We start from the raw sequence: 228,379 nt of genomic DNA, 5'->3' as shown, positions 1-228,379 counted from the left end.
CGGAATATCCGGCGTCAGCGCCAGTAATCCTTCGAGGATCACCGTATGCGCGGCGATATCCGCCGCCGTGACCGGAGAATCGTCCTGCTTGCTGGTAATCTCCATCGGTTTGATTCCATCGTAGACCTGCATAATGGCATCGCCCGCAGTCCGTGCAAGCTGGCATACATGTTCTAACATTCTCCACCTCGTTTCTGTCGTGGTGTTAACTCGTTGTTTTACTTATACCCGATCGCCAAAGGATCCGCCAACTGTGATAGCGTCTGCGGTTTTAAACGCTATATTCATGTCATGATTCACAGTTCTGTAAGCAAGAAGATTTATATACATTTTCTTTTGTGGCTTAGATCTTAAAAGGATGCCCCTGATGATTAAGTTTAGTGCAACGTTTCTGGCCACGCTGATTGCAGCCAGCGTCAATGCCGCGACCGTCGATCTGCGCATAATGGAAACCACTGATTTACATAGCAATATGATGGATTTCGATTATTACAAAGATACGCCGACTGAAAAATTTGGCCTGGTTCGTACGGCAAGCCTGATCAACGCAGCACGTGGTGAAGTCAAAAACAGCGTGCTGGTTGATAACGGTGATCTGATTCAGGGCAGCCCGCTCGGGGATTATATGGCGGCCAAGGGGCTGAAAGCGGGCGAAACGCATCCGGTATATAAGGCACTGAATACGCTGGATTACGCAGTGGGTAACCTTGGCAACCATGAATTTAACTACGGTCTTGAGTATCTGCACAACGCGCTAGCCGGGGCGAAGTTCCCTTACGTTAACGCCAATATCATCGACGTTAAGACCAAAAAGCCGCTGTTTAATCCTTATCTGATCAAAGAGACTGAGGTTGTCGATCAGGAAGGAAACACGCAGACGCTGAAAATTGGCTATATCGGTTTTGTGCCGCCGCAGATCATGACCTGGGATAAAGCCAACCTCAGCGGCAAAGTGACGGTGAATGACATTACGGAAACCGCACGTAAATACGTGCCGGAAATGCGAGCCAAAGGTGCCGATGTCGTGGTGGTGGTTGCTCACTCCGGGCTTTCTGCCGACCCATACCAGGCGATGGCGGAAAACTCCGTTTACTATCTCAGTGAAGTTCCGGGCGTGGATGCCATTATGTTTGGTCACGCTCACGCCGTTTTCCCGGGGAAAGACTTTGCCAACATCAAAGGCGCAGATATCACAACAGGTACGCTCAATGGCGTTCCTGCGGTGATGCCGGGCATGTGGGGCGATCACCTGGGCGTAGTAGATTTAGTGCTGAATAACGACAGCGGTAAATGGCAGGTTACGCAGGGGAAAGCGCAGGCGCGCCCGATTTATGACGCCGCGGCCAAAAAATCACTGGCTGGCGAAGACCAAAAAATTGTTGAGATCCTAAAAGCCGATCACGATGCCACGCGTGAGTTTGTCAGCAAGCCAATCGGTAAATCTGCCGACAACATGTACAGCTATCTGGCGCTGGTTCAGGACGACCCGACCGTGCAGGTGGTGAATAATGCGCAGAAAGCCTATGTGGAACATTTTATCCAGGGCGATCCGGACCTGGCAAAACTACCGGTACTTTCCGCCGCTGCGCCGTTTAAAGTCGGTGGACGCAAGAACGATCCGGCCAGCTTTGTCGAAGTCGAAAAAGGTCAGCTTACCTTCCGTAACGCCGCTGATTTGTATCTCTATCCCAATACCCTGGTCGTGGTGAAAGCCAGCGGTAAAGAGGTGAAAGAGTGGCTGGAATGTTCCGCCGGGCAGTTTAATCAGATTGATATCCACAGCAGCAAACCACAGTCGTTAATTAACTGGGATGGCTTCCGTACCTATAACTTCGACGTGATTGACGGCGTGAATTATCAGATTGATGTTTCACAACCCGCTCGCTATGACGGTGAATGCCAGACGATTAACCCGCAAGCGGAGCGTATTAAAAATCTGACCTTTAACGGCAAACCGATCGATCCGAACGCAACCTTCCTCGTCGCGACCAACAACTACCGCGCCTACGGCGGTAAGTTTGCCGGGACCGGCGACAGCCACATCGCGTTTGCATCACCAGATGAAAACCGCTCGGTGCTGGCAGCATGGATAGGTTCCCAGACAAAGAGCGCAGGCGAAATTCATCCGGCGGCAGATAACAACTGGCGTTTGGCGCCGATTCACAGCGAGACACAACTGGATATTCGCTTTGAAACATCACCGTCTGATAAAGCCGCTGCGTTTATCAAAGAGAAAGGCCAGTATCCACTGAAGAAAGTCGCTACCGATGACATCGGCTTCGCCATTTATCAGTTGGATTTGAGTAAGTAAGACCACGCCGGGTGGCGCTGCGCCATCCGGCAAGCCCGACCAGGTCGTTTACGCTGATGCCGGGACGTCTTCGTTCTTAACGGTATGATTTGCCAAAACCTGCGGCAAATTCACCTCTATCCAGTCCGCCAGCGCTGCGACTTTTTCGCTCACCTGCTCACCCAACGGTGTCAGGCTATACTCCACATGCGGCGGTACCACTGGATATGACACCCGATTGATAAACCCGTCCTGTTCTAACGCCTGCAGGGATTGCGCCAGCATTTTTTCACTGACGCCGCCCATCTTACGGCGCAAATCGCTGAAACGGTGCGTACCGTCGCGCAGCGCCACCAGAATCAATACACCCCAGCGGCTGGTGACGTGTTTTAACACCTCGCGGGAGGGACACTGCTCGGCAAACAAGTTGCCATCACGTAATTGCTGGGAGAGCGTCAAAGCTGTCATTTTCATACTAACCTTTTTGTACGTACTTACTAAAAGTAAGTTTAGGTGTTAATGTGATTAAACACAAGACCAATACCAAAGGAGTTATCCTATGATCGCGATTACTGGTGCCACTGGCCAACTGGGCCAACACGTTATTGAAACGCTACTGAAAACCGTTCCTGCCAGCCAGATTGTGGCTATTGTGCGTAATCCTGCTAAAGCGACGGCGCTTACCCAGCAGGGCATTACCGTTCGGCAGGCGGATTACAGCGATGAAGCTGCCTTTACCACAGCCTTACAGGGGATAGACAAGTTACTGCTAATCTCCTCCAGCGAAGTGGGACAACGTGCCCCGCAGCATCGCAACGTGATTAACGCGGCGAAAGCGGCCCACGTGAAATTTATCGCCTACACCAGCCTGCTGCACGCCGATCGCTCCCCGCTGGGGCTGGCTGATGAGCATGTCGCAACCGAGAAGATGCTGGCTGAATCCGGTATCGCGTACGCGCTGCTGCGTAACGGTTGGTACACCGAAAACTATCTCGCCAGCGCACCAGCCGCGCTGGAACACGGCGTGTTTATTGGGGCGGCGGGAGAAGGCAAAATCGCCTCGGCGACCCGTGCCGACTATGCCGCTGCCGCTGCGCGCGTCATCAGTGAAGACGGTCATGCCGGTAAAATCTATGAACTGGCGGGCGACGCAGGCTGGACCCTGAGCCAGCTGGCGGCCGAACTGGCAAAACAGAGCGGTAAAAAAGTGGTGTATCAAAACCTGAGCGAAGCTGATTTTGCCGCCGCGCTGAAAAGTGTAGGTCTACCTGCCGGACTGGCGGACATGCTGGCTGACTCAGACGTTGGTGCCTCTAAAGGTGGCCTCTTCGACGACAGCCATACGCTGAGCAAACTGATTGGTCGCCCAACCACGTCGCTGGCAGACAGCGTCAAAGGCATCGTGTAAGTGTTAAAAATTAGTTAATTGTGGTGGCATCCCCGCGCATCCTCTCTGATAATGACATGATGATGCGTGGGGAGAGAAGACGTGCAAGGTGTACCTGAGCAGTTTATTGATGAGAAAGACAGCGCCCGCTTTCGCCATCTGGCACAGGTGCCGGGCGTTGAGCTGTATCATGCGCACATCTCGCGTTACGCCTTTGAACCCCACACCCATGAAGCATTTGGTATTGGCGCGATAGAAGCCGGAGCCGAACGTTTTCGCTATCGCGGCACGCAGTACGTGGCCCCCGCCCATTCCGTCGTCACCATGAATCCCGATGAGCTACATACCGGCGAAGCGGAAACCGCCGACGGCTGGCGCTATCGGATGATCTATCTTGAGCCCGATCTTCTGGAAGAAGTCACCGGGATCCGCCACTGGTGGTTTCATGACGTAACGCGTCACGATCCGCTACGCTCGCGCCAGATCTGCTCGCTGATCCATGGCCTGTGGAACACTGAGGATCCGCTGGCGCAAAAAGGGCTATTACTCGATCTGATCGACACGTTCCAGCCGCTGGCCCGCCATGCGCCGGTATTACCGGAGGGATCGCATCGCTTTGAGCGGGTACGCGAGTATTTGCACGATAATTATATGCACCCGGTAACGCTCGACGAACTGGCGCGGGTTGCAGCGCTGAGCCCCTGGCATTTTCAGCGCCAGTTTAAATCTCATTTCCACGTCACGCCGCACCAGATGCTGATGGCTATCCGCCTGTGGCGAGCCAAAGGTTTTCTCACTCACGGAATGCCCGCCGCGGAGGTCGCTGCCGCAACCGGCCTCACCGACCAGTCGCATCTCACCCGCGCGTTTACCCATCGCTACGGTATTACGCCGGTACGTTATCAAAAACAAGTCGTCCGGCGTTGAACAGCAATCTCATACAATACGGCTGCATTTTTCCTGCCTACACTCGACTTATTGTTAAGCGATGTGGATGTCAAAAATGATTAGCGGCGTGTTGTATGCCCTGCTGGCTGGGCTGATGTGGGGATTAATTTTTGTTGGGCCGCTGATCGTACCGGAATATCCGGCGGTATTGCAGTCGATGGGGCGCTATCTGGCGCTGGGGCTAATAGCGTTGCCGATTGCCTGGCTGGGGCGTGTGCGCTTGCGTCAGTTGACGCGCAAAGACTGGGTCACTGCGCTGGCGCTAACGATGATGGGTAATCTGATTTATTACGTTTGCCTGGCAAGCGCCATCCAGCGCACTGGCGCGCCGGTTTCAACGATGATTATTGGTACATTGCCGGTTGTGATCCCGGTCTTCGCTAACCTGCTCTACAGCCAGCGCGACGGCAAATTATCATGGTGGCGTCTGTCGCCTGCGCTGGTGCTGATTGGTATCGGTCTGCTGTGCGTGAATATCTCGGAGCTGAATCAAGGCTTACCCGACTTTAGCGGCTGGCGTTATGGTTCTGGAATCGCGCTGGCGCTGATCTCGGTAGTGTGTTGGGCGTGGTATGCGCTGCGTAATGCCCGCTGGCTGCGCGAGAATCCAGATAAGCACCCGATGATGTGGGCGACGGCCCAGGCACTGGTAACGTTGCCTGTTTCTCTGCTCGGTTATATTGCAGCCTGCCTGTGGCTGAACGGGCAAACGCCGGACTTTGCCCTGCCCTTCGGCCCACGTCCGGGCGTGTTTATCGGCCTGATGATAGCGATTGCGGTATTGTGTTCGTGGGTTGGCGCACTGTGCTGGAACGTCGCCAGCCAAAAATTGCCGACGGTGATCCTCGGCCCGCTGATTGTCTTCGAAACGCTGGCTGGCCTGGTGTACACCTTTATCCTGCGCCAGGAATTCCCGCCGCTGCTGACGGTAAGCGGCATTGCGCTGCTGATTGTTGGGGTGGTGATAGCCGTCAGAGCCAAACCACAGAAACCAAGCGTCGTCGTGGTTCCACAATCATAATGGCCCGGACGGCGCTGCGCTAATCCGACCTACAAGATATTATTTTGTAGGCCGGAGTAGACGTTAAACTTTAAACACCGCTACGGTCTGATTCAGTCGTGCTGCCTGCTCTTCGAGCGCAGCGGCGGCGGAAGCGGACTCCTCCACCAGCGAGGCGTTTTGCTGCGTCACGCGATCCATCTCGGCAACCGCCTGACCTACCTGATCGATACCCCGGCTCTGTTCATCAGAGGCCGAGGCTATCTCGCCCATGATGTCGGTCACACGGGTCACGGCGCTCACAATTTCCGCCATCGTTTCACCCGCTTCATGCACCAGCGCCGTACCGGCATTTACCCGATTCCCCGAGTCATCAATCAGCGCCTTAATCTCTTTCGCCGCCTGAGCGCTACGCTGTGCCAGTGTACGGACCTCGCCAGCGACCACGGCAAACCCGCGCCCCTGCTCGCCCGCACGCGCCGCTTCTACTGCCGCGTTCAGCGCCAGAATATTGGTCTGGAAGGCAATGCCGTCGATAACATTGGTAATTTGTGCGATTTTGCTGGAACTGGTAGCGATTTCATCCATCGTACGCACCACGCCATCAACCACGGTTCCGCCTTTCTGCGCCGTCTGTGAGGCATTTTTTGCCAGACTGGTCGCCTGACGCGCGTTATCCGCGTTCTGTTTCACGGTAGCGGTGAGTTGTTCCATGCTGGCAGCAGTCTCTTCCAGAGAGGCGGCCTGCTGCTCGGTACGTGAAGAGAGATCGTTACTGCCGGCGGCAATTTCACCTGCGCCGGTATAGATGGTGTCAGCCCCGTCACGCACCACGCTGACTGTGTTCGCCAGCGCCTGCTGCATGTCGCGAACGTTGACTGCCAGCAGCGCCATCTCATTGCTGCCATCGGCGTTGATGCTGTGCGTCAAATCACCCGCAGCAATGTGGCGAATATGCCCCATCACTTCGTGGAGAGGCTTGAGCAGCACTCGCTGCATCGCCAGCCAGCTGGCGATAATCACGGTGACGACAATCAGCATCACGGCGGACAGCAGCCAGATTATCTTCTGGTAATCACTCTCATTGTCCTGCACCCCGGCAGTGGCCAGCGCCGTTTGCGCGCTACGCCATTCCCGATAAACTTCCTGCATGGCCGTTTGCTTTTGCTCGGCATTCTGCTTGAACATCTCTTCCAGCTTACCTTCAGCCAACAGCGCGTTCATTTTAGCCAGCGTCGCAGAATAGATGCCGTACTGCTCTTCCAGTCGATCGGCCAGATGTTCATCAAGCCCCGGCGTTTCCGGCAGGGCGTAGTATTTATCGTAATGCTCTTTCGATTCGGCCAACAGGCGATTTGCCGTGTTCACCAGTTCCTTCAACTGACCGCCGTTAATCTCGCTGGCCATCGTGCCCTGTAAACGCAACATGCCCCGGTTGAGCGTGACGCGAGCCTGGTTCAGGCTAATCCACGCATCGGTAAACTCGGCCACGTTCTGGCTGGAAAGCTGAGAGACGTTAAAGTTTTGCTTATCGTTATTGAGCGCGCCAATAAAGACGCCCGCGGAGATGAGCTGCATCGCGCCAAGGGCGAGTAACACGGTGATAAGTAGGGTTATCACTTTGATTCGTTTAAACATCTGTAGCCTTTTATTATGCAGGTATTGTCTGAGGTCTAACTATCGGCAGCGGCGTGCGCTTATTTAATCCTGACGCGCGGCTTTTTTCGCCGCCCCTCTCCTTTCTAATAAGATTCAGCACCTTAACGAAACAAGAAATTTTCGTGACATTCCTCACAAAAAAACCCACCACGAAAGCAATACCGTTCAGTTAACGCCTCTGTATCAGAAATCATCAGCCTGTATTGGCGGAGGTGATGAACATGCTATCTCAGAGAAAGGGTTCCGTTCACCTCATGTTCATTGTTTCTCTGAAACACGATTCCTGTGAACGTGTTAAGGGTACTATCGCCGTACCCTTAACAATCCCGCCGGGAGCCTGGGTTGCAAGGGAGGCGGCGGTGAGCCTCCTTTGCACGTTCACGGGTATCTGAGCTTCAGAAAAGTGATACCACTGAGGTGAACGGAACTCTGAGCCAAAATCACATGTTCTCCATAATGCTTAACTGAACGGCATTGCACCCCGAAAGGGTTATATCTTTCGCCATAAGTTGCATTTAAAATACATCTTATATTATTGAGAATGAGGTAACGGCAATGTCTTATCGCGATCAATCTTTAGGTGAACTGGCGCTCTCTATTCCTCGCGCTTCGGCCCTGTTTCGTAAATACGATATGGATTACTGCTGCGGCGGTAAGCAAACGCTGGCACGCGCTGCTGCGCGTAAAGAGCTGGATTTAGACGTTATTGAGGCACAGCTCGCGCAGTTGGCTGAACAGCCGCTGGAGAAAGACTGGCGTACCGTGGCACTGGCTGAAATCATCGATCATATCATCGTGCGTTATCACGACAGACACCGCGAACAGCTGCCGGAACTGATTCTGCAGGCCACGAAAGTTGAACGCGTTCACGCCGATAAACCGAACGTACCACGCGGTCTGGCGAAAAACCTGACCATGCTGCATGAAGAGCTGTCCAGCCATATGATGAAAGAAGAGCAGATCCTGTTCCCGATGATCAAACAGGGCATGGGTAGCCAGGCGATGGGACCAATCAGCGTGATGGAAAGCGAACATGACGATGCCGGTGAACTGGTCGAAGTGATCAAACACATCACCCATAACGTGACGCCGCCGCCAGAAGCCTGCACCACCTGGAAAGCCATGTATAACGGCATTAACGAGATGATCGACGACTTGATGGAACACATCAGTCTGGAAAATAATGTGTTGTTCCCGCGAGCTCTCGCCGGGGAGTAAAGATATCGCCGGATAGCGCTAACGCGTATCCGGCCTACGGAATTAAGGCCCGGTAAGCATCGCGCTACCGGGCACTAAAATTAACGCATACCTGCCATACGTTTCTTACCGATAAACAACCAACCCAGACCCAGCGCGATGAACCACAGCGGCGTCACGATCAGCGCCTGGCGGGTATCATCTTCCAGCGTCAGCAGTACCAGTACGAAGACGAAGAACGCCATACATACCCAGCACATCAGCTTGCCTAGCGGCATCTTGTAGATTGATTTTTCATGCAGGTGCGGACGCTGCTTGCGGTACACCAGGTACGAGCAAAGAATGATGGTCCAGACGAACATGAACAGAATCGCCGACACGGTAGTGATCATGGTGAACGCGCCAATCACGCTCGGGTTCACGTAAAGCATCACCACGCCGCCCAGCAGACAGATACAGGAGAAGGTTAAACCTTTCGCCGGAACTGCGCGTTTAGACAGTTTGGCAAACGCTTTAGGCGCTACGCCTTCCTGTGCCAGGCCGAACAGCATACGGCTGGTAGAGAACACGCCACTGTTTGCGGAAGAAGCAGCTGAAGTCAGCACCACAAAGTTGATCAGGCTCGCCGCGGCAGGCAGACCGACCAGCACAAACAGTTCAACGAATGGGCTCTTGGTTGGCACTACCGAGCTCCACGGTGTTACGGACATAATCACGATCAGCGCAAAAACGTAGAACATGATGATACGGATCGGAATCGAGTTAATGGCGCGCGGCAGAGATTTCTCTGGGTCCTTGGTTTCTGCAGCGGTCGTTCCCACCAGCTCAATACCCACAAACGCGAACACGGCTATCTGGAAGCCAGCAAAGAAGCCGCTCAGACCTTTCGGGAACCAGCCACCGTCATTCCACAGATGCGTGAACGATGCCTGAACGCCGGTTGGCGACTGGAAGTGCGTCAGCACCATCACCAGACCAACGACAATCAGGCCGATGATGGCGACGATTTTGATCATCGCAAACCAGAACTCCATCTCACCGAACATTTTTACAGTGGCAAGGTTGAGGCTCAGCAGCAGCACGATCACCGCCAGCGAGGCGACCCAGTCTGAAAGTTCGGGGAACCAGAATTGCGCATACGCAGTAATGGCGACAACGTCTGCCATCCCGGTAACAACCCAGCAGAACCAGTAAGTCCAGCCGGTAAAATACCCGGCCCATGGCCCGAGCAGATCAGAGGCGAAATCACTAAAAGATTTGTACTCCAGATTCGAGAGCAGCAATTCACCCATTGCACGCATCACGAAAAACAGCATAAAACCGATGATCATATACACAAAGATGATCGACGGTCCGGCGAGGCTGATGGTTTTACCAGAGCCCATAAACAGGCCGGTACCAATAGCACCACCAATAGCAATAAGTTGAATATGACGGTTTGTGAGATTGCGCCGTAGCGACTGTTCAGACGAAGCCTCTTCAGCGGCGTCGACTTTTACCTGATCTACCATGTTTTTTCTTCCTGTACCTGTCTGTGTTGTTCAGGCTCTACGGCCTTTAGTGTGTCTATGATACGACGTTCCTGATTATCAGGACTCATCGATATTAGGTAAGAATTGGCGGGATGAATACTAAGATTTAGATATAATGTTAATTTAATGTTTAAAGTGAGTGTCATATCACTCTGATAGCGCGAATCAGCTCACAAAAATACACGCTAACGAGGCATTTGCAAAATAAAATATCGACAACCACGTAACTATAGCTTTTCACGCTATTTTTTGTTCCCCCCGGCCTCGGAGGGAACAGAAGTCACTGCTTACAGGATCTCAAGCAGCTCAACGTCGAACACCAGCGTGCTGAACGGAGGAATGGACGCACCAGCGCCACGCTCGCCGTAAGCCAGTTCCTGAGGAATAGTCAGTTCCCATTTGGAACCTACCGGCATCAGGGTCAGCGCTTCAATCCAGCCAGGGATCACGCCGTTAACCGGGAATTCAGCCGGTTCGCCGCGTGCGACAGAGCTGTCAAACACGGTACCGTCGATCAGTTTACCGGTGTAGTGCACGCGAACGCGGTCAGTACGCGCTGGAATAGCACCTTCCCCCTGAGTCAGAACACGGAACTGCAAACCGGATTCAGTGCTGTTCACACCGTCTTTCTCACGGTTTTCTTCCAGATATTTGACGCCATCAGCCGCCATAGCCTGGAAACGCTCGCGACGTACTGCATCAGCGCGTTCGTGGATTTCACGCAGTGCGCGATGCACAACATCAACCGGCACTGCCGGGTGCTTACCTTCCAGCGCGTCAGCGATACCCGCTACCAGCGCTTCAGGCAACAGTCCTTCCAGTCCGGATTCACTCAGCTGTTGTCCTACCTGCAAACCAATGCCGTAGCTTGCTTGCGCTTCGATAGTGTCAAAAGTCGGGTTAGCCATCATATTTCCTTTCATCGGATGTAAAGTAGCGGGCAGCATATCAGCCATGCCGCATCCGGTAAAACTTTGTCTCGGGAACAGATGACAAATCGCGAGGAAACATAAACAATAGGAATACCCCGCGTTGACGTCACGAAAGCGGGTAATATGACGAACATCATAGCATTAGCCATCTATACTCTATGATCGAGGAACGAGACGCGGAGCAGGAGGAAAGCCATGCCCGGGCGCTTTGAATTAAAACCAACCCTGGCGAAAATCTGGCATGCACCGGACAATTTTCGCATTATGGATCCGCTACCGCCTATGCACCGACGCGGCATTATAATTGCTGCTATCGTGCTGGTGATAGGCTTCCTGCTGCCCTCCAGTGACACCAGCGATGCCCCTGTGGTTACGCGTACTGCCCAGCTGAATTTACAGTCACAGTCGCAGCCGCCGACCGAAGCTCAACTGCAGGCACAGTTGGTCGCCCCGCAAAACGATCCGGGCCAGGTCGCTCCGCTTGCCCCAGAGCCAATCCAGGAAGGAGAACCAGACGCGCAGCCGCAGGCTCAGCAATCTCAGCCGCAGACGCAACCTTTCCAACAGGATAGTGGAATTGAGCAGCAGTGGCGCTCCTATCGCGTAGACTCGGGCAAAACGCTGGCGCAGGTATTCCGTGACCATAACCTCCCGCCAACCGATGTATACGCAATGGCGCAGGTTGAAGGTGCCGGAAAACCGCTGAGCAACCTGAAAGACGGCCAGATGGTACAAATCAGGCAGAATGCCAACGGCGTGGTAACGGGATTAACCATTGATACCGGTAATGGACAGCAGGTACTGTTTACTCGACAACCTAACGGCAGTTTTATTCGCGCCCGTTAACCGGCACACCTGTAGACCTGATAAACACAGCGCATCAGACATCAAGGTGAAGCGTCAGCGCTTCACCTTGTTCACCCACCAGATCCCGGAACAGACCAGCACCAGCGCCAGCGCATATTTCCATTCGAGAATGTTTTCGCCGAGGAATATCGCCGACAGAACCGCCCCCGAAACCGGGATCAGGAAGTTAAACGGCGCAATCATCCCCACGCGGTTATGCTTGAGCAGAATACTCCATAACGCAAAAGCGACCGAAGAGAGTAACGTCAGGTAGCCCAGAATCGCCACTGAAGACGCGCCGTGTACGGTCAGCGTGCCACCAAAAGCGTAGCCGCCGATAACCAGCGCCAGACCGCCGACACCCAACTGATATCCTGTCATTACCGTCGGGTCTACCGTCTGAGAAATGCGTTTACCGTATAACGTGGCGGCAGAAAGAATAAAGGCCGCCATCACCACTGAACCGTCCCCTAACAGGCTGAAGCTAAAATCCAGTCCGCTGCTAAAGTTCACCACCATTACGCCGGTAAAACCCAGGATACAGCCCAGCACTTTGTTGTAGCTCAGCTTGTCGTTCTGATAGATAAAATGGGCCAGCAGCACGCTGAAGAAGGTGCCGGTCGCGTTCATGATCGACCCTTTCACCCCCGTCGTGAACGCCAGGCCAATATAGAAGAAGATGTATTGCAGCGAGGTTTGCGTCAGTCCCAACAGCGTGAGCTGACCGTACTGACGCGGGCTTAACCGGCCAATCGGTTTACGCTGCGCCACCGCCAGCAATAGCAGCAATAATCCAGCAAACAGGAAGCGATAGCCGGCAAAGACAATTTTTGAAGGAATGTCATCCGTGGCAATCTGGAAGATCTCATATCCGCTTTTGATCGCCGGATAGGCGCTCCCCCACAGCAGACAGCAGAACGCTGCGCTCAGGTAGACAACATTTTTACGCGCAAACAGAGGTTGGTGCGTTGGTTCCATTCCATCACCATTTTAAAATAATGTTTTATTTTTATGATTATCCCGAAAAGGATAAAGAATAGCCAGAGCGAAAAGCGGAGGGAACAGAAAAGCAAAACGCCGACACAAGGCCGGCGCTTTTACGCGGTAATCAGAATAAAAACTTATTCTGCAACTACGTTTACAGTCAGCTTAGCAAACACTTCGCTGTGAACCTGGAAGCTCACTTCGTGCTCACCAGTGGTACGCAGAACGCCGTTCGGCAGACGAACTTCGCTCTTAGCTACTTCAACGCCAGCTGCAGTTACAGCGTCAGCGATGTCGCGAGTACCGATGGAACCGAACAGTTTACCTTCGTCGCCAGCTTTAGACGCGATGGTTACGGTTTCCAGTGCGTTGATTTTCTCAGCACGAGCTTCAGCAGCGGACAGAACGTCAGCCAGTTTAGCTTCCAGCTCAGCGCGACGCGCTTCGAAAAATTCAACGTTTTTCTTGGTAGCAGGAACAGCTTTACCCTGTGGTACCAGGAAGTTACGAGCATAGCCCGCTTTAACGTTAACCTGATCACCCAGGCTACCCAGGTTTGCTACTTTATCAAGCAGAATAACTTGCATTACCTTATCCTCTCAAAGTCGTATTAATGGACCGTGACCGATTACTGATGACGATCAGTGTACGGCAGCAGGGACAGGTAGCGAGCGCGTTTGATAGCGCGAGCCAGCTGACGCTGGTATTTTGCACGGGTACCGGTGATACGGCTTGGGACAATCTTACCGCTTTCGGTGATGTAGTTTTTCAGCGTAGCGATATCTTTATAGTCGATCTCTTGAACGCCTTCCGCGGTGAAACGGCAGAACTTGCGACGACGGAAATAACGTGCCATATGGCTAGTCTCCAGAATCTATCAATTCAATCTGCTCGGCATGCAGAACCATTTTGCTCAGGCCGTTCTTTGCCTTGTGGCAAGAGATGAACCCCTGAACGGTCACTGCGCTACCGACCGTTATACTGTGAGTAATGGCCTGGTTTTCGTGTCCGCTAATAATAACGGGCATTTGGCACCACGCCTGCCGGTGAAACCCGGCTTCCTCCTGCACAGAACGATGCTCAAGCACGAACTGGCAATGAGGAATTCCTGATGGACTGACCTTTCGAAGGGGAGCCCTGCACACGGTGCCGGACAACGCCAGACGGTTGGTCATCAGAAATTACTCTTCAGAATCCCCAGCTTCAGCATCATCTGCGGTTTCGTTAGCGAAATCATCGCGACGTTCACGACGCTCGTCTTTCGCTTTAACCATCGGAGATGCTTCGGTAACAGCGTGTTTAGTACGCATAACCATGCTGCGGATAACGGCATCGTTGAAGCGGAAGGTAGTTTCCAGCTCATCGATCACTTCCTGCGGCGCTTCAACGTTCAGCAGAACGTAGTGAGCTTTGTGCAGTTTGTTGATCGGGTAAGCCAGCTGACGGCGGCCCCAGTCTTCCAGACGGTGGATCGTGCCTTCTGCACCAGTGATGGCAGCAGTGTAGCGTTCGATCATACCCGGAACCTGTTCGCTCTGGTCAGGATGGACCATAAAAACGATTTCGTAATGACGCATCGAATTGCTCCTTACGGATTATTCAGCCTCCTGTCTGGGTCAGCCGAGGCCCGGGGAGGCAAGGAACGTGTTAAAGGTCGGCTGAAAAATTGACGCGTCATAATACTGGCGCCTGCCACTAAACTCAAGGTAATTGTACGATTATTTATCATGTCGCCATTAATACATATCCAGCAGCATTTTGACGCTGATGCAAATGGAGACAATGACAATCATGGGTCGGATAACTTTCTTGCCGCGCGTTAGTACGACCGTCGCGCCAAGACGTGCGCCGAGGGACTGCCCGGCAAACATCACCAGCCCCAGTGACCAGATCATTTTACCGCCAAAAATGAAGAACAATATCGAGGCGATGTTGGACGCCAGGTTAATAAAATTCGAGTGAATTTGCGCCTTATCGATGCTGTATCCCCACAGCAGGATATAGCTGAGGGTATAAAAGGAGCCAGCCCCGGCACCGAGAAAGCCGTCATAAAAGCCAATGCATCCCCCGCCGATCAACGAGAAGAGAAACAGGGGTACCTGCTGCTTTCTTTTCGGTTCGCTGAGATTTGGCGCCAAAATAAAGTAGATAGCGACCGCGATAATCAGGATCGGGAGCAGTTTCTTCAGCAGCTCCGGTTCAATGAACTGGATAAGCGTCGTTCCCATCGCAGAACCGATAAAGGCAGATAAAAACACATACTTGTGCTCCTGCACGTTGATATGCCCCCGGCGTAAAAAATAAATCCCGGAGGTCAGCGAGCTGCCCAGCGCCTGAATTTTATTGGTTGCCAGCGCATTCGCCGGGGGTAAACCAGAAATTAACAGTGCGCCAATCGAGAGAAAACCACCGCCGCCCGACACCACGTTAATAAAGCCTGCCACCAGCGCGACCATAAACATAATCACAAAGTAGCTGAAATCCATGAATGAAGTATCCATAAGTTTTTGCCTTATTATCATAAAGTTATATTAATTATCCGGCTCACTATAAACGGCGTACTCACCCGATTAAATTGACTATTTGGTAAGTGCTTATGCGCGAAAGACAGGTATTTTTCACCGCGCGGTACACACCAGCGGCCTGTTAATAAAAGAAAAGATGGTCATGCGGTAATTTTTTGAACAACTGCATCAGAAATGGTCGCTATCGACTGCGCCGGTAACGGTTAAAATTACATCAGAAGCTAATCACTCACAGGAGAGAGGCAACCAGAGACCGCAGTCGAGGAGGTACATATGCGAGCCCGTGTTTTGACCCTTCTGGCTATGCTTTTGCTTAGTGCAAATGCAACGGCAGCCATCAAAATTGACAATCATCAGGCCAGGAATATGGATGATGTGCAGAGCTTAGGCGTCATTTACATAAATCATAACTTCGCCACTGAAAGTGAAGCCACTCAGGCCCTGAATGAAGAGACCGATGCGCAAGGCGCAACCTACTACCACGTGATCCTCACCAGGGAACCCGGTAGTAACGGAAATATGCACGCCAGTGCAGATATTTACCGCTAGCACCAGAAATAACCAACGAGAACATTGCCGCAGTTTAATTTGCCCCCTTCACAGGGGGCTTTTTTTGCAACAAAGTCCCACAGCCAGATCAATAACATCCCCTGAATGATTGGGCTCCAGGACTTAGTCGTTACTTCTGTCCGTAATAGGCGTTTGGACCGTGCTTACGCATGAAATGCTTATTCATCAGATAACCGTCGATGGGGCTAAGAGCCGGATTAATACCACGCGCAATCCATGCCATTTTTGCCACTTCCTCCATCACCACGGCGTTATGTACCGCATCGTGAGCATCCTTGCCCCAGGCAAACGGGCCATGCTGGTACACCACTACGCCAGGCGTATGCAAAGGTTCCACCTCCCCCAGCGTTTCGACAATCACCTTACCGGTATTTAGCTCATACTCGCCCTGAACTTCAGCTTCAGTTAACGCCCTGGTGCAGGGAATATCGCCAAAGAAGTAATCCGCATGCGTCGTGCCGAACGAGGGAATTGCCAGACCCGCCTGCGCCCATGCCGTCGCGTGCGTTGAGTGGGTGTGCACCACGCCGCCGAGAGAAGAATAGCGGCGATACAGCTCCAGATGGGTGGCGGTATCAGAAGAAGGACGATAGCGCCCTTCCACTACGTTGCCGGCCAGATCCACAACCACCATGTCATCTACCTGCATCGTTTGGTAGTCGACGCCGCTAGGCTTAATCACCACCAGACCGCGCTCGCGGTCAATGGCGCTGACGTTCCCCCAGGTGAACGTCACCAGCCCGTAGCGCGGCAAATCCATATTGGCCTCAAAAACCTGCTGTTTAAGTTTTTGCATTACACCGCCTCCACCAGACCTGCGCTGGCCATTCGCGCCTTCACCCAGTCGCGCGCCTTCGCGACTTCACGTGCCGGGTCGTCCGACGTTTCACTCCACATCTCAATCAGGTATGGTCCGCAGTACCCACTCTGTTTGAGCGTCGCAAAACAACGTTCGAACTCAACAACCCCTTCACCAAACGGCACATTTTTGAATACACCAGGTTTGGTATCCTTCACGTGTACGGCAACGATATGACCCATCCCAGCCTGCAGCTCCATCTGCACGTCGTTATCCCACGCCGACAAATTGCCAATATCGGGATACAACTGGAACCACGGATTGTTGAGATAGTGGGCATAACCCAGTGCCTTGCTGATCGAGTTCATCAGCGGATAATCCATGATTTCCATCGCCAGCGTCACCTGCGCGCGGCTCGCCATCTCCACGCTCTCTTTCAGCCCATCGCGAAACCGACGACGCGTTTCGTTATTGGCCTGCTGGTAATAGACGTCGTAACCCGCCAGTTGAATAACGCGAATACCGATATCCTGCGCAAACTGAATGGCTTTGCGCATGATCTCCAGCCCCTGTTCGCGCACCGCATCATCTTCACTGCCAAGCGGGAAACGACGATGAGCGCTCAGGCACATGGACGGTACGCGTATCCCTGTCTCGGCGATAGCGGCCACCAGCGCCAGTCGCTGCTCGCGGCACCAGTCAAGACGCGCCAGGCGATCGTCGGTTTCATCAACCGATATTTCGACAAAATCAAAGCCCAGTTCCTTCGCCAGCTGCAAGCGTTCCAGCCAGCACTCCCCGCCGGGGAGCGCTTTTTCATAGATACCGAGCGGGACCTGTTTCGACAGCATAATCGCTCCTTATCCCCACAGTTGGGCGATGGAACGTTTGAACTGACGCGCAGCGTCTACCGGAGAGGCGGCATCGCGAATGCTGCGTCCGGCAATAAAAACGTGGATAGGGATCCCCTGGAACAGCGGCAGATCCTCCAGCGCCAGGCCGCCGGTGACGGTGACCTTAAAGCCCATATCAGAAAGGCGTTTGATGGCGCTGATATCTGCCTCTCCCCACGCCACACCCGCCGCCTGCGCGTCACGGCTGCGGTGATATACCACTTGCCCAATGCCCGCGTCACGCCACTCCTGCGCCTGCTCCCAGGTCCAGTAACCAGTCAGTTCAATCTGCACGTCGCCGTTAAATTCTTTCGCCACCTCCAGCGCCCCCCTGGTGGTGTTGATATCCGCGCAGCAGATGACGGTAACCCAGTCAGCATTGGCTTCGAAACACATGCGCGAGAGGATTTTACCCGCGTCGGCGATTTTGGCATCCGCCAGCACAATTTTATGCGGATAAAGCGCCTTCAGATCGCGTACGGCGCGCACCCCCTCTGCCACGCAAAGAATCGTGCCCACCTCAATGATATCGACCTCTTCGGCAATCAGACGCGTCGTTTCATAGGCGGAAGACATTGATTGGTTATCCAGCGCAACCTGCAACATAGGTAATGACATTTTGGTATCCTTTTAAACAGCCGCCGCAGTGGCGTTATCAATTAAATCCAGCACTTCCTGCGCGGTACGGCAGGCACGTAAACGGTCGAAATTGGCTTCGTCGTCAAAAAGATTCACGATCTGCATGATGCCGACTTCCTGATGTGTGTTGGCGTCTACTGCCGCCATGGTGATCAGGATGTCGACCGGGTCGTTATCTTCGTGGTTAAACACCAGTGGTGTTTTCAGCGTCACCAGCGCAAAACCGGTTTTCTTGACCCCCTCCTCCGGACGGCCGTGCGGCATCGCCAGGCCGGGCGCAATCACGAAATACGGGCCGAACTGTTCGACTCCGTCGAGGATGGCCTGGTAGTAGCGTGGTTCAACCACATCAGCCTTAACCAGCAGATCCACGCTCAGCTTTACCGCTTCCTGCCAGGAGCTGGCCTCGGCCTGTAAAAGGATGGCGTTATTGTCTGCCAGCGAATCACGTAATTTCATAGGCCGCCTCCTTACTTCACGTCCTGAGGGAAATGCGCGTTGATCACTTCCAGCAGTTTTGGTCCAAAATCGGCGGGAGACAGCATGTTGCGTACGCCAACAACATATTTATTGCCTGATACGGTAATCTCACCGGCGATATGGGTAGAAGCGATGATGATATCCGCGCCGCTCAGTTCACTTTTGTATTCGCCTACTGCGCAACTGTTTACCGTATGGTCAATATTTGACTGGGTTAAAAACTGATCCACCTTCATCTTCATGATCATGGAACTCCCCTGCCCATTGCCACATACAGCCAAAATACGTACGGTCATAATCGGAACTCCTTATTAAGCAGAGTGTTCTGCCAGTTGTTTTTCTGCGTCTTCCTCAGCGCGCAAGGTGCGTCCTGCGAAAAACATATAAGCCAGTGCAATCAGAATAATGACGGCCATAAACACGATGCCGATGGAGGCAAAGCCCTGCATCATCGGCGGCGCCAGAATTGACCAGTCCGCCATGCCCATCCAGGCGCTCATCCCGGTGAGCTTCACCGCCCAGACGCAGCCGAAGATTTCGATCATCCCCATCACCAGGCAAATCTTGAGCGCCGCGCGCCAGCCGCCAAAGTGGTTAGCAAACACGCCGATAGTCGCGTTCGAGAAGAACATCGGAATAAAGCCAGGGATAATCAGAATAGAAGAGCCGCAACCCACCAGGATGCCCACCGCAATCAGTTGGCCGATGGTGCCCCACATAAAGCCCCAGACCACCGCGTTGGGCGCAAAGCTATAAATCGCCGCGCAGTCGATAGCCAGCACTGCACCCGGGATCAGACGTTGAGAGATACCGTTGAACGCTTCTGAAAGCTCAGCAACGAACATACGTACGCCCTGAGTGATGATGAAAATAGCGACGGCAAACGAAAAACCGGTCTGCAGGATATAGACCGTCCAGTGGGTTTTACCCGCCATCGCCTGAACCACATCAATACCGAAAGAGAGCAGGATCGCGCCGAAGAAGAGGGTCATAACAATCGCGGTAGAAACGATGTTGTCATGGAAGATATTCAGCCAGCCCGGCAGCTTCAGATCTTCAACACTCTCCTCTTTCTTACCCAGATAAGGCGCGACTTTGTAGGCAATCCATGAAGCGAACTGCTGCTGGTGACCGATGGAAAAACCGCAGCCGTCGGTCACTTCCTGCGTCGGCTTGTACATCATATTGGAAGTAATGCCCCAGTAGAGGGACACCAGCACAGCGGTGCAGATGATGGTGGTCCACATCGGGTAACCGAAGATGAAGAGAGAGACGGCAATCAAGCCCGCCTGCTGGAACATAATGTGGCCGGTCAGCATGATGGTGCGAATGCCGGTAATACGCCGTAGCAGTACGTAACAAATATTCAGCGCCAGCGCCAACAGCACAGCATAACCCACCCAACTATAGGCATCGCCCATACGTTCGATGGTTGCCATCATGGAGGCATAGGTATCGGAAATCGCACCATTGATACCGTAAACTTCGGACATCTTCGCCACCACCGGTTTAAACGTGCTGGTCAGAATGCCCGATCCCGCTTGCAGCAACATAAAACCGATAATCGTTTTGATCGTGCCTTTGATAATAACGCTGACGCTTTTACGCAGCAGGATGTAACCAAGACAGGTCACAATACCCAACAGCAAGGGCGCGTTGGTCATAACCTGATTAAAAAAGACGGTAAAGATGTTGTAGAGGATCTCCATAACGATCTCCAGTAGACGAAGTTGCTGAACATTCATTACAGATGCCCAGGATGTTGTGCCCTCACTCTAGTTTTCAAAAGTAATCACAACAAGATTGAATTTGATTAAATGTGATGCAGTACGCAAATAATTCACACACTTGTGGATTGGCTTTACTTCTAATTCATCATTTCCAAAATAAACTCTATTAAAACAATAAAATACAAAACAAACACTCAAGTAAACCATCCTGTCACGCTGTGATTTTCTCACATTTCCCCGCTGAACACCAAAAATCAACGCATTGCCTTCTTGAAAAAATGATGCCAATATCAATCAAAACAAATCATAAATTGACTTAATCTGAATAAATATGAAGGTAAATGCGATGAGTAAAGTAAAAAGCATCACGCGTGAATCATGGATCCTGAGCACATTCCCGGAGTGGGGAAGTTGGCTGAATGAAGAGATCGAACAGGAGCAGGTCGCCCCGGGCACATTCGCTATGTGGTGGCTTGGCTGTACCGGCATCTGGCTGAAGTCGGAAGGCGGGACGAACATCTGCGTCGATTTCTGGTGCGGAACGGGTAAACAGAGTCACGGCAACCCGCTAATGAAAACTGGCCACCAGATGCAGCGCATGGCTGGGGTGAAGAAACTGCAGCCAAACCTGCGCACCACGCCGTTTGTTCTTGATCCGTTTGCAATTCGACAGATCGATGCGGTGCTGGCGACACACGATCATAACGATCACATCGACGTGAATGTCGCGGCCGCCGTCATGCAAAACTGCGCCGATGACGTGCCATTTATCGGGCCGCAAACCTGTGTGGATCTGTGGATCGGTTGGGGTGTGCCAAAAGAGCGCTGCATCGTGGTAAAACCAGGCGATGTGGTGAAAGTGAAAGATATTGAAATTCATGCGCTTGACGCGTTTGATCGTACGGCATTAATCACGCTACCTGCCGATCAAAAAGCGGCAGGTGTGCTGCCGGATGGTATGGATGCACGTGCGGTAAACTACCTGTTCAAAACACCGGGCGGAACGCTGTACCACAGCGGAGACTCGCACTACTCTAACTACTACGCAAAGCATGGCAACGAGCACCAGATCGATGTTGCGCTCGGCTCCTACGGTGAGAATCCGCGCGGGATTACGGACAAAATGACCAGCTCCGACATGCTGCGCATGGCGGAAGCGTTGAATACGAAAGTGGTGATCCCTTTCCATCATGACATCTGGTCAAACTTCCAGGCCGACCCTCAGGAGATCCGCGTACTGTGGGAGATGAAAAAAGATCGACTGAAGTATGGCTTTAAGCCGTTTATCTGGCAGGTGGGCGGTAAGTTCACCTGGCCGCTGGACAAAGACAACTTTGAATATCACTATCCGCGCGGCTTTGATGACTGCTTCACGATTGAACCGGATCTGCCGTTTAAATCCTTCTTGTGACCCTAAAAATGCCGGGCTATTCCGGCATTTTTTCCCATTTACTTTAGTATTTCCAGGCTATTTCAAATATCATCTTTTCAAATCAATTTGTATCGGAATAGCTCATGACTGAAGCACAAAGACATCAAATATTGCTGGATATGCTGGCGCAGTTGGGCTTTGTTACCGTTGAGAACGTGATTGAGCGTCTGGGGATTTCACCAGCCACAGCACGCCGGGACATCAATAAACTCGACGAAAGCGGCAAACTCAAGAAAGTCCGCAATGGCGCAGAAGCCATCACCCAGCAACGTCCGCGCTGGACACCTATGAATCTGCATCAGGCGCAGAACCACGATGAAAAAGTTCGCATTGCCAAGGCCGCATCCCAGCTTGTAAATGCGGGTGAAAGCGTGGTGATCAACTGCGGATCAACCGCCTTCCTGCTTGGTCGTGAAATGTGCGGCAAGCCGGTGCAGATCATCACCAATTATCTGCCGCTGGCGAACTATCTGATCGACCAGGAGCATGACAGCGTGATCATCATGGGAGGGCAATACAACAAAAGCCAGTCCATCACGCTTAGTCCGCAAGGCAGCGAAAATAGCCTGTATGCCGGACACTGGATGTTTACCAGCGGTAAAGGGTTGACCGCGGACGGACTGTATAAAACCGATATGCTAACCGCGATGGCTGAGCAGAAGATGCTTAACGTAGTGGGTAAACTGGTGGTGCTGGTCGATAGCAGTAAGGTCGGTGAACGCGCGGGGATGCTGTTCAGTCGCGCCGATCAAATCGATATGCTGATTACCGGCAAAAACGCTAACCCTGAGATTCTGCAACAACTTGAAGCTCAGGGCGTAAGCATCGTGCGCGTTTAAAGGTGCTGGCGAAAAAACGTTACTGTCGCTGCCAGCGCCTCTGGCGTGATGCGGTGGCGTACGCCCGCTTCCCACAGGCAGGTTAAATTGTTATCCAGCCCTGCCTGAATCAGCGCCTGCTGTAAGCGGAAGGTTTCAACCGCGGGCACCACATCGTCCTCCTGTCCATGCCACAACAGCAACGGTCGGTCGGCCAGGCGTTGTAGTTGATGCGTAACGTCCCATTCGGCGAGCGGTGCGATAACGGCATCGAACTCCGCCTGCTGCTCTGGCGTCTGGACCCGTAAAGGGGGAAAAAGCGTCTGTGCAAGACGGGTAAAATAGCCCGAACCCATCAGGCTGGCTACACATTTAACCTCGGGATGGCGGGCCATAATGCCCAACGCCGTCATGCCTCCCATCGACGCCCCCGCAACAGCAAGTCTTTCATCTGATAGCCAATTTTCCGCCACCAGCGCCGCACGTAACGTCGTAAACTCCTGCATGTTTTGCTGCAATATATGCCAGAAGCGAAACATTCGCTCCTGAGCATCACCGTTGAAGCGGGCACCATGGTCGGGCGCATCTGGCATGACAACCCGGAATCCGGCCTGAGCCAGAGCAACGGCAAAATAGCTATAGACCAGGCTTGAAGATGTAAACCCGTGATAGAAAATAATGCAAGGGAGTGAACACTCGCGTTTGCCAGCCGGAACGGCGTGCAAGACAGGGATACCAGCCAACTGTCGTGTTTCAATTTCGATCATTTGTCGCCTCTTTTTTTCTGGTATGCCATGCAGCAATACTTAACGCAAGCGAATGTGTTCGGCAATGATTCATAATGTTGAGAACTGGGTTACGCTTTCGCAACATTTTCATTCGAAAATCGCGTGAGAGATAACACTTCGGGAACATTCCCCTAAAGGGAAATTGATAAGGCACTACACTATGGCTATCAGGAAACGAGATAGAGTTATGCGTCGGTTTGCCTCTTTATTGCTGGTGATGCTTTTAAGCGCCTGTAGCGTGCTACAGGGAACGCCCCAACCCGCACCGCCCGTTGCCGACCACCCGCAGGAGATCCGCCGTGACCAGAGTAATGGGTTACAGCGAATAGGAACGGTCAGCGCACTGGTAAGAGGCTCTCCGGATGATGCGCTGGCAGAGATCCGTGACAAAGCCGTCGCGGCAAAAGCTGATTACTACGTGGTTTTATTAGTGGATGAAACCATCGTGACAGGCCAATGGTATTCACAGGCTATTTTGTATCGTAAATAACATTGGGTTGGAATTTAGTCAGCTTTACATTGCTTTGCGCCGCTATGCGTTTACCTGTGCACAATAAACCAACAGCAGGAAGCTTGAGGTTTATGATCGCGATGGAATGCCCTGCCGTGTGTAGGGGTACGAATAATGGAGCTGACGATGAAACAATCACTTGCCTTATCCTCACTGCTGCTTTCTGCCGGACTGGTAGGTACTACGGCGCAGTCTGCCGAGTTCGCCAGTGCTGACTGCGTTACAGGCCTGAACGAAATTGGCCTGATATCTGTCAGTAACATTGCAGGGAATCCGCAGGATGTAGAACGAGTAATCGCGTTAAAAGCGGATGAACAGGGTGCCTCATGGTATCGGATCATTCAGATGTACGAAGACCAGCAGCCCGACAACTGGCGCGTACAGGCCATTCTCTATGCTTAACAGATTGCCGGATGGCGTAAACTTATCCGGCCTACATTGAATGTAGGCATGATAAGGCGCGCCAGCGTCGCCATCAGGCATATTATTACCGTAATCCCCCCGTTGCCCGCAGGAGCAAGTCGTTCAGCACCTGCTCGGACAATCGTAGTCCACCACGCGTATCGATCATCATTTGACACCAGGCCTGCGCCACTGGCGGAGAGGCATAGCGCAACATCTGCGCCCCGCAACCGAGCAGGAAAAGCTGCTGTGTAATCTCCCGTCCCAACTCCTCGCTGGGTTTACGTAAACGCTGCTGTAGTTGACGTACCCTTCGATCGTAATGTCGGTCTTGCCCTTTTACCTCAGCAAAGGCTTCGCTGAGCATATCGTATATGCCGGGTTGTTTTGTCAGCACCCGCAATACATCGAGGCACATAATGTTGCCAGAGCCCTCCCAGATACTGTTTACCGGCATCTCACGATACAGGCGCGGCAATTCACTCTCCTCGCAGTAGCCAATCCCGCCGAGCACTTCCATCGCCTCTGCAACAAACGGCATACCGGCCTTGCAAACAGAGAATTTCGCTGCTGGTGTGAACAACCTGGCCCACAGAGATTCTTGGGCATCAGCGCGACGGTCCCAGGCCCGCGCCAGTCGGAACAGTAACGCCGTCTGACCTTCCAGTTGGAGCGCCATCCGACCTAATACCTGGCGCATCATCGGTTGTTCAATCAATGGTTTGCCAAAAACCTGTCGCTGGTGCGCATGGTAAATCGCGACAGAAAAAGCACGTCGCATCATGCCATGACTGCCGAGCGCACAGTCAAAACGCGTCATCCCACCCATTTTCAGGATATGACGTATACCTTCCCCTTCTTCACCCAATAGCCAGCCAATCGCATCGTGGAATTCAACCTCGCAGCTGGCGTTGGAGCGATTGCCTAACTTATCTTTCAGCCGCTCCAGACGGATAGCATTACGCTGCCCGTCGGGTAAAAATCGCGGTACTAAAAAGCAGGATAAGCCTCCCTTTGCCTGGGCCAGTACCAAATGGGCATCGCTTTGCGGCACGGAGAAAAACCACTTATGTCCCACCAGCCGATACGAGCCGTCTGTAAGACGTTCTGCCTGAGTGGTATTGCTCAGCACATCTGACCCCCCCTGCTTCTCGGTCATTCCCATGCCGATCAATAACCCACGCTTTTGCCCTCCGGGCAGTAAATGCGAGTCATAACGGTCGCTTAGCAGCGGCGTAAACCAGTCGTGAAAGGGGGCAGGTAACATCTGAAGTAACAACGGCGTGGCGGCAAAAGTCATGGTAACCGGACACAACGTGCCCGCTTCCACCTGCGCATGCAGCATGAAACGGGCCGCCCGGGCAACAAATGTTCCCTGCCTCGCGTCTTCTTCCCAGGCCAGATTATGTACGCGATTGGCGCACAATCCCTGCATCAGTAAATGCCAGGCAGGATGAAAACGCACATCATCCAGCCGCTGACCCTGCGAGTCGTAGCGCAACAACTCGGGTGGAAAAGCATTGGCCAGACGGCCAAGCTCGAGCGACTCGGCAGTCCCTAGCTGCTGACCAATACTGGCGAGAAGATCGCTGTCCCAGCCAGCGCCTTCACGGATAACCGCTTCACACAGCGCGCCATCGGACAGATATAAGTTGCTGTTATTGAGCGGTACAGGTTGGTTAAAAACGGTATGCGTTTGCCAGTGCATTGTGTCTCCCTCCGTCAATGGCCGTCACCTTAAGTATGGTCAGGCAGAAGGCAGCACGCATGGGACAACGGTCACAAAAAAGCCATCCCGAAGGATGGCTTGAGAGAAGATAGAAATGAGGGAGATAGTTTAGCCGCGCTGGCGTACAGCCTCAAACAGGCAGATGCCCGTCGCAACTGAAACGTTCAGCGACGAAACGCTCCCAGCCATCGGGATGCTGATCAGTTCGTCACAGTGTTCGCGGGTCAAACGACGCATACCTTCACCCTCTGCGCCCATCACCAGCGCCAGACGTCCGGTCATTTTGCTCTGGTAGAGAGTATGGTCAGCTTCACCTGCGGTTCCGACGATCCAGATATTCTCTTCCTGCAGCATACGCATAGTGCGCGCCAGGTTGGTCACACGGATCAGCGGTACGCTTTCTGCCGCGCCGCAAGCCACTTTTTTCGCCGTTGCATTCAACTGCGCAGAACGATCCTTCGGTACGATAACAGCATGGACGCCAGCAGCATCGGCGCTACGCAGGCATGCCCCCAGGTTATGCGGATCGGTAACACCATCGAGGATCAAAAAGAACGGCTGATCGAGCGTAGCAATCAGATCCGGCAGATCGTTTTCCTGATACTGACGACCCGGCTTCACGCGAGCAATAATTCCCTGATGTACCGCACCCTCGCTTTTCTCATCCAGGAACTGGCGGTTAGCCAGCTGAATGACAACACCCTGTGCTTCCAGTGCGTGGATCAGCGGCAGCAGGCGTTTATCTTCACGACCTTTGAGAATAAAGACGTCCTGGAAGCGCTCAGGCGCACGTTCCAGCAGAGCCTGCACCGCATGGATGCCGTAAATCATTTCACTCATGAATGTACTCGTTAATAGTTTATGCGTAACGCGGGCAACGCGAGGTTGCCCGACTTACTGTTTATGGCTGTTATTGCGCGACTTTCTTTTTCGTCGCGCGTTTAGCTTTGGTGGCGGCAGCGATTTTAAGCGTTTTTGCCGATGGCTTTTTCGCTTTTTTATCGCCTTTCTTCTCAGCCGTTTTTTTATCCGCCTGAGGTTTGGCTCTGCCTTTCTTCTCGCCGCGGAAAGCGCTATCCGGCTCGAAATTTACTTTTTTGCCCATCTGACGACGCTTACCGGTATTTTTACCCGCATCGCCTTTTTTCGCTTTTTCACGCGCGGTTTTACCTTCATTGCGCGGTGCACGTTCGCTGGAGATCAAACTGAAGTCGATTTTACGCTCGTCCATGTTGACCGCTTCCACGCGAACTTCCACGCGATCGCCCAGGCGATACATTTGACCGCTGGATTCCCCCGTCAGACGCTGCCCAACCTGGTCAAAACGATAGTAGTCGTTATCCAGGGAGGAGACATGCACCAGACCGTCGATAAACAGCTCATCAAGACGGACGAAGAAACCAAACCCGGTAACGCTGGCGATCACGCCTTTGAAGACATTACCTACCTGATCCAGCATAAAGTCGCACTTCAGCCAGTCAGAGACGTCGCGCGTAGCTTCGTCAGCACGGCGCTCGGCCATCGAACAGTGTTGACCCAGCTGCAGCATCTCTTCCATCGAATAATGGTAGCCACCCGTTTCCGTGGTGTTGCCTTTATGGCCCTGCTCCTGCGCCAGCAGATACTTAATCGCCCGGTGCAAGGAGAGATCCGGGTAACGACGGATCGGCGAGGTGAAGTGTGCATAAGATTGCAACGCAAGGCCAAAGTGACCGCGGTTTTCCGGATCGTAAATCGCCTGCTTCATTGAACGCAGCAGCATAGTTTGCAGCATTTCTGCGTCAGGACGGTCAGCAATCGACTCCAGCAGTTCAGCGTAATCACGCGGCTCGGGTTTATTACCGCCGGGCAGCTCCAGCCCCAGCTCTGCCAACACCGAACGGAACGAATTAATCGCTTCGGTCGTCGGCTTATCGTGAATGCGGAACAGTGCCGGCTCTTTGGCTTTCTCAACGAATCGCGCCGCTGAGATGTTCGCCATGATCATGCACTCTTCAATCAGTTTGTGCGCGTCATTACGCTGCGTCTGCTCAATACGCTCAATACGGCGTTCAGCATTGAAGATAAACTTCGCTTCTTCACTTTCAAACGAGATACCGCCACGCTCTTCACGCGCTTTATCCAGCACTTTGTAGAGGTTATGCAGCTCTTCGATGTGTTTAACCAACGGCGCGTACTGCTCACGCAGTTCCTGATCGCCCTGCAGCATGTGCCAGACCTTGGTGTAGGTCAGACGCGCATGGGAGCTCATAACCGCTTCGTAGAATTTAAAGCCTGTTAAGCGGCCTTTCGACGAAATGGTCATTTCACAGACCATACACAGCCTGTCCACCTGCGGGTTGAGCGAACACAATCCGTTAGACAGCACTTCCGGTAGCATCGGAACAACCTGCGATGGGAAGTAGACGGATGTGCCACGGCTGCGCGCTTCCTGGTCCAGCGGAGTCGGGGGGCGAACGTAATAGCTTACGTCAGCAATCGCCACCCATAAACGCCAGCCGCCGCCGCGCTTCTTCTCGCAGTAAACCGCATCATCGAAGTCACGCGCATCTTCGCCATCGATAGTGACCAGCGGCAGGGAGCGCAGATCGACACGTCCGGCTTTCGCTTCTTCCGGCACTTCTTCTTTCAGTCCGGCGACCTGTTTTTCGACCGCCTGAGGCCAGATATACGGGATTTCATGAGTACGCAGCGCCATATCAACGGCCATGCTGGTTCCCATGTTGTCGCCCAGGACTTCAACAATTTTACCCACCGCTTTAGTGCGACGTGTCGGACGCTGGGTCAGCTCAACCACGACCACAAAGCCCATACGAGCACCCATCACCTCTTCCGGCGGGATCAGGATATCAAAGCTCAGGCGGCTGTCGTCAGGGACGACAAACCCAACGCCAGCGTCGGTGAAGTAGCGACCGACAATCTGGCTGGTTTTCGGTACCAGTACGCGCACAATACGCGCTTCGCGACGACCTTTACGGTCCGCTCCCAGCGGCTGTGCCAACACTTGATCGCCATGAATGCAGGTTTTCATCTGCTCGCTGGACAGGTACAGGTCATCTTTGCGGCCTTCAACGCGCAGAAAGCCGTAGCCATCACGGTGGCCAATAACGGTACCTTTCAGCAGGTCAAGACGCTCCGGCAGCGCATAGCACTGACGACGAGTGAAGACCAGTTGCCCGTCACGCTCCATGGCGCGCAGGCGGCGACGCAACGCTTCTTGCTGCTCTTCACCTTCAATGTTGAGTTCAGCGGCCAGCTCATCGCGGTTGGCCGGTTTTTCACGTTTAGTTAAATGTTCGAGGATAAATTCCCGGCTCGGGATAGGATTCGCGTATTTTTCTGCTTCGCGTTCCTGGAAAGGATCTTGTGACATCGAGGTTCCTCCATTGTCAGCTCTGATGAAGATTTTCGTCACTCCACCAGCAATAATTTATAAAGCGGTTGATTCTCTTCAACCAAATCAGCAAGTGTGTAGTTGTCCAGTTCCGTGAGAAAACTTTGCACTGCCTTAGAAAGCGCCTGTTTAAGTCGACAGGCTGGGGTAATGTGGCAAAACTCGCTGCTACAATTGACCAACGATAGTGGTTCCAGCTCGCGAACCACATCACCAATACCAATATCCTTAGCTGGTTTACCCAGGCGGATACCGCCATTTTTTCCTCGAATAGCAGTAACGAAGCCCGCACGGCTAAGTTGATTGATTATTTTGACCATATGATTACGGGACACGCCGTAGACTTCTGTCACCTCAGAAATACTGGTCATACGTCCTTCGGGAAGTGACGCCATGTAGATTAGCGCACGTAATCCGTAATCGGTGAAACTTGTTAACTGCACATCAACCTCAGGAAAAGGGATAAAACGGATAAACCTGGTGGTATTAATTACATTGATGATAAACCAGCCACCAGCCAGGTCGCTAATTTATTTCAGTTCAGGAAGGAAAAAAGCGAGGAACTTACGTGATTTTAAGCCGGATTATGATGCAAAGCGCCTCATCCGGCCTAAGATAGTGCAAGCGCAGCGCCATTCGACGCCACGCTATAACCAGAATTATGCGTCGAACGGGTCGCGCAGGATCATGGTTTCAGTACGGTCTGGGCCAGTTGAGATAATATCAATCGGCACACCGGTCAGTTCTTCAATACGTTTGATGTAGTTCAGTGCTGCCTGCGGCAGACCGCTACGTTCCTTCACCCCGAAGGTGGATTCAGACCAGCCCGGCATGGTTTCGTAGATCGGCTCGATACCTTTCCAGTCGTCTGCAGCCAGCGGGGTAGTCGTTACTTCACGGCCATCCGGCATACGATAAGCGACACAAATTTTCACCTCTTTCAAACCGTCCAGTACGTCCAGTTTGGTCAGGCAGAAGCCAGACAGGGAGTTAATCTGTACTGCACGGCGTACCGCAACGGAGTCCAGCCAACCGGTGCGACGACGACGACCGGTGGTCGCGCCATACTCGTTACCTTGTTTGCACAGGAACTCGCCAACGTCATCAAACAGCTCGGTCGGGAACGGACCCGCGCCTACACGTGTTGAGTAAGCTTTGATAATACCCAGGACGTAATCCACATAACGTGGACCCAGGCCGGAGCCGGTAGCCACGCCACCTGCGGTGGTGTTGGAAGACGTTACGTACGGATAGGTACCGTGGTCGATATCCAGCAGGGTACCCTGTGCGCCTTCGAACATGACGAAATCGCCACGCTTACGCGCCTGGTCCAGCAGATCGGAAACATCAACAACCATAGAGGTCAGGATGTCGGCAATCGCCATCACATCATCCAGCACTTTCTGGTAGTCAACTGCTTCAACTTTATAGAAATTCACCAGCTGGAAGTTGTGATATTCCATCACTTCTTTCAGTTTTTCAGCGAAGGTTGCTTTATCAAACAGATCGCCAACGCGCAGACCGCGACGAGCTACTTTGTCTTCATAAGCCGGACCGATGCCACGACCGGTAGTACCGATCGCTTTCTCGCCACGCGCTTTCTCACGAGCATTATCCAACGCAACGTGATAATCAAGGATCAGCGGACAAGCTTCAGACAACAGCAGGCGCTCGCGAACCGGGATGCCACGATCTTCCAGTCCTTTCATTTCTTTCATCAGCGCGGACGGAGACAGTACAACACCGTTACCGATGATGCTGATGACATTCTCGCGAAGAATACCTGATGGAATAAGATGGAGGACGGTTTTTTCACCGTTGATTACGAGAGTATGGCCTGCGTTGTGACCACCCTGGTAGCGCACAACATATTTAGCCCGTTCAGTCAGAAGATCGACGATCTTCCCTTTACCTTCGTCACCCCATTGGGTGCCCAGTACGACGACGTTGTTACCCATTTTTCAAAATCACCGTTTGCTTAAAAATGGATTCTACCACCGCTTTTTCAGATATACAGCACTTTTTGCATGCGAAAATCCGCAAAATAGGCTACTTATTGATCAGCCAATCGTTTTCCTCAACATGTAGTAGACCACAACGCCCGCAACCACAAGACCTCCACCAAAACGACGCAAAGTATTTTCGGGAAGTTGCGCCATTGCGGAAATCATTTTCTTCCACGCGCGGGGATAAAGCATAGGGCCCAGGCCTTCCAGCACCAAAACCAGCGCGAGCGCCAGCAAAATTGTTGAATTCATCCATCGTCCTTTTATAAAAAGAAAACCACCGCATCCCTGGGGATGCCGGTGGTTTTGCTGGTTTAAAACCGCTGGAACTTTATTAGCGTGTCGTAGTGCTCGGTGTCTTCATGTAGCGGAAGAAATCGCTGTCCGGGCTCATGACCATCACGTCCTGGTTGCCTTCGAAGCTCTTCTCGTAAGCACGCAGGCTACGGATGAAGGCGTAGAAGTCAGGATCCTGGCTGAACGCATCGGCAAACAGTTTAGCGGCTTCTGCATCGCCTTCACCGCGCATGATGCGGCCTTGACGCTCAGATTCTGCCAGCGTTTTAGTCACTTCATAATCCGCCGTGGCACGCAGTTTTTCCGCTTCTTCCTGACCTTGAGAACGATGGCGACGCGCTACCGCTTCACGCTCAGCGCGCATACGGTTGTAGATAGCCTCAGACACTTCAGCAGGCAGGTTGATTTGCTTGATACGCACGTCAACCACTTCGATGCCCAATGCCGCCATACTGTTCGGGTTGATGACCGGTACTTTACCGTTTGTTTCAGCCTGAACACGCTCAGCCGCTTCGGCAATCGCGCTATCTGCCGCCGGAGTCGCGACTTCATCTTCCGTGCCAGCAGAACCGGAGTTCAGCGCATCACGAACTTCCAGCGTCAGACGACCGCGGGAATCGGTAACGATGTCTTTCACGTCCAGACGACCAATTTCAGAACGCAGACGGTCAGAGAACTTACGTTTCAGCAGGACTTCCGCCTGAGAAACATCGCCACCGCCCGTTGCCAGGTAGTAACGGCTAAAGTCACTGATGCGCCACTTAATGTAGGAGTCAACGATCAGGTCTTTCTTTTCTTTGGTAACAAAGCGATCGGCCTGGTTGTCCATGGTCTGAATACGCGCATCCAGCATCTTCACAGATTCAATAAACGGAATCTTGAAGTGCAGGCCTGGTGCAACAACCAGCGGCTTGTTTTCATCGTCACGCAGAACTTTACCAAAGCGCAGAGTAATCCCGCGCTCGCCTTCTTTGACCACAAAGACAGACATGAACAGAACTACCAGAACGATGATGATAATCGCAATAACTGACTTACGCATCGTTATTCCCCCTGACGCTGGTAGTCGTTACGCTGCGCGTTCGCGCGGCGTTGGTCCATAATATCGCCCTGACTGGTGGACGAGGTATTGCTTGCTCCAGTGCCGGACGTCGTTGCTGGCGGCAGACGCAGCAGGTTTGAACTGCTGTCACTCTTTGCTGCTGGCGCACTACCGCCTTTCAGCATTTGATCCAGCGGCAGAACCATCAGATTGCTGCCCTTATCGTTAACCAGGACTTTGCGGGTATTGCTCAGCACTTTTTCCATGGTTTCGATATACAGACGCTCGCGAGTAATTTGCGGTGCGGCTTTATATTCCGGCAGAATTTTTGCGAAACGAGCCACTTCACCCTGTGCTTCCAGGATGGTTCGCGTTTTGTAAGCACGCGCTTCTTCCAGAATACGCTGCGCCTGACCGTTAGCACGTGGCTGAACTTCGTTGGTGTACGCTTCTGCTTCACGGATGTACTGCTGCTCGTTTTCACGTGCTGCAATGGCATCGTCAAACGCGGCTTTTACTTCTTCCGGCGGACGTGCTGCCTGGAAGTTGACGTCCAGCAGGGTGATACCCATGTTGTACGGACGGATCGTTTCTTCCAGCTCACGCTGGGTATCGCTACGAATAACGGTACGCCCTTCGGTCAGGATACGGTCCATGGTGTATTTACCGATAACCCCACGCAGGGCGCTGTCGGTTGCCTGACGCAGACTGTCATCCGCGCTGGTTACGCTAAACAGGTAACGCTGCGGATCGGTCACGCGGTACTGCACGTTCATTTCAACGCGTACGACGTTTTCGTCAGAGGTCAGCATCACGCCGGATGCGGCAAGTTCACGCACGGCTTCCACGTTGACCGGAGTCACTTCGTCGACAAAGGTCGGTTTCCAGTTCAGACCCGGTTCAACCAAATGGCTGAATTTACCGAAGCGTGTCACCACGCCGCGTTCCGCTTCTTTAATGGTGTAGAAACCGCTGGCCGCCCAGATAATGACGATAGCTGCCGCTGCGATAGTAAAGACTCGACCACCCAATTGCGGACGAGGGCCTTGCGATGAGCTACCGCCGCCAGAACCAGCACCTTTACCGCCACCCAGACCACCGAGCTTTTTACTCAGTTTGCGGAAGATATCATCCAGATCGGGAGGTCCCTGATCGCGACCACCTTTGTTTCCATTTCCCTCAGGGTTGCCGCCAGGTTTGCTGCTTCCCCACGGGTCGCGGTCTTGTCCGTTATTACCGGGCTGATTCCACGCCATTTTTGTGCTCCATATTTGTTATGCGATGCTATACCTGCGTATTTTGCGCTGCCGATGCGTTGGCTACGCCCTTTAATCTCAGTCACATAGTTGACTATGCTCCTGAAGATTTCAGGACTTGCCACCTTCATGCTGCACAAAACCCACAAGGTATAGAGGCGAAAAAATCTTCAGGCCATATCCGTCAGGTCAGACAATATAGTCTTCCAGTGCCGGTTCTTGTTTACAGAGGCGACGCCAGTCTACGATCGGCATACGAACCTGCAGACCCACGCTGCCGTCCTCCTCCATCCACTCTCTTTCTATTGCCTGAAGTTGGTAAAACCGGCTTCTCAGACGCCCTTCCTGCGGCGGCAAACGCAACGTGTGCTGCGCCACCTCACCGGAAAGTCGCTCAGTCAAAGCCTGAAAAAGCTGTGGTATACCTATTCCCGTTTGCGCTGAAACCCAAACGCGAATGGGTTTATTCTCTTCATCTCTGTCGATACGTGGTTCAAAATCATCCAGCATATCGATTTTATTCATCACCAGCAGAGTCGGGATCTCATGCGCATCGATCTCTTCGAGCACCGTGTCGACGGCCTCGATGTTTTCCTGCACACGAAAATCTGCAGCATCAATAACATGCAGCAGCAATGTCGCCTGACGCGTTTCCTGCAGGGTAGCTTTAAACGCCGCCACCAGGTCGTGCGGCAAATGACGGATAAACCCTACGGTATCCGCCAGCACGGTTTCACCGACATCCGCTACGTCTATACGGCGCAGCGTTGGGTCCAAGGTCGCAAACAGCTGATCCGCTGCGTAAACCCGGGCTTCGGTGATCTGGTTGAACAGGGTGGATTTTCCGGCGTTGGTATACCCCACCAGTGATACGGTTGGGACATCCGCTTTCTTGCGCGACTGTCGCCCCTGCTCACGTTGCTTTTCAACTTTTTCCAGGCGCGACTGTATTTGCAAAATGCGATTACGCAGCAAACGACGGTCGGTTTCGAGCTGGGTTTCACCCGGACCGCGCAAACCAATCCCGCCCTTTTGCCTTTCAAGGTGGGTCCAGCCACGGACCAGACGAGTAGCCATATGGCGCAACTGCGCCAGCTCAACCTGCAACTTACCCTCATGGGTGCGCGCACGCTGGGCAAAAATATCTAAAATAAGACCTGTCCTGTCGATAACAAGACACTGGCACAACTGTTCCAGGTTACGTTCCTGGGCGGGGCTTAGAGCATGATCAAAAATCACCACCGCAGCGCCAGTCGCTTTTACGGCTTCCGCAATTTCGATTGCCTTACCTTCACCAACAAAATACTTCGGGTGCGGTGCTTTACGGCTCCCGGTAATCACCTGCATTGCTTCGACACCGGCGGAAGAAACCAGAGATTCAAACTCCTGGAGGTCTTCCATATCTTTGTCTTGCGAAAAATAGATGTGTACCAGTACCGCCTGCTCACCGGCATCATAACGGTCAAACAAGCGTCAACCCCTTAATATATATCAACGGGGAACGCAGGATCGCTGGCTCCCCGTGTGTAAAACAGCTAACAACCTTATTCGGTTTCTTCGCTGTCCTGTTGCGCAGATGAACCTTGCGCGTTGCTACCGTGATGGTAGTTGCTGCCAGTGCCGCCGGTGGCATTATTGCTGTGATGAGAAACCGGGCGAGACGGGACAACAGTAGAAATCGCGTGCTTATAAACCATCTGGCTGACCGTGTTTTTCAACAGGATCACGAACTGATCAAAAGACTCGATTTGACCTTGCAGCTTAATACCATTCACCAAATAAATAGAAACTGGAACACGTTCCCGACGCAGTGCGTTCAGGAACGGATCTTGTAAAGATTGCCCCTTAGCCATTCTCTCTTTTCCTTATATGCTTATTTGTACTTTGAACCTTTCGATTCTGAAAAATTGCGCACGATACGTTTCAATTGTACACATTCAGTTCGCGATAGCACCAACAACCTGTAATACTTCGTTTCGCGCCTGGTCAGGCTTTTCACTGTCAAGCCAGTGCACCCCTTCCCAACCACGCAACCAGGTTACCTGTCGCTTCGCCAACTGCCTCGTGGCGCAAACACCTCTATAAACCATTTCATCGTATGAAATTTCACCTTCAATGTATGACCACATCTGGCGATACCCTACACAACGAATGGAAGGCAAATCCGTATGCAAATCTCCACGGGCAAATAGCGCCCGGACTTCTGCTTCAAAACCTGAAGCCAACATCTGATGAAAACGCTGCTCAATTCGCTGATGGAGCAGTTCACGGCTCGCCGGGGCGATAGCAAACTGATGCACCTGATACGGCAAAGCATCTCCTGACGTTTGCGTCAGCTCCGTTAAAGTTTTACCCGAAATGAAAAAAACTTCCAGTGCCCGGGAAAGTCTTTGCGGATCATTTGGATGAATACGCGCCGCAGCCACCGGATCTATTTCCTGAAGCTGTCGGTGTAACGCGTCCCACCCATGCTCTGCCGCCTGCTGCTCAATTCTGGCCCTGACTTCCGGATCTGCCGACGGTAACGGCGACAGCCCTTCAAGCAAGGCTTTGAAATATAACATTGTGCCGCCCACCAGCAGCGGAATACGCCCCGCGGCGGTGATATCGGCCATCTCGGCTAACGCATCGCGGCGAAAATCCGCAGCAGAGTACGCCTGGGACGGATCGCGAATATCCAGCAACCGGTGCGGCGCGGCCTGTAATTCATCTGCATCAGGCTTGGCTGTACCGATATCCATCCCCTTGTAAATAAGGGCGGAATCAACGCTTATCAACTCTACAGGCAAAACTTTACGCAATTCAATTGCCAGTGCCGTTTTACCGGAGGCCGTCGGCCCCATCAAAAAAATCGCCTTTGGCAGGCTCGCCTTACGGGTATCACTCATGTTTCAGGGCATTCATTACCGAATGTAAATCAACAGGTTGTAACAAACCACCCGGCGGCGCCTTCACGAGTTGTGGGCAAAGCCGCTCAACATCCGCTAACAGCGTAATCGCCTGAGCCATGCTCCACTGCGGATGCTCGCTAATCAGATTACGTGCAATCCACTGTGCAATATTGCCCGGTTCGAATTCGGACTGCTGTGCCAGGTAGCCTATCAGTTCAGGAATCAAGATTTGTAAATTTTGTTGGCGTAAGGGTAAAGGCACCGCCCGGATGGTCACATGCTGCGCATCCAGTTGAAATTCAATACCCAACTCAGCCAGTTGGCTCTGCCCTTTTTGCAGCGCCGCTTTTTCATCAGCGGTCACTTTTAGACGTAAAGGGATCAGTAACGGCTGAGCGCATACGACGCCCTGGTCCGGCGTTAACTGCGCCTGACGTAGCCAACGTTCCGCCACCGGCAATGCCAGCAACCGAATATGACCATCGCATTCGAGTAATGCGCAGTCCGTACCGACAATGGTTAGTACCCGCCCAAAGCCCTGACTGTTGCCGGTCAGAGGTGCTGATGGCGTTTCAGAAACCGGCGTTTTACGCGGCGGAACCGGCGTCTGTAGCAGTTGCTGATAAATCTCACCCTGCTGCTTTTGATATCCAGGTTGGGCATGAGGCCAGCTGGCCCCCGTCTGACGGCCACCACTACTGCCAGCGCCAGCAGATGCTGAGTAACGCGGCGTCGCAGGTTCACGCGCCGGGGCCGGTTCGGCAAAATGGTTACGCCCGGCCGCGACGCGGTTTTCCGGGATGTGCCTTGGGGCGGGCTCGTCGTCATCAGCCAACGGCAGCGGCGTTTCAAGCTGCTGTTGCAGGACGCTCAACACGCCCTGGTAAATAAAATCATGCACCAGGCGGGACTGATGAAAACGGACCTCATGTTTGGCGGGATGTACGTTAACATCCACCTGATGCGGGTCGATTTCCAGATACAACACAAAAGCGGGCTGCTGATCGGCTCCCAGCTTATCTTCACAGGCCTGACGAATAGCATGGTTGATCAACCGATCTCGCATCATCCGGCCATTCACATAGCAGTACTGGATTTCCGCCAGCGCCGCCGTCGTGTGGTTAGGATCGGCCACCCAGCCGCGCAGCGTTAAATCGCCATGCTGCCATTCAATCGCCAGCGCATGTTCCAGAAACGGCGTGCCGCAAATCGCGCCCAGTCGGCGCTCTTGCTGCCCATCCGCAGCCACTGCCCGGTACTGGCGCACCACTTTGCCGTTGTGCGACAAATTAATCGTCACATCAAAACGTGCCAGCGCAATACGGCGGATTATTTCGTCGATATGATTAAATTCCGTTTTCTCGGTGCGCATAAACTTGCGCCGCGCCGGGGTGTTGTAGAACAGATCTAACACCTCCAGCGTGGTTCCCACCGGATGCGCAGCGGGTTTAACCGTCACATCCATGTCGCGCCCTTCGGCATAGGCTTGCCAGGCTTCAGGTTGTTCTTGCGTACGCGACGTCAGGGTTAAACGAGAAACGGAGCTGATACTGGCCAGCGCTTCGCCGCGAAACCCGAGGCTCACGATGGCTTCGAGATCGTCAAGCGAGGAAATTTTACTGGTGGCATGACGCGCCAGCGCCAGCGCCAGCTCGTCTTTTTTAATCCCGCAGCCGTTGTCACGAATACGGATAAGCTTCGCGCCGCCGCGCTCAACATCAATATCAATGCGCGTCGCACCAGCATCAATACTGTTTTCCACCAGCTCCTTCACCACTGACGCAGGCCGTTCTACCACCTCGCCTGCGGCAATCTGGTTCGCCAGCTGTGGCGGTAGAACCTGAATCGGCATGGCTAATCCTTAATTTGTTAACGTGTTGCCAGGCGATACCGCACTCGCGGTTTGCGCCGGTGTGCCTTGAGGCCCGGTTTGCATCGGGTGCGCCTGGAAATAGTTACGCAATCCTTTGTAAATTGCCTCGGCCAGCTGCTGCTGGTAGTCATCACTCGCCAACAGACGCTCTTCGCTGTTGTTACTGATAAAGCCGGTTTCAACCAGCACTGACGGGATATCAGGCGAACGTAATACCCCAAGGCTGGCGTGTTCCGGACGACGCTTATGCATCGAGCCAATACGTTCTAACTGGCCGATCATGCTGGTCGCTACATCATACCCAACGCGTTGCGAATGACCGAACTGCAGATCCAACACGGCCTGGCTGAGATAAGGATCGGACTGGCTGTTTGCCAGCACATCGCCCGCCCCACCCAACAGTTCCGATTGCTTTTCGTGCTGTTCCAGCCAGCCGGCCATTTCACTGTTTGCCCGACGGTTTGACAGTACCCAGACGGAAGCACCAGTGGCATCCCGGTTTGGTGCGGCATCTGCATGAATAGAGACCAGGAAGTTGGCGTTTTGTTTACGCGCAACGTCTGAACGCCCCATCACCGAGATAAAGTAATCGCCATCACGGGTGAGTACGCCTTTAAACATCGGGTCATCATTGAGCAAACTGCGCAGTTTGCGCGCCACGGCAATCGTGACGTTTTTCTCACGTGTGCCACCGGGACCAATAGCGCCAGGATCCTGCCCGCCGTGTCCGGCATCAATGGCGATAACTACTTTTTCGCCGTTACTGGTACTGGCGCGCGCCGCAGGTCGTGTGGAGGTATTACTGTTGGTTACCATCGTGGTGCGATCGTTTTCCGCTTTAAACGGATTACGCGCAGGCTCGGCAGGGCGCGGGGCGATAACCGGCGCTTCAACACGCTTCGCAACCACTGGAGGTGGTGGAGGCGGCGGTGGCGCATCAGCTTTGATGGTAAACACGACGGTATAATTGCCGCCGTTCTGGCGTTTTACGGCTTCGGCTTTGCCGTTCTCGGTTAAATCCACCACCAGGCGCAGAGACTGCGCATCTTTTGGCGTGCCGGAACGGATAGATTTCACCAGATTATTGCCGCTAAACAGCAGCGGTAACCCCTGAATCACACCGGTTTGTTTAATATCCAACGCGACGGTTCGTTTCCCGTCCTGCGAAACTGCGTATTCAGGATCGCCAATAAAGCTCAGCGTAATCCGCGCTTGCTGATCGCCATTGGACACCTGAAGATCGGAGAGGCTGGCGGCCCCTGCCTGCGCGCACAGCAGGACCAGTGTTGCCATCAGCCAGTTTCTGATGCGATAAATCATCCCGCCACCCTTAAGGTTAATCGGCTAAACGCGCCAGCAATAAATCACCCGATGAGGAGACTGCGCTTATGCGCGCCTCTCGACCTTGCGCCTGATATTCAATGTGTATTTCGACGTCCGGGTCTGGCAGTACACCTTTACCTTGTTGCGGCCATTCCACCAGACAGATGGCGTCATTGGCAAAATAATCGCGGATCCCCATAAATTCCAGCTCCTCTGGGTCCGCAAGTCGGTACAGATCGAAGTGATATACCATCAAATTATCGAGCGAATAGGGTTCAACCAGCGTATAGGTGGGGCTTTTTACATTTCCTTTGTGACCTAACGCCTGCAGGAATCCCCGGCTGAAAGTGGTTTTACCCGCCCCCAGGTCGCCGTACAAATAAATTACCGTCGCGCCATCACAGGCTTTGGCTACCCGCAGTCCCAGGTCTAAAGTCGCCTGCTCATCAGGTAGTGGAATTACTCGATTCATCATGATAAACGTCAATCACATCAGGGTTAACAATACGCTGTAGCGTGGTAAAGAGATCTGTCGCCAGCATGCCGCGCGTACCATAACGCGCCGCCAGCACATCCGCCGCCGCACCGTGCGCGACACATCCCGCACATGCCGCATCATACGGGGTTAGCTTCTGTCCGAGCAATGCGCCAATAATACCGGAAAGCACATCACCCATTCCGCCGCTGGCCATTCCAGCATTGCCGGTATCAATAATACCCAATTCGGCCTGTTCGGCAGCAACAACCGTACCCGCGCCTTTCAGCACGACGACGCCTCCGTACCGTTTTACCAGACGTTGTGCACAAAGTAATCGATCGTCTTCAATTTCTGCAATGGAACAGCCCAGAAGTCGCGCGGCTTCACCAGGATGCGGCGTGATCACGCGATTGTGACGTTTATCGGGGTTGATTGCCAGCAGGTTCAACGCATCCGCATCCCAGAGCATCGGTTTGCGAAAATTCACTACCTTCTGCAGCGCTTTTTTACCCCATTCCTGCTGACCAAGCCCTGGTCCTATTACCACAACATCCGCCCACGCCAGGCTCTCCTCCAGAGTCTGCGGCGTCAGCGCATCGACCATCAGTTCCGGTCTGGCAGTCAGAATAGGCGCAATATTTTCACTACGGGTCAGCACTTTAACCAGCCCGGCTCCTGCACGCAGCGCCGCTTCACCGGCCATGCGTATTGCGCCAGCCGTGCCGTGGTCACCACCGATGATCACCAGCCGACCGTGGGAGCCTTTGTGCGAGGTGGGTCGACGCGGCGTTAACCAGTGTACAAGCTGTTGAGCATCAAACCGTTGCAGCGGCGCGTTCTGCCCCGCCAGCCAGTCGTCCAGACCGAGTGCGTTAACATGCAGGCGTCCGGTGACATCGCGCGCTTTACCGGTTAGCAGACCAGGCTTCAACGCAATAAAGGTCACGGTGTGCGCCGCATTGATAACCGCGCCCGGCGCCGCGCCCGTCTGCGCCAGCAGGCCGGATGGAATGTCTATCGCCACGACAGGGGCAGGATGGTGATTGGCACGTTCGATCAATGCCGAGAGAGGCTCATGCGGCGCGTGTTTTAAGCCCGTGCCTGACAGCGCATCAATAATGACGTCCACGCGATCTGGCCAATTGATATCCGCAGCATGAATGACGCCACCGGCGTTAAGCCAGGCGTCGCGCGCCTGCTGTGCTTCCTCGGGGAGCGCTTTATCACTCTCCTGCGCCAGCAACGTAATATCAAGCCCCTGAGCTTTGGCAAGCCTTGCCACCACGTAACCATCACCACCGTTGTTGCCATGACCACATAGCACCAGCCAGTGCTGAGTGTTTGGATATGTCTCGCGGGTGACCTGAAACGCCGCCTCTCCCGCCCGTTGCATCAGCTCGTACAACGTCAGTCCTAAACTGTCTGCCGCCTCTCGCTCCATCCGCCTGATGTCATCGGCGTGCCAAATGGAGTGTGGTATACTTGCGGGGTTTTTCTTCATTGTATGGTCCGTCATGTCAGAGCCCCTCGATCTCAATCAGTTAGCGCAAAATATTAAGCAGTGGGGGCTGGAGCTTGGCTTTCAGCAGGTCGGTATTGCCGATACCGACCTCAGCGAAGCGGAGCCCAAACTGCAGGCCTGGCTGGATAAACACTATCACGGCGAGATGGACTGGATGGCCCGTCACGGCATGATGCGCGCCCGACCTCACGAATTATTATCCGGTACGCTACGTGTCATCAGCGTACGTATGAACTATCTTCCTGCCAATGCGGCCTTTGCCAGCACGTTGAAAAACCCCTCTCTGGGTTACGTCAGCCGTTACGCGCTTGGGCGTGACTACCATAAACTGCTGCGTAACCGCTTAAAAAAGCTGGGAGAGAGGATTCAACAGCACTGCGTTTCGCTGAATTTTAGACCTTTTGTCGATTCTGCGCCCATTCTTGAGCGTCCATTAGCGGAAAAAGCCGGGCTTGGCTGGACAGGTAAGCACTCACTTATCCTCAATCGCGAAGCTGGTTCATTTTTCTTCCTCGGGGAATTACTGATCGATTTGCCCCTGCCGGTCGACAACCCAGTAGAAGAAGGATGCGGGAAATGCGTCGCCTGTATGACCATCTGTCCCACCGGGGCCATCGTTGAACCCTACACGGTAGATGCGCGCCGCTGTATCTCTTATCTCACTATCGAACTGGAAGGCGCGATCCCGGAAGAATTTCGTCCCCTGTTGGGGAATCGAATTTACGGCTGCGATGATTGCCAGCTCATTTGCCCGTGGAACCGATACTCGCAGTTGACGACAGAGGATGACTTCAACCCACGCAAACAACTTCATGCTCCAGAGTTAATAGAGCTGTTTAGCTGGAGCGAAGCGTGGTTTTTAAAAGTCACGGAGGGGTCTGCTATTCGTCGTATTGGTCACCTGCGCTGGCTGCGAAATATCGCTGTTGCGCTGGGTAATGCCCCATGGGATGAAGCCGTTATTCACGCGCTGGAAAGTCGCAGAGGTGAGCACCCACTTCTCGACGAACACATAGAGTGGGCGGTTGCTCAGCAAATCGAGAAGCGAAATGCCTGCGCAGTTGAAGTGCAGTTACCGAAGAAACAACGTTTGGTCAGGGTCATTGAAAAGGGTCTGCCGCGTGACGCTTAAGTCATCCACAGCTTGTGTATAAAAATAAAAACACATTGATATTCAAGAGGGAAAAAATCGTCAAGTGATCGCATTAACAATTTGAAATGATAATTAATTCAATATTTTCAAAGAGTTAAAATGATACTATTCACCCGACTAAGTTTTTTGCATTCCAGGAATAATACCCGAACCTGTGGATAAGTCTGTTTACAAGAGTATGTCAATGACGAAACAAAACGTCCCCAACGTATTTATTCGCTGTGGATATTTTTATTGGGGTAAGAATTTGGAGCGGGAAACGAGACTCGAACTCGCGACCCCGACCTTGGCAAGGTCGTGCTCTACCAACTGAGCTATTCCCGCTTGGGTGTGTCTGTGCTTTGTAGACATAAGCACTTTCAAATTTTGGAGCGGGAAACGAGACTCGAACTCGCGACCCCGACCTTGGCAAGGTCGTGCTCTACCAACTGAGCTATTCCCGCTTAATCTTCGTCTTTCGAACCACTACTGCGTTGGCTGCCTTCATTCGCCTAAGTTACTTACTTTAGTAAGCTCCTAAGGACTCATTCAGTTGCCGCCTTGTCGCAATTCGAAATTCTGCGATTGGTGGTCTGTGCTTTACAAGCACTTTCAAATTTTGGAGCGGGAAACGAGACTCGAACTCGCGACCCCGACCTTGGCAAGGTCGTGCTCTACCAACTGAGCTATTCCCGCAAATTTGTACTGCTTTTGCTGCTGCCGTAACGTGTAATTCTCTGTCGTTACGGGAGGCGCATTATACGAGAAATCCGTTTAGCTGCAACCCCCCTAAAAGCGATTTTTTCGTTTTTCTGTTTAAGTGCTGAATTTATCGGCAAGTCGTCTAATTTAGCGACAATCCAGCCTCAGTGCAAGCGCACAGGAACGATATTCGTAGGCCGGGTAAGCCACAGCGCCGCCCGGCAATCCACAAAATCAAAGCTTAATAAAATGTTCGCGATAGTAAGCAAGCTCAGCAACAGATTCACGAATATCGTCCATCGCCTGATGCGTTCCCTGCTTGGTGAAGCCAGCAAGAATTTCCGGCTTCCAACGACGCGCCAGCTCTTTCAACGTACTGACGTCAAGATAGCGATAATGGAAATACGCCTCCAGCTCCGGCATGTATTTAAACAGGAAACGACGATCCTGACCGATGCTATTGCCGCAGATAGGTGATTTCCCTTCTGGAACCCACTCTTTCAAAAAAGCCAGCGTAGCCAGTTCAGCTTCACGATCCCCCATGGTGCTCGCCTTCACGCGATCCACTAGCCCACTACCGGTATGCGTACGTACGTTCCAGTCATCCATTAATGCCAGCTGTTCGTCGGACTGGTGCACCGCAATTGTCGGTCCTTCAGCCAGAATATTCAGGTTGGCATCCGTCACCAGCGTGGCTATCTCAATTATGCGATCGCGCTCGGGATCCAGACCTGTCATCTCCAGATCGATCCAAATCAGGTTGTTTTCATTGGCACTCATGCTATTTTCCACCCTTCAGCGTCACATTCAGTGTGACTATATTCATCTAAAATTGCGTGTATCATAAATGTTTTGCCCATTATGGGCGACCAGGAGTCAGTCCGATTGAGTAAGAATAAACTCTCCAAAGGCCAACAGCGCCGTGTGAACGCCAATCACCAGCGTCGTCTGAAAACGTCCACGGAGAAGCCAGACTACGACGACAACCTGTTTGGCGAAACCGCTGAAGGCATCGTTATCAGCCGTTTTGGCATGCATGCCGACGTGGAATCTGCTGACGGTGAGATTCACCGCTGCAACATCCGCCGTACAATTCGCTCGCTGGTGACCGGCGATCGCGTTGTCTGGCGCCCGGGAAAAGCAGCAGCAGAAGGCGTGAATGTCAAAGGCATCGTTGAAGCGGTACACGAGCGTACCTCGGTACTGACACGTCCCGACTTTTACGACGGGGTGAAACCCATTGCCGCCAACATCAACCAGATCGTTATTGTCTCAGCCATCTTACCCGAGCTGTCACTCAATATTATCGACCGGTATCTGGTAGCCTGTGAAACGCTACACGTTGAACCGATTATCGTATTGAATAAGATCGATCTGCTGGATGACGAAGGCATGGCCTTTGTTAACGAACAGATGGATATTTATCGCCACATTGGCTATCGCGTGTTGATGGTATCAAGCCGCACTAAAGACGGCCTGAAACCGCTTGAAGAAGCATTAACCGATCGCATCAGCATTTTTGCCGGTCAGTCGGGCGTTGGTAAATCTAGCCTGCTCAATAATCTTCTCGGCCTGCAGGAAGAGATCCTGACCAACGATGTCTCCGACAACTCCGGCCTTGGACAGCACACCACCACTGCCTCTCGCCTGTATCATTTCCCGCACGGTGGCGACGTTATCGACTCCCCTGGCGTACGTGAGTTCGGGTTGTGGCATCTGGAGCCGGAACAAATCACACATGGTTTTGTCGAATTCCATGACTACCTGGGCCACTGCAAATACCGCGACTGCAAGCATGATACCGATCCAGGCTGCGCTATCCGTGAGGCCGTAGAAAAAGGGGCAATAGCTGAAACTCGGTTTGAAAATTATCACCGCATCCTGGAAAGCATGGCGCAGGTAAAAACACGTAAAAACTTTTCTGATACAGACAACTGACAACTAAGCTAAGCATCGCTAGAATCGTCCCCCTTTTTTCAGGATCCGGCCCGTATGCCGGATCGGGAACAAATTATGGCCTGGAGGCTACCTTGTTAAACTCATTTAAGCTTTCGCTACAATACATTCTGCCGAAACTATGGCTCACTCGCCTGGCGGGTTGGGGTGCGAGCAAACGAGCGGGATGGCTGACTAAACTGGTTATCGATCTGTTCGTTAAATATTACAAAGTCGATATGAAAGAGGCGCAAAAGCCGGACACCGCCAGCTATCGCACCTTTAACGACTTCTTTGTTCGCCCACTGCGCGACGACGTTCGCCCGATTAACACCGATCCAAACGTACTGGTCATGCCTGCTGACGGCGTGATTAACCAGTTAGGAAGCATCGAAGAAGACAAACTGCTGCAGGCCAAAGGGCACAGCTATACCCTTGAAGCACTGCTGGCCGGCAACTACCAGATGGCGGACAAATTCCGCAACGGTACGTTTGTGACCACTTACTTATCTCCACGCGATTACCACCGTGTACATATGCCGTGTAACGGTATCCTGCGTGAAATGATGTACGTGCCAGGCGATCTCTTCTCTGTAAATATCCTGACTGCGCAAAACGTTCCAAACCTGTTTGCACGCAACGAACGCGTAATCTGTCTGTTTGATACCGAATTTGGCCCGATGGTGCAGATTCTGGTCGGCGCGACCATCGTTGGCAGTATTGAAACCGCATGGGCTGGCACCATTACCCCACCGCGTGAAGGCGTCATCAAACGCTGGACCTGGCCGGAAGGCGAAAGCGAAGGGTCGGTGGCGCTGCTGAAAGGTCAGGAAATGGGCCGCTTTAAGCTCGGTTCCACCGTTATCAACCTGTTCGCGCCTGGCAAAGTTAACCTGGTTGAGCAGTTGCATGACCTTTCAGTGACCAAAATCGGCCAGCCAATGGCCATCTCGACCGAGACATTCGTGACGCCAGAGGCAGAACCTGCCCCGCTTGCGAAAGAAGAGATCGAAGCAGAACACGACGCCAGCCCGCTGGTTGACGACAAAAAAGACGAAAGTTAAACATAGGAATCGCTGCTGTGCGCCTGATTATCACTTTTCTGATGGCCTGGTGCCTCAGCCTGGGGGCGTACGCTGCGACGGCCCCCGATGCCAAACAACTCACCCAGGAACTGGAGCAGGCAAAAGCGGCGAAACCTGCTCAGCCAGAAACCGTCGAGGCGCTCCAGTCCGCGCTGAATTCCCTCGAGGAGCGTAAAGGTTCTCTCGAGCGTGCCCAGCAATATCAGCAGGTTATTGATAACTTCCCCAAGCTGTCCGCAACATTACGCGCGCAGCTTAGCAACCTGCGCGACGAACCGCGCAATGTGCCAACCGGACTCACCACCGATGCGTTAAACCAGGAGATCCTCCAGGTCAGCAGCCAACTGTTGGAAAAGAGTCGTCAGGCCCAGCAGGAGCAGGATCGCGCCCGGGAAATCGCCGACTCGTTAAGCCAGCTTCCTCAACAGCAAACCGATGCCCGCCGCCAGCTAAATGAGCTTGAGCGACGTATTGGTACCGCCAACTCTAATCCCGCGCAGAATCAGGCGATGCAGGCTGAATCCGCCAAACTCAAAGCCCTGGTCGATGAACTGGAGCTGGCGCAGCTTTCCGCTAATAACCGCCAGGAGCTGGCGCGTATGCGCTCAGAGCTGGCGGAAAAACAGAGCCAGCAGCTCGATACTTACCTGCAGGCTTTGCGCAACCAGCTCAACAGTCAACGTCAGCGTGAGGCAGAGCGAGCGCTGGAAAGCACCGAACTGTTGGCGGAAAACAGCGCGGGACTGCCGGAAGGTATTGTCGACCAGTTCAAGGTTAACCGCGAACTGTCTCAGGCATTAAACCAGCAGGCGCAACGTATGGACCTGGTAGCCTCGCAACAGCGTCAAGCCGCCAGCCAAACGCTGCAGGTGCGCCAGGCATTGAATACGCTGCGAGAGCAGTCTCAGTGGCTTGGGGTCTCAAATATGCTGGGAGAAGCGCTGCGCGCGCAGGTATCCCGTTTACCGGAAATGCCCAAGCCTCAGCAGTTGGATACCGAAATGGCGCAGCTTCGCGTGCACCGTATGCGCTATGAGGATCTCCTCAACAAACAGCCGCAGTTGCGTCAGATTCATCAGGCCGATGGACAACCGCTGACCGCTGAACAGAGCAGCATTCTCAACGCCCAGTTACGCACCCAACGTGAGCTGCTGAACTCTTTGTTACAGGGTGGCGATACGCTGATCCTTGAGCTGACCAAGCTCAAAGTCTCTAATAGCCAACTGGAAGATGCGCTAAAAGAGGTCAACGAAGCAACGCACCGTTATCTGTTCTGGACGTCGGACGTTAGCCCCATCTCCCTCTCCTGGCCTGTCGACATCGTCCAGGATCTGCGGCGTCTGATCTCATTAGATACGTTTAATCAGTTGGGCAAAGCCAGCATCATGATGCTGACCAGCAAAGAAACGCTGCTGCCGCTTTTCGCGGCATTGGTGCTGGTTGGCTTTAGCCTCTCTTCGCGCAAACACTTCACCCGTTTTCTGGAGCGTTCATCTGCCCGGGTCGGGAAAGTCACCCAGGACCACTTCTGGCTGACGATACGCACGGTGTTCTGGTCGATACTCGTCGCTTCTCCGTTGCCGGTGCTGTGGGCAACGCTCGGTTACGGATTGCAGGAAGCCTGGCCTTATCCATTGGCTGTCGCTATCGGGGATGGCGTTACCGCCACGGTGCCCATGCTGTGGGCAGTAATGATTTGCGCCACCTTTGCGCGCCCCAACGGTCTGTTCATTGCCCACTTTGGCTGGCCGCGTAACCGCGTCGCGAAAGCCATGCACTATTACCTGATGAGTATCGGGCTGATTGTGCCGCTGATCATGGCGGTGATTATGTTTGATAATCTCAATGACCGGGAATTCTCCGCCTCACTGGGGCGTCTGTGCTTTATTCTGATTTGCGGTGCGCTGGCGGTCGTGACCCTGAGCCTGAAACGCGCCGGAATACCGCTGTACCTCGATAAAGAAGGCAACAGCGATAACATGGTCAACAGCATGCTGTGGAATATGCTGATGGGCGCACCGCTGATTGCCATTCTCGCTGCGGCAGTGGGCTATCTCGCCACGTCGCAAGCTTTATTGGCGCGTCTGGAAACGTCCGTAGCTATCTGGTTCTTGTTACTGGTGGTGTATCACGTTATCCGCCGCTGGATGCTGATCCAGCGCCGCCGGCTGGCGTTTGACCGCGCCAAGCATCGACGTGCCGAAATGCTGGCGCAGCGCGCACGGGGTGAAGAAGAACCAGCGCATTCCACCAGCCTTGAAGGCACGATTGATGTTGATGAAAGCGAAGTGGATCTGGATGCTATCAGCGCGCAATCACTGCGCCTGGTGCGCTCTATCCTGATGCTTATCGCCCTGCTCTCGGTCATTGTGCTGTGGTCAGAAATTCATTCCGCTTTCGGCTTCCTGGAAAATATCTCGTTGTGGGATGTCACCTCCACGGTGCAGGGTGTGGAAAGTTTAGAGCCGATAACGCTGGGTGCAGTGCTTATCGCAATCCTGGTGTTTATCATCACTACCCAATTAGTGCGCAACCTGCCCGCGCTGCTGGAGTTGGCGCTGCTGCAACATCTCGATTTAACCCCCGGCACCGGTTACGCCATCACCACCATCACCAAGTACCTGCTGATGCTGATTGGCGGTCTGGTGGGCTTCTCAATGATCGGTATTGAGTGGTCCAAACTGCAATGGCTGGTAGCGGCTCTCGGTGTCGGTCTGGGCTTTGGTTTGCAGGAGATCTTCGCCAACTTTATTTCCGGCCTGATTATCCTCTTTGAAAAACCAATCCGCATTGGCGACACAGTGACGATTCGCGATCTTACCGGTAGCGTGACGAAAATTAATACCCGCGCCACGACCATCAGCGACTGGGACCGCAAAGAGATCATCGTGCCCAACAAAGCCTTTATCACCGAGCAGTTTATCAACTGGTCGTTATCGGATTCGGTCACCCGTGTGGTATTAACCATCCCGGCACCGTCGGAGGCTAACAGCGAGGAGGTTACGCAGATCCTCCTTACTGCCGCACAACGCTGCTCGCTGGTTATCGATAACCCGGCGCCAGAAGTCTTCCTGGTTGACCTGCAGCAAGGGATTCAAATCTTCGAACTGCGTATTTATGCCGCTGAGATGGGGCATCGTATGCCGCTGCGCCACGAAATCCACCAGCTGATTCTGGCTGGCTTCCGTGAGCACGGTATCGATATGCCGTTCCCACCGTTCCAGATGCGTCTGGAGAGCCTCGGCGGTAAGCAAACGGGAAGAACCTTAAGTTCTGCGGGCAGAAGCAGTCGCCCGGCGGGGAGTTTGTAAACAAAAATGATGCCGGATGGCAGCTTCGCCGAATCCGGCCTACGAAGAATCATTTTTGTAGGCCGGATTCAGCAGGAAGTTTACTCCACCGCCCACTCAGGCTCGTTGGCCGTGCGGCGGCTGTAGTTCTGATAAATCGCCATTGCCAACAGCGAGAAGAAGATCGGGCCTCCGGTCATCCACAATGCGCTGTTCCAGTCCCCTGCTTCAATCACCGGCTGGATGATGGTGAACACATTGGCAAACGTCACCACCAGCACAACCACCGATGTGGCCAGTAACGTCGCCGCTCGGGTTTTAAAGACAACAAACGGTCTTTCCAGGCCCGTACGGGCTTTAAAGAACGGAAACGCCAGCGCGAGGAACAGATACGGCAGCGTCATCGAGACGTTCGCCATCAGCGTCAGTTTGTTATAGAACGCTGAAGCCGTATCGCCGCCAAACGAAACCAGCAGGATAAACAGGCTCACCAGCAGGCACTGCAACCACATTGCCGTCGTCGGCATCCCCACGGCATTCAGTTTGGTCATCGGCGCTGGCCACAGCGCCTTCGGCGTTCCCTGAATAATCGCTTTCAGTGGCGAATAGCTGAGCGTGAAAAAAGCGCCGGTATAAGCGAGAAACATAGAAAGCCCGGTGATACGCGCGAACCACACCCCCGTCGTCATCGCGGTTTCAGGAGAAAGATGCAGCGCGTTACCTAACGTCATCCCGAGGCTTTTCATTAGGATATACGTTATATTGCCGAGGTTGACCGAGCTATTGCTTAATACTTGCTGCCAGTTGGTGCTAACGCCCCATAAAAATATGGCCAGTGAATAACCGACAGAAATGACAATCGCGGCAAAGACAATGCCTTTCGCAAAGTTCTTTTCTGGCTTCTCTGTTTTATCAACTAATCCACCCACGGCTTCTATTCCGCCGTATGCAAAAATGGCAAACACAACAAATGACAACATGGCCAGACCGGACTGATATCCCGGATTAGGTGAGGAGATGAAATTAATATCCTGCGCAAAGTGACCACCAGTTAATAACAAAATAGCGACACTCACTAACAACAGAACTAAATTAAGACACATTACGGCAATTCCGCCTACAGCCGTAATACGAGCAATCTTATTAATACCTCGGGAGGCCACGCAGGTTACCAGAATCATCCAACCGACGGCGAGCAACCCGACGACCTGCGTAGGCTCAAGCCCCGCAAAACGCCAGTGCTGCGTCATGTCCGCGCCAAATAAGAAGGTTGAAAAAGGTACCCAGACTTTCGCTGCGGTGCTTACCATCCATATCACATAGGAAGAAAACCACATAAACGTGCCGATAAACGCATAGCGTGGCCCAACGCTATTATTCATCCACGAATAGATTCCGCCCTCTTCTTTCCGATAGGCAGCCCCCATTTCCGCCATCATTAAAGCAAATGGGATAAAGAATAATAATGCAGAAAATATATACCACGGAATCGCGCTATACCCCATTAAATAGAATGCGGAGGGGCTATTCGCAAAACCGAAAACAGACGTAAATATCATGAGGATGAGACCTATTAGGCTCATCTTTTTTATTGTTTGGGTCATTAAACCATCCCTTACTCTGGCAAGCGTTTAACAAACGCCACTCACCGGTTGGCACTGCCCTCTTTTCAGAGTTCAGCGATAGAAAAATCAACACAGAATTGATACCTGAACGATATCAAATATCCAGGAGTAAATTGTGGCTATTAGAGGGTAAATGAAAAAATATGCTACAAAGTGGCTATTTCACCGCCACTTTGCATTGAAGGAGAGTACGTTACGCGCGATCGACGGTAAATGCGATAACCTCGGCCAGGCTCTCTGCGCCCAATGCCAGCATCACAAGACGGTCAACGCCCAGCGCCACGCCAGAGCAATCCGGCATACCCACTTTTAACGCTTCAAGCAGGTTGGTGTCGATAGGCTGCTGCGGCAAGCCACGCGCGGCACGTTTGCGGTTATCCTGTTCAAACCGCTGCTGCTGTTCGCGCGCGTCGGTCAATTCATGGAAACCATTCGCCAGCTCAATACCTTTGTAGTAAACCTCGAAACGTTCAGCCACGCGGTGATCTTCGGTACTGATTTGCGCCAGTGATGCCTGGCTGGCCGGGAAATGATACACAAACGTCGGTTTGTCTTTGCCAATATGCGGCTCAACGCCCATCGTAAACAGCAACTGCAGTAAGGTGTCCCGGTCTTCTTCGGTATCGGCGATATTACTGAGATCCAATTTCGCCGCCACTTCCCGCAGTTGGGTTTTATCAGCAGACAGCGGGTCTATCTCCAGATGGCGCTGGAAGGCTTGCTGGTAAGAGAGACTTTCCGCAGGTGAGCAGTCCAGCACCTGCTGGAGCAAATCATCCACCTCATTCATCAGGCGATACATATCGTAGTGCGGACGATACCACTCGAGCATAGTGAATTCAGGGTTATGATGACGCCCCATCTCTTCATTACGGAAGCTGCGGCACAGTTGATACACCGGGCCGCATCCTGCCACCAGCAGGCGCTTCATATGGTATTCCGGGCTGGTCATTAAATAGAGATTCATTCCCTGGGAGTGTCCAGGGCCGACGAAACGCGTTTCGAACGGGAACAGATGGATGTCCGTTACCGTTGCCTGACTCATACAAGGGGTCTCAACCTCAAGCACGCCACGATCGGCAAAAAAGCGGCGAATCTCCGCTATAATTGCTGCACGTTTTAACAGATTGGGGATGGACGCGCTCGGCTGCCAGGTTGCCGTTTCGCTCATGGTTGTTTCTCCGATTTAAGACAAGGGCACGAAGTCTACTCGTATCGCGTTAACGAGACAAATTTCGCGCGCCAATAATCCACACTGGCAATTGGATAAAAAAAGCGACATGGGGTGGTTTAGTAATTAAATTAATCAAATTCAATGATAATTCCCCCCTTTGACACGCTAAAAAAATCGAACACGTCAAATTTCCCGCACATCCCTGAGACTATACTATTGTACCTATAAAGGAGCAGTGGAAACGCGTTCATAACCTGTTTGAAGCCGATGAAGCATCTGATTTCAGGCAGGAATGAAATAACAACAATCTGGAGGAATGTCGTGCAAACCTTTCAAGCCGATCTTGCCATTATAGGCGCCGGTGGCGCGGGATTACGTGCTGCAATTGCTGCCGCACAAGCAAATCCCAACGCTAAAATCGCACTGATCTCAAAAGTGTACCCAATGCGCAGCCATACCGTTGCTGCCGAAGGCGGCTCTGCTGCTGTCGCGCAGGATCATGACAGCTTTGACTACCATTTTCACGATACGGTAGCAGGCGGAGACTGGCTGTGTGAGCAGGATGTCGTGGATTACTTTGTCCACCACTGCCCAACTGAAATGACGCAACTGGAACAATGGGGCTGCCCATGGAGCCGCCGTGAAGACGGTAGCGTCAACGTACGTCGCTTCGGCGGTATGAAAATCGAGCGTACCTGGTTTGCCGCGGATAAAACCGGCTTCCACATGTTGCATACGCTGTTCCAAACATCTTTGCAGTTCCCGCAGATTCAGCGCTTTGACGAACACTTCGTTCTGGATATCCTGGTTGATGATGGCCATGCTCGCGGCCTGGTTGCCATGAACATGATGGAAGGCACGCTGATGCAGATCCGTGCTAATGCTGTTGTGATGGCAACGGGCGGCGCAGGTCGTGTTTACCGTTACAACACCAACGGCGGCATCGTAACTGGCGACGGTATGGGCATGGCGCTGAGCCATGGCGTTCCGCTGCGTGATATGGAATTCGTTCAGTATCACCCGACGGGTCTGCCAGGCTCTGGTATCCTGATGACCGAAGGCTGCCGTGGTGAAGGCGGTATCCTGGTCAACAAAAACGGCTACCGTTATCTGCAAGACTACGGCATGGGTCCGGAAACCCCGCTGGGCGAACCGAAAAACAAATACATGGAACTCGGTCCGCGCGACAAAGTTTCTCAGGCTTTCTGGCACGAATGGCGTAAAGGTAACACCATTTCCACCCCGCGTGGCGATGTGGTTCACCTCGACCTGCGTCACCTCGGCGAGAAAAAACTGCTCGAACGTTTACCGTTCATCTGCGAACTGGCGAAAGCCTACGTGGGTGTCGATCCGGTTAAAGAGCCGATCCCGGTACGTCCTACCGCGCACTACACCATGGGCGGTATCGAAACCGATCAGCACTGTGAAACCCGCATTAAAGGTCTGTTCGCTGTGGGCGAATGTTCCTCTGTTGGTCTGCATGGCGCTAACCGTCTGGGTTCTAACTCCCTGGCGGAACTCGTGGTCTTCGGTCGTATGGCCGGTGAACAGGCTGCAGAACGTGCTGCAACGGCTGGCGCTGCAAACAGTGCCGCGCTCGATGCGCAGGTTGCTGGCGTTGAAAAACGTCTGAAAGATCTGGTTAACCAGGAAGGTAACGAAAACTGGTCTAAGATCCGTGACGAAATGGGCCTGTCCATGGAAGAAGGTTGCGGTATCTACCGTACACCGGAACTCATGCAGAAAACCGTTGATAAACTGGCGGAGCTGCAGGAACGCTTCAAGCGCGTCCGTATCACTGATACCTCCAGCGTCTTCAACACCGACCTGCTGTACACCATCGAACTGGGTCACGGTCTGAACGTTGCTGAATGTATGGCGCACTCTGCTCTGGCGCGTAAAGAATCCCGCGGCGCGCATCAGCGTCTGGATGAAGGCTGCACCGAGCGTGACGATGTGAACTTCCTCAAACACACCCTCGCCTTCCGCGATGCTGACGGCACGACTCGCCTGGAATACAGCGACGTGAAAATCACCACTCTGCCACCGGCTAAACGTGTTTACGGTGGCGAAGCGGAAGCAGCCGATAAGAAGGAGAAGGCGAATGGCTGAGATGAAAAACCTGAAAGTTGAGGTGGTGCGCTATAACCCGGAAACCGATACCGCGCCGCACAGTGCTTTCTACGAAGTTCCTTATGATGAAACCACGTCACTGCTGGATGCGTTGGGCTACATCAAGGATAACCTGGCACCGGACCTGAGCTACCGCTGGTCCTGCCGTATGGCGATCTGCGGCTCCTGCGGCATGATGGTCAACAATGTACCTAAACTGGCGTGCAAAACCTTCCTGCGTGATTACACCAACGGCATGAAGGTTGAAGCGCTGGGCAACTTCCCGATTGAGCGCGATCTGGTCGTCGACATGACGCACTTTATCGAAAGCCTGGAAGCGATCAAACCGTACATCATCGGTAACCCGCGCACACCGGATCAGGGTCCAAACACCCAGACTCCGGCGCAGATGGCGAAGTATCATCAGTTCTCCGGTTGCATCAACTGTGGTCTGTGCTACGCCGCGTGCCCGCAGTTCGGCCTGAACCCAGAGTTCATTGGACCGGCTGCGATTACGCTGGCGCATCGTTACAACGAAGATAGCCGCGACCACGGTAAGAAGGAGCGTATGGCTCAGTTGAACAGCCCGAACGGCGTCTGGTCCTGTACTTTTGTGGGCTACTGCTCCGAAGTCTGCCCGAAACACGTCGATCCGGCTGCGGCCATTCAGCAGGGTAAAGTTGAAAGTTCAAAAGACTTTCTTATCGCTACCCTGAAACCACGCTAAGGAGTGCACGATGACGACTAAACGCAAACCCTATGTGCGACCAATGACGTCCACCTGGTGGAAAAAGCTGCCATTTTATCGTTTTTACATGCTGCGCGAAGGCACGGCGGTTCCGGCAGTCTGGTTCAGCATTGAACTGATTATCGGCCTGTTTGCACTCAAGCATGGTGCAGAGTCCTGGATGGGCTTTGTCGCCTTTTTGCAAAACCCGGTGGTGGTGATCCTGAATATTATCGCCCTGGCAGCAGCGCTGCTGCATACCAAAACCTGGTTTGAGCTGGCGCCAAAAGCTGCCAACATCATCGTAAAAGACGAAAAAATGGGGCCAGAGCCGATCATCAAAGGTCTCTGGGCAGTTACTGTGGTTGCGACAGTAGTAATACTGTTTGTTGCCCTGTTCTGGTAAGGAGTCCGGAATGATTAATCCAAATCCAAAACGCTCTGACGAACCCGTATTCTGGGGCCTGTTTGGTGCAGGCGGTATGTGGAGCGCAATCATTGCGCCGGTGATGATCCTGCTGGTCGGCATTATGCTGCCGCTGGGCTTTGTTCCTGATGCTTTCAGCTATGAACGCGTACTGGCATTCGCTCAGAGCTTCATCGGACGTGCGTTTCTGTTCCTGATGATCGTTCTGCCGCTGTGGTGTGGTTTACACCGTATGCACCACGCGATGCATGACCTGAAAATCCACGTGCCTGCGGGCAAATGGGTATTCTACGGACTGGCAGCTATCCTGACCGTTGTAACGGCTATTGGGATCCTGACCATCTAATCGCATGCGTTAATTATCAGGCCCGCCAATGGCGGGCCTTTTTATTAGTGCAGCATCCCGGTCAACCAGCGGGAAAACTCACGCATCGCGGGCGTCTCCGGACGAGATTGTAAACGCGTTATCCAGTAACTCCCCAGATCAATCTGCGTTAGAAAAGGCTGCACGATACGTTCACTACTGAGCAAATGCGTGAACATTCTTACCGGTGCAATTGCCACACCAATCCCCGCCTGCGCGGCTTCCAGCATTGAGACGGACGAGTCAAACACCACCACGTTGTGCGTCGGTGACGGAGGCGCTTCTCCGGCGGCCTGCATCCAAAGCGTCCATTCATCACGCCGATACGATCGTAATAACGGAAATTTCAGGATGTCCACAGGTGCTTTAATCTGCGAGGCCAATGTCGGTGAACACAGCGGAGACATCAGCGCGCTACACAAATATTGCGCATCGGTATCGTGCCAGGCTCCTCCTCCGTAGCGAATAGTATAATCCAGCCCTTCGGCGGCGGGATCCACACGGTTATTGTGGGTGGAGATATGCAAATCAATATGCGGACAGTGGCGCTTAAAGTCGCTCAACAGAGGGAAAAGACAGCCGACCGCAAAGGTCCCCACCACGCCAATTTTTAGTTTTTCCTGAGTCTGTTTAGTGGCAAAACGATCCAGCATCCCCGCCATACGATCGAAAGAGTCATTAAGTACAGGTAACAGACTTTCCCCTTCAGTCGTCAACATTAACCCTCGAGAACCACGCACAAAAAGCTGACAATTCAGCTGTTGCTCCAGCGCTTTCACATGTTGGCTTATTGCAGAATGCGTCACGTTGAGCTCAATTGCAGCGCGGGTAAAGCTGAGATGTCTGGCCGCTGCTTCAAAAGCCCGCAGCGAGTTAAGAGGGATATAGCTACGCGTCATTATCTGGCCTGTTAGAAAAACTTATATCTGCTGCTAAATTTAACCGTTTGTCAACACGGTGCAAATCAAACACACTGATTACGTCTGACGGGCCCGGACACCCTTTCGCTTTTAATTACGGAACTGATTTCATGATGAAAAAATCGATATGCTGCGCGCTGCTGCTGACAGCTTCTTTCTCCACGTTTGCCGCCGCAAAAACAGAACAACAAATTGCCGATATCGTTAACCGCACCATCACACCGCTGATGCAGGAGCAGGCAATTCCGGGCATGGCCGTTGCGATTATCTATCAGGGGAAACCTTATTACTTTACCTGGGGTAAAGCCGATATCGCCAATAACCGTCCAGTCACTCAACAAACGCTGTTTGAACTCGGTTCGGTCAGTAAAACGTTCAACGGCGTGCTGGGCGGCGATGCTATCGCCCGCGGCGAAATTAAGCTCAGCGATCCGGTCACGCATTACTGGCCTGAACTGACTGGTAAGCAGTGGCAGGGTATCAGCCTGCTGCACTTAGCCACCTACACGGCAGGCGGCCTGCCGCTTCAGGTTCCGGACGACGTTACGGATAAAGCCGCGTTACTACGCTTTTATCAAAACTGGCAGCCGCAATGGGCCCCAGGCGCTAAACGTCTTTATGCTAACTCCAGCATTGGTCTGTTTGGTGCCCTGGCGGTCAAACCCTCAGGCATGAGCTACGAAGAGGCGATGACCAAACGCGTCCTGCGCCCCTTAAAACTGGCGCATACCTGGATTACGGTTCCGCAGAGCGAACAAAAAGATTATGCCTGGGGTTATCGCGAAGGAAAGCCAGTGCATGTATCCCCTGGCCAACTTGATGCCGAAGCCTACGGGGTGAAATCGAGCGTTATCGATATGACCCGTTGGGTTCAGGCCAACATGGACGCCAGCCAGGTTCAGGAGAAAACGCTCCAGCAGGGCATCGAGCTTGCGCAGTCACGTTACTGGCGTATTGGCGATATGTACCAGGGCCTGGGTTGGGAGATGCTGAACTGGCCGGTGAAAGCCGACTCGATAATTAGCGGTAGCGACAGCAAAGTGGCACTGGCAGCGCTTCCTGCCGTTGAGGTAAACCCGCCCGCGCCTGCCGTGAAAGCCTCATGGGTGCATAAAACGGGCTCCACTGGCGGATTCGGCAGCTACGTTGCTTTCGTTCCAGAAAAAAACCTTGGCATCGTGATGCTGGCAAACAAGAGCTACCCAAACCCTGTTCGCGTCGAGGCCGCCTGGCGCATTCTTGAAAAACTGCAGTAACGGACAAGGAGGCCCTGGATATTGGGCTTCCTTTCTTTCTCTTTTTTTCCTGCTGTCATCTACACTTAACAAAAATCCAGCAAGGAAAATCCCATGCGCATTCTGCCCGTCGTTGCTGCAGTTACGGCTGCATTTCTGGTTGTCGCTTGCAGCACCCCAACACCCCCGAAAGGTGTTACCGTAGTAAATAACTTTGATGCCACACGCTATCTGGGCACCTGGTATGAAATTGCGCGTTTCGACCATCGATTCGAACGCGGACTGGAAAAAGTGACTGCTACCTACAGCCTGCGCGACGACGGCGGTATCAATGTTATTAACAAGGGCTATAACCCGGACAGAGGAATGTGGCAGAAAACGGAGGGGAAAGCCTACTTCACTGGCGACCCAAACCGCGCTGCGCTCAAGGTCTCGTTTTTTGGCCCCTTCTATGGCGGGTATAACGTGATTGCCCTCGACAGGGAATATCGCCACGCGCTGGTTTGCGGGCCGGATCGCGACTACCTGTGGATCCTTTCACGGACCCCTACTATTTCAGATGAAATGAAACAGCAAATGCTGGCCATCGCGACCCGGGAAGGGTTTGAGGTGAATAAGCTGATTTGGGTAAAACAGCCTGGCGCTTAGTGGGTGCTCAGCTTGAGGCCAATAATACCGGCCACAATCAGCCCGAGGCTCAGTAACCGCGCCGGGCTGGCAGATTCACCCAGCAGCAGAATCCCTGTAATGGCCGCCCCGACTGCGCCGATACCGGTCCATACAGCATAGGCGGTTCCTACAGGCAACGTACGCATTGCCCAGGAGAGCATGGCGATACTGACGATCATTGCCACAATAGTGATAATGCTTGGCGTCAAACGCGTAAAACCGTGGGTATATTTCAGGCCAATCGCCCAGACAACTTCGAGCAGACCTGCAATTAATAATACGATCCAGGACATATCAGGCTCCAGAACAATGGGGCCGTCCCCGGTGAAAGAAGCGTTTGCAGGTCGTCCTGCAAAGCTGATGTGTGAAATGGCATTTTTGCCCGAGAGAAAATGAATTTCAACCTTTTTATTCGCTGCCCGCTAAAAGCAAGAATTAAGCATAATTAGCGGCGTAGTTCCCGCATTTGGCACTCATCGGAGTTCTCTATGATGAAGGGCTTTCTGAATCCGGAAAGTCGATTGCCTCTCTTCTGAATGCGAAAAGGTTATGCTTAAAATTTTAGTGATTGACCGGTGCCACTTTACCCGCACAGGGATTGAGGCCTTGCTTAATCATTCTGGCAGGTTCAGCTCCTCATTTCTTGTGTCAGGGATCAATAATCTCCTGTTAGCAAAAGAGCATATTTTGCAGTGGAAGCCGCATCTGGTGATCGCGGATTTATACAGTTTTATTAGCGAGACGCATACCAGTCCGCCAATTAAACCCTTTTTCATGAGCTGCGGCGTCATCCCGCTGATTTTACTGCAATCAGTTGAAAGACAGCACGCCTCAATTGCTTCCTCTCAATCCGTCGCCTATTCGGTCTTAACCAAGCACACCACGCTGAACGCGCTCTCACACACGATTCAGGAGGCGCTACAGCTTCGCCCCACATTAGAAATAGCCGAAAACGCGACTCCGCTGCTTACGCCGCAGGAGGAGAAAGTATTGTCGATGTGGATGGATGGTGTGAGTAACAATGCGATAGCCGCCGCACTCAGCATTCATGGCAAGACGGTCTACACCTATAAACGGAATATCCGCATGAAACTGCACATGGGGAACCGCTTCTCGCCGTTTCTCTCACTCCCCGGGAAGGGGAATTAACGGTACGACGTGACGTCGTACCGTTCATGATTATTGTTGAGCTTTTGTCGCTGCACCAGAGATTGCGCTACCGCCCTCAGAGATATCCTGCCCAACACCTTTCGTGGTATTGCACGCAGTCAACACTGAAGAAAGAACCAACACAGAAAAGATCGCAGCAATTGTCTTTTTAACCATAACGTCTTCCTTTTCTAGCCAATATTGTTTGTGTATAGCTCATTAATAATAGACAAGATCCGGAAGTGTGATGGATAAACAACCGTTTTTAAGACTATGAGAGAGTGTTAGCTGGCGGCGTGAGAGATTGAATTGCCAAGATGTTTGATGTCTTCACCGAAGCCGCGCGCGGTATTACAACCCGCCAGGAGAGTGCTGGTGAAAAGGATGAGCATTACAAGACTGAGAAGACGTTTCATCATTCCTGCCCTGGAAAAAGTATGGCGCAGCAACCTGCGCCATAAGATCAAATAGATATCTTATTTTACGCGAGAAACGTATTCGCCGGAGCGAGTATCCACTTTGATCACTTCACCGATCTGTACGAACAGCGGAACTTTAACGACTGCGCCAGTAGACAGAGTAGCCGGTTTGCCGCCAGTACCAGCGGTATCGCCTTTCAGACCTGGGTCAGTTTCAACGACTTCCAGCTCAACGAAGTTTGGCGGAGTCACGGAGATCGGCTGACCGTTCCACAGGGTCACGATGCATTCAGCCTGGTCCAGCAGCCATTTAGCGTTATCGCCTACCGCTTTCTCGTCTGCAGCCAGCTGTTCGAAAGTGGTGTTATTCATAAAGTGCCAGAACTCACCGTCGCTATACAGGAAGGTCAGGTTCATGTCGGCTACGTCTGCGCCTTCAGCGGAGTCGGTAGACTTGAAGGTTTTCTCTACGCGAGTACCGGTCAGCAGGCGACGCAGCTTAACGCGCGCAAATGCCTGGCCTTTACCTGGTTTAACGAATTCGCTGGCTTCAACCGCATAAGGTTCGCCGTCCAACATGATTTTAAGACCAGCACGAAAATCGTTGCTATAGTACGTTGCCATAAGGCCCTCTGAAAATTGTTAACTGGTAGCTAAGCCACAAAATGGCGCATATTGTAACCCTAAATACCCCATCCAGAGAAGATTGGTTATCGCAACTTGCCGATGTTGTGACCGATCCTGATGAACTTCTGCATCTTTTGAATATAGACGCAGATGAAAAACTGTTGGCCGGACGCGACGCGAGACGACTTTTCGCCCTGCGCGTACCGCGCGCCTTTATTGCTCGTATGGAAAAAGGTAATCCGGACGATCCGCTTTTGCGTCAGGTACTTACTTCCCAGGAAGAGTTTGTTGCTGCACCTGGCTACTCGACCGATCCGCTGGAAGAACAGCACAGCGTGGTCCCCGGTTTGCTGCATAAATATCGCAATCGGGCACTATTGTTGGTTAAAGGCGGTTGCGCGGTAAATTGTCGCTATTGCTTCCGCCGACACTTCCCGTATGCCGAAAACCAGGGCAATAAGCGCAACTGGCAGGTCGCCCTGGACTACTTTAGCGCGCATCCTGAGCTGGATGAGATTATCTTCTCCGGTGGTGATCCGCTAATGGCCAAGGACCATGAACTGGACTGGTTACTCACACAACTGGAAGCCATCCCGCACATTAAGCGTCTGCGTATTCACAGCCGTTTGCCGATTGTGATCCCCGCGCGCATTACTGAAGGACTGGCCCAGCGCTTTGCGCGCTCCTCCCTGCAGGTTCTGCTGGTCAACCACATTAACCACGCCAATGAGGTCGATGAGGCGTTTCACCAGGCGATGGTCCGACTGCGTACCGCTGGCGTCACGCTACTCAACCAAAGCGTTTTGCTGCGTGGCGTGAACGATAACGCACAAACGCTGGCGAACCTGAGCAACGCCCTGTTTGATGCGGGGGTGATGCCCTATTACCTGCACGTACTGGACAAAGTGCAAGGTGCCGCCCACTTTATGGTTAGCGACGATGAGGCACGTCACATTATGCGTGAACTGCTGACGTTGGTTTCCGGCTATATGGTCCCCAAACTGGCGCGTGAAATTGGCGGTGAGCCAAGTAAAACGCCATTGGATCTGCAACTACGCCAACAATAACCATTATTGAGTGTCCGATTCCGGACACTCACCACGATTACTTATTATTTAAATCCTCACAAGTGGAGCCACGCTTTTAATCTGTGCTATTTTAATTAGCGCTATAAAATCATCAATTCATAATTTGTATCATTAGAACCAAATTCATAATATTAATAAATATATGGTTAGGGAGAACCTTTTATGGTTATAAGTATTAAGGGCATTAATACCGGTGTTATTCGTCAAAATAATGAATTTATTGCTTTAGCATTAAAGATAAAAGAACCAAGGAATAAAACGTCGTTATTTTTTCTTTCTCCGCTTGGGCTAAGAGATCTGCTGATCGCCCTGGAAAGCAGGCTATCCGCCAAACATCAGCTTAGCGAAGACGAGCATGCGCAATATGAGAAGGAATGCGATAAAATCAGCAAAAAGATGCACGAAAATATTCCTTTGATTCAGGAAGATGAGCTAAAAAATGCCGACATTAATCGTCGCATAAATTCGCTGATGTTAGTGGATGACAAAGGCGAAAACTTAACATTTTCTCTGACACTGCATGATGGACAAACGTGTGAATTACTGGTTAATGAACTACAGATTCGGGTGCTGGTCCATGCTGTTATTCATGCAATAAATAATGCTGGCATGCGGGAATTAGCGCTACGAATTACATCGCTGCTGGATTTCCTGCCGCTGTACGATGTTGATTGCCAAGAAAACGACAATCTGGAATACGACTCTTATACGCACCCCGAATGGAAACAAAGCCTGTTTCATCATTATCTGGCGATTATTTACCGCTATACAGATGATCAAGGAAAAGCCCAGTTCTGTGGTTCGGTAGTAAAAACTCGCGCCCCTTCCGGCAGCAAAGAGGCCGAAGCCATTACTCGCCGTCTTCTCGATTTCAGCCCACGGCTGAAAAAGCTTGCTGGTGTACCGTGCCAGGTGTTTGTCAGAACGTTGACGGGTGATAAGGCGCAAAAGCTCAATCAGGATCAGTGCCTGCGCGCGCTGCATCATTTACGCGCTCAGTCTGTTCATAACGCTCAAAATGCCTGATGTTTCTGCGCTTATCAGGCCGACGAATTTGTATCGTAGGCCTGATAAGACGTTGTAGCGTCGCCATCAGGCATCAACAGCATTTATCAATTTGGGCACTTATAAACCTGCCCAGTCATTTCACTGGCAGTAGGAACAAAGCTGGACAGCATTCCCTGTGATGGGCTGCTGACGCCATAAATCACGTTACCACCCATTGCCGCAGCCTGGTTACGCAGATCGTTTGCTGCGCCACGCATAGAGCCACCCTCTTCGCCGTGCTGGCCAGAAAGCCAGTTGCTTTGCGTACCGGTTGCAGTGCCAATCAGTTGACACTCTGCGCCAGGCTTCTCTTCGACGAAGCGTACGCTTTGCCCGGCTGAACTCAGTTCGTTGCTGGAGCTACAACCCGCCATCAGTAGCGCGGCACCAACGATCCCTGCTAAATATTTCACGTGCATGTCATTCCCCATAATCAATGAGCTGGACGTTATGTCCGTAGCTGAATCATATACTAAAAAGATGACCAAAAGAAAAACCCCCGGACATTTCTGCCCGAGGGTTTCTCATTTTTCGCGAGATACGTATTTAATCAAATAATTCAAGTTGCAGGCAGGCGGCAGGTTCTGAATCCCCCAGTGCTTACATGAGTAAGTGACTGGGGTAAACGAACGCAGCCAATGAACCTGCGGCTTGAAGTATGAAGATTAAATTACATCATGCCGCCCATTCCACCCATGCCGCCCATACCACCAGCAGCACCTAAGTCAGGCGCATCGCCTTTCGGCAGGTCAGTAACCATGCACTCGGTGGTGATCATCAGACCCGCAACAGAAGCCGCGTACTGCAGAGCTGAACGCGTTACTTTGGTTGGATCCAGGATACCCATGTCGATCATGTTACCGTATTCTTCAGTTGCAGCGTTGTAACCGTAGTTACCGTCACCCGCTTTCACGGTGTTAGCCACTACAGACGGCTCTTCGCCGCAGTTCAGTACGATTTGACGCAGCGGAGATTCCATTGCGCGCAGCGCAACTTTGATACCTACGTTCTGGTCTTCGTTCTGACCTTTCAGACCGGCAATCTTAGACGCTACGCGAATCAGCGCAACACCACCACCAGCAACCACGCCTTCTTCTACCGCAGCACGAGTCGCGTGCAGGGCATCTTCAACGCGGGCTTTCTTCTCTTTCATTTCAACTTCAGTCGCAGCACCAACTTTGATAACCGCAACGCCGCCTGCCAGTTTCGCTACGCGCTCCTGCAATTTTTCACGGTCGTAGTCAGAAGTTGCTTCTTCGATCTGCTGACGAATCTGAGTCACGCGACCCTGGATTGCAGCTTCGTCACCCACGCCATCAATGATGGTGGTGGTGTCTTTGTTGATAACGACGCGTTTCGCCTGACCCAGATCTTCCAGAGTTGCTTTTTCCAGCTCCATACCGATCTCTTCAGAGATAACGGTACCACCGGTCAGGGTAGCGATATCCTGCAGCATCGCTTTACGACGGTCGCCGAAGCCAGGCGCTTTAACCGCCGCGACTTTCACGATACCGCGCATGGTGTTAACAACCAGAGTTGCCAGCGCTTCGCCTTCAACATCTTCAGCGATGATCAGCAGTGGTTTACCGGCTTTTGCTACTGCTTCCAGCACCGGCAGCATTTCGCGGATGTTGGAGATTTTCTTGTCAGCCAGCAGGATGAACGGGCTTTCCAGTTCTACTGCGCCAGTTTCCGGCTTGTTGATGAAGTAAGGAGACAGGTAACCACGGTCGAACTGCATACCTTCAACCACGTCCAGTTCGTCCTGCAGACCGGTACCGTCTTCAACGGTGATCACGCCTTCTTTACCAACTTTGTCCATCGCTTCAGCGATCAGTTTACCTACGGTTTCGTCGGAGTTAGCGGAGATAGTACCAACCTGAGCAATAGCTTTAGAGTCAGAGCACGGTACGGACAGTGCTTTCAGTTCTTCAACGGCAGCAGCGACAGCTTTGTCGATACCACGTTTCAGATCCATCGGGTTCATGCCCGCAGCAACGGCTTTCAGACCTTCAGTGATGATGGACTGCGCCAGTACGGTTGCGGTGGTGGTACCGTCGCCTGCAGCGTCGTTCGCTTTAGAGGCAACTTCTTTCACCATCTGCGCCCCCATGTTTTCGAACTTGTCTTCCAGTTCGATTTCACGGGCTACGGAAACACCATCTTTAGTGATGGTCGGTGCACCGAAAGATTTATCCAGAACTACGTTACGGCCTTTTGGACCGAGGGTAACTTTCACTGCATCTGCCAGTACGTTTACGCCGCGCAGCATTTTCACACGAGCGTCGTTACCGAATTTTACGTCTTTAGCTGCCATTTTCTCTTTCCCTTAAATTCGTATGTTCAGTGTCGTTCGCGGATTAGGCTTCAACAATTGCCAGGATGTCACTTTCAGACATGATCAACACTTCTTCATTGTCGATCTTCTCAGATTTAACACCGTAGCCATCGTTGAAAATAACGATATCGCCGACTTTAACGTCCAGCGGCTGTACGGTACCGTTGTCCAGGATGCGGCCCTTACCGACAGCGATGATTTCGCCACGAGTTGATTTACCTGCTGCAGAACCGGTCAGTACGATGCCGCCAGCAGATTTAGATTCAACTTCTTTACGTTTGACGATCACACGATCATGTAACGGACGAATACTCATTGATAGCTCTCCTTTGAGAAAGTCTTTATCAGTTATGGGTGACGCCGGCCCGTGAACGGTTTCCCGGCTAGTGACCAGAGAAATGGGGATGGGGCTTTGTACCTTCAAGGGGGCAAGCGAAAAAAAATTTATATCAGCAGAAAATTCCGTCAAAACGCCGACGCGCATCACATTTTATAACGATTTCAGTCACGTCGTCATAAGCAAATACGATTGTGATACCATCAAAAATCTGCGCTGTAGCCCGGTCAATGGGCATAACCGGATAACAACTTATGAGCGGACTGAAACAAGAGCTGGGACTGGCTCAGGGCATTGGCCTGTTGTCGACATCATTGCTAGGTACAGGCGTTTTCGCCGTCCCTGCGCTAGCCGCGCTGGTGGCTGGCAACAACAGCCTGTGGGCCTGGCCGGTGCTGATTGTTTTAGTCTTTCCCGTGGCGATTGTCTTTGCCGTACTGGGTCGTCATTTTCCCAGCGCGGGTGGCGTGGCGCATTTTGTTGGTATGGCCTTTGGCTCACGCCTGGAGCGCGTCACCGGATGGCTATTTTTGTCGGTGATTCCCGTCGGCTTGCCTGCGGCATTACATATTGCCGCCGGATTTGGTCAAGCGATGTTTGGCTGGCATGACGAACAGCTTCTGTTGGCAGAGCTCGGTACGCTGGCATTGGTTTGGTATATCGGCTCCCACGGTGCCAGCTCTAGCGCTAATCTGCAAACGGTCATTGCCGGATTGATTGTTGCCCTCATTGTCGCCATCTGGTGGGCGGGCGATGTGAAACCTGGCGAAATCCCCTTCCCTGCGATAACCGAGATTGAGCTCCCCGGACTGTTCGCCGCGCTGTCGGTGATGTTCTGGTGTTTTGTTGGCCTTGAAGCGTTTGCCCATCTGGCATCTGAATTCAAAAACCCGGAGCGGGATTTCCCGCGCGCGCTGATGATCGGCCTGCTGCTTGCGGGCTCTGTTTATTGGGCATGCACCGTCGTCGTGCTTCATTTTGGCGCCTACGGTGAGCAAATGGCGGCGGCGGCCTCACTGCCAGAGATCGTCGTGCAGTTATTTGGCGTACAGGCACTGTGGGTCGCCTGCATCATTGGTTATCTGGCCTGTTTTGCCAGTCTCAACATTTATATTCAAAGCTTCGCCCGGCTGGTCTGGTCGCAAGCGCAATATAAGCCGGAAAGTCATCTGGCGCGTCTGTCACCCCGTCACCTTCCGCGCAATGCGCTAAACGCCGTATTGGGCTGCTGCGTGATCAGTACGTTGTGCATCTATATGCTGAAAATCAATCTCGATGCGTTAATCATCTATGCTAACGGCATCTTTATTATGATTTATTTGCTGTGCATGCTGGCGGGATGTCGATTACTGAAAGGGCATTATCGCATGCTGGCGGTCATTGGCGGTCTACTGTGTCTGCTGCTGTTGGCAATGGTTGGCTGGAAGAGCCTGTATGCGCTGATTATGCTGGCAGGGCTGTGGCTGTTTTTACCCCGCAGGCCGGATAAGGCGACGTTGACGCCGTCATCCGGCAGATAAGCATTTTGCCGGATGGTGCTCACGCTTATCCGGCCCGCATACTGATGCTTAATCCCGAGGATCGTCTTTATGATCAATACGGTTGCGATCGTCGTCTTTGCGCTGAAATTCGCCATCAAAGGTCTCACCGCCACCGGTTCCGGCGCTAAAACCACCGCCCGGCATACGCGAAAAACGCAAATGCGGCAGCAGTTTCATCGTCAGATGTTTTTGCACCGGGGGTAATAAAAGAAGAAGACCGAGGAAATCGGTGAAAAAACCGGGCAGTACCAACAGCAGACCAGCAATGATCAGCGACACGCTCTTGATCATTTCTGCAGCCGGACTTTCACCAGCTGCCATTTTTTGTTGCATCAGTAAAAAGTTTTTAAATCCCTGGTTACGAACCAGAGACATACCGATAACCGACGTAAAAATAACCAAAATCAGCGTCATCAGGACACCCAGGACATGGGCAACCTGAATAAAAATAGATATCTCTATGTAAACATAGAGAAAAATGGCAAGTAATGGTATCCAGCGCAAAGGGTTCTCCTGTCAATAACAGTCGTTTTTTTCAACGCCTGCCCGATGAATTATGTGACTCGCATCAATTAGATGTTGAGGTGGTTAGCAAAATTTCAAGACGCTTGTACACTTATTTTTAGTATTAATCCTAAAGGGGTGATCCATTTCACAGAATAATAAATAAGGGGTAAATTCCACGCTTTAAGTGATCCAGATTACGGTAGAAATCCTGAACCAGCATATGATCTCGAGTATCAGACCGATGCAGGGGATAATCGTCGGTCGAGAAACAATCGAAATCACATATATCCTGTGTGTTTAGTCAAATCATTGGCAGCTTGAAAAAGAAGGTTCACATGTTAAACAACATTCGTATCGAAGAAGACTTGTTGGGTACCAGGGAAGTTCCAGCGGACGCCTACTACGGTGTTCACACTCTGAGAGCGATTGAAAACTTCTACATTAGCAACAACAAAATCAGCGACATTCCTGAATTTGTTCGCGGTATGGTAATGGTTAAAAAGGCAGCGGCAATGGCCAACAAAGAGCTGCAAACCATTCCCAAGAGTGTGGCAAATGCCATCATCGCGGCGTGTGATGAAGTCCTGAATAACGGAAAATGCATGGATCAATTCCCGGTAGATGTTTACCAGGGTGGTGCGGGTACCTCCGTCAACATGAACACCAACGAAGTGCTGGCCAATATCGGTCTGGAACTGATGGGTCACCAGAAAGGTGAATATCAGTACCTGAACCCGAACGACCACGTTAACAAATGTCAGTCTACCAACGACGCTTACCCAACTGGCTTCCGTATCGCGGTATACGCATCCATCATCAAACTGATCGATGCCCTGAACCAGCTGCGTGAAGGCTTCGAACAAAAAGCTGTTGAATTCCAGGACATCCTGAAAATGGGCCGTACCCAGCTGCAGGATGCTGTACCGATGACCCTCGGTCAGGAATTCCATGCTTTCAGCGTACTGTTGAAAGAAGAAGTGAAAAACATTAGTCGTACCGCTGAGCTGCTGCTGGAAGTTAACCTCGGTGCAACTGCAATCGGTACGGGTCTGAACACGCCGAAAGAATACTCCCCGCTGGCAGTACAGAAACTGGCTGAAGTCACTGGCTTCGCCTGTGTTCCGGCAGAAGACCTGATTGAAGCAACTTCTGACTGCGGCGCATACGTTATGGTTCACGGCGCACTGAAACGTCTGGCTGTTAAGATGTCCAAAATCTGTAACGACCTGCGTTTGCTCTCCTCTGGCCCACGCGCTGGTCTGAACGAGATCAACCTGCCGGAACTGCAGGCTGGTTCTTCTATCATGCCAGCAAAAGTGAACCCAGTTGTTCCAGAAGTCGTAAACCAGGTTTGCTTTAAAGTCATCGGTAACGACATCACCGTTACTATGGCATCTGAAGCTGGTCAGCTGCAGCTGAACGTAATGGAGCCGGTCATTGGCCAGGCAATGTTTGAATCCATTCACATTCTGAGCAATGCTTGCTACAACCTGCTGGAAAAATGCGTTAGTGGTATCACTGCTAACAAAGAAGTCTGTGAAGCGTTTGTATTCAACTCCATCGGCATCGTTACTTACCTCAACCCGTTCATCGGTCACCACAACGGCGACATCGTCGGTAAAATTTGTGCCGAAACCGGTAAGAGCGTACGTGAAGTTGTCCTGGAACGCGGTCTGTTGACCGAGTCTGAACTGGACGATATCTTCTCTGCACAGAACCTGATGCACCCTGCTTATAAAGCAAAACGTTATACTGATGAAAGCGAACAGTAATCGTGTAGGGTAGTACCGGAGAAGGCACGTCATGATGACGTGCCTTTTTTCTTACTCGAAGTTACTTAAAAACAACAATTTAATATCAACTTGTTAAACAACAAGGAAGGCTAATATGATAGTTTTAGAACTTATCATCGTTTTGCTGGCAATCTTTTTAGGTGCCAGACTTGGGGGTATCGGTATTGGATTTGCAGGTGGGCTGGGTGTTCTGGTTCTTGCCGCTATTGGCGTAAAACCGGGTAATATTCCGTTCGATGTTATTTCCATTATCATGGCGGTTATCGCTGCCATCTCTGCCATGCAGATTGCCGGTGGTCTGGACTATCTGGTTCATCAAACTGAAAAACTGCTGCGTAAAAACCCGAAATACATCACGATCCTTGCACCAATCGTGACCTATTTCCTGACTATCTTTGCCGGTACCGGTAACATCTCTCTGGCAACTCTGCCGGTTATCGCTGAAGTCGCGAAGGAACAAGGTATCAAACCTTGCCGTCCGCTCTCTACCGCAGTGGTTTCTGCACAGATTGCGATTACGGCGTCGCCAATCTCCGCAGCCGTGGTTTACATGTCTTCCGTAATGGAAGGTCATGGCATCAGCTACATTCACCTGCTGTCCGTGGTCATTCCGTCCACTCTGCTGGCCGTTCTGGTGATGTCCTTCCTGGTAACGATGCTGTTCAACTCCAAACTGTCTGACGACCCGATTTATCGTAAGCGTCTGGAAGAAGGTTTGGTTGAACTGCGTGGTGAAAGACAAGTTGAAATCAAAGCTGGCGCGAAAACCTCCGTTTGGTTGTTCCTGCTGGGCGTGATTTGCGTAGTTGTATACGCCATCATCAACAGCCCAAGCCTCGGCCTGGTTGCTAAACCGCTGATGAACACCACCAACGCAATCCTGATCATCATGCTGAGCGTCGCGACGCTGACTACGATCGTCTGCCGCGTTGAAACTGACTCCATCCTGAACTCCAGCACCTTTAAAGCGGGTATGAGCGCCTGTATTTGTATCCTGGGTGTTGCATGGCTGGGTGATACCTTCGTATCTCACAACATTGACTGGATCAAAGATACTGCAGGTAGCGTAATTCAGGGTCATCCGTGGTTGCTGGCTGTCATCTTCTTCTTTGCTTCTGCGCTGCTGTACTCTCAGGCTGCAACTGCTAAAGCACTGATGCCGATGGCTCTGGCTCTGAACGTTTCCCCACTGACTGCTGTTGCGTCTTTCGCCGCTGTTTCTGGCCTGTTCATTCTGCCAACCTACCCAACGCTGGTTGCGGCGGTGCAGATGGATGACACCGGTACAACCCGCATCGGTAAATTCGTCTTTAACCATCCGTTCTTCATCCCGGGTACTCTGGGCGTGCTTTTGGCTGTCTGCTTCGGCTTCTTGCTGGGCAGCTTCATGCTGTAAAACTTTACTGCAGGGTGCCTTCGCGCCCTGCAGTTCCTCCTCCTCATCATCCCGCTTTAACTAACATCCTTCCCTCGTCCGTTGTATAGTGACCACTCTTTAGCTGGTTACTCTGTTCTTTCGAGGTGTTTATGCTTGATGTAAAGAGTCAGGATATTTCCATCCCCGATACCGTTGTGGTGCTCTGTACCGCCCCGGATGAAGCAACCGCCCAGGATCTGGCCGCCAAAGTACTGGCGGAAAAACTGGCTGCCTGCGTGACGCTGCTGCCTGGCGCGACCTCCCTCTATTATTGGGAAGGTAAGCTGGAGCAGGAATATGAAGTCCAGATGATTTTAAAAACCACCGTCACACACCAGCAAGCCCTTCTCGATTGCCTGAAGTCACATCATCCATACCAAACGCCTGAACTTCTGGTTTTACCCGTCACTCACGGAGACTTTGATTACCGCTCATGGCTCAACGCATCCTTACGCTGATCCTGCTGCTGTGCAGCACATCTACCTTTGCCGGATTATTTGACGCGCCTGGCCGCTCGCAGTTTGTTCCTGCCGATCGGGCGTTTGTTTTTGATTTTCAGCAAAACCAACACGATCTGAACCTCTCATGGCAGGTTAAAGATGGCTACTATCTGTATCGCAAACAGATAAGCATTACGCCATCTCAGGCCGATATCGCCGAGGTAAAACTACCGCCAGGCGTCTGGCATGAAGATGAGTTTTATGGCAAAAGTGAGATTTACCGTAAACAATTGACTATCCCGGTCACGGTCAATCAGGCTAAATCTGGCGCAACATTAACGGTCACATACCAGGGCTGTGCCGACGCCGGTTTTTGCTATCCGCCTGAAACTAAAACGGTGCCATTAAGTGAAGTGTCTGCCGATACCAGGGCGACACCTGCGCCAGTGCCTGCCACCGATACTTTGCAAGAGAGACCACAACCCGCAACCCAGCTTCCCTTCTCTGCGCTGTGGGCATTGCTAATCGGAATTGGCATCGCGTTTACACCTTGCGTATTGCCGATGTATCCGCTGATTTCCGGTATCGTGCTGGGCGGCAAACAACGCTTATCAACCGGACGCGCGCTGCTGCTGACGTTTATCTACGTCCAGGGAATGGCGCTCACTTATACCGCGCTGGGTCTGGTTGTTGCGGCCGCCGGATTGCAGTTCCAGGCTGCGCTACAGCATCCTTACGTCCTGATTGGCCTTGCCGTGGTCTTTACGCTGCTGGCCCTTTCGATGTTTGGCTTGTTCACGCTGCAGCTCCCTTCATCGCTGCAAACACGCCTTACATTGATGAGTAACCGTCAACAAGGCGGTTCCCCCGGTAGCGTCTTTGCGATGGGGGCGATTGCCGGCCTCATCTGTTCTCCTTGTACAACAGCCCCGCTAAGCGCGATTTTGCTGTATATCGCTCAGAGCGGGAACATGTGGCTGGGAGGCGGCACGCTGTATCTGTACGCGCTGGGGATGGGATTACCTCTGATGCTAATTACCGTATTCGGTAATCGTCTGTTACCTAAAAGCGGCCCATGGATGGAACATGTCAAAACCGCTTTTGGCTTTGTCATTCTGGCGCTCCCCGTCTTCTTACTCGAACGCATCATTGGCGACGACTGGGGCGTTCGCCTGTGGTCGCTGTTGGGCGTCGCATTCTTTAGCTGGGCATTTATCACCAGCCTCCAGGCAAAGCACGCCTGGATGCGCATCGTGCAAATTATCCTGTTAGCTGCAGCGCTGGTAAGCGTACGGCCATTGCAGGACTGGGCGTTCGGCGTGCCGCAAGCTCAAACCCAGACACACCTTAACTTCACGCCTGTGGCTTCGGTAGATGCGCTAAATCAGGCGCTGGCACAAGCTAAAGGCAAGCCCGTGATGTTGGATCTGTATGCTGACTGGTGCGTGGCCTGTAAGGAGTTTGAGAAGTATACGTTTAGCAATCAGCAGGTTCAGCAAGCGCTAGGCGACACGGTGCTTTTGCAGGCGGATGTGACTGCAAATAATGCCCAGGATGTCGCTCTGCTGAAACATCTACAAGTTTTAGGTTTGCCGACTATTTTGTTCTTTGACGCCGAGGGGAAAGAGCATCCGGAGGCTCGGGTAACCGGCTTTATGGATGCCGCGACCTTCAGCGCACATTTGCGCGATCGCCAACCGTGAGCGACACTTGCAACAAGAAATACGGAGGAGCATACCGTGCAACGTGAAGATGTCCTGGGAGAAGCCCTGAAATTACTTGAGGTTCAAGGGATAGCCAATACCACACTGGAAATGGTGGCCGATCGTATCGATTATCCTCTTGATGAACTACAACGCTTTTGGCCCGACAAAGAGGCCATTCTGTACGATGCGTTACGTTACCTCAGCCAGCGGGTGGATATCTGGCGGCGTCAACTTTTGCTGGATGACACCCTGAGCGCTGAACAGAAATTACTGGCACGCTACACCGCGCTGTCCGAATGCGTGAGCAATAATCGCTATCCAGGCTGCCTGTTTATCGCCGCCTGTACGTTTTACCCCGATCCCGGGCATCCGATCCATCAGTTAGCCGATCAGCAAAAAAAGGCGGCACATGACTTCACCCATGAGCTGCTGACGACGCTGGAAGTTGACGACCCAGCAATGGTCGCCAAACAGATGGAACTGGTGCTGGAGGGCTGTCTGAGCCGCATGCTGGTGAATCGTAGCCATGCTGATGTCGAAACGGCACACCGTCTGGCTGAAGATATCCTGCGCTTTGCTCAGTGCCGTATGGGCGGTGCGCTGACTTAATTCGGATTTCGTAACTTTTGTGAACCGCATATAATTTCGGCAATACCGACATATTAAAAGGAATTATATGCGTCTCGCGCACTGCATTCTCCTCGCAGGTTTTATCTCTGCCCCCCTGTATGCCAATCCATTAAACGGTTTTTCGTTTGCACATAAAGACTGGGAAGTTGCGTGTGATAATACGGGTACCTGTCGGGCAGCAGGTTATAGTGACCATGCAGTAAGCGTACTGCTCACACGTGCGGCTGGCCCCGACACCAGCGTGTATGTCGAGGTTGCTTTTGCACAGCGTACGGCGAATCAACCCTCCCTGAAAGACGCCACGCTTTTTATTGATGGTCAAAAGCAAGGCGCGCTAACGTTTTCCGCAGAGGGATATTTTAAACTCAACTACCAACAGCGAAAGGTGTTTCTGGACGCCTTACGTCAGGACAATACCATTGAGTTTGCAGCAGATGGCGAACGATTACTGCTTTCTAATGCAGGTTCGAGCGCTGTGTTGCTGAAAATGGATGAATTCCAGAAACGCATCAATACCCAAAGCGCTGTGCTGCATCCAGGAGATAAAACCAGTAATGATGTGCTTAACGCTGAGCCTGCCCCACTTATCATCACCCAATCCGTCCTCCGCACGCCGGACGTGGAACCATTAACGACCGCGCAGCGACAAAAAATAGAACCCCAAATTAGGGTCACTCCCGAGATGAATTGCCGCGAACTGGAAGAGGGTCAGGAACGCATTTATTACCGCATTCCGGTGGATAAACAACATGTACTCATTCAAACCGAATGCTTTGATAGCTCACGTACCATCCTCTGGCTAACCAATACTGAACTAACTACTTCGCCTAAACTAATCACGAGTGATGCCAGTGAATATGAGAACGGTGAGATAGCCCGTTTCAGCGATCCCATTCAGCTCTGGGTCTGGGAGGGTAACAACTTCACCTTGCGCGACGAATACCGCAGCGGCGGACAAGGAAACCTTTCTGTTGGCGGTGTCTGGACGCTCCCTACGTTCGTTAGCATCGTACGTTCTCAGTCTGATGTAGACACGGATAACACGGCCCTAAAAACGCTACGTAGCGCCGTAGAGAGCATGCAAAAAAGCGATCCGGGCTTAGAACTGAGCAAAATCGCCAGTCAGTTTCCATTAATCGGTCAAATCACTGATTTCAGGATCTCTTACGCTGAAGACTCAACAGAACCAACCGCGAAACCCTCCCCTGAGATTAGCGATGATGAGTGGCAGGCATTTTCCCGCACAACGTTTAGTGTCGATTCGGAAAATGGAGGCGTGAACTTTACGCTCATTGATCTGGATGACGACGGTAAACGCGATCTCATCATCAACAGCTACGTTGGTGGCACAGGATTATTCAGCTACACCGGCGTACTCAAACGCGGTGATAATGCCTTCGTCGTCGTTAATGGCAAACAGGATGACGATAACTTTGGCGTACCCGGGGCGCTATTTTCGGAGAATGGGCGCGGCGCCAACCAGTGGAGCCAATGGGTGCGCATCAACGGTAAGGTTTACGCTCTCTGGTACAACGGCTTATATAATGAAGAGAAGCTTTATCTGTTGCGTCCATTTAGCCCAGACGAGAAGGCTCCCGTCGTTGCCGTCCACTATCGCTATGAATACGATATGAATTCAATCGAACCACGGGAAGAAGGACAACCCCTACTCCCGAAATTGAATACCAAAGACAAAACAAAGCTCATTACCGAACTGAACAAAATGCAAAGCATTCTTTTACAAAACCAACAGGCAAGCGACGGCGTTTCCCCTATCTGCCCAATCCCTGCCGGTACGTTGCAGGAAGACGCGGACAATTACAGTTCAGGGATTGCAGGGAACTATACGTCTGAACCTGTCGCAGCCATTCCTGTCTGGGTAAATGGGGAGTGCCTTATCGGTTCTGTCGAGAGTTATTTTGGTAGAGGAGAGTTCATCACTCTCGTTTCGCCAAAAGATCAGGATATTGTCGGAGAGTATTCAGTTACCGGCACACGCCATGTAACATCCATTAAAAGTGAATGGGTTCCCCGCGAAGGCGATAACGGTGGGCTGTAATTTTGAGCAAAACCCTCGAGAAAACAGCGAAATCGCTGCATAGTTAAGCAACCGACAGAAAAAGCGAGAAATTTGGTTGACGGGGTGTCCGGATTACGGTTTAATGCGCCCCGTTGCCCGGATAGCTCAGTCGGTAGAGCAGGGGATTGAAAATCCCCGTGTCCTTGGTTCGATTCCGAGTCCGGGCACCACTATTCATAAGGCCTCGCTGAAAAGCGAGGCTTTTTCCTTTTCTGGCTACGGTAGATTTCTGGTCGTTACGGCACGTTAATTGTTTGCTGGATTTCTCGCCATTTTCGCAGATGTTCGTTACTTTTAGACACCTCAACACCCTCTGATGTGTCTCTTCCTTACCCCACTGCTACGGTCTTTCTACGGTCCTCTACGGTTCCTTTCTCTAAGATTATTCATAATGAAGCAGAGAATACTGGGAAATGGGGGATTTCATAATTTACCTTATTTAACAACAAATTACCTGACCCTGCCCCCGGGGGAAGACCGGGGAGACTCCTCTTCAGGCAAGGGGGAAAAACTCAGCGTCATCAACCCCCCTTGTCAGTCGGGTGTTTCCACCATTTACTCCACCTGTAATATTCCTATTTCCCCTTACGATTCTTCGCATCAGCAAAATTCCCCGCTTTCCACGTCATAGTATGATGATTTACCAGTAGAACTGGTAATTGAGTTATGGAGTGACCCCGGGCCCATAGACAAATCTGCCCTATAGAGGTGTAGCAGGAGGGAAAGGGGGGACGGGCTAAACCGCCAGAAAGGTAAAAATAAGGTGCCGCTGGAGCTGCAGCTTTGGTCTGGGGTATGGGACCCCATTAGCAAGTTATCACTTTTATAAAAAATGAAATATATATTGAACGTGGGCCGGGTAATTGAATTATAGCGTAATGCCGGGTGCGAAATTCTTTACGTTATGCTTACATTTTATGACTAAACTTGCAGATACAGAAAGTTAGTTTATATGGCAACCATTACCAGAGAGAGGATTTCCGGATAAATAGAATATAAAATACGACTTGTTTAGCATTCGTTTAGAAATGAAAAGCTTGTATTTTTATGAAATATGATCCAGAAATCTCGCGTTACGAAAAAGAGTGCCACTAAGCGAGATAATATATCGCATAAAATAATAAACATTGTATTTTCTCGTTGATTTAACATATATAGACAAAAATAGTGATTTGTAATTTTCCGTTCTTATAATGGTGGTACAGAAAGACGAAGGACATTTCATATGGTTACTGTAGATGACTGCAACGATAGCGACCTTAATTTAGACAACAAAAATGTGTATCTCAAAGGTGAAATGATCGCTTTACGGGCGAAGGAAAAATGTCTTCTGGAGATTCTTTTAAATACATCTCCGGCCTGTATCTCACGCCAGAAAATTGCAGAGGAAGTATGGAATGGGCGATTTGTAAGTGATTTTACAATAAATCAAACGATCAACTCGCTACGTAGGAAAATTAAGGACAATGATAGGCAATTGATAAAGACGAAGCCTCGGGAAGGTTATGTTATTGATAAGGATATTGCAGCTCTGTTTACGTTCGATAGCGACATCGGTCCCACGTGTAAACCTGAGGATTTAGCATCCAGCGAAGCTAATGCGTTGATCGTCATTACCGACCACTCTGTAAAGCATGAAATGTTAAATAATCATAAAAAAAGTATCAGGGCGCGTAAAAAGCTATCATTAAGGGTCATTGTATTGATGTCACTGTTGTTGGCCTGCAGTATGGCGGGAGTCGGTGTTGGTGTCATAAGGGAATATTCGAAAGATGAAATTAATCAGTTTTATCTTGATGGTGTGAAATTCACTTTTCATAAAGAACGCATAGATTATCAGTTGAACAAAAGGAATGTGAATTGTCATTTAGTCAGAAGGACGCTTGATGATGGCGAAATTGTCGATACCAATACAACGCTCTGCAATACATCGCTTTAAATACTTGATACTACTTGCTGCACTGATCTTTTTTGCTGTTGGCCTTGCCTGGTTTGACGGTAAACGTGAGCAGAGCATTTTTACATCAAGCTACCATGGAATATTGCGGTCAAATGAAAACAATTATGTTGTCAAAGTGAATGTAACCTTTGATATCGACGATAAAATGACTTTTATAAAGGTTACCAGAGATAAAAGCAAACTGGCTGTATCTGAAAATACGTATCGTGCGGAAAGCTATGTTGAATTCAAAACATTATCATTGCAAAAACAGTCTTTTACAAAAGCCACTATCTCAGGAAGAGCTCAGACGACGAGCGGAATGAAAAAATTTGAAGAGACACGTTTTATCCCGGTAGCCATGCATCAGAGTCGGGGGCAGTTTGTACTCATCATGAACAATGAAGATATCTTTCCGATTGAAGCTATAAACGAACAGATAAATGATAAACTGGTCTTTATACTTAAAAGAGATCGCTAGTGATTTTATTTATAGAATAAGGTATTTTATTTATATATTTTTTTTTGATATGACAAAGGAAGTTCAGCGTCTTACTATGCCGTAATCAAGTTAACGCTTGGTGTAAACAAATAACATATTCTTGCTTGTGTCTACTTGATCCTTGAAATAGACCGACTGAATGTTCTAAGTAACCCATTGTTCATAATTGGAATTGACGATGTTAAACAACATGATTATTAAAGCATACACTGCCGCTCACATTCATATGGCACATAAAGTAAATCACCTAGTCGGTGAGAAGGGAATTACTGCGATTGAATATGCCATTATTGGTGTGGCAATGGCTTCTGGTCTGTTCTACATCTTTGATGAGGGTGGATTCCTCGCCTCCTTGGAAGCCGCATGGAAAACAATGTCTACGAAAATCACAGGTGCGGGCAACATTCTGAATAAGTAATTACGCGGTCATAATGAATAACACTGACCAAATTACAGGTCAGTGTTATATGGCCATGTTATATTCTTCATTTGCAGGTTTGATAATTACGTGATCTATGAAATTCTTCTTAAGTTGTATATCGGTATAAAGCTTGTAGCATTGCCACAGACCGTTAACCATTTCTCCCGTGATGCAGGTGTTACTGCGATTGAATATGCCATTATTGGTGTGGCGATGTCAGCAGGATTATATTTCATTTTTTCCCGGGAGGGTGGGGATTTCTTGATCGCCCTTGTATACGCATGGAAAATTATGGAAGTCAAAATAACATATGCTGAAACTATCTTGACAAGAGGAACTTAAAGAATTTTGTTATTATTGTTGGCACTTGAGATACCGCAGAAGGAAATCTAAAGGTTTATATCTATTTAAAATTAACTTTATTTGCCAAAGGCAGCAAATCATCTTGTCCAAGATACAGATGTAGCAGCGACTGAATACGCTATTATTGGCGTAGCGACGTCTGCATGAGAGTATTATATCTTTGACGTTCATGGAGGCTCTAATGAAAATTTCTATTATATGGGTAGATTGTATGATGCGTGTACGAAAATGGTATTAGTGATGGGTATAATGGGTGATTACCTCCCGTCATAGGTACTGAACAAGTATGATTCTTTATATTCTGATTGTTTTAACATCCATATATATTATGTGGATGGATATTCGATACCGGCGCATCCCCAACAAAGCCCTGGTTGTACTGCTTTTCATTGGATTTGCTTACTTACTTGGTTTAGATGAAAGCAATTGCTATGTTAGAGGGGGATATATTATCCCAGCGATCACGTTGTCTTGCGGCATTGCATTATCATATAAAAATATTATCGGGATGGGAGATGTAAAGTTTCTTTTTCTGACCTTGTTATTATGTCCTGAGCAATGGCACATAGCTATTCTCTATGTGGTGATTTTTATTGGTGGATGCTGGTCCCTGCTGTGGCATTTTGTCTTGTGCAAAATACCGCCATTGGGAAAAGTTGATATGATTAAAAAAGGTATTCCTTACGGTATACCTATAGCATTAGCTTTATGCACGTTTACTTTTATCGGTTGAATGAAAGGCGAATTATATGCGCTATAGATATATAGCAATTCTGGCTATTGTCGTGATGTTGGTTGGCGTAATGGGTATTTATAAAAAAGGGGCTGATGATAAGCAACCCATCATTGACGAACGCATCGAAAGCGTATATTTCGTGGCGCAGAAAGATATGCAAAGAGGTGAAATTCCTGAAGGTGACTTTTATACCCGAAAAACGATTAAATTTAACCCTGGGCAACGTCCTGATGAACTGGCAGAAGCGCTGGATGAAAAAAAGATGGATGTTTTGCTTAGCGAAGGTGCAATTGCCGAAACTGAAATCAGTGCAGGGCAGGTTTTGACTCTGGAAAATCTTAAGAATTTGCCAGAAAAAATAGATTCTGAACTTATTGCCTTTCCATTATCGGTAAGTGCTGAAAGTATTCTAAATCCCAAAGTAGCTGACTACGGTTTTGTAGACCTTTATTTGATCTCTAACGATAACAAGATCTATCGTGAAGATTTCTACCAGAAGAGAGGTGGCTCAACAGGTAAAGATTACAAAGATACGCGCGTGAAGAAGTTTGCCAGTAATGTCTGGATTGTTAAAAATGCCAAAGACCGGGCTGGGAAAGAAAAAAAATCTAGTCTGCTGGATATTTCTAAGGGTGATACTATTGATAGAAGTTCCAGTAAATTAGATAAAAGCGGCAATGCGCCCGATACCAGAATTGTTTATGCCTATTTTAACAAGGATGACATTGATAGCGTTATTCAGGCCCAGGTTCTGGGGATGTTCTTTGTTTCACCTGTGACAGTGACCATGCTTAACAAGCCGTTAGCAAGTATCAGCGTCGACTCAAGAGAAATAACCGCTGCGGATATTGTTTCTGGTGCGCCACTGGCAGAGAAGAAAATTAAAGTCATCGAGATTCGAGGAGCAAAAAGTTCAAATGGACGTAATTAATAAAACTCTTGGCGGTTTACTGTTGCTCATGTTCAGTCATGCATGCCTTGCACTTGATATTGATGTTAATAAAACGAAAGAGTACAGAGTTGATTTCGACATTGATACAGTTGTTATTGGTTCTCCCGATGTTGCAGATTTCAGAGTGGTGGATGAACATAACATTTATATTTTTGGCAAAACCAGCGGCCAGACCAATATTATTATCAATGGTAAACAAGGGGAAGCGCGTACGCTTCCGATTTCCGTAAATGATTTTCGTGGTCAGGCTACCGTCATCAATACTTTGCTAGCCAATGAAGGTTTCAAAGAAGTTAAAGCTATCGACATGGGAAATTCTTTAACCATCAGCGGCACCGTCAGCACCAGTGAAGATATTGATTATATAAAAGATCTCGTCCAGGAATACTTTAGTGAGGAGCAAATAAAGTACTCACTGTTCACGCAGAAGAATCAACAGATTAAAATACGTGTTACCGTCGCCGAAGTGTCTAAAGAGGTTACCGAGACGCTGGGAATTGATTGGGGCCAGGGGGCTGTCTCCAGTAACGGAAGCGATTTAACCATCAGTGGTGGGCTTTACAGTTCCATGGTAAAAGGAATGAGTTTCAACTCATTAGGCATTGCAATCAATGCACTTGCAAAAAATAATCTTGCCAATGTTCTCACCACACCCAGTCTGACCGTGACGAATGGCAAGACGGCAAGCTTTCATGGCGGCGGCCAGATTCCTATATTTCAACGTAGTGAAAATGGCTCAACGGTTGAATGGAAAGACTATGGTGTTAAACTTAATTTTGCCCCGGTGATAAATACAGACGCATCTATCAGCATGGATGTAACCGTTGAGTCATCACAAATTGGTGGCTATTACAAATATGAAAACACAGAGTTGCCGACCATTAATACCCGAAATGTCGCGACCTCGGTGCGCATGCGCGATGGGGAAAGCTTTGTTCTTGGTGGATTAATTGATAATAACCAAGCTCAATATGTCAACAAGGTGCCTGGCCTGAGTGATATTCCCATGTTTGGTGCATTATTTAAATCTATAGGTTTTAACAGTGGTAGAAGTGAATTGGTGATTTTTGCGACGGTAGAATATATCAAGCCTACCGAAAAAAATACTATTAGTCTCCCACTTGCCAGTTTTTCCAGTCCATGGGAAACTTTTTTCAATATCAATAAAGTGACCCATAAGTCCACGATGGAATTGTTGAAAGAGGCCGATTATGTCATTGAGTAAAAGATTAATAATTGTGCTTGTTAGCCTGGCTGTCAGCGCATGTAGCGTGCCTGATAACTGGTTAAATACCGTGGATGATAATGTTATCATTATCAAGATTACTACCCAACCAGATGCATATACATTTTTAAAACTAGAGCAAATAATTCTTGAGAACGCCGCCAATGGGTTTGTTAATGCGACGGTTTTCAGTAAAAATGAAAATATAAATGCGGCACATGCAATAGCTGTTAACCTTGTAAACACTTATGCTATTAAATCTGAAGTGGTGGTTAGCGATGCAATCCATGATATACAACTACAGCTTAACAAGTACAATCCAAAAGCCTGCTATGTTAATCAGTTGGATGATTTTAACTGGTATAAAAGTAGCACTCGTGAAATACGTGAATACAATCAATCTGAAATTTGTGCTACCAGCATTAACGATCGGCAATTGAGGATTTAGCATGAATTTTGATAAGTTTAAAAAACGTTTTTCTCCAGCTAAAAAGAAAGATTTAGTTATTTATTTTAGTTCCACTAACAAACAAACATCCGAACTAGAAGAAGCGCTTCGTGTCTATGGCATTGGACTGGAATACCATACTGCCACACCAAAGGATACGATCACGATCATTGAAGACTGGGTGTCAACGTCAAGCCGTCTGTGGTTTATTGTAGATGGTACGTCGTACTCCAGCAGCGATATAGAAGAGTTTGCCATGATTCTTCGCGGGCGCTATCCGGCGGTACTGCTTGGTGATAATAATTCCCTAGATGCATCGTGGAACGCAGAAGAACAAGGTTATGCCGCATACTTTATTAATAATGTTGATTTACCCAGACTAACTAAAACCATTCTTAAAGGATTTGGCTATGTCCGGTCGCGAACCTCGATGACGATTGCGATCTGCAATACAACCCCAGATATTAATTTGAGTTATTACGCCTTCAGAGACTTAAAAAAGAATAAAACGCTTAAATCTTACTCAACATTGTTTATTAACTGTGATCTGGCTAATATTTATTATGATGCCGATCTGGGCGTACGCGCGAATAAGCAAGCGCTACAACATATAACCCGGGATGGTGAAGAATTAGATTCGCTGTCATCCCGTAAGCTTATTAATGCATTTGATGAGCATTTTGACTACATTTCATTCAATTTATTAATGGATGACATATCTATGAGTGATTCAGATGCGCTGGTTAAAGGCATTGATAACTTTATTGATTCTGTCTCAGATATCTACGGGTTTATTTTTATCAATGTACCCTATTATCTAATGACATCCTCAGCAGGAATGAATTTACTGGATAATAGTGATATACGAGTGTTGCTCACCAATGGTCAAATAGAGTCCATTTACAATCTAAACTTTTTACGTAACAAAATATCTTTTAAGCAAGAAAGCAATGGTAAAGGTAAAGACAAATTGTTCTGCTTACGGCAACCTTTGCACCATGCCGGGTTGCGTATAACCGATAATGATATTCATTCCAAACTTGGGGTTAAGGTTGACTTCTCTACCACCATGTTAAGAGAGGAATCTTTTTTAAGTCGATTCAAAAAAGATAACACCATAAATATCATTGACTTTATTTTCAGGTAAGTTATGCAAATCAAAGAATATGAGAAAGTACGCAGCCTTTTGGTGGAGCGACTAAAAATAGATGGAAATAATGTTGTTGATATTGTTGAAACACTGGATTCAATTGAGACTCAACTGATTTCAATTCTCGATAGTGAAAATATCATTATCACCAGACGCAATATAGATAAGCTGGTAAAAAGTTACTATGATGATATATTTGGCCTTGGCCCATTGCAGGAGTTGTTAAATGACACCTCGGTAAATGATATTATGGTAAACGGGACATCTTCACTTTATATTGAAAGAGCGGGGAAGTTGATTCGGCTGGAATCTATCTTTAAAAACAACGATCAGATAATGCGCGTTGCACAAAGAATCGTGGCAGCGATAGGCAGACGAGTGGATGAAAGTTCACCGATGGTGGATGCACGCTTACAAGATGGTAGCCGCGTAAATATTATTGTTCCGCCGATAGCTCTGGATGGCTGTACTATCTCAATCCGTAAGTTTAAAGAAGATAAGCTGGGTCTGATGGAACTGATAAATTTTTCTTCCATGACCCCGGAGATGGCGCATTATCTGAGTCTGATGGTGCGCGTTAAAGCGAATATTATTATCTCTGGCGGCACAGGCTCGGGTAAAACGACGTTGTTAAATGCACTCTCCAATGAAATTAACGATGGCGACAGGGTAGTGACAATAGAAGATGCGGCGGAATTACAGATCCAAAAGGCGCATGTTGTCAGACTGGAATCCCGCCCGAAAGGTGTTGACGGTGAGGGCAATATCAGCATACGTGACTTGGTGATTAACTCACTCCGTATGCGCCCGGACCGCATTATTATTGGTGAGTGCCGTGGTGAAGAAGCCTTTGAAATGTTGCAGGCAATGAATACCGGGCACGATGGGTCATTCTCAACCATTCACGCCAATACGCCAAAGGATGCGTTGGTTCGTCTGGAAAGTATGCTGTCGATGGCCAATCCCAATATTCCTACCAGAACATTAAAAGGACAGATCTCTCAGGCTGTAGACATTATTGTACAATGTGCTCGTTTGTCGAACGGTGAACGTAAGGTTACCTGTATCAGCGAGATCGGTGGTATTGAAGGGGATGTGATACAAAGCCAGGATGTTTTCGTCCTTAACAGCGTTAAAAAAAATGATGGTACACAGGTGTATCAGCAACAACGTAATTTTTCGCATTCTCTTCTGGATCGTAAAGTCGCATTTTATGGTTTGCAGCAGGAGTTGAAGGAAATTATCAATGACTAGCTTTTTTGCTTTCATATTTTTTTGTCTCCTGCCTGGCTGGGTTATTTTTAAACGAGTTAAGACTCAATATCTCAACCGCAAGCTTGCTGCGATCATGGGCGATGATTTTATAGAAAGCAAGGCGAAAACAGTGTCTAAAAAGACATTGGGGTCGTATTTTAGTGGCAGTTCGTCACCGGATTTTATTCTTATTTATGGCATTAAGAATGTTGTCACGGCATCTATTCTGACGTTCGGCTACGTATGTTTTGTGGGGTTTTGTTGCATAACGTTTAAGACTTCGCCTTTGACGTATGCGCTGTCTGTTGGGACGACGTTTGCCATTGCAGTTTATGTCGTACGTAAAAAATACCAGAAAGCATTCAGTGACTACTTTGAAGTTCATTTTCCGTATGCGCTGCGATTGATTAGCCGTAACCTCGCCGTGGGCCAAACGCTTTATGCTTCCGTCGATTCAGTTTCGATTAACCTGGCTGGCATTATGCAGAGAGAGTTTAAGCGAATTTCATTGCAGCTAAAAAGCGGAGTCAGTTTCGAAGAAATACTGGATAAGGGCGAAGAAATCTATCCTTACAAGGGATACTATGTTTTTAGCTCTTACCTGAAAATTTCTGTGCAGAAAGGCAGCAGTTTAAAGGATACATTGATGGCTCTGGCGGATGACTTAATTGCCGCACAGATAATCAAAAAGAAGACCAGAGCGCTGACTTCTGAATCGCGTGGGGCTGCTTTTATTCTAGCAACCTTGCCTGCGATAATGCTCGGTGTGATGTATTCTTTTGCACATGCGAATTTTATTTATTTGTTTAATGAACTTTATGGGCGCTATGTTCTGATTTATGTGGTCATTAGCGTTTCGCTAGGTTTTGTAATTATATCGCGGATGATTCAAAAGGTTGAACTGTGATCCAGATAGTTTCCATTATCCTTTTTGCTTTTGGTGTTGTTGTATTCTTCTTTGTTATAAGAAAACAAAAAAAAGAAGAGGAATATTACGATAGATTTTATTTTATCGTTTCTAAACATAATACCATCACAGAGTATTTAAGTTTTTCTAACAGAGCGAAGTATATATTTAACCACCTGAAAGAAAAGATATATAAATTTAACGAAAAGTATCTGAGCCAGACTCAGTTTCATGAGTTGGTAAGGAATGCTGGCTACTATAACCATGAGCAAAGCACCCTGTTCTATCTTGGTGTATTTGCTGCATATTTGGTCTTGCTGGCAATGTTGGTGGTTAAGGCAACGTTTGGTGATATACCTTTCTATGCGTTTCCGGTGTGGAGTACGATTTTTTATATTGGTTTAAAGATACATCTTGAGCGTAAACATAAAAAACAACTTCTGAAGTTCAGAACAAACTTTGTCTATTTTCTTGATCTCATGTCAACCTGCATCAAAACCGGGATGACGTTAACCTCTTCGGTAGATGCTATATCACCCTTGCTTCATCGCTTTTCTCCGTTACTGGGACAAAGTATATCTAACTTTGGTAATACCATAAAATATGCTTCACTGAATGAGGCCTGCGATCGTCTTTACCTAGAAGTTCCCCTTTCTGAAGTTCAGGAGTTTAATTCTACGGTGAAGAACTCGGCGCAGTTTGGGGCGGGCATGCACAGCAGTCTGCAAAACCTTGCGCAAGAGATACGGCAGTTTCATTTTATTGAAACGGAAGAAAAAATTGGTGCAGTGAATGCAAAGATGGGTATTCCATTAATTTTGTTTATCATGTTTCCTATTATTGTGGAAATTATTTTACCTGGCCTATTACGCTCCATGCAAAATCTCTCGTTGGATATGATTTCATGAAAAAGTTTCTTGTTTTATTTGTTCTACTGGCCTGTTCTTGCTCGCAGGTTAATAGTTCCAAGGATACCAGACTAACTGCCGCGCTAGCGGTAGAAGTCGGTGCGCTTGAAAAGGCCCTGGAACTTACTCGGGTGGAGGCTCAAAATAATATTTATGATGTTGATGTTCGCTTCCGCCTTGCTGATATCTATCATCAGCTTAATCGTTACGACATGGAAAATAGCGAGCTGACCGCGCTGAGCAAAATGGTTGATGCCAGTAGCCGACATTATTCCCGTCTGAAAATTGCGCTATTGCGGAACAATTTGTTACGTAATGAGCTGGATAGCGCAATTGAACATTATGAAGATCTCAATCAGTCGAGTTCGGTTCTGGCCGATGAAGATAAAGGGAAAGGTATGATGTATGTAGCCATCGCCTATTGTAAAAAAAATGCTTTTAATACCTGCATAGCACTTCTGGAGAAGGCAAAGCAATTTTTGCCTGGCAATGACGCCCTCGCGCAGAATATCAATCTGGCAAAGTGGATGAAGAAGACTAAAGCCGGTAATGCGACGCCAGTCGCAGATGTTTTTTATCAGGCCTATCAGGAGCAAGATAGTGAACAAATTTTCTCAAATCTGATCCTTAGTCTCGTCAGCGAAGGTAGCACTGGACGGGCTTATGATCTACTTTTAACCCGTTATTCTATCGACGACGCCAATATTATTATGAAAGAACTTAAATCCAGTAAAATATAAAATATGACCCAGCTTTTAAACGATTTCGAATCTGAGTCAGGAGTTGCATCAATAGAAACCTCTATGGTTTTTTTGATTATCTTTATGTTTATCATGTTTACCTATGAGATATTGAAATTTCAAAATGATATGGCAATGATCGCCTTGAATGAATCCCTGGCCACCGAAAGAAGCGATCTTGCCTTGCTTAAGAGTGAACCAGACAAGTTATCTTTTGATTTTGACGAGCAGATAAAATCTCTGGGAACAGGAAACTATTTTAATTCATTGAAATATAAGCCATCTGCCGTCGAGTGTTATAGTGATATTTCAAAAACAACGGCCGAAAAATGTAGTGAAAAAAGTAAAATAATCAAATTTAGTTATGAGGTCAAACGCTTGGCATCCAGTGATGAAATATGCGAGTTATTTGGCCTTCCTGTTGTTCTGATAAGAGAGACTATCGCTGTTAATGACTACTATAGGTGAACGACTTAACTGTGAAAAAGGCAGTGTCGCAGTTGAGGCCGCCTTTGTATTTTTGTTTTTTTCCGGACTTTTTATTTACGCTCTGCAGCAAACTTACGTGATGGTATTAAGTTATAGTGCTGAAAAAACTTCGGCCCAGGTCGCCAGTCTGGTTGCGCAGCGATCCACATTATTTAGTAATAAAAATTTGCAGGCAAAAGATATTGAGCTTTTAAGGCATCATATTCAGGCTCTTGGGGAATCGTCGAAAGAGTTTTTCGATCTTTATATCGAAGAGGTTGCCTATCAGACAGATGCCTATCAGGTAATCCATATTCCTTCAAAGGACGGGACACAATGTTCTTTGAAAAAAAAGCTATCGGCTTATAGCTTCAATGTTCAAACTTCTTTTGCCAAAAATAACGGAATGTATAGAGTTACCGTCTGCCGTAAAATAAGTAATATGTTTTATTCTGATGGTGATCTCGTTATTGGCAGCAGTTCGGTGATGCCTGGACATCATCATTGATAGAGAATCATAAATGAAATTACAAACGCATTTTTTCTCTGAAAAGGGAAGCTTAATGCCGCTATGGGCTATTGGTGGCATGATGGTGATGATCTCAATATTCTGGGTAGAAAACACTTCATTTTCTATCCTGGATAAACTAAGAAATATCCATATTACCAGCGCTGTCGCTCGGACTTCCCTGATCGATCATGGTCGTTCGCAGACAGCGCTTAATGAGATTGTCAGCGCATCGGGTACAAGCCCCTTTAAGTATACGCAGAAGTTCAAGTATGCTTCCGTAGAGGATATGGAGGAGTTGAAAGATAATGATCGGCTGCAGGAAATTATTTCAGCAAGAACAAACACTTCGCAAACCACCACTGTCCCCTTTGAAACATTGAATGATTCGCTGCACTTAAGCAAACATCTCAATATCACTTCTCTGGATAATACGGTTAAGGTCCTTCATCCTTTAAATATACATCTGGCCGTTGAAAGTACTCCTGAAAATAAACCGAATATGAGCCGCGTTAGTCAGCCCCTTTATAATGCCATAAAACGGTTAACGGGTGATGCTGCGGATACCAGGGTCAATATTATTCCCTATTCTTATCGCGTCAATAATGCCGGTAGATGTTATACGGGAATTAACCGTGGTGACGACTTTAGTTTTGTCTGGTGGGAGAACGCTTTTAGGGAGGAAGATCTTCTGACATCCTATAAGTCGCAACTTACCTCTGCAAAAAATAACTTTTCCAGTACCAATAGTTCTATCGTTACTCTGGACAGAAAGTTAGCCGATCTTAAGAAAGAACAGGCTAAGTATAAACCGGGCACCGAAGAGTATGCTGAGTTGCAAAAGCAAATTGATTCAGTTAATAACCAGTTGACTTCGCTTACCAATAGCCTGCCGCAGCTTGAGGCTAGCATTGATAATGCTCAGGAAAAGGTAGATAAACAAACCAAGGTTGTTGAAGACCTCCAGGCAAGTGAAAACTATATAAAATTCCTGCCGTTGGCGCAGCACTATGCAAAGCGCTACCAGAATTATCGCTATTTCGAAGATTACACAGATGAGGTAGCAAATCAGGGTGATTTTTCCATGCCCGAAGAGAACTATTCTCAGTCTGCGTCGAAAATCACGTTATCGCCAACGGTTCACTATGCACTTTCTGTCTCCAGAAATAATTATTTTGGCGACACGAATACCTGCCCATCGACTGTGGTTAGCAGCAATATGTCCTCACCGGAAAGCGTTAAATCCGCGCTTAACTCAATAGACTATTCCGGGAAAGATCTGTTGGCGCTGGAAGGGTTGCTTTGGGCCGGAAGAAGTTTTTTTTCGGGGAGTTCAAGCCTTACCCGCAATGTGGTGATTATGTTTATCTCAGGGAAAGATGATTCCATCGATCCAGAAACCTTAGCTGGCGTTCAGGAAGCTTGTACAACCATTAAGAATACCTTCTCTTCAGGAAAGGTAAGTAAACTCGTGGTGGTGGCACCGGATGCGGATGCTGCTGATAACTATGTGGCTTTGCAATGCGCCACGAGCTGGAATAACGATACCGGCTTTATTTTTCTTGATAATTATGTCGATGATTTCGACAAAGAAATCGAAACGCGTTTTATACATTATTTTTCCCAGGAGTCGACGACCCGTAATGTCAATGGTTAAATATTATTTCATCTGCTTCTCGTTTATATCGGGTATATCCTTTGCAAAGCCGATGGAGGGAATGACGACTTTTAACTGTGAAAACCGCAGTGTGACTCATTCCAACTCTCTAATAAAAAACAAAAAAAATGACGCCTTGAATTATGATGGTACAACGCGCACCGTCATTTCCCAGGAGGCTATTGCGCGAGCGAAGAAAACACGTTTGTTTTTGGATCATCTTGATAAACTCTGTTCGCCCCGTCTTGCGGGCGAGCAAAGTAACTATATGGAAATCCTTCAAAACCAGCTGAAAGTGAGTCCGCAGCTGATTGGCAGCGTGTACTTTTCTCCTGCTAGCGCGCATGCGAATCGAAACCGGCAAGACCTCAGCAATATACGTAATGCCATTGCGCAATATTCGGCTGAGGATTATATACTGTTGATTGTCGGTAGTACGGATGCTACAGGGGAAGATTCTTTTAATGACTGGCTGTCTTTAAGGCGAGCACAGTACCTTGCTCATCAAGTAGTGGCAAAGAATTTTGATACCTTTCTTATTCCCTTGGGCAAAAAGGGAGCAACCGATGAGCGTCTAGAGAGCAATCCACGCTTCAGACGTGCTGACCTTTATTTGCTGAAAAAAGGTATTTAACTTCATACTTAATGCAAGTATCGTCTGACAAAACTGTAGTGGTCAAGTAGTATTGGCCACGGTTTACAGTAAAAATGGTATCTGTTCTCTGATTCTTCTGGGGGCAGCCCATCACTATAATGGTGAGGTCGGAATCGCCAGGAATCAGATCAGATATTGCTGGGGATGTAATTACTTTGCTTGCTCTGGATGAGGTTCTTTCATCTAATTCAACATAGATGTCAGACCTACGAAGCTACACTGTAATAAGCCATCCATGCTCAATGGTAGATATCTGGTAGCTCCGAAACGCCTCATTTGAACCTCATTTAAGGCTTGTAGCGCCCAACTGAAACATTTTACTTAAGGTAAACCAGTAAAGGGCTGTCAGTTCTACTAGATCGTTTGGTATTTTTTTAAGGGATTGAAAATCCCCGTGTCCTTGGTTCGATTCCGAGTCCGGCACCACTATTCTAAAGAACCCGCCCTAGAGGCGGGTTTTTGCTTTTATAGTTTCTGATACTTTCCAACCGATCATCTCTCAATATCTTTACTGCTCTACCCCTCACAAAATCCATACGTAAGATTAGTCGTGCCTTTTAACAAGCTGACATCTGGCTTCTATAAGAAGATGGGGTTTAACGTGACGGGACGTACAGAAGTGGACGATCTCGAGCGACAGTACCTGTTACTCAACCCCGTGCACGGATAGCAGGCAATGTGCTGCCGGGAGAGCCTGGTGTGCTGCGCTTCTCAGGCCAACACACCGGTTACAACAGTATGGGCTGGATAAAACGGTACGCTGCATCGGCAGTCTTCATTCCCTGCAGACGCAAAAAAGCCCATCCGGCAGGATGGGCTTCTTCACTTGTTTGATGCCTGGCAGTTCCCTACTCTCGCATGGGGAGACCCCACACTACCATCGGCGCTACGGCGTTTCACTTCTGAGTTCGGCATGGGGTCAGGTGGGACCACCGCGCTACAGCCGCCAGGCAAATTCTGTCTATCAACACACTTTTCGCATGTCGATGTAATCTGTAATCAAGCTGAATTTCGATGTCTCATCCGCCAAAACATCTTCGGCGTTGTAAGGTTAAGCCTCACGGTTCATTAGTATCGGTTAGCTCAACGTATCGCTACGCTTACACACCCGACCTATCAACGTCGTCGTCTTCAACGTTCCTTCAGGACCCTTAAAGGGTCAGGGAGAACTCATCTCGGGGCAAGTTTCGTGCTTAGATGCTTTCAGCACTTATCTCTTCCGCATTTAGCTACCGGGCAATGCCATTGGCATGACAACCCGAACACCAGTGATGCGTCCACTCCGGTCCTCTCGTACTAGGAGCAGCCCCCCTCAATTCTCCAGCGCCCACGGCAGATAGGGACCGAACTGTCTCACGACGTTCTAAACCCAGCTCGCGTACCACTTTAAATGGCGAACAGCCATACCCTTGGGACCTACTTCAGCCCCAGGATGTGATGAGCCGACATCGAGGTGCCAAACACCGCCGTCGATATGAACTCTTGGGCGGTATCAGCCTGTTATCCCCGGAGTACCTTTTATCCGTTGAGCGATGGCCCTTCCATTCAGAACCACCGGATCACTAAGACCTGCTTTCGCACCTGCTCGAGCCGTCACTCTCGCAGTCAAGCTAGCTTATGCCTTTGCACTAACCTCCTGATGTCCGACCAGGATTAGCTAACCTTCGTGCTCCTCCGTTACTCTTTAGGAGGAGACCGCCCCAGTCAAACTACCCACCAGACACTGTCCGCAACCCGGATCACGGGTCTACGTTAGAACACCAGCCATTAAAGGGTGGTATTTCAAGGTTGGCTCCATGCAGACTGGCGTCCACACTTCAAAGCCTCCCACCTATCCTACACATCAAGGACCAGTGTTCAGTGTCAAGCTATAGTAAAGGTTCACGGGGTCTTTCCGTCTTGCCGCGGGTACACTGCATCTTCACAGCGAGTTCAATTTCACTGAGTCTCGGGTGGAGACAGCCTGGCCATCATTACGCCATTCGTGCAGGTCGGAACTTACCCGACAAGGAATTTCGCTACCTTAGGACCGTTATAGTTACGGCCGCCGTTTACCGGGGCTTCGATCAAGAGCTTCTCCTTACGGATAACCCCATCAATTAACCTTCCGGCACCGGGCAGGCGTCACACCGTATACGTCCACTTTCGTGTTTGCACAGTGCTGTGTTTTTAATAAACAGTTGCAGCCAGCTGGTATCTTCGACTGATTTCAGCTCCATGAGTAAATCACTTCACCTACATATCAGCGTGCCTTCTCCCGAAGTTACGGCACCATTTTGCCTAGTTCCTTCACCCGAGTTCTCTCAAGCGCCTTGGTATTCTCTACCTGACCACCTGTGTCGGTTTGGGGTACGATTTCGTGTTACCTGATGCTTAGAGGCTTTTCCTGGAAGCAGGGCATTTGTTACTTCAGCACCGTAGTGCCTCGTCATCACACCTCAGCGTTAACAAGACTCCGGATTTACCTGGAATCTCCGCCTACATGCTTAAACCGGGACAACCGTCGCCCGGCTAACATAGCCTTCTCCGTCCCCCCCTCGCAGTAACACCAAGTACAGGAATATTAACCTGTTTCCCATCGACTACGCCTTTCGGCCTCGCCTTAGGGGTCGACTCACCCTGCCCCGATTAACGTTGGACAGGAACCCTTGGTCTTCCGGCGTGCGGGTTTTTCACCCGCATTATCGTTACTTATGTCAGCATTCGCACTTCTGATACCTCCAGCATGCCTCACAGCACACCTTCAACGGCTTACAGAACGCTCCCCTACCCAACAACACATAGTGTCGCTGCCGCAGCTTCGGTGCATGGTTTAGCCCCGTTACATCTTCCGCGCAGGCCGACTCGACCAGTGAGCTATTACGCTTTCTTTAAATGATGGCTGCTTCTAAGCCAACATCCTGGCTGTCTGTGCCTTCCCACATCGTTTCCCACTTAACCATGACTTTGGGACCTTAGCTGGCGGTCTGGGTTGTTTCCCTCTTCACGACGGACGTTAGCACCCGCCGTGTGTCTCCCGTGATAACATTCTTCGGTATTCGCAGTTTGCATCGGGTTGGTAAGTCGGGATGACCCCCTAGCCGAAACAGTGCTCTACCCCCGAAGATGAGTTCACGAGGCGCTACCTAAATAGCTTTCGGGGAGAACCAGCTATCTCCCGGTTTGATTGGCCTTTCACCCCCAGCCACAAGTCATCCGCTAATTTTTCAACATTAGTCGGTTCGGTCCTCCAGTTAGTGTTACCCAACCTTCAACCTGCCCATGGCTAGATCACCGGGTTTCGGGTCTATACCCTGCAACTTAACGCCCAGTTAAGACTCGGTTTCCCTTCGGCTCCCCTATTCGGTTAACCTTGCTACAGAATATAAGTCGCTGACCCATTATACAAAAGGTACGCAGTCACCCCATAAAGAGGCTCCCACTGCTTGTACGTACACGGTTTCAGGTTCTTTTTCACTCCCCTCGCCGGGGTTCTTTTCGCCTTTCCCTCACGGTACTGGTTCACTATCGGTCAGTCAGGAGTATTTAGCCTTGGAGGATGGTCCCCCCATATTCAGACAGGATACCACGTGTCCCGCCCTACTCTTCGAGTTCACAACACATGCACTTTTGTGTACGGGACTATCACCCTGTACCGTCGGACTTTCCAGACCGTTCCACTACCACACATGCTGATTCAGACTCTGGGCTGCTCCCCGTTCGCTCGCCGCTACTGGGGGAATCTCGGTTGATTTCTTTTCCTCGGGGTACTTAGATGTTTCAGTTCCCCCGGTTCGCTTCATTACGCTATGTATTCACGTAATGATAGTGTGACGAATCACACTGGGTTTCCCCATTCGGAAATCGCCGGTTATAACGGTTCATATCACCTTACCGACGCTTATCGCAGATTAGCACGTCCTTCATCGCCTCTGACTGCCAGGGCATCCACCGTGTACGCTTAGTCGCTTAACCTCACAACCCGAAGATGTTTCGTAAAACACTTCAGTGTTGCGAAAATTTGAGAGACTCGGACACACCGCTTTTCATTTCTTGTTTACGGAGAAATGAAACAGTGTGTCGTTTCAATTTTCAGCTTGATCCAGATTTTTAAAGAGCAAAACTTCGCAGTGAACCTTTTCAGGTACACTCTGAAGTTTTCTTGTTTTTTTGCAGTAAAGGATGGTGGAGCTATGCGGGATCGAACCGCAGACCTCCTGCGTGCAAAGCAGGCGCTCTCCCAGCTGAGCTATAGCCCCATCGTAGTTAAATCTCGTTTAACCTTAATTTCTGTTGAGGCAAGGCGTGGTGACGCGAAGCATACTGAAGTATGTGAACGTCACCGCAACGCAGCATCAGCAGAAATTTGGTAGGCCTGAGTGGACTTGAACCACCGACCTCACCCTTATCAGGGGTGCGCTCTAACCACCTGAGCTACAAGCCTGCAGAGATTTTCTTACTGCTAATTTTCATCAGACAATCTGTGTGAGCACTACAAAGAACGTTTCTTTAAGGTAAGGAGGTGATCCAACCGCAGGTTCCCCTACGGTTACCTTGTTACGACTTCACCCCAGTCATGAATCACAAAGTGGTAAGCGCCCTCCCGAAGGTTAAGCTACCTACTTCTTTTGCAACCCACTCCCATGGTGTGACGGGCGGTGTGTACAAGGCCCGGGAACGTATTCACCGTGGCATTCTGATCCACGATTACTAGCGATTCCGACTTCATGGAGTCGAGTTGCAGACTCCAATCCGGACTACGACATACTTTATGAGGTCCGCTTGCTCTCGCGAGGTCGCTTCTCTTTGTATATGCCATTGTAGCACGTGTGTAGCCCTACTCGTAAGGGCCATGATGACTTGACGTCATCCCCACCTTCCTCCAGTTTATCACTGGCAGTCTCCTTTGAGTTCCCGGCCGAACCGCTGGCAACAAAGGATAAGGGTTGCGCTCGTTGCGGGACTTAACCCAACATTTCACAACACGAGCTGACGACAGCCATGCAGCACCTGTCTCAGAGTTCCCGAAGGCACCAAAGCATCTCTGCTAAGTTCTCTGGATGTCAAGAGTAGGTAAGGTTCTTCGCGTTGCATCGAATTAAACCACATGCTCCACCGCTTGTGCGGGCCCCCGTCAATTCATTTGAGTTTTAACCTTGCGGCCGTACTCCCCAGGCGGTCGACTTAACGCGTTAGCTCCGGAAGCCACGCCTCAAGGGCACAACCTCCAAGTCGACATCGTTTACGGCGTGGACTACCAGGGTATCTAATCCTGTTTGCTCCCCACGCTTTCGCACCTGAGCGTCAGTCTTTGTCCAGGGGGCCGCCTTCGCCACCGGTATTCCTCCAGATCTCTACGCATTTCACCGCTACACCTGGAATTCTACCCCCCTCTACAAGACTCTAGCCTGCCAGTTTCGGATGCAGTTCCCAGGTTGAGCCCGGGGATTTCACATCCGACTTGACAGACCGCCTGCGTGCGCTTTACGCCCAGTAATTCCGATTAACGCTTGCACCCTCCGTATTACCGCGGCTGCTGGCACGGAGTTAGCCGGTGCTTCTTCTGCGAGTAACGTCAATTGCTGCGGTTATTAACCACAACACCTTCCTCCTCGCTGAAAGTACTTTACAACCCGAAGGCCTTCTTCATACACGCGGCATGGCTGCATCAGGCTTGCGCCCATTGTGCAATATTCCCCACTGCTGCCTCCCGTAGGAGTCTGGACCGTGTCTCAGTTCCAGTGTGGCTGGTCATCCTCTCAGACCAGCTAGGGATCGTCGCCTAGGTGAGCCGTTACCCCACCTACTAGCTAATCCCATCTGGGCACATCCGATGGCAAGAGGCCCGAAGGTCCCCCTCTTTGGTCTTGCGACGTTATGCGGTATTAGCTACCGTTTCCAGTAGTTATCCCCCTCCATCGGGCAGTTTCCCAGACATTACTCACCCGTCCGCCACTCGTCACCCAAGGAGCAAGCTCCTCTGTGCTACCGTTCGACTTGCATGTGTTAGGCCTGCCGCCAGCGTTCAATCTGAGCCATGATCAAACTCTTCAATTTAAGTTTGATGCTCGTGAATTAAACTTCGTAATGAATTACGTGTTCACTCAGAGACTTGGTATTCATTTTTCGTCTTGCGACGTTAAGAATCCGTATCTTCGAGTGCCCACACAGATTGTCTGATAAATTGTTAAAGAGCAGTTGCGACGCGCTTTAGCGCTCTGTCGCGAGGTGGCGTATATTACGCTTTCCTCTTTCAGAGTCAACCCTCATTTTCAGGTTTTTCTCTTCAACCGAACCGGCTGTTTGCGTGAAGTGATTCACATCCGCCGTGTCGATGGAGGCGCATTATAGGGATCCCATTTTTTAGCACAAGTATTTTTTGGATCTTTTTTGCTGAGTGCTTGTTTTTCACCCCTTTCGCTATATTCCTGCACAATTTGGCTGATTTTTGATAGCTAAATCACTTGCACAGTCTCGATAATCCAACCAAAGTCTTCATTACTGCTCTATTTTTGTTGAGGTAAACATGTCTGATGTATTACGTCCTTATAAGGATCTTTTCCCACAGATCGGAAAACGCGTGATGATCGACACCAGTAGCGTCGTCATTGGTGATACTCGTTTGGCTGATGACGTCGGGATTTGGCCGTTGGTTGCGATTCGTGGCGACGTCAACTATGTACAAATCGGCGCCCGTACAAACATTCAGGACGGCAGCGTTCTCCATGTCACACATAAATCCACATCTAATCCGCAAGGTAATCCATTGATCGTGGGTGAGGATGTGACGGTCGGTCATAAAGTCATGCTACACGGCTGCATCGTTGGCAACCGCGTATTGGTCGGTATGGGATCAATTTTATTGGACGGCGTAGTGGTAGAAGACGACGTTATGATTGGGGCAGGAAGCCTGGTGCCGCAAAACAAACGCCTGGAGAGTGGATATCTGTACCTGGGTAGCCCGGTTAAACAGATCCGGCCATTAAGTGACGAAGAGAAAGCAGGCTTAAAATACTCTGCTAACAACTACGTTAAATGGAAAGATGAGTATTTAAATCAGAGTAACCAAACCCAACCCTGAGAGTCTTCCTGCTGGTCCTGGATCAATGCTTCGGCCTCTTCTTCCAGGTCCCAGCGATGCTGTTGAAAGATTTCCAGCCATTGTTCAGGCGTGCAGCCGCCAAAGCGGGACGCCAACGTCTCCCCTGATATAGCGCATGTTAACTGCATACCATGGACCAACGCAGGGAAAACAACGGCGCTAATATCCGTCAGCCATTCTTCTCGATCGGGAAACTGGATCGCCTGATTCATGCCGACATTTCCTGTTGCATGCTTTTGATGACGGGCTCAATCTGTGGCAATACACCATGCCAGAGTAAAACGGCGTGCGCTGCTTGTCCCACCAGCATCCCCAGACCATCGGCATACTGTTTCGCCCCATGTTCAGCACACCAGGAAAGGAACGGTGTATTCCCTTGCTGATAAAACATGTCATAGCAATAGACAGAGGAGTGAATAAGCGATGTCGGAATGGCTGGTACCTCACCGCTAATTCCGCTAGATGTCGCATTAATAATTAAATCAAAACTGTAATTATCAAGCTCGTCCATTCCCACCGCCTGCACGCTGCCGGTATGGGAGAAGATTTGTGCCAGTTCTTCTGCGCGCGAAGCAGTACGGTTAACGATGGTTACCGCACAATCCAGAGAAAGAAGAGGTAATAAAACCCCCCGGGATGCGCCACCGGCACCAATCAACAGAACTCGCGATCCGGGGCGAATGAAAGATAAACGTTCAAGATCGCTTAATAAGCCGATACCATCCGTGTTATCTCCCTGTAAACGCCCATCCTCAAGTCGTTTAAGAGTATTGACCGCTCCAGCAAGCGATGCCCGCTCCGTTAATTCATCGGCACGCGCAAACGCCTCTTCCTTAAAAGGCACAGTGACATTTGCCCCCTTCCCGCCTTCAGCAAAAAAGGCATTCAGCGTATTCACAAAATCATTGATAGGTGCCAGTACACGTCCATAGGAATGATCAATTTTCAACTGCTCTGCAAATTGCTGATGAATAAAGGGCGATTTACTGTGCGCTATCGGATTACCAAAAACAGCATAGGCTTCTTTCATATTACCCCTGTCGAAACTGTTCACCGGTCAGAGCATCACGGATCTCCGAAGGATTCAAACGCCCTCCGGTCTCCCCTTCAACTACGGGAAAGTCTGTACCAAACTGCGCGCGGACTTCCTCTACCGTTCTGCAAGGCGGTAAGCCACTCAAATTAGCACTGGTGGAGACTAACGGTTTGCCATAAGCTTGGCACAATGCAACCACCAGCGGATGATCGGTGACTCGCACGGCCAGCGAGTCAAAACGACCGGTCAACCAACGAGGCGTAGTCGCAGGCGCAGGGAAAACGAAGGTGACAGGACCAGGCCAGCGGGCGAACACAGCCTCACGTTGAGCATCAGTAAGGCTGCTATCGTCAATATAGGGCTTAAGCTGGTCAAAATTAGCCGCAATCAAAATTAAGCCTTTATCGACTGGGCGTTGTTTTAGCTCCAACAGACGGGTAACAGCCGTTTCGCTGTCGGGATCGCAGCCGACACCAAATACAGCTTCTGTTGGATAGGCGATGACTTTTTCTTGTTTCAGAACCGCTATCGCAGCAGCAATAGGGCCTGTGGGCAGGTTATTATTCACTTTTTTATTCCGCCGAGAACGGCTTTCCACATTGTTTACTGGCACAGAAATGCTTCACACCCTGCGCGGTTTTCTTTTCGATGAGTAGCGGATAATGGCACTCAGGACACTCTCCGGCTAACGGTTTGAAGTTAATGACAAACTGGCACTCCGGATAGCGATCGCAGGAGTAAAACGTTTTGCCATAACGGGAACGCCGCTGGACCAGGTGGCCAGTCTGGCATTGAGGACAGACTATTGCTGTTTCATCTGGCTTGTCGATAAGTTCGGTGTGTTCACACGTTGGATAATCGCTGCATCCAATAAACATCCCGAATCTTCCCTGTCTCAGCACCAGCTCGGCGCCACATGCAGGACAAAGCTTACCCTCCAGAACTTTGACAATATGTCCGTCCGCGGAAGATTTCAACGGACGGATGTAATCGCATTCTGGATAGTGTGAACAACCGAGAAACGGACCGTGTTTCCCGGAACGAATAACCAGTTCAGCCCCGCATTGTGGGCAGGGCTCGTTTTTACGCACCGTAAACAGTGCTGATTTAGCCATAACAACTCATACTGAATGAAGATTGATTAATGCAGCATACCTTCATTCACTTCAAAGAGTAATTCTTCCATTTGCTGATAGGCATTTTCACAACCTGGAATATTGAAAAGCACCATCAGGATCACCCACTTCAGGTCTTCCAGATCGAACTCTGCCGTATCCAGCGCGAGTACGCGCTCAATGACCATTTCTCGTGTTTCGAGGTTTAGCACCTGAATCTGTTCCAGGAATAGCAGGAACCCTCTACAGCTTGCATCCAGTCGATCGCACTCTTCTGCGGTATAAATACGTATAGAAAGAGGATCGGATGCCAGTTGCATAGGTTCGGCAAGACCATCCTGATAATCAGCAAGCTTTTCCAGCCAAAGTAACGCGTTGTAGATGTCTTCACGATCAAAACCAGCGTCGGTAAGATCCCGTTCCAGTTTGTCCTGATCCACACGCAGCTCAGCTTCGTTATGGATATATGTCTCAAACAAATACATTAGTACGTCGAACATGGCATGCCCTCCTCAATCGGACATAGCCGCCGGGTACAGCTGCGATCCATCCTGCTAACTCCAGTTCGAGCAGTTGAGCCACTACCTCTGGCACAGGTTGGCCGGCACGTTCAGCGACGACGTCAACAGGTGTTACCTCATCTCCTACGTTAGCCAGGAGCTCCGGAAATGGCAATGCCACCTCTTCGTGATCTGGCGAATAAATTGATTTTTCAGGTTCATCTGGCAACCATTGCAACCCATATTGCAAATTTTCCAGAATTTCTTCTGGAGCCGTCACAAGCGTGGCTCCCTGCTGAATAAGCCAATGTGGACCTTCACTTCCCGGACTCCCAATCGGTCCAGGCAACGCAAAAACCTCCCGCCCTTGTTCCAGTGCACAACGCGCAGTGACCAGTGACCCGCTACGCTGAGCAGCTTCTACAACCAGAACTCCTTTACTTAGACCACTAATAATGCGATTTCGTCGGGGAAAATTGCGCGGCAAAGGAAGCGTATCTAATGGGAACTCAGACACCAGTGCGCCTCCAGCCTCAATCAGTCGTTTAGCCAGACTGACATGCTGTCGTGGATGAATGGTCTCAAGCCCATTTCCCAGCACCGCAATACTCGTGCCTTCTCGGTTTATCGCAGCATTGTGCGCCACACCATCAATCCCCCGGGCCAGGCCGCTGGTGATCGTCACGCCGCATGCTGCAAGCTTTTCACAAAACAGCCGCCCCCAGCGTTCGCCATACCAGGAGTGCTGTCGGCTACCGACGACGGCAACCTGAAACGAGCTAAGGCATATGGGATTTCCTGCCACAAAAAGCACCCCAGGATAATCCTCAATTGCACGGAGCTGTGCCGGATAATGCTCGCTGTCGGCAACCACAAAATGGTGATTGGGCTGTTCAAGCCAGCGCAGCGTTTTTTCCAGCGTCTGATCTGGAAAGGTTAAAAAGCGCCGAGCCTGGCGGGGGGAGAGCCCAGCATGATGAAGTACCACGTTGTTAATACATGGCTGAGTATTGAGCCAGTGGGCAACGCGCACCATCTCATCACCATACAGTTCATTCACTTGTGCTAAACGTAGCCAAATTTCGATTTTGGTCATCCCTGTTCCCCTGCCACAAGCAGTCCTGACAATCTTTGCGATTGGTCACTGATGCTGTCAATCAGAGGGGGTTTTGTCTAGAATAGAGGTAATAATCTTTTCAACTCCTGAACACAACTCTGGATAACTATGTCAGTTTTGCAAGTGTTACATATTCCGGACGAGCGCCTTCGCAAAGTCGCAAAACCGGTCGAAGAAGTGAATGCAGAAATTCAGCGTATCGTTGATGATATGTTCGAGACGATGTACGCCGAAGAAGGTATCGGTCTGGCAGCAACTCAGGTCGATATTCATCAGCGCATCATTGTTATTGATGTCTCTGAAAATCGCGACGAGCAGTTGGTACTCATTAACCCAGAGCTGCTGGAAAAAGACGGCGAAACAGGTATTGAAGAAGGCTGCCTGTCTATCCCCGAACAGCGTGCGTTAGTACCGCGCGCAGAGAAAGTAAAAATTCGTGCGCTCGATCGCAACGGCAAATCTTTTGAACTGGAAGCCGATGGCCTGCTGGCTATCTGCATTCAACATGAAATGGATCACCTGGTCGGTAAACTGTTTATCGATTATCTGTCTCCGTTGAAGCAACAACGCATTCGTCAGAAAGTTGAAAAACTCGACCGCCTGAACGCCCGAGCTTAAGGACAAGAATCAACGTGTCAGACTCACTACGTATTATTTTTGCGGGTACACCTGACTTTGCAGCGCGTCATCTCGACGCGCTGTTGTCTTCTGGACATAACGTCGTTGGCGTGTTTACCCAACCGGACCGCCCGGCGGGACGCGGTAAAAAGCTGATGCCCAGCCCGGTAAAAGTGCTGGCGGAAGAAAAAGGGATACCGGTTTTCCAACCCGTCTCTCTTCGTCCTCAGGAAAACCAGCAGCTGGTTGCTGATTTACGCGCAGACGTGATGGTAGTGGTAGCATATGGCCTGATACTGCCAAAAGCCGTACTGGAAATGCCGCGTCTGGGTTGTATCAACGTTCACGGTTCCCTGCTTCCACGCTGGCGTGGCGCAGCCCCAATCCAGCGCTCACTGTGGGCAGGCGACGCCGAAACTGGTGTGACCATCATGCAGATGGATGTTGGCCTCGACACCGGTGATATGCTGCTTAAGCTGTCCTGCCCGATAACTGCAGAAGATACCAGCGGTTCGTTATACGATAAGCTGGCAGATTTAGGACCTCAGGGGCTGATTGAAACGCTAAAACAGCTGGCGACTGGCACCATAAAACCCGTTGTACAAGATGAATCACTGGTTACGCATGCAGAAAAACTCAGCAAAGAAGAGGCCCGTATCGACTGGTCGCTTTCAGCCGCTCAGTTGGAACGCTGCATCCGCGCCTTTAACCCGTGGCCAATGAGTTGGCTTGAAATCGACGGCCAGCCAGTGAAAGTCTGGCAAGCTACGGTTATTACAGCGAACACACAGGCCGCACCAGGCACTATTCTTGAGGCGACAAAACAGGGTATCCAGGTCGCAACGGGCGACGGCATCCTGAATCTCGTCTCTTTGCAACCTGCCGGTAAAAAAGCCATGAGCGCGCAGGATCTGCTTAATTCGCGCCGGGAATGGTTTGTACCCGGTAACCGTCTGGTATGACGGTTCATCTCTTTAAGCCCGGTATCTCCGGGCATTTTTATTTTTGCGCTTATGAAAAAACATCTTAATTTACGCAGTATGGCGGCCCAGGCCGTCGAACAGGTTGTCGAAAAGGGACAATCATTAAGCAACGTGCTGCCCGCCATGCAGCAAAAAGTTGCCGATAAAGACAAAGCACTGTTGCAGGAGCTTTGCTTCGGCGTGTTGCGTACACTCTCCCAACTGGAGTGGATGATCCAGCAGTTGATGGAACGTCCAATGACGGGCAAACAGCGCACTGTTCACTATCTGATCATGGTGGGCTTCTACCAACTGCTGCATACTCGTATTCCACCGCATGCTGCTTTGGCAGAGACCGTAGAAGGTGCAGTCGTTATTAAGCGTCCGCAGCTTAAAGGGCTGATCAACGGCGTGCTGCGCCAGTTTCAGCGCCGTCAAGAAGAGCTACTGGCTGAATTCTCTCAAAGCGATTTACGTTTCTTACACCCCTCCTGGCTGGTGAAACGTATTAAGACCGCTTATCCGCAGCAGTGGGAAGCCATTCTTGAAGCCAATAACCAGCGACCGCCGATGTGGTTACGTGTCAATCGTAACCATCATACGCGCGATGCCTGGCTGGACCTGCTGACCGAAGCGGGATTAACCGGTTTCCCGCATCCAGATTACCCGGATGCAGTGCGTCTGGAAACGCCAGCTCCTGTGCACGCCCTCCCTGGTTTTGATGAAGGCTGGGTAACCGTCCAGGATGCTTCCGCTCAAGGATGCATAAACTATCTGTTGCCGGAGGACGGTGAACAGATCCTCGACCTATGCTGTGCGCCGGGGGGCAAAACCACTCACATTCTGGAAGTTGCTCCGCACGCTAACGTAATGGCTGTCGATGTTGATGAAAAACGCTTATCGCGCGTTTTCGACAATCTAAAACGTCTGGGTATGAAGGCAATCGTAAAACAGGGTGATGGCCGCTATCCACAGCAGTGGTGCGGTGAACAACAGTTTGACCGTATTTTGCTGGACGCTCCGTGTTCTGCCACCGGAGTGATCCGTCGCCATCCGGATATCAAATGGCTGCGTCGCGACCGGGATATTGCTGAACTTGCCCAGTTGCAGGCTGAAATCCTGAATGCAACCTGGCCACATCTTAAACCTGGCGGCACGCTGGTTTATGCAACCTGCTCTATCCTGCCAGAAGAAAACCAACAGCAAATTGCCGCCTTCCTTGCGCGTACGCCAGATGCTGTATTAAGCGTCACTGGTACGCCGGAAAAACCTGGACGTCAGAATTTACCGAGTGCGGAAGATGGTGATGGCTTCTTTTACGCTAAGCTAATCAAAAAGTGATGAGATAACGGGTCGCGACTGATGAAAATTATCATTCTGGGCGCAGGGCAAGTTGGCGGTACGCTGGCTGAAAACCTGGTCGGAGAGAACAACGATATCACGGTAGTCGATACCAATGGTGAGCGCCTGCGTAGCCTGCAGGACAAGTTTGATCTCCGTGTCGTGCAAGGGCATGGTTCGCATCCCCGCGTTCTACGTGAAGCTGGTGCTGACGATGCCGATATGCTGGTTGCCGTAACCAGCTCAGATGAAACAAATATGGTTGCCTGCCAGGTAGCTTATTCACTGTTTAACACGCCTAATCGTATCGCTCGTATTCGTTCACCGGATTACGTTCGTGATGCGGACAAGCTATTTCAATCTGATGCGGTGCCTATCGATCACCTGATTGCGCCTGAGCAACTGGTTATCGATAGCATTTATCGCCTGATTGAATATCCGGGCGCATTGCAGGTAGTGAATTTTGCCGAAGGAAAAGTCAGCCTGGCCGTGGTGAAAGCCTATTACGGTGGGCCGCTGATTGGTAATGCGCTGTCGACAATGCGTGAGCATATGCCGCACATCGATACCCGCGTTGCGGCGATTTTCCGTCATGACCGACCGATCCGTCCGCAAGGTTCTACCATTGTTGAAGCGGGCGATGAAGTTTTCTTCATCGCGGCCTCGCAGCATATTCGCGCCGTAATGAGCGAATTACAGCGTCTGGAAAAGCCTTACAAACGCATTATGTTAGTGGGCGGTGGTAATATTGGCGCCGGGCTGGCACGGCGACTAGAAAAAGATTACAGCGTCAAACTGATTGAACGTAATCAACAGCGCGCATCCGAGCTTGCAGAGAAACTGCAAAATACGATCGTCTTTTTTGGTGATGCCTCGGATCAAGAGCTGCTGGCGGAAGAACATATCGATCAGGTTGATCTGTTCATTGCGGTAACCAACGATGATGAAGCGAATATCATGTCGGCGATGCTTGCCAAACGGATGGGCGCCAAGAAAGTGATGGTGTTGATCCAACGCAGAGCATACGTCGATCTGGTGCAAGGCAGCGTGATCGATATTGCGATTTCACCGCAGCAGGCAACCATCTCTGCGCTGCTCAGTCATGTGCGTAAAGCGGATATTGTTGGTGTATCTTCACTGCGCCGTGGCGTCGCGGAAGCCATTGAAGCCGTTGCACACGGTGATGAAACGACGTCACGGGTTGTGGGTCGCTCAATTGATGAAATTAAACTTCCACCAGGAACCATTATTGGCGCCGTTGTGCGTGGTAACGATGTGATGATTGCCAATGATAACCTGCGTATTGAACAGGGCGATCACGTAATTATGTTCCTGACAGATAAAAAGTTTATTACCGACGTCGAGCGACTATTCCAGCCAAGTCCGTTCTTCCTGTAATAATTTGGGCGCTGAAACTGCGCCTAAATTATTTCCCTTTATTTTTCATGGTTTAATAAATTTCTATTTAGGTAATACATAAATGGAAATTGCCTAAACATTTGTTAAACTTATAAACGTCAGCTGCATAGGGAGAATAAGATGAGCATTATTAAAGAATTTCGCGAATTCGCGATGCGCGGGAATGTTGTCGATTTGGCAGTGGGTGTCATTATTGGTGCGGCATTTGGGAAGATTGTTTCATCACTGGTTGCCGATATCATCATGCCGCCGCTGGGGTTGTTAATTGGTGGAATTGATTTTAAACAGTTTGCTTTAACACTACGTGATGCACAGGGAGATATCCCTGCAGTCGTTATGCATTACGGTGTATTTATTCAGAATATCTTTGATTTCGTTATTGTTGCGTTTGCTATCTTTATGGCAATCAAGCTGATCAACAAACTGAACCGTAAAAAAGCGGAAGAGCCAGCAGCACCGCCGGCGCCATCGAAAGAAGAAGTATTGCTGAGTGAAATTCGTGACCTGCTGAAAGAACAGAATAACCGCTCTTAAGCACTCACTGAAACAAGAAGGCCAGTGGTAAAAAAGTGAATGACTTTCTTGCCACTGGCCTCCCAGTTACCCCGATTACCATGTTTACCTTTACGTAGATAACTTCCTTTCCCTTTCTTATTTTTCTCAACGCGCTGCCTGAACAGTGGGTCATGTAGAAGCGCCTCAATGGCGTTATCTTTTATCTGCCCTTTAGTGTGCTGATAACGACTCATAATACCTCCGGTTGTCGTAATTTACGCCGCGAGTGTAGACCTGACCGTTCAATAAATCAACAGCCTGATGGTGATCCACTGGCGCCTTGCTCAAGTGCTTCAAGGATAGAGCAGTACACGCTGCTGTGTGCCTTGCCACAACACGCGTCATTCAATCGCTGCAGCGACCGTTGCATCGCCTGAAGCTCAGCTATTCTCGCTTCCACTTCCTGCAATCTTTCCTGGACGATCCCTTTTGATTCCTGGCAGGTATGGTGTTCGGGATCGATGCGGATCGAAAGCAGTTCGCGGATCGATTCCAGAGTGAAACCAAGCTGACGGGCATAGCGAATAAACTTTAGACGCTGAAGATCGCTTTCCGTATAGAGACGAAACCCGCCTTCTGTACGTATTTCATGTTCCATCATCTGCTGCTTTTCATAGTAGCGGATAGTATCAGGCGTCACGTCAGCCAGTTTCGCTAATTCACCAATACGGTACATGTTATCTCCGCTATTCGTCGTTGATCTTCTGTAGCAGCTTATCTGCGTATTCACCGTGTAAAAACTCGGTGCTGAGTCCAGCCTGCCGAAGTTTCAGTTCCAGTAGTGACAGTCTTCGACTCACTTCCTGATAATGGGGATCATCTTTGCGGATCCCTGCAAGCATTTCAAGCAGTTGTATTGCCTCTCTGCGCTGCTCAAGCTCAGGAGGAAGACATCCCGCATTTTTTAATAAACGGAATCCGGCTCGAAGCTCAGGCGGAATGTGGGAATCATCGTCAAGAACCAACGGTTCTCCTGTACCAGGCAAACCATCAAACTCACCTTTAGACTGTGCATCAATAATATGGCGCTCTGCCCACTGGTCCAGTAACCACATACAACACTCCAGTGATGAACAAAAAGAGTACAGATATTGTAGGTAAGTGGGGATATGACGGATATAAAAAAACCCGCCGAGGCGGGTTTTTTTACGTTACTACAGATTACTCTGCAGCAGCTTCTGTTTTCTCTGAACGATCAACCAGCTCGATGTATGCCATCGGCGCGTTGTCGCCTGCACGGAAGCCACACTTCAGAATGCGAGTGTAACCACCGGCGCGGCTCGCGAAACGCGGGCCCAGTTCGTTAAACAGTTTTGCCACGATCTCGTTATCACGAGTACGGGCGAATGCCAGACGACGATTAGCTACGCTATCAGTCTTGGCAAGAGTAATCAGCGGCTCAACTACGCGACGCAGCTCTTTCGCTTTCGGCAGAGTCGTCTTGATGATTTCATGACGAACCAGTGAACCTGCCATATTGCGGAACATAGCCTGGCGATGGCTGCTGTTGCGGTTCAGTTGACGACCACTCTTACGATGGCGCATGACCTTATCCTTCTCAGTAAAACCTTAACCTGTGATCCGGTTACTCGTCAGCGATGCTTGCCGGTGGCCAGTTTTCCAGGCGCATGCCCAGAGACAGTCCACGGGAAGCCAGCACGTCTTTAATCTCAGTAAGAGATTTTTTACCAAGGTTAGGCGTCTTAAGAAGCTCAACCTCAGTACGCTGTACCAGATCACCGATATAGTGGATAGCTTCTGCTTTGAGGCAGTTAGCAGAGCGGACAGTCAATTCCAGATCGTCAACAGGGCGCAGCAGGATCGGATCGAATTCTGGTTTCTCTTCTTTAACTTCCGGCTGACGTACATCACGTAAGTCAACGAAAGCTTCAAGTTGTTCAGCCAGAATGGTTGCCGCACGACGAATCGCCTCTTCAGGATCGATTGTGCCGTTGGTTTCCATTTCGATGACCAGCTTGTCCAGGTCGGTACGCTGTTCTACACGCGCTGCTTCAACATTGTAGGCAATACGCTCTACAGGGCTGTAGCATGCGTCGACCAGCAGACGGCCGATTGGGCGCTCATCTTCTTCCGAATGAATTCGGGTAGAAGCCGGCACATAACCACGACCGCGCTGAACTTTGATACGCATGCTAATAGATGCATTCTCATCGGTCAGGTGGCAGATCACGTGCTGTGGCTTGACGATTTCGACATCACCATCATGGGTAATGTCGGCTGCAGTCACAGGGCCAATGCCAGATTTATTCAAGGTAAGAATAACGTCATCTTTACCCTGAACTCTCACCGCCAGCCCTTTCAGGTTGAGCAGGATTTCCAGGATATCTTCCTGAACGCCTTCTTTGGTGCTGTACTCATGTAGTACACCATCAATCTCAACCTCGGTCACCGCGCAACCCGGCATCGATGAGAGCAGAATACGGCGCAGTGCGTTACCCAAAGTATGGCCAAAGCCACGCTCTAAAGGCTCAAGGGTCACCTTGGCGTGCGTCGAACTCACTTGCTCGATATCTACCAGGCGCGGTTTTAGAAACTCTGTCACAGAACCCTGCATTGTGTCCTCTCTTTGGTACTAAGCTTTACTTGGAGTAAAGCTCGACGATCAGGTGTTCGTTAATGTCCGCAGACAGATCAGAACGCTCCGGCTTACGCTTGAACGTACCTTCCATCTTGCCAGCATCAACTTCCAGCCAGGTTGGCTTTTCACGCTGCTCAGCCAGCTCCAGAGCGGCTTTCACGCGAGACTGCTTCTTCGCTTTCTCACGAATGCTAACAACGTCATTCGGACTAACCTGATAAGAAGCGATGTTAACAACACGACCGTTTACCATAATTGCTTTATGGCTGACCAGCTGACGTGCTTCTGCACGAGTGGCACCGAAGCCCATACGGTATACAACGTTGTCCAGACGACCTTCCAGCAGACCCAACAGGTTTTCACCGGTGTTGCCTTTCAGACGTGCTGCTTCTTTGTAGTAGTTACGGAACTGACGCTCCAGCACACCGTAGATACGGCGAACTTTTTGCTTTTCACGCAACTGCACACCATAGTCAGACAGACGCGGTTTACGCGCACCGTGCTGGCCAGGAGCTTGTTCAATTTTACACTTGGTATCGATCGCGCGAACGCCAGACTTAAGGAATAAGTCAGTGCCCTCACGACGGCTCAGCTTGAGCTTAGGACCCAAATATCTTGCCATTTTCTTTCTCCAACAATCCTAGAAACGACAGCGTTATACGCGACGTTTTTTCGGCGGACGACAACCGTTATGAGGGATCGGAGTCACATCAGTAATATTAGTGATGCGGAAACCAGCGGCGTTCAGAGCACGAACAGTAGATTCGCGACCTGGACCCGGTCCTTTGACCATAACTTCCAGATTCTTGATACCGTATTCTTTTACGGCTTCAGCGCAACGCTCTGCTGCAACCTGAGCTGCAAACGGAGTGGATTTGCGAGAACCACGGAAACCGGAACCACCGGCTGTTGCCCAACCCAGTGCGTTACCCTGACGATCAGTAATGGTAACGATGGTGTTGTTAAAAGAAGCATGGATATGAGCCACGCCGTCAGAGACTTGTTTTCTTACACGTTTACGTGCACGAATTGGTGCCTTTGCCATTATTCAATCACCCCGATTATTTCTTGATCGGTTTGCGCGGACCCTTACGGGTACGTGCGTTGGTCTTGGTACGCTGACCGCGAACCGGGAGACCACGACGATGACGCAAACCGCGATAGCAACCAAGGTCCATAAGGCGCTTGATGCTCATGCTAACTTCACGGCGCAGATCACCTTCAACGACAAATTTGGCAACTTCGTCACGCAGCGTGTCGATTTGTTCTTCAGACAGCTCACTGATCTTAACATCTTCAGCGATACCCGCGGCAGCCAGAATGGCTTTAGAACGGGTCTTGCCGACGCCGTAGATCGAAGTTAATGCGATCACAGCATGTTTCTGATCAGGAATGTTAATGCCTGCTATACGGGCCACTATGCACTCCTACTATTTAATATGTACGCACCATGCTGAAAAGCCCGTTTTCAGGATACTCAAATGGAAACGCACAGACATACAAAAGATTGGCTGGCTAATCTAGCCAGCTCAACCCAACTTTGCAAGAAAAATATGCGAATAAATCAGCCTTGGCGCTGTTTATGCTTCGGCTCGGCACTGCAAATCACACGGATGACACCATCACGCTTAACGATTTTGCAGTTACGGCATAATTTCTTGACGGAAGCACGAACTTTCATTTTTACTCTCCGTAACTTCTCGGGCGACTGTTAACGGCCGTAGCCTTTCAGATTCGCCTTCTTCAATGCAGACTCGTACTGACTTGACATCATCAGAGTTTGCACTTGAGCCATAAAGTCCATAATCACGACAACAACGATAAGCAGTGAGGTCCCACCGAAGTAGAACGGTACTTTCATTGCATCACGCATGAACTCCGGGATCAGGCAGATAAAGGTAATGTAGAGCGCACCAACCAGAGTCAGGCGGGTCATTACTTTATCGATATACTTCGCCGTTTGCTCTCCCGGACGAATTCCTGGTACAAATGCACCGGACTTCTTCAGGTTATCTGCTGTTTCACGCGGGTTGAAAACCAACGCCGTGTAGAAGAAACAGAAGAATATGATTGCAGACGCATAGAGTAACACATAAAGCGGTTGCCCAGGCTGCAAATACAGCGAAATTGTTGTCAGCCAGTTCCAACCAGTCCCGCCCCCGAACCATGACGCGATGGTCGCTGGGAACAGAATAATACTGGAAGCGAAGATTGCCGGGATTACCCCCGCCATATTCACTTTCAGCGGTAAATGTGTGCTCTGTGCAGCATAGACACGACGACCTTGCTGACGTTTCGCGTAGTTTACCACAATGCGGCGTTGACCACGCTCAACAAATACAACAAAGAACGTCACTGCAAATACTAATACTGCAACCAACAGCAACACGAGGAAGTGCAGGTCGCCTTGACGCGCTTGCTCGATAGTATGGGCAATGGCTGGCGGGAGTCCCGCGACAATACCGGCGAAGATAATGATTGAGATACCGTTGCCGATACCACGTTCAGTAATCTGTTCGCCCAACCACATCAGGAACATCGTCCCTGTAACCAGACTTACAACAGCGGTGAAATAGAATGCAAAGCCTGGATTCATTACCAGGCCCTGCATACCAGGCATATTCGGCAGACCGGTAGCAATACCGATCGACTGGAATATTGCCAGCACCAGAGTACCGTAGCGGGTGTACTGGCTGATCTTACGACGACCAGACTCCCCTTCTTTCTTAATTTCTGCCAGCGTTGGATGAACCACCGTCAGCAGCTGGATAATAATCGACGCCGAAATATACGGCATGATCCCCAGAGCAAAGATAGAAGCACGGCTGAGGGCACCACCAGAGAACATGTTAAACATTTCAATGATGGTGCCTCGCTGTTGCTCAAGCAGTTTGGCAAGTACAGCGGCATCAATACCAGGGATCGGAATGAAAGAGCCAATACGGAACACAATCAGCGCGCCGATTACAAACAGCAGTCTGCGTTTCAGCTCGCCTAAGCCACCTTTGGCACTTTGAAAATCTAATCCCGGTTGTTTAGCCATCTGCTACTTATTCCTCGATTTTACCGCCAGCAGCTTCGATAGCAGCACGAGCGCCTTTAGTAACACGCAGGCCACGAACAGTTACCGGAGTAGTGACTTCACCAGCCAGAATCACTTTCGCGAACTCGATCTGGATACCGATAATGTTAGCTGCTTTCAGCGTGTTCAGGTCTACAACACCGCCTTCAACTTTAGCCAGGTCAGACAGACGAACTTCGGCTGTAATCGCTGCTTTACGTGAAGTGAAGCCGAATTTCGGCAGACGACGGTACAGAGGCATCTGACCACCCTCGAAACCGCGACGTACGCCACCGCCAGAACGAGACTTCTGACCTTTGTGACCACGACCACCGGTTTTACCGAGGCCAGAACCGATACCACGACCCAGGCGGCGAGCCGCTTTTTTAGAGCCTTCGGCCGGAGACAGAGTATTTAAACGCATCTCTTACTCCTCAACTTTAACCATGAAGGAAACCGCGTTGACCATACCACGAACAGCAGGAGTATCCTCGCGCTCTACGGTGTGACCAATACGACGCAGACCCAGGCCAAGCAGCGTTGCCTTATGTTTCGGCAGACGACCGATTGCACTGCGGGTTTGAGTAATTTTAATAGTCTTTGCCATGGTTTATTTCCCCAGAATTTCTTCAACGGATTTACCACGCTTGGCAGCGACCATTTCCGGAGATTTCATATTTTCCAGGCCATCGATAGTTGCACGAACCACGTTAATCGGGTTAGTAGAACCATACGCTTTAGCCAGAACGTTACGAACTCCAGCGACTTCCAGAACGGCGCGCATTGCACCACCGGCGATGATACCGGTACCTTCGGAAGCCGGCTGCATGAATACACGAGAACCCGTGTGAGTACCCTTAACCGGGTGCTGCAGGGTGCCGTGGTTCAGCGCGACGTTAATCATATTGCGACGGGCTTTTTCCATCGCTTTCTGGATCGCTGCTGGAACTTCACGCGCTTTACCGTAACCAAAACCAACGCGACCGTTACCATCACCAACTACAGTCAGAGCTGTGAAGGAGAAAATACGACCACCTTTAACGGTTTTAGATACGCGGTTAACCGCGATCAGCTTTTCCTGCAGTTCGCCAGCTTGTTTTTCGATGTGAGCCATCTTACACCTCTACCTTAGAACTGAAGGCCAGCTTCACGGGCAGCATCTGCCAGTGCCTGGACACGACCATGATATTGGAACCCGGAACGGTCAAAAGAAACATCTTTGATGCCTTTTTCCAGAGCGCGTTCAGCAACAGCTTTACCTACAGCTGCAGCAGCGTCTTTGTTACCGGTGTACTTCAATTGTTCAGCGATAGCTTTTTCTACAGTAGAAGCAGCTACCAGAACTTCAGAACCGTTCGGTGCAATTACCTGTGCGTAAATATGACGCGGGGTACGATGTACCACCAGGCGAGTTGCGCCCAGCTCCTGGAGCTTGCGGCGTGCGCGGGTCGCACGACGGATACGAGCAGATTTCTTATCCATAGTGTTACCTTACTTCTTCTTAGCCTCTTTGGTACGCACGACTTCGTCGGCGTAACGAACACCCTTGCCTTTATAAGGCTCAGGACGACGGTAGGCGCGCAGATCTGCTGCAACCTGACCGATCAGCTGTTTATCAGCGCCTTTCAGCACGATTTCAGTCTGAGACGGACATTCTGCAGTAATACCCGCAGGCAGCTGATGGTCAACAGGGTGAGAGAAACCTAAAGCCAGGTTTACTACATTCCCTTTAACCGCTGCACGATAACCTACACCAACCAGCTGTAGCTTCTTAGTGAAGCCTTCGGTAACACCGACAACCATTGCATTCAGCAGGGCACGCGCGGTACCAGCCTGAGCCCATCCATCTGCGTAACCATCACGCGGACCGAAGGTCAGTGCATTATCTGCATGATTTACTGCAACAGCATCGTTGAGAGTACGAGTCAGCTCGCCGTTTTTACCTTTGATCGTAATAACCTGACCGTTGATTTTTACGTCAACGCCGGCAGGAATAACGACCGGTGCTTTAGCAACACGAGACATTTTTTCCTCCGATTAGGCTACGTAGCAGATAATTTCGCCACCAAGACCAGCCTGGCGCGCTGCACGATCAGTCATAACACCTTTAGAGGTAGAAACAACTGCGATACCCATGCCAGCCATAACTTTCGGCAGCTCGTCTTTACGCTTATAAATGCGCAGACCTGGGCGACTGACACGCTGAATGCTTTCTACAACAGCTTTACCCTGGAAATACTTAAGAGTAAGTTCCAGTTCCGGCTTGGTGTCGCCTTCAACTTTAAAATCTTCAATAAAACCTTCTTCCTTCAGCACGTTGGCAATTGCCACTTTCAGCTTGGAGGAAGGCATGGTGACCGCAGCTTTATTCGCGGCCTGACCGTTACGGATACGGGTCAGCATATCCGCGATCGGATCTTGCATGCTCATCTGTCTTTACTCCCGTGATTCAATTGGTAATTACCAGCTAGCCTTTTTCAAGCCTGGTACTTCACCGCGCATAGCGGCTTCACGCAGTTTGATACGGCTCAACCCGAACTTGCCCACATAGCCATGCGGACGACCTGTTTGACGGCAGCGGTTACGCTGACGGGACGGGCTGGAATCACGCGGCAGAGACTGCAGCTTGAGAACTGCGTTCCAACGATCTTCGTCGGTCGCGTTCACATCAGAGATAATAGCTTTCAGTTCAGCGCGTTTTGCGAAGTACTTATCAGCTAAAGCTACGCGCTTTATTTCGCGTGCTTTCATTGATTGCTTAGCCATTCAGTAACCCTACCTTACTTGCGGAACGGGAAGTCAAAGGCAGCCAGCAGAGCACGGCCTTCTTCATCAGATTTCGCAGTAGTGGTAATGGTAATATCCAAACCACGCACGCGGTCGACTTTATCGTAGTCGATTTCTGGGAAGATGATCTGCTCACGGACACCCATGCTGTAGTTACCACGACCGTCGAAAGACTTAGCGGACAAGCCACGGAAGTCACGGATACGTGGAACAGCAATAGTGATCAGGCGCTCAAAGAACTCCCACATGCGTTCGCCACGCAGAGTTACTTTACAGCCGATCGGATAGCCCTGACGGATTTTGAAGCCTGCAACTGATTTGCGTGCTTTGGTGATCAGCGGTTTTTGACCGGAGATTGCTGTCAGGTCAGCTGCTGCGTTATCCAGCAGTTTCTTGTCAGCGATCGCTTCACCAACACCCATGTTCAGGGTGATCTTCTCGACCCGAGGGACTTGCATGACAGAATTGTAGTTAAACTCAGTCATGAGTTTAGCGACTACTTCGTCTTTGTAGTAATCATGCAGTTTCGCCATCGTACTACTCCAAATTACTTGATAGTTTCGCTGTTAGATTTAAAGAAACGGACTTTTTTGCCGTCTTCGAATCTAAAGCCTACACGGTCAGCCTTGCCGGTTGCCGCGTTGAAGATAGCAAGGTTAGAGATCTGAATAGCTGCTTCTTTCTCTACAATGCCGCCTGGTTGGTTCAGGGCCGGAACCGGCTTCTGATGTTTCTTAACCAGGTTGATACCTTCAACAATGACCTTGCCGGAAGACAGGACATTCTTAACTTTACCGCGTTTACCTTTATCTTTACCGGTTAACACGATAACTTCGTCATCACGACGGATCTTCGCTGCCATGATTCGCTCCTTAGAGTACTTCTGGTGCCAGAGAGATAATTTTCATGAACTTCTCGTTACGAAGTTCACGAGTTACCGGCCCAAAAATACGCGTACCGATAGGTTGCTCGCTGTTATTGTTTAAAATAACGCATGCATTACCATCGAAGCGAATGACAGAACCGTCCGGGCGACGAACACCCTTCTTGGTGCGCACCACTACCGCCTTCAGCACATCACCTTTTTTGACCTTACCACGCGGAATTGCTTCCTTGATGGTGATCTTGATGATATCGCCGACGCCTGCGTAGCGACGGTGCGAGCCACCCAGAACCTTGATACACATTACGCGACGTGCACCGGAGTTGTCGGCGACGTTCAGCATAGTCTGTTCTTGGATCATTTTAGTGCTCCGCTAATGTCAACTACTACTGAGACCCGAAAATCAGGTCGTTAAAAAAGCCCCATATCGGGGGCGCGGCATTATAACACCGCTTCAACGATATGGGTAGAAAAAATAAACGGCTCATCGCTGAGCCGTTTATTCGTTGAGAATGCCTACTGTATTACAGAACGGCTTTCTCTACAACGCGAACCAGCGTCCAAGACTTGGTCTTGGACAGCGGACGGCATTCGCGGATTTCAACCACGTCACCAGTACCGCATTCGTTGTTCTCGTCATGTACGTGCAGTTTGGTCGTACGCTTAATGAATTTACCGTAGATCGGGTGTTTCACAAAACGTTCGATAGCAACAACGATGGATTTCTCCATTTTATCGCTAACAACGCGACCTTGCAGAGTACGGATTTTATCGGTCATTACGCACCCGCCTTCTCAGTCAGTAAAGTCTTAACGCGTGCGACATCACGACGCACTTGCTTCAACAGGTGAGACTGTTGCAGCTGGCCACTTGCAGCCTGCATACGCAGGTTGAACTGCTCACGCAGCAGATTCAGCAGCTCGGTGTTCAGCTCTTCAACACTCTTCTCACGCAGCTCTTTTGCTTTCATTACATCACCGTCTTAGTTACAAAGGTGGTTTTAATCGGCAGTTTCGCTGCTGCCAGCTTGAATGCTTCACGGGCCAGCTCTTCCGGTACGCCGTCCATTTCATACAGGACTTTACCCGGCTGAATCAAGGCAACCCAATACTCCACGTTACCTTTACCTTTACCCATACGCACTGCCAGCGGCTTTTCAGTGATCGGTTTGTCCGGGAATACACGGATCCAGATCTTACCTTGACGCTTAACTGCACGGGTCATAGCACGACGTGCTGCTTCGATCTGACGGGCAGTCAGACGACCACGGCCAACAGCTTTCAGACCGAAGCTGCCGAAGCTAACATCCGTACCCTGCGCCAGACCGCGGTTACGGCCTTTGTGCATTTTACGGAATTTTGTACGCTTTGGTTGTAACATCAGCGACGCTCCTTATTTACGGCCTTTACGCTGCTGCTTTTTAGGTTGCGCAGCCGGTTTTTCCGGTTGTTCAACAGCAGCCATACCACCCAGGATCTCGCCTTTGAAGATCCACACTTTAACGCCGATTACACCGTAAGTGGTGTGCGCTTCAGAGGTGTTGTAGTCGATGTCAGCACGCAGAGTGTGCAGAGGTACGCGACCTTCGCGGTACCATTCGGTACGTGCGATTTCCGCGCCGCCCAGACGGCCGCTAACTTCAACTTTAATACCTTTAGCGCCCAGACGCATTGCGTTCTGTACAGCACGCTTCATAGCACGACGGAACATAACACGACGTTCCAGCTGAGAAGTGATGCTGTCAGCAACCAATTTTGCATCCAGTTCAGGCTTACGCACTTCGGCGATATTGATCTGAGCAGGAACGCCAGCAATATCCGCTACGACTTTGCGCAGTTTTTCTACGTCTTCACCTTTCTTACCGATAACGATACCCGGGCGAGCGGTGTGAATGGTCACACGGATGCTCTTAGCCGGACGCTCGATAACGATACGAGATACAGACGCTTTAGCCAGTTCCTTAGTCAGGTACTGACGTACTTTAAAATCGCTGTCCAGGTTGTCAGCGAATTCTTTGGTGTTCGCAAACCAGGTTGAGTTCCATGGTTTTACAATACCCAGGCGAATACCATTAGGATGTACTTTCTGACCCATTGCTAGTCTCCAGAGTCTCAGCGATCGGACACAACCACAGTAATGTGGCTGGTGCGCTTCAGGATGCGATCTGCACGACCTTTTGCACGCGGCATAATGCGCTTCATGCTCGGGCCTTCGTCTACGAAAATTTTCGTAACTTTCAGATCGTCAATGTCAGCGCCATCGTTGTGTTCAGCGTTAGCAATGGCAGATTCCAGGACTTTCTTGACCAGTACAGCCGCTTTCTTATTGGTGTAGGTCAGAATATCCAGAGCCTGCGACACTTTCTTACCGCGAATCAGGTCTGCAACAAGGCGAACCTTCTGAGCAGAAGAACGAGCATGGCGATGTTGAGCTAAAGTTTCCATCTCTTCCTCCTACCTTATTTCTTCTTCGCTTTTTTATCAGCAGCATGGCCGCGATAAGTACGAGTCGGTGCGAATTCACCCAGTTTGTGACCGACCATTTCGTCGGAAACAAATACCGGAACGTGCTGACGACCATTATGGACAGCGATGGTCAAACCGATCATGTTAGGAAAGATCGTTGAACGACGGGACCAAGTGCGCAGGGGCTTCTTGTCTCCGCTTTCCACCGCTTTCTCTACCTTCTTCAGCAAGTGCAGGTCAATAAAAGGACCTTTCTTGAGAGAACGTGGCATGGCTTATCCTCTAAAATTATTTGCTACGGCGACGTACGATGAATTTATCAGTACGCTTGTTGCTGCGGGTCTTCTTACCTTTGGTCTGAACGCCCCACGGAGTTACCGGGTGCTTACCAAAGTTACGACCTTCACCACCACCATGTGGGTGGTCGACTGGGTTCATCGCAGTACCGCGAACGGTAGGACGAACACCACGCCAGCGTGCAGCACCTGCTTTACCCAGAACGCGCAGCATATGCTCAGCATTGCCAACTTCGCCCAGAGTTGCACGGCAGTCTGCTTCGACTTTACGCATTTCACCAGAACGCAGACGCAGGGTGACATAAGCACCATCACGAGCAACGATCTGAACGTAAGTACCAGCGGAACGTGCCAGCTGACCGCCTTTACCTGGTTTCATTTCTACGTTATGAACGGTAGAACCAACCGGGATATTGCGCATCGGCAGGGTGTTACCTGCTTTGATTGCAGCATCAACGCCAGATTGAACCTGGTCGCCAGCTTTCAGGCCTTTAGGGGCCAGGATGTAACGGCGTTCACCGTCTTTGTACAGAACCAGCGCGATGTTCGCGGAGCGGTTCGGATCGTACTCAAGACGTTCAACAACTGCCGGGATACCGTCTTTGTTGCGTTTGAAGTCAACAATACGATAAGCCTGCTTGTGACCACCACCGATGTGACGAGTGGTGATGCGGCCATTGTTGTTACGACCACCGGATTTGCTGTTTTTTTCAACCAGCGGAGCAAAAGGTTTGCCCTTGTGCAGCTCTGGGTTGACCACTTTAACAACGTGGCGACGACCCGGAGATGTCGGTTTACATTTAACAACTGCCATTGTATTACTCCTCCGACTTACTCAGCGCCGCCGACGAAGTCCAGATTCTGGCCTTCCTTCAGGGTGACGTAAGCTTTTTTCCAGTCGCTACGACGACCGATACGCTGTCCGTGACGTTTAACTTTCCCTTTAACTACCAGGGTGTTAACGACTTCGACTTCGACTTCAAACAGTTTCTGCACAGCAGCTTTGATTTCTGCTTTGGTCGCGTCTTTAGCAACTTTGAGAACGATGGTGTTAGTTTTTTCCATCGCAGTAGACGCTTTTTCAGAAACGTGCGGTGCGCGCAGCACTTTCAGCAGACGTTCTTCACGAATCATGCCAGCATCTCCTCAACTTGCTTAACAGCATCAGCAGTCATTACGACTTTGTCGAAGGCGATCAGGCTAACCGGGTCGATACCAGTTGCATCGCGTACGTCAACCTTGTGCAGGTTGCGCGCAGCCAGGAACAGGTTTTCGTCCAGCTCACCGGTGATGATCAGCACATCTTCCAGAGCCATGTCTTTCAGTTTCTGTGCCAGCAGCTTAGTTTTAGGCGCTTCTACAGAGAATGATTCGACAACGATCAGACGATCCTGACGTACCAGTTCGGACAGAATGCTTTTCAGCGCGCCGCGGTACATCTTTTTGTTAACTTTTTGACTGTGGTCCTGTGGACGAGCAGCGAAGGTCACGCCACCTGAACGCCAGATCGGGCTCTTGATAGAACCTGAACGCGCACGGCCGGTACCTTTCTGGCGCCACGGCTTTTTGCCTGAACCAGTTACTTCAGCACGAGTCTTCTGAGCACGAGTACCCTGACGAGCACCAGCTGCATAAGCAACAACAACCTGGTGAACCAGCGCTTCGTTGAAATCACGACCGAAGGTAGTTTCGGAAACAGTCAGCGCGCTCTGCGCGTCTTTCAATACTAATTCCATTGCTATCCCCTTACGCCTTCACAGCTGGTTTAACGATCAGGTCGCAACCGGTCGCACCCGGAACACCACCTTTAACCAGCAGCAGGTTGCGCTCAGCGTCAACACGTACTACGTCCAGGCTCTGAACGGTTACACGTTCGTTGCCCAGCTGACCTGCCATTTTCTTGCCTTTGAACACTTTGCCCGGAGTCTGGTTCTGACCGATAGAACCCGGAACGCGGTGGGACAAGGAGTTACCGTGAGTAGCGTCCTGGGTACGGAAGTTCCAGCGCTTAACGGTACCAGCGAAACCTTTACCTTTAGAGGTACCGGTTACGTCAACTTTTTTAACGTCAGCAAACAGTTCAACGCTAATGTTCTGACCAACGGTGTATTCTTCACCATCTGCCAGGCGGAACTCCCACAGGCCGCGGCCAGCTTCTACGCCAGCTTTAGCAAAGTGGCCAGCTTCCGGCTTAGTTACGCGGTTAGCTTTTTTAGCACCGGTGGTAACCTGAACAGCGCGATAGCCATCGTTAGCCAGATCTTTAACCTGAGTAACGCGGTTTGCTTCAACTTCGATAACGGTTACTGGGATAGATACGCCATCTTCAGTGAAGATGCGGGTCATACCCACTTTTTTACCGACTAAACCAATCATTGTATCAACCTCTCAATCGCTCGATGACCTGATTAACCCAGGCTGATCTGCACGTCTACACCGGCAGCCAGGTCCAGACGCATCAGAGCATCAACGGTTTTTTCAGTTGGCTCAACGATGTCAACCAGACGCTTGTGAGTACGGATCTCGTACTGATCACGCGCGTCTTTGTTGACGTGCGGGGAAATCAGAACGGTGAAACGCTCTTTGCGGGTCGGCAGCGGGATCGGACCACGAACCTGCGCACCAGTGCGCTTGGCAGTCTCGACGATTTCCGCGGTTGATTGATCGATCAGACGATGATCAAACGCTTTCAAACGGATACGGATTCTTTGGTTCTGCATGAGACCAGAGCTCCAATTATTTTATAGACGAAATAGTTACTCCTCAAACCCATTACGATTGATGGGAGAGTGTAACCGTTCTTACGTAGCCCCCTGATTGGGAGCGTTGTTGACGGTAAACCGCCACAGTTCATATCGAACTACCCGTCAGATTTGACAGGCTGGCGTATTATACGTATAGCCAGTACGGATGCAAGTGATTATGGCTATTTGCCATCGATTTCTCTCAGCGCTTGTTGCACACGTGAGCGCAATACTTCGCCATCCGGCGCTTCCTGCCCGGATGCTTCATCATAGGGTATCTCTTCCAACATACTGTCACCCTCTTCGTTTTGGGTGGGTAAATCGATGCGTATCGGCAGAGGTTTCCGCTTAAAAATGTAATGCACATCCGAGAGTCGATACGCCTGAGAATCGGGCACTCCCTGCGTGGCGGTTGTCGGATGGCGCACCAGCCAGACATAATGTCCGTAGTAGCCGCACATTAGCATCAGGCTGACCCACAACAGCCAGCAACAGGAACGCAGCGCCTGCCGCCAGCGGCAACTCGACACTGTTTTCGCATCAATGGGTTGATAGATGTGCATCATCACACACGCTCCTTAGATGACACATGTGTGAGCACAGGTGCCGCCTCATTGATTAATACCGGCGCGTCTCCAAGACTCTGACGTAGCCTTATCAGCGTCTCTTTTCCCGGCTTACCATCCACAGGCAAATTCTCCCGCTGCTGGAATGCTTTGACCTTTTCGATTAACCATGGCGTCCATGAGCCTGATTTATCGCCGGGAACACCCAGCGCGCGGCGCGGCATCGTATCAAACCAGATGATGGTTTCCGCCGGACTCTTTTCACCGATCTGCATTTTCCTGTCAGGCGTTAAATTGAGCATCAGGGTATAATTTCCCTGCCAGTGCTTCGCCAGCCACTCCTGACTGATGATCCAGGTTTTATTATCAATGATAAGATCCAGCTCGTTTCCTGATACACGCATCACAACACCGTAGACCGGTTGTTTATCGATATTCAAATGCGCGATCCACGGCAACCCGCGCCTGATGAGGTTATCTAAACGTTCCTTGCCGCTTTCGCACACCAACTCAGCGCGATCAGCCTGGTCACACCATGCCTCGTCATGCGCTGTGTCGAATCCCCAGACGCTGAATAATTGCTGCATGGCGTCGCGTAATCCTCCCCGTGCATCGCTAATATCCGGCAGGTTTTCCTTTTTTTGCGTCATCGCCACCGTTAACCCGGCGGGCACAGGAAGTTGAAGGGGAAAAACATCGACCGCCAGCCAGCCGAACGTCAAAGCCAGCGCAGCGTAAAGTCCGGGCAATATTCCCTTGCGCAATACGCAAGAGCGTAGAGTAAATGTTTCCAGCAACAATTTTTCCTGTTGAGCGGTTAACACATCCGCTTGCCTGTCCGTTGCCATTTTTCTCGCCGCCCGGGCGATGCGCCTCAGCAACGCCAGGTTTCCCTGCACTGCCCGAACCGCTTTGCGCACAAATTCATGACGCATCCGCACAGGCTCGCCATCCGCCTCACACAGTTGCTGTTGATGCATAAAATCAAGATATTCATCGTCCGTCGGCGCAGCGATGATCGCCGATAACGTAACACGCCGTTTAAGTCGTCGGTTACGCCTGATCGCTTCGCCCCCCACCAGTAGCAAGCTGGCGCCAGCGGCAAATGAAGCCGCCAGATGACGGAAATTATCGACAAATGCCGGAAGATGTCTGGCGAGTGCGTCAGCATTATCAATGACAATTATTATTGGTTGCGCTGCCAAACTAAGGGCTGGCATCAGCGTTGACCAGAAACGGCTAATTCTCACATCTCGCCAGTCTGGCTGGAGTTTTCCGTGCGTACACGCCGTGTGTGTCAATTGACAGAAACCAGAGAAACCGGTGGCGGTAAACACCACTACCCTGCCGGGAAAATTCTTACCTAACTGATAAATAAGCGTCGATTTACCACACCCCGGTTTGCCGCATAATACGCCCACATCGCCAGCGCCCAGCTCATGAATAAAGATATTCTTGATAAGGGTATGTTGCGAAAAAGAGTAAATTGCATACGGTAATTCGCGTTCAGTCATCGATAAGTTCCAGTAATTGATGCGGGCATTTAACTCATTATATGTCAGGTAAATATTATCAATTTTTTATATTTGAATTAAACGACATGTTCCGACGATTAAATTGAAAACCTGAAAGTAAGCCTATATCATGCTTCTCCCGAAAAGAACAGGCATGCTATTAACAATGGATGTTATCGCAAAGCAATTTACCTTTATATTTAAGAGAAAGCGTAACGATGTGCTGTACTGCGTTATGTTTTTTGTCGGTGCCATTGTTATTATTCATTCGTTATATGCCTATAGATTATTTATTGATTCTACCAATACGAAAAACAAAACCAGTCACTCAATAACGTCCGTTGCCCTCAGGCTGCCAATGAATTTACCGAAAAACAGTAGGGAAAATGCGACTGATAATAAAGAAGATGTTTCAATTAAAAATTCGATGCTCAATCTCCAGCTAAATGGCATTATTGCGAGCACGCTAAAAACACGTTCACAGGCTATTATCACCATTAATGAGAAAGCAAAATTTTACAGTACCGGAGATAAGCTTGACGATCTCCCTGACGTAAAAATTACGGATATTGATAATAATAGCGTGACGATTGATAACAATGGCTCCCGGCAACGCATCGCTTTTATTGATGAGCCTGATATATCCTCCAGGGCACCGGCACCATCGCTGCCACATGACAGCGCGCCACATTCCCTCAGCGACATCATTATTACCAACTTTATCTATCAGCAGGAAGCGCTACAGGGCGTCAGATTAAACGCCCGTGGTCCGGTTGAACGTTTTATAGCAACCGGACTCAGGCCTGGCGATATTGCGATCAAAATGAACAACCATCCGCTAACTCAGGAAGCGTCAGCAAAAGCGGCACTACAGGAATTTGTAACCTTAAACTCTGCCCAGTTCACCGTAATACGAAACGGTCAGGAAGCGCTGGTGAATGTATCCGTTACTGAGAATGATTAACCTTAAGGACGACAAAATTGCGCAAAGGAATTAAAAAAACGGCTGCATGGATATTGGCGCTACAGTTTTGCGCCTTTCCATTTCAAACCATGTCAGCGCAATATTCGGCAAACTTCCAGGATGCGGATCTCCGGGAGTTTATTACCTCGGTCAGTAAGCAAATGGGCAAAACCATTCTGATCGATCCGTCCGTCCAGGGAAAAATCTCCGTTCGCAGCTTTGACAGTTTCAACGAGGAGGAATACTACCAGTTTTTTCTCAGCGTTCTCGATATCTACGGCTACTCGGTTATCACCCTGGATAACGGCCTGCTGAAGGTTGTTCGCTCCGCAACGCTTAAGACCGCGCCCGGGAAAGTATTGGCACAGTCGCAACCAGCGGTCGGCGATGAATTTATCACCCGCGTCGTGGCGCTGAAAAATGTCCCGGTACGCGATCTGGCTCCGCTATTACGCCAGATGATGGACAGCGGCGGCATCGGCAACGTCGTACACTATGATCCTTCTAATGCGCTGTTGATCACCGGCAAAGCCAATATAGTCAATCGCATCCTTGAGGTTGTGAAACGGGTCGATGTTATTGGTACTCAGGAACGTGAGCTTATCAAACTGCGCTACGCCTCGGCAGTTGATTTATCTGATGTAATTAACAGCCTGATTCGCGAAGAGTCAAAGGAAAACCCAACGCAGATCCTGCTGCCTAAAATTGTCGCCGACAAGCGCACCAACGCCCTTCTTATCAGCGGGCCGGACAATGTGCGCCAGCGGATGAAATCTTTAATCGCTAAACTGGATATCGAACAGACCACGCAGGGCAATACTCGCGTGTTCTATTTGAAATACGCCAAAGCCACTAAAATCGTTGAAGTGCTGACCGGCGTGTCAACCAAACTGACGGAAGACAAGCAGTCGTCTTCGCAGAGCGTGGCTACCCCTTCCCGGGATGTCTCGATTAACGCCGATGAACAAACCAACTCGGTGGTCATTACCGCCGACCAGAGCACCATGCAGGAGCTGGAAAAAGTCATCGCTCGTCTGGATATTCGCCGCGCACAGGTACTGGTTGAAGCCATCATTGTGGAAGTCCTGGATGGCAACGGCCTGAATCTTGGCGTGCAATGGGCCAACAGCAACGTCGGCGGTCAGCAGTTTACCAAAACGGGGCTGCCGATTTTCGACGCCTCAAGAGGCGCGCGCCAGTTTGATAAAAATGGTTCGATGACCAGCGACAACCCTATCGCCAGCGCGTTAAGCAGTTTTAACGGCCTGGCGACGGGCTTCTTTGAGGGGGACTGGAGCGTCCTGCTCACCGCGATCTCCTCCGACAACAAAAACGATATCCTCGCCACCCCCAGCATTGTGACGCTGGATAACAAAGAAGCATCGTTTAATGTCGGCCAGGATGTGCCGGTGCTTTCCGGCTCGCAAACGACCTCCGGCGACAACGTCTTTAATACGGTCGAACGTAAAACCGTCGGCACCAAACTGAAGGTCACACCGCAAATCAATGAAGGCGACGCGGTGCTGATGGAGATCGAGCAGGAAGTGTCGAGCGTCGACACCGCTTCCGGTAACGCCAGCGATCTCGGCCCAACGTTCAACACCCGCACTATCCAGAATGCCGTGCTGGTCAAAAGCGGCGAAACCGTGGTGCTGGGTGGCCTGCTGGATGATTCAAGCAAAGAGCAGGTTTCCAAAGTACCGCTGCTGGGCGATATTCCTGTTCTCGGACAGCTATTCCGCTACACCTCAACGGAAAATGCGAAGCGCAATTTGATGGTCTTTATCAGGCCGACCATTATCCGCGACGACGAGGTTTATCGTTCGCTCTCAAAGGATAAGTACACCCGATTTCGTGAGTTACAGCAGCAGCGTATTGATAAGCAATCCAGTGGATTGCTTGGCGTGAAGGATGAAGAACGCCCGATGCTTAAAGAGCTGAATTTCGATGTGCCGACCGACGCGCCCAACGGCCAGCCATCGCGCAATCCCTTCCGGGAATGATCCAACATGACTGACTTATGGACACGCATTCCGCCACCGCATACTCTGCCGCTTAATTACGCGCTGGGGCAAAAATTTGGTATCGCGGTCGCGGCGGATGAATTGTTCTACCGCACCGACACGCCGCTGGAAAACGTACTGGAGGCCAGCGTTGCCTGCCAGCGCTTCAGCCGCCTGACGCCAGCGCAATTTGACGACCACCTGGATCAACTTTTCCAGCACGGCGCCGGAGAGTCCCGGCAGATTGCCCAGGATATCGATCAGGAGATCGACCTGACGGCGCTGAGCGAGGAGTTACCCGACAATGCCGATCTGCTCAGTGATGAAAACGACGCACCGGTTATCCGCCTGATCAACGCGGTTCTTCATGAAGCCGTGAGGGAAGGCGCGTCGGATGTGCATATCGAAACCTTCGAAAAATCGCTGGTGGTGCGTTTTCGTATCGATGGTGTCCTCAAGCCAGTCCTTCAGCCCGCTAAAAAACTGGCGCCGCTGCTGATTTCGCGTATCAAAGTCATGGCGCGGCTGGATATTGCCGAAAAACGACTGCCGCAGGATGGGCGTATTTCCCTGCGCCTCGGACGCAAAAATATTGATGTCCGCGTTTCGACGTTGCCCTCGCAGTACGGCGAAAGAGCTGTATTGCGCCTGCTGGATAAAAACAGTCTGCGCCTGACGCTGGAGAATATGGGGTTATCGGCGGTGGATAGCCTGCGGCTGAAGGGTTTAGTACAGCAGCCGCACGGCATCATTCTCGTCACCGGCCCGACGGGGTCGGGAAAAAGCACCACGCTGTATGCGATTCTCGCCGAGCTGAATTCCCCCCAGCGTAATATCCTGACCGTCGAAGATCCCATCGAGTACGAGCTGGAAGGCGTCGGACAAACCCAGGTAAACAGCCGGGTGGATATGTCTTTCGCCAGGGGACTGCGCGCCATCCTGCGCCAGGATCCGGACATCGTCATGGTCGGCGAAATTCGTGACGCCGAAACCGCGCAGATAGCGGTTCAGGCATCGCTCACCGGACACCTGGTGCTTTCCACACTGCACACTAACAGCGCCTGCGGTGCGATCACCCGATTACGGGACATGGGCGTTGAACCTTTCCTGCTCTCATCATCGCTAAGCGGCGTTATCGCCCAACGCCTGGTGCGTCGCCTCTGTCCGGCCTGCCGCGCGCATGCTCCCATTCCTGACTCTCAGAAATCCCCCCTGCACGCGCTCGATCCCACCGCTCAGGCAATCTGGCAGGCTTGCGGATGCGGCGAATGTCGTGGAACTGGCTACCAGGGGCGACTGGCGATTCATGAAATTATGCTGGTGGATAAAACTATGCGCAGCATCATCCATCGCGACGCCGATGAACACGCCCTGGAACAGTGCCTGCGCCAGCAAAGCCGGAGCCTGCGGGAGAACGGCCTGCTGCGCGTGCTGGCGGGCGAGACCACGCTTGAGGAAGTCATGCGGGTCACCTCTGCGCAAGAGGATACGCGATGAAATATCAGTGGCAGGCAATGGATGACAGCGGCACGACTCACCGTGGAACGCTGGATGCCGCCAGCAGCAAAGAGGCGCGCGAGGCGCTGCGCGCCCAGGGTCTGCACCCGCTGGTGTTAAATGAGAAAAAGGTCATTTCGCTGTTCCGGACGGTAAAAAAAACGCCTCGTTTACGGCTTAGCGGCAGTGAACTGGCGCTGTTCACCCGCCAGCTCGCCACGCTGGCCAACGCTTCGCTACCGCTTGAAGAGGCGCTGTTCGTTATTGGTCGGCAGAACAGAAATAATAAACTGGGGCTGGTGCTACACGACCTGCGCGAACGGATCCTCGCCGGACATACGCTTTCCGAATCGCTGGCCGCCTGGCCGCGGATCTTCGATTCCGTTTACCGCACGCTGGTGAAAGCTGGTGAAAAAAGCGGACAGCTCGGCTGTGTGCTGGAAAAGCTGGCTGACTACAATGAGTTACGCCAGGCAACACGCAGTAAACTCATCCAGTCACTGATTTATCCTTCCCTGCTGACCAGCGTGGCGATCGCTGTCGTCGCTATCCTGCTCACCACAGTAGTGCCCAAAATCGTGGAGCAGTTTCTGCATATGAAAGAAGCGCTGCCGATGTCCACGCGCGTGTTGCTGGCAATCAGTGGTGCCATGCGCCACTACGGATTGTGGGTCATCGCATTGCTGCTGATTGCCTTTTTCCTGTTTCGCCACTGGCTCACCCGCCCCGGCAAACGGCATCTGCTTGACCGCTGGCTTCTTGATTTCAAACTCAGTCGCGCCCTGTTGCGCGCAATCCACTGCGCCCGTTATTTGCGCACCCTGAGCATTCTTAATATCAGCGGCGTTCCGCTGCTGGAAGGGATGACGCTGGCAACCGAAGGCATCGGTAACCGAGAAATTAGTCAGCGGCTGGGTCAGGCCGCTGAGCGCGTGCGCCAGGGCTCAGGCTTTCATCTCGCCCTGGAAAAATGCGATCTCTTCCCGCCGATGATGCTCTACATGATTGCCTCCGGGGAAAAAAGCGGCCAGCTCAGCGAGCTGATGGCGCGCGCCGCCGACCAGCAGGAAACACTGCTACAAAACCGAATTGCGCTGACGCTGGCGCTGTTTGAACCCGCGCTGATTATTACGATGGCGATGATTGTGCTGTTCATCATCGTCTCGGTTCTGCAACCCATTTTGCAACTCAACTCATTGGTAAGTTAAGGACAAAACGTGAATAGTGATGCACATAAGCAGCGAGGATTTACGCTGCTCGAGATGATGGTGGTGCTGGTTATTTTGGGCATCCTCGCAAGCCTGGTCGTCCCCAGTTTAATGGGCAATAAAGACAAAGCCGATCACCAGAAAGCCGTCAGCGACATCGTGGCGCTGGAGAATGCGCTGGATATGTACAAACTGGATAACTATCGCTATCCGCTGACGGCGCAGGGGCTAAAGGCGCTGGTCGAAAAACCGACCGCCAGCCCAATCCCGGAAAATTACAACGCGAAGGGCTATATCAAGCGTCTGCCACAGGATCCCTGGGGTAATGAGTATCTGCTGGTTAGCCCTGGTGAACACGGCGATTACGATATTCTCTCCGCGGGTCAGGACGGTGAACCCGGCACCGCTGACGACATTACTAACTGGGAACTGGGTAAAGCGAAATAATCGGAATGAGGCAGAAGGGATTCACGCTACTGGAGGTCATTCTGGTGCTGACGATTATCGCGCTTGGCGCCTCGCTGGTGATGATGACCTACGGGCGACAAAATGATACTGCGAAAGCTATTACTGCAGCCGAACAGTTGGCGGCACTGACTGAATATGCCGCTGACTGGTCAACCATGGAGGACCGCAGTACCGGTATTGAGATCCGCGAACAAGGCTGGCGCATCGTCACACCGATTGGCAATCGCTGGCAGACGCCAACCCAGTTCTATCGCCTGGCGACCGCGGGCAAGTGGGAAAATGACTGGCAGGTGGCTCTGTTCCCGGCGTCGCTCGCCAGGCAATCCGTCGGCACGCCGCAAATTCTGATTCACCCGGACGGTGAAATTACGCCGTTTACGCTACACATCCGCAGCCGTAAAAATAATACGCTGCTGTTCACGCTCGCCAGCACTGGCGGGCTGCCGCTGGTGCTCACCCGAGGCGAAAGCCGATGAGCCAAAGGCAATCAGGAATGACGCTTCTGGAAGTGCTGCTGGCGATATTCATTTTCGCCACCTGCTCTCTCGCGCTACTCAACAGCCTGCACGGTCAGGTTAGCGCCACCGCAAAAATGGAAGAACAGGTGCTTGCCGGTTGGGTAGCAGATAATGTGCTCAAAACCTATCAACTGGCCGGGCAGAGCCCCGCTAAAACAGCGACAGGCAGCAGCATTATGGGTAAACGCCGCTGGGACTGGTCGTTGACAGTCTCACCCGCCGATGCTTCCGGCCTCAGCACCTGGACAGCAGACGTCGCTCTTGAGGACAAACAGCAGATCCGCCTGCAGCGCTTTATCCCCTCACCGCAAGGAGGACCGCAAAATGTCTCCCCACCCTGAGAAACAGCGCGGCTTTACCCTGCTGGAAGTTTTACTGGCTATTGCCCTGTTCGCCATGCTCAGCCTGCTGACGGCGCAGATGCTGACGACGACAATTGACAGTAACGAGCAGACTAAAAAGCATCAGCAGCGTTTTTCCGCTGTCGTGCGTACCGTCAATTTGCTGGATAAAGATATCCGTCAGCGGGTGCCAGTAACCCAATTACAGGGCGAAAAAGAGACGCTGATGCTGACGACAGCCAGCAGTAACCGTTATCCTGGCGCCTGCTGCGCGCCCGATATCCAGCGAGTTCAGTGGTATCTGCAGGATCATACTTTATACCGCACGCTCTGGCGCTACCCGGAAGATGCAACCGCGGCCATCACTCAGCCGATGCTCAATGGTGTGAACGCCTTCACGTTGCGTTATTACAACAGTAAAGAGAAAGCGTGGACGGACACGGCGACAGCTCCATCTCCTGGCGCGATGGAAGTCACTCTTAAACTTGCTGATTCCGGCACGATAACTCGTCTGACGCTCTTGCCAGAGAACCGCCAGCCAGGAGAACAGCAATGACCCGGCAAAAGGGCGTGGCGCTGCTGGTAGTGCTGATGATCCTGGCAATTATGGCGGCGCTGGCCAGCGAAATGACCGTGCGCTACCAGATCAACCTCAAACGCACCAGCTACACCCGGATGCGGCTACAGCAAAACTGGCTGGCAGAGCTGGCTGAAAGCCAGGCCATGCGTATTCTTGAACAGGATTTGCGGGATAATGAGAAATACCTCACTCACGAGCAGCTCTGGGCGCAGCCGCAGCGTATTCAGCTCGCCAGCGGCGATGTTGTTAGCTGGCAGCTATCTGACGAGCAGGCCTGTTACAACATTAATGCGCTGATTAACGCCCCGACCGATCGAATGAAAGAGCCGCCCGCCAGCGTGAGCGTCTTTCTGGCGCTGCTGGACAACGTTGGCGTCACCAATGCCCAAGCTGAGGCGCTGGTTGATGCTATCGCCGACTACATCGATAACGACGATATCCCACGCGCCTCCGGTGCCGAAAATGAGTATTACCAGACAAGTAACGACCCCCACACCATTGGCGGACGACGTATCTGGTCAATCAGTGAGCTCAAACAAATCAAAGGGATGACGCTTTCTCTTTACCAGCAAATCTCCCCGCTACTCTGCGCACTGCCTGATGATGAGCTAAAAATCAACATCAACACCCTGACGCGCCGAGATGCACCGTTGCTTGCGGCGATGCTCAATAATGCTGTCCCGCCGCGCGAGATTGAGCGCTTTTTTGATACCCCGCGCAAAGGACGCAAAATCAGCATTGAGACGTTGTTAAAGACATTCGATAAGGATAATCCGGCTCATAAGCTGTCGCAGACCACATTCAAAAGCATTGCGGTGGCGACCAGTCGTTACTTCCGCCTTGAAACGACTATCGAACAGGGCGATAGCGCCGGGAGCACCATCAGCCAGCTGGAATACGATCCCAAAAGAAAGGCTCTGTTTATTACAGCCCGCAAAAGCGTGGCGCGCGACCATTAAAGGGAACTAAATGACGCCAGACACATTACTGCTACGTCCGCTGCCGGGAAAACTGGAATGGTGCTGCCCCAACGAGGCACAACTTCCGGTTATTGTTGAACAGGCGGATTACCTCCAGCCAAACGCGCTGGCCGACCTGCCGGATGCCGGTAACGCCTGCCTGTTCCTGTCGCCTGATTATTTCTGTTTTCGTCGCGTCGAATTACCGACGGAAAACTACAAAACCAGTGAACAAACGCTGGGCTGGCTGGTGGAGGACGCCGTTGTCGGTGATTCAGATAGCCTGCACTGGACGGTTCTCGCCAGAGAAGAAAACACGCTCCATCTCGCCGGGATCGCCAGGACCACGCTGAACGATCTATTGACGACTTTCCGCACAGCTGGCGTGACGTTGACGTATATCGTTCCGGATGGTTTCTGGCTGCCGTATGTCACGGATAGCTGGAGTCTGCTAAAACAAGATGAGCGATGGTTAATCCGTTACGACGCGTGGAAAACAGGCGTGCTGAGTGAAGCACTGCTCACGCATTTACTCGCCAGCCATACAGAGCAAAAAATCATCAGCGCCAGCCCGCTTCCTGTGCCTCACGCTCATGTCGAGTACCTTGACTGGCAGCCGCCGCTGGCGTGCGCCTGCAATGGCGATAATATTCAGGACATTAACGTATTACACGGCAGCTTCCGCCCTTTGCCCCCGACACAACCGACCCCGCGTCTGCTGAAATATGCCGCCATAGCAACATTTGCCCTGGCAATAGCGCTCTTCTCAGGGCTGAAAGGGGTGATGCTCTGGCAGCTTCATCAACAGAAACAGGCACTCTCAGCGGAAGGTGCCACCCTGTGGAACCGCTATTTCCCAGGAGATAACCGCAACAGCAATTTTAAATATTTCTTCGAATCGTCCGCGAGGGATCGCTATCCGGATGTGCTGACGTTACTGACTCAGCTTCAGACCCGATTAAGCACATTGCCGGGGCTTTCCATCCGCGAGGTCAACTACCGGCTCGAACAACGCCTTTTTACCCTGACGCTCAACGTTCGCGATCCGGAACATCTTCGCCGCTTTATGGTGCAGACAAACGACGAATTTATCCTGACTCAACCGTCAGAAGGGACGACAGGTAGCGTCCGGCTGACCCTGAAGGAGCGCAAATGAATATGAATAGTTGGTGGAGTGAAAAAAACGGCAGAGAGCAACGCAGTCTGATATTCCTCGCCATTTTCTGTCTGCTGGCGGGATTCTGGTACGGCGTGGTTCAGCCCCTGGATAACGCTATTGCACAGCAGGGGGAGGAAAATGATCGTCTCAGGAGTGAGATCCTGTGGGTAAATGAGGCGATTCAGCGTCGCGGATTAGTTGCCAGTAGACCGGGCACAAAGACCGATCCGGCACTGATACAACATAGCGCGCAGCAGGCAGGTCTGAATATCAGCGTTGTGACATCCACTCCCGATCATTTTGCGATCTCGCTTCCCGTTGTTAAAACCGAACCATTATTTGCGTGGCTTAATGCCCTACAAAATGAGGGAATACAGGTTTCGCAACTCACGTTTAGCGCCCGCCCGGTCGCCGGGGAGATTGCGGTGGAAGCCCTTGAACTCTATCCGGTGGGAAAATGACGGAACTCATTAACATTGCAGCAATGGCGCTTGTCGGGCTGATAGTCGGCAGCTTTATGAATGTAGTGGTTTATCGACTGCCGATCATGATTGAGCATCGGCACAGCGAAACATGGAATATCGCCTGGCCTCCGTCGCACTGTCCGCACTGCCAGCACAGGCTATCGGTGCGTAACACTATTCCACTATTCAGTTGGCTGTGGCAGCGGGGGCGTTGCCAGGCCTGCGCTCAGCCCATTTCATGGCGTTACCCACTGACTGAACTGGCGTGTTCTTGTGTTTTTGCGCTTAGCGCCGCGTTTGTCTCTTCAATATCAGATGCGATTGCCATCATGACGCTGTTCTGGTTTATTTTCGCGCTGGCGCAAATTGATCTCCGGACGTACCTGCTGCCGGATGTGCTGACGCAGCCGCTGCTCTGGCTCGGTCTGATGTATCACAGCGTTTACGACAGAGAGATGTTATCCGACGCGCTGTACGGCGCTGTCGCTGGCTATCTGACGCTATGGCTGGTCTGGTGGGGATGCAAAATAATCGCGGGCAAAGAGGGCATCGGCCTGGGTGACGCTAAGCTACTGGCGGCGATGGGTGCCTGGTGTGGATGGTCAGCGCTACCGCCCATTTTACTCGCTGCATCATTGCTGGGCATTGCCTGGTGGCTGATCCTACGCCTTACCCGAAGGACGTCGATACCGCTTATCGCGTTCGGTCCGTGGCTTGGACTGGCAGGCTGGTTGATTTTCAGCGCGCAAAGCTCAGGTGTTATCGGGTACTGAAAGGAGCGGCAGGACTGCCGCTCTGCAAAGTTTGCGTCTACGCTTCGCGAATCTGTGCCTGAAGATAGTTCTGGAGCCCCATCTTCTGGAGCAGATCCAGTTCCGTTTCCAGCCAGTCAATGTGACCTTCTTCATCAGCAAGGATTTCGATCATCATATCCCGGCTAACGTAGTCATGGACGCTGTCGGCATAGGCAATGGCTTCACGTAAATCTTTTGCCCCATCGAGTTCGAGTCGAAGATCGGATTGCAGCATCTCTTCAACGTCTTCGCCTATACCCAACTTACCAAGATCCTGTAAGTTTGGGAGCCCTTCTAAGAATAAAATACGCTCGATATATTTATCAGCGTGTTTCATCTCATCGATAGACTCATGGTACTCAACATCATTGAGGCGAGTCAGTCCCCAGTTTTTGAACATACGAGCATGGAGAAAATACTGGTTGATTGCGACAAGCTCATTTCCCAATAGTTTATTGAGATAATTTATGATTTTAACATCACCTTTCATTTTATAGTCCCTCCGCTTCCACTCTTAGAGCGTAGATGGGGCTACAGGGATGTCAAAAAAAAGAGTGTGACTTAGGCGATCTCTTTAAATTCTGGCATTTGCGTTAATTCATCCTGCATGACTTCGCGGGCAGCACGAATGCACTTACCACATTGATTTCCAACAGGAATAAATTTACGCAATTGCTGAAAGGACTGAGGATGAAACTGGCGAACAGCCTGACGTATTTTTTTATCACTTATCGCATTACACAAACAAACGTACATGATCGCTCCCGTTCAATTTCTGCGCAAAGTGTAAATGAGAATAGTTATGATTACAATAGCACAACGCTATTTACGCAGCGGGAGAATGAATGAAAAATGCGAATAAATATGACAACCGCTAAATAGCGGACAGCAAAAAGGGCGCCGAAGCGCCCTTTTTAAGCTCAAAGCTAATTAATCAATAATTAGCTCATTACTTTAGCAACAACGCCCGCACCAACAGTACGGCCGCCTTCACGGATTGCGAAACGCAGACCGTCGTCCATCGCGATTGGGTGGATCAGGGTAACAACCATTTTGATGTTGTCGCCCGGCATTACCATCTCAACGCCTTCCGGCAGTTCGATGGTACCAGTCACGTCAGTAGTACGGAAGTAGAACTGCGGACGGTAGCCTTTGAAGAACGGAGTATGACGGCCGCCTTCGTCTTTGGACAGAATGTACACTTCAGATTCGAACTTGGTGTGCGGCTTGATAGAGCCCGGCTTAGCCAGTACCTGACCACGTTCGATTTCTTCACGTTTGATACCACGCAGCAGAACACCAACGTTCTCACCAGCACGGCCTTCGTCCAGCAGTTTGCGGAACATTTCAACGCCAGTACAGGTAGACTTAGCAGTCTCTTTGATACCAACGATTTCAACTTCTTCACCAACTTTGATGATACCGCGCTCTACACGACCGGTAACAACGGTACCACGACCGGAGATGGAGAATACGTCTTCGATAGGCAGCAGGAACGGCTTGTCAATAGCACGCTCTGGTTCCGGGATGTAAGAATCCAGGAAGCCAGCCAGTTCGATGATTTTCGCTTCCCACTCTGCTTCGCCTTCCAGCGCTTTCAGAGCAGAACCACGAACGATCGGAGTGTCGTCGCCCGGGAAATCGTACTGAGACAGAAGTTCACGAACTTCCATTTCTACCAGTTCCAGCAGCTCTTCGTCATCAACCATGTCGCATTTGTTCAGGAACACGATGATGTACGGAACGCCTACCTGACGACCCAGCAGGATGTGCTCACGAGTCTGCGGCATCGGGCCGTCAGTCGCAGCAACAACCAGGATCGCGCCGTCCATCTGCGCAGCACCGGTGATCATGTTTTTAACATAGTCGGCGTGGCCCGGGCAGTCTACGTGTGCGTAGTGGCGAGTCGGGGTGTCATATTCAACGTGAGAGGTGTTGATGGTGATACCACGAGCTTTTTCTTCCGGCGCGTTATCGATCTGGTCGAATGCACGAGCAGCACCGCCGTAGGTTTTAGCCAGTACGGTGGTGATTGCAGCGGTCAGGGTAGTTTTACCGTGGTCAACGTGGCCGATGGTGCCGACGTTAACGTGCGGTTTTGTACGTTCAAATTTTTCTTTAGACACGGCTATATTCCTTACTATAGTGCTCTCCCCTGGGGAGAGAGCACGGGACTTAGGTTTTAATCCTGTGGCTTATTTACCACGGGCTTCAATAACGGCCTGAGCAACGTTGTTCGGCGCATCGTCGTACTTCAGGAACTCCATGGAGTAAGAAGCACGGCCTTTGGTCAGAGAACGCAGCTGGGTTGCATATCCGAACATTTCAGACAGCGGAACTTCAGCATGGATAACAACGCCAGTGACGTTGGATTCCTGACCACGAAGCATACCACGACGGCGGCTCAAGTCACCGATTACGTCACCGGTGTTCTCTTCCGGAGTCTCTACTTCAACCTTCATGATAGGCTCAAGCAGAACTGGTTTCGCTTTCTTAAAGCCATCTTTGAAGGCGATAGAAGCGGCCAGTTTAAACGCCAGCTCAGAGGAGTCAACGTCATGGTAAGAACCGAAGTGCAGACGCACGCCCAGATCAACAACCGGGTAACCAGCCAGCGGGCCAGATTTCAGCTGTTCCTGGATGCCTTTATCAACGGCCGGGATGTATTCGCCAGGAATTACACCACCTTTGATGTCGTTGATGAACTCGTAGCCTTTCGGGTTTGAACCCGGCTCCAGCGGGTACATGTCGATAACAACATGACCGTACTGACCGCGACCACCAGACTGCTTAGCGTGTTTACCTTCGATATCGGTAACTTTCGCGCGAATCGCTTCACGGTAAGCAACCTGAGGTTTACCGACGTTCGCTTCAACGTTGAATTCACGCTTCATACGGTCAACGATGATGTCGAGGTGCAGCTCACCCATACCGGCGATAATGGTCTGGTTAGATTCTTCGTCAGTCCAAACGCGGAATGACGGGTCTTCTTTAGCCAGACGGCCCAGAGCCAGACCCATTTTTTCCTGGTCAGCTTTGGTTTTCGGTTCTACCGCGATGGAGATTACCGGCTCAGGGAATTCCATACGCTCCAGAATGATCGGGTGATCCGGGTCACACAGAGTGTCACCAGTGGTCACGTCTTTCAGACCGATAGCAGCAGCGATATCGCCCGCGCGAACTTCTTTGATCTCTTCACGTTTGTTAGCGTGCATCTGTACGATACGGCCAAAACGCTCGCGTGCAGTTTTCACTGAGTTCAGGATGGTGTCACCGGAGTTAACCACACCAGAGTACACGCGGAAGAAGGTCAGGTTACCCACGAACGGGTCGGTAGCGATTTTGAATGCCAGAGCAGCAAACGGCTCTTCATCGCTAGCATGACGCTCAGCCGGAGTATCTTTACCGTCGTCCAGAATACCGTTGATCGCAGGTACGTCGACTGGGGATGGCAGGTAATCAATTACCGCATCCAGCATCGCCTGAACACCTTTGTTCTTGAACGCAGAACCACAGGTTACCAGGATGATTTCGTTGTTCAGAACGCGCTGACGCAGAGCTTTTTTGATCTCTTCTTCAGTCAGTTCTTCACCACCCAGGTATTTCTCCATCAGCTCTTCTGAAGCTTCCGCAGCGGACTCGATCAGGTTCTGGTGCCATTCTTCAGCCAGTTCCTGCATGTCAGCCGGGATATCTTCATAAGTGAAGGTTACGCCTGCATCTTCTTCGTTCCAGTTGATGGCTTTCATTTTCACCAGGTCAACAACACCGGTGAACGCTTCTTCAGCGCCAATCGCCAACTGCAGCGGAACAGGGTTCGCGCCCAGACGGGTTTTGATCTGACCAACAACTTTCAGGAAGTTCGCACCCATACGGTCCATTTTGTTAACGAACGCAATGCGTGGAACTTTATATTTGTTTGCCTGACGCCATACGGTTTCAGACTGAGGCTGAACACCACCAACTGCGCAGTAAACCATTACTGCACCATCAAGCACACGCATGGAACGTTCTACTTCGATAGTGAAGTCAACGTGCCCCGGGGTGTCGATGATGTTTACGCGATGCGGTTCATACTGCTTAGCCATACCAGACCAGAATGCAGTAGTCGCTGCGGAGGTGATAGTAATACCACGCTCCTGCTCCTGTTCCATCCAGTCCATGGTGGCTGCGCCGTCATGAACTTCACCGATTTTATGGTTTACACCGGTGTAGAACAGAATACGTTCGGTAGTAGTGGTTTTACCGGCGTCGATGTGCGCACTGATACCGATGTTACGGTAGCGCGCGATGGGTGTTGTACGAGCCATTTGATTCCTCGTTTATCTTTTAGGCGTTCAATTTAAGTAGCCCAAAGCGGGCTGCTTACTAGAAGCGCCCGCCTGGTGACTAAAACTCCGAAGGGATTACCAACGGTAGTGTGCGAACGCCTTGTTGGCTTCTGCCATACGGTGAACGTCTTCACGTTTCTTAACTGCAGTACCTTTGTTTTCTGCAGCATCAGAAAGTTCGTTCGCCAGGCGCAGAGCCATGGATTTATCACCGCGTTTACGAGCAGCTTCAACGATCCAACGCATTGCCAGGGCATTACGGCGAACCGGACGGACTTCAACTGGAACCTGATAAGTAGAACCACCAACGCGGCGAGACTTAACTTCGACAGTCGGACGCACGTTTTCAAGGGCTACTTCAAAAGCTTCCAGGCCATCTTTACCAGAACGCTGAGCCAGGGTCTCCAGCGCGCTGTATACGATGGTTTCTGCAGTAGATTTTTTACCATCTACCATCAGGATATTTACAAATTTAGCCAGCAGCTCTGATCCGAACTTAGGATCCGGCAGAATTTTACGCTGACCAATGACGCGACGACGTGGCATGGGAATACTCCGTTGTTAATTCAGGATTGTCCAAAACTCTACGAGTTTAGTTTGACATTAATATAAAACGTTTGGCCTTACTTAACGGAGAACCATTAAGCCTTAGGACGTTTCACGCCATACTTGGAGCGTGATTGCTTACGGTCTTTAACGCCGGAGCAGTCAAGCGCACCGCGAACGGTGTGGTAACGAACACCCGGGAGGTCTTTTACACGACCGCCACGGATCAGGATCACGGAGTGCTCCTGCAGGTTGTGACCTTCACCACCGATGTAGGAAGTCACTTCAAAACCGTTAGTCAAACGCACACGGCATACTTTACGCAGTGCGGAGTTTGGTTTTTTAGGAGTGGTAGTATATACACGAGTACATACGCCACGTTTCTGCGGGCATGCTTCCAGTGCAGGCACGTTGCTCTTTGCAACTTTGCGTGCGCGTGGTTTGCGTACCAGCTGGTTAACTGTTGCCATTAAATAGCTCCTGGTTGTAGCTTTCGCTTCGTAAACACGTAATAAAACGACCTCATACAATATGAGGACGCAGAATTTTAGGTCGGTGTCGAAAAGGTGTCAAGAAATATACAACGATCCCACAATTACCAGGACATCTGGCTGGGATGCTTCACCGTAAGTCTGACGAAGTCAGTATAGCTAACCCTGACGACACTGTCTGAAATTTGACCACCTAAGCCGCGAGCTTTAATGTCTTCTTCCAGTACATAGACCTTAATGGAGGCATTTTGCAGACTTTCAAGGAAACGGCTTCCTTCTATTGCCGCGGTCACGCCATCCTGAAGCAATAAAAGTTCATCGTCTTTACCAATCAGGCGAAGAAGAGAGGAGAAATCGGTAAGCCACGCGGAACGATGTAATGTGTGCAGCATGAGTATCTCAAAACCTTAAAATGACGTCATAGTTGCCTAGCTCACGGCGTAAATCTTCCGGTTCCAACGCTGTCGCATCGACCACAAAATTATCCCCCTGTTGGAGGCCTCGCTCGCGTAATGAGGCGGCACAAAGCCAACATTGATCGATATCGTACAACCCTAACAGCTTGAAGGTTGCGATATAGTCGCGAGCCAGCACGACATCCGGTTGTTGTCCCTGGAGGATTTGAAAAACGCCATCGCCGATAAAGAATACGCCGAGGTCTTCCGTTAATGCCGATGTCGCCAGTAAGGCATCTAACCCTTCGCGGCCAGACGAACTGCCATGCGGCACGGTAGAAAAGACAAAAGCAACACGTTTCATTAAAACTGCACCACGCGATCGCAGGTCAGGGATGCCTCAGCCAGCGAACCCAGCCCGCTGAGGTTAAAACCTGATTGTAAATTAGCCCCTGCCAGTCCCAGTCGCTTCGCTTCTGTTTCATCAACGACGCCGCGACGCAGCGCCGCAGCTACGCAGATATTCAGCATCACGCCATGCTGCTGGTTCAGCTGTTGCCAGGCCCGCACCAGATCATATTCATCACTGGCAGGTGAAGTCAGGAAGTTGGCGTTATACACACCTTCACGATAGAAAAAGACGCTGCATAGCTCATGCCCTTCTTTGAGTAACGCGTGAGCAAATTGCAACGCGCTGCTCGCCTGCTGCGTGCCATAAGCTGGCCCCGTCACCATAATGGCAAAACGCATTACTTGTCTTGCCCCTGGAAATCGCCGCTTTTGAACTGACGAATATAGAGGTAAACCGTGTGCTTGGAGATGTTCAGCCGATCGGCGACCTGGTTAATGGCATCTTTAATATCGAAAATACCTTTCTCATACAGATTCAGGACAATCTGGCGATTCTTGGCATTGTTGGAAACATTACGATCAGCATTCACTTCTTCAATCGTGAATTCCAACGTTTGGGTAACCAGGTCTTCCACCGAAGAAGCGAAGTTAACGGCAGAACCCACTTCCGGGGTTTCCGGTGGGATAAAGGTATTCATTATCTGCGAGAATGGAACATCAAGGTTCATGTTGATGCACAGCAGACCAATCACGCGATGCTCACGGTTGCGAATGGCAATCGTCACCGACTTCATCAAGACACCGCTTTTCGCACGTGTGAAGTAACACTTCGACACGCTGCTATCCGCACCCGTCATATCATGCAGCATACGCAACGCAAGGTCAGTAATCGGCGAGCCAATTTTGCGGCCCGTGTGTTCACCGTTAGCAATGCGGATGGCCGAGCATTTCAAATCCTGCAAAGAGTGCAATACGATTTCACAATGGGAACCAATGAGCATCGCCAACCCGTCCACAACCGCTTCGTAGGATTTGAGGATATCGAAATCGGTTTGATCGAAAGGACGTTGATCCAGTAAATCTAGCTCACTGGTTTCGTTGGTTAAAAGCGACCTGGACATGAAAAAAAGCACTCCTTTTCAGGAGCCTGTCGTTATGTTGTCAGGGCAGGCTCATCACTATTATAGGGGCATCTAAAGTAATACAGCGCACAAGGCGCTTTCCAGTATTAATTATATCCTGTCGATAATAAAAAACCGCCGCCCTGTGGGCGGCGGTATCTGGTTACTTACTTTTTGCTGCTGTCCGCAGCTTTAGCTGCCGGTGCAGCATCTGGCTGCGCATCGGCCTTCGGTGCCGGTTTGATGTCTAACAGTTCAACATCAAAGACCAGCGTAGAGTTAGCCGGAATGCCCGGTACGCCGGTTTTGCCGTAAGCCAGATCCGGCGGGATAACCAGCTGGATTTTGCCGCCTTTCTTGATGTTTTTCAGGCCTTCGGTCCAGCCCGGGATAACACCGTCAAGACGGAAAGAGAGCGGCTCACCGCGGGTATAAGAGTTATCAAACTCTTTACCATCAATCAGCGTACCTTTGTAGTTGACTACCACGGTATCGCTATCTTTCGGTGCAGCGCCGGTACCTTCTTTCTCTACTTTATAGACCAGGCCAGTAGAAGAGGTTTTAACGCCCTTCTCTTTAGCAAATTTCTCGCGGTAAACTTTACCTTTGGCTTCATTGTCAGCCGCGTCTTTTTCCATTTTCGCCTGAGCGGAGCTCTTCACGCGTGCTTCAAACGCCTGCAGAGTTTGTTCGATTTCTTGGTCAGACAGTTTGCTCTTGTCTGCAAACGCATCCTGAACGCCAGCGATCAGCTGATCTTTATCCAGTTTGATGCCCAGTTTTTCCTGCTCTTTCAGAGAGTTTTCCATATAACGACCCAGGGACGCGCCCAGCGCGTAAGCGGCTTTTTGGTCGTCATTCTTGAATGCTGCTTTGCTGTCAGCAGTAGCGGCTGGTTTCGCAGCGTCAGCAGCGAAGGTGATCGGGGCATGCAGAGCAACAGCCATTGTGGTCGCCAGCAGCGTTACTTTAAACAGTGATTTCATCCATATCTCCAGGGCCGGGGCATCTCACCCCAAGGTTAGCTAACATAAAAATGTACTATAAAGCGTTGCAGAACAAATCAACATACGGGCACGCCCTATTATCACCACTTTTCAGACTCTTTTTGTTTAAATTAGTTTCGTGACCGAAGATTGAGTGCTGTGCAAACAGGCAAAGTTAAGTAGAATTCGCCGCAGTCCGCGATCTGCCGGAGAAAAAAGAAAGAGGTGAATCATGCAGGATACAACAATGGAAACTCGCCTGGCTGAACTGGAAAGTCGCCTGGCATTTCAGGAGATAACCATTGAAGAGCTCAACGTGACGGTGACCGCGCATGAACTGGAAATGGCAAAACTCCGCGACCATCTGCGTTTATTGACGGAGAAGCTCAAGGCAACGCAGCCGTCCCACATCGCGTCGCAGTCTGAAGAGACCCCGCCGCCACATTATTGAGACATAAAAAAAGCGGGATATTCCCGCTTTTTTTTATGCCGTATAACGATTAGTGGCAACCGCAACCGCCGCCGTTACCTTTACCGCCACCGCCGCAGCAGCCTTCGCCACCGTGCTCGTGACCATGGTCGTGACCGTGACCACCGCAGCAACCGTCATGACCGTGGTCATGATCGTGGTCGTGACCGTGCGCACCGTGAACGTGGCCGTGAGCCAGTTCTTCTTCGGTCGCTTCGCGGATAGCGACAACTTCTACGTTGAATTTCAGGTTCTGGCCAGCCAGCATGTGGTTACCGTCAACCACAACGTGGTCGTCTTCCACTTCGGTAATTTCTACCGGTACTGGACCCTGGTCAGTTTCAGCCAGGAAACGCATGCCAACCTGCAGTTCGTCAACGCCCATGAAGACGTCTTTAGGAACGCGCTGCACCAGGTTTTCGTCGTACTGACCGTATGCGTCGTTTGCGCCAACAGCAACATCGAATTTGTCGCCAACTTCATGACCGTCCAGCGCTGTTTCCAGGCCAGAAATCAGGGAACCGTGACCATGCAGGTAGTCCAGCGGTGCACTCACCGGAGACTCATCAACCAACACACCGTCTTCTGTACGTACCTGATAGGCCAGGCTGACCACCAGGTCCTTTGCTACTTTCATGATATCTCCTGAGCATGGAAAGAATAGTGGCGCAGATTGTAGCGGAATTCTGCACCCGTGTACCCTCTAGCTTAAAAAAAGCTGCGCCATATCGCTAGTCCGGATGAAAAATCCCGATCACTTGCTCTTCTTTGCGAACGTGCTCGCGCGCCTCTTTATCGGCTTCCCGCATCTGATGACCGCACTTAACACACTCAACAATATCGATATTATTTTCGCGCCACATCGCCAGCGTATCCTGCGCCTGGCAGGACGGACATTTTGCGCCTGCGATAAAACGTTTACGAATTGCCATGGTTACCTCTACTCAAATTCATCCCAGCCATCCAGTTGACGTCGCTCTTGCTGCATCTCTCGTTGGAAAATCTCCTCAAGCTCGCGCCGGGCTTCCCTGGCTCGGGAGATTTGTACCGTATCCGTGTGCATGGGGATCAGTTCCCGCAACATGCGCATATCCAGCCGCCGAAAATGAAGCTGAGCGCGCTGAGCCTGGTGCGGATGCATCCCTAGCGTAACCAGCGTTTTTCGCCCCAACTCCAGCGCACTGGAAAACGTTTCGCGGGAAAACTGCTTCACACCAGCCTGTAATAACTCATGCGCCTCTACACGTCCGCGCGCACGCGCAAGAATATGCAAATGCGGAAAATACTGTTGGCACAGCTCCACCAGCTTCATAGTGTCTTCAGGTTCATTACAGGTAATAACAATAGACTGTGCGGCTTCTGCACCCGCGGAACGCAACAGATCCACCTGCGTGGCATCACCGTAATAGACCTTATAGCCATATTTGCGCATTAGATTCACTGCGCTGATATCTCTTTCCAGGACGGTAATACGCATTTTATTGGCCATCAACAGACGACCAATCACCTGGCCAAAGCGCCCGAAACCCACCACGATAACCTGTGGTTTATCATCGTCCACCCAGGGTTTTTCATCTTCTTCATCCGTGCCGTTAAACTGGCGAGAGAGCCATTTATCAATCAACTTCATCACCAGCGGCGTGGTCATCATCGATAGCGTGACGGTCACCAACAACAGCGCCATTTGGTCACCCTGAAACAGCCGTTGAGAAGAGGCCGTTGAAAACAGCACGAAAGCGAATTCACCGCCCTGACTTAAAACCCCGGCAAACTGCATCCGTTCTGAGCTTCTCATGCCGTTAAGACGCGCCAGTACATACAGCACCAGCATTTTTACGACCACCAGCACCATCACGCTCGCCGCCACCCACAAAATATGGGTATAGAGCACACCAAGGTTAAGCGACATACCTACGGAGATAAAAAACAGGCCAAGCAACAGGCCTTTAAACGGATCGATTGCCGTTTCCAGCTCATGTCGGTATTCGCTTTCCGCCAGCAGCACACCTGCGATAAAGGTCCCCAGCGCCATCGACAGACCCAGCGCATCCATAAATAAAGCAGAACCCAGCACTAACAGCAGCGTGGCGGCGGTGAACACTTCCCGCACGCCAGAATCCGCAATAAAGCGGAAAACCGGACGCAGCAAATAACGCCCACCTATCAGCATGCCGGCAAAGGCCAGCACCTTCATCCCCACTTTGATCCAGTCAAAATGTTCGTCAGCAGACCCCGCCAGCAGCGGAACCAGCGCCAATGCGGGGATCACCGCCAGATCCTGAAATAGCAGCACCGAAAAGCCCAGTTGTCCGGATTCACTGCGATTCATGCCTTTTTCGCGCATCAACTGTAGCGCCATAGCGGTCGATGACATCGCCAGACCAATGCCGCCAACCACTGCCGCCTGCCAGGAGAACGCTGTAAGCATCAGTAGCCCTGCCAGCACGACCGCGCTTAGCATCACCTGCGCGGCACCGACGCCAAAAATTGAACGCCGCAATTGCCACAGTTTGGCCGGATTAAGTTCCAGCCCAATGATGAACATCAGAAAAACTACGCCCAGTTCGGAAAAGTGTAAGATTTCATCCACATCGCTGATGAACCCTAATCCCCATGGGCCGATAGCAATCCCCGCCAGCAAGTAACCCAGCACCGGACCGATACCCAGCTTTGAGGCCAGCGGAACTGCAGCCACCGCCGCGAAGAGGAACAACACGCCGGCAGTCAATAAATCAGAACCTTCCATCAGCGGCCTCCCACAGGGATCGGATTCGCCAGCCAGTCACCATACGCTTTCGCATGGCTGTCCAGCTCCTGTTTCGTTTGCCGTCTGGCCCAGTAGACAATGATAGGGCTCATCCAGTGCATGCGGCACATACCGGCCGTTAGCTCAAAAGGGCGCAGTACATCGCTCATTGGATAACGGTTTAGCGCGTCATAGCGGTAGGCGCTTTCCGGCTCTCCGGTAGTGATAACGCTCCGCCAGTACTTTCCCGCCAGTTGATTCCCCCCGGGGCCGCTGGCAAATCCTCGACTCAGTACGCGGTCAAGCCACTCCTTTAACAATGCCGGGCAGCTATAGGTGTAGAGCGGATGCTGAAAAACAATCACATCATGCTCGCGCAGCAGCGCCTGCTCATGCGGAATGTCGATAAAAAAGTCAGGATAGTGCGCGTACAGGTCGTGCACGGTAACATTGCTGAGCTGCATGGCCGGTTTAAGCAGTACCCGGTTCGCGACCGAGTCCTGAGATTCCGGATGGGCATACAGCAGCAAGACTTTCGCTGGCTGGAACATCATCCCCCTCCCGGTTTTGTCTTTTGTCTATTTTCGACGTTTTGGGCTACCATTGCGCCTCGGTGCGGCAAATGGCCCACACATTACATTATCATAATGATAAATTAACATAGTCTGAACATACGGCGCCTTATGATTGTTTTCTCATCGTTACAAATTCGTCGCGGCGTGCGCGTCTTGCTGGAAAATGCCACGGCCACCATTAATCCAGGGCAGAAAGTTGGCCTGGTAGGTAAAAATGGCTGCGGTAAATCTACCCTGCTGGCATTGCTGAAAAATGAACTCAGCGCCGACGCCGGAGGATTTACCTATCCGGGAAACTGGCAGCTCGCGTGGGTTAATCAGGAAACGCCTGCGTTGCCACAGCCGGCGCTGGAGTATGTGATTGACGGCGACCGCGAGTATCGTCAACTGGAAGCACAGTTGAACGATGCCAACGAACGTAACGATGGACATGCCATTGCCACCGTCCATGGCAAGCTGGATGCCATCGACGCCTGGACTGTGCGCTCACGCGCCGCCAGCCTGCTGCATGGCCTCGGCTTCTCCAACGAACAGCTTGAACGTCCCGTCAGCGATTTTTCCGGTGGCTGGCGTATGCGTCTCAACCTGGCTCAGGCGCTGATTTGCCGTTCAGACCTGCTGCTGCTCGATGAACCAACCAACCACCTCGATCTCGACGCGGTGATCTGGCTGGAAAGATGGCTGAAAAGCTATCAGGGCACGCTGATTTTGATCTCCCACGACCGTGACTTCCTCGACCCGGTGGTGGATAAAATTATTCATATCGAACAGCAAACGATGTTCGAGTACACCGGCAACTACAGCGCGTTTGAAATCCAGCGAGCGACCCGCCTCGCACAGCAACAGGCAATGTACGAAAGCCAGCAGGAGCGCGTGGCGCATCTGCAAAGCTATATCGATCGTTTCCGCGCCAAAGCCACCAAAGCAAAGCAGGCGCAGAGCCGTATCAAAATGCTGGAACGCATGGAGCTGATTGCCCCTGCGCACGTGGACAACCCGTTCCACTTCAGCTTCCGCGAGCCGGAAAGCCTGCCGAACCCGCTGTTAAAGATGGAAAAGGTCAGCGCCGGCTACGGCGACCGCGTCATTCTCGATTCGATCAAACTGAATCTGGTGCCGGGGTCTCGCATCGGCCTGCTCGGACGCAACGGCGCGGGTAAATCTACGCTGATTAAGCTGCTGGCCGGCGAACTGGCCCCCATCAGCGGCGAGGTTGGCCTGGCAAAAGGCATCAAGCTGGGTTACTTCGCACAGCACCAGCTGGAGTTTTTACGCGCCGATGAATCACCTATACAGCACCTGGCACGCATGGCGCCGCAGGAGCTGGAGCAGAAACTGCGAGACTACCTCGGCGGATTCGGCTTCCAGGGCGATAAAGTCAGCGAAGAGACTCGCCGCTTCTCCGGTGGAGAAAAAGCGCGTCTGGTGCTGGCATTGATCGTCTGGCAGCGCCCGAACCTGCTGCTGCTTGATGAACCGACCAACCACCTGGATTTGGATATGCGTCAGGCGCTGACCGAAGCGCTGATCGATTTCGAAGGCGCACTGGTTGTGGTCTCGCACGACCGTCACCTGATTCGCTCTACTACCGATGACCTCTATCTGGTGCACGACAAGAAAGTCGAGCCGTTTGATGGCGATCTTGAGGATTATCAGCAGTGGCTGAGCGATGTGCAAAAACAGGAAAACCAGAGCGACGAACCGGTAAAAGAGAGCGTTAACAGCGCCCAGGCACGTAAAGACCAGAAGCGTCGCGAAGCTGAACTACGCACCCTGACGCAACCGCTACGTAAAGAGATTACCCGTCTGGAAAAAGAGATGGAGAAACTACACGCACAGCTGGCACAGGCGGAAGAAAAACTCGGCGATAGCGAACTGTACGACCAAAGCCGCAAAGCCGAACTCACAGCATGCTTGCAGCAGCAGGCCAGTGCGAAATCCGGACTGGAAGAGTGCGAGATGGCCTGGCTGGAGGCTCAGGAACAGCTTGAGCAGATGCTGGCCGAGTAATCATGAGTGCCGGATAAGGCGAAGCCGCCATCCGGCACTATAGCCGATGATTGCCTGCTGACTGACTCGCGACAAAATCACATATTGGCTAACCCGCACGCGCTGTGCGCGGTATAGTTATTCTTTCCGATTATTAATTGCTCTGGTGTTATGGTTGAAATCACGTCCACAGAAATAACTCCACCTACCGACGATTCACGAGAATTCCGTCCGATGCGCGGTATCAGTAACCGCCATCTGCAGACGATGCTGCCGCGTTTAATTCGCCGCAAGGTGAAGTTCGACGCCCACTGGCAGCGTCTGGAATTGCCCGACGGTGATTTTGTCGATCTGGCATGGAGTGAAGATCCGCAACAGGCGAAACATAAACCGCGCCTGGTGGTTTTTCACGGTCTGGAAGGCAGTCTGAACAGCCCGTACGCACATGGCCTGATTGAAGCAGCGCAAAAGCGCGGCTGGCTGGGCGTGGTGATGCATTTTCGCGGCTGCAGCGGCGAACCCAATCGTCTGAACCGTATTTATCACTCCGGTGAGACAGAAGATGGCACCTGGTTTTTACACTGGCTGGCACGTGAGTTCGGTCGCGTGCCGACCGCGGCGGTAGGCTATTCGCTCGGTGGAAACATGCTGGCCTGCCTGCTGGCAAAAGAAGGTACTGAGATTCCAATTGATGCCGCGGTTATCGTTTCCGCGCCTTTCGTGCTGGAAGCCTGTAGTTACCATATGGACAAGGGATTCTCCCGGGTCTATCAGCGCTACCTGCTAAACCTGTTGAAAGCCAATGCCTCGCGTAAGCTAGAGGCGTATCCAGGATCGCTGCCGGTGAGTCTGGGCCAGTTGAAATCTCTGCGTCGCATTCGCGATTTTGATGATCTGATCACCGCCAAAATCCATGGTTTCGCCGATGCTATAGACTATTACCGTCAGTGTAGCGCTATGCCGTTGCTCAACCAGATCGCCAAACCCACGCTGATTATCCATGCCAAAGACGATCCGTTTATGGATCATCACGTGATCCCTAAACCGGAAAATCTGCCCTCACAGGTAGAGTATCAACTGACGGAACACGGCGGCCACGTCGGATTCATTGGCGGCACGGTGCGCCGTCCTGAGATGTGGCTGGAATCCAGAATCCCGGACTGGCTGACAACGTATCTGGAGGCATCATCATGATCATCCCCTGGCAAGATATCTCCCCGGACGCGCTGGACAATCTGATTGAAAGCTTTGTCTTGCGCGAAGGCACCGATTATGGTGAACATGAACGCTCGCTCGAACAAAAAGTCGCCGACGTCAAACGCCAACTACAATCTGGTGAAGCCGTGCTGGTATGGTCAGAACTGCATGAAACGGTCAACATTATGCCGAGGAAGCAGATTCACGAGTAATCCGTAACCGACGGCCGACTATAATAAAAATTCAACCTATTCATGGAGTTGTTATGTCTGCCAAACATCCGGTGATTGCGGTAACAGGGTCCAGCGGCGCGGGGACCACCACCACCAGCCTCGCGTTTCGTAAAATTTTCGCGCAGTTAAATCTGCGCGCCGCCGAGGTGGAAGGTGACAGTTTTCATCGTTATACCCGTCCGGAAATGGACATGGCGATTCGCAAAGCGCGCGATGCCGGGCGGCATATCAGCTATTTCGGCCCCGAAGCTAATGACTTCGGTCTGCTGGAGCAAACCTTCATCGAATACGGCCAGACGGGCAAAGGTCAGTCGCGAAAATATCTGCACACCTACGATGAGGCCGTACCGTGGAATCAGGTTCCGGGTACATTTACGCCCTGGCAGCCGCTGCCTGAACCGACGGATGTACTGTTCTATGAAGGACTGCACGGCGGCGTCGTAACCCCACAGCAAAACGTGGCCCGGCATGTCGATCTGCTGGTTGGCGTAGTGCCGATCGTGAACCTGGAATGGATTCAGAAGCTGACCCGCGATACCAGCGAGCGGGGACACTCGCGCGAAGCGGTGATGGACTCGGTGGTGCGCTCAATGGACGATTACATCAATTACATTACGCCGCAGTTTTCCCGTACGCATATTAACTTCCAGCGCGTACCGACCGTTGATACCTCCAACCCCTTTGCCGCCAAAAGTATTCCATCCCTGGATGAAAGCTTTGTCGTGATTCATTTTCGGAACCTGGAAGGGATCGACTTCCCGTGGCTACTGGCCATGCTACAGGGATCATTCATTTCCCATATCAATACGTTGGTTGTTCCGGGCGGGAAAATGGGTCTGGCGATGGAATTGATTATGCTGCCGCTGGTCCAGCGACTGATGGAAGGCAAAAAGATAGAGTAAGGTGTTATTTTGCCGGATGGCGGCTGATGCCTTATCCGGCCTACGCGTTTATATCCTGTAGGCCTGATAAGTGAAACGCCATCAGGCATGACATCACGAAGCAGCAACCACTTCATAGGAGTGGGTAATGTTCACCGCCTTTTCCAGCATCAGCGCCACAGAGCAATATTTTTCCGCAGAGAGATCGACTGCGCGCGAAACGGACGCATCTTTCAGATCGTTACCCGTTACGATGAAATGCAGGTTAATGTGGGTAAACAGGCGCGGCGCTTCATCACGACGCTCTGAGGTCAGTTTCACTTCGCAGTTGGTCACATCCTGACGACCTTTTTGCAGGATCGAAACCACATCAATTGCGCTGCAACCGCCCGCAGCCATTAATACCATTTCCATCGGGCTCGGCGCTTTATCACCGGAGTTACCGTCCATCAAAATTTGGTGACCAGAGGCGGACTCACCGAGGAAGGTTAACCCCTCAACCCACTTTACACGCGCTTGCATATTTCGTAACTCCAATGTTTCAATTTTCCTGACAGATTACGCGTACATAACAATTCTCGCAACGGAAGGCGACCTGCGTCATGCTGAAGCGAGACACCAGGAGACACACGGCGAAAGCTATGCTAAAACAGTCAGGATGCTACAGTAATACATTGACGTACTGCATGTATGCAGAGGACATCACATTACAGGCTGCAGTTAATTTTTGACAGCCCCTTTCCCAGGTAGCGGGAAGCATATTTTTGCAAACCCAGAGGCAGCGTCGTTTTCTGGCTCTGGAGACAGCTTATAACAGAGGATAACCGCGCATGGTGCTTGGCAAACCGCAAACAGACCCGACTCTCAAATGGTTCTTGTCTCATTGCCATATTCATAAGTACCCATCGAAGAGCACGCTGATTCACCAGGGTGAAAAAGCGGAAACGTTGTATTACATCGTTAAAGGCTCAGTGGCAGTGCTGATCAAAGATGAAGAAGGGAAAGAAATGATCCTTTCTTATCTGAATCAGGGCGATTTTATTGGTGAATTAGGCCTCTTCGAAGAAGGTCAGGAACGTAGCGCCTGGGTACGTGCCAAAACCGCATGTGAAGTCGCTGAAATTTCATACAAAAAATTTCGCCAATTAATCCAGGTCAACCCGGATATTCTGATGCGCCTGTCTTCACAGATGGCTCGTCGCCTGCAGGTCACGTCTGAAAAAGTCGGCAACCTTGCCTTCCTCGACGTAACGGGTCGTATCGCGCAGACTCTGCTGAATCTGGCGAAACAGCCTGATGCGATGACCCACCCGGACGGCATGCAGATTAAAATCACCCGTCAGGAAATCGGCCAGATCGTTGGCTGCTCCCGTGAGACCGTTGGTCGTATTCTGAAGATGCTGGAAGATCAAAACCTGATCTCCGCACACGGTAAGACCATCGTCGTCTACGGCACCCGTTAACCCCATCGAAGTGGCGCGTTACTCAGTGATGCGCCACTTTTGTTTACACCGATGTGGCGAAGACTGATATACCACCCAGAGATCAACTACGCACTACGGCAGACGCTGGTGCTATGTTTACCTGTGGCTGTTGGTCTGATCATCGGTCAGCTTCATTTGGGACTCCTCTTCTCCCTGGTCCCTGCCTGCTGCAACATTGCCGGTCTTGATACCCCGCACAAGCGCTTTTTCAAACGTTTAGCTATTGGCGCGTCTTTGTTTGCCGGTTGCAGTCTGATCATGCAGTTGCTGCTGGCACAGGCCATACCGCTGCCGCTTATCCTCACCGGACTCACGCTGATTCTTGGCGTAACCGCCGAGCTCAGCCCTCTGCATGCCCGACTGTTACCGGCCTCACTTATCGCCGCGATTTTCACGCTAAGCCTGGTCGGGAACATGCCCGTCTGGGAACCGTTGCTGATCTACGCGCTGGGCACGTTATGGTACGGCCTGTTCAACTGGTTCTGGTTCTGGATGTGGCGCGAGCAGCCGCTCCGTGAATCGCTCAGCTTGTTGTACCGTGAATTAGCCGATTACTGTGAGGCCAAGTACAGCCTGCTGACCCAGCATGCCGATCCGGAAAAAGCGCTGCCTCCCCTGCTGGTTCGCCAGCAGAAAGCGGTGGATCTGATTACCCAGTGCTACCAGCAAATGCATATGCTGTCGGCGCATCGCAACAACGATTACAAGCGCCTGCTGCGTGCCTTTCAGGAGGCACTGGACTTGCAGGAGCATATTTCCGTCAGCCTCCACCAGCCGGAAGAGGTGCAAAAGCTGGTCGAACGTAGCCACGCCGAACAGGTGATTCGCTGGAATGCGCGCACCGTCGCCGAACGCCTTCGGGTACTGGCCGATGATATTTTGTATCACCGCTTGCCGACCCGTTTCTCGATGGACAAGCAGATTGGCACGCTGGAGAAAATCGCCAACCAGCACCCGGACAATCCGGTGGGACAATTTTGCTACTGGCACTTCAGCCGTATTGCCCGCGTGCTACGCACCCAGCGACCGCTGTACGCCCGAGATTTAATGGCGGACAAGCAGCGTCGGTTGCCGCTGATCCCGGCCCTGAAAAACTATCTGTCGTTGAAATCGCCGGCGCTGCGTAATGCCGGACGCATCAGTGTCATGCTGAGTATCGCCAGCCTGATGGGCAGCGCTTTACACCTGCCAAAGCCTTACTGGATTTTGATGACGATCCTGTTCGTCACGCAAAATGGCTACGGAGCAACCCGGGTACGTATTTTACACCGTTCAGCAGGAACGCTCGTTGGACTGGTCATTGCCGGGGTCACCCTGCACTTTCATATTCAGGAAGGTTACACGCTGGCAGGCATGCTGCTGATTACCCTGGGTAGCTATCTGATCATGCGCAAAAACTACGGCTGGGCTACCGTCGGCTTTACGGTCACGGCGGTATACACCCTGCAACTGCTGACGCTGAACGGAGAGCAGTTTATCGTGCCGCGGTTTGTCGACACGGTTATTGGCTGCTTAATCGCCTTTGGCGGTACACTCTGGCTGTGGCCGCAGTGGCAGAGCGGCCTGCTGCGTAAGAACGCCCATGATGCGTTAGAAGCCGATCAGGAGGCCATTCGCCTGATCCTCAGCAACGATCCGCAGGCCACGCCGCTGGCGTACCAACGCATGCGGGTCAATCAGGCACATAACACGTTGTTCAACTCACTGAACCAGGCGATGCAGGAGCCAGGATTCAACTCGCACTACCTGGCGGACATGAAACTGTGGGTCACGCACAGCCAGTTCATCGTCGAGCACATCAACGCGATGACCACACTGGCAAGGGAACACACAATGCTGACGCCGGATTTAGCGCAGCGGTATCTGGAATCCTGTGAAATTGCGCTCCAGCGCTGTCAGCAGCGGCTGGAATATGACGGACCGGGAAGCTCAGGCGATGTGAATATTCTCGAAGCGCCAGAGATGCTGTCCCACGGTCCGTTAAGCACCCTTGAGCAGCATCTGCAACGGATACTGGGGCATCTGAACACCATGCACACCATTTCGTCGGTAGCATGGCGTCAGCGACCGCACCACGGAATCTGGCTGAGCCGCCGTCTGCGGGACATGAAAGGTTAAGATCGACTGCCGGATGCGCTGTGCTTATCCGGCAACAGGTAATCAGGCAACGACTTTCGCTACCGCTTGTGCGAAACGCTGCATCCCTTCATCGATATCCACCTGCTCAACTACCAGCGACGGCGCGAAACGCATCACGTCCGGTCCGGCGTTGAGTACCATCACCCCTTCGTGCGCGGCGGCATACAGGAAATCGCGCGCCCGGCCTTTAAACTGCGGCTTCAGCTCGGCGCCAATCAGCAGCCCCATCCCGCGAATATCGCTGAAAATGTCGAACTGTTGATCAATTTTGTGCAAATGTTGGACAAACGCCTGACGTTTAGCCTGAATACCTTCCAACACTTCCGGCGTGTTGATGATATCAAACGCGGCCCCCGCAACTGCGCAGGCCAGCGGATTGCCACCATAAGTGGAACCGTGCGAACCCACGTGAAATGCGGAGGCAATCTCTTGGGTGGTCAGCACCGCGCTCACCGGGAAGCCGCCGCCGAGAGCCTTCGCGCTGGTGAGGATATCCGGCGTCACGCCGTAGTGCATATAGGCAAACAGATCGCCGGTACGGCCCATCCCGCTCTGCACTTCATCCAATACCAATAGCGCCTGGTGTTGGTCGCAAAGTTCACGCAAACCTTGCAGGAATTCCGGCGTTGCCGCAGTGACGCCACCTTCCCCCTGAATAGGCTCAACCACCACCGCACAGGTGTGATCGTCCATCACCGCTTTGACCGCATGCAGATCGTTAAACGGTACATGGATGATATCCGCTGGTTTTGGTCCAAAGCCGTCAGAGTATTTCGGCTGCCCGCCGACGGATACGGTAAACAGCGAACGACCGTGAAACGCATTATGGAAGGCAATGATTTTGGTTTTGAACGGGCTATGGCGCACGCAGGCATAGTGGCGCGCCAGCTTAAAGGCGGTTTCGTTAGCTTCAGTACCCGAATTCATGAACAGCACGCGCTCGGCGAAGGTCGCATCAATGATTTTACGGCCCAGGCGCAACGCCGGTTCGTTGGTGAAAACGTTGCTGGTATGCCACAGGGTTTCACCCTGGGTTTTTAACGCCTCCACCAGGGCCGGATGGCAATGCCCTAGTGCAGTAACTGCAATGCCGCCCGCGAAATCAACATACTCTTTGCCCTGTTGATCCCAGACTCGACTCCCTTTTCCTTTTACCGGGATAAACTCAGCCGGTGCATAAATCGGCAGAATCACTTCATCGAATGTCGCGCGCGTAATTGCAGTTTGTTCAGTTGCCATGTCATTGCCACCCTGTTAAGCAGAAATGTTAGTGAAATTATAATCACAAAATATGAATAAAAAATCACTGAATAGCAACCACAAATCACCGGTTGAGGAAATTAGCCAGCAGTTGATGCCCCTGTTCGCTGAGAATACTCTCCGGGTGAAACTGCACACCTTCCATATCCCACTCGCGGTGACGAATGCCCATAATCTCCTGCGTTTCACTCCAGGCCGTCACCTCAAAGCAGTCAGGAAGCGTCGCGGGGGCAACCACCAGAGAATGGTAGCGCGTCACCGTTAATGGGTTGGCGAGCCCCTGAAAAACACCCTGCCCGTTATGCGTAATTGGCGAGGTTTTACCGTGCATCACTTTAGCTGCCCGAACCACTGTCGCGCCAAAGGCCTGCGCCATAGCCTGATGTCCCAGACAAACACCCAGCAGGGGCGTCTTGCCCGCGAAATGACGAATAACATCCAATGAGATACCAGCGTCATCCGGCGTGCAGGGGCCTGGGGATATTACGATTTTTTGCGGGCTTAGCGCGTCGATTTGCGCCAGCGTCAGTTCGTCGTTGCGCCTGACAAGGACATCAGCGCCCAGTTCGCAGAAGTATTGGTACAGGTTCCAGGTAAAAGAATCATAGTTATCGATAAGCAGGATCATGGCGGCTCCGGTACATAAGAACCGCGCTATTCTACTCAGTTTCCGGGGCTTCGCTTACCACTTTACGAAATATCGCCCGAAGCGCAGACAGGTCACCCATCGCCCCACTCTGATTAGCCAGGTTCCACTCCTCAACCGGAATGTCATCCCAGCTCAATATATACCCGGCATGAATCGCTAACTGTTCGAAAAAAATTCGCTGTGCCAGACCGCTGCCAATACGAAACGGATGCAGCACGTTGATTTCGCAATAATAGTGCGCAAGACGATCCACAAACTTATCTTCCGGTAACCCCACCAACCAGGACTCGTCTTCCAGGTCCTGCATCAGCGCATTGCCCTCTTTCTCGATATAAGCGAAATGGCAAAAGCGGGTATCGCCCTGGTAAATATCCACTTCTCGCAGATGTCCCGCCCAGTCAAAAATATCCCGATACAGTTGGCGATGAATGGCGCACAGATGCGGCAAACCCCGTTTAAGCGGGCCTAATTCGATAGTGGCCGCACGCAGCGCCGTCAGTTCATACGCCGCCTGCGCCAGGCGCTGCGCCTGATGAATCCCCAGACGGTTACGCATGACATTCAGGCCCGGATACAAATAGGGATCGCGTCCATCACCGAATTTATCGCTCATAGTGCCCCCTCAACTCTTCAAGACGCGCCAGGGCGTCTTCCGTGCTCAGAGTCACCCGTGGAATATCCACGCCTTCCAGCCGCCGACTGGCCTGGAAATTGGCATTTCGCCGTTGTTCCCAGAGTCTGGACTTTTGTTTATCGGTGAGTTTTTTCACGTGACCTCCCTGAATGAGCCGACACTTGCCACAAGTATAAGCGGCAATTTCAGGTTACGCAGAGAAGGGAAAGAACGCGGACAGGAACTGCCCGCGCAAAATACGTTTACGGCAGGACTTTGGCAGACAGGATAACAATCGGTTTTGACGGGACATTCTGGTAAGGACCAACATCATGGGTCTGCACCTGAGAGATCTTATCCGCGACATCCATACCTTTCACAACTTTACCGAAGACCGCGTACCCAAAGTCGCGCTGGCCGTGATCGAGGAACGCATTGTCTGCAATATTGATAAAGAACTGGCTGGTCGCGCTGTCTTTATCTGCTGTACGCGCCATGGCAATCGTGCCGCGGGTATTACGCAGTCCGTTATCAGCTTCATTCTTGATTGGCGGGTTAGGTTTCTTCTGCTGCATCTGCTCGGTAAAACCGCCGCCCTGCACCATGAAGCCAGGGATCACGCGGTGGAACGTGGTGTTGTTATAGAAACCGCTGTTGACATAATCGACAAAGTTTTTCACTGAAACCGGGGCTTTCTGACTGTTCAGCTCCAGCTCAATGTTACCGGCAGAGGTTGTCAGCAGGACATGCGGGTCACCTTTTGCTGCCAGTGCTGCGGGAGAGAGAGCAGAAAGAGCGAGAACAGCTGCAACAGCCGCCAGAGTCGATTTGAGCATGAGAATTCCTTAACAAGAGCAGAAATGAAGCAAGTGAATTGATTCTAAAGAGCCTTCAAGAACAAGGCCATCCCTTTACTTAATTTTACGTACTTGAAACAAATGTAACCTTATAGCCTCAAGATTCAATGCGATCTAGATCACATAAAAAAATGTAACGTAGCAAGTAATTACCAATAAACATTTAAATGCATCACTAAAGCGCCTAAAATCTGCCCGCTCACGGCGCAGTCAATGCGCCTAACACTTCTATACAGGCCAGTCATGACTAACAGCAATCGCATCAAGCTCACATGGATTAGCTTTCTCTCCTACGCCCTGACAGGCGCGTTGGTAATTGTCACCGGGATGGTGATGGGAAACATCGCAGATTACTTCCATTTGCCCGTTTCCAGTATGAGTAACACCTTCACCTTTCTGAATGCCGGCATTCTGATCTCTATTTTTCTGAATGCCTGGCTGATGGAAATTGTGCCACTGAAAACCCAGTTGCGCTTTGGCTTTATCCTGATGGTTCTGGCGGTCGCCGGACTGATGCTCAGCCACAGCCTGGCCTTGTTCTCAGCCGCCATGTTTGTACTGGGTCTGGTGAGCGGTATCACCATGTCGATTGGTACATTCCTGGTGACTCAGATGTACGAAGGTCGCCAGCGCGGTTCCCGCCTGCTGTTTACTGACTCCTTCTTCAGCATGGCCGGCATGATTTTCCCGATGGTGGCAGCATTCCTGTTAGCGCGCAGCATCGAATGGTATTGGGTTTATGCCTGCATCGGCCTGGTATACGTCGTCATTTTCCTGCTGACCTTCGGCTGCGAATTCCCGGCGCTGGGTAAACACGCGCAGCAACCGGACGCGCCTGTGGTAAAAGAAAAATGGGGCATTGGCGTGCTGTTCCTGGCGATCGCCGCGCTGTGCTACATCCTCGGTCAGTTGGGCTTTATCTCCTGGGTGCCGGAATACGCCAAAAGTCTGGGCATGAGCCTGAACGACGCAGGTAAACTGGTCAGCGACTTCTGGATGTCTTACATGGTTGGCATGTGGGCATTTAGCTTTATCCTGCGTTTCTTCGATTTGCAGCGCATCCTGACCGTACTGGCGGGTGTGGCTACCGTCCTGATGTATCTGTTTATCACCGGTACGCCGGAGCATATGCCGTGGTTCATTCTGACGTTGGGCTTCTTCTCCAGCGCGATTTATACCACCATCATTACCCTCGGCTCCCAGCAGACGAAGGTCGCATCACCTAAACTGGTTAACTTCGTTCTGACCTGTGGCACCATCGGTACTATGCTCACCTTCGTGGTCACTGGCCCTATCGTGGCGCACAGCGGTCCGCTGGCGGCATTGCAGACGGCTAACGGCTTGTATGCGGTCGTATTCGTGATGTGCTTTATTCTTGGGTTCGTCACGCGTCATCGCCAGCATAACGCACCCGCAACGCATTAATCTGAGTGCCGGATGGCGATGCTAACGCATCTTATCCGGCCGACAAGACAAGCTGTTCGTAGGCCGGATAAGGCGCAGACGCCCTCCGGCCTATTCCCGCGCCCTCTTCTTTCTCTGGTGCTGTAGGCCAATTCTTACAAAAACCCCTTAATTTGTACGCTATTTATACAAACACGAAAAGCCTGTTAATTCCGTAACTTATAAAAATGCAGTTAAATCAGCCATATACCTCTTAAGGAGTATATAAAGGCGAATTTGATTTGCATCAATAAGCGGGGTTGCTGAATCGTTAAGGTAGGCAGTAATAGAAAAGAAATCGAGGCAAAAATGAGCAAAGTCAGACTCGCTATTATCGGTAATGGTATGGTCGGCCATCGCTTTATTGAGGATCTTCTTGATAAATCCGACGCTGCCAATTTTGATATTACCGTCTTCTGTGAAGAACCCCGCAAAGCGTACGACCGCGTCCACCTGTCGTCCTACTTCTCCCACCACACCGCCGAAGAACTTTCTCTGGTGCGTGAAGGATTCTACGAGAAGCATGGCGTTAAGGTGTTAGTGGGCGAGCGCGCAATCACCATCAACCGCCAGGAGAAGGTGATCCACTCCAGCGCGGGTCGTACGGTCTATTACGATAAGCTGATCATGGCGACAGGCTCTTATCCGTGGATCCCACCGATTAAAGGTTCGGAAACCCAAGACTGCTTCGTTTACCGCACCATCGAAGACCTCAACGCCATTGAGTCTTGCGCGCGCCGTAGCAAACGTGGTGCCGTCGTCGGCGGTGGCCTGCTGGGCCTGGAAGCCGCCGGGGCGCTGAAAAGCCTCGGCGTTGAAACCCACGTGATTGAATTTGCCCCGATGCTGATGGCCGAACAGCTGGATCACATGGGTGGCGAGCAGTTACGTCGCAAAATTGAAAGCATGGGCGTGCGTGTCCACACCAGCAAAAACACTAAAGAGATCGTCCAGGAAGGCACCGAAGCGCGCAAAACCATGCGTTTTGCCGACGGTAGCGAACTGGAAGTCGATTTCATCGTCTTTTCTACCGGTATTCGCCCACGCGACAAACTGGCCACCCAATGCGGCCTGGACGTTGCGCCGCGCGGTGGTATTGTGATTAACGATACCTGCCAGACTTCTGATCCGGACATCTATGCCATCGGCGAATGCGCCAGTTGGAACAACCGCGTGTATGGCCTGGTCGCTCCAGGCTACAAAATGGCGCAGGTTGCCGTTGACCATATTCTCGAAACCGAAAACGCCTTTGAAGGCGCGGATCTGAGCGCCAAGCTGAAGCTGCTCGGTGTTGACGTCGGCGGGATTGGCGACGCGCATGCGCGCACGCCGGGCGCCCGTAGCTACGTCTATCTCGACGAAAGCAAAGAAGTCTACAAACGCCTCATCGTTAGCGAAGATAACAAAACCCTGCTCGGGGCGGTTTTAGTCGGTGACACCAGCGATTACGGCAACCTGCTGCAGCTGGTGCTGAACGCCATCGAACTGCCGGAAAACCCAGACTCACTGATTCTGCCAGCTCACGCGGGCAGCGGTAAGCCGTCTATCGGTGTCGATAAACTGCCGGACAGCGCGCAGATTTGCTCCTGCTTCGACGTCACCAAAGGCATGCTGATCGCCGCTATCAACAAAGGCTGCCACACCGTTGCGGCGCTGAAAGCTGAAACCAAAGCTGGTACCGGCTGCGGCGGGTGTATCCCGTTGGTAACGCAGGTCCTGAACGCTGAACTGGCGAAACAGGGGATCGAAGTTAACAACAACCTGTGTGAACACTTCCCGTACTCGCGTCAGGAACTGTTCCATCTGATCCGTGTAGAAGGGATTAAAACCTTCGAAGAGCTGCTGACAAAACACGGGAAAGGCTACGGCTGTGAAGTGTGTAAACCAACCGTAGGTTCCCTGCTGGCCTCCTGCTGGAATGAGTACATCCTCAAACCACAGCACACGCCGCTGCAGGACACTAACGACAACTTCCTGGCGAACATCCAGAAAGACGGTACTTACTCCGTGATCCCGCGCTCCGCGGGCGGAGAAATAACTCCTGAAGGCCTGGTGGCCGTGGGCCGTATCGCGCGTGAATTTAACCTGTATACCAAAATCACCGGTTCTCAGCGTATCGGCCTGTTCGGCGCGCAAAAAGATGACCTGCCGGAAATCTGGCGTCAGCTGATTGAAGCGGGCTTTGAAACCGGTCACGCATACGCCAAAGCGCTGCGTATGGCGAAAACCTGCGTAGGCAGTACCTGGTGTCGTTATGGCGTCGGCGATAGCGTCGGATTCGGCGTGGAGCTGGAAAACCGCTACAAGGGCATTCGTACCCCGCACAAAATGAAATTCGGCGTCTCCGGCTGTACCCGTGAATGTGCGGAAGCTCAAGGCAAAGACGTGGGTATCATCGCCACTGAGAAAGGCTGGAACTTGTACGTTTGCGGTAACGGCGGGATGAAACCTCGTCATGCAGACCTGCTGGCAGCGGATATCGACCGCGAAACACTGCTCAAATACCTTGATCGTTTCATGATGTTCTACATCCGTACCGCTGACAAACTGACCCGAACCGCACCATGGTTAGACAACCTGGAAGGCGGTATCGAATATCTGAAATCGGTCATCATCGACGACAAACTGGGGCTGAACCAGCACCTGGAAGAAGAGATGGCCCGTCTGCGTGAAGCGGTGGTCTGCGAGTGGACAGAAACCGTTAACACTCCATCCGCGCAGGTTCGCTTCAAACACTTTATCAACAGCGATCAACGCGATCCGAATGTCCAGGTTGTGCCTGAACGTGAACAACATCGTCCGGCCACGCCCTATGAGCGTATCCCGGTGACTCTGGTGGAGGAAAACGCATGAGCCAGTGGAAAAACATCTGCAAAATCGATGACATTCTGCCTGCAACAGGCGTCTGCGCCCTGTTAGGTAGCGAGCAAGTTGCGATTTTCCGCCCGTATCACAGCGACCAGGTGTTTGCGATCAGCAACATCGACCCGTTCTTTGAGTCCAGCGTGCTTTCTCGTGGGCTGATTGCTGAACATCAGGGCGAATTGTGGGTCGCCAGCCCGCTGAAAAAACAGCGCTTTCGCTTAAGCGATGGTCTGTGCATGGAAGACGAACAGTTCTCCGTGAAACATTACGAAGCCCGAGTGAAAGACGGCACGGTGCAACTGCGCGGTTAATAACTTTTTGGGAGGCGCAACGCCTCCCCTTTTTTGACGTATTTGTAGGTCTTTTATTTGTAGGCCTGATAAGCGTAGCGCCATCAGGCAATTGCACAAGCACATTGCCGGATGGCGGCATAAATGCCTTATCCGGCCTACGGTTACGATTTCTTTTTATTGTTTGTACTTCAAGGATAATCAACACATGTTCACAGACACTATTAATAAGTGTGCGGCTAACGCTGCGCGCATCGCACGACTGTCGGCTAATAACCCGCTCGGATTCTGGGTCAGTTCGGCAATGGCGGGGGCCTACGTCGGTCTCGGCATCATTCTTATTTTCACCCTCGGTAATCTGCTCGACCCGTCCGTTCGTCCTCTGGTAATGGGTGCAACCTTTGGTATCGCTTTGACGCTGGTCATTATCGCCGGTTCGGAACTGTTTACCGGTCACACCATGTTCCTGACGCTCGGCGTCAAAGCGGGCACCATCAGTCACGGTCAGATGTGGGCTATTCTGCCGCAAACCTGGCTGGGTAACCTGGTCGGATCCGTGTTTGTCGCTCTGCTTTACAGTTGGGGCGGCGGTAGCCTGCTGCCGGTCGATACCAGCATCGTCCATTCGGTGGCGTTGGCGAAAACTACCGCGCCAGCAACGGTGCTGTTCTTTAAAGGCGCACTGTGTAACTGGTTGGTTTGTCTGGCTATCTGGATGGCAATTCGTACCGAGGGCGCAGCAAAATTCCTCGCTATCTGGTGGTGTCTACTGGCGTTTATCGCTTCCGGCTACGAGCACTCGGTTGCCAACATGACGCTGTTTGCCCTCTCCTGGTTCGGCCACCACAGCGAAGCCTATACCCTGTCAGGAATTGGTCATAACCTGTTGTGGGTGACACTCGGTAATACTTTGTCCGGTGTCGTATTCATGGGATTGGGTTATTGGTATGCTACGCCAAAATCGGAGCGTCCTGTTCCGGCAAAAATCAACCAGCCAGAGGCTACTGCCAATAATTAAGGGGTAATGTCGTGGATCATTTGCCTATATTTTGTCAACTACGTGACCGCGACTGCTTGATCGTCGGCGGTGGTGATGTCGCAGAACGCAAAGCGCGGTTACTGCTGGAAGCGGGCGCCCGTATAACGGTTAATGCGCTGGCGTTTATTCCGCAGTTCACCGTATGGGCAGATGAAGGCATGCTGACGCTGGTTGAGGGACCGTTCGACGAGTCCCTGCTCGACACCTGCTGGCTGGCTATTGCCGCCACCGATGACGATGCCGTCAACCAAAGCGTCAGCACCGCCGCAGAATCACGTCGTATTTTCTGCAACGTGGTCGATGCGCCAAAAGCAGCCAGTTTTATCATGCCCTCCATTATCGACCGCTCGCCGCTGATGGTGGCGGTCTCCTCCGGCGGTACATCGCCGGTGCTTGCCCGTCTGCTACGTGAAAGACTTGAATCTGTGCTGCCTCAGCATCTGGGCCAGGTCGCGCAATATGCAGGCAAGTTACGCGCCCGAGTGAAAGAACAGTTTTCCAGCATGGGTGAACGTCGCCGCTTCTGGGAAAAATTGTTCGTGAATGACCGCCTGGCGCAGTCGCTGGCGAACAGTGACCAGAAAGCCGTCGAGGAAACCACCGAGCAGTTGCTCAGCGAACCGTTGGACCATCGTGGAGAAGTGGTGTTGGTTGGCGCCGGTCCTGGCGATGCCGGGCTGCTGACGCTGAAAGGTCTACAGCAGATCCAGCAAGCGGATGTCGTGGTTTATGACCGTCTGGTATCCGACGACATCATGAACCTTGTACGCCGCGATGCCGACCGGGTGTTCGTCGGTAAACGCGCGGGCTACCACTGCGTACCGCAGGAAGAAATTAACCAGATCCTGCTGCGTGAAGCGCAACAGGGCAAACGCGTCGTGCGCCTGAAAGGTGGCGACCCGTTCATCTTTGGCCGTGGTGGCGAAGAGCTGGAAACCCTGTGCCATGCCGGTATTCCATTCTCCGTTGTGCCAGGTATTACCGCAGCATCCGGTTGTTCCGCCTATTCCGGCATTCCACTGACCCATCGAGATTACGCCCAGAGTGTACGTCTGGTCACCGGGCACCTGAAAACCGGCGGCGAGCTGGACTGGGAAAACCTGGCGGCAGAGAAACAGACGCTGGTGTTCTACATGGGCCTCAATCAGGCGGCTACTATCCAGGAAAAACTGATCGAATTTGGCATGCAACCCGATATGTCTGTCGCGCTGGTAGAAAACGGTACCTCCGTGAAGCAACGCGTTGTTAACGGGGTGCTTTCGCAACTCGGCGAACTGGCGCAGCAGGTTGAAAGCCCGGCGCTGATTATCGTCGGCCGCGTGGTTGGACTACGCGATAAGCTGAACTGGTTCTCGAACCATTAATTGAATGCTCAAAAATGCCCTGATATTGGACTGCCCCCATAAAGTTGGACAGTTCATATTCAGGGCATTTATTTATCTTCCGATAGAAATAAATCAAAAACCGATGCACGCTATATACTCGCCTCAGTAGCCCAACCGTCAATCATTAATTAAATGTATTTTTAAAACATTTAAATTTATTGAAAGCATATTTTATATAAAACTTGTTATGTCCTAATCCGGACTACTTTAAGTTTATTTTAGTTGATATCTTAACCGCCGAGAAATGGATTTCATCCATTTAAAAATAGATATCTTACAAGGATTTTAACATGCTGAAATTTGCAAAAATTACTATCGTTGCTGGTGTTCTGGCTACGCTGACCGCGTGTACTGGTCATGTTGATAACAAAAAAGATAACTGCACCTACGATTACTTCCTGCATCCGGCAATTTCTATTTCTAAAATTATTGGTGGCTGTGGCCCGGCTGCAGATCTGTAACAGAAGCGATTGCGCAGATACAAAAAAACCGGGAAATCCCGGTTTTTATATTTATAGGTTAAATGCTCATTCACACGTTACCGCACTTCTCGCCGAGCAGGTAGCGGGCCAGGGTTGTCAGTCCCTCCTCTCTCTTGATAAATATCCGACGCATTTTATATTCTCAGTAAATTGAATATTTATATCTTCATTAAAGTGATTGATATAAGGAAATATGCAAACGGCGAGGCGCTTCATATTTTTTGAGATTCACCAGCAAACAGGCGAAAAAAAACCGGGTAGAACCCGGTTTCTTCAGCAACGCAGAGCGCATTACGGCTTGGCGACAAAACCAATCGCTTCGTAAACCGCTTTCAGCGTAACAGACGCGCGTGCGCTGGCTTTTTCAGCGCCATCTTTCATCACCTGCTGCAGGAAAGCTTCATCGTTACGGAAACGGTGATAACGCTCCTGAAGCTCGGTCAGCATGCCGGAAACGGCCTCTGCGACTTCACCTTTCAGATGACCATACATCTTGCCTTCAAAGTGTTGTTCCAGCTCCGGAATGCTCTGGCCGGTAACGGCAGAGAGGATATCCAGCAGGTTGGAAACACCCGCTTTATTCTGCACGTCGTAGCGTACAACAGGCGGCTCTTCGGAGTCGGTCATCGCACGTTTGATTTTCTTAACCACGGATTTCGGATCTTCCAGCAGGCCGATCACGTTGTTGCGGTTGTCATCCGACTTGGACATTTTCTTCGTCGGCTCCAGCAGCGACATCACGCGCGCGCCGGATTTAGGAATGAATGGCTCAGGCACTTTGAAGATGTCGCCATACAGGGCGTTGAAGCGCTGGGCGATATCGCGGCTTAGTTCCAGATGCTGTTTCTGATCTTCGCCAACCGGTACCTGGTTGGTCTGATACAGCAGGATGTCTGCCGCCATCAGCACCGGATAATCAAACAGACCGGCGTTGATGTTCTCCGCATAGCGTGCGGATTTATCTTTGAACTGGGTCATACGGCTCAGCTCGCCGAAATAGGTGTAGCAGTTCAGCGCCCAACCTAACTGCGCGTGTTCCGGTACATGAGACTGGACGAAAATGGTGCTTTTTTCAGGATCGATACCGCATGCCAGATACAGCGCCAGCGTATCGAGCGTTGCTTTACGCAGCTGCTGAGCATCCTGACGAACGGTGATGGCATGTTGGTCAACGATGCAGTAGATGCAATGGTAGTCATCCTGCATGCTCACCCACTGACGCAGCGCACCCATATAGTTGCCAATGGTCAATTCACCTGAGGGCTGTGCGCCACTAAAAACGATGGGCTTAGTCATTTTTTGATTCCTGATTTTCGCTATGCGGAAGCCCGAGAACGGGCAGTAGTTCATTAATACGGTCGTAAATAACGTCGGGTTGGCTCAGCGCGATCGACTCGCCGTAGTTGTAGCCATAAGTCAGGCCAACGGACGGACAGCCAGCAGCTTTTGCCGCCTGAATATCATTACGTGAATCCCCTACGAAGAGCAATTGCTCCGGCTTGATGCCAAGCTTGCTTGCTACCAGCAGTAGCGGATCCGGATGCGGTTTTTTATTCTGCACGTCGTCACCACCGATGACCACGCTAAAGTATTTGGCGATATCTAACGCCTCAAGCAATGGCGCGACAAACGGGGTCGGTTTGTTGGTCACCAGACCCAGCGGCAATCCTTTCGCATGCAGCGCGCCCAGCGTGTCGGCAACATCAGGGAACAGGAATGTCCCCTCTTCAGCGACGTCGCCGTAGTATCTGTCGAACAGCTTACGCAAAATACGCACCTGTTCTTCGGCGGGGATATCATCATCAACGGGCGGTTTACCCATTGTCTTACGTAGTGTGGCGCGCTCCTGACGCGACCACGCCAGCGCGCGCTCCATCAGTACATCTGCACCGTTGCCAATCCAGGTGATAACGCGTTCTTCACCGGCAATCGGCAGTTCCAGCGCATACAGCGCCATATCCACCGCTGCGGTTAATCCCGGCGCGCTGTCGACCAGCGTACCGTCGAGGTCAAATGCAACGCCCCGAATATCCTGAAACTTATCCATGACTTACCTTCGCCAGTTCATTGCGCATTTCATCAATGACTTTTTTGTAGTCTGGTTGGTCGAAAATAGCAGAGCCTGCGACAAACATATCTGCACCCGCCGCCGCGATTTCACCAATGTTGTTCACCTTGACGCCGCCGTCCACTTCGAGGCGGATATCGTAGCCAGATTCATCAATACGACGACGCACTTCGCGCAGCTTATCCAGCGTTTGTGGGATAAAGGACTGCCCGCCAAAGCCTGGGTTAACGGACATCAGCAGGATCACATCGAGCTTATCCATGACGTAGTCCAGATAGCTCAGCGGTGTTGCCGGGTTAAACACCAGGCCCGCTTTACAGCCATGCTCTTTGATCAGCTGTAAAGTGCGATCGACATGCTCGGAGGCTTCCGGGTGAAAAGTAATGATGCTCGCGCCGGCGGCGGCGAAGTCCGGGACAATACGATCGACCGGTTTCACCATCAGATGAACGTCAATCGGGGCAGTAATGCCATATTTACGCAGCGATTTCAGTACCATCGGGCCGATGGTCAGGTTCGGTACGTAGTGATTGTCCATGACATCGAAGTGTACGACATCGGCACCGGCAGTCAGCGCTCTCGCGGTGTCCTCACCCAGGCGGGCAAAATCAGCCGACAGAATTGAGGGGGCGATCAAATACTGTTTCATCCGCTTCTCCTTGAGAATTATTTCTTCGCAGGCGTTACAACTCCTGGTTTATACAGTGCCAGCAGTTCGTTCACCTTTTTACGCGTGCCGCCATTGCTGCTAATGCTGCGCCGCACTTTGACCTGAAAATGTTTCGCCGATCGGTACCATTCGCGGGTATCAGGCGTGTCATGGTTCGAAATTAACACCGGGATCTGCTTACTGACCAGCTTTTCTGCCATCTCGGCCAGATGCGCCTGCTCTTTTGGGCTAAAGCTGTTGGTATGATACGCGGTGAAATTTGCCGTCGCCGAAAGCGGTGCATAAGGCGGGTCACAATAGACCACAGAGTTGCTATCCGCACGGTCCATGCACTCTTCATAGGAGAGACAATGGAACTCCGCATTCTGCGCTTTTTCAGCAAAATGGTACAACTCGGCTTCCGGGAAGTAAGGTTTTTTATAACGACCAAACGGTACATTAAACTCGCCGCGCAGGTTATAACGGCACAATCCGTTGTAACCAAATCGGTTCAGATACAAGAACAGTACTGCACGGCGGAACGGATCCTGACTGGCATTAAATTCTTCTCTGAACCGATAGTACACCTCAGCCTGATTAGTTTCAGGCATAAACAGCTCACGTGAAGCCTGCACATACTCATCGGTACGTGTCTTCACGATGTTATAGAGACTGATGAGGTCGCTGTTGATATCGGCAAGAATATAACGAGAAAAGTCGGTGTTGAGAAACACCGACCCGGCACCCACGAAAGGTTCAATCAGGCATTCACCCTGAGGTAAATGCCGTTTGATATCATCAAGCAGGGGGTATTTTCCCCCTGCCCATTTCAAAAAAGCGCGATTTTTTTTCATGCTGACTAACTAATTACACCTTCTCCGGCTGTGGAGAAAGCTCCGACAGCATCCTGCGCTTTAGTCTTTGTCCCGCAATTGGGCGAAACAGCAAACCATTGCAGAACATATCCTATCTTACTTCAAATCGGCCTGAACCTGGTGCAGCGGTTTTGCCCACGGATTTTTCGCCTGAATATCGGCGGGTAGCGTAGACACTGCACGTTTCGCATCTTCTTTAGACGCATACACGCCTGTTACCAGAACATACCACGGTTGACCGTTACGCGTCGTCTGATACACCACGTAGTTTTTCAGGTTTTCTTTCTTCGCCCAACCGTTAAGGTTGTCGTAGTTAGAAGAACTGCTGAGCTGCAGCGTGTAATGGCTGGACGGCGCAGATTTTAACGCTCCGACATTTCCTGCACTTTTCGCTCCACCAGCAACAGGTGTTGACGTTGTTGCCGTCGCAGTTGGCGCAGGCGTTGTAGTCGCGGTTGCTTTCGGCTCAACGGTCGCCTTCGGCGTAGCGGTAACCACAGGTGCTTTGGTTGTGGTCGTCGGCGCAGTTGCAGTTGGTTTTGCCTGAGCAACAGGTTTCGGCTCTGTCTGCGTCGCTTTCACCGTAGTTTGCGGTTTGCTCTTCGGCTCAATAACGGCCTGTTTACGTTCCTGGTGTGTCGCAGCAGGGCGTTCAGCCGTTTCCGTTTTCGCAGTCTGGCGCACAGCATTACCATTACGAACTGGCGCAACGGTCGCCGGTTCGGTCGGCAGCGTAGAGTTAACCACTACATTGTTAACCTGCTCCTGGCCTTGCGGTTGCGTCAGAGCGTTGTTCAGATCGCCCTGCACTTCAACACGCTGCTGGCCTTCAGTTGCCGCAGGTGTCTGACCTTGAGTTGGGGTAGAGGAAATCGGCGGTAGGGAAACATCCTGCTGGGTATTGCCAGCGGTCTGCTCAGCGCCTGCTGCAGGCGTAGTAGTGCTCGCCTGATCCGTCGCGTTGTTGCCAGAAAGATCGATGCTCTTCTCGCCAGATCCAGCCTGCTCACTGCGAGATGATGAGGGGGCTTTCAGCGCAGAACCGATACCGATGATCAGCAGCAACAGCACCAGGACACCGACACCCATCATCATATACTGACGAGAGGCAGGCTTGCTGGCGGGTTTCTTACGCTTGCGCGGACGGCGTTCTACACGCTCTTCATCCACGTCATCGTCATCAGATTCATACTCTTCTTCAATGTCCCGTTCTTCTTCACGCTCTTTACGTGCGCGCGCAGGACGGCGATCGTCAGCATCCAGATCAACATCATCAAAATTGATTTGCGGCTCATTATCGCGTTCAGACGATTGACGAGAACGACCAGTACGACGATCGCTGGGATCGGGTTTCAGCTCGTCTTCTGGTTTGAATTCATCCATTTAACACCCCACTCAAAGGTTAATGCTTACGACTTTGCACATAACCTGAAGCTAAAAGACCTACGTTTCGCAACGCAAGCCAGACCTTTCTTGTTGTTACGCCGGCTGGCAATCAGCAATAGCGTTAAGAACCACCTCGTGCGACACTCCGCCGCGCACTTCACTCTTCCCTAATGCCAGCGGAAGCACTAAACGAATCTCTCCCGCTAACACTTTTTTATCTCGCAGCATGTGCGGCAGATAAGCCTCGCTGGACATTTCACGCGGTCCATTGACCGGCAAGCCCGCTCGCTGCAGCAGCGTAATGATGCGCTGCGTATCAGCGGAGGTAAACTGTCCAAGGCGTTCTGACGTACGAGCAGCCATTACCATACCTGCTGCAACGGCTTCACCATGTAACCAATTGCCATAACCCATTTCAGCTTCGATCGCATGGCCAAACGTGTGTCCCAGATTCAGTAAAGCACGTAAGCCCATTTCACGCTCGTCCGCTGCGACAACTTCTGCTTTCAGCTCACAACAACGACGAATACAGTACGCCATCGCCGGACCATCCAGACGCAATAACGCATCCAGATTTTCTTCCAGCCAACTGAAAAATTCACCGTCAAGGATGATGCCGTATTTGATCACTTCCGCCAGCCCCGATGCCAGCTCACGCGCAGGAAGCGTTTTCAGACAATCGAGATCCACCACCACGGACGCCGGTTGGTAAAACGCGCCAATCATGTTTTTACCGAGGGGATGGTTTACGGCGGTTTTGCCGCCAACGGAGGAGTCGACCTGCGACAACAGGGTTGTCGGGACTTGAATAAAACGAACACCACGCTGATAGCTGGCTGCCGCAAAACCGGTCAGATCGCCTATCACGCCGCCGCCAAGTGCGACTAACGTGGTATCACGACCGTGCGGTTTTTGCAGTAACGCAGTGAAAACCGTATCCAGAACCGTCAGGCTTTTATACTGCTCGCCATCGGGAAGGATAACGCTATCAACGTTAACACCCGCCTGTTCAAGTACGCCGCGAACCTTATCGAGATAAAGGGGAGCCAGGGTTTCGTTGGTCACCAACATAACCTGATCGCCCGATTTCAGCGGTAAGAATGAAGCTGGCTCATTAAACAAACCAGCCGCGATGGTGATAGGGTAACTACGTTCCCCGAGAGTGACTGTAATCCTCTCCATTACGCGACATCCACCTTAGTTACTTGTACCCGCAGACGAGTGTGTATTCAGCCAGAATTAGTTGCTTTCCAGCATATGAATAATCTGGTTTGCTACGACTTTTGCGCTCTGATCGTCGGTGCGAATGGTCACGTCAGCAATCTCTTCGTACAGAGGATTGCGTTCGTCAGCCAACGCTTCCAGAACTTCACGAGGCGGCGATTCTACCTGCAGCAGCGGGCGTTTCTTGTCACGTTGAGTTCGCGCAAGTTGTTTTTCAATTGTCGTTTCAAGATAGACCACGACGCCACGCGCGGAAAGACGGTTACGTGTTTCACGTGATTTAACAGAGCCACCGCCAGTTGCCAGCACAATACCCTGTTTTTCCGTCAACTCGTTGATGACTTTTTCTTCGCGATCACGGAAGCCGTCTTCACCTTCTACATCGAAGACCCAGCCCACATCAGCTCCGGTTCGTTTCTCAATCTCTTGATCAGAATCGTAAAATTCCATATTGAGTTGTTGAGCTAACTGGCGCCCAATAGTGCTTTTTCCGGCACCCATAGGCCCAACCAGAAAGATATTGCGTTTCTCTGCCATTTTTTCGGTACTACTAAGACTATTCGTTAATGGTAAACCCGCTTCGCAGACACTCAGCGCAGCAGGACATGAACTGAAACCTCATAAGATATTGCGAGAGTCAGACTGAAAATTATCTCAATACTCAAGCGGGTTTGGCAACTGAATAAATCACCAAACCTTACGCATTTCTGGTCGTGGCAGGCATGCTACCCTGCAAACATCAGACCTGGCGACGTATCGCGCAGCCAAATGACACCAAATAAGCCTATGACACACCACCAGAAAGGCAAAGCGTATTTACTGCCGCATAAGTAAAGAAAAGTACCGACACTCAAATCGGTACTCCTTGTATGCTAAATACACCCGCACGTCAAATCTCTGAAACGTGTTCAGTGCAAAAACAACGGCTTTTCATGCATAAGTTATTGCGTTGAAACCAGTCTGGGCGTAATAAAAACCACTAATTCACGCCGTTCGTCTTCTTTACCATCATGACGAAAGAGAGAGCCAAGCCAGGGGATGTCGCCCAACAGCGGCACGCTGTCGGCTGCGGATTTATTCTTATGTGAAAAAATCCCGCCCAGCGCAATCGTCTCGCCGCTTTTTACCTCGACCTGGGTTTCAATCTCCTGCTTATCAATAGCCAGAACTTCGCCATCCGCCTGCTGTAGCACCTGCCCGGGAACATTCTGGCTTATATGCAGTTTCAGTCTGATTCGTCCTTTCTGCAATACGGTGGGCGTGACTTCCATCCCTAATACAGCTTCCTTGAACTCGACGGATGTCGCGCCGCTTTCACCGCTGGAGACCTGATAAGGGATCTCACTACCCTGCTTAATACTGGCAGGTTGCAGGTGAGAAGCCAGTAAGCGTGGACTGGCGATGATGTCCAACTGCTGTTTTTGCTCCAGCGCAGACAGCTCCAGCTCGAGTAAATGACCGTTAATACGGCCAATGTTAAATCCCACACGGGATGTGGCTGTGGGTACAGAAAGATCGCTGGCAAGCGTTGTGACGTTCCCCACCGCCCCCGATTGCTGTGCGTCAGCCAGCGACCACTTCACCCCCAGCTCACGCAAGCTTTTTTCATTAATCGTCACGATATGCGCCGCCAGTTCGACTTGTGCAACCGGCAGATCCATTTGCGCCACCCACGTTTCCAGTGCGTTAAGCGCAACGCTATTATCACGCAGCAGTAAGCGGTTGGTGCGTTTATCCACCGTCATGCTTCCTTTGGCGCTGAGCAGCTTTTCTCCGGCTTTTGCCAGCTCGGAGGCATCAGCATATTGCAAAATGATACTGCGATGTTCCAACGGCAGGCTGGCCTGAAGCCGTGCCTGCTCATTGTCCTGACGAGCCGCATTTTCACTCTGCCATTGAACAGAATGCACATGCAGAATGTTGCCTTCCTGGCGTAATACCAGCCCGGCGCTTTTCACCACCGTTTGCAATGCCTGCTTCCAGGGCACATCCGTCAAATGCAGTGACAGCACACCGCTGACATCCGGTGAAACTACCAGGTTTTTCTTTTCCTGTTCGGCCAGCGCCTGCAATACCTGCACAACCGGCACATCATCGACCACCAGCGTCACGTTTTGTGATTTCGCCGCCAGTACGCTCTGAATCCCGACCACCAGTACGAGTACTATCCATGCCATCCATCGCTTCATTTATCGCTCCTTGTCGTTGCCACTGCCACTGCGACGGCTCGCAGTTTTTCCCTGTGTCGAGGGTTACGCTCTGGGCCGTTATCTGCGTAACCGTCCAACCGTTTTTCAGGACATCATTTCGCTCAACCCGCTGCCATTTTTTCTGGCTATCCTGAACAATGCCAATGGGTCGCGCGCCCTGGCTCAATATTCCCTGATAGCGCCATGCCGACAGCTCAGCAATTTGGCAACGGTCCTCCGGCGGCAGGAAGGGATTACGCATACCGGTGAGTATCAGTACGCTTACGCACGCCAACAGCCAGCGTTCAACCATCATTCAGGCGCTCCAGTTGTAGTGTTAACAGCAGCTCCGCACCTTCTGCGTAAAGAGAAAACCGGCTGACGTTCATCCCTTGCTCCGCCAATTGGTCAAACATCGGCGGGATGACATCCCAGCCTGGCTTCAGCGTCATTTCTCCGCCCTGTGCGGAGGGTTGCCAGTGGATAAGATGTGCAAGAGGAGTCTGAAACAGCAGTGGAGAGAACGGAATCAGCGTCTCTTCAGGCTCTTCTGGCGATGCCACCAGCAGATATAAATTTCGCCATTGTGCCTGAATGGCCGCTCGTTGCTGATTTAGCGCCTCTTGTTGCATAACTCGTTTCTGCGCGGTGGAGCTGAGGCATAACATGACGACGATGAGCAGTCCCAGCATCCAGCCACCGCCGCAGATGAGCCGAAAGCGCGGCGACTGCGCTAACCAGCTATCACAAAGCGTTTTCATGCACACCGCTCCGCATCAGTCGATAGTGGAATTGCCAGCGTCCCTGCGCATCCTGCTGCGTTTCGCCAGGGCTACCCAATTTAAATAGCGGCAGCTGGCGTAATTGCGCTTCCAGCGCCTTCAGCGCGGCAAAGCTCAGCGTGTTTCCCGTCAGTTCCAGTGTCTCCTGCTGCCAGGTTATTTTTGTTAACCACGCCTGCTCTGGCAGTAATTCCGCCAGCCCTTGCAAAACCCGCTGCCAGCTTCGGGTCTGCTCCCGCTGTTTGTTCCGCGCTTGAACCTGTTGCCATCGTTGCTGGCGCAGCTGCACACGCGGCTTTAGCGCCATTAAAGCCTCGGCCCGCGTCTTTTCGGCATCCGCTAACAACAATTCGACCTGGTTTTCTACGCTCAAAACGCTGTAATAGCGCAACAACACGCCGCTACTAAGCAGTAGCGAAGCGCCAAATAAAACACTCCAGAAGCGTAGGCAGGCGCGACGTCGCGTCTGGCGCCAGGGCAGAAGATTGATGGTCGCTATCATCAACATGTGCCTCCCATAGCGAGTCCCAGTGCAATGGTGAAGCGATGGCTTTGCGTTGGAATTGGCGGCTGGCGTACGGACACCACGCTTAGAGGATCGAAGCCGCTGGGATCGCATAGCGCAATGGCTGTCGTGGAAAGCGATAATGTCGCGGCAAGCTCGTCGATACAGCCAATATCGCCCGTTGATTTACGCCCCCATGCCGAACGGGTCGCCCATAGCCACTGGGTGTCATCACGCCATACCAGACACTGATGACGTTCTGGCAGGTAAGGTATAAATCGCTGTAACGCGCTGGCATCCGGCGTAATCGCCGTAACCTGTACCTTCAACGTTTGGATAAGCGTCAGAAGCGCTGAAATCTCTTTGCTTTGCGCGGCAGTGACGTTAAACGCCGGGCTTAACGTGTCTTCGCTATAATCAAAATGCAGCGCATCCGGCGCCATATCCAGCTCACGCGCCATCGAACCGGATAACCATGCGGCTTGCTCCGGCTCGCGCAGCATCATTTCCGGACGAGGGTACTTTTTTTGTAACGTCCTGTTGGCAGGAAAAGAGAGATGAATATGGTGTCGGCGAGGAAGCTCCCGGCTCCACGGCAGTAGCGCTGCGACAAGCTGTTCAGGCTCGCGAATGTGGCCATCGACGATAACCTGAGGCGTCAGCGGTATACGCCACCAGCGCTGGAGAAACCAACCGGATGCGTCGTGAACTACGGCGACAGCCAGCGCTTCATGTTGCTGAATATGCAGACCAATTTTCCAGATATTGAAAGCCATTGCTGATGATCTCCTTATCACCCGTTGCTTTAACGGGTATATCAATGCGTCTGGCTTGCCTTTATACTACCGCGCGTTTGTTTATAAACTGCCCAAATGCCACTAAATGGGAAATCTCCAGTGAAGTTCGTAAAGTATTTATTAATCCTTGCAGTATGTTGCATCCTGCTGGGAGCAGGCTCGATTTATGGCCTCTATCGCTATATTGAGCCGCAATTACCTGACGTCGCGACGCTCAAAGATGTGCGTTTACAGATCCCGATGCAGGTTTACAGCGCTGATGGCGAGCTGATCGCGCAATATGGCGAGAAACGTCGAATCCCGGTCACCCTGGATCAAATGCCGCCGGTAATGGTTAAAGCCTTTATCGCTACCGAAGACAGTCGCTTTTATGAGCACCACGGGGTAGACCCGGTGGGGATCTTCCGTGCTGCCAGCGTCGCGCTGTTCTCCGGCCATGCATCACAAGGGGCCAGCACCATCACCCAACAGTTGGCGAGAAACTTCTTCCTGAGCCCGGAACGTACGCTGATGCGTAAGATCAAAGAAGTGTTCCTGGCGATCCGCATTGAACAACTGCTGAGTAAAGATGAGATCCTCGAACTGTATCTGAACAAGATTTACCTGGGGTATCGCGCTTATGGCGTAGGTGCTGCCGCGCAGGTCTATTTCGGTAAGACGGTTGATCAGCTCAGCTTAAGTGAAATTGCGGTGATTGCCGGTCTGCCAAAAGCGCCGTCAACCTTCAACCCCCTCTATTCGATGGAAAGGGCAACCGCGCGACGTAACGTCGTACTGTCGCGTATGTTGAGCGAAAACTACATCACGCAGGCCCAGTACGATCAGGCGCGCGGAGAAGCCATTGACGCCAACTACCACGCGCCGGAAATCGCCTTCTCCGCGCCGTATCTCTCTGAGATGGTGCGCCAGGAGATGTATAACCGTTATGGCGAGAAAGCCTATGAGGACGGGTATCGCATCACCACCACCATTACGCGCAAAGTACAGCAGGCGGCTCAGCAGGCAGTACGTAACAACGTGATGGATTACGACATGCGCCATGGTTACCGCGGCCCGTCGAACGTGCTGTGGAAAGTGGGCGAAAGCAGTTGGGACAGCAAGAAAATCACCGATACGCTGAAAGCGCTACCGACTTATGGTCCCCTGCTACCGGCGGTTGTTACCAGCGCCAATCCGCAGGAAGCCATTGCCGCGCTGGCGGATGGTACGTCAGTGTCATTACGGATGGATGGCATGCGCTGGGCGCGTCCTTACCGCTCGGATACCCAGCAAGGCCCGACGCCGCGCAAAGTGACTGATGTGGTGCAAACCGGGCAGCAAATCTGGGTACGCCAGGTTGGCGATGCCTGGTGGCTGGCGCAAGTACCGGACGTCAACTCCGCACTGGTCTCCATCAATCCGCAAAACGGCGCGGTGCTGGCGCTGGTCGGTGGTTTTGACTTCAACCAGAGCAAGTTTAACCGTGCAACCCAGGCGTTACGCCAGGTGGGTTCCAACATCAAACCATTCCTGTATACCGCCGCGATGGATAAAGGTCTGACGCTGGCGAGCATGCTCAACGACGTGCCGATCTCCCGCTGGGATGCCGGCGCGGGTTCCGACTGGCAGCCGAAGAACTCACCGCCGCAATACGCCGGTCCTATCCGCTTACGTCAGGGGCTGGGTCAGTCGAAAAACGTGGTGATGGTACGCGCCATGCGCGCGATGGGCGTGGATTACGCGGCAGAGTATCTGCAACGTTTCGGCTTCCCGGCACAGAACATTGTGCACACCGAGTCGCTGGCACTGGGTTCTGCCTCGTTCACGCCGTTGCAGGTGGCGCGCGGTTATGCAGTGATGTCTAACGGCGGCTTCCTGGTCGATCCGTATTTCATCAGTAAAATCGAAAGCGATATAGGCGGCGTTATCTTCGAGGCGAAGCCGAAAATTGCCTGTCCGGAATGCGATATTCCGGTGATTTATGGTGATACCCAGAAATCTAACGTGCTGGAAAACAGTAACGTCGAAGATGTCGCCGTCTCGCAGGAACAGCAGAATGCCGCCGTGCCTATGCCTCAGCTTGAGCAGGCAAACCAGGCGCTGGTCGCGCAAAGCGGAACGCAGGAGTACGCTCCACATGTGATCAACACGCCGCTGGCCTTCCTGATTAAAAGCGCTCTGAACACCAATATCTTTGGTGAGCCGGGCTGGATGGGAACCGGTTGGCGTGCAGGTCGCGATTTACAGCGCCATGATATCGGCGGGAAAACCGGGACCACCAACAGCTCTAAAGATGCATGGTTCTCCGGCTACGGGCCAGGCGTGGTGACGTCGGTATGGATCGGGTTTGATGACCATCGCCGCAATCTCGGACACACGACGGCTTCTGGGGCGATCAAAGACCAGATCTCCGGCTACGAAGGCGGCGCAAAGAGCGCACAGCCTGCCTGGGATGCCTATATGAAGTCCGTGCTGGAAGGCGTGCCTGAGCAGCCGCTGACGCCGCCGCCGGGTATCGTGACGGTCAATATCGATCGCAGCACCGGTCAACTGGCAAGCGGTGGCAACAGCCGCGCAGAATACTTCATTGAAGGCACTCAGCCGACGCAACAGGCGGTGCATGAGGTGGGGACGACCATTATTGATAATGGTGAGACGCACGAACTGTTCTGATCCCTGACCGATCAAAAAAAGGCGCTTCGGCGCCTTTTTTATTATTCGTGAAGAGAAATTAAAGCCGCCCTTGTCCTTTCAGCCATTCGCGCACGAGGAACAGCGCACTCACATTACGCGCTTCGTGAAAATCAGGATCTTCCAGCAGGTCCATCATATGCGCCAGCGGCCAGCGCACCTGCGGTAATGGTTCAGGCTCATCACCTTCCAGCGATTCAGGATATAAGTCCTCCGCCACCACGATGTTCATCTTGCTGGAGAAATAGGACGGCGCCATGCTGAGTTTCTTTAAAAACGTCAGATCTTTTGCGCCAAACCCCACCTCTTCTTTCAGCTCCCGATTCGCCGCTTCGTACACGCTTTCGCCAGGATCGATTAACCCCTTGGAAAAACCCAATTCGTAAGATTCGGTCCCGACCGCGTATTCGCGGATGAGGATCAGGTGGTCGTCCACAATCGGCACAATCATTACCGCTTCACGCGTGGACGGGCGCATACGTTCATAAACGCGGCGTACGCCATTGCTGAACTCAAGGTCCACGCTTTCGACTTTAAACAGCCGGGATTGGGCGACGGTTTCCACTTTCAAAATCGTGGGTTTCTGTAATGATTTGCTCATTGTGAGGATCTTTGCTGTGAAATCTGGGGTTATTGTGCGATATACCGCACGGTTTCGGCAATGTGAATTGCCGTTTATTTACATTTATGTAACGTACTAAAAGTTAATCCCTATTTCAAATTAAAAGTCAATAGGTTGAAATAACTCCAGGAATTTGCTGATATTCCATTTTTAGTGATTTTGCTATGATTCGCATTTACTGGGCTGTACTTAAAGATGCTCAAGTTCGACTCCACACTTGCCGATAGCCAACCACAGAATCACGAATATTGAACAGGGTGCGACTGACCACGCCTGACAGACTAAGTAAGATGGGGAAAGCATGAGCACCATTCTGATTTTTTTAGCTGCTTTGCTGGCCTGCTCATTGCTTGCAGGATGGCTACTCAGAACGAAATCCAGACGGAAAAATTTACCCTTGAGCAACGTCTTCTCAGACGCCTCGAAGCGTAAACTCACGCCTGAAGAGCGCAGTGCAGTCGAAAACTATCTCGAAAGCCTTAGTCAAATTCAGCAGGTACCTGGTCCAACGGGCGCCAGCTCCGCGCCGGTGTCATTAACGCTGAATGCCCAAAGTAATAGCGTCATCGTGCTTACGCACGCGATTACACGTTACGGCATTACTACCGACGATCCTAACAAATGGCGTTACTATCTTGATTCCGTTGAGGTACATCTTCCCCCTTTCTGGGAACAATACATCAATGACGAAAACAGCGTTGAGCTAATCCACACCAATACGATACCGCTGGTTATCTCCCTGAACGGCCATACGCTGCAGGAATATATGCAGGAAGCGCGTGGCTATGCGTTACAGCACACCGCCTCTACCCAGGCGTCCATTCGCGGTGAAGAAAGCGAGCAGATTGAACTGCTGAATATTCGCCAGGAAACCCATGAAGAATATGCGCTCAGCCGCCCGTCGGGATTGCGCGAGGCGTTACTGATTGCCGCATCGTTCCTGCTGTTCTTTTTCTGTTTGATAATCCCGGATACGTTTGTTCCGTGGACAGTTGGTGGCGCGGTGCTGCTACTGGCTGCGGGTCTGTGGGGGCTGTTTGCCCCACCGTCTAAAACCGCCCTGCGGGAAATTCATTGTCTGCGCGGTACGCCGCGTCGCTGGGGGCTGTTTGGCGAAAACGACCAGGAACAAATTAATAATATCTCGCTAGGTATTATTGATCTGATTTATCCACCGCACTGGCAGCCTTACATCGCACAAGATCTTGGCCAGCAAACGGATATTGATATTTATCTCGATCGCCACGTTGTACGCCAGGGGCGTTTTTTATCGCTGCATGACGAAGTCAAAAACTTCCCGTTACAGCACTGGCTGCGCAACGCCGTCATCGCGGGCGGCTCGTTGCTGGTGCTGCTGATGCTACTGTTTTGGATCCCGCTGGATATGCCGATAAAGCTTACGCTTTCCTGGATGAAGGGCGCACAAACTATCGAAGCCACCAGCGTTAAACAGCTTGAAAACGCGGGCGTTCGCGTGGGTGACACGCTGCATCTGAGCGGTACGGGTATGTGTAACATTCATACCCAAGGGAGCTGGAATGCGCAGCCTTCCGCGCCGTTTATGCCTTTCGATTGCACGCAAATTATCTGGAATGACGCGCGCGCATTACCGCTGCCTGAGTCCGATCTGGTGAATAAAGCCACCGCGCTCACGCAGGCGGTGAACCGCCAACTGCACCCCAAAGCGGATGATGACTCTCGCGTCAGCGCATCGTTACGCTCGGCAATTCAAAAATCCGGAATGGTGTTACTGGACGATTTTGGCGAGATTGTCCTGAAAACGGCCGATCTGTGCGCGGCCAAAGATGAATGTGTACGTTTAAAAAATGCACTGGTTAACCTTGGTAACAGTAAAGACTGGACAGCGCTGGTGAAACGGGCGAACGCAGGCAAACTGGATGGTGTGAACGTGCTGCTGCGTCCGGTAAGCGCGGAGTCGTTGGATAATCTGGTGAATACCTCTACGGCGCCGTTTATTTCACGCGAGACTGCGCGAGCGGCCCAGACGCTGAATAGCCCAGCCCCTGGCGGTTTCCTGATTATCAGCGACGAAGGCAGCGATCTGGTCGATCAGCCGTGGCCGACAACCTCGCTATATGACTATCCCCCACAGGAACAGTGGAACGCCTTCCAGCGCCTGGCGCAGATGCTGATGCAGACGCCGTTTCGCGCGGAGGGGATCGTCACCAATATTTCGACCGACGCCAATGGCACCCAGCACATTGGCCTGCACCGTATCCCGGATCGTTCAGGATTATGGCGCTACCTTGGCACGACGCTGCTGATGCTCTCCATGCTCGGATGCGCTGTCTACAACAGCATACAGGCTTTCAGACGCTACCAGCGTCACCGCTCCCGCATCACGGAAATTCAGAGCTACTACGAAAGTTGCCTGAATCCAACGCTGATTGACAACCCGGAAAGCCTGATTCGATAACACGCTCGCGCGACAGGATATGCTACCCTGTCGCGCATCATGTTTTCTTCTGGGGAGTTTCCATGCAGATCAATATTGCCTGGCAGGATGTCGATACCGTGTTGTTAGATATGGACGGCACGCTGCTCGACCTGGCATTCGATAACTATTTCTGGCAAAAACTGGTGCCGGAAACCTATGGCGCGAAACAGGGTATCTCTCCCCAGGAAGCCCAGGACTATATTCGTCAGCAGTATCATGCCGTGCAGCATACGCTAAACTGGTACTGCCTGGATTACTGGAGCGAATGCCTGGATCTTGATATTTGCGCCATGACAACGGAACAGGGACCGCGCGCCGTTTTGCGTGAAGATACCGTACCGTTTCTTGATGCCTTAAAAGCCAGCGGCAAGCGCCGTATTTTGCTCACCAACGCGCATCCCCATAACCTGGCGGTGAAGCTGGAGCATACCGGTCTGGCCTCACACCTTGATTTATTACTTTCCACCCACACATTTGGTTATCCCAAAGAGGATCAGCGGTTATGGCACGCTGTGGCTGAAGAAACGGGAATGAGTGCAGAGAAGACGCTGTTTATTGACGACAGCGAACCCATTCTCGACGCCGCTGCTCTGTACGGTATTCGTTACTGCCTCGGCGTGACCAATCCCGACTCAGGCATCGCGGAAAAACAGTACGCGCGCCATCCGTCACTGAATGACTACCGCCGACTGATCCCCTCACTGATGTGAAGGAGACGCCATGAAAGAAAAGCCCTCTGCTGAAGTCAGGCTGGATAAATGGCTGTGGGCTGCGCGCTTTTACAAAACGCGTGCGCTAGCCCGCGAAATGGTTGAAGGCGGTAAGGTGCATTACAACGGCCAGCGCAGCAAACCGAGCAAGATTGTCGAGCTGAACGCCACCCTCACCCTGCGCCAGGGAAATGACGAGCGAACGGTCATTATCAAGGCTATTACCGAGCAGCGTCGCCCGGCCACGGAAGCCGTTACGCTGTATGAAGAAACCGCGGAAAGCGTAGAAAAACGCGAAAAAGTGGCGCTGGCGCGTAAACTTAACGCGTTAACCATGCCGCACCCGGACAGGCGACCGGACAAGAAAGAGCGCCGCGACCTGTTACGATTTAAACATGGCGACAGCGAGTGACTGTCACCTGCAAGAGAGATGATTATGCCGCAACATGACCAATTACATCGTTATCTGTTTGAAAACTTTGCCGTGCGCGGCGAGCTGGTGACCGTTTCGGAAACCCTGCAACAGATCCTCGAAAATCATACTTACCCGCAGCCGGTCAAGAACGTGCTGGCTGAACTGCTGGTCGCCACCAGCCTGCTCACCGCCACGCTGAAGTTTGCCGGTGATATCACCGTACAGCTGCAGGGCGATGGTCCGCTGAGCCTGGCCGTCATTAACGGCAACAACAATCAGCAGATGCGCGGCGTGGCCCGTATGCAGGGCGATATCCCTGAAGGCGCTGATCTCAAAACGCTGGTAGGCAACGGCTACCTGGTGATCACCATTACCCCAGAAGAAGGCGAGCGCTATCAGGGCGTGGTTGGTCTGGAAGGCGACACGCTGGCCGCCTGTCTGGAAGATTACTTCATGCGTTCTGAACAGTTGCCGACACGTCTGTTTATCCGTACTGGCGACATCGATGGCAAACCCGCTGCTGGCGGGATGCTTCTGCAGGTAATGCCGGCGCAAAACGCGCAGGCAGATGATTTCGATCACCTGACAGCCCTGACCGAAACCATCAAAACCGAAGAGCTGTTAACGCTCCCGGCCAACGAAGTGCTGTGGCGCTTGTACCACGAAGAAGAGGTTACTCTCTACGATCCGCAGGACGTTGAGTTCAAATGCACCTGTTCACGCGAACGCTGCGCAGGCGCACTGAAAACGCTGCCGGACGAAGAAGTGGACAGCATTCTGGCGGAAGAAGGCGAGATCGATATGCACTGCGATTACTGCGGGAGCCACTATCTGTTTAATGCCATGGACATTGCTGAGATCCGCAGCAACGCTTCCCCGGCGGACCCGCAGGTACATTAATCACCACTGCCTATCCGGCCCACTATCGTCGACCGGATAGGCGTTCGCACCGCCATCCATCAAAACGCTATCTGCAACACGCTCACTCGTTGTAATAATTCATCGGCAATCGGGTGCCATCAATGGTGATATCACGCCAAACTCTGGGGGCTGAATTCAGTTGATGATTCGCCACCGCCTGCAGCAGTTTATCCTTATTGAATCCTGCAGGTAGCTGACCTGATGCGATGAGTTCCCATTTATCCTCTTTCCTGGCAAAGACCAGACTCTCACCATCGCCAAAAGCATACAGCACCTGCTCAGGCTTACCATCAGCATTGAGGTCCTGATCGACCAGGACGCATGCATCCTGCTCAACGCAGGATGTAATGCGGTAGCTCTGCCCTTTGACAAACGCCCAGAAGGTCTCATCGGGTTGCCTGCTACCCGGAGCGATCATCACTTTCGGCGCTAGTTGAGTGATAGTCAGGTTCTGCATGGGATCGCGACGTCCTTGCAGCAGAGAATTTAAGTCGCGCCGACGCTTACTGTCTTGGTTAAACGCCGCATCTTTTTGTAATGCCTCCAACGCCGCACGTCCCGGTTTTCCGCTATTACCCAACATATACAGGCTGACCTGATCCGGCTTAATTTTGCCGCTGTGATACAGCCCCATATGGCTGTTGACACTGATGCGCCAGGCATCAATAACCGGCGACGACAGCAAAATCAACAGCCCCAACGCCAGCAACGACACGCAAAGAATCACCTTCCCCTGAAGCTCAAGCGAATTGCGCCCACGGCGTAAAATACTCGCCAGATAGCCAAACGACCAGAGCAGCAGCACACAGACCACCAGCACACCATATAAACGCTCGGGCGTCCAACCGTACTGTTGAATTCGCACCCACAGTGACCAACCGGCAATCAGCATATAGATGGGCGCGACAACCAGGGCGCATTTGATCAGGTAGCGTAACGCGGCTGGATAGGGAAGCGCCTCTTTCTGCGGCTCGCGAACGATAGCCATCAACAGCAGCAGGAGCAGCGCCAGCGTTGACATCAACCCGGCCGCAGACACCCGCTGCGAGATAGCCTCCAGGCCGGTGAAGGGCAAGGTCAGTACAAACATCAGCGCCAGCAGCGCGACCAGGGGTAACAGACCGGTGGCGATCAAAGTCAGTAACTTTTGGACCGCCGCAACCAGACGCGACTGCGTGCGGGTCAGTACCACCGCCAGTGCGGTAACCAGGCCAAAGGCCACGTAGCCAAACCAGTCGGTATCAAAGAAAAGCGTGTCGAAGAAGGTAATACCAACGAGCTTAAACATCTCGCTCCATAGCAGGAGCACCATCCAGAACAGACCGTTGGCGACAAAGACAATCAGTAACGTCAGCGCATTAAGCCACAAACTAGCATAAAACTGCGCATAGCGGGCCTGCTGGCGGGATGCGTGGAGCGAGTACTGAATCCATGGCAATGCCAGCATCGCCATCAGCAGTAAGCGCCAGCCGTACAAAATAAAAATATCATTTTGCCGCCACTTATCGCTGCCCTCGACTTGCCACTTTAGCCAGACGCTCATCGCCAGCACGACAACAAAGATCAGCGCCATCCAGTACCACAGCGCACGTTGTTTGAAAGAGACAACGGTGAGTAAAAGCGCCGAGGAGAGAGCAATTGTCGCGGGCATGCCATAGAACAGCCAGCCGTCATTATGCGGCACCAGATATGTCATCAGCAGGTAGCACAATATCCCCTGTAACAGGCCGATAGATATCATGCCCCAGCGAGTAGTACGTGAAAGTTCAACACTATCCATGTCGTCACCCAGAATGAAGAGAAAAGGTAATTATCGCATCAACTTCACAATTTTGAGCATTGATAGGCCGATCCCGGACCACTGCGACGGGAAGTGAATCGATATTGTTTATGTATGAGTTACGTTATTTTCTTACGTGAATGCGATTACACTCACAAGTTTCCCGCCAAAAACACTCTCTATTAACGTTTTAAGAACATTTTCCACAACAAAAAAGGGTTTCCTGCCATAATATCCGCCTCTTTGTGACAGGAGTCGCAGCGCATTCGGTTATCCGTGATTTTCCCGGATGCGTAAATCTATGAGCCTTGTCGCGGTTAGCAATCCCTAAAAAACCTTACTATTCCAGGTAATACATATTGGCTAAGGAGCAGTGAAATGCGTGTGAACAACAGTTTAACCCCGCAAGATCTCAAGGCTTATGGTATCAATGACGTTCAGGATATCGTTTACAATCCAGACTACGACACGCTTTTCCAGGAAGAACTTGATCCAAACCTGGAAGGTTATGAGCGTGGCGTGTTAACAAACCTGGGCGCCGTTGCCGTTGATACCGGTATCTTTACCGGACGTTCGCCAAAGGATAAGTATATTGTCCGTGACGACACCACGCGCGACACGCTCTGGTGGTCCGACAAAGGTAAAGGTAAGAACGACAACAAACCGCTCTCCCCGGAAACCTGGCAGCATCTGAAAGGATTAGTCACCCAGCAGCTTTCCGGCAAGCGTCTGTTTATCATTGATGCATTCTGCGGCGCTAACGCCGATACCCGCCTTTCCGTACGCTTCATTACCGAAGTAGCCTGGCAGGCGCATTTTGTTAAAAACATGTTCATCCGCCCAAGCGACGAAGAGCTGGTTGATTTCAAACCTGATTTCATCGTGATGAACGGCGCTAAATGCACTAACCCGCAGTGGAAAGAGCAGGGTCTGAACTCCGAAAACTTCGTGGCTTTCAATCTGACTGAGCGTATCCAGTTGATTGGTGGCACCTGGTACGGCGGCGAAATGAAGAAAGGTATGTTCTCCGTAATGAACTACCTGCTGCCGCTGAAAGGCATTGCCTCCATGCACTGCTCGGCAAACGTCGGGGAAAAAGGTGATGTGGCAGTCTTCTTTGGCCTGTCCGGTACGGGTAAAACAACGCTGTCCACCGATCCGAAACGCCGCCTGATTGGCGATGACGAACACGGCTGGGATGACGACGGCGTGTTTAACTTTGAAGGCGGTTGCTACGCGAAGACCATCAAACTGTCTAAAGATGCCGAGCCGGAAATCTACAACGCAATCCGTCGTGACGCGCTGCTGGAAAACGTCACCGTGCGCGCAGATGGTTCCATCGACTTCGACGACGGTTCCAAAACCGAAAACACCCGCGTGTCCTACCCGATTTATCACATCGATAACATCGTTAAGCCGGTGTCAAAAGCGGGTCACGCCACCAAAGTGATCTTCCTGACCGCCGACGCGTTTGGCGTGCTGCCGCCGGTCTCTCGTCTGACGGCAGACCAAACCCAGTACCACTTCCTGTCTGGCTTCACCGCCAAACTGGCCGGTACCGAACGTGGCGTCACCGAACCAACCCCAACCTTCTCAGCCTGCTTTGGCGCAGCATTCCTGTCACTGCACCCAACGCAGTACGCAGAAGTACTGGTGAAACGTATGCAGGCGGCAGGTGCGCAGGCATATCTGGTTAACACCGGCTGGAACGGTACCGGCAAGCGTATCTCTATCAAAGATACTCGCGCGATTATCGACGCTATCCTGAACGGTTCGCTGGATGACGCAGAAACGTTCCGTCTGCCGATGTTTGACCTGGCTATCCCAACCGAGCTGCCTGGCGTAGATACTCGCATTCTCGATCCGCGTAATACCTATGCTTCTCCGGAGCAGTGGCAGGAAAAAGCCAACGCACTGGCGAAACTGTTTATCGAGAACTTCGAGAAATACACCGATACCCCTGCGGGTGAAGCGCTGGTTAGCGCCGGACCGAAGCTGTAACGAAGAGTGCCGGATGGCGGTTTCGCCTTATCCGGCCTACAGCAACAAAAAGGGAGGCATTTCGCCTCCCTTTCTTATGCGTCTTTCGTGATGCCCTGCGCGCGAGTGAAGGGAACCGGAAGCCAGGCGCGGATCGACAACCCTCCTCGTTCACTGGTGCCAATTTCCAGCATACCGTTATGGTTATCGATAATACGCTGCACAATCGCCAGACCCAGGCCCGTGCCGCTGGTACTACGCGCGCTGTCGCCGCGGACAAACGGCTGGAACAGGTGTTTACGCTGCTCCGGCTTGATGCCCGGACCATCATCTTCTACCTGGAACCAGGCGCGATGCGTCTCCGTACCGCTGCTGACCTTAATCCAGCCGTTGCCGTAACGGGCGGCGTTAACCACCATATTGGCAACCGCACGCTTGATCGACAGCGGGTGCATTTTCACCTGAATGCTACCCGGCAGCAGCGCAGTTTCGATTTCACGTTCATAGCCGCTTTCCGCTGCGACCACTTCGCCTAACACCGAGTTCAGATCCGCCATCTCCATCGGCATCTCCTGACCGGTACGCAGATAATCGATGAACTGCTCGATAATGGCATTACACTCTTCGATGTCCTTATTGATGGATTCCGCGAGATAACCATCCTCTTCGCCCATCATTTCGGTCGCCAGACGAATACGCGTCAGCGGAGTACGTAAATCGTGGCTCACGCCCGCCATTAACAGCGTACGGTCATCGGCCAGCTGCTTCACCCCCGCGGCCATATGGTTAAAGGCACGGGTAACAGAGCGCACCTCTGAAGCGCCATACTCACGCAACGGCGGCGGAATGATACCTTTCCCCACCTGCAGCGCTGCATGTTCAAGATCCACCAGCGGTCGGTTCTGGATACGGATAAACAGCCACGCGCCACCGATAGCCAACAGCATAATCGCCAGCGTGTAGCGGAACAGCGGTGAGAAATCGCCCTGATGGATCTCCGTCAGCGGCACGCGTACCCAGATATTGGGCGACAGCCAGGTTTTCAGCCATACGACCGGCGAGCTTTTGTTCACCTCAACGCGGACTTCCGTCGGACCGCCCAGCTGCTGCGCCATCTGATGGCTTAAGAATTCATAGTGTTGCGCCCAACGCAGTCCAGCTTCTTCAGCGGCCTCGTTGGAATAGAGGGAAATACCCAGCTCACGATAAATTTCCCGGCGGAATGCGGGCGGCACCACCAGTTGCGTACCGTCCTCCAGCTGCAGTTTATCGGTCATCAGCATACGAACTTCGTAGGCCAGGACCTTATTAAACTGCTGGAGGCTCGGCAGTATCGCGAAGTTCAGCACTACCAGGTAAGTCGTCACCAGGCTGGCAAACAGCAAGGTGACGATGAGCAATAACGTGCGGGCAAACGAACTTCGTGGCGAGAAGCGCATTCGCCTCATGCTTTAGAACCGTCCGGAACAAAGACGTAGCCGAGACCCCACACGGTCTGAATGTAGCGCGGATGCGCCGGGTCCTCTTCCACCATACGACGCAGGCGAGAAATCTGGACATCGATAGAACGCTCCATCGCCGAATATTCACGACCACGGGCCAGGTTCATCAGCTTGTCGCGGGACAGCGGCTCGCGCGGGTGGCTTACCAGCGCTTTCAGTACTGCAAATTCCCCGCTGGTGAGCGGCATTGGCTCATCTTCACGGAACATTTCACGCGTACCGAGGTTCAGTTTAAACTTACCAAAAGCAATGACCGCTTCTTCCTGAGAAGGCGCGCCCGGCAGTTCGTTCGCCTGACGACGCAGTACAGCGCGAATACGCGCCAGCAGTTCTCGCGGGTTAAACGGTTTCGGAATGTAATCGTCAGCGCCGATTTCCAGCCCAACGATACGATCGACTTCTTCACCCTTCGCCGTGACCATAATGATCGGCATCGGGTTGCTTTGACTGCGCAGGCGACGGCAAATAGACAGGCCATCTTCTCCCGGCAGCATTAAATCCAGCACCATCAGGTGAAAGGACTCACGGGTCAGCAGACGATCCATCTGCTCAGCGTTAGCGACGCTTCGAACCTGGAAGCCCTGCTCGGTCAGATAACGCTCCAGAAGCGCACGCAAGCGCATGTCGTCATCGACCACCAGAATCTTATAGTTCTCTTGCATTGTTATTACTCCCAAAGGTTCGCAACAATTAAGTGTATATTCTTAAGAAAGCTAACGTGAGTCACCAGCGAATTCTGGTATGAATTCCAGGCTAAATTGTTACAAAGCATATTAAACAGCAGCTTAAGTATACAATGTTTCTCGCAATACATTATTTATTCTGTTGATATGCTCGCGTAATACTAATTGTGCGCATCATCACAGAGTCGAAGGTAAAACAATAAGATGAAAACGCCCCTGATAACCCGCGAAGGGTATGAAAAACTCAAACAAGAGCTGAATTACCTCTGGCGTGAAGAGCGCCCGGAAGTCACTAAAAAGGTTACCTGGGCCGCAAGTCTGGGTGACCGCAGCGAAAATGCCGACTACCAGTATAATAAAAAGCGTCTGCGTGAGATCGACCGCCGTGTCCGTTATTTGACCAAGTGTATGGAGAATTTGAAAATCGTCGATTACTCCCCGCAGCAAGAGGGCAAAGTCTTCTTTGGCGCGTGGGTCGAGATTGAAAATGACGATGGCGACATCCGTAAATTCCGTATTGTCGGCTACGATGAGATCTTCGGTCGTAAAGATTACATTTCTATCGACTCACCGATGGCGCGGGCGCTGCTGAAAAAAGAGGTCGGCGATCTCGCGATAGTCAACACCCCTGGTGGTGAAGCCAGCTGGTACGTGAACGAAATTGAATACGTTAAGTGAGACCGGAACAATCCGAAGCCCCGGTAGATGACTGGCATTTTTGCCAGTCAATCCGTATAACTATCCCCTGATTTTTTATCCTATAGACGAAGCTATCCATGATGAATGATTCTTTCTGCCGCATTATCGCAGGTGAAATTCAGGCTCGTGCTGAACAGGTAGAAGCTGCCGTTCGCCTGCTTGACGAAGGGAACACCGTGCCGTTTATCGCACGTTATCGTAAGGAAATCACCGGCGGTCTGGACGATACGCAACTGCGTAATCTGGAGACCCGTCTGGGATATCTGCGTGAACTGGAAGACCGCCGTCAGGCAATCCTGAAATCTATCGGCGAGCAAGGCAAACTGACCGACGGTTTGGCGAACGCGATCAACGGCACGTTAAGTAAGACCGAACTCGAAGATCTCTATCTGCCGTACAAACCTAAGCGCCGCACCCGTGGGCAGATAGCCATTGAGGCCGGACTGGAGCCGCTGGCAGATCTGCTGTGGAACGAACCGTCCCATGACCCGGAAACCGAAGCTGCAAAATATCTCAACGCCGAAAACGGCGTGGCCGATACCAAAGCCGCCCTCGATGGCGCACGCTACATTCTGATGGAGCGCTTCGCCGAAGACGCTGCGCTGCTGGCAAAAGTGCGTGATTATTTGTGGAAAAACGCCCATCTGGTTGCCGCCGTGGTTAGTGGCAAAGAAGAGGAAGGCGCTAAGTTCCGCGATTACTTCGATCACCACGAACCTATTTCTACCGTTCCATCCCACCGTGCGCTGGCCATGTTCCGTGGTCGTAACGAAGGCGTGTTGCAGCTTTCACTAAATGCCGATCCGCAATTCGATGAGCCGCCAAAAGAGAGCCACGGCGAGCAGATTATCCAGGATCACCTGGGACTGCGCCTGAACAACGCCCCCGCTGACAGCTGGCGTAAAGGCGTTGTTAGCTGGACGTGGCGCATCAAAGTGCTGATGCACCTTGAAACTGAGCTGATGGGTACCGTGCGTGAACGTGCGGAAGATGAAGCGATCAACGTCTTTGCCCGTAACCTGCATGACCTGCTGATGGCCGCCCCGGCCGGGCTGCGCGCCACAATGGGTCTCGATCCGGGTCTGCGTACCGGTGTAAAAGTGGCGGTGGTTGACGGTACCGGCAAGCTGGTCGCGACCGACACTATTTATCCGCATACCGGCCAGGCAGCCAAAGCCGCCGTTGCCGTGGCGGCGTTGTGTGAAAAATACAACGTTGAGCTGGTCGCGATTGGTAACGGTACGGCGTCGCGCGAAACCGAGCGTTTCTTCCTCGACGTGCAGAAACAATTCCCGAAAGTGACCGCACAGAAGGTGATCGTCAGCGAAGCCGGGGCATCGGTTTACTCTGCTTCCGAGCTGGCGGCGCTGGAGTTCCCGGATCTCGATGTTTCGCTGCGTGGCGCGGTGTCTATCGCCCGTCGTTTGCAGGATCCGTTGGCGGAGCTGGTGAAAATCGATCCGAAATCTATCGGCGTGGGCCAGTATCAGCACGATGTAAGCCAGACGCAGCTGGCGCGCAAGCTGGATGCAGTGGTGGAAGACTGCGTGAACGCCGTCGGCGTCGATCTGAATACCGCCTCCGTGCCGCTGCTGACCCGCGTTGCTGGCCTGACGCGCATGATGGCGCAAAACATCGTCGCCTGGCGCGATGAGAACGGTCAGTTTCAGAACCGTCAGCAACTGCTAAAAGTTAGCCGCCTGGGGCCAAAAGCCTTTGAACAGTGCGCGGGCTTCCTGCGTATCAACCATGGCGATAACCCACTGGATGCTTCTACCGTTCACCCGGAAGCTTATCCGATTGTGGAACGCATTCTGGCCGCAACCGAGCAATCGCTGCGTGACCTGATGGGCAACAGCAACGAACTACGCAATCTGAAAGCAGCCGATTTTACCGACGAACGCTTCGGGGTGCCGACCGTCACCGACATCATCAAAGAGCTGGAAAAACCGGGCCGCGACCCGCGTCCTGAATTTAAAACCGCGCAGTTTGCTGATGGCGTAGAAACCATGAACGATCTGCTGCCGGGAATGATTCTGGAAGGGGCAGTCACTAACGTCACGAACTTCGGCGCGTTTGTTGATATTGGCGTTCATCAGGATGGTCTGGTGCATATCTCTTCATTGTCGAATAAGTTCGTCGAAGATCCACACACCGTGGTGAAAGCGGGCGACATTGTGAAAGTGAAAGTGCTGGAAGTTGACCTGCAACGTAAGCGTATCGCACTGACCATGCGTCTGGACGAGCAGCCGGGTGAAACCAATGCGCGTCGCGGCGGCGGGAATAACGATCGCACTCAAAGCAATCGCCCGGCGCCAAAAGCCGCGAAACCTCGTGGTCGTGACGCACAGCCTGCGGGTAACAGCGCCATGATGGATGCGCTGGCGGCGGCAATGGGTAAAAAACGCTAGTGTGACTTTTGTGCCGGATGGGGGGTAACCTCCTTATCCGGCTAACTTGTCGCAATTAATTTGTAAGCCGGATAACACGCGTGAGCGTCGCCATCCGGCATATTTAGTCTCTTTCCCGCTTTCTACCGCCATATATTTATCACTTCATTAACAGATGAAACCTTAATTAAACATTAAGATCCTCACTAATTATTTCCGCGAATCATTCGTTCCCAACCAGAATAAATATTGAGGAATATCAAAATTGGCGCAAATTATTATCCAATTGTACATTCCGTCACATTTATTCTATTGATGATAGAAACCATTCTCATTATCATTGATCTGTTGATTATTTACTCTTTCCTTACGTTGGCTAATCATCTGGCCTCATGCCGCCTTGTCGCCCCATGAGGTAATCATCCAGTTAGCGAGATATAAGTAGGTCCCTATGCAATTCACTCCTGACAGTGCGTGGAAAATTACCGGTTTTGCCCGTGAAATCAGCCCGGCTTATCGTCAGAAACTGTTGTCACTTGGCATGCTACCCGGCTCCTCTTTCAACGTGGTACGCGTCGCCCCACTCGGCGATCCTATCCATATCGAAACGCGTCGCGTAAGTCTGGTATTGCGTAAGAAAGATCTGGCGTTATTAGAAGTGGAAGCGGTTTCCTGTTAATACAGTGAGTCTATAAAAATGAAAAAACTAACCATTGGTTTAATTGGCAATCCTAATTCCGGCAAGACTACTTTATTCAACCAGCTTACCGGCGCACGCCAGCGTGTAGGCAACTGGGCTGGCGTTACCGTTGAGCGTAAAGAAGGTCATTTCGCAACGACGGACCACCAGGTCACGCTGGTTGATTTACCCGGCACCTATTCTCTGACGACAATCTCATCCCAGACCTCTCTCGATGAGCAGATCGCCTGTCACTATATTTTAAGCGGCGACGCGGATCTCTTGATCAACGTGGTCGATGCTTCAAACCTTGAACGCAACCTCTACCTGACGTTGCAACTGCTTGAGCTGGGCATCCCCTGCATCGTCGCGTTGAATATGCTGGATATTGCCGAGAAGCAGCAAATCCGTATTGATATCGATGCCCTCTCCGCTCGCCTTGGCTGCCCGGTGGTTCCGCTGGTATCCACCCGCGCCCGCGGCATTGAAGCGCTGAAACTGGCGATCGATCGCTACAAAGAAAACGACACCGTCGAGCTGGTTCATTATGCCCAACCGCTGCTGCAGGAAGCGGATTCCCTCGCCGATGCGATGGCCAAAGATATGCCGTTAAAACAGCGCCGCTGGCTGGGCCTGCAGATGCTGGAAGGCGATATCTACAGCCGGGCCTACGCGGGGGATGCCGCGCAAAACCTTGATGCCGCCATTGCACGTCTGAGCGAGACAATGGACGATCCGGCACTGCATATCGCCGATGCGCGCTATCAGTGCATTGCAGCTATCTGCGATACCGTCAGCAACACCCTGACGGCAGAGCCAAGCCGCTTCACCACCGCAGTAGATAAAATCGTCCTCAACCGCTTCCTCGGGCTGCCGATTTTCCTGTTCGTGATGTACCTGATGTTCCTGCTCGCCATCAACATTGGCGGCGCGCTGCAACCGTTGTTTGACGTCGGCTCCGTAGCGCTCTTTATCCATGGGATTCAGTGGGTTGGCTACACGCTGCACTTCCCGGACTGGCTCACTATCTTTTTGGCGCAAGGTCTTGGCGGCGGGATTAACACCGTGCTGCCACTGGTACCGCAAATCGGCATGATGTACCTGTTCCTCTCCTTCCTTGAAGACTCCGGTTACATGGCGCGCGCCGCGTTTGTAATGGACCGTCTGATGCAGGCGCTGGGACTGCCGGGCAAATCGTTTGTCCCGCTGATCGTCGGCTTTGGCTGTAACGTACCGTCAGTGATGGGCGCACGTACGCTGGACGCCCCGCGTGAACGTCTGATGACTATCATGATGGCACCGTTTATGTCCTGTGGCGCTCGCCTGGCGATTTTCGCCGTCTTTGCCGCAGCGTTCTTTGGTCAGAACGGTGCGCTGGCGGTCTTCTCACTGTACGTACTGGGTATCGTTATGGCGGTGTTGACCGGTCTGATGCTCAAACACACCATCATGCGTGGCGAAGCAACGCCGTTCGTGATGGAGCTGCCGGTGTACCACGTGCCGCACATTAAGAGTCTGATTATTCAGACCTGGCAACGCCTGAAAGGCTTCGTTCTGCGTGCGGGTAAAGTCATCATCATCGTCAGCATTTTCCTCAGCGCGTTTAACAGTTTCTCGCTGAGCGGAAAAATCGTCGACAACATCAACGACTCTGCTCTGGCTTCCGTCAGCCGCGTAATCACGCCGGTCTTCAAGCCGATTGGCGTTCACGAAGATAACTGGCAGGCAACCGTAGGTCTGTTCACCGGCGCGATGGCGAAAGAAGTGGTTGTCGGTACGCTGAACACGCTCTATACCGCAGAAAACATTCAGGAAGAAGAGTTCAACCCGGCAGATTTCCACCTCGGTGACGAGCTGCTCGGCGCGGTAGATGAGACCTGGCAAAGCCTGAAAGACACCTTCAGCCTGAGCGTACTGGCTAACCCTATTGAAGCCAGCAAGGGCGACGGTGAAATGGCTACGGGTGCAATGGGCGTGATGGGCGAAAAATTTGGCAGCGCTGCTGCCGCTTACAGCTACCTGATTTTCGTGCTGCTGTATGTACCGTGTATTTCGGTAATGGGCGCTATTGCACGTGAATCCAGCCGTGGCTGGATGGGCTTCTCGATTCTGTGGGGCCTGAACATCGCCTACTCTCTGTCGACGCTGTTTTATCAGGCGGTCAGCTACAAAGAGCACCCGACCTACAGCCTGGTGTGCATTTTAGCTGTCATCCTGTTTAACATTGTGTTGCTGGGCCTGCTGCGTCGAGCTCGCAGTCGCGTGGATCTCGCACTGCTGGCGACCAACAGGACGGCAAGCTCCTGCTGTTCCAGCACCACTGGCGACTGCCACTAAGGTTATCGACAATGGCATCGCTTATTCAGGTTCGTGATTTATTGGCTTTGCGGGGACGCATGGAGGCAACTCAGATTAGCCACACGCTGCACACCCCGCAGCCCATGATTGACGCCATGCTGAATCAGTTAGAAAAGATGGGCAAAGCGGTGCGGATTCAGGAAGATGCCGACGGGTGTCTTTCCGGAAGCTGCAAGAGTTGTCCGGAAGGTAAAGCCTGCCTGCGCGAGTGGTGGGCTTTGCGCTAGTTCGATGCCGGATGGCGCTACGCTTCCGGTCTAAAAATGACTGCAAACGTCCTGGCCGGATAAAGCGTTTATGCTGATATCCGGCTTTTTGCGTAATGGATTCCACAAAGATGTCTTTGTTTCAGCAAAGCAGATCTATCCTCCAGCCTGTCGCGCATCGTTATCAACTCGTGGATGATTACTGGCGACCAGGGAAGTAGAGTCTCGTCATCTTGTTTCTCAGGTGACGGATCGCCATGAATACTGACACGACTGCTACGCCGCATGACGCGATTTTTAAAACGTTCTTAAACCACCCTGCTACCGCACGCGACTTTCTTCGGCTCCATCTTCCAGCCTCTTTGCAAAAACTGTGCGATCTGAAAACGCTACAACTGGAATCGGGCAGCTTTATTGAGGACGATTTGCGCGCGTACTATTCCGATGTGCTGTGGTCATTAAAAACCCGCGAAGGCGATGGCTATATTTACACCATCATTGAGCATCAGAGTTCCGCCGATGCCCATATGGCATTTCGGCTGATGCGTTATGCTATTGCGGTCATGCATCGTCATTTGGCTGCAGGTCACAAGAAACTCCCGCTAGTGATACCCATGCTTTTTTATCATGGCGCGGCAAGCCCATACCCCTACTCACTCTGCTGGCTGGACGAATTTGACGACCCAAAGGCCGCCAGCCAACTTTATACCGCAGCGTTTCCACTGATCGATATCACCGTTGTTCCCGATGACGAGATCATGCAGCATCGCCGGATGGCGCTGTTGGAACTCATCCAAAAACATATTCGTAAACGCGATTTGATGGGGCTGGTAGAAAAACTGGCCATCCTGATTATTAAAGGACACGCTAATGACAGCCAGTTGAAAGCCTTGTTTAATTATCTAATGCAGGTCGGGGACACCGCACATTTTACCGAGTTTCTTCATGAGGTCGCCGAACGTTTACCCCAACATAAGGAAAAGTTGATGACTATCGCCGAAAGATTACGACAAGAAGGGCATCTTAATGGTCTTCAGGAAGGTCATATGAAAGGGTTACAAGAGGGGTTACAAACGGGCTTGCAACAAGGTAAACGAGAGGAAGCTTTACGTATTGCATCAACCCTGCAGGCTGATGGTATCGATCCGCTGACCATCTTCAGAATTACCGGCCTGACCGCTGAGGATCTGGCTACGCGCAGCCATTAATCTCAAGCCCGGTAAGCGCGGCTCTACCGGGCAACACAACAGATTTATAGGCGTTTTTTTAACGCCACCAGCGCTGCGCAGAACTCTGCAGGATGCGAGATAAACGGTGCATGCGCCGCTTTAGCAAATATCAACGACTCGCTATGCGGCCACAGGGCATCGAGCATTGGGACCACTTTGCGCGGAACCAGTCCATCGAGATAGCCGTACAACCGCAGAAAAGGCATGTCCACAGCGCACAGAGGCTCACGCAGATCGACCGTTTTCAGGATCTCCAGTCCGCCATTGAGCACCTCGACCTTCGGCATGGGTAACGCCAGCACTGTTTTCTTCAGTGCTCGCGCATCCTGACGCGCGGTGTCCGTGCCCATCGTCTGCAACGCCAGAAAACGTTCCACCGTACGCTGGAAATCTTCGCTCAACTGCTGCTGGAAACCTGCCAGCACTTCTGGCTTGATACCCGGCCACTCGTCGCGCGCGCTAAAGCAAGGGGAAGACGCCACGGTCACCAGCGCCTGAACACGTTCAGGATGGGTTAACGCCACCTGGCTTGCGACCAGCCCGCCCAGACTCCAGCCAAGCCAGATGGCTTTCTCCGGTGCCTGTTTTACTACCCGCTCAGCCATCTCTTCCAGCGACATTGCGCCGAACCCCTGGCTGCGACCAAATCCCGGTAAGTCGACAAGATGCAGCGTGAAATGCGAACTCAATTCCTCGCTTATGCAATGCCACACTTGCGCATTCAGTCCCCATCCGTGCAGCAGCACAAGATGGCAATTTCCCGAACCCTGGGTCTGCCACCAGATGTCATTCATCAGTTATTGTTCTCTTTTAGCCTGAAAGGATGCTTCTATGCTAACAGTACCGGGATTGTGCTGGCTATGCCGAATGCCCCTGACGTTAGGGCATTGGGGGATCTGTTCAGTCTGCACACGGGCAACGCATCAGCACGTCAGCCGGTGCCCTCAATGTGGACTCCCTGCCGCGCATACCGTCGTTCCCTGCGGGCGCTGTCTGCAAAAACCACCGCCGTGGCAGCGACTGGTTACCGTCAGCGACTATGCTCCGCCATTGAGCGGGCTTATCCACCAGCTCAAGTTTTCCCGACGTGGCGAAATGGCCCCCGCTCTTTCACGCTTGTTGTTGCTGGAGGTATTACAGGCCCGGCGCGTCAGCGGTCTTCCTCTGCCGGACAGGCTCGTCAGCGTCCCGCTCTGGCAACGCCGGCACTGGCGCAGAGGGTTTAATCAGAGCGACTTACTGTGTCGTCCCCTGGCCCGCTGGCTGGGCTGCAACTGGGACAGCCGGGCCATCACGCGGGGTCGGGCAACCGCCACACAGCACCATCTCAGCGCCCGATTACGTAAACGTAACCTGAAAAACGCCTTTCGCCTTGAATTGCCAGTGCAGGGACTCCATATGGTCATTGTGGATGATGTCGTCACTACCGGAAGTACCGTCGCGGAAATCGCGCAGCTGCTTTTACGCAACGGCGCGGCGACTGTCCAGGTATGGTGCCTGTGTCGAACCTTGTAGAGCCTCGATGATGGGCGTATTATAACCAAGTAAAATAGTCAACTATTAGGCCATTACTATGATCCATATTTCCGATGCTGCACAAGCGCACTTTGCCAAACTGCTGGCAAATCAGGAAGAAGGGACACAAATCCGCGTATTTGTGATTAATCCCGGCACGCCTAACGCTGAATGCGGCGTTTCTTATTGTCCGCCGGACGCCGTGGAAGCAACCGACACCGCCATTAAATTTGACCTGCTGACCGCATATGTTGATGAACTGAGCGCACCGTATCTGGAAGATGCAGAAATCGATTTCGTTACCGACCAGTTAGGCTCCCAGCTGACCCTGAAAGCACCAAACGCCAAAATGCGTAAAGTTGCCGATGATGCGCCGCTGATGGAACGCGTGGAGTACATGCTGCAATCGCAGATCAACCCACAGCTGGCAGGTCATGGTGGCCGCGTCTCCCTGATGGAAATCACCGATGAAGGCTACGCTATTCTGCAGTTTGGCGGCGGATGTAACGGCTGTTCAATGGTGGATGTAACGCTGAAAGAAGGTATCGAGAAGCAGCTGCTGGCTGAATTCCCTGAACTGAAAGGCGTTCGCGATTTAACCGAACACCAGCGCGGCGAGCACTCTTACTACTAACGCCCCAACCTGTAGAGTTTCCGTAGGCCCGTTAAGACGCATCCGCGCCGCCATCGGGCATTGATGCCGGATGGCAGCGTAATCGCTTTATCCGGCCTACAACCTTGCATTTATCCGCATATTTCCTGCAACAATCCCCCTCATAATTTGACCAGCCTCTCATAATTTAAATTTTGCCTGCCCAGGTGATTTTCAAGCGCCGTATGTTACCCGTATCATTCGCATCAGCACCTAACACACACATAACAGCCAGCTAAACTGATTAGTTTTGAAGGCAACCAGCATTGGTGCTGAGAATGCTCTGTTCCCGGTCGGGACAATCGGAATTTGTCATTTAAACACTGACGTTACCCATAACAAAGTAAAGGCCAGGTAAATCATGCCATTAGTCATCGTTGCTATCGGTGTAATCTTGTTACTCCTCCTGATGATCCGTTTCAAAATGAACGGTTTCATCGCTCTCGTCCTGGTGGCGCTTGCTGTCGGATTGATGCAAGGGATGCCACTGGATAAAGTCATCGGTTCGATTAAAGCCGGCGTCGGCGGAACCCTTGGCAGCCTCGCCCTGATTATGGGTTTTGGCGCCATGCTGGGCAAAATGCTGGCGGACTGCGGCGGCGCACAGCGCATCGCAACCACCCTGATTGCTAAATTCGGCAAAAAACATATTCAGTGGGCGGTGGTATTAACCGGCTTCACCGTCGGTTTTGCCCTGTTCTACGAAGTCGGCTTCGTGCTGATGCTGCCGCTGGTGTTCACCATCGCCGCTGCTGCCAACATCCCGCTGCTGTATGTTGGCGTGCCGATGGCTGCTGCGCTGTCCGTAACTCACGGCTTCCTGCCGCCGCACCCAGGTCCGACCGCTATTGCCACCATTTTCCATGCAGATATGGGTAAAACCCTGCTGTTTGGTACGATTCTGGCAATCCCGACCGTTATTCTCGCCGGTCCGGTGTACGCTCGCTTCCTGAAAGGCATCGATAAGCCAATCCCGGAAGGTCTGTACAGCGCGAAAACGTTTACTGAAGAAGAGATGCCTGGCTTTGGCGTCAGCGTCTGGACCTCTCTGGTACCGGTTATCCTGATGGCGATGCGCGCCGTGGCGGAGATGATTCTGCCAAAAGGTCACGCTTTCCTGACGGTGGCAGAATTCCTGGGTGACCCGGTTATGGCAACGCTTATCGCGGTGCTGATTGCGATGTTCACTTTTGGTCTGAACCGTGGACGTTCGATGGATCAGATCAACGACACGCTGGTGTCCTCCATCAAAATCATCGCGATGATGCTGTTGATCATTGGTGGTGGCGGTGCCTTCAAACAGGTCCTGGTGGATAGCGGCGTGGACAAGTACATCGCGTCAATGATGCACGGTTCAAACGTTTCTCCGCTGCTGATGGCATGGTCTATCGCTGCGGTACTGCGTATCGCACTGGGCTCCGCAACCGTTGCAGCAATCACCGCTGGTGGGATTGTGGCACCGCTGATTGCAACGACCGGCGTAAGCCCTGAGCTAATGGTTATTGCGGTTGGTTCCGGTTCCGTCATTTTCTCCCACGTGAACGATCCAGGCTTCTGGTTGTTCAAGGAGTACTTCAACTTGACCATCGGTGAAACCATCAAGTCATGGTCAATGCTGGAAACCATTATCTCCGTCTGCGGTCTGGTAGGGTGTCTGCTGCTGGGTATGGTGGTCTGATAAAACTGTGCCGGGTGGCACTTCGCTTACCCGGCCTACCTGCTATCCCCCTAAAAAAGCCGGGGAAATCCCCGGCTTTATTACTTCTTCTTCGCGGCCGCTTTTCGGCGCTTATCCAAATCCTTAATCAGCTTGTTCACACCGTCATCGGCAAACATCTGCTCCAGCGTGGCGGTGAGCTTACGCCGCCAGTTTTTGTACTGGTCGCTGGTCCCGGGAATATTGACCGGCTCAGCCATATCCAGCCAGTCTTCCGGTTGCAGGCCCAACAGCGCACTGTTGCTGTCAGCGATGTAGCGTTGCATGCCGCGATTAAGAATCGGCGTCATCGACATCAGTGACGCCTTGTGACCAGCACGTTTTGGCAGGCACCCGTATTTGTGCAGCGCGTCCAGCAGCCCCTGTTTCGCCAGTTCTCTGTCCTGATACAACCCACGCAGCACGACTTCATCCGGGTACAGACCCAGCGCCTTACCCAGCGTCAGATCGCCGCTATCCCAATAACCTTTAAGCGTAGGAAGGTCATGCGTCGCCGCGACTGCCATTGATTGTTCCGGGTACGCTTTCGGCGCGCGGAAGTTTTTCTCATGGTCATTCTCAAAATAAAGCACTTTGTAGGAGTACACGCCGCTGTCACGCAGCTTGCTGACGATCTCTACCGGCACAGTCCCCAGATCTTCACCAATTACCATGCAGTGATGACGTTTACTTTCCAGCGCCAGAATTGAAAGCAGATCGTCGACCGGATAATGCACGTAGGCGCCGTGATCGGCAGTTTCACCGTAAGGGATCCACCACAGACGCAGCATCGACATAACATGGTCGATACGCAACGCACCGCAGTTCTGCATATTGGCACGCAGCAGTTCGATAAACGGTTCGTAAGCGCGTGCCGTGATGATATGCGGATCCATCGGCGGCAATCCCCAGTTTTGCCCGAGCGGACCGAGAATATCCGGCGGTGCGCCAACCGAGGCTTTCAGGCAATACAACTCGCGGTCGCACCAGGTTTCCGCCCCGCCTTCGGCCACGCCGACAGCCAGATCGCGATATAATCCAATCGGCATCGCAAAGCCCTGGCTGGTTTTCCAGCAGTCAGCAAACTGGGTATACGCCAGCCACTGCAACCACAGGTAGAAATCCACTTCATCACGATGCTCTTCGCAAAAGCGTTTTACCTCTGGCGAATCCACCGACTGGAAAGCTTGCGGCCACACCGGCCAGCCCCAGCGCAGTGCGTCCTCTTTCACCTGATGTGCATGCAGCGCGTCAAAGGCCGCCTGCCAGTACAGGCTATCCCCTTCCTGAGTCACAAACTGACGAAATGCCGCCATCTGCTCATCGTCACGTGCAGAGAAGCTTTTCCACGCCATACGCAGCGCTGTCATCTTCAATGCGGTAACGGCAGAATAATTAACCCACTCGGTATCACGCGCGCGTTGCAGAGCTTGCTGAGTCGCGGGTTTCTGCCACCAGGCCTGCGCCTCTTTACTCAGGCGAAAATCGTCTACTGCGTTCACATCTATATAAATAACGTTCAACCAGCGGCGTGACGACGGGCTGTACGGACTGGCACTCTCCGGGTTCGCCGGATACAGCGCGTGAATCGGATTCAGGCCGATAAACGCGCCGCCGCGTTGCGCCACCTCCACCAGCATGGCACGGAGATCGCCAAAGTCGCCAATCCCCCAGTTTTTTTCTGAACGCAGGGTATAGAGCTGAACGCATGCGCCCCACAGCTTCTGCCCGGCTAACAGAGCCTGCGGCTCATAGCAGCGTTTCGGCGCGACGATGATGCGGCAATGGGTACGCAACTCCCCCTGGGTGAGGGTAAGCGTGTGATACCCTTCCGGCAGCTTCGCCGGAAGGTTGAACGATTTACCGCCGACGGCATGCCCTTTGTGCTGCACGCCCTCTTCGGTGGTCAGCAGCCAGGTAAACTCTCCGCGTCCCTCAACTGCCAGCGGCATTTTCTTACCAGCGGTATAAACCATGACATTCGGCACCGGGGTCACCGCCACCTGAGCGGTGGCGGTGGAGCGATGCATAGCGTCAAGCAAACGCCGCTTGGTTTCGACGCCAATAGACTGCGGTTTACCGTGGGCATTAATGTAATTGGGGCTGATCCCCGCCGCCAACGCGGCATTATCCAGACGTTTGCTTTCCATCGCGATTCCTTAACGTTTCGCCTGCCAGATACGAGTCTGATAATCGCGGATGGAGCGATCCGAACTGAACATGCCGCAACGCGCGGTATTCAGTATCGCCGCCCGGGTCCAGGCTTCCTGGTCACGATACAACACGTCAACCTGCTTCTGGGCTTCAACATAGGCCGCGAAGTCCGCCATTACCAGATACGGGTCACCGCCCTGCTTGCCGATACTGTGCAGCATCTGGTCGAAGGCATGTTTATCGCCGTCGCTGTACTTCCCGCTTTCCAGCTCTTTCAGAACAGCATCCAGCACTTTATCTTTCTTACGCCATTTCACCGGGTCGTAACCTTTGGCCTTGAGCGCCTTCACCTCTTCCACGGTATGACCAAAGATAAAGATATTCTCGTCACCTACCTTCTCGGCGATTTCGACGTTTGCGCCATCCAGCGTACCGACGGTTAACGCACCGTTCAGCGCCAGCTTCATGTTACCGGTGCCGGAAGCCTCTTTCCCTGCGGTGGAGATTTGCTCAGAGATATCCGCCGCTGGGATCAACATTTCCGCCGCCGAGACACAATAATCCGGCAGGAATACGACCTTCAGCTTGTCGCCCACTTGCGGGTCGTTATTGATGGTTTCTGCAACCTTGTTAATGGCGAAGATGATATTTTTCGCCAGGTAGTAACCCGGAGCGGCTTTCGCGCCAAACAGGAATACGCGCGGCACGCGATCGGCCTGCGGGTTCTCACGGATTTCTTTGTATAACGCCAGAATATGCAGCAAGTTGAGGTGCTGACGCTTGTACTCATGCAGGCGTTTAATCTGAATATCAAAGAGAGCGTTAGTCGTTATCTCAATACCGGTACGCGCTTTAATAAACTTCACCAGACGCGCTTTGTTCGCCAGCTTGATGTCACGATACTGCTGACGAAACTTCGCGTCGTCGGCGTATTTTTCCAGGTTAATCAACTGTTCGAGGTCGTTGGCCCACTCTTTTTTCAGCGATTTATCCAGCAGCGCGGCAAGTGCCGGGTTGCACTGCTTAATCCAGCGACGCGGAGTAATCCCGTTAGTGACGTTATGGAATTTGTTCGGCCAGAGCTGATGATATTCCGGGAACAGATCCTTCACCACCAAATCGGAGTGCAGCGCCGCCACGCCGTTAACCGCAAAGCCGCTGACCACGCACATGTTGGCCATACGCACCTGTTTGTTGTGCACCACCGCCAGCTTCGCCCAAACTTCAGCGTCACCCGGCCAGGTTTTATCGACCAGCTTCTTAAAGCGGTCGTTAATCTCTTTGATGATTTGCATATGGCGCGGCAGTAGTGCTTTCACCAGCTTCTCGTCCCAGCACTCCAGCGCCTCTGGCATCAAAGTGTGGTTGGTATAAGCAAAGGTCTTACTGGTAATAGCCCACGCATCGTCCCAGCTCATCTGGTGCTCATCAATCAGCACACGCAGTAGCTCAGGGATGGCGATGGTCGGGTGAGTATCGTTGAGCTGAATCACCTCAAAATCAGCCAGCTCATGCAGTTTACGCCCTGCCAGATGATGGCGGCGCAGAATGTCAGCTACGGAGCAAGCGCACTGGAAGTATTGCTGCATCAGGCGCAGCTTTTTACCCGCGGTGTGGTTGTCGTTCGGGTACAGCACTTTGGTCAGTTTTTCAGCGTCGATGCCCTGCTGCTCTGCGCGCAGGAAATCGCCGTCATTAAATTTGGTCAGGTTAAACGGATGTGCGTGGCTGGCCTGCCACAGACGTAGCGGTTGCGCCACGCCGTTACGGTAGCCGAGAACCGGTAGATCCCAGGCCTGGCCGGTGATAACAAACCCCGGCTCCCAGTGCCCTTCTTTGGTGACCTTGCCGCCAATCCCTACTTGCACATCCAGTGCCTCGTTGTGACGGAACCACGGATAGCTGCCGCGATGCCAGTCATCCGGGGCTTCCATCTGCTGCCCATCGGCAAATGACTGACGGAACAGGCCGTACTGGTAGTTGAGACCATAGCCCGTCGCCGATTGACCGACTGTCGCCATCGAATCAAGGAAGCAGGCCGCCAGGCGTCCCAATCCACCGTTACCCAGCGCCGGGTCGATCTCTTCTTCCAGCAGGTCGGTCAGGTTGACGTCATGCGCTTTCAGCTCATCGCTCACCGCCTGATACCAGCCGAGATTGAGTAAGTTGTTGCCAGTCAGACGGCCAATCAAAAACTCCATCGAGATGTAGTTAACATGGCGCTGATTTTTTGCCGGCTTCGCCGCAGGCTGGGCGCTGAGTAACTCAGCCAACGCCCCACTCACTGCCTGCCACCACTGGCGCGACGTCATTTCTTGAGCCGACAGTAAACCGAAGCGCTGCCACTGACGCGTCAGGGCAGCCTGAAATTGATCTTTGTTGAAAGTAGGCTGTGACATAGGGGTTCCAGATCCTTAGGTAATAAAACAACGTTATCGCTAGTTTGCCAGGCTCGTTGTTGACCTTCCTCATCCTGGCACGGATTAGGCAGGGAGGAGGAGCGGGGATGAGCATAAAAGTGTGATCGCTGCCACTTAAAGAGGGTGTTATCGCCCGTAAATTCGCGTAAGTCCGGCATAACGCCCCTGTAATGCCCAACGGACGACGCATTAATAACAAGAGATAAATCGACAATATCAAATAGAGGGGTGACGATGGGAAACAATCTGTAAACAGAGAAATAGTTTCTAACCTGAAATATCCAAGGTGGATAAGATAATTCACATAAAACTTTTAAGTCGGCCACAAAATTCGGCTCTTTACATTAAGCAACTGAGTAACCTTATAAAATGGGAGGTATTTTTCGGCTCAGCCAAAATACCGACGGATCCAGTCGCCACGCCTGTTGTGACTCTTTAAAGCAATTAATGTAATAGATGTTTAGATTTGTGACATAGTGCAAAATCAGACACACAAAAAGTCCGCTTAGCTTGCATAAAACACTAATCTGGCCGACCTTATATCTATTAATTACGAAGCGCAAAAAAAAATCATTTTTCCCCATTTTCACACAGTGAAGTGACTAACTTATGTTGATTCCGTCTAAATTAAGTCGTCCGGTTCGACTCGACCATACGGTGGTTCGTGAGCGCCTGTTGGCTAAACTTTCCGGCGCGAACAATTTCAGGCTTGCCCTGATAACAAGTCCTGCTGGTTATGGAAAAACAACGTTGGTTTCACAATGGGCAGCGGGGAAGAACGACTTAGGCTGGTACTCTCTGGATGAAGGCGATAATCAACAAGAACGCTTTGCCAGCTATCTGATCGCCGCTATCCAGCAGGCAACCGGTGGACACTGCACCACCAGCGAAGCGATGGTGCAAAAGCGCCAATACGCCAGCCTGACGTCACTGTTTGCGCAGCTATTTATTGAACTGGCCGAGTGGCATCGCCCGCTCTACCTGGTAGTGGATGATTATCATCTCATCTCCAATCCGGCAATTCACGAAGCGATGCGTTTCTTCCTGCGTCATCAGCCTGAGAACCTCACGCTGGTCGTGCTGTCGCGCAACCTGCCGCAGTTGGGTATTGCCAACCTGCGAGTACGCGATCAGTTGCTGGAGATAGGCAGCCAACAGCTGGCGTTTAACCACCAGGAAGCCAAACAATTTTTCGATCGACGTTTGTCCTCACCTATCGAAGCGGCAGAAAGCAGCCGGATGTGCGATGACGTTGCTGGCTGGGCCACGGCGTTACAGCTGATTGCCCTCTCCGCCCGCCAGAACAACCATTCTGCGCACCAGTCCGCACGCCGCCTCGCCGGGATCAACGCCAGCCATCTGTCCGATTATCTGGTTGATGAAGTGCTGGACAGCGTCGACCTCGGCACCCGTCACTTCCTGCTGAAAAGCGCCATTCTGCGCTCAATGAACGACGCGCTGATCGTCCGGGTCACTGGGGAAGAAAACGGCCAGATGCGGCTGGAGGAGATTGAGCGCCAGGGATTATTCTTGCAGCGGATGGATGACGTCGGTGAGTGGTTCAGCTATCACCCGCTGTTTGGCAGCTTTTTACGCCAGCGCTGTCAGTGGGAGCTGGCAAGCGAACTGCCCGAAATACACCGCGCCGCCGCTGAAAGCTGGATGGCGCAAGGCTTCCCCAGCGAAGCTATCCACCACGCGCTGGCGGCCGGCGACGCCCATATGCTGCGCGATATCCTGCTTAACCATGCGTGGGGACTGTTTAACCACAGCGAACTGACATTACTGGAAGAGTCGCTGAAAGCCCTGCCGTGGGAAAGTCTGCTGGAAAATCCGCGTCTGGTTCTGCTGCAAGCCTGGCTGATGCAAAGCCAGCACCGCTACGGCGAGGTTAATACCCTGCTGGCGCGCGCTGAGCAGGAAATGAAAGGCGACATGGAACCGACGCTGCACGCCGAATTTAACGCCCTGCGTGCGCAGGTCGCGATTAACGACGGAAATCCTGACGAAGCCGAGCGCCTGGCAAAGCTGGCGCTGGATGAGTTACCCATCGCCTGGTTCTATAGCCGTATCGTCGCCACCTCGGTACACGGTGAAGTCCTGCACTGTAAGGGCGATCTCACGCGTTCTCTGGCGTTAATGCAGCAAACCGAGCAAATGGCACGCCATCATGACGTCTGGCATTACGCGCTGTGGAGTTTAATCCAGCAAAGCGAAATTTTGTTTGCCCAGGGCTTTTTACAGGCCGCCTGGGAGACTCAGGAAAAAGCGTTTCAGTTGATCAAAGAGCAGCATCTGGAATAGTTGCCGATGCACGAGTTCCTGGTGCGTATTCGCGCGCAGCTGCTGTGGGCATGGGCGCGCCTGGACGAATCGGAAGCGTCTGCCCGCGCGGGTATTGAACTGCTTTCCACATTCCAGCCGCAGCAACAGCTACAGTGCCTGGCGCTGCTGATTCAATGTTCGCTGGCCCGGGGGGATCTGGATAATGCGCGTAGCCTGCTTAACCGCCTGGAAAACCTGCTGGGTAACGGTCACTATCACAGTGACTGGATCTCGAACGCCGATAAGGTACGGGTGATTTACTGGCAAATGGTGGGCGACAAAAATTCGGCCGCCAACTGGCTGCGCCACACGCCGAAACCGGAATTCGCCAATAACCACTTTCTGCAAAGCCAGTGGCGCAACATCGCCCGCGCGCAGATCCTGCTGGGCGAGTTTGAACCGGCTGAGATTGTGCTGGAAGAGTTGAATGAAAATGCGCGCAATCTGCGCCTGATGAGCGATCTGAACCGTAACCTGCTGCTGCTTAATCAGCTCTATTGGCAGGCAGGGCGCAAAAATGACGCACAGCGCGTGTTACTCGACGCGCTGCAGCTGGCGAACCGCACCGGATTTATCAGTCACTTTGTCATTGAAGGTGAGGCCATGGCGCAGCAATTGCGTCAGTTGATTCAGCTCAATACCTTACCGGAACTCGATCAGCACCGCGCCCAGCGTATTTTGCGTGAGATTAACCAGCATCACCGCCATAAATTCGCCCACTTCGATGAAGGGTTCGTTGAGCGTCTGCTTACTCACCCGGAAGTACCGGAGCTTATCCGGACCAGCCCGCTGACCCAGCGCGAATGGCAGGTTCTGGGGCTGATTTATTCGGGCTACAGCAACGAGCAGATCGCCGGAGAATTGGCCGTCGCGGCAACGACCATCAAGACGCACATCCGCAATTTGTATCAAAAGCTCGGCGTCGCACACCGCCAGGATGCAGTGCAACATGCGCAGAAACTGCTGAAAATGATGGGGTATGGGGTTTAGTTAATGCCTGATACGCTACGCTTATCAGGCCTGGAATTAACTTAGCACAGCTCTAACTGAATATGATGGTCCGCAATAACCTGCATCACGCCAGCTGGCGGCAGCGTGTCGGTATACACCGCATCCACCATGCTGATACTGCCCATATTCACCATCGCGTTACGCCCAAACTTCGAGTGATCCACCACCAGCATCACATGCCGTGAATTCTCAATAATCGCGCGCTTGGTGCGAACTTCGTGATAATCAAACTCCAGCAGGGAGCCATCGCTATCGATACCGCTAATCCCTAAGATGCCGAAGTCCAGGCGGAACTGAGAAATAAAGTCGAGGGTCGCTTCGCCCATAATACCGCCGTCGCGGCTACGCAGTTCGCCACCGGCGAGTATGATGCGGAAATCCTCTTTCGCCATCAGCGTATTCGCCACATTGAGGTTGTTGGTCACAATGCGTAAATTGCTGTGATTGAGCAGCGCGTGAGCCACCGCTTCCGGCGTAGTGCCGATATCAATGAACAACGTAGAACCGTTCGGGATCTGCGTGGCAACTTTGCGGGCAATGCGCTCTTTTTCCGCCGTCTGTGTCGCTTTACGGTCATGCCACGGGGTGTTGACCGAGCTGGAGGGCAGCGCCGCGCCACCGTGATGGCGCAAAATCATGTTCTGATCGGCCAGCTCGTTAAGATCGCGGCGAATCGTCTGCGGGCTGACGGAGAAATGCTCCACCAGCTCCTCGGTACTGACGTATCCCTGTTTCTTTACCAGCTCGATGATCGCGTCATGTCGTTGTGTTTGCTTCATTATTGTTCCCTGAAATTACGTTCGTTTTCGTACATTCATAGTATCGGCAAACGCCATTGCCAGACCCACGGCCAGCCCGGCGATATGTGCGCCGTTCGCCATCGACATGCCGAACACATCAAACCAGCCGGCAACAATCCAGATCAAAGCAAAGATAATCAAACCACGCTGCAGGAAAATACCACTTTGTGGATCGCGCTCGCCACGCAACCACACATAACCCATCAGCGCATATACCACGCCAGACAGCCCACCAAACCACGGGCCGCTAAATTTCTGCTGAACGTAGCCGCTTAGCAGGGCGCTGATCACGGTAATTACAATCAGTTTTCCGCTGCCCAGACGCTTTTCTACCGCACCGCCGAGATACCACCACCACAGCAGGTTGAACAGAATATGCATCAGCGAGAAGTGCATAAAAGCGTGGGTAAAATAACGCCAGAATTCAAATTTCAGCGAAGGGTCAAACGGCCATGCCAGCCAGAGCATCACGGTCTGGTCGCCCAGCGTGTTCATCGCGATAAACACCAGCACACACGCGGCCATCACCACCCAGGTCACCGGGCCTGCGCGTTCGCGCAAAGTTGCCAGGAACGGATAACGCTGATAGCGCAGACCGCTGTCGGTATGACCCGACTGCCAGCTTGCCGCGAGGTAACGCGGATCGCCTGGATTCTCCAGAAACCGCGCCAGCTCAGCATGCACGCGCTCAGCCTGGGCCTCATCCGCCAGCCAGACATCCGTTTGCTGATGTTGTTGAATCGTCAGGATAACGCCCTGTGTCGCCATATAATCAACAAATGCCTGCGCCACGCGGGGGTTAGCAAAAGAGGTAATCATCAACATGGTTGCTGTCGCTTATTCCACACAAAAGAGGACAGTATATATACCCTTCTTACTTCGAGCTGCATCTTTGTTGGCTTTCCTCACTCACTCCGGTCAGATACTGTTCGTACGCGCCCGGAGATTTGCTGCGTCGCCGTCGCGATGCAACTCGAATTATTTGGGTATAGTCTTACGAACCGTATGCCACTTCTGCCGGAAAATGTCGATGCCAGGCGTCGAAGCCGCCGTCAACACTGTAAACCGCGTCATAGCCCTGCTGAAGAAGATATTGCGCCGCGCCTTTACTGCTGTTGCCGTGATAACACATTACTAACACGGCGGTGTCGAAATCATGCTCGCGCATAAATGACCCCAGCGTGTCGTTCGTCAGATGAAACGCCTGCGGGGCGTGACCCATCGCATAGCTTTGCGGGTCGCGGATATCCACTAACACCGCGGTCCCCTGGTGCAGCTTCTGATGCGCTTCTTCGACATTAATACATTCAAACTGATCCATTGCTCTCTCTTCTTTATATTGCAGGTGACGCTTTTCAGACATGTTACTTCTTAGTGTACGTCCCGACGGCAGTTAAACGCCATAATGTTATATGTATCACTGTAAATTGTTTATCCGATGTTACCAATGGCGCGATTCTTTGCTACTATGCTCGATAACGAACATTAATGAGCCATAACGAAAGTGCGAGAGGCCAGCATGGAAACCAAAGATCTGATTGTGATAGGTGGAGGCATCAACGGTGCCGGTATCGCGGCAGATGCCGCTGGACGCGGTTTATCCGTGCTGATGCTGGAAGCGCAGGATTTAGCCTGCGCCACCTCCTCCGCTAGCTCCAAACTCATCCACGGTGGCCTGCGCTACCTGGAACACTACGAATTTCGCCTGGTGAGCGAAGCGCTGGCCGAACGTGAGGTGTTGTTGAAAATGGCACCGCATATCGCCTTCCCGATGCGCTTTCGTCTGCCCCATCGCCCGCACCTGCGTCCAGCGTGGATGATCCGTATTGGTCTGTTTATGTACGATCATCTGGGCAAACGCACCAGTTTGCCGAGTTCGACCGGCTTGCGTTTTGGCGCAGATTCCGTAATGAAACCTGAGATTGTGCGCGGTTTCGAATATTCTGACTGCTGGGTAGACGATGCGCGGCTGGTTTTGGCAAACGCCCAAATGGTCGTACGCAAAGGCGGAGAGGTGTTAACCCGCACTCGCGCTACCTCCGCTCGCCGTGAAAACGGTTTGTGGATTGTTGAAGCTGAAGATATCGATACCGGTAAAAAGCACACCTGGCAGGCGCGTGGTCTGGTCAATGCCACCGGCCCATGGGTGAAAGAGTTCTTCGACGACGGCATGCATCTGCCATCGCCGTACGGTATTCGTCTGATTAAAGGCAGTCACATCGTAGTGCCGCGCGTCCATACCCAGAAGCAAGCTTATATACTGCAAAACGAAGATAAACGTATTGTGTTTGTCATCCCATGGATGGACGAATTCTCGATCATCGGGACGACTGACGTCGAATACAAAGGCGATCCGAAAGCGGTAAAAATTGATGAGAGTGAAATCAATTACCTGCTGAAGGTCTACAACGCGCACTTTAAGAAACAACTGGGCCGTGACGATATCGTCTGGACCTACTCGGGCGTACGTCCGCTGTGCGATGACGAGTCCGACTCGCCGCAGGCTATCACCCGTGATTACACGCTGGATATCCACGACGAAAACGGCAAAGCGCCGCTGCTGTCGGTCTTTGGTGGTAAGCTAACGACCTATCGTAAGCTGGCCGAACACGCGATGGAAAAACTGGCGTCGTACTATCAGGGAATCGGTCCGGCGTGGACAAAAGAGTGCATTCTGCCAGGCGGTGACATCGGCGGCGATCGTGAAGATTACGCGGCCAAACTGCGCCGTCGCTACCCGTTCCTGACCGAGTCGCTGGCGCGCCATTATTCGCGCACCTACGGCAGTAACACCGAATGGATTATCGGGAAAGCCACCTCGCTTGCCGAGTTAGGTGAAGACTTCGGCCATGAGTTCTATGAGGCCGAGCTGAAATATCTGGTCGATCACGAATGGGTGCGCCGTGCGGAAGATGCGCTGTGGCGTCGCACGAAAGAAGGTATGTGGCTGAACGCTGAACAGCAGTCGCGCATGACCCAGTGGCTGGCGGAGTACATTGAGAAACAGCAGCTGTCGCTGGCGTCTTAAGACACTCGATATAAAACTGTAGGCCCGGTAAGCGTCAGCGCTACCGGGCCTTTTGCCGGATGGCGGCTAACGCCTTATCCATCCGGCCTACAGATCGTCCTGCCCTTGTTACAACCGCACCGAGTCGATATGCCAGATGTTTTCGGCGTACTCTTTGATCGTCCTGTCCGACGAGAAGTAGCCCATGTTGGCGATATTAATCATCGACTTGGTGGTCCACTCTTCCGGGTGGCGATACAGTTCGTCAACCTTATCCTGGCAGTCAACGTAGCTGCGATAATCCGCCAGAACCTGATAGTGGTCGCCAAAGTTGATCAGCGAGTCAACCAGGTCACGATAGCGCCCCGGCTCCTCAGGGCTGAATACACCGCTGCCGATCTGCGTCAGCACCTGGTGCAGCTCTTCGTCTTTCTCGTAATACTCACGCGGCTTGTAGCCCTGGCTGCGTAAGGCTTCGACCTCTTCCGCCGTATTACCAAAGATAAAGATATTTTCTGCGCCCACATGCTCCAGCATCTCGACGTTGGCACCGTCCAGCGTCCCAATAGTCAGCGCGCCGTTGAGGGCAAACTTCATATTACTGGTACCAGAGGCTTCGGTCCCGGCCAGCGAAATCTGCTCAGACAGGTCGGCAGCAGGAATAATCACCTGCGCCAGGCTGACGCTGTAGTTAGGAATAAACACCACTTTCAGCTTGTCACCAATTTGCGGATCGTTGTTGATCACTTTCGCGACGTCGTTGATCAGGTGAATGATGTGCTTCGCCATGTAATAGGCCGAAGCCGCTTTACCGGCGAAGATATTCACACGCGGCACCCACTCGGCGTCAGGATCGGCCTTAATGCGGTTGTAGCGGGTGATCACATGCAGCACGTTCATCAACTGGCGTTTGTACTCGTGAATACGCTTGATCTGCACATCAAACAACGATTTCGGGTTCACCACCACGTTAAGCTGCTGGGCAATGAGCGTTGCCAGACGCTTTTTATTCTCCAGCTTCGCACGGCGCACCGCCTGATTTACTAGCGGGTAATCGCAGTGCTGTTCAAGCTCGCTTAGCTGGCTGAGATCGGTTCGCCAGGTGCGGCCAATGTTCTCATCCAGCACCTCAGAGAGCGATGGGTTAGCCAGCGCCAGCCAGCGGCGCGGCGTCACGCCGTTGGTGACGTTACAGAAGCGAGTCGGGAAAATCTTCGCAAAGTCAGCAAACAGCGACTGCACCATCAGGTTGGAGTGCAGCTCAGAAACGCCGTTAACCTTGTGGCTCACCACCACTGCGAGCCATGCCATACGCACCCGGCGGCCATTGGATTCATCGATAATCGACGTCCGTCCCAGCAGACTGGTATCGTTCGGATACTTTTCCTGCAACGTCTTCAGGAAGTAGTCGTTAATCTCAAAGATGATTTGCAGATGGCGCGGCAGAATTTTGCCCAGCATATCGACAGGCCAGGTCTCCAGCGCTTCGCTCATCAAGGTGTGGTTGGTATACGAGAAGACCTGGCAGCAGACCTCAAACGCATTATCCCAACTGAATTTGTGCTCATCGATCAGTAGACGCATCAGCTCAGGAATCGACAGTACCGGATGGGTGTCGTTGAGGTGAATGGCGATCTTATCTGCCAGGTTGTCGTAGGTTTTGTGCAGCTGATAATGACGGTTCAGGATGTCCTGCACCGTGGAGGAGACCAGGAAATACTCCTGGCGCAAACGCAGCTCGCGTCCGGAATAGGTGGAGTCATCCGGATACAGCACGCGGGAGACGTTCTCGGAGTGGTTTTTATCTTCCACCGCCGCAAAGTAGTCGCCCTGGTTAAATTTACCGAGGTTGATTTCGCTACTGGCCTGGGCATTCCACAAGCGCAGCGTATTGGTGGCGTCTGTGTCATAACCGGGAATAATTTGGTCGTAGGCTACCGCGAGGATCTCTTCAGTTTCTATCCAGCGCGTTTTCTTGCCTTCCTGCTGAATACGCCCGCCAAAGCGCACTTTGTAGCGCGTATTGTGGCGTTTGAATTCCCACGGGTTACCGTATTCCAGCCAGTAGTCCGGTGACTCTTTCTGTCGGCCATCAACAATGTTCTGTTTGAACATGCCGTAGTCATAACGAATACCGTAGCCGCGTCCCGGCAGACCCAACGTAGCCAGTGAGTCCAGGAAGCAGGCCGCCAGGCGCCCGAGGCCACCGTTGCCAAGACCAGGGTCGTTTTCTTCATCGATCAGATCTTCAAGATCCAACCCCATACCTTCCAGCGCATTTTTGACATCGTCATAAATACCCAACGATAACAGTGCATTGGAAAGTGTGCGGCCAATCAGAAACTCCATTGACAGATAATAAACCTGTCGAGTTTCCTGGGATAATTGCGCACGGTTAGAACGCAGCCAGCGCTCCACGAGACGATCGCGCACCGCGAACAACGTGGCGTTCAGCCACTCATGTTTATTGGCAATGACCGGGTCTTTACCAATCGTGAACATCAGCTTGTAGGCGATAGAATGCTTAAGTGCCTCTACGCTGAGTGTGGGCGATGCATAAGTAAATGGAGCATTCATATAGGTGATTCCTGGATATCTATTTCAAACGATAGTAAAGCTCACGGTATGACTTCGCCGCGACTTGCCAGCTAAAATCCATGGTCATGGCCTGACGTTGTACAAACCGCCACAGCGAAGGCCGGGACCACAATACGAAAGCACGCCGAATCGCGCGTAGCAGCGACCAGGCATTACTATCTTCAAATACAAACCCACTGGCGATACCATCCGCCAGGTTTTCCAGCGAACTGTCAGAGACCGTATCAGCCAGCCCACCGGTGCGCCGCACCAGCGGCAGCGTGCCGTACTTCAGTCCATACAACTGCGTTAAGCCACACGGCTCAAAACGGCTGGGGACCAATATAACGTCGGCCCCACCCATGATGCGGTGCGAGAAGGCTTCGTGATAGCCAATCTGTACGCCCACCTGTCCAGGATGTTCCGCCGCCGCGGCGAGGAAACCTTCCTGTAAAACCGGATCGCCCGCACCAAGCAATGCCAGCTGTCCACCCTGCTCTAACAACCCCGGTAGCGCTTCCAGCACCAGATCCAGCCCTTTCTGACTGGTCAGGCGGCTGACTACGGCAAATAACGGCACTTTGTCGTTAACCTTAAGTCCCATCGCGATCTGTAGCTGGCGTTTGTTCTCCGCCTTCTCTTCCAGCGTTTCACGCGTATACCGCGACGCAAGCAGCAGATCGGTTTCCGGGCTCCAGATTTTTTCATCAACGCCGTTCAGCACACCGGAAAGACGTCCTTCACGATGACGCTGCTGCAACAGACCTTCCATGCCGTAGGCAAACTGCGGCTCGGTAATTTCCCGCGCGTAGGTCGGACTGACCGCCGTAATGTGGTCGGCGTAGTACAACCCGGCCTTCAGGAAAGAAATCTGCCCGTTAAACTCCAGTCCGTGCACGTTAAAGAACGACCATGGCACTTGGATGTCATCCATATGCTTTGCATAAAACATGCCTTGATACGCCAGGTTGTGCACGGTGAACACCGATTTCGCCGGATGGCCGCGCGCCGCCAGATACGCCGGGGCCAGACCGGCATGCCAGTCGTGCGCATGCACCACATCAGGGCGCCAGAATGGGTCAAAGCCACAGGCCATTTCACTGCCGACCCAACCCAGCAGCGCAAAACGCAGCACGTTATCGGTATATGCAAACAGGTTAGTGTCGTGATACGGGCTACCGGGACGGTCATAGAGATGCGGCGCGTCAATCAGGTAAATGCCCACACCGTTGAAATGCCCGAACAACAGCGTAATACGTCCGGCGAAGGTATCGCGACGCGTCACTACCTGCGCATCGGGAATGCCGCGACGGATATCAGGAAACGCCGGGAGCAGCACGCGGGCATCCACACCGTCCGCGATTTGCGCTGCGGGTAACGCCCCAATAACATCCGCCAGTCCCCCGGTTTTTAACAAAGGGAACATCTCTGAACAAACGTGTAAAACCTGCATTATCGCTCCTGTTTGATCTGCAGTTTGCGCAGCATTTCACGCGTGACCAGTACAATACCTTCCTCTGAACGGTAGAAACGACGAGCATCTTCTTCCGCGTTTTCACCAATCACCATGCCTTCAGGAATAACGCAGGCGCGGTCGATAATGCAACGACGTAAGCGGCACGAACGTCCCACCCACACTTCAGGTAACAACACTGCCGAATCAATGTTACAGAATGAATTCACCCGCACTCGCGGGAACAGAACGGACTGCACTACCACCGAACCAGAAATAATACAGCCGCCGGAGACCAGCGAGTTCAGCGTCATTCCGTGACTACCGGAACGGTCCTGAACAAATTTCGCCGGCGGCAGTGATTCCATATGCGTACGGATTGGCCAGTCCTGGTCGTACATATCCAGTTCAGGCGTCACCGAAGCCAGATCGAGGTTTGCTTTCCAGTAGGCTTCCAGCGTTCCCACATCGCGCCAGTACGGCTCGGATTCCGGGTCAGACTGTACGCAGGACAATGGGAATGGATGTGCATATGCCATGCCAGCTTCGGTGATTTTCGGGATGATGTCTTTGCCAAAATCGTGACTGGATTTTTCATCGAGATCATCTTCCGCCAGCAGTTCATACAGATAATCGGCGTCGAAGATGTAGATCCCCATACTGGCAAGCGATTTGGTCGGATCATTAGGCATCGCTGGCGGGTTGGCAGGTTTTTCAACGAACTCGATAATTTTATCGGTGTCGTCCACGTCCATTACGCCAAACGCGCTGGCCTCTTCAATAGGCACTGGCATACAGGCCACTGTGCAACGCGCACCTTTCTCAACGTGGTCGATCAGCATGCGTGAGTAGTCCTGCTTATAAATATGATCGCCCGCGAGGATCACCACATATTCCGCTTTATAGCGTCGAATGATGTCCAGGTTTTGGGTCACCGCATCCGCCGTACCGCGATACCAGTTTTCACCCTGCATCCTCTGCTGGGCAGGCAGCAGATCGACGAACTCGTTCATCTCTTCACTAAAGAACGACCAGCCGCGCTGAATATGCTGCACCAGCGTGTGTGACTGGTACTGAGTGATCACGCCGATACGGCGGATCCCGGAATTAAGACAGTTGGATAAGGCAAAATCGATAATGCGGAACTTACCGCCAAAGTGCACGGCAGGCTTGGCACGCTTATTGGTTAAATCTTTCAGGCGAGTACCGCGGCCACCGGCCAGGATCAGGGCAACAGATTTTAATGGCAGCTGGCGCGCCAACATTACACGATCGTTCTTCTCTAAACTTACCATGACTAACTCCTTTTTATCTTCTCTGGAACACACACAGTCCGTGCGCAGGTCCCTGCCAGACCGCCGTAAGCACCGGATTATCCTCTCCGGCAAATGGGGGAATGGCGTGCCATTCCCCTTCAGGTAAAACGATATCTGTCACCTCAAGCGTGGCGTTTATTGCAATCAGGAAACGATCTGAAAGCAGGATTTGCATCTGCCTCGGGCCGTTATGCCACTCATCCGCACTTAAGGGTTGTGCGTACTTATTCAGCCAACGAACATTGCCATCGCCCTCTTCCCACCAGCAATCGCCTGTTAATGCAGGTATTTGCCGGCGCAGATGAATCAACGCGGCGGTAAATGTGGTTAGCCCACTGTTTGCCTGCTGCCAGTCCAGCCAGGTTAAGGCGTTATCCTGGCAGTAAGCGTTATTATTACCGTGCTGGCTATGACCATGCTCATCACCCGCCAGCAGCATCGGCGTCCCCTGGGAGAGCAACAGCGTGGTTAACAGCGCATGAATGCTGTCGCGCCGCCGCTCAATCAGGTCCAGCGAGCCGCCTAATCCTTCTTTACCATGATTGTCACTGTAGTTATTGCTAGTGCCGTCGCGATTTTCCTCACCATTCGCTTCATTGTGCTTATTTGTGAAGCAAACGCAGTCGCGTAGCGTAAAACCGTCATGCGCGGTCACCAGATTGACCGTGGCGCTGGGATTGCGGCCCGGGCGTTTAAACACGTCGCTGGATGCGGCAAAACGTCCGGCAAACTCGCCCAACGAAAGATTACGCTGGAGCCAAAAACGTCGCGTCGCATCGCGGAAATGGTCATTCCACTCGGCAAACGGCGGGGGGAAATTCCCCACCTGATACCCGCCTTCACCAATATCCCACGGTTCCGCAATCAGCTTGGCGCGTGAGAGCAGCGGACAATTTTGGATCGCGGTAAACAGCGGAGCATCCTGACGAAACTCAGGCGTACGCCCCATGACGGAAGCCAAATCAAAACGAAAACCATCCACATGGCAGGTTTCAACCCAGTAGCGCAGACACTCGCATGCGTATTCCACAACGCCAGGATGGCTCAGATTGATGGTGTTCCCACAACCGGTCCAGTTGTAGTAATCGCCATCATCTCTGATCCAATAATAGCTACGGTTATCAATTCCGCGCAGCGAGAAGACAGGTCCTTCGAGATCCAGCTCGGCGCTGTGGTTTAAAACGATGTCGAGAATGACCTCAATACCCGCTTTATGCAGCGCTTTTACCGCGTCGCGAAACTCATCAAGCGCACTCTCCGGCGAGCTGGCATAGGCCGGATGCAGCGCGTACATCGCCACCGGGTTGTAGCCCCAGTAGTTTGACAGGCCCAGTCGCTGAAGCCGCGGTTCGCTGGCGAAATGCGCCACCGGTAACAGCTCCAGCGCGGTAATGCCGAGGCGCTTGAAATAGTCGATCATCACCGGATGACCCAGCGCTTTGTAGGTCCCGCGAATCTCTTCCGGCAGGTCAGGATGCAAATACGTCAGCCCTTTGACATGCGCTTCGTAAATTACGGTATTGCCCCACGGCGTGCGCGGCGGGGCATCATCCTCCCAGTCATAATGGTCGGACACCACCACGCCCTTCAGCGCGATGGCGGCGTTATCATGATGATCCGGTTCATTCAGCCCACCATGCAGCAGTGGGTTATCTTTTAACTCGCCATCCACCCGACGCGCGCAAGGGTCAAGCAGCAGTTTCGCCGGATTAAACCGGTGGCCCTGCTGCGGTTGCCACGGACCATGTACGCGATAGCCATAGCGTAGACCGGGACGGGCGTTGGCCAGATAGCCGTGCCAGACATCGCCGCTACGCCCCGGCAGGTCGTAGCGGAGTTCGCAGCCTTGCTCATCGAATACGCATAATTCAACGCGTTCAGCGTGGGCCGAAAAGAGGGTGAAATTGACGCCATGGCCGTCATACGTTGCACCATGGGGGGTGGCGTTGCCGGTTGCCAGTTGCGTCATTATCCCTCCCGCACCAGCCAGATCGTTGCCAGCGGTGGCAACGTCAGGCTCAGTGAGTGCTGACGACCATGACTGGCGATTTCATCGCTGTGCACCGCGCCGCCGTTACCGGTATTGCTACCGTGATAATGCATCGAGTCGGTATTGAGGATTTCGCGCCATTTGCCCGGCTGATTGATACCGAAGCGATAGCCGTGGCGAGGTACTGGCGTAAAGTTGCTGATAACGATGATTTCATTACCGACTTTGTCACGACGAACGAAAGCCAGCACCGAACGTTCTTTGTCATCCACCACCAGCCACTCGAAGCCATAGGCGTCAAAATCAAGCTCGTGCAGCGCTTTGTGATGACGATAAGTAAGGTTCAGATCGCGCACCAAACGCTGTACGCCGTGGTGCCAGTTATCGCCGCCTTCCAGCAGATGCCAGTCGAGGCTGGCGTCGTGATTCCATTCACGCCCCTGAGCAAACTCGTTGCCCATAAACAGCAGTTTCTTACCCGGGAAGGCCCACATCCAGCCGTAGTAGGCGCGCAGGTTGGCAAACTTCTGCCAAGCGTCCCCCGGCATGCGATCGAGAATTGATTTTTTACCGTGTACCACTTCATCGTGCGACAGCGGCAGGACAAAGTTTTCGGTGTAGTTGTACAGCATGCCGAAGGTCAGCTTATCGTGATGGAACTGACGATGAACCGGATCCAACTTCATGTAGTCCAGCGTGTCGTGCATCCAGCCGAGGTTCCACTTATACCAGAACCCTAAACCGCCCATATCCTGTGGCCTTGAAACGCCGGCAAAGTCGGTGGACTCTTCCGCCATGCTCACGGCCCCCGGCACCTGCTCGCCAAGAATACGGTTGGTATTACGTAAGAACTCAATGGCTTCGAGGTTTTCACGACCGCCAAATTCGTTCGGGACCCACTCCCCTTCTTTACGGCTGTAGTCGCGATAAATCATCGACGCCACGGCATCTACGCGCAGCGCATCGATACCAAAACGTTCAATCCAGTACAGGGCATTGCCTACCAGATAGTTACTGACTTCACGGCGACCGTAGTTGTAGATCAGCGTGTTCCAGTCCTGGTGATACCCTTCGCGCGGGTCGCTATGCTCATACAGATTGGTGCCATCAAACTCTGCCAGACCAAAGTCGTCCGACGGGAAATGGCCCGGCACCCAGTCGAGAATGACGTTCAGTCCAGCCTGATGCGCGGCATTCACAAAATAGCGGAAATCATCACGCGTCCCGAAACGACGGGTCGGCGCATACATACCGGTAGGTTGGTAGCCCCAGCTACCGTCGAACGGATGCTCATTAATCGGCAACAGTTCGAGATGGGTAAAGCCCATCCACTTGACGTAAGGCACCAACTGATCCGCCAGTTCGCGGTAGCTCAGCCAGAAGTTGTTATCGGTATGACGACGCCATGAGCCCAGGTGCACTTCATAGATAGAGATCGGCGCGTCAAACTGGTTGGCTTTTTTTCGCTCCTCGCTTTGCACCACTTTTTCCGGCAGACCGCAGATAAGCGACGCGGTTTCCGGGCGCATTTGCGCTTCGAAGGCGTAAGGGTCCGCTTTGATTCGCAGCTTACCGTTCGCATCGATCATCTCGTATTTATACAGTTGACCATGCTGCGCGCCGGGGATAAACAACTCCCAGATACCGCTTTCTTTGCGCAGGCGCATCGGGTGGCGACGGCCATCCCAGTAGTTGAACTGCCCAACCACTGACACGCGTTGAGCGTTAGGCGCCCAGACGGAGAAGCGCGTACCGGTTACGCCATCCATGGTATCCGCATGCGCGCCCAGCGTTTCGTAAGGTCGCAGGTGCGTACCTTCAGATAACAGCCAGGCATCCATATCCTGGATCAGCGGGCCAAAACGATAAGGGTCATCAATCAGATTCTCCTGTCCATGCCAGACAACAGCTAACTGATAGCGAAAGAAATTTTTACGGCGGGGAAGTACAGCACAGAAAAAACCGCGAGAGTCGAGGCAGTCCAGCTTGCCGACTTTGCGTCCGGTTTTGGGTTCGATCACCCACACTTCGGTGGCGTCAGGTAATAGGGCGCGGACTTCAAGTCCAGCGTCAGTTTGGTGCATACCGAGTACGGAAAAAGGATCCGCAAAATGGCCTGCAATTAGCGCATTAATCACGTCTCTATCGATACGAACGGACATGGTTGTCATCCTGTTTTATGGTGTCACGCCTTCCAACTGATCTTCGACATCAGGTAGTGACACTTTTTTTGACCTGAACGGCGCAGCACAATTGTGCATCCTCTCTGCGTCGTCCCACCTTCAGGCAACAACTTAATACCTCCGGTACTAAGTCACCCTTAAAGAATAGCCAATGCTTTATCTTACTCCTGGTAAAAAATGAAACATCTGCGCTTACTCCTGTATTACGCAAAAAAATGGGTGACTCAGCACCCATTGTTAAAACACGCAATCACTCTGCCGGAAAGCAGTATTGACTGATCCGGCCAGGTGGTTCGCGTCGTTTGTAGGCCTGATAAACGTGGCGTCATCAGGCCGTCCCACATTACGCCAACTGACGCAGCATACGGCGCAATGGCTCCGCAGCACCCCACAGCAACTGGTCGCCCACGGTAAAGGCTGACAGGAACTCCGGTCCCATATTCAGCTTACGCAGACGGCCTACTGGCGTGGTCAGCGTGCCGGTAACGGCCGCCGGGGTTAACTCACGCATGGTGATATCCCGATCGTTTGGCACGACTTTGGCCCACGGATTGTGCGCTGCCAGCAGTTCTTCCACGGTCGGAATAGACACATCTTTTTTCAGTTTAATGGTGAACGCCTGGCTGTGGCAGCGCAGCGCACCTACGCGCACGCACAGACCATCAACCGGGATCACGGAAGAGGTGTTAAGAATTTTGTTGGTTTCAGCCTGTCCCTTCCACTCTTCGCGGCTCTGACCGTTATCAAGTTGTTTGTCGATCCACGGAATCAGGCTACCGGCCAGCGGTACGCCAAAGTTATCAACCGGCAGTTCACCACTGCGGGACAGGGTCGTCACTTTACGTTCGATATCGAGAATAGCAGAGGAAGGGGTTGCCAGTTCATCGGCCACATGGCCATACAGATGCCCCATCTGGGACAACAGTTCGCGCATATGGCGCGCGCCGCCGCCGGAGGCCGCCTGATAGGTCGCCACGGAAACCCAGTCAACCAGGTCATTGGCAAACAGGCCACCGAGGGACATCAGCATCAGGCTAACGGTACAGTTACCGCCGACAAAGGTCTTAATACCTTTGTTCAGGCCGTCAGTGATGACATCCTGGTTAACCGGATCGAGAATGATGATGGCATCGTCTTTCATACGCAGCGAAGAGGCCGCGTCAATCCAGTAACCCTGCCAACCGCTTTCACGAAGCTTTGGATAGATTTCGTTGGTATAATCGCCGCCCTGACAGGTCACGATGATATCGAGCGCCTTCAGCGCATCCAGATCAAAAGCGTCCTGAAGCGTGCCGGTCGTGGTTCCACCGAATGTCGGTGCCGCCTGCCCGAGCTGGGAAGTAGAAAAGAAAACAGGGCGAATGGCGTCGAAGTCACGCTCCTCAACCATGCGTTGCATGAGAACAGAGCCGACCATACCGCGCCAGCCGATAAAACCAACATTTTTCATAGCGTTTTTTTCCTGCAGAGATGTGTGCTGTGTATGCTAACCAGTATCCTACTGGCCTATCCTTCACCATACAAAAAGCAGCCAAAGTCGCAAGTGAAATTAATCAATGATAGCGAAGCCATCAGTAATGCGACTTATCTCGCTGCGCAAGCAAGCAGAAAGTCCGCGGTAATAGTAAGGGAATTTGAGTTATGAATGAAATTATTTCAGCGGCAGTTTTATTGATCCTTATTATGGACCCGCTCGGAAATCTGCCCATTTTCATGTCCGTATTGAAACATACCGAACCGAAACGCCGCCGCGCGATTATGATTCGCGAGCTGTTCATTGCGCTGTTGGTGATGCTGATATTCCTGTTTGCTGGCGAGAAAATACTGGCATTTCTTAACCTGCGCGCGGAAACCGTATCGATCTCCGGGGGCATCATTTTGTTCCTGATCGCCATTAAGATGATTTTCCCCAGCGCCACCGGGAATAGCACAGGGCTTCCGGCAGGCGAAGAGCCGTTTATCGTGCCACTGGCGATCCCGCTGGTAGCGGGTCCAACAATCCTGGCTTCATTAATGCTGTTATCACATCAGTATCCGAACCAGATGGGGCATCTGGTGATTGCGCTGCTGATCGCCTGGGGTGGTACTTTTGTGATTTTGCTGCAGTCTTCGCTGTTTTTACGCCTGCTGGGCGAGAAAGGGGTTAACGCACTGGAGCGCCTGATGGGGCTGATTCTGGTGATGATGGCTACCCAGATGTTCCTCGACGGCGTAAGGATGTGGATGAAGGGGTAATCTCTCCTTTTTGGCTCAGATAGCATGTTACCCGGAGAACAGTTACGTTCACGTCATGCTCATTGCTTCTCTGAGATCTCGTCACCAGTAAACGTGTTAAGGGGGCTACGCAGCCCCCTTAACAATCCAGGCTCTCCGGCACTGCTGTAATTTCAGGTATTCCTTACGCTTTTAACTCGCTGAAAAAACGTATTTTCATTTCTGCGAGGTGCCTTCCGGAATGCCCTCTTGTCAGCATCGCGGATAAACATTATCTTCTCGCTGCACCTGCAAAATCAGGTGCCAGAATTAGCCTTCTGAAAATCATACTGGCGACATATACTTCTATGTCGTGCGACCGATTTCGTCTCAATGGCGGGTCGAGCGGGGGCGTCGCAAGACGCGCCGGTATCCAGTATGACCGGTAAGGCTAACTCCGCTCGATTCCGCCACCCGCGAGATTAGCCTCTCCGGTGGTGGTTTAAATAAAACATACTGGAGGCTGCCCTATGGCGACTACCCCTCTCTTTTCACACTCTTTATTTACCCTGCCCTTTAGCCATGCCACGGATTTCACCGAACTGGCGGATAACTGCGAGCGTTTTGTCGAAGGGCTGGTTGAATGCCATGACCCGGTTGAAAAACTGGCGATTTGTGCACGTCTGTCGGCCTGTCTCGCGTTATTGCAACCGACCTTAACAGAACCTGTACCGCAGCATCTGCAAGCGAGCCTGACGGTAGAAACATTCCCGACCCGTTTTCCCCTTTTCGAGCCGGAACCAGACCAGATGGGGCGCTACTGTCAGTTATTAACGCACCTGCTGATGAGTAAAACGCTGTCTGACGAGATGGAACGAGTGGCGGGTGACTTACTGCAGGATCTGGTGGGCTATTTCGCCGATACGCTAAAAGCGCCGCGCTGGCTGAAAACAGAAGAAGGGCTGGTCGTGCTATAAAAAAGCCGGGTAGCGCTTGCGCTTACCCGGCCTACGGTGTGGATGTGTGCTCGTTTCCAGGCCCGGTAAGCGCAAGCGCAACCGGGCAATGCCATCAGCTCAACAGCTGAAAGGCAATCATACCGACAATCGCACCGACCGTGCCGAGAATGGTTTCCATCATCGTCCAGGTCTTCAGCGTTTGCGCTTCGGTCGCACCGGTAAATTTACCGAACAACCAGAAACCAGCGTCGTTAACGTGGCTGACCACGATAGAGCCGCCCGCGATACAGATAGACAGTGCCGCCATCTGGGCACCGGAGTAGTTCAGTTGCTCAATCACCGGCATCACCAGACCGACCGCCGTTAAGCAGGCTACAGTCGCGGAACCCTGAATGATACGCACAGCCGCCGCCAGCACGAAGCAGGTGATGGCAATCGGCAGGCCCATACCGGTTAACGCTTCGCCCAGCGCCGGACCGACGCCAGAATCAACCAGAACCTGTTTGAATACACCGCCCGCACCAATCACCAGCAGAATAATCCCCGCCGGTTGCAGCGCATGACCACAGATCTCCATCACGCGGTCTTTTGGCATGCCCTGGCGCACCGCCAGACCGTAAATCGCCACCAGACAGGCAACCAGAATCGCGGTAAACGGGTGACCGATAAACTCGAACCATTCATAGGTTGTAGAACCGACCGGAACAAAGCGTGCGGCGATGGTTTTCAGCCCCACCAGCACCAGCGGCAGCAGGATAAGCGATAAGCTGAAGCCAAAGGACGGCATTTTGCCTTCGCCCAGATGCGGCTCGGAAATATCTTCCGGTACGTGCAGCTCGACGTAACGGCTGATGAAATTCCCCCACAGCGGCCCGGCGATAATCATGCCCGGAATCGCGGCACACAGGCCAATCAGGATCATCCAGCCAAAGTCGGCGTGCATCTGAGAGGCCAGCAGCATCGGCGCAGGCCCAGGCAGCAGGAATGCCGCAGCAGCCGCTACGCCCGCAAACAGCGGGATCACAAGCTTAACCAGGTTCGTCCCCGTATGGCGCGCCATTGAGAATGCCACGCTAATCAGCAGCACAATCGCCACCTCAAAGAATAGCGGCAGCGCGCAAATCAGACCGGCCAGGCCAATCGCATAATGTGCGCGGCTGTGACCGAAGGATTTCAGCATTTTGACGGCAATCTGATCGACAGCTCCGGTCTCATGCAAAATCTTGCCGAACATCGCCCCCAGCGCCACAACAATCGCCAAGAAACCGAGCGTGCCTCCCATCCCTTTTTCCATGGTCGCCGCGATTTTATCGAGCGGCATACCGGAAAAGAGACCTGCACCAATGGATACCACCATCAAAGCAACGAAGGCGTGCATACGCGCCTTCATCACTAAAAACAGCAGTAATAAAACGGACCCTACTGCTGTTAAAACAAGCGTTAATGTACTCACTACTTACTGCCCTGGTTAATAACCTCAATGGTGCTGGCGACCACACCGTCCAGTGGTTGATCGATATCGACCACCAGTACATCGTTTTCATTCGCACCCGGTTCTTCCAGCGCTTCAAACTGGGTCACCAGCATCTGCGTTTTGAAGAAGTGACCTTTACGCGCTTTCAGGCGGCTTTCGATAACGTCAAAATCCCCTTTCAGATAGATGAAAGAGAGGTTCGGGTTACCGTCGCGTAGCTGGTCGCGATAGACTTTTTTCAGGGCGGAACAGACGATCAGCGAAACCTTGTTGGTACGCTGCATCGCAAAGGCGGCGTCATTCAACGCCTGTAACCACGGTTTGCGGTCGTCATCGTTGAGTGGCTCACCAGAAGCCATTTTCATGATGTTGCTGCGCGGATGGAGAAAATCGCCATCAAGAAACGCGGCCTGCAGTTGATGCGCCACTTCGCTGGCGACAGCAGATTTACCGCTGCCCGATACGCCCATCAGAACGTAAACGTGGTGATCATGATTAGTCGTGCTCAAAGCGTTGCCCCCACTGGTACAAGAATCAGGAAATTGTTACGGGTAACTGTTATCGGTAACATTGTCCAGCCGGATAAATAGAGAAGCAATATCCATTCGTGCTCGAAGTGTATAAGTGTGAGCTACTTCAAACTTGTTGGCTTAAATAGATCCGCCCGGTGACAAGGTGAAACCTAAATCTAACATTTTAGGTGTGACGGCTTCACCGCGGATGCGCGCCAGCAGACGTTCTGCGCCAATGCTGCCCATGCGTTCACGCGGCGTGAGCACGCTCGCCAGACGCGGCTCCATCACCTGCCCGATGTCGTGACCGTGGAATCCGGCAATCGCCATGTCATCAGGGATTTTCAGCCCTAAACGCTGGCATTCGAAGGCCGCCCCTACCGCCAGGTCATCGTTGGTACAAAAGACACCA

233 protein-coding genes, 6 tRNA genes, 3 rRNA genes and 3 pseudogenes (2 of these 245 only partly in view) are annotated in these 228,379 nt (G+C 51.9%); 100 read left to right on the top strand and 145 right to left on the bottom strand.

Annotated elements, in window-relative coordinates; all coding sequences use genetic code 11:
* On the bottom strand, nt 1–180 hold the 5' portion of the coding sequence (gene cysQ / locus HV229_RS02535) for a 3'(2'),5'-bisphosphate nucleotidase CysQ (RefSeq protein ID WP_181546837.1). It extends 561 nt beyond the left edge of the window; the window shows 180 of its 741 coding nt (coding positions 1–180); it begins with the start codon at nt 178–180; its stop codon lies off the left edge, out of view.
* A 187-nt stretch (nt 181–367) separates the two neighbouring features.
* Here cysQ and cpdB point away from each other — a divergent pair, with 187 nt between their 5' ends.
* Nucleotides 368–2,311 carry a 2',3'-cyclic-nucleotide 2'-phosphodiesterase gene (gene cpdB / locus HV229_RS02530; RefSeq protein WP_181546836.1) on the top strand — a complete coding sequence of 648 codons (1,944 nt, stop codon included), beginning with the start codon at nt 368–370 and terminating at the stop codon, nt 2,309–2,311.
* 48 nt (nt 2,312–2,359) lie between these two features.
* Here the strand turns inward: cpdB and HV229_RS02525 are convergent, their stop codons facing one another.
* The gene (locus tag HV229_RS02525) at nt 2,360–2,764 is read right to left on the bottom strand and encodes a helix-turn-helix domain-containing protein (RefSeq protein ID WP_016151443.1); all 405 of its coding nucleotides are present in this window, start codon (nt 2,762–2,764) and stop codon (nt 2,360–2,362) included.
* Between the two features lie 85 nt (nt 2,765–2,849).
* On the opposite strand from HV229_RS02525, the gene HV229_RS02520 reads away from it, so the two are divergent.
* The 3 genes from HV229_RS02520 to HV229_RS02510 all read left to right on the top strand — a co-directional run bounded on the left by HV229_RS02520 (nt 2,850) and on the right by HV229_RS02510 (nt 5,646).
* On the top strand, nt 2,850–3,698 hold the full coding sequence (locus HV229_RS02520; RefSeq protein ID WP_181546835.1) for an SDR family oxidoreductase: 849 nt from the start codon (nt 2,850–2,852) through the stop codon (nt 3,696–3,698).
* A gap of 81 nt (nt 3,699–3,779) precedes the next feature.
* Entirely contained in the window at nt 3,780–4,604 is an 825-nt protein-coding gene (locus tag HV229_RS02515) for an AraC family transcriptional regulator (RefSeq protein ID WP_047414772.1), read from the top strand.
* 76 nt (nt 4,605–4,680) lie between these two features.
* The gene (locus HV229_RS02510) at nt 4,681–5,646 is read left to right on the top strand and encodes a DMT family transporter (protein ID WP_016151440.1); all 966 of its coding nucleotides are present in this window, start codon (nt 4,681–4,683) and stop codon (nt 5,644–5,646) included.
* Between the two features lie 63 nt (nt 5,647–5,709).
* Here HV229_RS02510 and HV229_RS02505 read toward each other — a convergent pair whose 3' ends face one another.
* A complete protein-coding gene (locus HV229_RS02505; protein WP_046275835.1) occupies nt 5,710–7,263 on the bottom strand; it encodes a methyl-accepting chemotaxis protein in 1,554 nt (517 codons plus the stop codon).
* 576 nt (nt 7,264–7,839) lie between these two features.
* On the opposite strand from HV229_RS02505, the gene ytfE reads away from it, so the two are divergent.
* Nucleotides 7,840–8,502 carry an iron-sulfur cluster repair protein YtfE gene (gene ytfE, locus HV229_RS02500; protein ID WP_181546834.1) on the top strand — a complete coding sequence of 221 codons (663 nt, stop codon included), beginning with the start codon at nt 7,840–7,842 and terminating at the stop codon, nt 8,500–8,502.
* A gap of 80 nt (nt 8,503–8,582) precedes the next feature.
* On the opposite strand, the gene cycA is transcribed toward ytfE, so the two are convergent.
* Nucleotides 8,583–9,992, bottom strand: a complete 1,410-nt coding sequence (gene cycA, locus HV229_RS02495) for a D-serine/D-alanine/glycine transporter (RefSeq protein WP_016151437.1) — start codon at nt 9,990–9,992, stop codon at nt 8,583–8,585.
* A 308-nt stretch (nt 9,993–10,300) separates the two neighbouring features.
* Nucleotides 10,301–10,921, bottom strand: coding sequence for an FKBP-type peptidyl-prolyl cis-trans isomerase (gene fklB / locus HV229_RS02490; RefSeq protein WP_029139741.1), 621 nt, complete (start codon nt 10,919–10,921; stop codon nt 10,301–10,303).
* Nucleotides 10,922–11,140: 219 nt separating this feature from the next.
* Here fklB and HV229_RS02485 point away from each other — a divergent pair, with 219 nt between their 5' ends.
* Nucleotides 11,141–11,791 carry an OapA family protein gene (locus HV229_RS02485; RefSeq protein ID WP_181546832.1) on the top strand — a complete coding sequence of 217 codons (651 nt, stop codon included), beginning with the start codon at nt 11,141–11,143 and terminating at the stop codon, nt 11,789–11,791.
* Nucleotides 11,792–11,845: 54 nt separating this feature from the next.
* Here HV229_RS02485 and HV229_RS02480 read toward each other — a convergent pair whose 3' ends face one another.
* From HV229_RS02480 to HV229_RS02455, 6 genes are all read right to left on the bottom strand, one after another.
* Nucleotides 11,846–12,769, bottom strand: a complete 924-nt coding sequence (locus tag HV229_RS02480; RefSeq protein ID WP_019078212.1) for a DMT family transporter — start codon at nt 12,767–12,769, stop codon at nt 11,846–11,848.
* Between the two features lie 143 nt (nt 12,770–12,912).
* Nucleotides 12,913–13,362, bottom strand: a complete 450-nt coding sequence (gene rplI, locus HV229_RS02475) for a 50S ribosomal protein L9 (protein WP_003025676.1) — start codon at nt 13,360–13,362, stop codon at nt 12,913–12,915.
* A 41-nt stretch (nt 13,363–13,403) separates the two neighbouring features.
* On the bottom strand, nt 13,404–13,631 hold the full coding sequence (gene rpsR, locus HV229_RS02470; RefSeq protein WP_000135199.1) for a 30S ribosomal protein S18: 228 nt from the start codon (nt 13,629–13,631) through the stop codon (nt 13,404–13,406).
* Between the two features lie 4 nt (nt 13,632–13,635).
* Nucleotides 13,636–13,950: a primosomal replication protein N gene (gene priB / locus HV229_RS02465; protein WP_003025674.1), complete on the bottom strand. Its 315-nt coding sequence runs from the start codon at nt 13,948–13,950 to the stop codon at nt 13,636–13,638.
* A gap of 6 nt (nt 13,951–13,956) precedes the next feature.
* Nucleotides 13,957–14,352, bottom strand: coding sequence for a 30S ribosomal protein S6 (gene rpsF, locus HV229_RS02460; RefSeq protein WP_016151433.1), 396 nt, complete (start codon nt 14,350–14,352; stop codon nt 13,957–13,959).
* 159 nt (nt 14,353–14,511) lie between these two features.
* Nucleotides 14,512–15,276 (bottom strand): TSUP family transporter, encoded by a 765-nt coding sequence (locus HV229_RS02455; protein WP_181546829.1) that lies wholly within the window; start codon nt 15,274–15,276, stop codon nt 14,512–14,514.
* A gap of 297 nt (nt 15,277–15,573) precedes the next feature.
* On the opposite strand from HV229_RS02455, the gene yjfY reads away from it, so the two are divergent.
* On the top strand, nt 15,574–15,849 hold the full coding sequence (gene yjfY, locus HV229_RS02450; protein ID WP_016155520.1) for a DUF1471 family protein YjfY: 276 nt from the start codon (nt 15,574–15,576) through the stop codon (nt 15,847–15,849).
* Nucleotides 15,850–15,979: 130 nt separating this feature from the next.
* On the opposite strand, the gene HV229_RS02445 is transcribed toward yjfY, so the two are convergent.
* The 6 genes from HV229_RS02445 to ulaA are packed head-to-tail and all read right to left on the bottom strand — an operon-like array spanning nt 15,980 to nt 20,390.
* On the bottom strand, nt 15,980–16,666 hold the full coding sequence (locus HV229_RS02445) for an L-ribulose-5-phosphate 4-epimerase (protein WP_181546827.1): 687 nt from the start codon (nt 16,664–16,666) through the stop codon (nt 15,980–15,982).
* Nucleotides 16,666–17,520 carry an L-ribulose-5-phosphate 3-epimerase gene (locus HV229_RS02440; protein ID WP_181546825.1) on the bottom strand — a complete coding sequence of 285 codons (855 nt, stop codon included), beginning with the start codon at nt 17,518–17,520 and terminating at the stop codon, nt 16,666–16,668. Before HV229_RS02440 ends, HV229_RS02445 begins: the two co-directional genes overlap by 1 nt.
* Before the next feature lie 9 nt (nt 17,521–17,529).
* Nucleotides 17,530–18,180: a 3-keto-L-gulonate-6-phosphate decarboxylase UlaD gene (gene ulaD, locus HV229_RS02435; RefSeq protein ID WP_046275837.1), complete on the bottom strand. Its 651-nt coding sequence runs from the start codon at nt 18,178–18,180 to the stop codon at nt 17,530–17,532.
* A gap of 12 nt (nt 18,181–18,192) precedes the next feature.
* Entirely contained in the window at nt 18,193–18,660 is a 468-nt protein-coding gene (gene ulaC / locus HV229_RS02430; RefSeq protein WP_016151427.1) for a PTS ascorbate transporter subunit IIA, read from the bottom strand.
* Nucleotides 18,661–18,671: 11 nt separating this feature from the next.
* On the bottom strand, nt 18,672–18,977 hold the full coding sequence (gene ulaB, locus HV229_RS02425) for a PTS ascorbate transporter subunit IIB (protein WP_016151426.1): 306 nt from the start codon (nt 18,975–18,977) through the stop codon (nt 18,672–18,674).
* 15 nt (nt 18,978–18,992) lie between these two features.
* Nucleotides 18,993–20,390, bottom strand: a complete 1,398-nt coding sequence (ulaA, locus tag HV229_RS02420; RefSeq protein ID WP_047358895.1) for a PTS ascorbate transporter subunit IIC — start codon at nt 20,388–20,390, stop codon at nt 18,993–18,995.
* A 367-nt stretch (nt 20,391–20,757) separates the two neighbouring features.
* Between ulaA and ulaG the strand changes: the two genes are divergently transcribed.
* Both ulaG and ulaR read left to right on the top strand, forming a co-directional pair.
* A complete protein-coding gene (ulaG, locus tag HV229_RS02415; RefSeq protein WP_016151424.1) occupies nt 20,758–21,822 on the top strand; it encodes an L-ascorbate 6-phosphate lactonase in 1,065 nt (354 codons plus the stop codon).
* A gap of 104 nt (nt 21,823–21,926) precedes the next feature.
* Nucleotides 21,927–22,682, top strand: coding sequence for an HTH-type transcriptional regulator UlaR (ulaR, locus tag HV229_RS02410; protein WP_016151423.1), 756 nt, complete (start codon nt 21,927–21,929; stop codon nt 22,680–22,682).
* Here the strand turns inward: ulaR and yjfP are convergent.
* A complete protein-coding gene (gene yjfP / locus HV229_RS02405) occupies nt 22,679–23,428 on the bottom strand; it encodes an esterase (protein ID WP_016155514.1) in 750 nt (249 codons plus the stop codon). The two genes, ulaR and yjfP, sit on opposite strands and share 4 nt — an antisense overlap.
* 181 nt (nt 23,429–23,609) lie before the next feature.
* Between yjfP and bsmA the strand changes: the two genes are divergently transcribed.
* Both bsmA and yjfN read left to right on the top strand, forming a co-directional pair.
* The gene (bsmA, locus tag HV229_RS02400) at nt 23,610–23,939 is read left to right on the top strand and encodes a biofilm peroxide resistance protein BsmA (RefSeq protein WP_029139740.1); all 330 of its coding nucleotides are present in this window, start codon (nt 23,610–23,612) and stop codon (nt 23,937–23,939) included.
* Between the two features lie 147 nt (nt 23,940–24,086).
* Nucleotides 24,087–24,362 carry a DUF1471 family protease activator YjfN gene (gene yjfN / locus HV229_RS02395; RefSeq protein WP_016155512.1) on the top strand — a complete coding sequence of 92 codons (276 nt, stop codon included), beginning with the start codon at nt 24,087–24,089 and terminating at the stop codon, nt 24,360–24,362.
* Nucleotides 24,363–24,447: 85 nt separating this feature from the next.
* On the opposite strand, the gene HV229_RS02390 is transcribed toward yjfN, so the two are convergent.
* The 15 genes from HV229_RS02390 to nnr all read right to left on the bottom strand — a co-directional run bounded on the left by HV229_RS02390 (nt 24,448) and on the right by nnr (nt 42,167).
* On the bottom strand, nt 24,448–26,070 hold the full coding sequence (locus tag HV229_RS02390; RefSeq protein WP_095715635.1) for an isovaleryl-CoA dehydrogenase: 1,623 nt from the start codon (nt 26,068–26,070) through the stop codon (nt 24,448–24,450).
* A 129-nt stretch (nt 26,071–26,199) separates the two neighbouring features.
* On the bottom strand, nt 26,200–26,931 hold the full coding sequence (gene rlmB / locus HV229_RS02385; RefSeq protein ID WP_003830482.1) for a 23S rRNA (guanosine(2251)-2'-O)-methyltransferase RlmB: 732 nt from the start codon (nt 26,929–26,931) through the stop codon (nt 26,200–26,202).
* Between the two features lie 70 nt (nt 26,932–27,001).
* Nucleotides 27,002–29,464 (bottom strand): ribonuclease R, encoded by a 2,463-nt coding sequence (rnr, locus tag HV229_RS02380; RefSeq protein WP_016151418.1) that lies wholly within the window; start codon nt 29,462–29,464, stop codon nt 27,002–27,004.
* 38 nt (nt 29,465–29,502) lie between these two features.
* Nucleotides 29,503–29,928 (bottom strand): nitric oxide-sensing transcriptional repressor NsrR, encoded by a 426-nt coding sequence (nsrR, locus tag HV229_RS02375; protein WP_003025609.1) that lies wholly within the window; start codon nt 29,926–29,928, stop codon nt 29,503–29,505.
* Between the two features lie 216 nt (nt 29,929–30,144).
* Nucleotides 30,145–31,443, bottom strand: a complete 1,299-nt coding sequence (purA, locus tag HV229_RS02370; protein ID WP_003025606.1) for an adenylosuccinate synthase — start codon at nt 31,441–31,443, stop codon at nt 30,145–30,147.
* Nucleotides 31,444–31,545: 102 nt separating this feature from the next.
* The gene (locus HV229_RS02365; protein WP_019078201.1) at nt 31,546–31,743 is read right to left on the bottom strand and encodes a DUF2065 family protein; all 198 of its coding nucleotides are present in this window, start codon (nt 31,741–31,743) and stop codon (nt 31,546–31,548) included.
* A gap of 82 nt (nt 31,744–31,825) precedes the next feature.
* A complete protein-coding gene (hflC, locus tag HV229_RS02360; protein ID WP_016155510.1) occupies nt 31,826–32,830 on the bottom strand; it encodes a protease modulator HflC in 1,005 nt (334 codons plus the stop codon).
* Nucleotides 32,831–32,832: 2 nt separating this feature from the next.
* Nucleotides 32,833–34,086, bottom strand: coding sequence for an FtsH protease activity modulator HflK (gene hflK / locus HV229_RS02355; RefSeq protein ID WP_016151416.1), 1,254 nt, complete (start codon nt 34,084–34,086; stop codon nt 32,833–32,835).
* Nucleotides 34,087–34,275: 189 nt separating this feature from the next.
* Complete coding sequence (hflX, locus tag HV229_RS02350) at nt 34,276–35,556, bottom strand: ribosome rescue GTPase HflX (protein WP_016151415.1); 1,281 nt, start codon at nt 35,554–35,556, stop codon at nt 34,276–34,278.
* 74 nt (nt 35,557–35,630) lie between these two features.
* Entirely contained in the window at nt 35,631–35,939 is a 309-nt protein-coding gene (hfq, locus tag HV229_RS02345) for an RNA chaperone Hfq (protein ID WP_003025584.1), read from the bottom strand.
* Nucleotides 35,940–36,023: 84 nt separating this feature from the next.
* The gene (gene miaA / locus HV229_RS02340; RefSeq protein ID WP_016151413.1) at nt 36,024–36,974 is read right to left on the bottom strand and encodes a tRNA (adenosine(37)-N6)-dimethylallyltransferase MiaA; all 951 of its coding nucleotides are present in this window, start codon (nt 36,972–36,974) and stop codon (nt 36,024–36,026) included.
* Entirely contained in the window at nt 36,967–38,829 is a 1,863-nt protein-coding gene (mutL, locus tag HV229_RS02335; protein ID WP_181546823.1) for a DNA mismatch repair endonuclease MutL, read from the bottom strand. Before mutL ends, miaA begins: the two co-directional genes overlap by 8 nt.
* Before the next feature lie 9 nt (nt 38,830–38,838).
* A complete protein-coding gene (gene amiB / locus HV229_RS02330) occupies nt 38,839–40,170 on the bottom strand; it encodes an N-acetylmuramoyl-L-alanine amidase AmiB (RefSeq protein WP_019078199.1) in 1,332 nt (443 codons plus the stop codon).
* Between the two features lie 16 nt (nt 40,171–40,186).
* The gene (tsaE, locus tag HV229_RS02325; protein WP_016151410.1) at nt 40,187–40,648 is read right to left on the bottom strand and encodes a tRNA (adenosine(37)-N6)-threonylcarbamoyltransferase complex ATPase subunit type 1 TsaE; all 462 of its coding nucleotides are present in this window, start codon (nt 40,646–40,648) and stop codon (nt 40,187–40,189) included.
* Complete coding sequence (gene nnr / locus HV229_RS02320; RefSeq protein ID WP_181546821.1) at nt 40,620–42,167, bottom strand: bifunctional ADP-dependent NAD(P)H-hydrate dehydratase/NAD(P)H-hydrate epimerase; 1,548 nt, start codon at nt 42,165–42,167, stop codon at nt 40,620–40,622. The genes tsaE and nnr overlap by 29 nt, the downstream gene beginning before the upstream one ends.
* Here nnr and queG point away from each other — a divergent pair.
* On the top strand, nt 42,166–43,305 hold the full coding sequence (queG, locus tag HV229_RS02315) for a tRNA epoxyqueuosine(34) reductase QueG (protein WP_181546819.1): 1,140 nt from the start codon (nt 42,166–42,168) through the stop codon (nt 43,303–43,305). The two genes, nnr and queG, sit on opposite strands and share 2 nt — an antisense overlap.
* Nucleotides 43,306–43,574: 269 nt before the next feature.
* Here queG and HV229_RS02310 read toward each other — a convergent pair.
* The 4 genes from HV229_RS02310 to orn form a co-directional block, all read right to left on the bottom strand.
* A tRNA-Gly gene (locus HV229_RS02310) sits at nt 43,575–43,650 on the bottom strand.
* 43 nt (nt 43,651–43,693) lie between these two features.
* Nucleotides 43,694–43,769: transfer RNA gene (locus HV229_RS02305), tRNA-Gly, on the bottom strand.
* A 156-nt stretch (nt 43,770–43,925) separates the two neighbouring features.
* Nucleotides 43,926–44,001: transfer RNA gene (locus tag HV229_RS02300), tRNA-Gly, on the bottom strand.
* Between the two features lie 240 nt (nt 44,002–44,241).
* A complete protein-coding gene (gene orn, locus HV229_RS02295; protein ID WP_016151407.1) occupies nt 44,242–44,787 on the bottom strand; it encodes an oligoribonuclease in 546 nt (181 codons plus the stop codon).
* Nucleotides 44,788–44,892: 105 nt separating this feature from the next.
* Here orn and rsgA point away from each other — a divergent pair, with 105 nt between their 5' ends.
* The 3 genes from rsgA (at nt 44,893) to mscM (ending at nt 50,338) form a co-directional block, all read left to right on the top strand.
* Nucleotides 44,893–45,945, top strand: a complete 1,053-nt coding sequence (gene rsgA, locus HV229_RS02290; RefSeq protein WP_019078196.1) for a small ribosomal subunit biogenesis GTPase RsgA — start codon at nt 44,893–44,895, stop codon at nt 45,943–45,945.
* 92 nt (nt 45,946–46,037) lie between these two features.
* Nucleotides 46,038–47,006, top strand: a complete 969-nt coding sequence (gene asd, locus HV229_RS02285; RefSeq protein ID WP_046275843.1) for an archaetidylserine decarboxylase — start codon at nt 46,038–46,040, stop codon at nt 47,004–47,006.
* Between the two features lie 17 nt (nt 47,007–47,023).
* Nucleotides 47,024–50,338, top strand: coding sequence for a miniconductance mechanosensitive channel MscM (mscM, locus tag HV229_RS02280; protein WP_047414963.1), 3,315 nt, complete (start codon nt 47,024–47,026; stop codon nt 50,336–50,338).
* An 80-nt stretch (nt 50,339–50,418) separates the two neighbouring features.
* Here the strand turns inward: mscM and yjeM are convergent, their stop codons facing one another.
* Nucleotides 50,419–51,921 (bottom strand): glutamate/gamma-aminobutyrate family transporter YjeM, encoded by a 1,503-nt coding sequence (gene yjeM / locus HV229_RS02275; protein WP_046275844.1) that lies wholly within the window; start codon nt 51,919–51,921, stop codon nt 50,419–50,421.
* 214 nt (nt 51,922–52,135) lie between these two features.
* Complete coding sequence (gene epmA, locus HV229_RS02270; protein ID WP_003830517.1) at nt 52,136–53,113, bottom strand: elongation factor P--(R)-beta-lysine ligase; 978 nt, start codon at nt 53,111–53,113, stop codon at nt 52,136–52,138.
* A gap of 324 nt (nt 53,114–53,437) precedes the next feature.
* On the opposite strand from epmA, the gene frdA reads away from it, so the two are divergent.
* From frdA to frdD, 4 genes are read left to right on the top strand one after another with little or no spacing between them, the layout of a single operon-like run.
* A complete protein-coding gene (gene frdA, locus HV229_RS02265; RefSeq protein ID WP_016151402.1) occupies nt 53,438–55,228 on the top strand; it encodes a fumarate reductase (quinol) flavoprotein subunit in 1,791 nt (596 codons plus the stop codon).
* On the top strand, nt 55,221–55,955 hold the full coding sequence (frdB, locus tag HV229_RS02260; protein WP_006686291.1) for a fumarate reductase iron-sulfur protein: 735 nt from the start codon (nt 55,221–55,223) through the stop codon (nt 55,953–55,955). The genes frdA and frdB overlap by 8 nt, the downstream gene beginning before the upstream one ends.
* A gap of 10 nt (nt 55,956–55,965) precedes the next feature.
* Nucleotides 55,966–56,361: a fumarate reductase subunit FrdC gene (gene frdC, locus HV229_RS02255; protein WP_016151401.1), complete on the top strand. Its 396-nt coding sequence runs from the start codon at nt 55,966–55,968 to the stop codon at nt 56,359–56,361.
* A 10-nt stretch (nt 56,362–56,371) separates the two neighbouring features.
* Nucleotides 56,372–56,728 (top strand): fumarate reductase subunit FrdD, encoded by a 357-nt coding sequence (gene frdD, locus HV229_RS02250; protein ID WP_003025535.1) that lies wholly within the window; start codon nt 56,372–56,374, stop codon nt 56,726–56,728.
* A gap of 44 nt (nt 56,729–56,772) precedes the next feature.
* Here the strand turns inward: frdD and ampR are convergent, their stop codons facing one another.
* Nucleotides 56,773–57,645: a LysR family transcriptional regulator AmpR gene (ampR, locus tag HV229_RS02245; protein ID WP_016155499.1), complete on the bottom strand. Its 873-nt coding sequence runs from the start codon at nt 57,643–57,645 to the stop codon at nt 56,773–56,775.
* Between the two features lie 131 nt (nt 57,646–57,776).
* Here ampR and HV229_RS02240 point away from each other — a divergent pair, with 131 nt between their 5' ends.
* A complete protein-coding gene (locus HV229_RS02240) occupies nt 57,777–58,922 on the top strand; it encodes a class C beta-lactamase CMY-82 (protein WP_063859872.1) in 1,146 nt (381 codons plus the stop codon).
* A 93-nt stretch (nt 58,923–59,015) separates the two neighbouring features.
* Nucleotides 59,016–59,549: a lipocalin family protein gene (locus tag HV229_RS02235; protein ID WP_016151398.1), complete on the top strand. Its 534-nt coding sequence runs from the start codon at nt 59,016–59,018 to the stop codon at nt 59,547–59,549.
* Here the strand turns inward: HV229_RS02235 and sugE are convergent.
* Nucleotides 59,546–59,863, bottom strand: a complete 318-nt coding sequence (gene sugE / locus HV229_RS02230; protein WP_016151397.1) for a quaternary ammonium compound efflux SMR transporter SugE — start codon at nt 59,861–59,863, stop codon at nt 59,546–59,548. The genes HV229_RS02235 and sugE overlap by 4 nt on opposite strands.
* A gap of 256 nt (nt 59,864–60,119) precedes the next feature.
* On the opposite strand from sugE, the gene HV229_RS02225 reads away from it, so the two are divergent.
* A complete protein-coding gene (locus HV229_RS02225) occupies nt 60,120–60,719 on the top strand; it encodes a LuxR C-terminal-related transcriptional regulator (RefSeq protein WP_047414968.1) in 600 nt (199 codons plus the stop codon).
* 30 nt (nt 60,720–60,749) lie between these two features.
* Here the strand turns inward: HV229_RS02225 and ecnB are convergent, their stop codons facing one another.
* The 3 genes from ecnB to efp all read right to left on the bottom strand — a co-directional run bounded on the left by ecnB (nt 60,750) and on the right by efp (nt 61,762).
* Nucleotides 60,750–60,896, bottom strand: coding sequence for a lipoprotein toxin entericidin B (gene ecnB / locus HV229_RS02220; protein ID WP_016151395.1), 147 nt, complete (start codon nt 60,894–60,896; stop codon nt 60,750–60,752).
* A gap of 107 nt (nt 60,897–61,003) precedes the next feature.
* Entirely contained in the window at nt 61,004–61,138 is a 135-nt protein-coding gene (ecnA, locus tag HV229_RS02215) for a lipoprotein antitoxin entericidin A (RefSeq protein WP_016151394.1), read from the bottom strand.
* A gap of 57 nt (nt 61,139–61,195) precedes the next feature.
* The gene (gene efp, locus HV229_RS02210; RefSeq protein WP_003025478.1) at nt 61,196–61,762 is read right to left on the bottom strand and encodes an elongation factor P; all 567 of its coding nucleotides are present in this window, start codon (nt 61,760–61,762) and stop codon (nt 61,196–61,198) included.
* 41 nt (nt 61,763–61,803) lie between these two features.
* Between efp and epmB the strand changes: the two genes are divergently transcribed.
* Both epmB and yjeJ read left to right on the top strand, forming a co-directional pair.
* Nucleotides 61,804–62,832 carry an EF-P beta-lysylation protein EpmB gene (epmB, locus tag HV229_RS02205; RefSeq protein ID WP_181546816.1) on the top strand — a complete coding sequence of 343 codons (1,029 nt, stop codon included), beginning with the start codon at nt 61,804–61,806 and terminating at the stop codon, nt 62,830–62,832.
* 183 nt (nt 62,833–63,015) lie between these two features.
* Nucleotides 63,016–63,879 (top strand): YjeJ family protein, encoded by an 864-nt coding sequence (gene yjeJ / locus HV229_RS02200; RefSeq protein ID WP_181546814.1) that lies wholly within the window; start codon nt 63,016–63,018, stop codon nt 63,877–63,879.
* 86 nt (nt 63,880–63,965) lie between these two features.
* Here the strand turns inward: yjeJ and HV229_RS02195 are convergent, their stop codons facing one another.
* The 3 genes from HV229_RS02195 to HV229_RS02185 all read right to left on the bottom strand — a co-directional run bounded on the left by HV229_RS02195 (nt 63,966) and on the right by HV229_RS02185 (nt 66,554).
* Complete coding sequence (locus HV229_RS02195) at nt 63,966–64,319, bottom strand: DUF4156 domain-containing protein (RefSeq protein ID WP_016151391.1); 354 nt, start codon at nt 64,317–64,319, stop codon at nt 63,966–63,968.
* 251 nt (nt 64,320–64,570) lie between these two features.
* Nucleotides 64,571–66,217: a chaperonin GroEL gene (gene groL / locus HV229_RS02190; RefSeq protein ID WP_003025464.1), complete on the bottom strand. Its 1,647-nt coding sequence runs from the start codon at nt 66,215–66,217 to the stop codon at nt 64,571–64,573.
* A 43-nt stretch (nt 66,218–66,260) separates the two neighbouring features.
* The gene (locus tag HV229_RS02185; protein ID WP_000027827.1) at nt 66,261–66,554 is read right to left on the bottom strand and encodes a co-chaperone GroES; all 294 of its coding nucleotides are present in this window, start codon (nt 66,552–66,554) and stop codon (nt 66,261–66,263) included.
* 275 nt (nt 66,555–66,829) lie between these two features.
* Here HV229_RS02185 and yjeH point away from each other — a divergent pair, with 275 nt between their 5' ends.
* The gene (gene yjeH, locus HV229_RS02180) at nt 66,830–68,095 is read left to right on the top strand and encodes an L-methionine/branched-chain amino acid transporter (RefSeq protein WP_019078188.1); all 1,266 of its coding nucleotides are present in this window, start codon (nt 66,830–66,832) and stop codon (nt 68,093–68,095) included.
* Between the two features lie 48 nt (nt 68,096–68,143).
* Here the strand turns inward: yjeH and HV229_RS02175 are convergent, their stop codons facing one another.
* On the bottom strand, nt 68,144–68,620 hold the full coding sequence (locus HV229_RS02175; protein ID WP_016151389.1) for an FxsA family protein: 477 nt from the start codon (nt 68,618–68,620) through the stop codon (nt 68,144–68,146).
* Between the two features lie 338 nt (nt 68,621–68,958).
* On the opposite strand from HV229_RS02175, the gene aspA reads away from it, so the two are divergent.
* The 25 genes and pseudogenes from aspA to HV229_RS26195 all read left to right on the top strand — a co-directional run.
* Nucleotides 68,959–70,395 (top strand): aspartate ammonia-lyase, encoded by a 1,437-nt coding sequence (gene aspA, locus HV229_RS02170; RefSeq protein ID WP_016151388.1) that lies wholly within the window; start codon nt 68,959–68,961, stop codon nt 70,393–70,395.
* Between the two features lie 115 nt (nt 70,396–70,510).
* On the top strand, nt 70,511–71,812 hold the full coding sequence (dcuA, locus tag HV229_RS02165; RefSeq protein ID WP_016151387.1) for an anaerobic C4-dicarboxylate transporter DcuA: 1,302 nt from the start codon (nt 70,511–70,513) through the stop codon (nt 71,810–71,812).
* Nucleotides 71,813–71,943: 131 nt separating this feature from the next.
* On the top strand, nt 71,944–72,291 hold the full coding sequence (gene cutA, locus HV229_RS02160) for a divalent cation tolerance protein CutA (RefSeq protein WP_003025447.1): 348 nt from the start codon (nt 71,944–71,946) through the stop codon (nt 72,289–72,291).
* A complete protein-coding gene (locus HV229_RS02155; RefSeq protein ID WP_181546812.1) occupies nt 72,267–73,976 on the top strand; it encodes a protein-disulfide reductase DsbD in 1,710 nt (569 codons plus the stop codon). The genes cutA and HV229_RS02155 overlap by 25 nt, the downstream gene beginning before the upstream one ends.
* 36 nt (nt 73,977–74,012) lie before the next feature.
* Nucleotides 74,013–74,588 (top strand): transcriptional regulator, encoded by a 576-nt coding sequence (locus tag HV229_RS02150; protein ID WP_016151385.1) that lies wholly within the window; start codon nt 74,013–74,015, stop codon nt 74,586–74,588.
* 67 nt (nt 74,589–74,655) lie between these two features.
* Nucleotides 74,656–76,668: a DUF1176 domain-containing protein gene (locus tag HV229_RS02145; protein WP_181546810.1), complete on the top strand. Its 2,013-nt coding sequence runs from the start codon at nt 74,656–74,658 to the stop codon at nt 76,666–76,668.
* A 115-nt stretch (nt 76,669–76,783) separates the two neighbouring features.
* A tRNA-Phe gene (locus tag HV229_RS02140) sits at nt 76,784–76,859 on the top strand.
* Between the two features lie 1,055 nt (nt 76,860–77,914).
* Entirely contained in the window at nt 77,915–78,628 is a 714-nt protein-coding gene (locus tag HV229_RS02135; protein WP_181546808.1) for a winged helix-turn-helix domain-containing protein, read from the top strand.
* Entirely contained in the window at nt 78,576–79,109 is a 534-nt protein-coding gene (locus HV229_RS02130; RefSeq protein ID WP_053390127.1) for a hypothetical protein, read from the top strand. Before HV229_RS02135 ends, HV229_RS02130 begins: the two co-directional genes overlap by 53 nt.
* Before the next feature lie 199 nt (nt 79,110–79,308).
* Nucleotides 79,309–79,548, top strand: coding sequence for a hypothetical protein (locus HV229_RS02125; protein WP_053390128.1), 240 nt, complete (start codon nt 79,309–79,311; stop codon nt 79,546–79,548).
* A gap of 90 nt (nt 79,549–79,638) precedes the next feature.
* Nucleotides 79,639–79,893, top strand: coding sequence for a hypothetical protein (locus HV229_RS02120; RefSeq protein WP_053390129.1), 255 nt, complete (start codon nt 79,639–79,641; stop codon nt 79,891–79,893).
* A 307-nt stretch (nt 79,894–80,200) separates the two neighbouring features.
* On the top strand, nt 80,201–80,647 hold the full coding sequence (locus HV229_RS02115; protein ID WP_053390130.1) for a prepilin peptidase: 447 nt from the start codon (nt 80,201–80,203) through the stop codon (nt 80,645–80,647).
* A 16-nt stretch (nt 80,648–80,663) separates the two neighbouring features.
* The gene (locus tag HV229_RS02110; protein WP_053390131.1) at nt 80,664–81,581 is read left to right on the top strand and encodes a hypothetical protein; all 918 of its coding nucleotides are present in this window, start codon (nt 80,664–80,666) and stop codon (nt 81,579–81,581) included.
* A complete protein-coding gene (locus tag HV229_RS02105) occupies nt 81,568–82,827 on the top strand; it encodes a pilus assembly protein N-terminal domain-containing protein (RefSeq protein WP_053390132.1) in 1,260 nt (419 codons plus the stop codon). The genes HV229_RS02110 and HV229_RS02105 overlap by 14 nt, the downstream gene beginning before the upstream one ends.
* Entirely contained in the window at nt 82,814–83,275 is a 462-nt protein-coding gene (locus tag HV229_RS02100) for a hypothetical protein (protein ID WP_053390133.1), read from the top strand. The genes HV229_RS02105 and HV229_RS02100 overlap by 14 nt, the downstream gene beginning before the upstream one ends.
* A gap of 1 nt (nt 83,276) precedes the next feature.
* Nucleotides 83,277–84,422 carry a hypothetical protein gene (locus HV229_RS02095; protein ID WP_053390134.1) on the top strand — a complete coding sequence of 382 codons (1,146 nt, stop codon included), beginning with the start codon at nt 83,277–83,279 and terminating at the stop codon, nt 84,420–84,422.
* 3 nt (nt 84,423–84,425) lie between these two features.
* A complete protein-coding gene (locus tag HV229_RS02090; RefSeq protein ID WP_053390135.1) occupies nt 84,426–85,679 on the top strand; it encodes a CpaF family protein in 1,254 nt (417 codons plus the stop codon).
* Nucleotides 85,672–86,586: a type II secretion system F family protein gene (locus tag HV229_RS02085; protein ID WP_065554869.1), complete on the top strand. Its 915-nt coding sequence runs from the start codon at nt 85,672–85,674 to the stop codon at nt 86,584–86,586. The genes HV229_RS02090 and HV229_RS02085 overlap by 8 nt, the downstream gene beginning before the upstream one ends.
* The gene (locus HV229_RS02080; RefSeq protein ID WP_065554868.1) at nt 86,583–87,494 is read left to right on the top strand and encodes a type II secretion system F family protein; all 912 of its coding nucleotides are present in this window, start codon (nt 86,583–86,585) and stop codon (nt 87,492–87,494) included. Before HV229_RS02085 ends, HV229_RS02080 begins: the two co-directional genes overlap by 4 nt.
* On the top strand, nt 87,491–88,234 hold the full coding sequence (locus tag HV229_RS02075; protein WP_094169395.1) for a hypothetical protein: 744 nt from the start codon (nt 87,491–87,493) through the stop codon (nt 88,232–88,234). Before HV229_RS02080 ends, HV229_RS02075 begins: the two co-directional genes overlap by 4 nt.
* Before the next feature lie 3 nt (nt 88,235–88,237).
* Entirely contained in the window at nt 88,238–88,702 is a 465-nt protein-coding gene (locus HV229_RS02070) for a hypothetical protein (protein ID WP_131351696.1), read from the top strand.
* The gene (gene tadF, locus HV229_RS02065; RefSeq protein WP_181546806.1) at nt 88,686–89,210 is read left to right on the top strand and encodes a tight adherence pilus pseudopilin TadF; all 525 of its coding nucleotides are present in this window, start codon (nt 88,686–88,688) and stop codon (nt 89,208–89,210) included. Before HV229_RS02070 ends, tadF begins: the two co-directional genes overlap by 17 nt.
* Before the next feature lie 13 nt (nt 89,211–89,223).
* A complete protein-coding gene (locus tag HV229_RS02060) occupies nt 89,224–90,867 on the top strand; it encodes a hypothetical protein (protein ID WP_158083364.1) in 1,644 nt (547 codons plus the stop codon).
* A complete protein-coding gene (locus tag HV229_RS02055) occupies nt 90,854–91,501 on the top strand; it encodes a hypothetical protein (RefSeq protein WP_158083363.1) in 648 nt (215 codons plus the stop codon). The genes HV229_RS02060 and HV229_RS02055 overlap by 14 nt, the downstream gene beginning before the upstream one ends.
* 595 nt (nt 91,502–92,096) lie before the next feature.
* Nucleotides 92,097–92,192: pseudogene (locus tag HV229_RS26195) on the top strand (GNAT family N-acetyltransferase); the annotation flags it as partial.
* A gap of 165 nt (nt 92,193–92,357) precedes the next feature.
* Here HV229_RS26195 and rrf read toward each other — a convergent pair.
* The 5 genes from rrf to HV229_RS02030 all read right to left on the bottom strand — a co-directional run bounded on the left by rrf (nt 92,358) and on the right by HV229_RS02030 (nt 97,558).
* Nucleotides 92,358–92,473 (bottom strand): 5S ribosomal RNA (gene rrf / locus HV229_RS02050).
* A gap of 96 nt (nt 92,474–92,569) precedes the next feature.
* A 23S ribosomal RNA gene (locus HV229_RS02045) occupies nt 92,570–95,476 on the bottom strand.
* A gap of 208 nt (nt 95,477–95,684) precedes the next feature.
* A tRNA-Ala gene (locus HV229_RS02040) sits at nt 95,685–95,760 on the bottom strand.
* 108 nt (nt 95,761–95,868) lie between these two features.
* Nucleotides 95,869–95,945, bottom strand: a tRNA-Ile gene (locus tag HV229_RS02035).
* A gap of 71 nt (nt 95,946–96,016) precedes the next feature.
* A 16S ribosomal RNA gene (locus tag HV229_RS02030) occupies nt 96,017–97,558 on the bottom strand.
* Together the 16S, 23S and 5S rRNA genes with 2 tRNA genes alongside form the textbook arrangement of a ribosomal RNA operon.
* Nucleotides 97,559–98,027: 469 nt before the next feature.
* On the opposite strand from HV229_RS02030, the gene HV229_RS02025 reads away from it, so the two are divergent.
* Nucleotides 98,028–98,582 carry a gamma carbonic anhydrase family protein gene (locus HV229_RS02025; protein WP_016154733.1) on the top strand — a complete coding sequence of 185 codons (555 nt, stop codon included), beginning with the start codon at nt 98,028–98,030 and terminating at the stop codon, nt 98,580–98,582.
* Here the strand turns inward: HV229_RS02025 and HV229_RS02020 are convergent.
* The 6 genes from HV229_RS02020 to dprA are packed head-to-tail and all read right to left on the bottom strand — an operon-like array spanning nt 98,558 to nt 102,350.
* Nucleotides 98,558–98,815: a DUF1488 domain-containing protein gene (locus HV229_RS02020; RefSeq protein ID WP_019078185.1), complete on the bottom strand. Its 258-nt coding sequence runs from the start codon at nt 98,813–98,815 to the stop codon at nt 98,558–98,560. The two genes, HV229_RS02025 and HV229_RS02020, sit on opposite strands and share 25 nt — an antisense overlap.
* Nucleotides 98,812–99,633, bottom strand: coding sequence for a shikimate dehydrogenase (gene aroE / locus HV229_RS02015; protein WP_181546804.1), 822 nt, complete (start codon nt 99,631–99,633; stop codon nt 98,812–98,814). The genes HV229_RS02020 and aroE overlap by 4 nt, the downstream gene beginning before the upstream one ends.
* A gap of 1 nt (nt 99,634) precedes the next feature.
* The gene (gene tsaC / locus HV229_RS02010) at nt 99,635–100,207 is read right to left on the bottom strand and encodes an L-threonylcarbamoyladenylate synthase type 1 TsaC (RefSeq protein ID WP_047358919.1); all 573 of its coding nucleotides are present in this window, start codon (nt 100,205–100,207) and stop codon (nt 99,635–99,637) included.
* A gap of 4 nt (nt 100,208–100,211) precedes the next feature.
* Nucleotides 100,212–100,754 (bottom strand): type I DNA topoisomerase, encoded by a 543-nt coding sequence (locus HV229_RS02005; RefSeq protein ID WP_016154737.1) that lies wholly within the window; start codon nt 100,752–100,754, stop codon nt 100,212–100,214.
* A 26-nt stretch (nt 100,755–100,780) separates the two neighbouring features.
* Entirely contained in the window at nt 100,781–101,254 is a 474-nt protein-coding gene (gene smg / locus HV229_RS02000) for a DUF494 family protein Smg (RefSeq protein ID WP_003031162.1), read from the bottom strand.
* A complete protein-coding gene (gene dprA, locus HV229_RS01995) occupies nt 101,226–102,350 on the bottom strand; it encodes a DNA-protecting protein DprA (RefSeq protein ID WP_047358918.1) in 1,125 nt (374 codons plus the stop codon). The genes smg and dprA overlap by 29 nt, the downstream gene beginning before the upstream one ends.
* A 129-nt stretch (nt 102,351–102,479) precedes the next feature.
* On the opposite strand from dprA, the gene def reads away from it, so the two are divergent.
* The 5 genes from def (at nt 102,480) to mscL (ending at nt 107,245) form a co-directional block, all read left to right on the top strand.
* Nucleotides 102,480–102,989, top strand: a complete 510-nt coding sequence (def, locus tag HV229_RS01990; protein ID WP_003031159.1) for a peptide deformylase — start codon at nt 102,480–102,482, stop codon at nt 102,987–102,989.
* A 14-nt stretch (nt 102,990–103,003) separates the two neighbouring features.
* Entirely contained in the window at nt 103,004–103,951 is a 948-nt protein-coding gene (gene fmt / locus HV229_RS01985) for a methionyl-tRNA formyltransferase (RefSeq protein WP_016154740.1), read from the top strand.
* Between the two features lie 51 nt (nt 103,952–104,002).
* A complete protein-coding gene (rsmB, locus tag HV229_RS01980; protein WP_181546802.1) occupies nt 104,003–105,292 on the top strand; it encodes a 16S rRNA (cytosine(967)-C(5))-methyltransferase RsmB in 1,290 nt (429 codons plus the stop codon).
* 21 nt (nt 105,293–105,313) lie between these two features.
* Nucleotides 105,314–106,690, top strand: a complete 1,377-nt coding sequence (gene trkA, locus HV229_RS01975; RefSeq protein WP_003031153.1) for a Trk system potassium transporter TrkA — start codon at nt 105,314–105,316, stop codon at nt 106,688–106,690.
* A 141-nt stretch (nt 106,691–106,831) separates the two neighbouring features.
* On the top strand, nt 106,832–107,245 hold the full coding sequence (mscL, locus tag HV229_RS01970; RefSeq protein ID WP_016154742.1) for a large-conductance mechanosensitive channel protein MscL: 414 nt from the start codon (nt 106,832–106,834) through the stop codon (nt 107,243–107,245).
* Here the strand turns inward: mscL and arfA are convergent.
* The 33 genes from arfA to HV229_RS01805 all read right to left on the bottom strand — a co-directional run bounded on the left by arfA (nt 107,242) and on the right by HV229_RS01805 (nt 124,181).
* On the bottom strand, nt 107,242–107,460 hold the full coding sequence (arfA, locus tag HV229_RS01965; protein ID WP_016157605.1) for an alternative ribosome-rescue factor ArfA: 219 nt from the start codon (nt 107,458–107,460) through the stop codon (nt 107,242–107,244). The two genes, mscL and arfA, sit on opposite strands and share 4 nt — an antisense overlap.
* A 56-nt stretch (nt 107,461–107,516) precedes the next feature.
* Nucleotides 107,517–107,942, bottom strand: a complete 426-nt coding sequence (gene zntR / locus HV229_RS01960; RefSeq protein ID WP_016154744.1) for a Zn(2+)-responsive transcriptional regulator — start codon at nt 107,940–107,942, stop codon at nt 107,517–107,519.
* A gap of 10 nt (nt 107,943–107,952) precedes the next feature.
* Nucleotides 107,953–108,321 carry a DUF1992 domain-containing protein gene (locus HV229_RS01955; protein WP_181546800.1) on the bottom strand — a complete coding sequence of 123 codons (369 nt, stop codon included), beginning with the start codon at nt 108,319–108,321 and terminating at the stop codon, nt 107,953–107,955.
* 106 nt (nt 108,322–108,427) lie between these two features.
* Entirely contained in the window at nt 108,428–108,811 is a 384-nt protein-coding gene (rplQ, locus tag HV229_RS01950; RefSeq protein ID WP_001216370.1) for a 50S ribosomal protein L17, read from the bottom strand.
* A 40-nt stretch (nt 108,812–108,851) separates the two neighbouring features.
* The gene (rpoA, locus tag HV229_RS01945; protein WP_003031139.1) at nt 108,852–109,841 is read right to left on the bottom strand and encodes a DNA-directed RNA polymerase subunit alpha; all 990 of its coding nucleotides are present in this window, start codon (nt 109,839–109,841) and stop codon (nt 108,852–108,854) included.
* 25 nt (nt 109,842–109,866) lie between these two features.
* A complete protein-coding gene (gene rpsD / locus HV229_RS01940) occupies nt 109,867–110,487 on the bottom strand; it encodes a 30S ribosomal protein S4 (protein WP_003031138.1) in 621 nt (206 codons plus the stop codon).
* Nucleotides 110,488–110,520: 33 nt separating this feature from the next.
* The gene (gene rpsK / locus HV229_RS01935; RefSeq protein WP_003031137.1) at nt 110,521–110,910 is read right to left on the bottom strand and encodes a 30S ribosomal protein S11; all 390 of its coding nucleotides are present in this window, start codon (nt 110,908–110,910) and stop codon (nt 110,521–110,523) included.
* Between the two features lie 16 nt (nt 110,911–110,926).
* Nucleotides 110,927–111,283, bottom strand: coding sequence for a 30S ribosomal protein S13 (gene rpsM, locus HV229_RS01930; protein ID WP_003031135.1), 357 nt, complete (start codon nt 111,281–111,283; stop codon nt 110,927–110,929).
* A 146-nt stretch (nt 111,284–111,429) separates the two neighbouring features.
* Complete coding sequence (gene rpmJ / locus HV229_RS01925; protein ID WP_000868187.1) at nt 111,430–111,546, bottom strand: 50S ribosomal protein L36; 117 nt, start codon at nt 111,544–111,546, stop codon at nt 111,430–111,432.
* Between the two features lie 30 nt (nt 111,547–111,576).
* The gene (gene secY / locus HV229_RS01920; RefSeq protein ID WP_001118864.1) at nt 111,577–112,908 is read right to left on the bottom strand and encodes a preprotein translocase subunit SecY; all 1,332 of its coding nucleotides are present in this window, start codon (nt 112,906–112,908) and stop codon (nt 111,577–111,579) included.
* Nucleotides 112,909–112,915: 7 nt separating this feature from the next.
* Nucleotides 112,916–113,350: a 50S ribosomal protein L15 gene (gene rplO / locus HV229_RS01915; protein ID WP_003031132.1), complete on the bottom strand. Its 435-nt coding sequence runs from the start codon at nt 113,348–113,350 to the stop codon at nt 112,916–112,918.
* A gap of 3 nt (nt 113,351–113,353) precedes the next feature.
* On the bottom strand, nt 113,354–113,533 hold the full coding sequence (gene rpmD, locus HV229_RS01910) for a 50S ribosomal protein L30 (RefSeq protein ID WP_001140434.1): 180 nt from the start codon (nt 113,531–113,533) through the stop codon (nt 113,354–113,356).
* 3 nt (nt 113,534–113,536) lie between these two features.
* A complete protein-coding gene (gene rpsE, locus HV229_RS01905) occupies nt 113,537–114,040 on the bottom strand; it encodes a 30S ribosomal protein S5 (RefSeq protein ID WP_003031131.1) in 504 nt (167 codons plus the stop codon).
* Nucleotides 114,041–114,054: 14 nt separating this feature from the next.
* Nucleotides 114,055–114,408 (bottom strand): 50S ribosomal protein L18, encoded by a 354-nt coding sequence (gene rplR / locus HV229_RS01900; protein WP_000358960.1) that lies wholly within the window; start codon nt 114,406–114,408, stop codon nt 114,055–114,057.
* A gap of 9 nt (nt 114,409–114,417) precedes the next feature.
* Nucleotides 114,418–114,951 carry a 50S ribosomal protein L6 gene (gene rplF, locus HV229_RS01895; RefSeq protein WP_003031129.1) on the bottom strand — a complete coding sequence of 178 codons (534 nt, stop codon included), beginning with the start codon at nt 114,949–114,951 and terminating at the stop codon, nt 114,418–114,420.
* A 12-nt stretch (nt 114,952–114,963) separates the two neighbouring features.
* Nucleotides 114,964–115,356, bottom strand: a complete 393-nt coding sequence (gene rpsH / locus HV229_RS01890; protein WP_003031127.1) for a 30S ribosomal protein S8 — start codon at nt 115,354–115,356, stop codon at nt 114,964–114,966.
* Nucleotides 115,357–115,386: 30 nt separating this feature from the next.
* Complete coding sequence (gene rpsN / locus HV229_RS01885; protein ID WP_181546798.1) at nt 115,387–115,692, bottom strand: 30S ribosomal protein S14; 306 nt, start codon at nt 115,690–115,692, stop codon at nt 115,387–115,389.
* A 14-nt stretch (nt 115,693–115,706) separates the two neighbouring features.
* Nucleotides 115,707–116,246 (bottom strand): 50S ribosomal protein L5, encoded by a 540-nt coding sequence (gene rplE, locus HV229_RS01880; RefSeq protein WP_003031123.1) that lies wholly within the window; start codon nt 116,244–116,246, stop codon nt 115,707–115,709.
* 14 nt (nt 116,247–116,260) lie between these two features.
* Complete coding sequence (rplX, locus tag HV229_RS01875) at nt 116,261–116,575, bottom strand: 50S ribosomal protein L24 (RefSeq protein WP_003031122.1); 315 nt, start codon at nt 116,573–116,575, stop codon at nt 116,261–116,263.
* Nucleotides 116,576–116,585: 10 nt separating this feature from the next.
* Complete coding sequence (gene rplN / locus HV229_RS01870; protein WP_000613954.1) at nt 116,586–116,957, bottom strand: 50S ribosomal protein L14; 372 nt, start codon at nt 116,955–116,957, stop codon at nt 116,586–116,588.
* 163 nt (nt 116,958–117,120) lie between these two features.
* Nucleotides 117,121–117,375, bottom strand: coding sequence for a 30S ribosomal protein S17 (rpsQ, locus tag HV229_RS01865; protein ID WP_003031120.1), 255 nt, complete (start codon nt 117,373–117,375; stop codon nt 117,121–117,123).
* Nucleotides 117,375–117,566 (bottom strand): 50S ribosomal protein L29, encoded by a 192-nt coding sequence (gene rpmC, locus HV229_RS01860; protein WP_000644742.1) that lies wholly within the window; start codon nt 117,564–117,566, stop codon nt 117,375–117,377. Before rpmC ends, rpsQ begins: the two co-directional genes overlap by 1 nt.
* Nucleotides 117,566–117,976 carry a 50S ribosomal protein L16 gene (rplP, locus tag HV229_RS01855; RefSeq protein ID WP_000941212.1) on the bottom strand — a complete coding sequence of 137 codons (411 nt, stop codon included), beginning with the start codon at nt 117,974–117,976 and terminating at the stop codon, nt 117,566–117,568. Before rplP ends, rpmC begins: the two co-directional genes overlap by 1 nt.
* Nucleotides 117,977–117,988: 12 nt before the next feature.
* Nucleotides 117,989–118,690, bottom strand: coding sequence for a 30S ribosomal protein S3 (rpsC, locus tag HV229_RS01850; protein ID WP_000529945.1), 702 nt, complete (start codon nt 118,688–118,690; stop codon nt 117,989–117,991).
* Between the two features lie 17 nt (nt 118,691–118,707).
* On the bottom strand, nt 118,708–119,040 hold the full coding sequence (gene rplV, locus HV229_RS01845) for a 50S ribosomal protein L22 (protein ID WP_000448832.1): 333 nt from the start codon (nt 119,038–119,040) through the stop codon (nt 118,708–118,710).
* A gap of 14 nt (nt 119,041–119,054) precedes the next feature.
* On the bottom strand, nt 119,055–119,333 hold the full coding sequence (rpsS, locus tag HV229_RS01840) for a 30S ribosomal protein S19 (RefSeq protein WP_001138115.1): 279 nt from the start codon (nt 119,331–119,333) through the stop codon (nt 119,055–119,057).
* 16 nt (nt 119,334–119,349) lie between these two features.
* Nucleotides 119,350–120,171 carry a 50S ribosomal protein L2 gene (rplB, locus tag HV229_RS01835; RefSeq protein WP_016154746.1) on the bottom strand — a complete coding sequence of 274 codons (822 nt, stop codon included), beginning with the start codon at nt 120,169–120,171 and terminating at the stop codon, nt 119,350–119,352.
* 17 nt (nt 120,172–120,188) lie between these two features.
* Complete coding sequence (gene rplW / locus HV229_RS01830; RefSeq protein WP_000617546.1) at nt 120,189–120,491, bottom strand: 50S ribosomal protein L23; 303 nt, start codon at nt 120,489–120,491, stop codon at nt 120,189–120,191.
* Entirely contained in the window at nt 120,488–121,093 is a 606-nt protein-coding gene (gene rplD / locus HV229_RS01825) for a 50S ribosomal protein L4 (RefSeq protein WP_003031119.1), read from the bottom strand. The genes rplW and rplD overlap by 4 nt, the downstream gene beginning before the upstream one ends.
* Before the next feature lie 10 nt (nt 121,094–121,103).
* Nucleotides 121,104–121,733 carry a 50S ribosomal protein L3 gene (rplC, locus tag HV229_RS01820; protein ID WP_003031117.1) on the bottom strand — a complete coding sequence of 210 codons (630 nt, stop codon included), beginning with the start codon at nt 121,731–121,733 and terminating at the stop codon, nt 121,104–121,106.
* A gap of 32 nt (nt 121,734–121,765) precedes the next feature.
* Nucleotides 121,766–122,077: a 30S ribosomal protein S10 gene (gene rpsJ / locus HV229_RS01815; RefSeq protein WP_001181005.1), complete on the bottom strand. Its 312-nt coding sequence runs from the start codon at nt 122,075–122,077 to the stop codon at nt 121,766–121,768.
* Between the two features lie 206 nt (nt 122,078–122,283).
* Nucleotides 122,284–122,667 carry a hypothetical protein gene (locus HV229_RS01810; protein WP_047501509.1) on the bottom strand — a complete coding sequence of 128 codons (384 nt, stop codon included), beginning with the start codon at nt 122,665–122,667 and terminating at the stop codon, nt 122,284–122,286.
* The gene (locus HV229_RS01805; protein WP_181546796.1) at nt 122,667–124,181 is read right to left on the bottom strand and encodes an AAA family ATPase; all 1,515 of its coding nucleotides are present in this window, start codon (nt 124,179–124,181) and stop codon (nt 122,667–122,669) included. Before HV229_RS01805 ends, HV229_RS01810 begins: the two co-directional genes overlap by 1 nt.
* A gap of 166 nt (nt 124,182–124,347) precedes the next feature.
* On the opposite strand from HV229_RS01805, the gene gspC reads away from it, so the two are divergent.
* The 12 genes from gspC to HV229_RS01745 are packed head-to-tail and all read left to right on the top strand — an operon-like array spanning nt 124,348 to nt 135,115.
* A complete protein-coding gene (gspC, locus tag HV229_RS01800) occupies nt 124,348–125,145 on the top strand; it encodes a type II secretion system protein GspC (protein WP_181546794.1) in 798 nt (265 codons plus the stop codon).
* Nucleotides 125,146–125,195: 50 nt separating this feature from the next.
* Entirely contained in the window at nt 125,196–127,148 is a 1,953-nt protein-coding gene (gene gspD / locus HV229_RS01795; RefSeq protein WP_249417797.1) for a type II secretion system secretin GspD, read from the top strand.
* Between the two features lie 6 nt (nt 127,149–127,154).
* The gene (gene gspE, locus HV229_RS01790) at nt 127,155–128,645 is read left to right on the top strand and encodes a type II secretion system ATPase GspE (protein ID WP_181546790.1); all 1,491 of its coding nucleotides are present in this window, start codon (nt 127,155–127,157) and stop codon (nt 128,643–128,645) included.
* Nucleotides 128,642–129,853 carry a type II secretion system inner membrane protein GspF gene (gene gspF / locus HV229_RS01785; RefSeq protein WP_049270602.1) on the top strand — a complete coding sequence of 404 codons (1,212 nt, stop codon included), beginning with the start codon at nt 128,642–128,644 and terminating at the stop codon, nt 129,851–129,853. Before gspE ends, gspF begins: the two co-directional genes overlap by 4 nt.
* A gap of 54 nt (nt 129,854–129,907) precedes the next feature.
* Nucleotides 129,908–130,300, top strand: coding sequence for a type II secretion system major pseudopilin GspG (gene gspG, locus HV229_RS01780; protein ID WP_047358922.1), 393 nt, complete (start codon nt 129,908–129,910; stop codon nt 130,298–130,300).
* Between the two features lie 5 nt (nt 130,301–130,305).
* Entirely contained in the window at nt 130,306–130,797 is a 492-nt protein-coding gene (gene gspH / locus HV229_RS01775; RefSeq protein ID WP_181546788.1) for a type II secretion system minor pseudopilin GspH, read from the top strand.
* Nucleotides 130,794–131,180: a type II secretion system minor pseudopilin GspI gene (gspI, locus tag HV229_RS01770; RefSeq protein WP_103767378.1), complete on the top strand. Its 387-nt coding sequence runs from the start codon at nt 130,794–130,796 to the stop codon at nt 131,178–131,180. The genes gspH and gspI overlap by 4 nt, the downstream gene beginning before the upstream one ends.
* Nucleotides 131,164–131,736: a type II secretion system protein GspJ gene (locus tag HV229_RS01765; RefSeq protein ID WP_181546785.1), complete on the top strand. Its 573-nt coding sequence runs from the start codon at nt 131,164–131,166 to the stop codon at nt 131,734–131,736. The genes gspI and HV229_RS01765 overlap by 17 nt, the downstream gene beginning before the upstream one ends.
* On the top strand, nt 131,733–132,719 hold the full coding sequence (gene gspK / locus HV229_RS01760) for a type II secretion system minor pseudopilin GspK (protein ID WP_049041703.1): 987 nt from the start codon (nt 131,733–131,735) through the stop codon (nt 132,717–132,719). The genes HV229_RS01765 and gspK overlap by 4 nt, the downstream gene beginning before the upstream one ends.
* A 10-nt stretch (nt 132,720–132,729) precedes the next feature.
* Nucleotides 132,730–133,875 (top strand): type II secretion system protein GspL, encoded by a 1,146-nt coding sequence (gene gspL / locus HV229_RS01755; RefSeq protein ID WP_181546783.1) that lies wholly within the window; start codon nt 132,730–132,732, stop codon nt 133,873–133,875.
* The gene (gene gspM / locus HV229_RS01750; protein ID WP_181546781.1) at nt 133,872–134,339 is read left to right on the top strand and encodes a type II secretion system protein GspM; all 468 of its coding nucleotides are present in this window, start codon (nt 133,872–133,874) and stop codon (nt 134,337–134,339) included. The genes gspL and gspM overlap by 4 nt, the downstream gene beginning before the upstream one ends.
* The gene (locus tag HV229_RS01745) at nt 134,336–135,115 is read left to right on the top strand and encodes an A24 family peptidase (RefSeq protein WP_181546779.1); all 780 of its coding nucleotides are present in this window, start codon (nt 134,336–134,338) and stop codon (nt 135,113–135,115) included. The genes gspM and HV229_RS01745 overlap by 4 nt, the downstream gene beginning before the upstream one ends.
* Before the next feature lie 37 nt (nt 135,116–135,152).
* On the opposite strand, the gene bfr is transcribed toward HV229_RS01745, so the two are convergent.
* From bfr to fkpA, 11 genes are all read right to left on the bottom strand, one after another.
* The gene (bfr, locus tag HV229_RS01740) at nt 135,153–135,626 is read right to left on the bottom strand and encodes a bacterioferritin (RefSeq protein ID WP_016154761.1); all 474 of its coding nucleotides are present in this window, start codon (nt 135,624–135,626) and stop codon (nt 135,153–135,155) included.
* Nucleotides 135,627–135,697: 71 nt separating this feature from the next.
* Nucleotides 135,698–135,892, bottom strand: coding sequence for a bacterioferritin-associated ferredoxin (bfd, locus tag HV229_RS01735; RefSeq protein ID WP_003031111.1), 195 nt, complete (start codon nt 135,890–135,892; stop codon nt 135,698–135,700).
* 185 nt (nt 135,893–136,077) lie between these two features.
* A complete protein-coding gene (tuf, locus tag HV229_RS01730) occupies nt 136,078–137,262 on the bottom strand; it encodes an elongation factor Tu (RefSeq protein ID WP_003031109.1) in 1,185 nt (394 codons plus the stop codon).
* 69 nt (nt 137,263–137,331) lie between these two features.
* On the bottom strand, nt 137,332–139,446 hold the full coding sequence (gene fusA / locus HV229_RS01725) for an elongation factor G (protein ID WP_016154762.1): 2,115 nt from the start codon (nt 139,444–139,446) through the stop codon (nt 137,332–137,334).
* 96 nt (nt 139,447–139,542) lie between these two features.
* Complete coding sequence (gene rpsG, locus HV229_RS01720; RefSeq protein WP_016154763.1) at nt 139,543–140,013, bottom strand: 30S ribosomal protein S7; 471 nt, start codon at nt 140,011–140,013, stop codon at nt 139,543–139,545.
* Nucleotides 140,014–140,108: 95 nt separating this feature from the next.
* Complete coding sequence (gene rpsL / locus HV229_RS01715; protein ID WP_003023654.1) at nt 140,109–140,483, bottom strand: 30S ribosomal protein S12; 375 nt, start codon at nt 140,481–140,483, stop codon at nt 140,109–140,111.
* Nucleotides 140,484–140,608: 125 nt separating this feature from the next.
* Entirely contained in the window at nt 140,609–140,896 is a 288-nt protein-coding gene (gene tusB / locus HV229_RS01710; protein ID WP_016154764.1) for a sulfurtransferase complex subunit TusB, read from the bottom strand.
* 7 nt (nt 140,897–140,903) lie between these two features.
* Nucleotides 140,904–141,263 carry a sulfurtransferase complex subunit TusC gene (tusC, locus tag HV229_RS01705; protein ID WP_016154765.1) on the bottom strand — a complete coding sequence of 120 codons (360 nt, stop codon included), beginning with the start codon at nt 141,261–141,263 and terminating at the stop codon, nt 140,904–140,906.
* On the bottom strand, nt 141,263–141,649 hold the full coding sequence (gene tusD / locus HV229_RS01700) for a sulfurtransferase complex subunit TusD (protein WP_181546777.1): 387 nt from the start codon (nt 141,647–141,649) through the stop codon (nt 141,263–141,265). The genes tusC and tusD overlap by 1 nt, the downstream gene beginning before the upstream one ends.
* A complete protein-coding gene (locus HV229_RS01695) occupies nt 141,649–142,371 on the bottom strand; it encodes a transcriptional regulator (RefSeq protein ID WP_003023643.1) in 723 nt (240 codons plus the stop codon). Before HV229_RS01695 ends, tusD begins: the two co-directional genes overlap by 1 nt.
* A 167-nt stretch (nt 142,372–142,538) precedes the next feature.
* Complete coding sequence (gene fkpA / locus HV229_RS01690) at nt 142,539–143,357, bottom strand: FKBP-type peptidyl-prolyl cis-trans isomerase (RefSeq protein WP_016154767.1); 819 nt, start codon at nt 143,355–143,357, stop codon at nt 142,539–142,541.
* A 232-nt stretch (nt 143,358–143,589) separates the two neighbouring features.
* Between fkpA and HV229_RS01685 the strand changes: the two genes are divergently transcribed.
* Nucleotides 143,590–143,808: a protein SlyX gene (locus tag HV229_RS01685; RefSeq protein ID WP_003023639.1), complete on the top strand. Its 219-nt coding sequence runs from the start codon at nt 143,590–143,592 to the stop codon at nt 143,806–143,808.
* 49 nt (nt 143,809–143,857) lie between these two features.
* Here HV229_RS01685 and slyD read toward each other — a convergent pair whose 3' ends face one another.
* The 4 genes from slyD to kefG form a co-directional block, all read right to left on the bottom strand.
* On the bottom strand, nt 143,858–144,463 hold the full coding sequence (gene slyD, locus HV229_RS01680) for a peptidylprolyl isomerase (RefSeq protein ID WP_003023634.1): 606 nt from the start codon (nt 144,461–144,463) through the stop codon (nt 143,858–143,860).
* Nucleotides 144,464–144,557: 94 nt separating this feature from the next.
* Entirely contained in the window at nt 144,558–144,758 is a 201-nt protein-coding gene (locus tag HV229_RS01675) for a YheV family putative zinc ribbon protein (RefSeq protein WP_016154768.1), read from the bottom strand.
* An 8-nt stretch (nt 144,759–144,766) separates the two neighbouring features.
* Nucleotides 144,767–146,572, bottom strand: coding sequence for a glutathione-regulated potassium-efflux system protein KefB (gene kefB / locus HV229_RS01670; RefSeq protein ID WP_181546775.1), 1,806 nt, complete (start codon nt 146,570–146,572; stop codon nt 144,767–144,769).
* Nucleotides 146,572–147,123: a glutathione-regulated potassium-efflux system ancillary protein KefG gene (kefG, locus tag HV229_RS01665; RefSeq protein ID WP_003023629.1), complete on the bottom strand. Its 552-nt coding sequence runs from the start codon at nt 147,121–147,123 to the stop codon at nt 146,572–146,574. Before kefG ends, kefB begins: the two co-directional genes overlap by 1 nt.
* A gap of 132 nt (nt 147,124–147,255) precedes the next feature.
* On the opposite strand from kefG, the gene HV229_RS01660 reads away from it, so the two are divergent.
* The 4 genes from HV229_RS01660 to HV229_RS01645 all read left to right on the top strand — a co-directional run bounded on the left by HV229_RS01660 (nt 147,256) and on the right by HV229_RS01645 (nt 151,468).
* Nucleotides 147,256–149,157, top strand: coding sequence for an ABC transporter ATP-binding protein (locus HV229_RS01660; protein WP_046275254.1), 1,902 nt, complete (start codon nt 147,256–147,258; stop codon nt 149,155–149,157).
* Between the two features lie 150 nt (nt 149,158–149,307).
* Entirely contained in the window at nt 149,308–150,330 is a 1,023-nt protein-coding gene (locus tag HV229_RS01655) for a hydrolase (RefSeq protein ID WP_016154772.1), read from the top strand.
* Nucleotides 150,327–150,545: a YheU family protein gene (locus HV229_RS01650; RefSeq protein ID WP_003023615.1), complete on the top strand. Its 219-nt coding sequence runs from the start codon at nt 150,327–150,329 to the stop codon at nt 150,543–150,545. Before HV229_RS01655 ends, HV229_RS01650 begins: the two co-directional genes overlap by 4 nt.
* A 53-nt stretch (nt 150,546–150,598) precedes the next feature.
* Nucleotides 150,599–151,468 (top strand): phosphoribulokinase, encoded by an 870-nt coding sequence (locus HV229_RS01645; RefSeq protein WP_003827751.1) that lies wholly within the window; start codon nt 150,599–150,601, stop codon nt 151,466–151,468.
* A gap of 93 nt (nt 151,469–151,561) precedes the next feature.
* Here the strand turns inward: HV229_RS01645 and HV229_RS01640 are convergent, their stop codons facing one another.
* Nucleotides 151,562–151,969 carry an OsmC family protein gene (locus HV229_RS01640; protein WP_016154773.1) on the bottom strand — a complete coding sequence of 136 codons (408 nt, stop codon included), beginning with the start codon at nt 151,967–151,969 and terminating at the stop codon, nt 151,562–151,564.
* A 308-nt stretch (nt 151,970–152,277) separates the two neighbouring features.
* On the opposite strand from HV229_RS01640, the gene crp reads away from it, so the two are divergent.
* Together crp and HV229_RS01630 are read left to right on the top strand one after the other, a co-directional pair.
* Nucleotides 152,278–152,910, top strand: a complete 633-nt coding sequence (gene crp / locus HV229_RS01635; RefSeq protein WP_099807364.1) for a cAMP-activated global transcriptional regulator CRP — start codon at nt 152,278–152,280, stop codon at nt 152,908–152,910.
* Between the two features lie 51 nt (nt 152,911–152,961).
* Nucleotides 152,962–155,049 (top strand): YccS/YhfK family putative transporter, encoded by a 2,088-nt coding sequence (locus HV229_RS01630; protein WP_016154774.1) that lies wholly within the window; start codon nt 152,962–152,964, stop codon nt 155,047–155,049.
* Between the two features lie 42 nt (nt 155,050–155,091).
* On the opposite strand, the gene HV229_RS01625 is transcribed toward HV229_RS01630, so the two are convergent.
* The 5 genes from HV229_RS01625 to ppiA form a co-directional block, all read right to left on the bottom strand.
* A complete protein-coding gene (locus HV229_RS01625) occupies nt 155,092–156,309 on the bottom strand; it encodes an aspartate aminotransferase family protein (protein WP_016154775.1) in 1,218 nt (405 codons plus the stop codon).
* An 85-nt stretch (nt 156,310–156,394) separates the two neighbouring features.
* Nucleotides 156,395–156,958 (bottom strand): aminodeoxychorismate synthase component 2, encoded by a 564-nt coding sequence (gene pabA / locus HV229_RS01620; protein ID WP_016154776.1) that lies wholly within the window; start codon nt 156,956–156,958, stop codon nt 156,395–156,397.
* 31 nt (nt 156,959–156,989) lie between these two features.
* Nucleotides 156,990–157,592 carry a putative adenosine monophosphate-protein transferase Fic gene (locus HV229_RS01615; RefSeq protein ID WP_104652066.1) on the bottom strand — a complete coding sequence of 201 codons (603 nt, stop codon included), beginning with the start codon at nt 157,590–157,592 and terminating at the stop codon, nt 156,990–156,992.
* Nucleotides 157,582–157,749 (bottom strand): YhfG family protein, encoded by a 168-nt coding sequence (locus tag HV229_RS01610; RefSeq protein WP_016157626.1) that lies wholly within the window; start codon nt 157,747–157,749, stop codon nt 157,582–157,584. The genes HV229_RS01615 and HV229_RS01610 overlap by 11 nt, the downstream gene beginning before the upstream one ends.
* 106 nt (nt 157,750–157,855) lie before the next feature.
* Entirely contained in the window at nt 157,856–158,428 is a 573-nt protein-coding gene (gene ppiA / locus HV229_RS01605; RefSeq protein WP_019078158.1) for a peptidylprolyl isomerase A, read from the bottom strand.
* Between the two features lie 264 nt (nt 158,429–158,692).
* Between ppiA and tsgA the strand changes: the two genes are divergently transcribed.
* From tsgA to HV229_RS01575, 6 genes are all read left to right on the top strand, one after another.
* On the top strand, nt 158,693–159,874 hold the full coding sequence (tsgA, locus tag HV229_RS01600) for an MFS transporter TsgA (RefSeq protein WP_181546773.1): 1,182 nt from the start codon (nt 158,693–158,695) through the stop codon (nt 159,872–159,874).
* A 327-nt stretch (nt 159,875–160,201) separates the two neighbouring features.
* The gene (gene nirB / locus HV229_RS01595; RefSeq protein ID WP_181546771.1) at nt 160,202–162,745 is read left to right on the top strand and encodes an NADPH-nitrite reductase large subunit; all 2,544 of its coding nucleotides are present in this window, start codon (nt 160,202–160,204) and stop codon (nt 162,743–162,745) included.
* Nucleotides 162,742–163,068, top strand: a complete 327-nt coding sequence (nirD, locus tag HV229_RS01590; protein WP_016154780.1) for a nitrite reductase small subunit NirD — start codon at nt 162,742–162,744, stop codon at nt 163,066–163,068. Before nirB ends, nirD begins: the two co-directional genes overlap by 4 nt.
* A 187-nt stretch (nt 163,069–163,255) precedes the next feature.
* Complete coding sequence (nirC, locus tag HV229_RS01585) at nt 163,256–164,065, top strand: nitrite transporter NirC (protein WP_016154781.1); 810 nt, start codon at nt 163,256–163,258, stop codon at nt 164,063–164,065.
* 11 nt (nt 164,066–164,076) lie between these two features.
* Nucleotides 164,077–165,450 (top strand): siroheme synthase CysG, encoded by a 1,374-nt coding sequence (gene cysG, locus HV229_RS01580; RefSeq protein ID WP_181546769.1) that lies wholly within the window; start codon nt 164,077–164,079, stop codon nt 165,448–165,450.
* Nucleotides 165,451–165,761: 311 nt separating this feature from the next.
* A complete protein-coding gene (locus tag HV229_RS01575) occupies nt 165,762–165,932 on the top strand; it encodes a YhfL family protein (RefSeq protein ID WP_016154783.1) in 171 nt (56 codons plus the stop codon).
* A gap of 76 nt (nt 165,933–166,008) precedes the next feature.
* Here HV229_RS01575 and HV229_RS26190 read toward each other — a convergent pair.
* The 13 genes and pseudogenes from HV229_RS26190 to HV229_RS01515 form a co-directional block, all read right to left on the bottom strand.
* Nucleotides 166,009–166,086: pseudogene (locus HV229_RS26190) on the bottom strand (hypothetical protein); the annotation flags it as partial.
* Nucleotides 166,087–166,244: 158 nt separating this feature from the next.
* Nucleotides 166,245–167,249: a tryptophan--tRNA ligase gene (trpS, locus tag HV229_RS01570; protein ID WP_016154784.1), complete on the bottom strand. Its 1,005-nt coding sequence runs from the start codon at nt 167,247–167,249 to the stop codon at nt 166,245–166,247.
* Nucleotides 167,242–168,000 carry a phosphoglycolate phosphatase gene (gene gph / locus HV229_RS01565; protein WP_101700383.1) on the bottom strand — a complete coding sequence of 253 codons (759 nt, stop codon included), beginning with the start codon at nt 167,998–168,000 and terminating at the stop codon, nt 167,242–167,244. The genes trpS and gph overlap by 8 nt, the downstream gene beginning before the upstream one ends.
* Complete coding sequence (gene rpe, locus HV229_RS01560) at nt 167,993–168,670, bottom strand: ribulose-phosphate 3-epimerase (RefSeq protein WP_003023561.1); 678 nt, start codon at nt 168,668–168,670, stop codon at nt 167,993–167,995. The genes gph and rpe overlap by 8 nt, the downstream gene beginning before the upstream one ends.
* A gap of 17 nt (nt 168,671–168,687) precedes the next feature.
* The gene (dam, locus tag HV229_RS01555) at nt 168,688–169,524 is read right to left on the bottom strand and encodes an adenine-specific DNA-methyltransferase (protein WP_016154786.1); all 837 of its coding nucleotides are present in this window, start codon (nt 169,522–169,524) and stop codon (nt 168,688–168,690) included.
* Nucleotides 169,525–169,641: 117 nt separating this feature from the next.
* Complete coding sequence (damX, locus tag HV229_RS01550) at nt 169,642–170,928, bottom strand: cell division protein DamX (protein WP_181546767.1); 1,287 nt, start codon at nt 170,926–170,928, stop codon at nt 169,642–169,644.
* A 96-nt stretch (nt 170,929–171,024) separates the two neighbouring features.
* Nucleotides 171,025–172,113, bottom strand: a complete 1,089-nt coding sequence (aroB, locus tag HV229_RS01545; RefSeq protein ID WP_016154788.1) for a 3-dehydroquinate synthase — start codon at nt 172,111–172,113, stop codon at nt 171,025–171,027.
* A gap of 57 nt (nt 172,114–172,170) precedes the next feature.
* The gene (gene aroK / locus HV229_RS01540; protein WP_003023552.1) at nt 172,171–172,692 is read right to left on the bottom strand and encodes a shikimate kinase AroK; all 522 of its coding nucleotides are present in this window, start codon (nt 172,690–172,692) and stop codon (nt 172,171–172,173) included.
* Between the two features lie 404 nt (nt 172,693–173,096).
* Complete coding sequence (hofQ, locus tag HV229_RS01535; protein ID WP_029139733.1) at nt 173,097–174,344, bottom strand: DNA uptake porin HofQ; 1,248 nt, start codon at nt 174,342–174,344, stop codon at nt 173,097–173,099.
* The gene (locus HV229_RS01530; protein WP_016154790.1) at nt 174,247–174,660 is read right to left on the bottom strand and encodes a HofP DNA utilization family protein; all 414 of its coding nucleotides are present in this window, start codon (nt 174,658–174,660) and stop codon (nt 174,247–174,249) included. The genes hofQ and HV229_RS01530 overlap by 98 nt, the downstream gene beginning before the upstream one ends.
* On the bottom strand, nt 174,650–175,105 hold the full coding sequence (locus HV229_RS01525) for a hypothetical protein (protein ID WP_075848119.1): 456 nt from the start codon (nt 175,103–175,105) through the stop codon (nt 174,650–174,652). Before HV229_RS01525 ends, HV229_RS01530 begins: the two co-directional genes overlap by 11 nt.
* Nucleotides 175,089–175,628 (bottom strand): PilN domain-containing protein, encoded by a 540-nt coding sequence (locus tag HV229_RS01520; RefSeq protein WP_181547681.1) that lies wholly within the window; start codon nt 175,626–175,628, stop codon nt 175,089–175,091. Before HV229_RS01520 ends, HV229_RS01525 begins: the two co-directional genes overlap by 17 nt.
* The gene (locus HV229_RS01515; RefSeq protein ID WP_016157634.1) at nt 175,628–176,407 is read right to left on the bottom strand and encodes a hypothetical protein; all 780 of its coding nucleotides are present in this window, start codon (nt 176,405–176,407) and stop codon (nt 175,628–175,630) included. The genes HV229_RS01520 and HV229_RS01515 overlap by 1 nt, the downstream gene beginning before the upstream one ends.
* A 120-nt stretch (nt 176,408–176,527) precedes the next feature.
* On the opposite strand from HV229_RS01515, the gene mrcA reads away from it, so the two are divergent.
* Nucleotides 176,528–179,080 (top strand): peptidoglycan glycosyltransferase/peptidoglycan DD-transpeptidase MrcA, encoded by a 2,553-nt coding sequence (gene mrcA / locus HV229_RS01510; RefSeq protein ID WP_181546765.1) that lies wholly within the window; start codon nt 176,528–176,530, stop codon nt 179,078–179,080.
* Between the two features lie 58 nt (nt 179,081–179,138).
* Here the strand turns inward: mrcA and nudE are convergent, their stop codons facing one another.
* Nucleotides 179,139–179,699: an ADP compounds hydrolase NudE gene (nudE, locus tag HV229_RS01505; RefSeq protein ID WP_016157636.1), complete on the bottom strand. Its 561-nt coding sequence runs from the start codon at nt 179,697–179,699 to the stop codon at nt 179,139–179,141.
* A gap of 322 nt (nt 179,700–180,021) precedes the next feature.
* Here nudE and igaA point away from each other — a divergent pair, with 322 nt between their 5' ends.
* The 4 genes from igaA to hslO all read left to right on the top strand — a co-directional run bounded on the left by igaA (nt 180,022) and on the right by hslO (nt 184,203).
* The gene (gene igaA / locus HV229_RS01500) at nt 180,022–182,157 is read left to right on the top strand and encodes an intracellular growth attenuator protein IgaA (RefSeq protein ID WP_181546763.1); all 2,136 of its coding nucleotides are present in this window, start codon (nt 180,022–180,024) and stop codon (nt 182,155–182,157) included.
* A gap of 62 nt (nt 182,158–182,219) precedes the next feature.
* The gene (gene yrfG / locus HV229_RS01495) at nt 182,220–182,888 is read left to right on the top strand and encodes a GMP/IMP nucleotidase (protein ID WP_016157638.1); all 669 of its coding nucleotides are present in this window, start codon (nt 182,220–182,222) and stop codon (nt 182,886–182,888) included.
* Nucleotides 182,889–182,898: 10 nt separating this feature from the next.
* On the top strand, nt 182,899–183,300 hold the full coding sequence (gene hslR, locus HV229_RS01490) for a ribosome-associated heat shock protein Hsp15 (protein ID WP_016157639.1): 402 nt from the start codon (nt 182,899–182,901) through the stop codon (nt 183,298–183,300).
* Between the two features lie 24 nt (nt 183,301–183,324).
* A complete protein-coding gene (gene hslO, locus HV229_RS01485; protein WP_053388958.1) occupies nt 183,325–184,203 on the top strand; it encodes an Hsp33 family molecular chaperone HslO in 879 nt (292 codons plus the stop codon).
* An 82-nt stretch (nt 184,204–184,285) separates the two neighbouring features.
* Here hslO and HV229_RS01480 read toward each other — a convergent pair whose 3' ends face one another.
* Complete coding sequence (locus tag HV229_RS01480; RefSeq protein ID WP_181546761.1) at nt 184,286–186,004, bottom strand: DUF4153 domain-containing protein; 1,719 nt, start codon at nt 186,002–186,004, stop codon at nt 184,286–184,288.
* A gap of 378 nt (nt 186,005–186,382) precedes the next feature.
* Here HV229_RS01480 and pckA point away from each other — a divergent pair, with 378 nt between their 5' ends.
* Nucleotides 186,383–188,005 carry a phosphoenolpyruvate carboxykinase (ATP) gene (pckA, locus tag HV229_RS01475; RefSeq protein WP_016154801.1) on the top strand — a complete coding sequence of 541 codons (1,623 nt, stop codon included), beginning with the start codon at nt 186,383–186,385 and terminating at the stop codon, nt 188,003–188,005.
* A 74-nt stretch (nt 188,006–188,079) separates the two neighbouring features.
* On the opposite strand, the gene envZ is transcribed toward pckA, so the two are convergent.
* On the bottom strand, nt 188,080–189,432 hold the full coding sequence (gene envZ, locus HV229_RS01470) for a two-component system sensor histidine kinase EnvZ (protein ID WP_029139732.1): 1,353 nt from the start codon (nt 189,430–189,432) through the stop codon (nt 188,080–188,082).
* Nucleotides 189,429–190,148 carry a two-component system response regulator OmpR gene (ompR, locus tag HV229_RS01465; RefSeq protein WP_001157751.1) on the bottom strand — a complete coding sequence of 240 codons (720 nt, stop codon included), beginning with the start codon at nt 190,146–190,148 and terminating at the stop codon, nt 189,429–189,431. The genes envZ and ompR overlap by 4 nt, the downstream gene beginning before the upstream one ends.
* A 225-nt stretch (nt 190,149–190,373) precedes the next feature.
* Between ompR and greB the strand changes: the two genes are divergently transcribed.
* The 6 genes from greB to HV229_RS01435 all read left to right on the top strand — a co-directional run bounded on the left by greB (nt 190,374) and on the right by HV229_RS01435 (nt 197,709).
* Nucleotides 190,374–190,847 (top strand): transcription elongation factor GreB, encoded by a 474-nt coding sequence (greB, locus tag HV229_RS01460; protein ID WP_016154802.1) that lies wholly within the window; start codon nt 190,374–190,376, stop codon nt 190,845–190,847.
* A 98-nt stretch (nt 190,848–190,945) separates the two neighbouring features.
* Nucleotides 190,946–193,279 (top strand): Tex family protein, encoded by a 2,334-nt coding sequence (locus tag HV229_RS01455; RefSeq protein ID WP_181546759.1) that lies wholly within the window; start codon nt 190,946–190,948, stop codon nt 193,277–193,279.
* Nucleotides 193,280–193,709: 430 nt separating this feature from the next.
* Nucleotides 193,710–193,937, top strand: coding sequence for a ferrous iron transporter A (gene feoA, locus HV229_RS01450; RefSeq protein WP_003023519.1), 228 nt, complete (start codon nt 193,710–193,712; stop codon nt 193,935–193,937).
* 18 nt (nt 193,938–193,955) lie between these two features.
* Nucleotides 193,956–196,274 (top strand): Fe(2+) transporter permease subunit FeoB, encoded by a 2,319-nt coding sequence (gene feoB, locus HV229_RS01445; RefSeq protein WP_047358168.1) that lies wholly within the window; start codon nt 193,956–193,958, stop codon nt 196,272–196,274.
* Between the two features lie 11 nt (nt 196,275–196,285).
* Nucleotides 196,286–196,522, top strand: a complete 237-nt coding sequence (feoC, locus tag HV229_RS01440) for a [Fe-S]-dependent transcriptional repressor FeoC (protein ID WP_003023516.1) — start codon at nt 196,286–196,288, stop codon at nt 196,520–196,522.
* A gap of 236 nt (nt 196,523–196,758) precedes the next feature.
* On the top strand, nt 196,759–197,709 hold the full coding sequence (locus HV229_RS01435) for an Rpn family recombination-promoting nuclease/putative transposase (RefSeq protein ID WP_181546757.1): 951 nt from the start codon (nt 196,759–196,761) through the stop codon (nt 197,707–197,709).
* A 44-nt stretch (nt 197,710–197,753) separates the two neighbouring features.
* Here the strand turns inward: HV229_RS01435 and bioH are convergent, their stop codons facing one another.
* On the bottom strand, nt 197,754–198,524 hold the full coding sequence (gene bioH, locus HV229_RS01430; protein WP_016157646.1) for a pimeloyl-ACP methyl ester esterase BioH: 771 nt from the start codon (nt 198,522–198,524) through the stop codon (nt 197,754–197,756).
* 37 nt (nt 198,525–198,561) lie between these two features.
* Between bioH and gntX the strand changes: the two genes are divergently transcribed.
* From gntX to gntT, 3 genes are all read left to right on the top strand, one after another.
* Entirely contained in the window at nt 198,562–199,245 is a 684-nt protein-coding gene (gene gntX / locus HV229_RS01425; RefSeq protein WP_181546755.1) for a DNA utilization protein GntX, read from the top strand.
* A gap of 58 nt (nt 199,246–199,303) precedes the next feature.
* On the top strand, nt 199,304–199,879 hold the full coding sequence (gene nfuA, locus HV229_RS01420) for a Fe-S biogenesis protein NfuA (protein ID WP_003023509.1): 576 nt from the start codon (nt 199,304–199,306) through the stop codon (nt 199,877–199,879).
* A 379-nt stretch (nt 199,880–200,258) separates the two neighbouring features.
* Complete coding sequence (gene gntT / locus HV229_RS01415) at nt 200,259–201,575, top strand: gluconate transporter (RefSeq protein ID WP_003023507.1); 1,317 nt, start codon at nt 200,259–200,261, stop codon at nt 201,573–201,575.
* A gap of 80 nt (nt 201,576–201,655) precedes the next feature.
* On the opposite strand, the gene malQ is transcribed toward gntT, so the two are convergent.
* Both malQ and malP read right to left on the bottom strand, forming a co-directional pair.
* Nucleotides 201,656–203,743: a 4-alpha-glucanotransferase gene (malQ, locus tag HV229_RS01410; RefSeq protein WP_181546753.1), complete on the bottom strand. Its 2,088-nt coding sequence runs from the start codon at nt 203,741–203,743 to the stop codon at nt 201,656–201,658.
* A 9-nt stretch (nt 203,744–203,752) separates the two neighbouring features.
* Nucleotides 203,753–206,146, bottom strand: a complete 2,394-nt coding sequence (malP, locus tag HV229_RS01405; protein ID WP_181546751.1) for a maltodextrin phosphorylase — start codon at nt 206,144–206,146, stop codon at nt 203,753–203,755.
* 630 nt (nt 206,147–206,776) lie between these two features.
* On the opposite strand from malP, the pseudogene malT reads away from it, so the two are divergent.
* Nucleotides 206,777–209,482 (top strand): annotated as a pseudogene (gene malT / locus HV229_RS01400) (HTH-type transcriptional regulator MalT).
* A gap of 41 nt (nt 209,483–209,523) precedes the next feature.
* On the opposite strand, the gene HV229_RS01395 reads toward malT, so the two are convergent.
* From HV229_RS01395 to glpE, 3 genes are all read right to left on the bottom strand, one after another.
* A complete protein-coding gene (locus HV229_RS01395) occupies nt 209,524–210,282 on the bottom strand; it encodes a DeoR/GlpR family transcriptional regulator (RefSeq protein WP_181546749.1) in 759 nt (252 codons plus the stop codon).
* A gap of 15 nt (nt 210,283–210,297) precedes the next feature.
* Nucleotides 210,298–211,128 carry a rhomboid family intramembrane serine protease GlpG gene (gene glpG, locus HV229_RS01390; RefSeq protein WP_080859330.1) on the bottom strand — a complete coding sequence of 277 codons (831 nt, stop codon included), beginning with the start codon at nt 211,126–211,128 and terminating at the stop codon, nt 210,298–210,300.
* A 169-nt stretch (nt 211,129–211,297) separates the two neighbouring features.
* Nucleotides 211,298–211,624, bottom strand: a complete 327-nt coding sequence (glpE, locus tag HV229_RS01385; protein WP_016157651.1) for a thiosulfate sulfurtransferase GlpE — start codon at nt 211,622–211,624, stop codon at nt 211,298–211,300.
* A 198-nt stretch (nt 211,625–211,822) separates the two neighbouring features.
* Here glpE and glpD point away from each other — a divergent pair, with 198 nt between their 5' ends.
* A complete protein-coding gene (gene glpD, locus HV229_RS01380; RefSeq protein WP_047358174.1) occupies nt 211,823–213,331 on the top strand; it encodes a glycerol-3-phosphate dehydrogenase in 1,509 nt (502 codons plus the stop codon).
* Between the two features lie 108 nt (nt 213,332–213,439).
* On the opposite strand, the gene glgP is transcribed toward glpD, so the two are convergent.
* The 6 genes from glgP to asd (HV229_RS01350) form a co-directional block, all read right to left on the bottom strand.
* Nucleotides 213,440–215,887, bottom strand: coding sequence for a glycogen phosphorylase (gene glgP / locus HV229_RS01375; protein ID WP_181546747.1), 2,448 nt, complete (start codon nt 215,885–215,887; stop codon nt 213,440–213,442).
* 19 nt (nt 215,888–215,906) lie between these two features.
* Nucleotides 215,907–217,340 (bottom strand): glycogen synthase GlgA, encoded by a 1,434-nt coding sequence (gene glgA / locus HV229_RS01370; protein ID WP_181546745.1) that lies wholly within the window; start codon nt 217,338–217,340, stop codon nt 215,907–215,909.
* On the bottom strand, nt 217,340–218,635 hold the full coding sequence (gene glgC / locus HV229_RS01365; RefSeq protein ID WP_016154815.1) for a glucose-1-phosphate adenylyltransferase: 1,296 nt from the start codon (nt 218,633–218,635) through the stop codon (nt 217,340–217,342). The genes glgA and glgC overlap by 1 nt, the downstream gene beginning before the upstream one ends.
* A gap of 13 nt (nt 218,636–218,648) precedes the next feature.
* Nucleotides 218,649–220,625, bottom strand: a complete 1,977-nt coding sequence (glgX, locus tag HV229_RS01360) for a glycogen debranching protein GlgX (RefSeq protein ID WP_019078135.1) — start codon at nt 220,623–220,625, stop codon at nt 218,649–218,651.
* Complete coding sequence (glgB, locus tag HV229_RS01355; protein WP_016154817.1) at nt 220,625–222,808, bottom strand: 1,4-alpha-glucan branching enzyme; 2,184 nt, start codon at nt 222,806–222,808, stop codon at nt 220,625–220,627. The genes glgX and glgB overlap by 1 nt, the downstream gene beginning before the upstream one ends.
* A 364-nt stretch (nt 222,809–223,172) precedes the next feature.
* Nucleotides 223,173–224,279 carry an aspartate-semialdehyde dehydrogenase gene (asd, locus tag HV229_RS01350; RefSeq protein ID WP_016154818.1) on the bottom strand — a complete coding sequence of 369 codons (1,107 nt, stop codon included), beginning with the start codon at nt 224,277–224,279 and terminating at the stop codon, nt 223,173–223,175.
* 191 nt (nt 224,280–224,470) lie between these two features.
* On the opposite strand from asd (HV229_RS01350), the gene yhgN reads away from it, so the two are divergent.
* Both yhgN and HV229_RS01340 read left to right on the top strand, forming a co-directional pair.
* Nucleotides 224,471–225,064, top strand: coding sequence for an NAAT family transporter YhgN (gene yhgN, locus HV229_RS01345; protein ID WP_003023480.1), 594 nt, complete (start codon nt 224,471–224,473; stop codon nt 225,062–225,064).
* Nucleotides 225,065–225,552: 488 nt separating this feature from the next.
* Nucleotides 225,553–225,999, top strand: a complete 447-nt coding sequence (locus HV229_RS01340; RefSeq protein WP_016157653.1) for a hypothetical protein — start codon at nt 225,553–225,555, stop codon at nt 225,997–225,999.
* A 94-nt stretch (nt 226,000–226,093) separates the two neighbouring features.
* On the opposite strand, the gene gntU is transcribed toward HV229_RS01340, so the two are convergent.
* The 3 genes from gntU to gntR all read right to left on the bottom strand — a co-directional run.
* On the bottom strand, nt 226,094–227,434 hold the full coding sequence (gene gntU / locus HV229_RS01335) for a gluconate transporter (protein WP_016154820.1): 1,341 nt from the start codon (nt 227,432–227,434) through the stop codon (nt 226,094–226,096).
* A complete protein-coding gene (gene gntK / locus HV229_RS01330; protein WP_003023475.1) occupies nt 227,434–227,964 on the bottom strand; it encodes a gluconokinase in 531 nt (176 codons plus the stop codon). The genes gntU and gntK overlap by 1 nt, the downstream gene beginning before the upstream one ends.
* Before the next feature lie 141 nt (nt 227,965–228,105).
* A protein-coding gene (gntR, locus tag HV229_RS01325; protein WP_016157654.1) for a gluconate operon transcriptional repressor GntR crosses the window boundary here: on the bottom strand, nt 228,106–228,379 show its end. The gene runs 722 nt beyond the window's last position; the window shows 274 of its 996 coding nt (coding positions 723–996); its start codon lies off the right edge, out of view; it ends in the stop codon at nt 228,106–228,108.

The sequence above is a fragment of the Citrobacter sp. RHBSTW-00524 genome (assembly GCF_013747755.1).
GTDB lineage: Bacteria > Pseudomonadota > Gammaproteobacteria > Enterobacterales > Enterobacteriaceae > Citrobacter > Citrobacter braakii.
The sequence above is the reverse complement of the archived record's forward strand: the minus strand, read 5'-3'. Positions and strand labels throughout refer to the sequence as shown.

Excerpts from the sequence above, each read along its gene's own strand:
- cpdB (WP_181546836.1), top strand. The coding sequence starts at position 368 with ATGATTAAGTTTAGTGCAACGTTTCTGGCCACGCTGATTGCAGCCAGC.
- HV229_RS02525 (WP_016151443.1), bottom strand. The coding sequence starts at position 2,764 with ATGAAAATGACAGCTTTGACGCTCTCCCAGCAATTACGTGATGGCAAC.
- HV229_RS02520 (WP_181546835.1), top strand. The coding sequence starts at position 2,850 with ATGATCGCGATTACTGGTGCCACTGGCCAACTGGGCCAACACGTTATT.
- HV229_RS02510 (WP_016151440.1), top strand. The coding sequence starts at position 4,681 with ATGATTAGCGGCGTGTTGTATGCCCTGCTGGCTGGGCTGATGTGGGGA.
- HV229_RS02505 (WP_046275835.1), bottom strand. The coding sequence starts at position 7,263 with ATGTTTAAACGAATCAAAGTGATAACCCTACTTATCACCGTGTTACTC.
- ytfE (WP_181546834.1), top strand. The coding sequence starts at position 7,840 with ATGTCTTATCGCGATCAATCTTTAGGTGAACTGGCGCTCTCTATTCCT.
- cycA (WP_016151437.1), bottom strand. The coding sequence starts at position 9,992 with ATGGTAGATCAGGTAAAAGTCGACGCCGCTGAAGAGGCTTCGTCTGAA.
- fklB (WP_029139741.1), bottom strand. The coding sequence starts at position 10,921 with ATGGCTAACCCGACTTTTGACACTATCGAAGCGCAAGCAAGCTACGGC.
- HV229_RS02485 (WP_181546832.1), top strand. The coding sequence starts at position 11,141 with ATGCCCGGGCGCTTTGAATTAAAACCAACCCTGGCGAAAATCTGGCAT.
- HV229_RS02480 (WP_019078212.1), bottom strand. The coding sequence starts at position 12,769 with ATGGAACCAACGCACCAACCTCTGTTTGCGCGTAAAAATGTTGTCTAC.
- rplI (WP_003025676.1), bottom strand. The coding sequence starts at position 13,362 with ATGCAAGTTATTCTGCTTGATAAAGTAGCAAACCTGGGTAGCCTGGGT.
- rpsR (WP_000135199.1), bottom strand. The coding sequence starts at position 13,631 with ATGGCACGTTATTTCCGTCGTCGCAAGTTCTGCCGTTTCACCGCGGAA.
- priB (WP_003025674.1), bottom strand. The coding sequence starts at position 13,950 with ATGACCAACCGTCTGGCGTTGTCCGGCACCGTGTGCAGGGCTCCCCTT.
- rpsF (WP_016151433.1), bottom strand. The coding sequence starts at position 14,352 with ATGCGTCATTACGAAATCGTTTTTATGGTCCATCCTGACCAGAGCGAA.
- HV229_RS02455 (WP_181546829.1), bottom strand. The coding sequence starts at position 15,276 with ATGGATACTTCATTCATGGATTTCAGCTACTTTGTGATTATGTTTATG.
- yjfY (WP_016155520.1), top strand. The coding sequence starts at position 15,574 with ATGCGAGCCCGTGTTTTGACCCTTCTGGCTATGCTTTTGCTTAGTGCA.
- HV229_RS02445 (WP_181546827.1), bottom strand. The coding sequence starts at position 16,666 with ATGCAAAAACTTAAACAGCAGGTTTTTGAGGCCAATATGGATTTGCCG.
- HV229_RS02440 (WP_181546825.1), bottom strand. The coding sequence starts at position 17,520 with ATGCTGTCGAAACAGGTCCCGCTCGGTATCTATGAAAAAGCGCTCCCC.
- ulaD (WP_046275837.1), bottom strand. The coding sequence starts at position 18,180 with ATGTCATTACCTATGTTGCAGGTTGCGCTGGATAACCAATCAATGTCT.
- ulaC (WP_016151427.1), bottom strand. The coding sequence starts at position 18,660 with ATGAAATTACGTGATTCGCTGGCAGACAATAACGCCATCCTTTTACAG.
- ulaB (WP_016151426.1), bottom strand. The coding sequence starts at position 18,977 with ATGACCGTACGTATTTTGGCTGTATGTGGCAATGGGCAGGGGAGTTCC.
- ulaA (WP_047358895.1), bottom strand. The coding sequence starts at position 20,390 with ATGGAGATCCTCTACAACATCTTTACCGTCTTTTTTAATCAGGTTATG.
- ulaG (WP_016151424.1), top strand. The coding sequence starts at position 20,758 with ATGAGTAAAGTAAAAAGCATCACGCGTGAATCATGGATCCTGAGCACA.
- ulaR (WP_016151423.1), top strand. The coding sequence starts at position 21,927 with ATGACTGAAGCACAAAGACATCAAATATTGCTGGATATGCTGGCGCAG.
- yjfP (WP_016155514.1), bottom strand. The coding sequence starts at position 23,428 with ATGATCGAAATTGAAACACGACAGTTGGCTGGTATCCCTGTCTTGCAC.
- bsmA (WP_029139740.1), top strand. The coding sequence starts at position 23,610 with ATGGCTATCAGGAAACGAGATAGAGTTATGCGTCGGTTTGCCTCTTTA.
- yjfN (WP_016155512.1), top strand. The coding sequence starts at position 24,087 with ATGAAACAATCACTTGCCTTATCCTCACTGCTGCTTTCTGCCGGACTG.
- HV229_RS02390 (WP_095715635.1), bottom strand. The coding sequence starts at position 26,070 with ATGCACTGGCAAACGCATACCGTTTTTAACCAACCTGTACCGCTCAAT.
- rlmB (WP_003830482.1), bottom strand. The coding sequence starts at position 26,931 with ATGAGTGAAATGATTTACGGCATCCATGCGGTGCAGGCTCTGCTGGAA.
- rnr (WP_016151418.1), bottom strand. The coding sequence starts at position 29,464 with ATGTCACAAGATCCTTTCCAGGAACGCGAAGCAGAAAAATACGCGAAT.
- purA (WP_003025606.1), bottom strand. The coding sequence starts at position 31,443 with ATGGGTAACAACGTCGTCGTACTGGGCACCCAATGGGGTGACGAAGGT.
- HV229_RS02365 (WP_019078201.1), bottom strand. The coding sequence starts at position 31,743 with ATGAATTCAACAATTTTGCTGGCGCTCGCGCTGGTTTTGGTGCTGGAA.
- hflC (WP_016155510.1), bottom strand. The coding sequence starts at position 32,830 with ATGCGTAAGTCAGTTATTGCGATTATCATCATCGTTCTGGTAGTTCTG.
- hflK (WP_016151416.1), bottom strand. The coding sequence starts at position 34,086 with ATGGCGTGGAATCAGCCCGGTAATAACGGACAAGACCGCGACCCGTGG.
- hfq (WP_003025584.1), bottom strand. The coding sequence starts at position 35,939 with ATGGCTAAGGGGCAATCTTTACAAGATCCGTTCCTGAACGCACTGCGT.
- miaA (WP_016151413.1), bottom strand. The coding sequence starts at position 36,974 with ATGAGTGATACCCGTAAGGCGAGCCTGCCAAAGGCGATTTTTTTGATG.
- mutL (WP_181546823.1), bottom strand. The coding sequence starts at position 38,829 with ATGCCGATTCAGGTTCTACCGCCACAGCTGGCGAACCAGATTGCCGCA.
- amiB (WP_019078199.1), bottom strand. The coding sequence starts at position 40,170 with ATGATTTATCGCATCAGAAACTGGCTGATGGCAACACTGGTCCTGCTG.
- tsaE (WP_016151410.1), bottom strand. The coding sequence starts at position 40,648 with ATGATGAATCGAGTAATTCCACTACCTGATGAGCAGGCGACTTTAGAC.
- queG (WP_181546819.1), top strand. The coding sequence starts at position 42,166 with ATGTCAGAGCCCCTCGATCTCAATCAGTTAGCGCAAAATATTAAGCAG.
- nnr (WP_181546821.1), bottom strand. The coding sequence starts at position 42,167 with ATGACGGACCATACAATGAAGAAAAACCCCGCAAGTATACCACACTCC.
- orn (WP_016151407.1), bottom strand. The coding sequence starts at position 44,787 with ATGAGTGCCAATGAAAACAACCTGATTTGGATCGATCTGGAGATGACA.
- yjeM (WP_046275844.1), bottom strand. The coding sequence starts at position 51,921 with ATGACCCAAACAATAAAAAAGATGAGCCTAATAGGTCTCATCCTCATG.
- epmA (WP_003830517.1), bottom strand. The coding sequence starts at position 53,113 with ATGAGCGAAACGGCAACCTGGCAGCCGAGCGCGTCCATCCCCAATCTG.
- frdB (WP_006686291.1), top strand. The coding sequence starts at position 55,221 with ATGGCTGAGATGAAAAACCTGAAAGTTGAGGTGGTGCGCTATAACCCG.
- frdC (WP_016151401.1), top strand. The coding sequence starts at position 55,966 with ATGACGACTAAACGCAAACCCTATGTGCGACCAATGACGTCCACCTGG.
- frdD (WP_003025535.1), top strand. The coding sequence starts at position 56,372 with ATGATTAATCCAAATCCAAAACGCTCTGACGAACCCGTATTCTGGGGC.
- ampR (WP_016155499.1), bottom strand. The coding sequence starts at position 57,645 with ATGACGCGTAGCTATATCCCTCTTAACTCGCTGCGGGCTTTTGAAGCA.
- HV229_RS02240 (WP_063859872.1), top strand. The coding sequence starts at position 57,777 with ATGATGAAAAAATCGATATGCTGCGCGCTGCTGCTGACAGCTTCTTTC.
- HV229_RS02235 (WP_016151398.1), top strand. The coding sequence starts at position 59,016 with ATGCGCATTCTGCCCGTCGTTGCTGCAGTTACGGCTGCATTTCTGGTT.
- sugE (WP_016151397.1), bottom strand. The coding sequence starts at position 59,863 with ATGTCCTGGATCGTATTATTAATTGCAGGTCTGCTCGAAGTTGTCTGG.
- HV229_RS02225 (WP_047414968.1), top strand. The coding sequence starts at position 60,120 with ATGCTTAAAATTTTAGTGATTGACCGGTGCCACTTTACCCGCACAGGG.
- ecnB (WP_016151395.1), bottom strand. The coding sequence starts at position 60,896 with ATGGTTAAAAAGACAATTGCTGCGATCTTTTCTGTGTTGGTTCTTTCT.
- ecnA (WP_016151394.1), bottom strand. The coding sequence starts at position 61,138 with ATGATGAAACGTCTTCTCAGTCTTGTAATGCTCATCCTTTTCACCAGC.
- efp (WP_003025478.1), bottom strand. The coding sequence starts at position 61,762 with ATGGCAACGTACTATAGCAACGATTTTCGTGCTGGTCTTAAAATCATG.
- epmB (WP_181546816.1), top strand. The coding sequence starts at position 61,804 with ATGGCGCATATTGTAACCCTAAATACCCCATCCAGAGAAGATTGGTTA.
- yjeJ (WP_181546814.1), top strand. The coding sequence starts at position 63,016 with ATGGTTATAAGTATTAAGGGCATTAATACCGGTGTTATTCGTCAAAAT.
- HV229_RS02195 (WP_016151391.1), bottom strand. The coding sequence starts at position 64,319 with ATGCACGTGAAATATTTAGCAGGGATCGTTGGTGCCGCGCTACTGATG.
- groL (WP_003025464.1), bottom strand. The coding sequence starts at position 66,217 with ATGGCAGCTAAAGACGTAAAATTCGGTAACGACGCTCGTGTGAAAATG.
- HV229_RS02185 (WP_000027827.1), bottom strand. The coding sequence starts at position 66,554 with ATGAGTATTCGTCCGTTACATGATCGTGTGATCGTCAAACGTAAAGAA.
- yjeH (WP_019078188.1), top strand. The coding sequence starts at position 66,830 with ATGAGCGGACTGAAACAAGAGCTGGGACTGGCTCAGGGCATTGGCCTG.
- aspA (WP_016151388.1), top strand. The coding sequence starts at position 68,959 with ATGTTAAACAACATTCGTATCGAAGAAGACTTGTTGGGTACCAGGGAA.
- dcuA (WP_016151387.1), top strand. The coding sequence starts at position 70,511 with ATGATAGTTTTAGAACTTATCATCGTTTTGCTGGCAATCTTTTTAGGT.
- cutA (WP_003025447.1), top strand. The coding sequence starts at position 71,944 with ATGCTTGATGTAAAGAGTCAGGATATTTCCATCCCCGATACCGTTGTG.
- HV229_RS02155 (WP_181546812.1), top strand. The coding sequence starts at position 72,267 with ATGGCTCAACGCATCCTTACGCTGATCCTGCTGCTGTGCAGCACATCT.
- HV229_RS02145 (WP_181546810.1), top strand. The coding sequence starts at position 74,656 with ATGCGTCTCGCGCACTGCATTCTCCTCGCAGGTTTTATCTCTGCCCCC.
- HV229_RS02135 (WP_181546808.1), top strand. The coding sequence starts at position 77,915 with ATGGTTACTGTAGATGACTGCAACGATAGCGACCTTAATTTAGACAAC.
- HV229_RS02130 (WP_053390127.1), top strand. The coding sequence starts at position 78,576 with ATGATGGCGAAATTGTCGATACCAATACAACGCTCTGCAATACATCGC.
- HV229_RS02125 (WP_053390128.1), top strand. The coding sequence starts at position 79,309 with ATGTTAAACAACATGATTATTAAAGCATACACTGCCGCTCACATTCAT.
- HV229_RS02115 (WP_053390130.1), top strand. The coding sequence starts at position 80,201 with ATGATTCTTTATATTCTGATTGTTTTAACATCCATATATATTATGTGG.
- HV229_RS02110 (WP_053390131.1), top strand. The coding sequence starts at position 80,664 with ATGCGCTATAGATATATAGCAATTCTGGCTATTGTCGTGATGTTGGTT.
- HV229_RS02105 (WP_053390132.1), top strand. The coding sequence starts at position 81,568 with ATGGACGTAATTAATAAAACTCTTGGCGGTTTACTGTTGCTCATGTTC.
- HV229_RS02100 (WP_053390133.1), top strand. The coding sequence starts at position 82,814 with ATGTCATTGAGTAAAAGATTAATAATTGTGCTTGTTAGCCTGGCTGTC.
- HV229_RS02095 (WP_053390134.1), top strand. The coding sequence starts at position 83,277 with ATGAATTTTGATAAGTTTAAAAAACGTTTTTCTCCAGCTAAAAAGAAA.
- HV229_RS02090 (WP_053390135.1), top strand. The coding sequence starts at position 84,426 with ATGCAAATCAAAGAATATGAGAAAGTACGCAGCCTTTTGGTGGAGCGA.
- HV229_RS02085 (WP_065554869.1), top strand. The coding sequence starts at position 85,672 with ATGACTAGCTTTTTTGCTTTCATATTTTTTTGTCTCCTGCCTGGCTGG.
- HV229_RS02075 (WP_094169395.1), top strand. The coding sequence starts at position 87,491 with ATGAAAAAGTTTCTTGTTTTATTTGTTCTACTGGCCTGTTCTTGCTCG.
- HV229_RS02070 (WP_131351696.1), top strand. The coding sequence starts at position 88,238 with ATGACCCAGCTTTTAAACGATTTCGAATCTGAGTCAGGAGTTGCATCA.
- tadF (WP_181546806.1), top strand. The coding sequence starts at position 88,686 with ATGACTACTATAGGTGAACGACTTAACTGTGAAAAAGGCAGTGTCGCA.
- HV229_RS02060 (WP_158083364.1), top strand. The coding sequence starts at position 89,224 with ATGAAATTACAAACGCATTTTTTCTCTGAAAAGGGAAGCTTAATGCCG.
- HV229_RS02055 (WP_158083363.1), top strand. The coding sequence starts at position 90,854 with ATGTCAATGGTTAAATATTATTTCATCTGCTTCTCGTTTATATCGGGT.
- HV229_RS02025 (WP_016154733.1), top strand. The coding sequence starts at position 98,028 with ATGTCTGATGTATTACGTCCTTATAAGGATCTTTTCCCACAGATCGGA.
- HV229_RS02020 (WP_019078185.1), bottom strand. The coding sequence starts at position 98,815 with ATGAATCAGGCGATCCAGTTTCCCGATCGAGAAGAATGGCTGACGGAT.
- aroE (WP_181546804.1), bottom strand. The coding sequence starts at position 99,633 with ATGAAAGAAGCCTATGCTGTTTTTGGTAATCCGATAGCGCACAGTAAA.
- HV229_RS02005 (WP_016154737.1), bottom strand. The coding sequence starts at position 100,754 with ATGGCTAAATCAGCACTGTTTACGGTGCGTAAAAACGAGCCCTGCCCA.
- smg (WP_003031162.1), bottom strand. The coding sequence starts at position 101,254 with ATGTTCGACGTACTAATGTATTTGTTTGAGACATATATCCATAACGAA.
- dprA (WP_047358918.1), bottom strand. The coding sequence starts at position 102,350 with ATGACCAAAATCGAAATTTGGCTACGTTTAGCACAAGTGAATGAACTG.
- def (WP_003031159.1), top strand. The coding sequence starts at position 102,480 with ATGTCAGTTTTGCAAGTGTTACATATTCCGGACGAGCGCCTTCGCAAA.
- rsmB (WP_181546802.1), top strand. The coding sequence starts at position 104,003 with ATGAAAAAACATCTTAATTTACGCAGTATGGCGGCCCAGGCCGTCGAA.
- trkA (WP_003031153.1), top strand. The coding sequence starts at position 105,314 with ATGAAAATTATCATTCTGGGCGCAGGGCAAGTTGGCGGTACGCTGGCT.
- mscL (WP_016154742.1), top strand. The coding sequence starts at position 106,832 with ATGAGCATTATTAAAGAATTTCGCGAATTCGCGATGCGCGGGAATGTT.
- arfA (WP_016157605.1), bottom strand. The coding sequence starts at position 107,460 with ATGAGTCGTTATCAGCACACTAAAGGGCAGATAAAAGATAACGCCATT.
- zntR (WP_016154744.1), bottom strand. The coding sequence starts at position 107,942 with ATGTACCGTATTGGTGAATTAGCGAAACTGGCTGACGTGACGCCTGAT.
- HV229_RS01955 (WP_181546800.1), bottom strand. The coding sequence starts at position 108,321 with ATGTGGTTACTGGACCAGTGGGCAGAGCGCCATATTATTGATGCACAG.
- rplQ (WP_001216370.1), bottom strand. The coding sequence starts at position 108,811 with ATGCGCCATCGTAAGAGTGGTCGTCAACTGAACCGCAACAGCAGCCAT.
- rpoA (WP_003031139.1), bottom strand. The coding sequence starts at position 109,841 with ATGCAGGGTTCTGTGACAGAGTTTCTAAAACCGCGCCTGGTAGATATC.
- rpsD (WP_003031138.1), bottom strand. The coding sequence starts at position 110,487 with ATGGCAAGATATTTGGGTCCTAAGCTCAAGCTGAGCCGTCGTGAGGGC.
- rpsK (WP_003031137.1), bottom strand. The coding sequence starts at position 110,910 with ATGGCAAAGGCACCAATTCGTGCACGTAAACGTGTAAGAAAACAAGTC.
- rpmJ (WP_000868187.1), bottom strand. The coding sequence starts at position 111,546 with ATGAAAGTTCGTGCTTCCGTCAAGAAATTATGCCGTAACTGCAAAATC.
- secY (WP_001118864.1), bottom strand. The coding sequence starts at position 112,908 with ATGGCTAAACAACCGGGATTAGATTTTCAAAGTGCCAAAGGTGGCTTA.
- rplO (WP_003031132.1), bottom strand. The coding sequence starts at position 113,350 with ATGCGTTTAAATACTCTGTCTCCGGCCGAAGGCTCTAAAAAAGCGGCT.
- rpmD (WP_001140434.1), bottom strand. The coding sequence starts at position 113,533 with ATGGCAAAGACTATTAAAATTACTCAAACCCGCAGTGCAATCGGTCGT.
- rpsE (WP_003031131.1), bottom strand. The coding sequence starts at position 114,040 with ATGGCTCACATCGAAAAACAAGCTGGCGAACTGCAGGAAAAGCTGATC.
- rplR (WP_000358960.1), bottom strand. The coding sequence starts at position 114,408 with ATGGATAAGAAATCTGCTCGTATCCGTCGTGCGACCCGCGCACGCCGC.
- rplF (WP_003031129.1), bottom strand. The coding sequence starts at position 114,951 with ATGTCTCGTGTTGCTAAAGCACCGGTCGTTATTCCTGCCGGCGTTGAC.
- rpsH (WP_003031127.1), bottom strand. The coding sequence starts at position 115,356 with ATGAGCATGCAAGATCCGATCGCGGATATGCTGACCCGTATCCGTAAC.
- rpsN (WP_181546798.1), bottom strand. The coding sequence starts at position 115,692 with ATGGCTAAGCAATCAATGAAAGCACGCGAAATAAAGCGCGTAGCTTTA.
- rplE (WP_003031123.1), bottom strand. The coding sequence starts at position 116,246 with ATGGCGAAACTGCATGATTACTACAAAGACGAAGTAGTCGCTAAACTC.
- rplX (WP_003031122.1), bottom strand. The coding sequence starts at position 116,575 with ATGGCAGCGAAGATCCGTCGTGATGACGAAGTTATCGTGTTAACCGGT.
- rplN (WP_000613954.1), bottom strand. The coding sequence starts at position 116,957 with ATGATCCAAGAACAGACTATGCTGAACGTCGCCGACAACTCCGGTGCA.
- rpsQ (WP_003031120.1), bottom strand. The coding sequence starts at position 117,375 with ATGACCGATAAAATCCGTACTCTGCAAGGTCGCGTTGTTAGCGATAAA.
- rpmC (WP_000644742.1), bottom strand. The coding sequence starts at position 117,566 with ATGAAAGCAAAAGAGCTGCGTGAGAAGAGTGTTGAAGAGCTGAACACC.
- rplP (WP_000941212.1), bottom strand. The coding sequence starts at position 117,976 with ATGTTACAACCAAAGCGTACAAAATTCCGTAAAATGCACAAAGGCCGT.
- rpsC (WP_000529945.1), bottom strand. The coding sequence starts at position 118,690 with ATGGGTCAGAAAGTACATCCTAATGGTATTCGCCTGGGTATTGTAAAA.
- rplV (WP_000448832.1), bottom strand. The coding sequence starts at position 119,040 with ATGGAAACTTTAGCTCAACATCGCCATGCTCGTTCTTCTGCTCAGAAG.
- rpsS (WP_001138115.1), bottom strand. The coding sequence starts at position 119,333 with ATGCCACGTTCTCTCAAGAAAGGTCCTTTTATTGACCTGCACTTGCTG.
- rplB (WP_016154746.1), bottom strand. The coding sequence starts at position 120,171 with ATGGCAGTTGTTAAATGTAAACCGACATCTCCGGGTCGTCGCCACGTT.
- rplW (WP_000617546.1), bottom strand. The coding sequence starts at position 120,491 with ATGATTCGTGAAGAACGTCTGCTGAAAGTGCTGCGCGCACCGCACGTT.
- rplD (WP_003031119.1), bottom strand. The coding sequence starts at position 121,093 with ATGGAATTAGTATTGAAAGACGCGCAGAGCGCGCTGACTGTTTCCGAA.
- rplC (WP_003031117.1), bottom strand. The coding sequence starts at position 121,733 with ATGATTGGTTTAGTCGGTAAAAAAGTGGGTATGACCCGCATCTTCACT.
- rpsJ (WP_001181005.1), bottom strand. The coding sequence starts at position 122,077 with ATGCAGAACCAAAGAATCCGTATCCGTTTGAAAGCGTTTGATCATCGT.
- HV229_RS01810 (WP_047501509.1), bottom strand. The coding sequence starts at position 122,667 with ATGATGCACATCTATCAACCCATTGATGCGAAAACAGTGTCGAGTTGC.
- HV229_RS01805 (WP_181546796.1), bottom strand. The coding sequence starts at position 124,181 with ATGACTGAACGCGAATTACCGTATGCAATTTACTCTTTTTCGCAACAT.
- gspC (WP_181546794.1), top strand. The coding sequence starts at position 124,348 with ATGGATGTTATCGCAAAGCAATTTACCTTTATATTTAAGAGAAAGCGT.
- gspE (WP_181546790.1), top strand. The coding sequence starts at position 127,155 with ATGACTGACTTATGGACACGCATTCCGCCACCGCATACTCTGCCGCTT.
- gspF (WP_049270602.1), top strand. The coding sequence starts at position 128,642 with ATGAAATATCAGTGGCAGGCAATGGATGACAGCGGCACGACTCACCGT.
- gspG (WP_047358922.1), top strand. The coding sequence starts at position 129,908 with ATGATGGTGGTGCTGGTTATTTTGGGCATCCTCGCAAGCCTGGTCGTC.
- gspH (WP_181546788.1), top strand. The coding sequence starts at position 130,306 with ATGAGGCAGAAGGGATTCACGCTACTGGAGGTCATTCTGGTGCTGACG.
- gspI (WP_103767378.1), top strand. The coding sequence starts at position 130,794 with ATGAGCCAAAGGCAATCAGGAATGACGCTTCTGGAAGTGCTGCTGGCG.
- HV229_RS01765 (WP_181546785.1), top strand. The coding sequence starts at position 131,164 with ATGTCTCCCCACCCTGAGAAACAGCGCGGCTTTACCCTGCTGGAAGTT.
- gspK (WP_049041703.1), top strand. The coding sequence starts at position 131,733 with ATGACCCGGCAAAAGGGCGTGGCGCTGCTGGTAGTGCTGATGATCCTG.
- gspL (WP_181546783.1), top strand. The coding sequence starts at position 132,730 with ATGACGCCAGACACATTACTGCTACGTCCGCTGCCGGGAAAACTGGAA.
- gspM (WP_181546781.1), top strand. The coding sequence starts at position 133,872 with ATGAATATGAATAGTTGGTGGAGTGAAAAAAACGGCAGAGAGCAACGC.
- HV229_RS01745 (WP_181546779.1), top strand. The coding sequence starts at position 134,336 with ATGACGGAACTCATTAACATTGCAGCAATGGCGCTTGTCGGGCTGATA.
- bfr (WP_016154761.1), bottom strand. The coding sequence starts at position 135,626 with ATGAAAGGTGATGTTAAAATCATAAATTATCTCAATAAACTATTGGGA.
- bfd (WP_003031111.1), bottom strand. The coding sequence starts at position 135,892 with ATGTACGTTTGTTTGTGTAATGCGATAAGTGATAAAAAAATACGTCAG.
- fusA (WP_016154762.1), bottom strand. The coding sequence starts at position 139,446 with ATGGCTCGTACAACACCCATCGCGCGCTACCGTAACATCGGTATCAGT.
- rpsG (WP_016154763.1), bottom strand. The coding sequence starts at position 140,013 with ATGCCACGTCGTCGCGTCATTGGTCAGCGTAAAATTCTGCCGGATCCT.
- rpsL (WP_003023654.1), bottom strand. The coding sequence starts at position 140,483 with ATGGCAACAGTTAACCAGCTGGTACGCAAACCACGCGCACGCAAAGTT.
- tusB (WP_016154764.1), bottom strand. The coding sequence starts at position 140,896 with ATGCTGCACACATTACATCGTTCCGCGTGGCTTACCGATTTCTCCTCT.
- tusC (WP_016154765.1), bottom strand. The coding sequence starts at position 141,263 with ATGAAACGTGTTGCTTTTGTCTTTTCTACCGTGCCGCATGGCAGTTCG.
- tusD (WP_181546777.1), bottom strand. The coding sequence starts at position 141,649 with ATGCGTTTTGCCATTATGGTGACGGGGCCAGCTTATGGCACGCAGCAG.
- HV229_RS01695 (WP_003023643.1), bottom strand. The coding sequence starts at position 142,371 with ATGTCCAGGTCGCTTTTAACCAACGAAACCAGTGAGCTAGATTTACTG.
- fkpA (WP_016154767.1), bottom strand. The coding sequence starts at position 143,357 with ATGAAATCACTGTTTAAAGTAACGCTGCTGGCGACCACAATGGCTGTT.
- HV229_RS01685 (WP_003023639.1), top strand. The coding sequence starts at position 143,590 with ATGCAGGATACAACAATGGAAACTCGCCTGGCTGAACTGGAAAGTCGC.
- slyD (WP_003023634.1), bottom strand. The coding sequence starts at position 144,463 with ATGAAAGTAGCAAAGGACCTGGTGGTCAGCCTGGCCTATCAGGTACGT.
- HV229_RS01675 (WP_016154768.1), bottom strand. The coding sequence starts at position 144,758 with ATGGCAATTCGTAAACGTTTTATCGCAGGCGCAAAATGTCCGTCCTGC.
- kefB (WP_181546775.1), bottom strand. The coding sequence starts at position 146,572 with ATGGAAGGTTCTGATTTATTGACTGCCGGCGTGTTGTTCCTCTTCGCG.
- kefG (WP_003023629.1), bottom strand. The coding sequence starts at position 147,123 with ATGTTCCAGCCAGCGAAAGTCTTGCTGCTGTATGCCCATCCGGAATCT.
- HV229_RS01660 (WP_046275254.1), top strand. The coding sequence starts at position 147,256 with ATGATTGTTTTCTCATCGTTACAAATTCGTCGCGGCGTGCGCGTCTTG.
- HV229_RS01655 (WP_016154772.1), top strand. The coding sequence starts at position 149,308 with ATGGTTGAAATCACGTCCACAGAAATAACTCCACCTACCGACGATTCA.
- HV229_RS01650 (WP_003023615.1), top strand. The coding sequence starts at position 150,327 with ATGATCATCCCCTGGCAAGATATCTCCCCGGACGCGCTGGACAATCTG.
- HV229_RS01645 (WP_003827751.1), top strand. The coding sequence starts at position 150,599 with ATGTCTGCCAAACATCCGGTGATTGCGGTAACAGGGTCCAGCGGCGCG.
- HV229_RS01640 (WP_016154773.1), bottom strand. The coding sequence starts at position 151,969 with ATGCAAGCGCGTGTAAAGTGGGTTGAGGGGTTAACCTTCCTCGGTGAG.
- crp (WP_099807364.1), top strand. The coding sequence starts at position 152,278 with ATGGTGCTTGGCAAACCGCAAACAGACCCGACTCTCAAATGGTTCTTG.
- HV229_RS01630 (WP_016154774.1), top strand. The coding sequence starts at position 152,962 with ATGTGGCGAAGACTGATATACCACCCAGAGATCAACTACGCACTACGG.
- HV229_RS01625 (WP_016154775.1), bottom strand. The coding sequence starts at position 156,309 with ATGGCAACTGAACAAACTGCAATTACGCGCGCGACATTCGATGAAGTG.
- pabA (WP_016154776.1), bottom strand. The coding sequence starts at position 156,958 with ATGATCCTGCTTATCGATAACTATGATTCTTTTACCTGGAACCTGTAC.
- HV229_RS01615 (WP_104652066.1), bottom strand. The coding sequence starts at position 157,592 with ATGAGCGATAAATTCGGTGATGGACGCGATCCCTATTTGTATCCGGGC.
- ppiA (WP_019078158.1), bottom strand. The coding sequence starts at position 158,428 with ATGCTCAAATCGACTCTGGCGGCTGTTGCAGCTGTTCTCGCTCTTTCT.
- tsgA (WP_181546773.1), top strand. The coding sequence starts at position 158,693 with ATGACTAACAGCAATCGCATCAAGCTCACATGGATTAGCTTTCTCTCC.
- nirB (WP_181546771.1), top strand. The coding sequence starts at position 160,202 with ATGAGCAAAGTCAGACTCGCTATTATCGGTAATGGTATGGTCGGCCAT.
- nirD (WP_016154780.1), top strand. The coding sequence starts at position 162,742 with ATGAGCCAGTGGAAAAACATCTGCAAAATCGATGACATTCTGCCTGCA.
- nirC (WP_016154781.1), top strand. The coding sequence starts at position 163,256 with ATGTTCACAGACACTATTAATAAGTGTGCGGCTAACGCTGCGCGCATC.
- HV229_RS01575 (WP_016154783.1), top strand. The coding sequence starts at position 165,762 with ATGCTGAAATTTGCAAAAATTACTATCGTTGCTGGTGTTCTGGCTACG.
- trpS (WP_016154784.1), bottom strand. The coding sequence starts at position 167,249 with ATGACTAAGCCCATCGTTTTTAGTGGCGCACAGCCCTCAGGTGAATTG.
- gph (WP_101700383.1), bottom strand. The coding sequence starts at position 168,000 with ATGGATAAGTTTCAGGATATTCGGGGCGTTGCATTTGACCTCGACGGT.
- rpe (WP_003023561.1), bottom strand. The coding sequence starts at position 168,670 with ATGAAACAGTATTTGATCGCCCCCTCAATTCTGTCGGCTGATTTTGCC.
- dam (WP_016154786.1), bottom strand. The coding sequence starts at position 169,524 with ATGAAAAAAAATCGCGCTTTTTTGAAATGGGCAGGGGGAAAATACCCC.
- damX (WP_181546767.1), bottom strand. The coding sequence starts at position 170,928 with ATGGATGAATTCAAACCAGAAGACGAGCTGAAACCCGATCCCAGCGAT.
- aroB (WP_016154788.1), bottom strand. The coding sequence starts at position 172,113 with ATGGAGAGGATTACAGTCACTCTCGGGGAACGTAGTTACCCTATCACC.
- aroK (WP_003023552.1), bottom strand. The coding sequence starts at position 172,692 with ATGGCAGAGAAACGCAATATCTTTCTGGTTGGGCCTATGGGTGCCGGA.
- hofQ (WP_029139733.1), bottom strand. The coding sequence starts at position 174,344 with ATGAAGCGATGGATGGCATGGATAGTACTCGTACTGGTGGTCGGGATT.
- HV229_RS01530 (WP_016154790.1), bottom strand. The coding sequence starts at position 174,660 with ATGATGGTTGAACGCTGGCTGTTGGCGTGCGTAAGCGTACTGATACTC.
- HV229_RS01525 (WP_075848119.1), bottom strand. The coding sequence starts at position 175,105 with ATGAAAACGCTTTGTGATAGCTGGTTAGCGCAGTCGCCGCGCTTTCGG.
- HV229_RS01520 (WP_181547681.1), bottom strand. The coding sequence starts at position 175,628 with ATGATAGCGACCATCAATCTTCTGCCCTGGCGCCAGACGCGACGTCGC.
- HV229_RS01515 (WP_016157634.1), bottom strand. The coding sequence starts at position 176,407 with ATGGCTTTCAATATCTGGAAAATTGGTCTGCATATTCAGCAACATGAA.
- nudE (WP_016157636.1), bottom strand. The coding sequence starts at position 179,699 with ATGAGCAAATCATTACAGAAACCCACGATTTTGAAAGTGGAAACCGTC.
- igaA (WP_181546763.1), top strand. The coding sequence starts at position 180,022 with ATGAGCACCATTCTGATTTTTTTAGCTGCTTTGCTGGCCTGCTCATTG.
- yrfG (WP_016157638.1), top strand. The coding sequence starts at position 182,220 with ATGCAGATCAATATTGCCTGGCAGGATGTCGATACCGTGTTGTTAGAT.
- hslR (WP_016157639.1), top strand. The coding sequence starts at position 182,899 with ATGAAAGAAAAGCCCTCTGCTGAAGTCAGGCTGGATAAATGGCTGTGG.
- hslO (WP_053388958.1), top strand. The coding sequence starts at position 183,325 with ATGCCGCAACATGACCAATTACATCGTTATCTGTTTGAAAACTTTGCC.
- HV229_RS01480 (WP_181546761.1), bottom strand. The coding sequence starts at position 186,004 with ATGGATAGTGTTGAACTTTCACGTACTACTCGCTGGGGCATGATATCT.
- pckA (WP_016154801.1), top strand. The coding sequence starts at position 186,383 with ATGCGTGTGAACAACAGTTTAACCCCGCAAGATCTCAAGGCTTATGGT.
- envZ (WP_029139732.1), bottom strand. The coding sequence starts at position 189,432 with ATGAGGCGAATGCGCTTCTCGCCACGAAGTTCGTTTGCCCGCACGTTA.
- ompR (WP_001157751.1), bottom strand. The coding sequence starts at position 190,148 with ATGCAAGAGAACTATAAGATTCTGGTGGTCGATGACGACATGCGCTTG.
- greB (WP_016154802.1), top strand. The coding sequence starts at position 190,374 with ATGAAAACGCCCCTGATAACCCGCGAAGGGTATGAAAAACTCAAACAA.
- HV229_RS01455 (WP_181546759.1), top strand. The coding sequence starts at position 190,946 with ATGATGAATGATTCTTTCTGCCGCATTATCGCAGGTGAAATTCAGGCT.
- feoA (WP_003023519.1), top strand. The coding sequence starts at position 193,710 with ATGCAATTCACTCCTGACAGTGCGTGGAAAATTACCGGTTTTGCCCGT.
- feoB (WP_047358168.1), top strand. The coding sequence starts at position 193,956 with ATGAAAAAACTAACCATTGGTTTAATTGGCAATCCTAATTCCGGCAAG.
- feoC (WP_003023516.1), top strand. The coding sequence starts at position 196,286 with ATGGCATCGCTTATTCAGGTTCGTGATTTATTGGCTTTGCGGGGACGC.
- HV229_RS01435 (WP_181546757.1), top strand. The coding sequence starts at position 196,759 with ATGAATACTGACACGACTGCTACGCCGCATGACGCGATTTTTAAAACG.
- bioH (WP_016157646.1), bottom strand. The coding sequence starts at position 198,524 with ATGAATGACATCTGGTGGCAGACCCAGGGTTCGGGAAATTGCCATCTT.
- gntX (WP_181546755.1), top strand. The coding sequence starts at position 198,562 with ATGCTAACAGTACCGGGATTGTGCTGGCTATGCCGAATGCCCCTGACG.
- nfuA (WP_003023509.1), top strand. The coding sequence starts at position 199,304 with ATGATCCATATTTCCGATGCTGCACAAGCGCACTTTGCCAAACTGCTG.
- gntT (WP_003023507.1), top strand. The coding sequence starts at position 200,259 with ATGCCATTAGTCATCGTTGCTATCGGTGTAATCTTGTTACTCCTCCTG.
- malQ (WP_181546753.1), bottom strand. The coding sequence starts at position 203,743 with ATGGAAAGCAAACGTCTGGATAATGCCGCGTTGGCGGCGGGGATCAGC.
- malP (WP_181546751.1), bottom strand. The coding sequence starts at position 206,146 with ATGTCACAGCCTACTTTCAACAAAGATCAATTTCAGGCTGCCCTGACG.
- HV229_RS01395 (WP_181546749.1), bottom strand. The coding sequence starts at position 210,282 with ATGAAGCAAACACAACGACATGACGCGATCATCGAGCTGGTAAAGAAA.
- glpG (WP_080859330.1), bottom strand. The coding sequence starts at position 211,128 with ATGTTGATGATTACCTCTTTTGCTAACCCCCGCGTGGCGCAGGCATTT.
- glpE (WP_016157651.1), bottom strand. The coding sequence starts at position 211,624 with ATGGATCAGTTTGAATGTATTAATGTCGAAGAAGCGCATCAGAAGCTG.
- glpD (WP_047358174.1), top strand. The coding sequence starts at position 211,823 with ATGGAAACCAAAGATCTGATTGTGATAGGTGGAGGCATCAACGGTGCC.
- glgP (WP_181546747.1), bottom strand. The coding sequence starts at position 215,887 with ATGAATGCTCCATTTACTTATGCATCGCCCACACTCAGCGTAGAGGCA.
- glgA (WP_181546745.1), bottom strand. The coding sequence starts at position 217,340 with ATGCAGGTTTTACACGTTTGTTCAGAGATGTTCCCTTTGTTAAAAACC.
- glgC (WP_016154815.1), bottom strand. The coding sequence starts at position 218,635 with ATGGTAAGTTTAGAGAAGAACGATCGTGTAATGTTGGCGCGCCAGCTG.
- glgX (WP_019078135.1), bottom strand. The coding sequence starts at position 220,625 with ATGACGCAACTGGCAACCGGCAACGCCACCCCCCATGGTGCAACGTAT.
- glgB (WP_016154817.1), bottom strand. The coding sequence starts at position 222,808 with ATGTCCGTTCGTATCGATAGAGACGTGATTAATGCGCTAATTGCAGGC.
- asd (WP_016154818.1), bottom strand. The coding sequence starts at position 224,279 with ATGAAAAATGTTGGTTTTATCGGCTGGCGCGGTATGGTCGGCTCTGTT.
- yhgN (WP_003023480.1), top strand. The coding sequence starts at position 224,471 with ATGAATGAAATTATTTCAGCGGCAGTTTTATTGATCCTTATTATGGAC.
- HV229_RS01340 (WP_016157653.1), top strand. The coding sequence starts at position 225,553 with ATGGCGACTACCCCTCTCTTTTCACACTCTTTATTTACCCTGCCCTTT.